Annotated in this window: 179 protein-coding genes, 5 tRNA genes, 3 rRNA genes and 3 pseudogenes (2 of these 190 cut by a window edge); 133 read left to right on the top strand and 57 right to left on the bottom strand. The window is 43.8% G+C overall.

Annotation, left to right across the window (positions count from 1 at the left end; all coding sequences use genetic code 11):
* The 12 genes from ACYQ0C_RS02050 to ACYQ0C_RS02105 all read left to right on the top strand — a co-directional run.
* Positions 1-648: the end of a RagB/SusD family nutrient uptake outer membrane protein gene (locus ACYQ0C_RS02050; RefSeq protein WP_016275386.1), read on the top strand. 1,134 nt of this gene lie to the left of the window's left edge; the window shows 648 of its 1,782 coding nt (coding positions 1,135-1,782); the start codon falls outside the window, past its left edge; it ends in the stop codon at positions 646-648.
* Positions 649-727: 79 nt separating this feature from the next.
* Positions 728-2,536, top strand: a complete 1,809-nt coding sequence (locus ACYQ0C_RS02055) for an aryl-sulfate sulfotransferase (RefSeq protein WP_016275387.1) — start codon at positions 728-730, stop codon at positions 2,534-2,536.
* Between the two features lie 45 nt (positions 2,537-2,581).
* Positions 2,582-3,760, top strand: coding sequence for a glycoside hydrolase family 130 protein (locus ACYQ0C_RS02060; RefSeq protein ID WP_032941437.1), 1,179 nt, complete (start codon positions 2,582-2,584; stop codon positions 3,758-3,760).
* On the top strand, positions 3,757-4,635 hold the full coding sequence (locus ACYQ0C_RS02065) for an endonuclease/exonuclease/phosphatase family protein (RefSeq protein ID WP_016275389.1): 879 nt from the start codon (positions 3,757-3,759) through the stop codon (positions 4,633-4,635). Before ACYQ0C_RS02060 ends, ACYQ0C_RS02065 begins: the two co-directional genes overlap by 4 nt.
* 27 nt (positions 4,636-4,662) lie before the next feature.
* Positions 4,663-5,565: an alkaline phosphatase family protein gene (locus tag ACYQ0C_RS02070; RefSeq protein ID WP_016275390.1), complete on the top strand. Its 903-nt coding sequence runs from the start codon at positions 4,663-4,665 to the stop codon at positions 5,563-5,565.
* Positions 5,566-5,583: 18 nt separating this feature from the next.
* On the top strand, positions 5,584-7,476 hold the full coding sequence (locus ACYQ0C_RS02075; RefSeq protein WP_016275391.1) for a sodium:solute symporter family protein: 1,893 nt from the start codon (positions 5,584-5,586) through the stop codon (positions 7,474-7,476).
* 299 nt (positions 7,477-7,775) lie between these two features.
* The gene (locus ACYQ0C_RS02080; protein ID WP_016275392.1) at positions 7,776-9,158 is read left to right on the top strand and encodes an aldo/keto reductase; all 1,383 of its coding nucleotides are present in this window, start codon (positions 7,776-7,778) and stop codon (positions 9,156-9,158) included.
* A 36-nt stretch (positions 9,159-9,194) separates the two neighbouring features.
* On the top strand, positions 9,195-10,721 hold the full coding sequence (locus ACYQ0C_RS02085) for a 4Fe-4S binding protein (RefSeq protein ID WP_016275393.1): 1,527 nt from the start codon (positions 9,195-9,197) through the stop codon (positions 10,719-10,721).
* Between the two features lie 8 nt (positions 10,722-10,729).
* The gene (locus ACYQ0C_RS02090; RefSeq protein ID WP_016275394.1) at positions 10,730-11,179 is read left to right on the top strand and encodes a DUF1893 domain-containing protein; all 450 of its coding nucleotides are present in this window, start codon (positions 10,730-10,732) and stop codon (positions 11,177-11,179) included.
* A 165-nt stretch (positions 11,180-11,344) separates the two neighbouring features.
* Positions 11,345-11,899 carry a helix-turn-helix domain-containing protein gene (locus tag ACYQ0C_RS02095; RefSeq protein ID WP_016275395.1) on the top strand — a complete coding sequence of 185 codons (555 nt, stop codon included), beginning with the start codon at positions 11,345-11,347 and terminating at the stop codon, positions 11,897-11,899.
* Between the two features lie 80 nt (positions 11,900-11,979).
* Positions 11,980-13,632 (top strand): AMP-binding protein, encoded by a 1,653-nt coding sequence (locus ACYQ0C_RS02100; RefSeq protein ID WP_016275396.1) that lies wholly within the window; start codon positions 11,980-11,982, stop codon positions 13,630-13,632.
* A 44-nt stretch (positions 13,633-13,676) separates the two neighbouring features.
* Positions 13,677-14,141 carry an amidohydrolase family protein gene (locus ACYQ0C_RS02105; protein WP_016275397.1) on the top strand — a complete coding sequence of 155 codons (465 nt, stop codon included), beginning with the start codon at positions 13,677-13,679 and terminating at the stop codon, positions 14,139-14,141.
* A 243-nt stretch (positions 14,142-14,384) separates the two neighbouring features.
* On the opposite strand, the gene ACYQ0C_RS02110 is transcribed toward ACYQ0C_RS02105, so the two are convergent.
* A complete protein-coding gene (locus ACYQ0C_RS02110) occupies positions 14,385-16,328 on the bottom strand; it encodes a SusD/RagB family nutrient-binding outer membrane lipoprotein (protein WP_016275398.1) in 1,944 nt (647 codons plus the stop codon).
* A 19-nt stretch (positions 16,329-16,347) separates the two neighbouring features.
* Positions 16,348-19,515, bottom strand: coding sequence for a SusC/RagA family TonB-linked outer membrane protein (locus ACYQ0C_RS02115; RefSeq protein WP_016275399.1), 3,168 nt, complete (start codon positions 19,513-19,515; stop codon positions 16,348-16,350).
* Positions 19,516-19,840: 325 nt separating this feature from the next.
* Here ACYQ0C_RS02115 and ACYQ0C_RS02120 point away from each other — a divergent pair, with 325 nt between their 5' ends.
* Positions 19,841-20,971 (top strand): AAA family ATPase, encoded by a 1,131-nt coding sequence (locus tag ACYQ0C_RS02120; RefSeq protein ID WP_016275400.1) that lies wholly within the window; start codon positions 19,841-19,843, stop codon positions 20,969-20,971.
* A gap of 21 nt (positions 20,972-20,992) precedes the next feature.
* Positions 20,993-21,634 (top strand): hypothetical protein, encoded by a 642-nt coding sequence (locus tag ACYQ0C_RS02125; protein WP_016275401.1) that lies wholly within the window; start codon positions 20,993-20,995, stop codon positions 21,632-21,634.
* Positions 21,635-21,675: 41 nt separating this feature from the next.
* Here the strand turns inward: ACYQ0C_RS02125 and ACYQ0C_RS02130 are convergent, their stop codons facing one another.
* The 3 genes from ACYQ0C_RS02130 to ACYQ0C_RS02140 form a co-directional block, all read right to left on the bottom strand.
* Entirely contained in the window at positions 21,676-23,610 is a 1,935-nt protein-coding gene (locus tag ACYQ0C_RS02130) for a SusD/RagB family nutrient-binding outer membrane lipoprotein (protein ID WP_016275402.1), read from the bottom strand.
* A 20-nt stretch (positions 23,611-23,630) separates the two neighbouring features.
* Complete coding sequence (locus tag ACYQ0C_RS02135) at positions 23,631-26,801, bottom strand: SusC/RagA family TonB-linked outer membrane protein (RefSeq protein WP_016275403.1); 3,171 nt, start codon at positions 26,799-26,801, stop codon at positions 23,631-23,633.
* Positions 26,802-27,621: 820 nt separating this feature from the next.
* Complete coding sequence (locus tag ACYQ0C_RS02140) at positions 27,622-29,319, bottom strand: PNGase F N-terminal domain-containing protein (RefSeq protein WP_371327423.1); 1,698 nt, start codon at positions 29,317-29,319, stop codon at positions 27,622-27,624.
* 357 nt (positions 29,320-29,676) lie between these two features.
* Here ACYQ0C_RS02140 and ACYQ0C_RS02145 point away from each other — a divergent pair, with 357 nt between their 5' ends.
* Both ACYQ0C_RS02145 and ACYQ0C_RS02150 read left to right on the top strand, forming a co-directional pair.
* A complete protein-coding gene (locus ACYQ0C_RS02145) occupies positions 29,677-33,078 on the top strand; it encodes a SusC/RagA family TonB-linked outer membrane protein (RefSeq protein ID WP_016275405.1) in 3,402 nt (1,133 codons plus the stop codon).
* A 21-nt stretch (positions 33,079-33,099) separates the two neighbouring features.
* A complete protein-coding gene (locus ACYQ0C_RS02150) occupies positions 33,100-35,013 on the top strand; it encodes a SusD/RagB family nutrient-binding outer membrane lipoprotein (RefSeq protein ID WP_016275406.1) in 1,914 nt (637 codons plus the stop codon).
* A gap of 211 nt (positions 35,014-35,224) precedes the next feature.
* Here the strand turns inward: ACYQ0C_RS02150 and ACYQ0C_RS02155 are convergent, their stop codons facing one another.
* Positions 35,225-37,417, bottom strand: coding sequence for a GH92 family glycosyl hydrolase (locus ACYQ0C_RS02155; protein WP_016275407.1), 2,193 nt, complete (start codon positions 37,415-37,417; stop codon positions 35,225-35,227).
* Between the two features lie 121 nt (positions 37,418-37,538).
* Between ACYQ0C_RS02155 and ACYQ0C_RS02160 the strand changes: the two genes are divergently transcribed.
* Entirely contained in the window at positions 37,539-39,158 is a 1,620-nt protein-coding gene (locus ACYQ0C_RS02160) for a TlpA disulfide reductase family protein (RefSeq protein ID WP_016275408.1), read from the top strand.
* A 108-nt stretch (positions 39,159-39,266) separates the two neighbouring features.
* Here the strand turns inward: ACYQ0C_RS02160 and ACYQ0C_RS02165 are convergent, their stop codons facing one another.
* The gene (locus ACYQ0C_RS02165; protein WP_016275409.1) at positions 39,267-40,049 is read right to left on the bottom strand and encodes a Cof-type HAD-IIB family hydrolase; all 783 of its coding nucleotides are present in this window, start codon (positions 40,047-40,049) and stop codon (positions 39,267-39,269) included.
* Between the two features lie 158 nt (positions 40,050-40,207).
* On the opposite strand from ACYQ0C_RS02165, the gene proB reads away from it, so the two are divergent.
* Genes proB through ACYQ0C_RS02180 form a run of 3 tightly spaced genes read left to right on the top strand, consistent with a single transcriptional unit; the run spans position 40,208 to position 43,561 of the window.
* Positions 40,208-41,290: a glutamate 5-kinase gene (gene proB / locus ACYQ0C_RS02170; RefSeq protein ID WP_016275410.1), complete on the top strand. Its 1,083-nt coding sequence runs from the start codon at positions 40,208-40,210 to the stop codon at positions 41,288-41,290.
* Positions 41,291-41,322: 32 nt separating this feature from the next.
* Entirely contained in the window at positions 41,323-42,576 is a 1,254-nt protein-coding gene (locus ACYQ0C_RS02175; protein ID WP_016275411.1) for a glutamate-5-semialdehyde dehydrogenase, read from the top strand.
* Between the two features lie 19 nt (positions 42,577-42,595).
* On the top strand, positions 42,596-43,561 hold the full coding sequence (locus tag ACYQ0C_RS02180; RefSeq protein ID WP_016275412.1) for a Rossmann-fold NAD(P)-binding domain-containing protein: 966 nt from the start codon (positions 42,596-42,598) through the stop codon (positions 43,559-43,561).
* Positions 43,562-44,071: 510 nt separating this feature from the next.
* Here the strand turns inward: ACYQ0C_RS02180 and ACYQ0C_RS02185 are convergent.
* Genes ACYQ0C_RS02185 through ACYQ0C_RS02210 form a run of 6 tightly spaced genes read right to left on the bottom strand, consistent with a single transcriptional unit; the run spans position 44,072 to position 49,099 of the window.
* Positions 44,072-44,470 (bottom strand): rhodanese-like domain-containing protein, encoded by a 399-nt coding sequence (locus tag ACYQ0C_RS02185; RefSeq protein WP_005845993.1) that lies wholly within the window; start codon positions 44,468-44,470, stop codon positions 44,072-44,074.
* A 29-nt stretch (positions 44,471-44,499) separates the two neighbouring features.
* Positions 44,500-45,150 (bottom strand): NigD1/NigD2 family lipoprotein, encoded by a 651-nt coding sequence (locus tag ACYQ0C_RS02190; RefSeq protein WP_025077023.1) that lies wholly within the window; start codon positions 45,148-45,150, stop codon positions 44,500-44,502.
* A 58-nt stretch (positions 45,151-45,208) separates the two neighbouring features.
* Positions 45,209-46,366 (bottom strand): 1-acyl-sn-glycerol-3-phosphate acyltransferase, encoded by a 1,158-nt coding sequence (locus ACYQ0C_RS02195; protein ID WP_016275415.1) that lies wholly within the window; start codon positions 46,364-46,366, stop codon positions 45,209-45,211.
* A 28-nt stretch (positions 46,367-46,394) separates the two neighbouring features.
* Positions 46,395-47,369 (bottom strand): D-alanine--D-alanine ligase, encoded by a 975-nt coding sequence (locus ACYQ0C_RS02200; protein WP_016275416.1) that lies wholly within the window; start codon positions 47,367-47,369, stop codon positions 46,395-46,397.
* The gene (locus ACYQ0C_RS02205) at positions 47,366-48,439 is read right to left on the bottom strand and encodes an RluA family pseudouridine synthase (protein ID WP_016275417.1); all 1,074 of its coding nucleotides are present in this window, start codon (positions 48,437-48,439) and stop codon (positions 47,366-47,368) included. Before ACYQ0C_RS02205 ends, ACYQ0C_RS02200 begins: the two co-directional genes overlap by 4 nt.
* A gap of 18 nt (positions 48,440-48,457) precedes the next feature.
* Entirely contained in the window at positions 48,458-49,099 is a 642-nt protein-coding gene (locus ACYQ0C_RS02210; protein ID WP_016275418.1) for a PASTA domain-containing protein, read from the bottom strand.
* A 148-nt stretch (positions 49,100-49,247) separates the two neighbouring features.
* Here ACYQ0C_RS02210 and ACYQ0C_RS02215 point away from each other — a divergent pair, with 148 nt between their 5' ends.
* Positions 49,248-50,594, top strand: coding sequence for a threonine/serine exporter family protein (locus ACYQ0C_RS02215; protein WP_016275419.1), 1,347 nt, complete (start codon positions 49,248-49,250; stop codon positions 50,592-50,594).
* A gap of 102 nt (positions 50,595-50,696) precedes the next feature.
* Here ACYQ0C_RS02215 and rbp (ACYQ0C_RS02220) read toward each other — a convergent pair whose 3' ends face one another.
* Together rbp (ACYQ0C_RS02220) and ACYQ0C_RS02225 are read right to left on the bottom strand one after the other, a co-directional pair.
* The gene (gene rbp / locus ACYQ0C_RS02220; protein ID WP_016275420.1) at positions 50,697-50,942 is read right to left on the bottom strand and encodes an RNA-binding regulator; all 246 of its coding nucleotides are present in this window, start codon (positions 50,940-50,942) and stop codon (positions 50,697-50,699) included.
* 258 nt (positions 50,943-51,200) lie between these two features.
* On the bottom strand, positions 51,201-52,586 hold the full coding sequence (locus tag ACYQ0C_RS02225) for a GDSL-type esterase/lipase family protein (protein WP_016275421.1): 1,386 nt from the start codon (positions 52,584-52,586) through the stop codon (positions 51,201-51,203).
* A gap of 290 nt (positions 52,587-52,876) precedes the next feature.
* Between ACYQ0C_RS02225 and ACYQ0C_RS02230 the strand changes: the two genes are divergently transcribed.
* Positions 52,877-54,736: an alpha-L-fucosidase gene (locus tag ACYQ0C_RS02230; protein ID WP_016275422.1), complete on the top strand. Its 1,860-nt coding sequence runs from the start codon at positions 52,877-52,879 to the stop codon at positions 54,734-54,736.
* A gap of 118 nt (positions 54,737-54,854) precedes the next feature.
* Positions 54,855-56,090, top strand: coding sequence for an anaerobic sulfatase-maturation protein (locus ACYQ0C_RS02235; RefSeq protein WP_016275423.1), 1,236 nt, complete (start codon positions 54,855-54,857; stop codon positions 56,088-56,090).
* Positions 56,091-56,288: 198 nt separating this feature from the next.
* Here the strand turns inward: ACYQ0C_RS02235 and rpmH are convergent, their stop codons facing one another.
* Entirely contained in the window at positions 56,289-56,444 is a 156-nt protein-coding gene (rpmH, locus tag ACYQ0C_RS02240; protein ID WP_005840676.1) for a 50S ribosomal protein L34, read from the bottom strand.
* Between the two features lie 202 nt (positions 56,445-56,646).
* On the opposite strand from rpmH, the gene efp reads away from it, so the two are divergent.
* The 5 genes from efp to ACYQ0C_RS02265 all read left to right on the top strand — a co-directional run bounded on the left by efp (position 56,647) and on the right by ACYQ0C_RS02265 (position 60,299).
* The gene (gene efp / locus ACYQ0C_RS02245; RefSeq protein WP_005840678.1) at positions 56,647-57,213 is read left to right on the top strand and encodes an elongation factor P; all 567 of its coding nucleotides are present in this window, start codon (positions 56,647-56,649) and stop codon (positions 57,211-57,213) included.
* Between the two features lie 101 nt (positions 57,214-57,314).
* On the top strand, positions 57,315-58,304 hold the full coding sequence (locus ACYQ0C_RS02250; protein WP_016275424.1) for a glycosyltransferase family 2 protein: 990 nt from the start codon (positions 57,315-57,317) through the stop codon (positions 58,302-58,304).
* A gap of 71 nt (positions 58,305-58,375) precedes the next feature.
* Positions 58,376-59,065: a RadC family protein gene (gene radC / locus ACYQ0C_RS02255; protein ID WP_025018317.1), complete on the top strand. Its 690-nt coding sequence runs from the start codon at positions 58,376-58,378 to the stop codon at positions 59,063-59,065.
* 36 nt (positions 59,066-59,101) lie between these two features.
* Positions 59,102-59,422: an iron-sulfur cluster assembly protein gene (locus ACYQ0C_RS02260; RefSeq protein WP_016275426.1), complete on the top strand. Its 321-nt coding sequence runs from the start codon at positions 59,102-59,104 to the stop codon at positions 59,420-59,422.
* Between the two features lie 109 nt (positions 59,423-59,531).
* Positions 59,532-60,299 (top strand): UDP-2,3-diacylglucosamine diphosphatase, encoded by a 768-nt coding sequence (locus ACYQ0C_RS02265; protein ID WP_016275427.1) that lies wholly within the window; start codon positions 59,532-59,534, stop codon positions 60,297-60,299.
* A gap of 500 nt (positions 60,300-60,799) precedes the next feature.
* Here ACYQ0C_RS02265 and ACYQ0C_RS02270 read toward each other — a convergent pair whose 3' ends face one another.
* The gene (locus tag ACYQ0C_RS02270; protein ID WP_016275428.1) at positions 60,800-61,996 is read right to left on the bottom strand and encodes an acetate kinase; all 1,197 of its coding nucleotides are present in this window, start codon (positions 61,994-61,996) and stop codon (positions 60,800-60,802) included.
* A gap of 24 nt (positions 61,997-62,020) precedes the next feature.
* The gene (pta, locus tag ACYQ0C_RS02275; protein ID WP_016275429.1) at positions 62,021-63,034 is read right to left on the bottom strand and encodes a phosphate acetyltransferase; all 1,014 of its coding nucleotides are present in this window, start codon (positions 63,032-63,034) and stop codon (positions 62,021-62,023) included.
* Positions 63,035-63,235: 201 nt separating this feature from the next.
* Here pta and ACYQ0C_RS02280 point away from each other — a divergent pair, with 201 nt between their 5' ends.
* The 6 genes from ACYQ0C_RS02280 to ACYQ0C_RS02305 all read left to right on the top strand — a co-directional run bounded on the left by ACYQ0C_RS02280 (position 63,236) and on the right by ACYQ0C_RS02305 (position 71,822).
* A complete protein-coding gene (locus ACYQ0C_RS02280; RefSeq protein WP_016275430.1) occupies positions 63,236-63,589 on the top strand; it encodes a CidA/LrgA family protein in 354 nt (117 codons plus the stop codon).
* Positions 63,570-64,265, top strand: coding sequence for an LrgB family protein (locus ACYQ0C_RS02285; RefSeq protein ID WP_016275431.1), 696 nt, complete (start codon positions 63,570-63,572; stop codon positions 64,263-64,265). Before ACYQ0C_RS02280 ends, ACYQ0C_RS02285 begins: the two co-directional genes overlap by 20 nt.
* 147 nt (positions 64,266-64,412) lie before the next feature.
* Entirely contained in the window at positions 64,413-65,315 is a 903-nt protein-coding gene (locus tag ACYQ0C_RS02290) for a DUF2156 domain-containing protein (protein ID WP_016275432.1), read from the top strand.
* Entirely contained in the window at positions 65,299-66,309 is a 1,011-nt protein-coding gene (locus ACYQ0C_RS02295; RefSeq protein ID WP_016275433.1) for a GNAT family N-acetyltransferase, read from the top strand. The genes ACYQ0C_RS02290 and ACYQ0C_RS02295 overlap by 17 nt, the downstream gene beginning before the upstream one ends.
* Before the next feature lie 628 nt (positions 66,310-66,937).
* The gene (locus tag ACYQ0C_RS02300; RefSeq protein WP_016275434.1) at positions 66,938-69,520 is read left to right on the top strand and encodes a TonB-dependent receptor; all 2,583 of its coding nucleotides are present in this window, start codon (positions 66,938-66,940) and stop codon (positions 69,518-69,520) included.
* Positions 69,521-69,641: 121 nt separating this feature from the next.
* Positions 69,642-71,822 carry a TonB-dependent receptor gene (locus ACYQ0C_RS02305; RefSeq protein WP_025077024.1) on the top strand — a complete coding sequence of 727 codons (2,181 nt, stop codon included), beginning with the start codon at positions 69,642-69,644 and terminating at the stop codon, positions 71,820-71,822.
* 175 nt (positions 71,823-71,997) lie between these two features.
* Here ACYQ0C_RS02305 and ACYQ0C_RS02310 read toward each other — a convergent pair whose 3' ends face one another.
* Positions 71,998-72,174: a hypothetical protein gene (locus ACYQ0C_RS02310; protein ID WP_016275436.1), complete on the bottom strand. Its 177-nt coding sequence runs from the start codon at positions 72,172-72,174 to the stop codon at positions 71,998-72,000.
* A gap of 187 nt (positions 72,175-72,361) precedes the next feature.
* On the opposite strand from ACYQ0C_RS02310, the gene ACYQ0C_RS02315 reads away from it, so the two are divergent.
* Both ACYQ0C_RS02315 and feoB read left to right on the top strand, forming a co-directional pair.
* Positions 72,362-72,667: a FeoA family protein gene (locus ACYQ0C_RS02315; RefSeq protein ID WP_081642365.1), complete on the top strand. Its 306-nt coding sequence runs from the start codon at positions 72,362-72,364 to the stop codon at positions 72,665-72,667.
* Positions 72,660-74,867, top strand: coding sequence for a ferrous iron transport protein B (gene feoB / locus ACYQ0C_RS02320; RefSeq protein ID WP_016275438.1), 2,208 nt, complete (start codon positions 72,660-72,662; stop codon positions 74,865-74,867). Before ACYQ0C_RS02315 ends, feoB begins: the two co-directional genes overlap by 8 nt.
* A 46-nt stretch (positions 74,868-74,913) precedes the next feature.
* On the opposite strand, the gene cdaA is transcribed toward feoB, so the two are convergent.
* Both cdaA and folP read right to left on the bottom strand, forming a co-directional pair.
* A complete protein-coding gene (gene cdaA, locus ACYQ0C_RS02325) occupies positions 74,914-75,678 on the bottom strand; it encodes a diadenylate cyclase CdaA (RefSeq protein ID WP_016275439.1) in 765 nt (254 codons plus the stop codon).
* 31 nt (positions 75,679-75,709) lie between these two features.
* A complete protein-coding gene (gene folP, locus ACYQ0C_RS02330) occupies positions 75,710-76,567 on the bottom strand; it encodes a dihydropteroate synthase (RefSeq protein ID WP_016275440.1) in 858 nt (285 codons plus the stop codon).
* A 118-nt stretch (positions 76,568-76,685) separates the two neighbouring features.
* Between folP and ACYQ0C_RS02335 the strand changes: the two genes are divergently transcribed.
* The 4 genes from ACYQ0C_RS02335 to ACYQ0C_RS02350 all read left to right on the top strand — a co-directional run bounded on the left by ACYQ0C_RS02335 (position 76,686) and on the right by ACYQ0C_RS02350 (position 83,316).
* On the top strand, positions 76,686-77,984 hold the full coding sequence (locus tag ACYQ0C_RS02335; protein WP_016275441.1) for a UDP-N-acetylmuramoyl-tripeptide--D-alanyl-D-alanine ligase: 1,299 nt from the start codon (positions 76,686-76,688) through the stop codon (positions 77,982-77,984).
* Positions 77,985-78,438: 454 nt separating this feature from the next.
* On the top strand, positions 78,439-79,713 hold the full coding sequence (locus ACYQ0C_RS02340) for an alpha-l-rhamnosidase (RefSeq protein WP_025077026.1): 1,275 nt from the start codon (positions 78,439-78,441) through the stop codon (positions 79,711-79,713).
* Positions 79,714-79,818: 105 nt separating this feature from the next.
* The gene (locus ACYQ0C_RS02345; RefSeq protein ID WP_016275443.1) at positions 79,819-82,134 is read left to right on the top strand and encodes a DUF2264 domain-containing protein; all 2,316 of its coding nucleotides are present in this window, start codon (positions 79,819-79,821) and stop codon (positions 82,132-82,134) included.
* Between the two features lie 141 nt (positions 82,135-82,275).
* On the top strand, positions 82,276-83,316 hold the full coding sequence (locus ACYQ0C_RS02350) for a DUF3810 domain-containing protein (RefSeq protein ID WP_016275444.1): 1,041 nt from the start codon (positions 82,276-82,278) through the stop codon (positions 83,314-83,316).
* 60 nt (positions 83,317-83,376) lie between these two features.
* On the opposite strand, the gene ACYQ0C_RS02355 is transcribed toward ACYQ0C_RS02350, so the two are convergent.
* Positions 83,377-87,399, bottom strand: a complete 4,023-nt coding sequence (locus ACYQ0C_RS02355; protein WP_016275445.1) for a hybrid sensor histidine kinase/response regulator transcription factor — start codon at positions 87,397-87,399, stop codon at positions 83,377-83,379.
* A gap of 318 nt (positions 87,400-87,717) precedes the next feature.
* On the opposite strand from ACYQ0C_RS02355, the gene ACYQ0C_RS02360 reads away from it, so the two are divergent.
* The 3 genes from ACYQ0C_RS02360 to ACYQ0C_RS02370 all read left to right on the top strand — a co-directional run bounded on the left by ACYQ0C_RS02360 (position 87,718) and on the right by ACYQ0C_RS02370 (position 93,907).
* Complete coding sequence (locus tag ACYQ0C_RS02360) at positions 87,718-90,819, top strand: SusC/RagA family TonB-linked outer membrane protein (RefSeq protein ID WP_016275446.1); 3,102 nt, start codon at positions 87,718-87,720, stop codon at positions 90,817-90,819.
* Positions 90,820-90,832: 13 nt separating this feature from the next.
* Complete coding sequence (locus ACYQ0C_RS02365) at positions 90,833-92,524, top strand: RagB/SusD family nutrient uptake outer membrane protein (protein WP_016275447.1); 1,692 nt, start codon at positions 90,833-90,835, stop codon at positions 92,522-92,524.
* A gap of 240 nt (positions 92,525-92,764) precedes the next feature.
* On the top strand, positions 92,765-93,907 hold the full coding sequence (locus tag ACYQ0C_RS02370) for a glycoside hydrolase family 43 protein (RefSeq protein ID WP_025077031.1): 1,143 nt from the start codon (positions 92,765-92,767) through the stop codon (positions 93,905-93,907).
* Positions 93,908-94,327: 420 nt separating this feature from the next.
* Here ACYQ0C_RS02370 and ACYQ0C_RS02375 read toward each other — a convergent pair whose 3' ends face one another.
* The gene (locus ACYQ0C_RS02375) at positions 94,328-96,832 is read right to left on the bottom strand and encodes a helix-turn-helix domain-containing protein (protein WP_016275449.1); all 2,505 of its coding nucleotides are present in this window, start codon (positions 96,830-96,832) and stop codon (positions 94,328-94,330) included.
* Between the two features lie 87 nt (positions 96,833-96,919).
* Here ACYQ0C_RS02375 and ACYQ0C_RS02380 point away from each other — a divergent pair, with 87 nt between their 5' ends.
* From ACYQ0C_RS02380 to ACYQ0C_RS02420, 9 genes are all read left to right on the top strand, one after another.
* A complete protein-coding gene (locus tag ACYQ0C_RS02380; protein ID WP_159106265.1) occupies positions 96,920-97,072 on the top strand; it encodes a hypothetical protein in 153 nt (50 codons plus the stop codon).
* A 126-nt stretch (positions 97,073-97,198) separates the two neighbouring features.
* Entirely contained in the window at positions 97,199-99,142 is a 1,944-nt protein-coding gene (locus ACYQ0C_RS02385; RefSeq protein ID WP_032941443.1) for a glycoside hydrolase family 43 protein, read from the top strand.
* A gap of 24 nt (positions 99,143-99,166) precedes the next feature.
* On the top strand, positions 99,167-101,674 hold the full coding sequence (locus ACYQ0C_RS02390; protein ID WP_016275451.1) for an alpha-L-arabinofuranosidase C-terminal domain-containing protein: 2,508 nt from the start codon (positions 99,167-99,169) through the stop codon (positions 101,672-101,674).
* Positions 101,675-101,680: 6 nt separating this feature from the next.
* Positions 101,681-104,029, top strand: coding sequence for a beta-galactosidase (locus ACYQ0C_RS02395; RefSeq protein ID WP_081642371.1), 2,349 nt, complete (start codon positions 101,681-101,683; stop codon positions 104,027-104,029).
* A 197-nt stretch (positions 104,030-104,226) separates the two neighbouring features.
* Positions 104,227-107,067: a two-component regulator propeller domain-containing protein gene (locus ACYQ0C_RS02400; protein WP_016275453.1), complete on the top strand. Its 2,841-nt coding sequence runs from the start codon at positions 104,227-104,229 to the stop codon at positions 107,065-107,067.
* Between the two features lie 211 nt (positions 107,068-107,278).
* A complete protein-coding gene (locus ACYQ0C_RS02405) occupies positions 107,279-110,227 on the top strand; it encodes a SusC/RagA family TonB-linked outer membrane protein (RefSeq protein WP_016275454.1) in 2,949 nt (982 codons plus the stop codon).
* A gap of 21 nt (positions 110,228-110,248) precedes the next feature.
* Positions 110,249-111,880 (top strand): RagB/SusD family nutrient uptake outer membrane protein, encoded by a 1,632-nt coding sequence (locus ACYQ0C_RS02410; RefSeq protein WP_025077032.1) that lies wholly within the window; start codon positions 110,249-110,251, stop codon positions 111,878-111,880.
* Between the two features lie 69 nt (positions 111,881-111,949).
* Positions 111,950-114,409, top strand: coding sequence for a glycoside hydrolase family 31 protein (locus ACYQ0C_RS02415; protein ID WP_016275456.1), 2,460 nt, complete (start codon positions 111,950-111,952; stop codon positions 114,407-114,409).
* 53 nt (positions 114,410-114,462) lie between these two features.
* A complete protein-coding gene (locus tag ACYQ0C_RS02420) occupies positions 114,463-116,814 on the top strand; it encodes a glycoside hydrolase family 127 protein (protein WP_016275457.1) in 2,352 nt (783 codons plus the stop codon).
* Between the two features lie 52 nt (positions 116,815-116,866).
* On the opposite strand, the gene ACYQ0C_RS02425 is transcribed toward ACYQ0C_RS02420, so the two are convergent.
* Positions 116,867-117,208 carry a type II toxin-antitoxin system RelE/ParE family toxin gene (locus tag ACYQ0C_RS02425; protein WP_016275458.1) on the bottom strand — a complete coding sequence of 114 codons (342 nt, stop codon included), beginning with the start codon at positions 117,206-117,208 and terminating at the stop codon, positions 116,867-116,869.
* A complete protein-coding gene (locus ACYQ0C_RS02430; RefSeq protein ID WP_005850911.1) occupies positions 117,198-117,473 on the bottom strand; it encodes a hypothetical protein in 276 nt (91 codons plus the stop codon). The genes ACYQ0C_RS02425 and ACYQ0C_RS02430 overlap by 11 nt, the downstream gene beginning before the upstream one ends.
* Positions 117,474-117,644: 171 nt before the next feature.
* Between ACYQ0C_RS02430 and ACYQ0C_RS02435 the strand changes: the two genes are divergently transcribed.
* The 9 genes from ACYQ0C_RS02435 to tnpC all read left to right on the top strand — a co-directional run bounded on the left by ACYQ0C_RS02435 (position 117,645) and on the right by tnpC (position 127,803).
* Entirely contained in the window at positions 117,645-118,847 is a 1,203-nt protein-coding gene (locus ACYQ0C_RS02435; RefSeq protein WP_016275459.1) for an exonuclease SbcCD subunit D, read from the top strand.
* The gene (locus ACYQ0C_RS02440) at positions 118,844-121,924 is read left to right on the top strand and encodes an AAA family ATPase (protein ID WP_016275460.1); all 3,081 of its coding nucleotides are present in this window, start codon (positions 118,844-118,846) and stop codon (positions 121,922-121,924) included. Before ACYQ0C_RS02435 ends, ACYQ0C_RS02440 begins: the two co-directional genes overlap by 4 nt.
* A gap of 235 nt (positions 121,925-122,159) precedes the next feature.
* A complete protein-coding gene (locus ACYQ0C_RS02445) occupies positions 122,160-122,486 on the top strand; it encodes an ArsR/SmtB family transcription factor (protein ID WP_016275461.1) in 327 nt (108 codons plus the stop codon).
* A 226-nt stretch (positions 122,487-122,712) separates the two neighbouring features.
* Positions 122,713-122,949 carry a thioredoxin family protein gene (locus ACYQ0C_RS02450; RefSeq protein WP_032941444.1) on the top strand — a complete coding sequence of 79 codons (237 nt, stop codon included), beginning with the start codon at positions 122,713-122,715 and terminating at the stop codon, positions 122,947-122,949.
* Between the two features lie 9 nt (positions 122,950-122,958).
* The gene (locus ACYQ0C_RS02455; protein ID WP_016275463.1) at positions 122,959-124,299 is read left to right on the top strand and encodes a permease; all 1,341 of its coding nucleotides are present in this window, start codon (positions 122,959-122,961) and stop codon (positions 124,297-124,299) included.
* A 26-nt stretch (positions 124,300-124,325) separates the two neighbouring features.
* A complete protein-coding gene (locus ACYQ0C_RS02460; RefSeq protein ID WP_016275464.1) occupies positions 124,326-124,754 on the top strand; it encodes an arsenate reductase ArsC in 429 nt (142 codons plus the stop codon).
* Positions 124,755-125,411: 657 nt separating this feature from the next.
* Entirely contained in the window at positions 125,412-125,813 is a 402-nt protein-coding gene (locus ACYQ0C_RS02465; RefSeq protein WP_016274973.1) for a hypothetical protein, read from the top strand.
* Positions 125,801-126,151: an IS66 family insertion sequence element accessory protein TnpB gene (gene tnpB / locus ACYQ0C_RS02470; protein ID WP_016275465.1), complete on the top strand. Its 351-nt coding sequence runs from the start codon at positions 125,801-125,803 to the stop codon at positions 126,149-126,151. The genes ACYQ0C_RS02465 and tnpB overlap by 13 nt, the downstream gene beginning before the upstream one ends.
* 86 nt (positions 126,152-126,237) lie before the next feature.
* Complete coding sequence (tnpC, locus tag ACYQ0C_RS02475; protein ID WP_459976805.1) at positions 126,238-127,803, top strand: IS66 family transposase; 1,566 nt, start codon at positions 126,238-126,240, stop codon at positions 127,801-127,803.
* 941 nt (positions 127,804-128,744) lie between these two features.
* Here the strand turns inward: tnpC and ACYQ0C_RS02480 are convergent.
* The 8 genes and pseudogenes from ACYQ0C_RS02480 to ACYQ0C_RS02515 form a co-directional block, all read right to left on the bottom strand.
* Positions 128,745-129,026, bottom strand: a complete 282-nt coding sequence (locus ACYQ0C_RS02480) for a helix-turn-helix domain-containing protein (RefSeq protein ID WP_016275467.1) — start codon at positions 129,024-129,026, stop codon at positions 128,745-128,747.
* Between the two features lie 120 nt (positions 129,027-129,146).
* Positions 129,147-130,814 carry an RNA/DNA-binding domain-containing protein gene (locus ACYQ0C_RS02485; RefSeq protein WP_016275468.1) on the bottom strand — a complete coding sequence of 556 codons (1,668 nt, stop codon included), beginning with the start codon at positions 130,812-130,814 and terminating at the stop codon, positions 129,147-129,149.
* A gap of 134 nt (positions 130,815-130,948) precedes the next feature.
* Positions 130,949-131,548 carry a CFI-box-CTERM domain-containing protein gene (locus ACYQ0C_RS02490; RefSeq protein WP_016275469.1) on the bottom strand — a complete coding sequence of 200 codons (600 nt, stop codon included), beginning with the start codon at positions 131,546-131,548 and terminating at the stop codon, positions 130,949-130,951.
* 5 nt (positions 131,549-131,553) lie between these two features.
* Positions 131,554-132,606, bottom strand: coding sequence for a DUF1848 domain-containing protein (locus ACYQ0C_RS02495; RefSeq protein ID WP_032941366.1), 1,053 nt, complete (start codon positions 132,604-132,606; stop codon positions 131,554-131,556).
* Complete coding sequence (locus ACYQ0C_RS02500) at positions 132,593-134,782, bottom strand: hypothetical protein (RefSeq protein WP_016275471.1); 2,190 nt, start codon at positions 134,780-134,782, stop codon at positions 132,593-132,595. The genes ACYQ0C_RS02495 and ACYQ0C_RS02500 overlap by 14 nt, the downstream gene beginning before the upstream one ends.
* A gap of 11 nt (positions 134,783-134,793) precedes the next feature.
* Entirely contained in the window at positions 134,794-135,813 is a 1,020-nt protein-coding gene (locus ACYQ0C_RS02505) for a 3'-5' exonuclease (RefSeq protein ID WP_016275472.1), read from the bottom strand.
* A complete protein-coding gene (locus tag ACYQ0C_RS02510) occupies positions 135,804-136,769 on the bottom strand; it encodes a hypothetical protein (RefSeq protein ID WP_016275473.1) in 966 nt (321 codons plus the stop codon). Before ACYQ0C_RS02510 ends, ACYQ0C_RS02505 begins: the two co-directional genes overlap by 10 nt.
* A 150-nt stretch (positions 136,770-136,919) precedes the next feature.
* Positions 136,920-137,510 (bottom strand): annotated as a pseudogene (locus ACYQ0C_RS02515) (MobV family relaxase); the annotation flags it as partial.
* 321 nt (positions 137,511-137,831) lie between these two features.
* Here ACYQ0C_RS02515 and ACYQ0C_RS02520 point away from each other — a divergent pair.
* The 5 genes and pseudogenes from ACYQ0C_RS02520 to ACYQ0C_RS02540 all read left to right on the top strand — a co-directional run bounded on the left by ACYQ0C_RS02520 (position 137,832) and on the right by ACYQ0C_RS02540 (position 140,191).
* Positions 137,832-138,296, top strand: a complete 465-nt coding sequence (locus tag ACYQ0C_RS02520) for a hypothetical protein (RefSeq protein WP_016275475.1) — start codon at positions 137,832-137,834, stop codon at positions 138,294-138,296.
* A gap of 19 nt (positions 138,297-138,315) precedes the next feature.
* Positions 138,316-138,726 carry a hypothetical protein gene (locus ACYQ0C_RS02525; protein WP_016275476.1) on the top strand — a complete coding sequence of 137 codons (411 nt, stop codon included), beginning with the start codon at positions 138,316-138,318 and terminating at the stop codon, positions 138,724-138,726.
* Positions 138,727-138,964: 238 nt separating this feature from the next.
* Entirely contained in the window at positions 138,965-139,309 is a 345-nt protein-coding gene (locus tag ACYQ0C_RS02530) for a DUF3795 domain-containing protein (RefSeq protein WP_025077126.1), read from the top strand.
* Positions 139,310-139,352: 43 nt separating this feature from the next.
* Positions 139,353-139,520: pseudogene (locus ACYQ0C_RS02535) on the top strand (ClbS/DfsB family four-helix bundle protein); the annotation flags it as partial.
* 59 nt (positions 139,521-139,579) lie between these two features.
* Positions 139,580-140,191, top strand: a complete 612-nt coding sequence (locus tag ACYQ0C_RS02540; RefSeq protein ID WP_016275477.1) for a DJ-1/PfpI family protein — start codon at positions 139,580-139,582, stop codon at positions 140,189-140,191.
* Between the two features lie 36 nt (positions 140,192-140,227).
* Here the strand turns inward: ACYQ0C_RS02540 and ACYQ0C_RS02545 are convergent, their stop codons facing one another.
* The 8 genes and pseudogenes from ACYQ0C_RS02545 to ACYQ0C_RS02580 all read right to left on the bottom strand — a co-directional run bounded on the left by ACYQ0C_RS02545 (position 140,228) and on the right by ACYQ0C_RS02580 (position 146,879).
* Complete coding sequence (locus tag ACYQ0C_RS02545) at positions 140,228-141,541, bottom strand: acyloxyacyl hydrolase (RefSeq protein WP_016275478.1); 1,314 nt, start codon at positions 141,539-141,541, stop codon at positions 140,228-140,230.
* A gap of 25 nt (positions 141,542-141,566) precedes the next feature.
* Positions 141,567-141,725 carry a hypothetical protein gene (locus ACYQ0C_RS02550; RefSeq protein ID WP_159106277.1) on the bottom strand — a complete coding sequence of 53 codons (159 nt, stop codon included), beginning with the start codon at positions 141,723-141,725 and terminating at the stop codon, positions 141,567-141,569.
* A pseudogene (locus ACYQ0C_RS02555) lies at positions 141,712-141,981 on the bottom strand (NAD kinase); the annotation flags it as partial. The gene ACYQ0C_RS02550 and the pseudogene ACYQ0C_RS02555, both read right to left, overlap by 14 nt.
* Positions 141,974-143,653 carry an O-antigen ligase family protein gene (locus ACYQ0C_RS02560; RefSeq protein ID WP_016275479.1) on the bottom strand — a complete coding sequence of 560 codons (1,680 nt, stop codon included), beginning with the start codon at positions 143,651-143,653 and terminating at the stop codon, positions 141,974-141,976. The pseudogene ACYQ0C_RS02555 and the gene ACYQ0C_RS02560, both read right to left, overlap by 8 nt.
* Positions 143,646-144,482, bottom strand: coding sequence for a TlpA family protein disulfide reductase (locus ACYQ0C_RS02565; RefSeq protein ID WP_016275480.1), 837 nt, complete (start codon positions 144,480-144,482; stop codon positions 143,646-143,648). Before ACYQ0C_RS02565 ends, ACYQ0C_RS02560 begins: the two co-directional genes overlap by 8 nt.
* 63 nt (positions 144,483-144,545) lie before the next feature.
* Positions 144,546-145,238, bottom strand: coding sequence for a bacteriocin fulvocin C-related protein (locus ACYQ0C_RS02570; protein ID WP_016275481.1), 693 nt, complete (start codon positions 145,236-145,238; stop codon positions 144,546-144,548).
* Positions 145,235-145,618, bottom strand: coding sequence for a DUF1573 domain-containing protein (locus ACYQ0C_RS02575; RefSeq protein ID WP_016275482.1), 384 nt, complete (start codon positions 145,616-145,618; stop codon positions 145,235-145,237). The genes ACYQ0C_RS02570 and ACYQ0C_RS02575 overlap by 4 nt, the downstream gene beginning before the upstream one ends.
* Before the next feature lie 388 nt (positions 145,619-146,006).
* Entirely contained in the window at positions 146,007-146,879 is an 873-nt protein-coding gene (locus tag ACYQ0C_RS02580; protein ID WP_025019515.1) for an NAD kinase, read from the bottom strand.
* A gap of 118 nt (positions 146,880-146,997) precedes the next feature.
* Here ACYQ0C_RS02580 and ACYQ0C_RS02585 point away from each other — a divergent pair, with 118 nt between their 5' ends.
* From ACYQ0C_RS02585 to folE, 16 genes are all read left to right on the top strand, one after another.
* Positions 146,998-147,714 carry a pyridoxine 5'-phosphate synthase gene (locus ACYQ0C_RS02585; protein ID WP_016275484.1) on the top strand — a complete coding sequence of 239 codons (717 nt, stop codon included), beginning with the start codon at positions 146,998-147,000 and terminating at the stop codon, positions 147,712-147,714.
* Positions 147,711-148,427 carry a MotA/TolQ/ExbB proton channel family protein gene (locus ACYQ0C_RS02590; RefSeq protein ID WP_016275485.1) on the top strand — a complete coding sequence of 239 codons (717 nt, stop codon included), beginning with the start codon at positions 147,711-147,713 and terminating at the stop codon, positions 148,425-148,427. Before ACYQ0C_RS02585 ends, ACYQ0C_RS02590 begins: the two co-directional genes overlap by 4 nt.
* Before the next feature lie 6 nt (positions 148,428-148,433).
* Positions 148,434-148,853: an ExbD/TolR family protein gene (locus ACYQ0C_RS02595; protein ID WP_016275486.1), complete on the top strand. Its 420-nt coding sequence runs from the start codon at positions 148,434-148,436 to the stop codon at positions 148,851-148,853.
* Between the two features lie 9 nt (positions 148,854-148,862).
* Positions 148,863-149,756: a TonB family protein gene (locus tag ACYQ0C_RS02600; RefSeq protein ID WP_016275487.1), complete on the top strand. Its 894-nt coding sequence runs from the start codon at positions 148,863-148,865 to the stop codon at positions 149,754-149,756.
* A gap of 3 nt (positions 149,757-149,759) precedes the next feature.
* Positions 149,760-150,311, top strand: a complete 552-nt coding sequence (locus tag ACYQ0C_RS02605) for a DJ-1 family glyoxalase III (protein WP_016275488.1) — start codon at positions 149,760-149,762, stop codon at positions 150,309-150,311.
* A complete protein-coding gene (locus ACYQ0C_RS02610; protein WP_016275489.1) occupies positions 150,308-150,967 on the top strand; it encodes a 2-C-methyl-D-erythritol 4-phosphate cytidylyltransferase in 660 nt (219 codons plus the stop codon). Before ACYQ0C_RS02605 ends, ACYQ0C_RS02610 begins: the two co-directional genes overlap by 4 nt.
* 1 nt (position 150,968) lies before the next feature.
* Positions 150,969-153,065 carry an ATP-dependent DNA helicase RecG gene (recG, locus tag ACYQ0C_RS02615; protein ID WP_016275490.1) on the top strand — a complete coding sequence of 699 codons (2,097 nt, stop codon included), beginning with the start codon at positions 150,969-150,971 and terminating at the stop codon, positions 153,063-153,065.
* A gap of 84 nt (positions 153,066-153,149) precedes the next feature.
* Positions 153,150-154,262, top strand: coding sequence for a hypothetical protein (locus ACYQ0C_RS02620; protein ID WP_016275491.1), 1,113 nt, complete (start codon positions 153,150-153,152; stop codon positions 154,260-154,262).
* Positions 154,263-154,277: 15 nt separating this feature from the next.
* Positions 154,278-154,748: a hypothetical protein gene (locus tag ACYQ0C_RS02625; RefSeq protein ID WP_016275492.1), complete on the top strand. Its 471-nt coding sequence runs from the start codon at positions 154,278-154,280 to the stop codon at positions 154,746-154,748.
* Positions 154,749-155,041: 293 nt separating this feature from the next.
* Positions 155,042-155,506 (top strand): nucleoside-diphosphate kinase, encoded by a 465-nt coding sequence (ndk, locus tag ACYQ0C_RS02630; RefSeq protein WP_016275493.1) that lies wholly within the window; start codon positions 155,042-155,044, stop codon positions 155,504-155,506.
* A 19-nt stretch (positions 155,507-155,525) separates the two neighbouring features.
* On the top strand, positions 155,526-156,413 hold the full coding sequence (locus tag ACYQ0C_RS02635) for a M23 family metallopeptidase (protein ID WP_025019511.1): 888 nt from the start codon (positions 155,526-155,528) through the stop codon (positions 156,411-156,413).
* Positions 156,414-156,526: 113 nt separating this feature from the next.
* Entirely contained in the window at positions 156,527-157,069 is a 543-nt protein-coding gene (locus tag ACYQ0C_RS02640; protein WP_016275495.1) for a DUF1599 domain-containing protein, read from the top strand.
* The gene (locus tag ACYQ0C_RS02645) at positions 157,059-158,366 is read left to right on the top strand and encodes a BT_3928 family protein (protein WP_016275496.1); all 1,308 of its coding nucleotides are present in this window, start codon (positions 157,059-157,061) and stop codon (positions 158,364-158,366) included. Before ACYQ0C_RS02640 ends, ACYQ0C_RS02645 begins: the two co-directional genes overlap by 11 nt.
* A 30-nt stretch (positions 158,367-158,396) precedes the next feature.
* A complete protein-coding gene (gene tpiA / locus ACYQ0C_RS02650) occupies positions 158,397-159,152 on the top strand; it encodes a triose-phosphate isomerase (RefSeq protein ID WP_016275497.1) in 756 nt (251 codons plus the stop codon).
* A 97-nt stretch (positions 159,153-159,249) separates the two neighbouring features.
* Positions 159,250-159,708: an SPOR domain-containing protein gene (locus ACYQ0C_RS02655; RefSeq protein ID WP_016275498.1), complete on the top strand. Its 459-nt coding sequence runs from the start codon at positions 159,250-159,252 to the stop codon at positions 159,706-159,708.
* 4 nt (positions 159,709-159,712) lie between these two features.
* Positions 159,713-160,306, top strand: a complete 594-nt coding sequence (gene folE / locus ACYQ0C_RS02660; protein WP_005840808.1) for a GTP cyclohydrolase I FolE — start codon at positions 159,713-159,715, stop codon at positions 160,304-160,306.
* A gap of 12 nt (positions 160,307-160,318) precedes the next feature.
* On the opposite strand, the gene dnaG is transcribed toward folE, so the two are convergent.
* The 7 genes from dnaG to ACYQ0C_RS02695 all read right to left on the bottom strand — a co-directional run bounded on the left by dnaG (position 160,319) and on the right by ACYQ0C_RS02695 (position 165,786).
* A complete protein-coding gene (gene dnaG / locus ACYQ0C_RS02665) occupies positions 160,319-162,394 on the bottom strand; it encodes a DNA primase (RefSeq protein ID WP_016275499.1) in 2,076 nt (691 codons plus the stop codon).
* A gap of 77 nt (positions 162,395-162,471) precedes the next feature.
* Positions 162,472-163,473, bottom strand: coding sequence for a malate dehydrogenase (locus ACYQ0C_RS02670; protein WP_016275500.1), 1,002 nt, complete (start codon positions 163,471-163,473; stop codon positions 162,472-162,474).
* A gap of 184 nt (positions 163,474-163,657) precedes the next feature.
* Positions 163,658-163,942: a winged helix-turn-helix domain-containing protein gene (locus tag ACYQ0C_RS02675; RefSeq protein ID WP_016275501.1), complete on the bottom strand. Its 285-nt coding sequence runs from the start codon at positions 163,940-163,942 to the stop codon at positions 163,658-163,660.
* A gap of 10 nt (positions 163,943-163,952) precedes the next feature.
* On the bottom strand, positions 163,953-164,540 hold the full coding sequence (locus tag ACYQ0C_RS02680; protein ID WP_016275502.1) for a hypothetical protein: 588 nt from the start codon (positions 164,538-164,540) through the stop codon (positions 163,953-163,955).
* Positions 164,541-164,603: 63 nt separating this feature from the next.
* Positions 164,604-164,867, bottom strand: coding sequence for a hypothetical protein (locus tag ACYQ0C_RS02685; RefSeq protein WP_016275503.1), 264 nt, complete (start codon positions 164,865-164,867; stop codon positions 164,604-164,606).
* Positions 164,868-165,217: 350 nt separating this feature from the next.
* Positions 165,218-165,394: a hypothetical protein gene (locus tag ACYQ0C_RS02690; RefSeq protein ID WP_159106280.1), complete on the bottom strand. Its 177-nt coding sequence runs from the start codon at positions 165,392-165,394 to the stop codon at positions 165,218-165,220.
* Between the two features lie 101 nt (positions 165,395-165,495).
* On the bottom strand, positions 165,496-165,786 hold the full coding sequence (locus ACYQ0C_RS02695) for a hypothetical protein (RefSeq protein WP_081642367.1): 291 nt from the start codon (positions 165,784-165,786) through the stop codon (positions 165,496-165,498).
* 1,009 nt (positions 165,787-166,795) lie between these two features.
* On the opposite strand from ACYQ0C_RS02695, the gene ACYQ0C_RS02700 reads away from it, so the two are divergent.
* The 10 genes from ACYQ0C_RS02700 (at position 166,796) to der (ending at position 176,462) form a co-directional block, all read left to right on the top strand.
* A 16S ribosomal RNA gene (locus ACYQ0C_RS02700) occupies positions 166,796-168,324 on the top strand.
* Positions 168,325-168,449: 125 nt separating this feature from the next.
* Positions 168,450-168,523: transfer RNA gene (locus ACYQ0C_RS02705), tRNA-Ile, on the top strand.
* A 15-nt stretch (positions 168,524-168,538) separates the two neighbouring features.
* Positions 168,539-168,615: transfer RNA gene (locus tag ACYQ0C_RS02710), tRNA-Ala, on the top strand.
* A gap of 128 nt (positions 168,616-168,743) precedes the next feature.
* A 23S ribosomal RNA gene (locus ACYQ0C_RS02715) occupies positions 168,744-171,629 on the top strand.
* A gap of 80 nt (positions 171,630-171,709) precedes the next feature.
* Positions 171,710-171,820, top strand: a 5S ribosomal RNA gene (rrf, locus tag ACYQ0C_RS02720).
* Together the 16S, 23S and 5S rRNA genes with 2 tRNA genes alongside form the textbook arrangement of a ribosomal RNA operon.
* Positions 171,821-172,311: 491 nt before the next feature.
* Positions 172,312-172,842 carry a YceD family protein gene (locus ACYQ0C_RS02725; RefSeq protein ID WP_050582539.1) on the top strand — a complete coding sequence of 177 codons (531 nt, stop codon included), beginning with the start codon at positions 172,312-172,314 and terminating at the stop codon, positions 172,840-172,842.
* Positions 172,843-172,853: 11 nt separating this feature from the next.
* Positions 172,854-173,039: a 50S ribosomal protein L32 gene (rpmF, locus tag ACYQ0C_RS02730; RefSeq protein ID WP_002562387.1), complete on the top strand. Its 186-nt coding sequence runs from the start codon at positions 172,854-172,856 to the stop codon at positions 173,037-173,039.
* 107 nt (positions 173,040-173,146) lie between these two features.
* Positions 173,147-174,151 (top strand): beta-ketoacyl-ACP synthase III, encoded by a 1,005-nt coding sequence (locus ACYQ0C_RS02735; protein ID WP_008655190.1) that lies wholly within the window; start codon positions 173,147-173,149, stop codon positions 174,149-174,151.
* Between the two features lie 82 nt (positions 174,152-174,233).
* Positions 174,234-175,115 (top strand): GTPase Era, encoded by an 882-nt coding sequence (era, locus tag ACYQ0C_RS02740; protein ID WP_016278257.1) that lies wholly within the window; start codon positions 174,234-174,236, stop codon positions 175,113-175,115.
* 33 nt (positions 175,116-175,148) lie between these two features.
* Positions 175,149-176,462, top strand: a complete 1,314-nt coding sequence (gene der, locus ACYQ0C_RS02745; RefSeq protein WP_016278256.1) for a ribosome biogenesis GTPase Der — start codon at positions 175,149-175,151, stop codon at positions 176,460-176,462.
* 70 nt (positions 176,463-176,532) lie between these two features.
* Here der and ACYQ0C_RS02750 read toward each other — a convergent pair whose 3' ends face one another.
* Positions 176,533-177,297, bottom strand: coding sequence for an ABC transporter ATP-binding protein (locus ACYQ0C_RS02750; RefSeq protein WP_016278255.1), 765 nt, complete (start codon positions 177,295-177,297; stop codon positions 176,533-176,535).
* Positions 177,294-178,037, bottom strand: coding sequence for an MlaE family ABC transporter permease (locus tag ACYQ0C_RS02755; protein ID WP_032941493.1), 744 nt, complete (start codon positions 178,035-178,037; stop codon positions 177,294-177,296). Before ACYQ0C_RS02755 ends, ACYQ0C_RS02750 begins: the two co-directional genes overlap by 4 nt.
* A 128-nt stretch (positions 178,038-178,165) precedes the next feature.
* Between ACYQ0C_RS02755 and lptB the strand changes: the two genes are divergently transcribed.
* Positions 178,166-178,987: an LPS export ABC transporter ATP-binding protein gene (lptB, locus tag ACYQ0C_RS02760; protein WP_025019401.1), complete on the top strand. Its 822-nt coding sequence runs from the start codon at positions 178,166-178,168 to the stop codon at positions 178,985-178,987.
* Between the two features lie 77 nt (positions 178,988-179,064).
* Here lptB and rbp (ACYQ0C_RS02765) read toward each other — a convergent pair whose 3' ends face one another.
* Complete coding sequence (gene rbp, locus ACYQ0C_RS02765) at positions 179,065-179,310, bottom strand: RNA-binding regulator (RefSeq protein ID WP_005840220.1); 246 nt, start codon at positions 179,308-179,310, stop codon at positions 179,065-179,067.
* A 382-nt stretch (positions 179,311-179,692) separates the two neighbouring features.
* Here rbp (ACYQ0C_RS02765) and tig point away from each other — a divergent pair, with 382 nt between their 5' ends.
* From tig to ACYQ0C_RS02850, 17 genes are all read left to right on the top strand, one after another.
* Entirely contained in the window at positions 179,693-181,048 is a 1,356-nt protein-coding gene (gene tig, locus ACYQ0C_RS02770) for a trigger factor (protein WP_016278252.1), read from the top strand.
* 181 nt (positions 181,049-181,229) lie between these two features.
* Positions 181,230-181,901: an ATP-dependent Clp endopeptidase proteolytic subunit ClpP gene (clpP, locus tag ACYQ0C_RS02775; RefSeq protein WP_016278251.1), complete on the top strand. Its 672-nt coding sequence runs from the start codon at positions 181,230-181,232 to the stop codon at positions 181,899-181,901.
* 124 nt (positions 181,902-182,025) lie between these two features.
* On the top strand, positions 182,026-183,276 hold the full coding sequence (clpX, locus tag ACYQ0C_RS02780) for an ATP-dependent Clp protease ATP-binding subunit ClpX (RefSeq protein ID WP_016278249.1): 1,251 nt from the start codon (positions 182,026-182,028) through the stop codon (positions 183,274-183,276).
* A 159-nt stretch (positions 183,277-183,435) separates the two neighbouring features.
* Positions 183,436-185,616, top strand: coding sequence for a DNA helicase RecQ (gene recQ / locus ACYQ0C_RS02785; protein WP_016278248.1), 2,181 nt, complete (start codon positions 183,436-183,438; stop codon positions 185,614-185,616).
* A 135-nt stretch (positions 185,617-185,751) separates the two neighbouring features.
* Entirely contained in the window at positions 185,752-187,515 is a 1,764-nt protein-coding gene (locus ACYQ0C_RS02790) for a tetratricopeptide repeat protein (protein WP_016278247.1), read from the top strand.
* A 240-nt stretch (positions 187,516-187,755) separates the two neighbouring features.
* The gene (locus ACYQ0C_RS02795) at positions 187,756-188,295 is read left to right on the top strand and encodes an ABC transporter permease (RefSeq protein WP_016278246.1); all 540 of its coding nucleotides are present in this window, start codon (positions 187,756-187,758) and stop codon (positions 188,293-188,295) included.
* A 33-nt stretch (positions 188,296-188,328) separates the two neighbouring features.
* On the top strand, positions 188,329-188,982 hold the full coding sequence (locus ACYQ0C_RS02800) for an ABC transporter permease (RefSeq protein ID WP_016278245.1): 654 nt from the start codon (positions 188,329-188,331) through the stop codon (positions 188,980-188,982).
* Position 188,983: 1 nt separating this feature from the next.
* Positions 188,984-190,060 (top strand): efflux RND transporter periplasmic adaptor subunit, encoded by a 1,077-nt coding sequence (locus ACYQ0C_RS02805; protein ID WP_016278244.1) that lies wholly within the window; start codon positions 188,984-188,986, stop codon positions 190,058-190,060.
* Positions 190,057-190,767, top strand: a complete 711-nt coding sequence (locus tag ACYQ0C_RS02810) for a hypothetical protein (protein WP_016278243.1) — start codon at positions 190,057-190,059, stop codon at positions 190,765-190,767. The genes ACYQ0C_RS02805 and ACYQ0C_RS02810 overlap by 4 nt, the downstream gene beginning before the upstream one ends.
* Positions 190,764-192,554 carry an O-antigen ligase family protein gene (locus tag ACYQ0C_RS02815; protein ID WP_016278242.1) on the top strand — a complete coding sequence of 597 codons (1,791 nt, stop codon included), beginning with the start codon at positions 190,764-190,766 and terminating at the stop codon, positions 192,552-192,554. The genes ACYQ0C_RS02810 and ACYQ0C_RS02815 overlap by 4 nt, the downstream gene beginning before the upstream one ends.
* Positions 192,555-192,635: 81 nt before the next feature.
* The gene (locus tag ACYQ0C_RS02820; RefSeq protein ID WP_117694165.1) at positions 192,636-192,923 is read left to right on the top strand and encodes a hypothetical protein; all 288 of its coding nucleotides are present in this window, start codon (positions 192,636-192,638) and stop codon (positions 192,921-192,923) included.
* Positions 192,924-193,372: 449 nt separating this feature from the next.
* Positions 193,373-193,951 carry a stage II sporulation protein M gene (locus tag ACYQ0C_RS02825; protein ID WP_016278239.1) on the top strand — a complete coding sequence of 193 codons (579 nt, stop codon included), beginning with the start codon at positions 193,373-193,375 and terminating at the stop codon, positions 193,949-193,951.
* The gene (locus tag ACYQ0C_RS02830) at positions 193,948-194,517 is read left to right on the top strand and encodes a hypothetical protein (protein WP_016278238.1); all 570 of its coding nucleotides are present in this window, start codon (positions 193,948-193,950) and stop codon (positions 194,515-194,517) included. The genes ACYQ0C_RS02825 and ACYQ0C_RS02830 overlap by 4 nt, the downstream gene beginning before the upstream one ends.
* A gap of 14 nt (positions 194,518-194,531) precedes the next feature.
* On the top strand, positions 194,532-194,963 hold the full coding sequence (locus ACYQ0C_RS02835; protein ID WP_016278237.1) for a hypothetical protein: 432 nt from the start codon (positions 194,532-194,534) through the stop codon (positions 194,961-194,963).
* Positions 194,964-195,147: 184 nt separating this feature from the next.
* Positions 195,148-195,624 carry a hypothetical protein gene (locus ACYQ0C_RS02840; protein WP_016278236.1) on the top strand — a complete coding sequence of 159 codons (477 nt, stop codon included), beginning with the start codon at positions 195,148-195,150 and terminating at the stop codon, positions 195,622-195,624.
* Positions 195,625-195,704: 80 nt separating this feature from the next.
* Positions 195,705-197,144 (top strand): transglutaminase domain-containing protein, encoded by a 1,440-nt coding sequence (locus tag ACYQ0C_RS02845; RefSeq protein WP_244964613.1) that lies wholly within the window; start codon positions 195,705-195,707, stop codon positions 197,142-197,144.
* A 536-nt stretch (positions 197,145-197,680) separates the two neighbouring features.
* Entirely contained in the window at positions 197,681-198,127 is a 447-nt protein-coding gene (locus ACYQ0C_RS02850; protein WP_016278233.1) for a hypothetical protein, read from the top strand.
* A 447-nt stretch (positions 198,128-198,574) separates the two neighbouring features.
* On the opposite strand, the gene ACYQ0C_RS02855 is transcribed toward ACYQ0C_RS02850, so the two are convergent.
* Positions 198,575-199,135: a transposase gene (locus tag ACYQ0C_RS02855; protein ID WP_016278232.1), complete on the bottom strand. Its 561-nt coding sequence runs from the start codon at positions 199,133-199,135 to the stop codon at positions 198,575-198,577.
* 242 nt (positions 199,136-199,377) lie between these two features.
* On the opposite strand from ACYQ0C_RS02855, the gene ACYQ0C_RS02860 reads away from it, so the two are divergent.
* The 16 genes from ACYQ0C_RS02860 to ACYQ0C_RS02935 all read left to right on the top strand — a co-directional run bounded on the left by ACYQ0C_RS02860 (position 199,378) and on the right by ACYQ0C_RS02935 (position 218,398).
* On the top strand, positions 199,378-200,871 hold the full coding sequence (locus tag ACYQ0C_RS02860) for a Fic family protein (RefSeq protein ID WP_016278231.1): 1,494 nt from the start codon (positions 199,378-199,380) through the stop codon (positions 200,869-200,871).
* A gap of 102 nt (positions 200,872-200,973) precedes the next feature.
* A complete protein-coding gene (locus tag ACYQ0C_RS02865) occupies positions 200,974-201,099 on the top strand; it encodes a hypothetical protein (protein WP_257205075.1) in 126 nt (41 codons plus the stop codon).
* A 325-nt stretch (positions 201,100-201,424) separates the two neighbouring features.
* Positions 201,425-202,900: an IMP dehydrogenase gene (gene guaB, locus ACYQ0C_RS02870; RefSeq protein WP_016278228.1), complete on the top strand. Its 1,476-nt coding sequence runs from the start codon at positions 201,425-201,427 to the stop codon at positions 202,898-202,900.
* 13 nt (positions 202,901-202,913) lie between these two features.
* Positions 202,914-204,251 carry a peptidylprolyl isomerase gene (locus tag ACYQ0C_RS02875; protein WP_016278227.1) on the top strand — a complete coding sequence of 446 codons (1,338 nt, stop codon included), beginning with the start codon at positions 202,914-202,916 and terminating at the stop codon, positions 204,249-204,251.
* Between the two features lie 36 nt (positions 204,252-204,287).
* A complete protein-coding gene (locus ACYQ0C_RS02880) occupies positions 204,288-205,160 on the top strand; it encodes a peptidyl-prolyl cis-trans isomerase (RefSeq protein ID WP_016278226.1) in 873 nt (290 codons plus the stop codon).
* A gap of 4 nt (positions 205,161-205,164) precedes the next feature.
* Positions 205,165-206,523, top strand: a complete 1,359-nt coding sequence (locus ACYQ0C_RS02885) for a peptidylprolyl isomerase (protein WP_016278225.1) — start codon at positions 205,165-205,167, stop codon at positions 206,521-206,523.
* Between the two features lie 19 nt (positions 206,524-206,542).
* The gene (locus ACYQ0C_RS02890) at positions 206,543-208,210 is read left to right on the top strand and encodes an OstA-like protein (protein ID WP_016278224.1); all 1,668 of its coding nucleotides are present in this window, start codon (positions 206,543-206,545) and stop codon (positions 208,208-208,210) included.
* A 2-nt stretch (positions 208,211-208,212) separates the two neighbouring features.
* Complete coding sequence (locus ACYQ0C_RS02895) at positions 208,213-208,509, top strand: hypothetical protein (RefSeq protein ID WP_016278223.1); 297 nt, start codon at positions 208,213-208,215, stop codon at positions 208,507-208,509.
* A 23-nt stretch (positions 208,510-208,532) separates the two neighbouring features.
* Positions 208,533-210,401 (top strand): DNA mismatch repair endonuclease MutL, encoded by a 1,869-nt coding sequence (gene mutL, locus ACYQ0C_RS02900; RefSeq protein WP_016278222.1) that lies wholly within the window; start codon positions 208,533-208,535, stop codon positions 210,399-210,401.
* 202 nt (positions 210,402-210,603) lie between these two features.
* Positions 210,604-211,812 (top strand): BamA/TamA family outer membrane protein, encoded by a 1,209-nt coding sequence (locus tag ACYQ0C_RS02905; RefSeq protein ID WP_016278221.1) that lies wholly within the window; start codon positions 210,604-210,606, stop codon positions 211,810-211,812.
* Positions 211,813-211,826: 14 nt separating this feature from the next.
* Positions 211,827-212,654, top strand: coding sequence for a 3'(2'),5'-bisphosphate nucleotidase CysQ (cysQ, locus tag ACYQ0C_RS02910; protein ID WP_016278220.1), 828 nt, complete (start codon positions 211,827-211,829; stop codon positions 212,652-212,654).
* Entirely contained in the window at positions 212,651-214,204 is a 1,554-nt protein-coding gene (locus tag ACYQ0C_RS02915; protein WP_025019388.1) for an SLC13 family permease, read from the top strand. The genes cysQ and ACYQ0C_RS02915 overlap by 4 nt, the downstream gene beginning before the upstream one ends.
* 28 nt (positions 214,205-214,232) lie before the next feature.
* Positions 214,233-214,847, top strand: a complete 615-nt coding sequence (gene cysC, locus ACYQ0C_RS02920; RefSeq protein WP_016278218.1) for an adenylyl-sulfate kinase — start codon at positions 214,233-214,235, stop codon at positions 214,845-214,847.
* Between the two features lie 11 nt (positions 214,848-214,858).
* Positions 214,859-215,770 carry a sulfate adenylyltransferase subunit CysD gene (gene cysD, locus ACYQ0C_RS02925; protein ID WP_016278217.1) on the top strand — a complete coding sequence of 304 codons (912 nt, stop codon included), beginning with the start codon at positions 214,859-214,861 and terminating at the stop codon, positions 215,768-215,770.
* Between the two features lie 36 nt (positions 215,771-215,806).
* Positions 215,807-217,264 (top strand): sulfate adenylyltransferase subunit CysN, encoded by a 1,458-nt coding sequence (cysN, locus tag ACYQ0C_RS02930; RefSeq protein ID WP_016278216.1) that lies wholly within the window; start codon positions 215,807-215,809, stop codon positions 217,262-217,264.
* A gap of 27 nt (positions 217,265-217,291) precedes the next feature.
* Positions 217,292-218,398, top strand: coding sequence for a cholesterol-responsive sulfotransferase (locus ACYQ0C_RS02935; protein ID WP_016278215.1), 1,107 nt, complete (start codon positions 217,292-217,294; stop codon positions 218,396-218,398).
* A gap of 76 nt (positions 218,399-218,474) precedes the next feature.
* Here ACYQ0C_RS02935 and ACYQ0C_RS02940 read toward each other — a convergent pair whose 3' ends face one another.
* Together ACYQ0C_RS02940 and yaaA are read right to left on the bottom strand one after the other, a co-directional pair.
* On the bottom strand, positions 218,475-219,674 hold the full coding sequence (locus tag ACYQ0C_RS02940) for an OmpA family protein (RefSeq protein WP_016278214.1): 1,200 nt from the start codon (positions 219,672-219,674) through the stop codon (positions 218,475-218,477).
* Between the two features lie 106 nt (positions 219,675-219,780).
* On the bottom strand, positions 219,781-220,548 hold the full coding sequence (gene yaaA / locus ACYQ0C_RS02945) for a peroxide stress protein YaaA (protein WP_016278213.1): 768 nt from the start codon (positions 220,546-220,548) through the stop codon (positions 219,781-219,783).
* A gap of 87 nt (positions 220,549-220,635) precedes the next feature.
* Between yaaA and ACYQ0C_RS02950 the strand changes: the two genes are divergently transcribed.
* The gene (locus tag ACYQ0C_RS02950; protein WP_016278212.1) at positions 220,636-221,136 is read left to right on the top strand and encodes a TlpA family protein disulfide reductase; all 501 of its coding nucleotides are present in this window, start codon (positions 220,636-220,638) and stop codon (positions 221,134-221,136) included.
* A 285-nt stretch (positions 221,137-221,421) separates the two neighbouring features.
* Here ACYQ0C_RS02950 and carB read toward each other — a convergent pair whose 3' ends face one another.
* Positions 221,422-224,643, bottom strand: coding sequence for a carbamoyl-phosphate synthase (glutamine-hydrolyzing) large subunit (gene carB / locus ACYQ0C_RS02955; protein WP_016278211.1), 3,222 nt, complete (start codon positions 224,641-224,643; stop codon positions 221,422-221,424).
* 291 nt (positions 224,644-224,934) lie between these two features.
* Here carB and trpS point away from each other — a divergent pair, with 291 nt between their 5' ends.
* The 5 genes from trpS (at position 224,935) to ACYQ0C_RS02980 (ending at position 227,269) form a co-directional block, all read left to right on the top strand.
* Entirely contained in the window at positions 224,935-226,029 is a 1,095-nt protein-coding gene (trpS, locus tag ACYQ0C_RS02960) for a tryptophan--tRNA ligase (protein WP_016278210.1), read from the top strand.
* A gap of 213 nt (positions 226,030-226,242) precedes the next feature.
* Positions 226,243-226,317: transfer RNA gene (locus ACYQ0C_RS02965), tRNA-Val, on the top strand.
* A 38-nt stretch (positions 226,318-226,355) separates the two neighbouring features.
* A tRNA-Val gene (locus tag ACYQ0C_RS02970) sits at positions 226,356-226,430 on the top strand.
* A gap of 40 nt (positions 226,431-226,470) precedes the next feature.
* Positions 226,471-226,545 (top strand) — tRNA-Val (locus ACYQ0C_RS02975).
* A gap of 79 nt (positions 226,546-226,624) precedes the next feature.
* Positions 226,625-227,269, top strand: a complete 645-nt coding sequence (locus tag ACYQ0C_RS02980; protein WP_016278209.1) for a response regulator transcription factor — start codon at positions 226,625-226,627, stop codon at positions 227,267-227,269.
* Here the strand turns inward: ACYQ0C_RS02980 and mnmA are convergent.
* Together mnmA and cysK are read right to left on the bottom strand one after the other, a co-directional pair.
* A complete protein-coding gene (gene mnmA, locus ACYQ0C_RS02985; protein ID WP_016278208.1) occupies positions 227,266-228,330 on the bottom strand; it encodes a tRNA 2-thiouridine(34) synthase MnmA in 1,065 nt (354 codons plus the stop codon). The two genes, ACYQ0C_RS02980 and mnmA, sit on opposite strands and share 4 nt — an antisense overlap.
* Before the next feature lie 6 nt (positions 228,331-228,336).
* Positions 228,337-229,287 (bottom strand): cysteine synthase A, encoded by a 951-nt coding sequence (cysK, locus tag ACYQ0C_RS02990; protein ID WP_016278207.1) that lies wholly within the window; start codon positions 229,285-229,287, stop codon positions 228,337-228,339.
* A 223-nt stretch (positions 229,288-229,510) separates the two neighbouring features.
* Here cysK and ACYQ0C_RS02995 point away from each other — a divergent pair, with 223 nt between their 5' ends.
* On the top strand, positions 229,511-230,686 hold the start of the coding sequence (locus tag ACYQ0C_RS02995) for an outer membrane protein assembly factor BamB family protein (protein ID WP_016278206.1). The gene runs 1,281 nt beyond the window's last position; only the first 1,176 of its 2,457 coding nucleotides appear in the window; the start codon lies at positions 229,511-229,513; its stop codon lies beyond the right edge, outside the window.

A 230,686-nucleotide genomic window follows, 5' to 3' on the forward strand; every position in this document is an offset into this window, starting at 1 on the left:
ATAATTCCTTTCGATTCACTTTGTTATTGGACAACAGATCTTAGCAAGGAAGAAAAATGGAGAATAGATAAAGGTATACCAGACTATCCTGAAATTAATGGAAAACCCGGTCGTTTCTTGATGAAAAAATTATGTGCATGGTGGAATCCAATGGGGAATTCTATGTATGAAAATAATGGTGGACGTATTGCTAACTATCGTATAATGCGTTTTGCGGAAGTTTTATTTCTTCATGCTGAGGCTTGCTTGGAAACTGGCGATAACACCAATGCGATGAAAGATATTAACCGTATTCGTGTGCGTGCCGGATTGCCCGAGAAACAGTTGAATGACAAGAATTCTATAATGGAAGAACTTCGCAATCAGAAATTATTGGAATTTGCTGGTGAAAATGTACGTTGGGATGATTTGGTTCGTTGGTATGATTACGATGAATTGAAGAAAATTATGCATGAACGGAAAACAGATACACGTGAAACCGAGTTTGAGAGAGATGAAAAAGGTAGAATTATCAGATGGAATTATACTGGAAATATTATTGATTCTCAAAATTTCCAACGTTTTGAGAAGAAGCACTTGTATTTTCCAATACCTCAAAGTGAAGTTGATACGAATCTGAGTTTGGAACAGAAATCTGATTGGCAATAAATGAATATTTACTAAACTAATCATCAATTAGTGTGTGTGGGTAATTACCCACACACTATATATATAAAAAGCAGGAAGAATGAAAATCCTTAAAGAATACGGTGTGCTTTTATTATGGCTGTTTTGGGGCATAACAGCTTGTGATAATAATGATAATACTTCCTTATATCCGGAATACTATGATACAATTCAAGAACTTGTGCAAAAAGGTGATTTATTAAAAAGTGTCACTCAAAATGATAATTGCTATATTTTCACATTTGAGTCGAAAATTATAGAGATACCTACTGATATAATTCAAAATGTACATATAGATGATGTGGCTTGGAGAACTACTATTACATTTGTTAATGGCAGCACCTATATAGTTCCTTCAATAGGTGATGCCATTGATGACCTTATAGTAAAGATTGTAGTAAATCCTTCAGGTTATAATCCATTAGCTGCAAATCTATATTGTGAATTGCCGGCACAAGGTCGTATTAAAATTATTGTGCATAGTAAACCTGATGCAAAGACTCCGGATGTGGAATTTCAATCTGATGATGTTCAGAGGTCGCAAGTTATTCAAATATTAGGACTTTATCCAAATTATGAAAATAAGGTAACATTGGTTTACTTGGATAAAACTGGCAAGGAACGGGCTAAGACAACGATTCAGATTAAAACAAAAGCGTTGAATGTAACTTATTTGCCTGCTGCTATACGTATCATTAAACGGAAAATTAATGAGATGGAACCTGGTATGACTTTAATAAGTTCACCGGGCAAAGAAGAAACTGATACGTCTATTCCATATATGATAGATGCCGATGGAGAAATACGATGGATTTTGGACTGGAATAGTCACCCGGAATTGAAGTATATTGGAGCTCAATGCGGCTTAAAGCGTATGAAAAATGGTAATTATATTGCAGGAGATTGTAATCATGGTTTGTTGGTTGAGGTTGATGCGTTAGGGAATATTGTGCACAAATGGGATTTGAAAGGAATGGGGTATAACTTTCATCATGAAGCGGTAGAGACAAAAAACGGTAAAATACAAATTTTGGTTACTAAGGCAAAGGCAATGTTGGCTGATGGGAGCAACTCACGTATTTTTGATCATACTATAGAACTTGATCCTATAACAGGAAGTATAACTAAAGAATGGGATTATGCTCAGATATTGGATTCAGCTCGTATCAATAAAGTGGATATGGGGGAAGAATGGAATAATAATATGTATTTAGGTGCTAACAGGAGCAATTGGCTTCATAACAATGGAATTTTTGTGGATGATGATGAAATGGTGGCGACGGGACGTTGGTTGGGATTCTTTAAATATGATTATTCTGGGAAATTGAAATATATAATGGCTCCGCATAATAATTGGAGAGAACAATATAAAAGGTATTTGCTTACTCCTTTAGATAGAAATGGACAACCTATTACTGATATAGAGGTCTTGAATGGAGAAAAGGTGCATGAGGATTTTGAGTGGTGCTGGGGACCGCACTGTCCTATTGTTTTGCCTAATGGACATGTAATGGTTTTTGATAATGGATATAATCGGTATTATTCAGCTCGTAGTGAAGAATATAGCCGTGCTGTAGAATATGAAATAGATGAAAAAAATATGACGGTCCGGCAGGTATGGCAATATGGAAAAGAACGGGGAAGGGAATGCTATGCTATGGCTGTCTCATCGGTACAATATTTGGAACAAACTGGTAATAGATTGTTTTGTCCAGGCATTGGCAATATATTAAGTGATGGTAGTATGGGAGCACGTATTATTGAGATAAATCCAAAGACACAAGAAATTATCCTTGAAATGGAACTCCCGGGAGTCGCTAATACTATTTTTCATCGTGCTAATCGTATTCCGTTATATCCTGAGGGCTAAATTTGATATGTAATTTATGTAAAACGATAATAAAAGGAATTTATGATAAATACAGATTTCAAAAAGCGATTGACGGCATTGTCCCAGCGCCAAGAAGCGTTGTTGCAACGCCCTAACGAAATAAAGGAAGAAACAAACGGCATTATCCGCCGTTATGTCCATCCGGTATTGACACGTCATCACATTCCCTTGGAGTGGCGTTATGATTTCAACCCCGACACGAACCCTTATTGTGTGGAGCGCATCGGCTTTAATGCCACTTTGAACAGCGGTGCCATGAAGTGGAACGGGAAATATCTGATGGTGGTGCGTGTGGAGGGGGTGGACCGGAAGTCCTTTTTCGCCATAGCTGAAAGCCCTAATGGAATAGACAACTTCCGCTTCTGGAAGCGTCCGCTGGCATTGCCGGACATCGATCCGGACGAGACTAATGTGTATGACATGCGTCTCACCGCCCACGAGGACGGATGGATTTATGGCATCTTTTGCAGCGAACGACACGATGACAAGGCGTCCGCTGGAGACCTTTCCTCGGCGGTGGCGAAGGCTGGAATCGTACGTACCCGGAATCTGGTAGATTGGGAGCGTTTGCCCGACCTGATGACCGGCAACCAGCAGCGGAATGTGGTACTTCACCCTGAGTTCGTGAATGGAAAGTATGCTCTTTATACCCGTCCGCAAGATGATTTCATCAACGCCGGTAATGGCGGAGGTATCGGATGGGCGTTGATAGATGATATCACTCACGCGGAAATAAAAGAGGAAATAATCATTAATCACCGGCATTATCATACCATTAAAGAGGTGAAGAACGGAGAGGGGCCGCACCCCATAAAAACACCGCAAGGCTGGCTTCACCTGGCACACGGAGTGCGTGGCTGTGCCGCCGGGTTGCGTTATGTGCTCTATTTGTATATGACGGCTTTGGACGAACCTTGGCGGCTGATAGCCGAACCTGCCGGTTATTTTCTGGCACCACAAGGTGAAGAAAGAGTGGGTGATGTATCAAATGTGTTGTTCTCGAACGGCTGGATAGCCGATGACGACGGAACGGTGTATATCTATTACGCCTCCAGTGACACGCGGATGCATGTAGCGACATCTACTGTAGACCGTTTGGTGGATTATTGTCTGCATACACCCGCAGACGGACTTCGTTCTGCAACTTCAGTAGCGGCAATCAATGAATTGATAGATCGGAATGAAGTGTTTTTGAAAAAATGAGAAAGATTATAGGATTGTTTTTAGGGATGCTGCTGATGATTGGATCATCGGGCATGTCAGCACAAAGGCGTCAGCCGATAAAAATAATTTCATATAATATTTGGAATGGTTTTGAAGGGGATTCTTTGAGGCGTGCATATTTTGTGGAATGGACCAAAAATCAGTCAGCCGATTTAGTGATTTTAACAGAGCTGGTTAGTTTTAAGGAAAAGGATTTGGTAACATTGGGGAAGGTATGTGGATATCCACATACCGCCCTTCTTAAAGAAGAGGGGTATCCGGTAGGAGTCCTTTCCAGACAACCGGTAAAGACCATATCCAAACAAGTGGACGGGTTCTGGCATGGCATGATGCATGTGCAGACACAGGGCATTGATGTCATTGCCACTCATCTCAGTCCCTTTGAATGGAGTTATCGACTGGATGAGGCCACTAAAATAGTCGATTATATCCATAAACAGAACTTGAAAGACTATTTGGTGGCAGGGGATCTGAATGCGCATTCACCATTGGATGCCGATGAAATAATGACGCATGATTCGCTGTTGGTGAATATGCAGCGTTGGGATGCTTCCCAAAAAAAATACCGGAATTTGAGGAATGGACGTTTTGACTTCTCCGTGATAGCTAAGTTCTTGTCTGTGGGCATGGAAGATGCCCTTGGCCGGTTGATACGTCCGGCAGAAAAACGTATGACTTATCCTGCCGCCTTTCTTTATAATTGGAAAATAGATGATAAACGATTACCTTTACGACGTGAAAGGCTGGATTATATTCTGCTTTCTCCCTCATTGATGGAACGCTGCATACGGGCAGACGTTTATCCGGTGGAAGGAGTATCCGATCATTATCCGGTGAGTGTATGGTTGAAATAATATGTATAACTAAAAAAATAATATTCTATGAAAAAACTTCGTTTATTGGCTGTGTTAACGGCATTCTTTACTGCATCTTGTTTTTGTTTTGCCCAGAATTGGAAAGCTGACCATGTGTTTTTAATCGGCCTTGACGGTTGGGGGGCATATAGTGTGGAAAAGGCTGAAATGCCGAATGTAAAGTCCTTGATGGATGCAGGCTGCTATACTTTGAAAAAACGTAGCGTACTTCCTTCCTCAAGTGCCGTAAACTGGGCTTCCATGTTTATGGGTGCTGGTCCCGAACTGCACGGATATACGGAATGGGGCTCAAAAACGCCCGAGCTTCCTTCACGGGTATTGAACGAGCACAATATATTCCCAACTGTTTTTAGTGAACTTCGTAAAGCCGCTCCTGATGCTGAAATGGGTGTGTTGTATGAATGGGATGGTATCAAATATCTGGTAGATACCCTGGCTTTGAATTATTATGCGCAGGCTCCCGACTATAATCAGTATCCTACCGCTCTCTGCGAGATGGCATGCAAGTATATCACAGAAAAAAAACCTGTATTGACTGCTATCTGCTTTGATAACCCTGACCATGTAGGTCATGCTGACGGACATGATACACCAGCCTATTATGCAAAATTGAAGGAACTGGATGGATATGTGGGACGGATTCTGGATGCGGTCAAGGCGGCAGGCATATACGATAACAGTATCATTATAGTCACAGCCGATCATGGAGGTATTAACAAAGGGCATGGTGGAAAAACCATGCAGGAAATGGAAACACCGTTTATCATTGCCGGCAAGAATGTGAAAAAAGGAGGTGCTTTTGAGGAAAGCATGATGCAGTTTGACTGTGCTTCTACAGTGGCTTCCATCTTTGGCTTGGAGCAGCCGCAGGTGTGGATCGGACGTCCTATGACGCAGGTCTTTAAATGATGATCAAAAGAATGACTTATGAAATTACATATCATTGATATTCTTATTATCTGTGTGTATCTGGCAATCATTGTCACCATCGGGCTGTTCTTGAAGAAGAGGGCGGCAAAGAACATGGATTCGTATTTCTTAGGGGGCAAATCGCTCCCTTTCTATATGCTCGGACTGTCCAATGCGTCGGGCATGTTCGACATTACCGGAACCATGCTGATGGTCTATTGGGCTTTTGCCTACGGGTTCAAGAGCCTGTGGATTCCGTGGTTGTGGCCGGTGTTCAATCAGATATTCCTGATGGTCTATCTGTCGGTGTGGCTTCGACGGAGCAATGTGCTGACGGGGGCCGAATGGATAAAGACTCGCTTCGGGCGTGGAAAAGGGGCTACGCTGTCGCATACGATTGTAATCATTTTTGCGTTACTTAGTGTCTTGGGATTTTTAAGTTACGGATTTATCGGTATCGGTAAGTTCATGGAGATATTCTTTCCATGGGAGGCTGTGTCGCCGTATGTACCTTTTGATATTCCTCTGCAATATGTTCCTCACTTTTATGGTATATTCTTTACGGCCATCGCTACTTTCTATGTGATGCTGGGCGGTATGCTTAGCATTGTGTGGACGGATGTGGTGCAGTTTATGATTATGACGGTGGCGGGCGTGGTGATTGCAATTATTGGCATGAATATGGTGGCACCCGAGATGATTCAGGAATTTGTGCCATCAGGATGGGAGTCGCCTTTCTTCGGCTGGACATTGGACATTGACTGGAGCGGGCGGATGGATCTGCTGACGGAACGTATGGCCAGCGAACCTTACAGCCTGATGGGCGTCTTTGTGATGATGGCTTTGCTGAAAGGTATTTTTATGAGCATGGCGGGACCTGCTCCGAACTATGACATGCAGAAGATTCTGTCGTGTAAGTCGCCCAAGGAAGCGGCTTTGATGAGTGGCTCCGTACCGGTCATTCTGCTGATTCCGCGTTACTTGATGATTATGGAATTTGCATTACTGGCTGTTTATTTCTTTAAAGTGGATGGCGGGTTGGAGCAAATGACGGCAGCCGAATCGGATTTTGAAACTATTCTTCCTCATCTTATCACGAAGTATGTGCCGGTAGGGCTGGCGGGGTTGCTGCTGGCGGGGTTGCTGTCGGCGTTCATGTCAACCTTTGCTTCTACGGTCAATGCGGCTCCGGCATACGTGGTGAATGACATTTATTTGAGATATATTAATCCTAAAGCTCCGGTAAAAACTCAGATTCGTGCCAGCTACCTGATTTCGGTGCTGGTGGTGATTATCAGTACTGTCATGGGATTCTTCTTGAAAGATATTAATGAAATATTCCAGTGGATTGTAGGGGCATTGTTCGGCGGATACATTGCTGCCAATATGCTGAAGTGGCATTGGTGGCGTTTCAATGGTGAGGGCTATTTCTGGGGGATGACGGCAGGAGTGGTGGCTGCCATTGTGATGAAGTTTACGGTGCCTGATGCGCTGGTGCTTTATTTCTTCCCAGTGTTGTTCGGCATTTCATTGATAGGGTGTATTGCCGGAACTTATTCGGCGCCTCCCACCGATGAGGAGACATTGGTTCATTTCTATATACGGGTGCGTCCGTGGGGATGGTGGAAACCTATAGCCGATGAGGCGGAGGCCCGATACCCGCTGGTGGTGCGCAACAAGCACTTTAAACGTGATGCGTTCAATGTAGCCATAGGCATAGTCTGGCAGTGCTGCCTGACTATTGTTCCTATGTATCTGGTGGTGCGGGGTACGTGGGGATTTGTAGCGTCGGCCTTGTTGCTGGTTGTGACGACAATTATTCTGAAATATACTTGGTACGGACCTTTATGTAAGGAAGAAAAAGAATATGATGAATTGATGAAGGCCATCGGCTTTGAAAACAACGCTTGAAAATGCTGATGGGTAAAACCGGAAATTCCGTTTGCCTTGCATCCTTTAATTATTGGGCGTATGAAACAGTATTGCGCAGTCCTGTCTTTGTTGGAGGGGCTGCGTAATTTTTTTGTTGATTCTGATAGACCGTTTTGAAGAGGGTGATTTTGCATTAATGGTTAAAATGGTTTTAATTATTGTTGTCTTGTTGCAAGGAATTTCATGAAATTTTGATAACTTTGCATGAACTGATAATCAGGCTGTAGCGATGGCCGGTGTATGGTTTACGTAAATGCAAGGTTAAGTATAAAAAGGATATGGACAAGAGAAACAAAGAGGAAATGAACCGCAGGGAATTTCTGAAGATTGTGGGTGTCAGCGCTGCTGCATCCACAGCGGTTATGTATGGTTGTGCTTCCGGTGAGAAGCCGGCGTCGGCAGAGGCTGCCGTACAAGGCGAAGTGCCTGTTGACAAGATGACTTATCGTACTTCTCCCAAGGGAGAACGTGTTTCACTTTTAGGATATGGATGTATGCGCTGGCCATTGAAGCCTGCACCGGACAGTGATGGAAACGTGATAGACCAGGATGCGGTGAATGAACTGGTGGATTATGCCATTGCTCATGGAGTGAATTATTTCGACACCTCTCCTGTTTATTGTCAGGGATTCTCTGAAAGAGCAACCGGAGTTGCCTTGAAGCGTTATCCCCGTGAAAAACTTCTGATTGCGACGAAGATGTCCAATTTCCAGAATTATACCCGCGAGAACTCCATCAAGATGTATCATCAGTCGCTGAAAGAATTGCAGACTGATTATCTGGATTATTATTTGCTCCATTCCGTAGGCGGAGGAGAAGGGATAAAAACCTTTCACGATCGTTATATTGACAATGGAGTCCTTGACTTTTTGTTGAAAGAGCGTGAGGAGGGGCGTATCCGTAACTTGGGATGGTCATTTCACGGATCGGTAGAGGTGTTCGATTATTTATTATCGCTGGATGTGAAATGGGACTTTGTACAAATCCAGATGAATTATGTGGATTGGCGTCATGCTTCGAAGCGGAATGTTAATGCGGAGTATTTGTATGGAGAGTTATCCAAGCGTGGAATTCCTGTTGTGATTATGGAACCGCTGTTGGGAGGGCGTTTGTCAAAATTGAATGACCACCTGGTAGCCCGTTTGAAGCAGCGTCGTCCGGAAAATAGTGTGGCTTCGTGGGCTTTTCGTTTTGCCGGTACTTATCCGGATGTGTTATGTGTGTTGAGTGGGATGACTTATATGGAACATTTGCAGGATAACTTGCGGACTTATTCTCCTTTGGAGCCTCTGAATGATGAGGAGAAAGAGTTTTTGGAAGAAACAGCCCAGTTGATGTTGCAGTTTCCCACCATTCCTTGCAATGATTGCAAATATTGTATGCCCTGTCCTTATGGGCTGGATATTCCGGCTATTCTGGTGCATTATAATAAATGTGTCAATGAAGGCAATGTCCCTAAAAGCAGTCAGGATGAAAATTATCGCCGGGCCAGACGCGCTTTCCTTATAGGTTATGACCGTAGTGTACCCAAACTCCGGCAGGCAAGCCGCTGTACGGGGTGTGACCAATGCAGTCCGCACTGTCCCCAGCGGATTGATATCCCGAAAGAACTGCATCGTATAGACGCGTATGTGGAGCAATTGAAACAAGAGACTTTATAACTGGAATGGATAAACATGATAAAATAACGAATGCTTATGTTACGTAAAATAAGACTGACTGCCGCTCTTTTATTTTTTACTATGATAACATTGCTGTTTCTGGATTTTACAGGAACCATGCATAGTTGGTTCGGATGGATGGCGAAAATACAGTTTCTGCCTGCTGTTCTGGCGCTGAATGCAGGGGTGGTGATAGCCCTTGTTTTGTTGACACTTCTTTTGGGACGTGTCTATTGTTCGGTTATCTGTCCGTTAGGGGTGTTCCAAGATATCATTTCCTGGTTTTCGGGAAAAGTGAAGAAGAACCGTTTCCGTTATTCGCCCGCTGTTTCGTGGTTGAGATATGGGATTTTGGCGGTGTTTGTCATTGCTTTGGTTGCGGGAGTGGTTTCATTGGCGGCTTTGTTTGCTCCTTATAGTGCCTACGGCCGTATTGTCTCTAATCTGCTGGCACCTCTTTATCAATGGGGAAATAATCTGCTTGCCTTATGGGCGGAACGGGCGGACAGTTATGCTTTTTATTCGGTGGATATCTGGGTGAAAGGTGTTTCTACTCTTATTGTGGCGGTGGCTACTGTGGTGGTGCTTTTTATCCTGGCATGGCGTGGGGGAAGGACGTATTGCAATACCATTTGTCCGGTGGGTACCGTATTGGGGTTCTTGTCCAGATACTCTTATTTCAAACCGGTGATTGATACGGATAAATGTAATGGTTGCGGACTTTGTGCGCGTAATTGCAAGTCTTCCTGCATCAACCCTAAGGCGCATGAGATAGATTATTCCCGTTGTGTGGCGTGTATGGATTGTCTGGGCAAATGCCGTCAGAATGCGATAAGATATGTACCGGGGGCTATGCTTCCGAAGAAACAGGCTCCGGTAACTGAAGAAACCGGCAAACCGGCTTCTCAGCCGTCTTCGCCCGCTGAAAAAGTGGATGCTTCACGGCGGAACTTTCTTACGGTCTCGGCTTTGGTGGCTGCAAGTGCTGTGGCGAAAGCCCAGGAAAAGAAAGTGGACGGAGGACTGGCTCCTCTTATAGACAGGAAAATTCCCAAGCGTGCCACTTCTATTGTTCCTGCTGGCGCACTGAGTCTCCGTCATTTTGCGCAGCACTGCACGGCTTGCCAGCTTTGTGTGTCAGTGTGCCCTAATCAGGTACTGCGTCCGTCCGGTGATTTGAAACATTTGATGCAGCCCGAGATGTCTTACGAGCGTGGATATTGCCGTCCCGAATGTATGAAGTGTGCCGAGGTGTGTCCTACCGGTGCCATCCGTCTGACAGATTTGGCTGAGAAGTCGGCTGTTCAGATAGGTCATGCTGTGTGGGTGGCTCAGAATTGTATTGTGAATACGGACGGGGTAAGTTGTGGAAACTGTGCCCGTCATTGTCCTTCCGGAGCTATCCAGATGATTCCCAAGGATGTGGATGATGAAAAATCTCCCCGGATACCGGTGGTGAATACGGAGCGTTGCATTGGTTGTGGTGCTTGCGAGAATCTGTGTCCGGCCCGTCCGTTCAGTGCCATTTATGTAGAGGGGCATGAAATGCACCGTATTATTTGAAAAAGAAAATGGATGAATTGATAAAATTGTTGCATGAAGGCGGTTACTCTTGTGTAATCAGGAGGGAAGAAATCCGTACTTTTACACAGCGGGGGGTAGCCGATTTGTATGACTTGCTGAACCGGGAGCCTGAGTTCTTGCATGGAGCGCAGGTTGCTGACAAAGTGATAGGGAAAGCGGCGGCAGCTTTGATGGTGTTGGGGGGAGTCCGGGAGATTTACACGGACATCATCAGCGAACCGGCGTTGGCTGTATTGAAGCAGGCGGATATAAAGGTAGCGTGTGCTCAGGTGGTTTCTCGCATTCGGAATAGAAGCCGGACGGGCTGGTGTCCTTTGGAAACAATTTGTTACGAGGTGGAATCGCCTGAAGATATGTACCCTATGATTCGGGATTTTGTGGAAAAGATGAGGGGCGGTTTATCTGCCAAAGGATCGTCGGAGAATACTTTCACTTGAAACTATTAGTGTCCGTGCCATGAGGCTGAAAGCTTGCTTTTTGCTCATTACAAGCACGCTTGTGCAGTTTTTCTATCTGCTGGATAGTTTTTATCGAAACTTAATGAAACATTGCTGGATATTCTTAAATCTTCATTATCTTTGAGGCATAAAAACATTAAGATTATGAGTGACCAGATAAAACAAATTGCCGAGCGTCTCCAGGGATTAAGAGATGTCTTGGAACTGACTCCCGAAGAGGTGGCTGAAAGCTGTCAACTTTCAGTGGAAGAATATTTGGGTATGGAAAGTGGGGAGAAAGATATCTCTGTCAGTGCTTTGCAGAAGATAGCCCGTAAATATGGAATTGCATTGGATGTGTTGATGTTTGGTGAAGAACCTAAGATGAGCTCTTACTTTCTGACCCGTTGTGGTTCGGGAGTATCGGTGGAACGTACCAAAGCTTACAAGTACCAGTCGTTGGCATCAGGTTTTCGCGGACGCAAGGTAGATCCGTTTGTAGTGACCGTGGAGCCCAAGCCGGAAGGTACTCCGATTTATTTCAATTCACACGAGGGACAAGAATTCAATTTGGTGATCGAAGGTAGAATGTTGCTCAATATGAATGGAAAAGAACTAATTCTGAATGCGGGTGACAGTCTGTATTTTGATTCTTCCATACCGCATGGTATGATGGCGTTGGATGGCAAGACTGTGAAATTCCTGGCAGTAATATTATGATAAATTGAGAATTGGAAATTAAGAAATAGCCGCAAGATGTTTTTTAATTTTTGATTCTCAATTCTTAATTTAAGAAGATTATGGTAGAAAAATTCTTAGAACAGACTACATTTACCTCGCAAGAGGATTTTATAAAGAATTTAAAGATTAAAGTTCCCGAAAACTTCAATTTCGGTTATGACATAGTAGATGCCTGGGCTGCCGAAGAACCTGAAAAGAAGGCATTGTTATGGACCAATGACAAAGGGGAGCATGTGCAATATACTTATGCTGATTTGAAAAAGTATACTGATATGACCGCTTCTTATTTTCAAAGTCTTGGTATTGGTCATGGTGATAAGGTGATGCTTATATTGAAGCGCCGTTATGAGTTCTGGTATTCCATTATTGCTTTGCACAAATTAGGGGCGGTGGTCATTCCGGCCACTCACCTGCTTACAAAGAAAGATATCGTGTATCGTTGTAACGCAGCTGATATCAAGATGATCGTTGCTGCAGGGGAAGATGTGATAACAAAACACATTACAGATGCCATGTCCGATTCTCCCTCGGTGAGAAAGCTGGTCAGTGTGGGGCCGGATATTCCGGAAGGATTTGAAGATTTTCATAAAGGTATTGAGAATGCGGCTCCGTTTGTCAAACCGGAACATCCCAATACGAATGAAGATACTTCATTAATGTATTTCACTTCGGGCACTACAGGTGAGCCTAAGATGGTGGCACATGATTTTACATACCCTTTAGGGCATATTGTAACCGCTAGTTTCTGGCATAATTTGCATCGTGACAGTCTTCATCTTACCATTGCCGATACCGGTTGGGGAAAAGCGGTATGGGGGAAGCTCTATGGACAGATGATAGCAGGAGCCAATATTTTTGTGTATGACCATGAGAAATTTACACCGGCGGATATTCTTGGAAAGATTCAGGATTATCATATCACTTCTTTATGTGCCCCTCCCACTATTTATCGTTTCTTGATTAAGGAGGACATCAGCAAGTATGATCTCTCTTCTTTAGAATATTGTACTACGGCGGGAGAAGCCTTGAACTATTCTGTATATGAGACGTTCAAGAAAATAACAGGTATTCGTTTGATGGAAGGCTTTGGACAGACAGAAACGACTCTGACTCTGGGTACTTTTCCTTGGATGGATCCTAAACCGGGAAGTATGGGGGTGCCTAATCCTCAATATGATATTGATTTGCTGACCCACGACGGGCGTTCTGCCGAAGATGGAGAGCAAGGGCAGATTGTAATTCGTACGGACAGGGGCAAACCGCTGGGGCTGTTCAAAGAATATTATCGTGCTCCGGAATTGACGGAAGAGGCTTGGCATGATGGTATTTATTATACGGGTGATGTGGCTTGGCGCGACGAGGATGGCTATTTTTGGTTTGTAGGCCGTGCCGATGATGTGATCAAGAGTTCAGGTTACCGTATAGGGCCGTTCGAGGTGGAAAGTGCTTTGATGACTCATCCGGCTGTTGTGGAATGTGCTATTACCGGTGTGCCCGATGAAATTCGTGGGCAGGTGGTAAAGGCAACAATTGTTCTTTCTAAAACGTTTAAGGGAAAGGAAGGACCTGAGCTGATAAAGGAACTGCAAGATCATGTGAAGCGTGTGACGGCTCCCTACAAGTATCCGCGTGTCATAGAGTTTGTAGAGGAGCTCCCGAAGACAATCAGTGGAAAGATTCGTCGTGTGGAAATCCGTGAGAAAGATAAATAATCGGTTGTGGGCTGATCGGATTTTTATTCGTAAAGTAACTAAAAATGAAAAAAGTTTTATTTTTTGTGTTTTTAAGTTTGGCCTGTTTGTCAGCAAGTGCACAAGCTTTAGTCCCTGTTACATGGACAGCCTACGGTTTAACTTTTAAGGCTCCCAAAGGCATTTTGGTGGAGGAGGATACAGAGGAGACTTTTCTTCTGAACAACTCTACGTTTTATATCACGGTGCAGTCTTTGGATTCGGACGGCATGACAAAGAATGATTTGAAGAGTGTGTTGAAAGACTATGCCAATGATGACGGGATAAAAGATCAGTCGGCGGTGCAGGAGTTTGAGTTGCCACAGTTTTTTGGTACTTATTTAAGAGGGGTTTGCGAGACGGATCTTTGTTTTTATGCCTGTCTGATGACCAAGGCTGCGGGTAGTGGCTTTTATGTATCCATTATCTACAGTAAGGGAAAGGAGACTGAGGCTGAGGAGATCCTGAAAAGTTTTACGATGGAAGAATAAACAAAAGAGTGTTAGTCGTTGTTTCTTTGATAAGAAAGCGTTCGAAACTCACCAGAAATTTACTAGATTATTAATAGCAAATGAAAGAGGCTGTCTTCGTGAGGAGATAGCCTCTTTTATCAGTTTGTCCAGCTCTAATGCTATGTTACCAAGGAAATAATATTATACTTTCCTTTTTAATTGAAATATATGGATATCAAGACATGCCTTATTTTATTTAAGACATGTCTTGATTTATATTTATTAATGTTTAGCCCACCAAATGGGAGTTAGAGTTGTTTCTGTTCCTCCAAGGAACTGAACTGCTTTTTGATATCCTTCCGGGTCGGCATTTTGCAGGCTGGATGGAAATTTGAGACGTTGTGGATATAATGATACCTTTTGTCCACTCTTATATACATCTACATTCCATTCCGGCATATTAGTCAGAGGCTCTTCAGCTGATGGAATTTCAAAGAATGGAAGTCCCAGACGACGATGATCACTCCACGCTTCCAAAGGCAGATATGGCATTTGAGCAATGTATTTCTGAGTGATAATCTTTGTAAGCTTGTCATTCAAAGCCTTGCCATACAATGTTTTTGAAGCGACCGGATATGTATATGTAAATTTACCCGCTTTGCCGGTATAGCCGTCTATGTAATCCATTTCAACTGTAGCAGGAGGTTCTTCTGTGTGAGAAAACTTAACGGAAGTTCCTACACGGTTATAAGTTTCTGATTGCAGATATTCGTCAACAAACTGACTGCATCCATTGTAAACGAAGCTAGCCTTTATTCCATTGGTGTAGGCTGTCTCTGCATCAAAACCGGCATTCCATCCTCTTACAGCGCCTTCTGCCAGCAAGAACCAAGTTTCCCAATCGCCAAAGAATATACGATCATTATTACTAGTACGGTATTGTTTACCTAATGACGGATAACTGCCCCAAATACTGGTATTCATAATCATATTTTTGGAATACTTCGGACCTCCGTAGCCATTGGCCACACCATTCCAACACATCGCAGGTTTAACAAATGCTATTGTATCCGTTGCAGTATTCGGATTGATCAAGCCTCTGACATTTTTCCCATTTCTTACTTTATAGTTGCTTTCACTCCAGGTAGAATAATTGTCAGCCTCGCTGTCTTCCGGCAAATAATACAATTTGAAAGCGCGAGGATCTACTGAATGGGGTATTCCATCCATCCAGAAACCTTTAGACGGATTATCCGAATTCAAACTAAAATGATCGGGAAAATACAGACCCAGATAATTCGCATTATCCTTGATGTATGCCTGATATCTGTCCGCAGTCAATTGAGACGCAGTAGGCACTCCTCCCAGATTAGTCATTAAATTGAAAATAGTCATTGAAACGCATTGCTGATTCCATGAACGTGACATAACACCGGCCAAGTTGTCCCAAACATCCTTTTCCGCTACTTTAAATATGTCATCTGCTGATATTATTAATTCACCTTTAGCAGCATCTTCGAATTCGGATTTGGCTGTTGTAGGGTCGACTTCTGACAGGCGCATCGCTAAACGCATACGCATAGAATTGGCATATTTCACCCATTTGCTAAAATCGAATGCATAAGCAGCGTCACCGGTCTTTTCAACATCGTCCGGTGTGATGCTTGTATCGATTTTTGAAGCGGCATCCTTTAATTCGCTCAGCATATAAGTATAGACATCCTGACAACTTTTAAAATCAGGGACCTCACCTATGACCATACCCGTAGGACCGACACCAAAATTATCTACATATTCGCTAGTAAGATATGCATACCAGATACGGGATACCTGTTTCACATTATTGACGAATGTCTCATTTCGTCCGGTATAATTACCGGAAGCCAATTGTGCATCTGCCAAGTTAATAGCTAATGTGGCATTCTTCATCCATGCAGTGATACGACTGTTATGATAGTCATTATTATAATCATCACTATAAGAGCCTGTAACCAGAAAATTCATTTGATGAAACCGTGCTGCGGATTTCCAGTTATACACGAAAATACGTTCTGCCTCATGAGGTGATTGTTGGGCATCTACAATAGATTTGTTTAGAGCATAATATGCCTGGACCTGGTCGGCTTGTGCTGCCTTGGGATCGGTGTTTACTTCATCAAAGTCGGAGCAGGCACTCACTGCGCCACCCAGACAAAGTGAAAACAAAATATAATTTATTTTTTTCATTGCATTCTAATTTTAATGGTTAGAAACCAAGTGTAACGTTAAACAGGAAAGTACGTGATGTCGGTGCGCTATATGCTTCGAAACCTGTTGCATTTGTATAAGTAGCAAATACAGACTCAGGATCTACACCTCTCATGTGGCTTGAGATCATCCATACATTGTTGCAAGAGACACCCAATTTAACTTGTTGGAATGGGGTCTTGGCAAGCATGGATTTAGGGAATGTGTAATTCAATGACAGATTACGCAGACGGACATTGGTCGCATCGTAAAGATTGGCTTCTCCAATACCTAAGTTACCGCTACTTGTAGTAACAGCTTCCCAATATTGTTGTTGGGTAATAGGAGTAGTGTTAGGAGTATAGTTGCCGTTATCATCCATATAGACACCTTCTACTATGATATTTTCGCGTTTCCCACCTGGAGCCGTTATTTTAGCTGTACCGGATTTCTGCATTGTATGATTAGTAGCAGAGAAAATTTCTCCACCAATACGTGCGTCCACCAAGAAGCTCAGAGTCCATCCCTTGTAACTGAATGTATTGGTCAAACCTAATAGGCAAGTAGCCTGCTGGTCACCAATTTTCTCAATATCACCACTTTTTGCAGTCGGACGACCTTCCTTTGTGGTAATTAGTTGCCCATAATAGGGGCTTGATTCGTCTTCCACACGAGCGAATTTACTGCCCCAGATTTCGCCATAGTTACCACCAACCACTGCATAAACACGCATGTTATCCAGATTAGGTCCTAATTGGTACTTCTCTACGCCATCAGCCAGCTCCAGAATCTTATTTTTATTGGTTGAAAAGTTGAACTGCAAGTCCCAGTTAAAATCATTTGATTGGACAGGAGTGGCATTCAGCATAATTTCAACACCTGAATTCTGAATATTACCGGCATTAATCTTACGTCCCGTATAACCGGACAATGAGTTCATTGGTAAATCCAACAACTGATTCTTTGCATTGGATTTGTACCAAGTGAAATCCAGCCCTAAACGGTTATTGAAGAAACGGATCTCTGCTCCAGCTTCCCAAGAAGAGATCAACTCATTCTTTACATCTGTATTATATAATGTACCGGAGATAGTAGTGGTCTTGTTGCCATTGGGATCAGAACCAATGCTATAGGTATTGTACAATTGATAAGGATCCATATCATTACCTACTTCGGCGTAAGAAATACGTGCTTTTGCATAAGTAAACCATTCCGGCATACCTTTACCATGTTTGTTGATCATATCACTGATTACCCATGATGCACTGACAGACGGATAAAAGAACGAACGGTTGTTCTTGCTCAATGTGGAAGTCCAGTCATTACGGAAAGTCCCATCTAAAAAGAGCCAACCGTTATAATTGATTTGGGCGGTACCATATAGAGAGTTCATCTTTTTGTGCGAATAACTGTCATTTACAGTAGGTTTGTTCTTACCATTGTTCAGTGAGAACAGGTTCTTTACCACTAACTCACCGGAATCGGAACGAATGCCTGTTGATTTACGCTCCATCAGATTTCCACCAAATGAAGCGGCTCCACCCCAGTTGCCAAAAATGTTATCCTTATTTGCGCTGATAAGGAAACTGAAGTTGTTTTCAAAGAATTTTTTCTCGCTGAACGCATAGCTACCGGTTTTTGATGTAGGGCTACCTCCATACAGTTTATTTGTTTCTTCTGTATAATACATATCACTACCAGCCTTGATTTCAGCATTCAACCAGTCTGTGAATTTGTATTTTAATGAGCCATTCAACAAGAAACGATTACGCACATCATTACTCAATGCATATTTTTGAGACCAATACGGGTTACGCGCGCTGCTTGTTCCAAACCATAGCATATCACCGTTTTCATCTGTAGCAGCCGAGAAGTCGCGAATGTCAAGAGATACTGGAAATTTGTACATGGTCAAGAAGTTTGACCCGTCTCCATTAACAGGACGGTTTTTGGCATCGGATAGAATATATTGAACTTTTGCGTCTAATGTCCAACGATCATCCTTTCCAAATGTAGATGTGCCACGTAACATCATGTTAGTACGGCTAATGTCTGCTCCCGGAATCTTACTATGGTCATCCATTCGGTTGACTGAAGCATAGATGCCAGTTTTCCCATATTGTTGTGAAAAAGCAATGCTTTCAGTTAAATTTGTACCGGTTCTAAAATAATTGTCTATATTATCGTAATAAGCCATTTTAGATCGGGAACCATCCCATTTAGTTATTTCCTGCCCGGCAATTTCTTCTCCCCAGCTACGTGTTTCCTCATTGTTGAAAGCACCGTCATAACCTTGTCCGAAAGATTTTTGCATTTCAGGTTTCATGAAAATGGTTTCAGCGGAAACAGAACCAGAAATAGTTATACCCAATCCCTTGCTCTCTTTTCCGGATTTGGTTGTAATCAAAATAACACCGTTACCTGCACGTGAACCATAAAGTGCTGCTGCTGAGGCTCCTTTTAATACTGACATGGATTCAATATCTTCAGGATTGATATCTGAAAGACCATTACCCATATCTTGTCCCGGATTAAAAATATCCTTGCTGGCTCCTTCCTGTTGTGCCAAGAAGTTATCCATAGGCACACCATCAACAACAATCAACGGTTGGTTCAAGCCTGTTACAGAGTTACTACCACGGAGCTGGATTTTAGAAGAACCACCGGGACCATTACTTGAACGGATAATCTGGACTCCGGACACTTTACCTGTCAAGGCATTCGCAAGGTTTGTCTCACGGGCATTTAGTAATGCGTCACCTTTTACTTCCTGCATGGCATAACCCAATGCTTTTTTCTCACGTTTTACGCCCAACGCTGTTACTACCACTTCTTGCAGCGTCTGCGTATCATCTTGTAATGTTACATTTAGAGGTTGTCCATTCCAAGGAATTTCAACAGTCTGATAACCCACGAATGAAATTTGGATAATATCCCCTTTTTTTACATTGTTCAGTGAAAAGTCACCATCAATACCAGTAATGGTACCATTCGTTGTACCTTTTACTACTACAGATGCGCCAATGACAGTTTCTCCTGTAGCATCTACTACAACTCCCGTACATGTACCGCTTTGTTGTGTGATTTTCACATCGTCAGTTCCCGGATTGGAAACCGCGTATGCTGCTCCGGTAGAGGCACCCATTAGGAACAGCATCATACTGACTGATTTTAGTCGTTTTAACATAGCTGTGATTTTTTTAAGTTTTTATTGAAAATCAAGTAATTCCGTATTCTAAGTTCCGCCGGAACTATTTAGGATGTTATTGTGCTGATAATCAAATTGTATAAATTTCAATGACTTTTAAAGAATTTCTTATTACAGAGCTTGTAAAGAGGAAATAAATCTGCGGTTTCTACCTAATTTCTACTAGTTATCATCTTAAATCTTTACTATAAATAAGAAAATCAGAATTTGATGGAATGAAATAAAAATGCAACTCTTATATTTGCTAAATTCAAACTTTATTGCGTTATTTGCGTTACATGTTTTATGTAACATAAAAACTGCAATGAAGAGTATTCCTACTAATCCATTTTTAATAACCGGTTACCAAGGACCCGATTATTTCTGTGACCGCGAAAAAGAAACAGCTTCTTTAATGTCAGCATTAAAGAATGGCAGAAATATTACATTAATCAGTCCACGCCGTATGGGAAAGACAGGACTAATAAAGAATGTATTTTACTATATTCAAAAAGAAAATAAATCTGCCGCCTGTTTTTATTTGGACATATTTTCAACCCAGAATCTTCAGGAGTTTGTATCTCTACTGGGGCGAAGTGTGTTGGGGAAATTAGATACCTTATCACAGAGTACCTTAAAATCGCTATTCTCATTCTTTAAGAGTTGCCGTCCGGTCATCAGTGCCGATGAAATAACAGGGATGCCATCTGTAACACTCGACTTTATTCCGGAACGTTCAGAAGAAACCTTGAAAGAGATTTTCACCTACCTAAACCAATCGGGAGTAGAATGTTATATAGCCATTGATGAATTCCAGCAGATAATGGAATATCCGGAGAAAGGAGTGGAAGGCTTATTGAGATCGTATATTCAGTTCACCCCGAATGTGCATTTTATCTTTTCGGGTAGCAAAAAGCATTTGATGGAGTCTATCTTCTTTTCCATCAAAAGGCCTTTTTACCAATCTACGCAGAAACTTTTTCTGGCCCCTATTCCTTATACTCCTTACTGGGAGTTTGCCAAGAAACTGTTTGATGAAAGAAAGAAAACTTTGCAGGAAGATATCTTCCATGAAATTTATCAATCGGTAAAAGGACATACGTGGTATATGCAATATCTTTTAAACAGATTGTATTCATTGCCACAGCAAATTCCAACTATGGAGCTGTTGCATACACTCATACAGGAAATCGTACAGGAGGAAGAATATACTTATCAAACCTATTTCCAGTTTTTAACTTCCAATCAGATTCAGTTGCTGAAAGCTATAGCAAAAGAGGAAATTGTAAGCGAGATTAACAGTGCCACATTCATAAAAAAATATGATTTAAAAGGGGCTAGCAGCATAAATGTAGCATTAAAGTCTTTAGTAAATAAAGAGTTTGTCTTAAAAGAACAGCAAGGGTATATAGTATACGATCGTTTTTTGGCAATTTGGCTCAAAGGACTAGTATGAATCATTAAAATCTCTATAACTATGAATACAAAAGGAATTCTTATTGCCATTCTGACATTGGGAAGCATAACGTTTGCCAATGCCCAACAACCTACCGGCTATTTCTTCGAGGAGTTTACTCAAGGAAAAGTTCTATTGAAAAACAAACAGTTTGCCAAAGGAAAATTTAACTATGACTGTATAAACAAAGAAATGCATTTTTTAAATGGAGCAACAGATATGATTATAGAAAATCTGGAAGATGTTGATACGGTAGTCATTGATATACATCGTTTTATTCCGTTTGAAGGACATTTCATGGAAGTGATGTCCGGGCAGAATGCAACTCTTTTTATAGATTGGAAAATAAATCCGAAAGGCATAGGAAAAAAAGGAGCTATGGGAACAGTTACCCAGGGAAGTGTTCAGGCTATTGATGTCAACACACGCTTTCAACGTGTGAATGGCGAGCAGGATTTAGACCTGTCAGTCTATAAAATGGTAACGGAGAATGTTTATTACACTCAAGTAAAAGGTAAGTTGAAAAGTTTTCGGAATATCAATACACTTCTAAAACTATATTCTAAAGACAAACAGCAACTGATCAAAGAATTCATTGAAACGGAGAATATTAAAATGGAAAATCCCAAAGATGTACTAAAAGTTTTGGAACGGTTTCAATAAAAAAAGAAGCACTTAGAAAAGTGCTTCTTTTTTTATTTGGTTTATTTACCTTTACTCCACCACAACGGAGTCATGATATTGTCTTCTCCTCCCAACAGTTGAAGTGCCTGATTATAACCTGCAGGGTCAGCATTTTTCAAACTGGTCGGATATCTCATACGTTGCGGATACAAATTCCAACTTTGCCCTTTAGTATACGAAGCTGTAGACCAATAAGGTTCCATGTCAGAACCTGTGAAAGTAGTTTCATTAGCCGGAATATCGAAGAATGGCAAACCTAAACGACGATGGTCAGACCACATTTCCAATGCCAAATAAGGAGTCTGAGCAATATATTTCTGAGTGATAACCTTGGTTAACTGATCATTCAGCTTTTTACCTTTATACAGAATCTTGCTGGCATCTGGATATTGATAAGTCATAGTTTTAGCCTCCTTGGTATAACCATCCACATAGTTTACAGTCATATTGGTTGGTTCATCTGTGTGGGAGAATTTTACAGAAGTACCCACACGATTGTAAGCGGTAGAATTCAGATAGCTATCTACATACTGGCTAATACCGAAATATTCAAAACTAGCTTTGACACCATTCTCGTAAGCCACTTCTGCTGTCGTTCCTACAGACCAACCATAAAGAGCTGCTTCCGCTAATAAGAAATAAGTTTCCCAAGGTGCAAACCACACACGTTCATTACTACTGTCGCAATAGTTTTTGCCTAACAAAACGCCTGTATCCCAAATATTTCCCGCAACTTTATTTTTAGAAAATTTATCAGACCATGCACCTCTTTGTCCTACCGGATAATAATTCCATGTGAATTGAGCATCCAGTTTCACTAAATCAGCACCTTCTTTATCAGCCATCGCATGCGTATCATGTCCCTTTACAGAACCTTTATCTATAAAATTGGCGGCAGTTTGATCATTGGGCAGACAGAAAATTTTCAGAGCACGCGGATCAAGGTTCTCAGGAATACCATCCATCCAGAACTGTTTAGTCGGATTGTCAGTGAATTCTGCATAGTGTTGATCAAATTTCATACCCATATAATTCATCCCCTTAATGTAAGGAGCTAAGTCAGCACGCTGTTCAGTTACGGCAATGCCGCCCAAACCTACAAGAATATTAGACATGGTTGAGGACAAAGCCTGATCGTCCCATGAGCGTGTATAGATACCATCCCATGCACTCCATCCTCCATATTCTTTCACTTTAAACATATCATCCAACGAAGTAATGGCAGTGCTTTTTGCTGCATCTTCAAATTCACTTTTGGCTTTTGAAGGATTAGATTCAGACAAACGCATGGCATAGCGCATACGCAAACTGTTGGCATACTTCTGCCATTTGGTGGCATTATAGTTAAAAGCCGGATCGCTCTTTCCTTCCTGCTCTGTAGGTTCTACGGAGGTGTCAATAGCAGCAGATGCCTCTTTCAGTTCTTTAAGAATGAAGTCGTAAACTTCTTCAACACCATTGAACTGAGGATTCACTCCGTTGAAAGCTTCTATAGGATAAGGTCCGAATGTATCTGTATATTCTGCTATCAGACAGGCACGCCAAACACGGGCGAATTGTTTTACATTAGCAAAAAATGCCGCTTCATGTTCTGACGGATTTACCGCTTCATCTGCAAATTTGATTGCCAGAGTAGCATTCTTCAACCAACTTGTCACTTGGTTAAAATAAGCTGCATTATATCCATCATTATAACGTCCTATGTTCAAAAATGACATTTCACCACAGATGCGGGCTGCGCTCGCCCAGTTGTAAACAACGGTACGTTCCGCTACATCCGGATTTTGTTGAGCATCAATAATAGATTGATCCAACGCGTAGTGCGGCTTTACATATTCCGCACCTGCAGCCGACGGACTCGTGTTAATATCATCGAAATCAGAACAGGAGGTGGTACTGCCCATCAAGCCGGCACACAATCCAAAACCGATAAATAGTTTATTATAATTTTTCATTTTAGTCAAGTTTTAAAAAATTAGAAACCAAGTGTAACGTTAAACAAGAATGTGCGTGAAGTAGGAGATGCTGCATTTTCAAAACCAGTAGCATTGGTACTTGTTGCATATACAGACTCGGGGTCTATACCATTCAAATGACTCTTAATCATCCATACGTTATTACAAGAAACACCCAATTTTACTTGTTGGAACGGAGTCTTGCTCAACATTGATTTCGGGAATGCATAATTTAATGACACATTACGCAGGCGAATATTGGTTGCGTCATAAATGTTGGCTTCACCGATACCCAAGTTACCGCTGGAAGTAGTTACTGCAGTCCAATAATCTTGCGGAGTGATTTCAATAGAATTCTTTGTATAGCTTCCATCTTCATTTAAAATAACACCCGGAACTACGAATTTCTCACGTTTTCCATTAACTACAGTTTTTGCAGCTACACCGTTAGCCTGTAACATACGATTCGTACCAGAGAAGATATCACCACCGAAACGTCCGTCAATCAAAAAGCTGAATGAAAATCCTTTATAAGTAAAGGTGTTAGTCCATCCCACCAAGCAAGTAGCTTGCTGATCTCCAATCTTTTCGGATTTAGAAGTACCTTGTGGCAAGCCACTGCTATTTAAAAGTAATTCTCCTTTATGCTCACCTTCTGCCACACGTTGGAACTTGGTACCCCAGATTTCACCATAGTTACCACCTGCTACCGCATACACATAAAGATTATCGTAACCGCCTAATGTATAGGTCATGTTCTTGTATGCCTCACCTGGGAGTAATTCAATAATTTTATTCTTGTTGGTAGAGAAGTTAACGGTTGCATCCCAGCTGAAATCTTTAGTTTCGATAGGACGTGCGTTCAGCATAATTTCAAGTCCTGTGTTTTGGATATCACCTGCATTTACTTTCATTGATTCATATCCTGAGAAATTATTCATCGGAATATTTAACAACTGGCGGCGTGCGTTTGATTTATACCAAGCTACGTCAACTCCTAAACGGTTGTTGAAGAACTTCACTTCTGCGCCAGCTTCCCAAGAAGAAATCAGCTCACTGCGAACATCTTCATTATACAAAGTCTTGTTTCCCCATGCGGTAGTACCACCGGTATGACCATCAGAACCTATACCATAGGTATTATACAACTGATACGGGTCCATATCATTACCTACTTGGGCAAAAGATACACGTGCCTTGGCGTAAGTAAACCATTCTGGCATCCCTTTACCAATTTTATTCACCATGTCACTGATAACCCATGACACACTAACAGAAGGATAGAAGAATGAACGGTTTTTCTTGCTCAATGAAGATGACCAGTCATTACGGAATGTTCCATCAATAAACGCCCATCCATCATAATTAATACCTAATGTTCCATATAAAGAATTGATTTTTTTGTGACTATAAGTTTGTGTAACGCTAAGGTCAGCTTTATCTCCATTGGTAATCCAGAACAAATCAGGTACAGTCAGTTTGCCCATACTTGAATCCAATCCGGTAGATTTACGTTCCATCAAGTTTCCACCAAAGGTTAATGTTCCACCGAACTTATCAATCAACTGGTCTTTCTGTGCAGAAAGCAAGAAGCTAAAGTTGTTTTCAAAGAATTTCTTCTCGCCTACACTATAGCGTCCGTTCTTTTGAAGCGGGCTTCCTGCATACAACTTATTTTCGGTTTCAGTGTAGTACATATCGCTACCTGCTTTGATCTCAGCATTCAGCCAATCGGTAAATCTATACTTTAATGATCCGTTCAACAGGAAACGGTTACGGCTATCCTGATTGGTGTTATACTTCTCTGCCCAGTAGGGGTTTAGTCCACTACCTCTTTCCCACCATCTCATTTCACCAAATTCATCTTTGCTATTCTTAAATTGAGTGATATCCAAAGAAATAGGAGTAGCATACATGGTGTAGAATGCATTTTCACTTCTAGCACCTGAGATAGGACGGTTCTTGGCTAATGAATTGATGTATTGAACCTTAGCATCCAAGCTCCAACGGTCATCCTTTCCGAAAGTAGAAGAAGCGCGTAGCATCAAATTGGTACGGCTCAATTTGGCACCAGGGATCTTACTGGCATCATCCATACGGGTTATAGATGTATAAACCGATGTTTTGTTGAATTGCTGTGAGAATGAGATATTCTCATTGAGATTGGTACCTGTATTAAAGAAATTGTCCACATTATCAAAGTATTGCATGGTTTGAGTCTTTCCATCCCAATCCGTATAACTTTGACCTGCAATTTCTTGTCCCCAGTTAGAACTTGACTTAGCATCAAAAGCACCTTTGCTACCTTGTCCGAAAATTTTCTGGCGGTCAGGTTTCATGAAAATAGTTTCTGCGGAAACGGAAGCAGATATTGTAATACCCAGTCCCGGATTTTCACGTCCTTTCTTAGTTGTAATCAAAATAACACCATTACCTGCGCGTGAACCATAAAGAGCGGCGGCAGATGCACCTTTCAGAACAGACATGGATTCAATGTCTTCAGGATTGATATCCGACAAACCGTTACCCATATCGGTTGACGGATTCCAATAATCATTATTGCTGGCACCTGTAAAGTTATCCATAGGTACACCGTCGACAACAATCAACGGTTGGTTCAAGCCTGTTACAGAGTTACTACCACGAAGCTGGATTTTAGAGGAACCGGCAGGACCGTTACTTGAACGGATAATCTGAACTCCAGAGACCTTACCAGTCAAGGCATTCGCAAGGTTAGTTTCACGAGCAGATACTAGAGCGTCACCTTTTACTTCCTGCATGGCATAACCCAATGCTTTCTTTTCGCGTTTAATACCCAAAGCAGTTACTACCACTTCTTGCAAAGTTTGTGTGTCGTCCTGCAAGGTTACGTTCAAAGGTTGTCCTTCCCACTTAATTTCTTGAGTCTGGTAACCTACGAAAGAGATTTGGATAATATCTCCTTTTTTGACTCCAGATAAAGAGAAGTCACCGTCAATGCCAGTGATAGTTCCATTCGTGGTCCCTTTCACTATTACAGATGCACCGATAACGGTTTCACCTGTGGCGTCTATCACGACACCCGTACATGTTCCGCTCTGCTGCGTAATTTTCACATCGGTAACACCCGGATTGGAAACCGCGTACGCTGCTCCGGTAGAGGCACCCATTAGGAACAGCATCATACTGACTGATTTTAGTCGTTTTAACATAGCTGTGATTTTTTTAAGTTTTTATTGAAAATCAAGTAATTCCGTATTCTAAGTTCCGCCGGAACTGTGTTTTTCAATTTAATTTAGATTAACGGTGCAAATATATAATAAATTTAATATATAAAAGAATACATCAAAAAAATATTTTGTTTCACCCCTTGCTTTTTAACAGTTACGAAAGAATAGAGGCTTTTTATTAAAGCGGTACAAGTTGCTTGGATACTACATTCTTTAATAATATTGTAAAAAATTAAGCTATGATTGGCAAGAGTTTTTTTGCAAAGTGGTAGAATAAGAGTAGCATCTTTATGCGGTATTAGACATACTTCTGTCTTTTTATATTATTAAGGTATGGCCGCATTTATAACTTGAATCAAGGTTTCTTTTCCATAATTCTCGTTTTTCTGTTCGTTATTCTTGAAGTAGCTGTTCTCATCCGTAATAATTGATAATTATCCAGCTGGATTTTGTTACAAGTTTCTATGAGTCAAAGTAAAATCTGTAGATGCAAATAAAGTTAGTTTTGCCATCTACAGATAGAAAAAATGCTCAGTTCCATGGGTAGGATTTATATATGCAGAAACATCTCTTGCCCATAAATAAAGAATATAAAGGGATAAAGTTGATTTCCAATGGTCGCAAGATCATTGAGTGTTTTGGATGTTCATGTTCAAAACCGGAAAAAAGAGAGAAACGAAAAAGAAATGGCAGCAATAGACGTTTTCTCACATTCTTTCTACTATCACCACCCATATCTCCATTTCTAAAAAAGTGGGGGGGATAGTAGAAGAATCTGACTCAGAGAATAAAAAGTTGCAAGTTAGAAGATCAGTGTACCCGAAATACACCAATAACTGTTGCTTCCTCCTTCAGGGGCACCTTGTGGAATTTGTACGGAAAGTATATGTTCTCCAGCTTCCATGTCCCCCAAATAGATATATTCCGGATTGGTGACTGTACCTGGACACCAGTTGGAACGACTCAAGTCGGATGAGCTCAACCCATTCGAGAAATTACCGGAACAGGGATTCCAGTTGCGATAAGTACCACAATCATCGCGCCAAGGAATGAATGAAATGATTTTCTGACCGTCCAAATAAATGGTGTTCGTTTTTTGGTTAAACTCATCGCCTCCACCCCAGCCACCATGGCCAGTGGTAAGATAATACAAGCGGGCGTTCTTGACCGGCTCTTTCAGTGTGAACCTCACTGTCAGAGAGTCGTTACGCATGAAAATAGGATAAGGCTGGCCAGCTTGTTCCAGGTAGTTGACAGTATTGAACAGAGGAATCGCATTGTAAACCCGATGTTCCTCATCAGGATAGTATTTCAGTTTCAAAGACAAGCGGTGACCTTTTGCATCCCAGTTCCCAATGTAAGCACCAATCCACGCTTCCCCTTCCAACTTTTCCATCAACGGAGTTATTTCTGTTTTATAAATAACAGAGTCTACCCAATTTTGTCCTTTTACCTTGTTATGGTTGAACTTACGCACACCAAATCCGGTGAAAAAGCGCATCAGTTCCAAAGGCACGTCATAACTTTCTGTGGAAATCAGCCCGTGATAATCGGAACCTTCTGATTGGAAAGCAGGGACACTTTTCAGATTACGCAGTGCATCAAGAAAAGACTGGGCCTTATCCGTAGGGATCATGAAGATTGATCCTGTACGGTCGTACGCATCACCGTCTGAATATTGTGCCACTTCAGCAAACAGAGTGCGGTTCTTCACATAGTCTGGCAGTTTTACTTTCTTAAGAATAATCGTTCCGCCTCCTGCGCTGTATTGTATGCCTTCCTCCAATGTGTCTGGCAGTTTGGCTCCATTGAAGCAAATGGTTTGCTGGTCAAACACAGGAATGGTGATGACTCCGCTTTGGTTTATGGTGTACTGGTAATCAGCGGCATCCATCGCTTCTCCCCAATCGGCGGGCAACAAATCCGCTTCCTTTTTTAACGGAGTGATGAGGATGGCTTCTTGCACCATATCTCCATTGCGGACTATCTTTAATACCAGTCCGTCCGGAATGCCGACATTGGGCTGGGGGGTTCCGCGAAAAGGAATTTCATTGGTGTACCATACTTCGATGGTATTGGAGTTGATGGAAGTGCGTACTATTTTGCAATTCAATCCCAAATGCTTCCCTTCGCCTTTTTCGGTAAAACCGCGGCCTAATTCAAAAGGAGTCATGGCCGAGATGATTTTTCCATTGGGCAGTTCGGCACGGCGATAAGACTGGCAAGTGGTATAGTCTATATAGCTACCGGTAACAGGTGTCTTGTCTTCAGGACGTACTTGGTTGTCATTTGGCTGTTTGCTCTCAGCCCGTTTATTTTCCAAAGAGACCCGATCGGTTGAAACCGTCATCAACAAATACCCCGGACGCACCTTTCCTTTATAGCTGGACTGATAGGTAACTTCGATTCCTTTCGCATTCTTTACTTTTTTTGAATAGTTCTGCGCATGAATGGCAGATACAGCCGTAAGGCAGCACAAAAGCAGCCATAATTCTTTCATTGTAAAATTCTTCATCATTTTTTATATATAAGAGGTTATCGGTTGTTTGCTATTTATTATGTCCTTCTATTATACATGTAGCACAAAGAACGCAATAAGATTTCAACTCAACAAATAATAACCGGATATTTTGAATCAGCTGTATGAAAATCGGCAGACAGGAACTAGTCTATGGTAGATAAAAGGTAGAAAAACATGCTATATATCCGCGTTGGAAGCTATCAAATAAGTGTTTTAAGTTTTGTGTGGTTTTATCATTTTATTGATTATCAATACAATGAGCAGTTCAATAGTTCCGGCGGAACTTAGAATACGGAATTACTTGATTTTCAATAAAAACTTAAAAAAATCACAGCTATGTTAAAACGACTAAAATCAGTCAGTATGATGCTGTTCCTAATGGGTGCCTCTACCGGAGCAGCATACGCGGTTTCCAATCCGGGAACTGACGATGTGAAAATCACACAACAAAGCGGTACATGTACGGGTATCGTCAAGGATGCTACAGGGGAAGGCGTTATTGGCGCATCTGTTGTAGTAAAAGGAACAACGAATGGTACCATCACAGGGCTTGACGGGGATTTCTCTTTAAGTAATGTAAAGGAAGGAGATATCATTGTTATTTCTTTTGTCGGATACCAAACTCAGGAAATTAAATGGGCAGGCAAACCGCTTGATGTTCTTTTGAAAGATGATACCCAATTATTAGGTGAAGTGGTAGTTACCGCTTTAGGTATGAAGCGTGAGGAAAAAGCATTGGGTTATGCTGTAACTGAATTGAAGAGCGAGGAACTGTACACCAATACTGTCAACCCGGTTGCGTCACTACAAGGTAAGGTTGCCGGTGTGGAAATCTCTAATTCCGATGGTGGTATCTTTGGTTCTGCTAAAATTCAAATACGTGGAGCGTCAACATTAGGAAGCAACAACCAGCCTATTTATGTTGTCGATGGTGTTATTCTTGATAACTCTACCCGGGGACGTGATATGGATGGAGAAGAAATTGATGCGATTGACTATGGTAATGAATTGAAAAACTTGAATCCGGATGACTTTGAAACGATATCCGTATTGAAAGGTGCCGCAGCAACAGCGCTTTATGGTTCCCGTGGTTTGAATGGTGCGGTTGTTATCACGACCAAGGGGGGTGGTAAATTCAAAGGCTTCGGCGTGGATGTTACCCAAACTCTAGGTATTGATCATGCTTACAAGCAGCCAAGTATCCAGACAGTATATGGACCGGGAGCACGTCCGGGTAGAATCGGATATGGAGAGAATGGTAATACTTGGATTCCTACTTATTACACCAATGCAAAGGGAGAACCTTCACTGATCAACGCACCTTCTTTAGGATGGGGACTTCCTTACGATAGCTCGGTGATGATTGAAGATTATGACGGACGTAAGATCCCTTATTCTCCAATCAAAAATAATATGTTGGATATGTATCAGTTGGGTTTCAATACGAATACAAACGTATCGGTACGCGGAGGTAATGAAACGACATCATTCTACAGTTCTGTTTCTTATAAGAAGGTGAACTCAACTACGCCTAACAATACATTCGAACGTTATGCTTTCTTGGTAAAAGGCAGCCATAAAATCAGTGACCGGGTGGATGTGGCTGCATCTGTAAGCTTTGCCAACTCCAAACCACGAAATGCAGCTCGTGCGGTAGGCGAATATTTCTATCAAGGATTAAATCCATTGTATGATGCCAAATATTACCGTGATAAATATTTAAGTGAGCAAGGTGGTATCGCACGTTCAGGAGATACTTATGCCAATGTGCCTAGCTCCAGCAAAAACTATTGGTTCAATATCGATAATATGGACTATAATCGTAAAGAAACCGTAGTGCGTCCTATTTTGGAGGTCAATGTGAAAATAGCCGATTGGGTACGTTTCAAAGGTGAAGGCAATATGAACTATGTATATGTTCGTGAAGAAAACAAGGAACTGGGTACAGGAGTTGCTTACGAAGGTGGTAATTATACTTTGGCTCAGCAGACCAAAGAACAGACTACTTTTGCAGGTACGTTCACTTTTGACAAAACAGTGAAAGACTTCAATCTGGGCGGTTTTATCCGTGGTGAATATTTTAACAACTATCAGACTGCTTATTCTGTGGCTACTGACGGTCTGATTGTTCCTGGACAATTCTTTATCGGCAATAGTAAACGTCAAATTAAGGCAAGCGGTAAGATTGAAGGAACTAAACGCATGTTGTCTGCCGTATTCGCATTCAACGCTTCTTGGAAGAATCAATTATATCTGGATGTAACCGGACGTAATGACTGGTCTTCTTCTTTGGTTTATTCTAACAAAACCGGTAACTATTCTTATTTCTATCCTTCTGTTTCAGGATCTTGGCTGATCAGTGAAACATTCAAGGATAAAATGCCTTCATGGATTTCGTTTGCGAAGATTCGTGGTTCATGGGCACAGGTAGGTAATGACACAGATGCTTACACGATTAATTCGGGCTACAATGTGGGTAATTTGCAACTGATAGACGGTAGCTATGTATATACAAATTCGTTCTCAAGCACTGCTATCTCACCCAACTTGAAACCGGAACGGAAGAACGCATGGGAAGTCGGTTTGGATTTACGCTTCTTGGACAATCGTATTAATTTGGATGCTACTTACTACAAAGAAAATACAAAAGACCAAATTATGAACATCTCCACACCTTCTATATCAGGTGTCAGCAACCAGTTGATTAATGCCGGTAACATTCAAAACAGTGGTGTGGAAATCGCTTTGAATACGGTTCCTTTCAGAAATAAAGACTGGGAATGGAATTTGGATTTTACCTTTACAAAGAATAGTAACAAGATTATCGAATTGCATCCTGATGCTGCTGAATACATTGGTCTGCGTGGTTCAACAGGATGGGGTAATATGCGTATACAGTCGGCTGCAAGAGTGGGTGGTCCTTATGGTGTATTGATCTCCGATATCACTCCAAAGAGAGACGACAATGGTAATATCATTCTGAAATGGAGTGATTCCGACCGTTCGGCATACGCTGACAGAAGTTTGAAAAACGAGGTGATCGGTGATATGAATCCTGACTTCCTGGGTTCTGTTTCTACCGGATTGACTTGGAAAAACTTGAGTTTCAGAATGGCTTTGGATATGCGTTTCGGCGGTAAGGTAGCAGTTTATGGTAATCGTTATGGTACAGCATACGGATGGACTGAATCTTCTTTGAAATTCCGTGATGAGGCTCATGGTGGTATGACATGGACCAGCCAGTATTTGAATGCGGATGGCAGCCACTCGGGTAGTTATGGTGTAACCTACCATGACGGTATGATACCTCAAGGAGTGTTTGCATCGGGTACTACTGTAACCGGAGTGGACGGCAAGTCTCATAATGTAGGTGGAATGTCTTATCAACAGGCTTACGAGGCAGGAATCTTGGAGCCGATGCATGCTGCGTCTTATTACAATTATGCCAACCAGTGGTCAACCGGTATTGTCAATGACGGATGGGTACACGATTTGAAATATATTGCTTTGCGCGAGATTACCGTGGGTTACACATTCCTGGAAAATATCGCCGGTAAAATTGGAGCAAAAAGATTGGGTGTAAGTTTCTCCGCACGTAATTTGGGCTATCTGTATAATTCATTGCCCAATGACGTAAATCCTGAAGGTGTACGTGGTAACCTGAGTGGTGAGTTCCGTATCCGTAGCTTCGATCCATATACAGCCAATTACACAATGACTATTAATGTAGGATTCTAAACTTATAAAAAATTGAAGATTATGAAACTAAAATATATAATGGCAAGCCTTTTGATTGGCGGCTGTGCTTTTATAAGTAGCTGTAAAGATGACTTTACTGAAATCAACACTAATCCGACTGTTGTCTCAAAACCGGATCCACGCTATCTGTTTACGGAGGCATTAGCCAAATTTGACGGTCATGACTATTTTGCTTGGTATTATGATTACAATAATATGCTGCGATGGTCTCAAACTGTTGCTTCGACAGGAGGTAATGAGAATCTGATGACCACCATGTCCAATTCTGGTAAGATGGGTTCGCAAGTCTATAGCGTAATGAATCAGGTAAATGAGTTGGTTCATGTTGTAAACACAACGCTGGAAGGTGAGGAGCAGGCAAAATATACTTATTTGAAAGCTCTTTGTAACCCGTTGATGATTTACCTGGCTATGTGGGATACGGATATGTATGGTTCCATGGCATATACGGAAGCATATCAGGCACGTTATGGAGGTACGCTGACTCCTAAATATGACACGCAGGCTGAATTGTTTGATTTGTGGGAACAACAATTAAAAGAAGCCGTTGAGACATTAGCCAATGATGTAGTCCTTGGTGGAAACAAAGTTACACAGCAGTCATTAGGTTCACAGGACATCATCTATCAAGGTGACTATGCCAAATGGTTGAAGTTTGCTAATTCCCTTCGTTTGAAATTGGCTGTCCGCTTAATCAATGAAGACAAGGCCCGTGCGCTGAATATCGTCAAAGATGCAGCGAAATATCCTATAATGGATGGCCTGGAAGATGACTTCTTTTATAATAAGAGTGCTACAGACCGCCACTTGGCAGGTGGAAACTCTATGGACAACCGTGGTGCGGGCTCAATGCAGCTGATAAACTTCATGATAGACCACTTGGATCCGCGTGTCCGTGTCTTTTTTGAAAAGAATGATTATAATCCCATTGTCATACAGGCCTTCTATGACAAAGGACAAAGACTGCCTTCATTTGTAGAAGAAAATGTCATATCAGAAGAGGTGGATGGGAAAAAAGTGTTTAAGGGCTGGAAAGCTCCGGGCGAACCATGGGTACGCTATTATGGCTTGCCGACAGAGGTGGAAGCAGGCTTGGAAGACCAGCATCCCGAATATGCTGATTATTTTGACAAGGCTGGAAAACTTTGGAAGGTTTCGGATAAAGATGGAAACGGAGAAACCACTTATTATCCCTATTCTCCATTGAATCAATATATGTTCGACAAGAAAGTCATTATTGATTATCCGGTAGCCCCCGGAGCTCCGAGAGTTCAGATAACCGATTTGTATGCATGGTATGGATTGTATTTATCTACAGCTGAGGTGAATTTGTATCTGGCGGAACTTAAGTTATTGAGCCAGGGCCAAGATATAGGTTTTTCAGGAAGTGCCGAGTCTTATTTAAAGAAGGGAGTGGAATATTCAATGCGTGCTTATGATAAGCTGGCGGGTCTGAATCATGTTCCATATTATGACAATACATTTGGACAGGATAAATTTGATGTAAGCATCAAATTGCAGGAAAGTGAAGTCGCTGGGTTATTGAGTGATCCTATTCTGACTTTGGATGGTTCTGTGACCGAGAATCTGGAGAAGGTTTATTTACAGCAATATATTCACTTCATTTTCTTCCCGGCCGATCAATACATAATGATGCGCCGTTCGGGATGTCCTATGAAGGAAAGTAAGTTGTATCCTATGTTGGATCTGAATCCTAAAGTGACCAACTATCCATTACCTCGTCGTTTCCAGGTGACACAGCCGACAGTGGATGATAAAATGGGCGATATCAAGCGGGAAGCATATCAAGCTCAAGGATATTCCTATGGACCGGAGCCTGCTACGTTGAACGCAGAGCGTGTATGGTATGACAAGAAAGCCCCTCAGTTTGGTGAAGGACCTAAATTAAATTAATATGTACATTTACTGTAAGGCGATAATATATTGCCTTACAGCATGAACCTCTTGTTATATTAAAGAATAAGCCCTCTATAAATCGTGGAATCGTTTATAGAGGGCTTTGCTATAATATCGTATAAGTTTGATGAATCATCCGGCATTGCATCACGCAGAAGGCTGCAATATGATTTGTCAGCGAAAAGTGATGGATGCCCAAGTGGCTGTCTTATTTCATCTTATAAACTAATGTTCCGCCTTTCAGAATATCCTCGTGCGAGATATAATTCTTGGTATACGGTTCACCGTTCAGCGTGATGCTGTCAACATACTTGTGTTCCTTTGACAATCCTTCGGCAATGATGGTGAAAGTCTTTCCACCGGCCAGGTGCAATACGAATTCCGGCATCTGCGGAGCACCGAATACATAATTGCCGCTTACCGGATCCACCGGATAAAATCCCATAGCCGAGAACATATACCATGCCGACATCTGTCCGCAGTCATCATTGCCGCACAGCCCGTCGGGCTCGGGGCGATATTGCGTGTCAAAGATTTCGCGGATCAGTTCCTGGGTACGTTCGGGACGGCCTGCCAGCGTATATAAATAAGTAATGTGGTGGCTGGGCTCGTTGCCGTGTGCATATTGACCGATCAGTCCGGTCACGTCTGCCTGGGTGGTTTCCAGTTTCAGGGTGAACAAAGAATCCAGTTTATTTAAAAATGCTTGTTCTCCGCCGAATAACTCAATAAGCCCCGGTACATCATGCTGCACATGCCAGGTGTACTGCCATGCATTCCCTTCGGTATAATCTCCACCGGTACTTTCCATGTGGGCAACCTGGCTGGGATTGAAAGGAGTCCTCCAACTTCCGTCCGCATTGCGCGGACGCATGAACTGGGTTTCTGCATCAAACAGGTTCTTATAGAAATCGGCACGTTTGGCAAAATAGGCGGCATCTTCCTCTTTACCCATACGTTGGGCCATATCGGCTGCGGCATAATCATCATAGACCGATTCCAGCGTAGAGGATACTGATTCTGTCTTGATCAAGTCAGTAGGAAAATAACCGTATTTCATGTAAGTTTCCCAATCGGATTTCAGTTTATGAGATACGGTCTGGGTATTCTTGACTGCATTGAAGGCACGTTCGGCATCAAAGCCCCGGAAGCCTTTACGATACGCTTCGGCGATAACCGAAACACCGTGGTTGCCAATCATGGTATATGTTTCTTTTCCCCAAAGTCCCCAGATGGGCAGGAAGCCTTGTACCTCGGCCTGTTCTACCAATGAATGGACGAATCCGTCCACTTTCTCGGGCACCATCAAGGTGTAGAACGGGTGGGCGGCGCGGTAAGTGTCCCATAAGGAGAACGTGGAATAAAATGTTCCGTTACCGGCTTTTACAATGGAGTCGGCCGCGTTGCGGTACCGTCCGTCCACATCCGAGATTTGATTGGGCTGGATCAGGGCGTGATAGAAGCTGGTATAGAAATTGGTCTTCTCGTCATCGGTGCCGGTCACTTCAATGCGGCTCAGGTAGCTGTTCCATTCATCGTGGGCCGCCTGCTTCACACCTTCGAAATTCCAGTCGGCCATTTCCGCTTCCATATTCTTCTTGGCTCCATCCACACCGGTGGTGGACATGGCTACTTTCATCAGTAATTCATCTCCCGGCTTCATGTTAAAAGTAGCGATGATGCGTTTCCCTTTCTCTGTTTCGGCCATGGGCAGATACAGGGTGTCTATGACAGGCCGGTTGAACTTCATGACAAAGAAGTAATCCTGGTTCACCCACACACTGTTGCGTACGTGGCCGGTCAGGGTTTGTGCATCCTCCCAATTGGTTTCACAACTTTGCACTTGCGAATGGTATTGGTTTTCGTTCCATGTAGGTCCGTGCTGAAGGTCAATCAATACAGATGCCGAGTCGGCGTTATGATAGGTATAACGGTGCAGGGCGGCATGGGGCGAGGCGGTCAGCTCGGCCTTCACACCGGGGTCGGCCAGCTCTACGGTGTAGTATCCGGGAGCCGCGGCTTCCTTGTCTTTGGAGAAGTGGCTGCGGAAGGCGTCCCAGGCACGGGTGCGTGTGCCGGTGACGGGCATCACCAGGATATCTCCCAAGTCCATACACCCTGTCCCGTTCAGGTGTGTCTGCGTGAATCCCCAGATCAGGGAATCGGTGTACACATATTCCGAGCAGTATCTCCATCCCACGGCACCCGTTACGGGGCTGGTCTGGATCATGCCGAAAGGACGGCAGGCGCCGGGAAAGGTATGTCCGTTGTCTGCTGCTCCGATGAACGTGTTGACATACTGCGTGTAGTCAGTTTCGTCTGTCTGCTGCGTGGTGGAACAGCCGGTGAACAGGCTGCCTGCCAGTGCCCATGCGCAAAGGATAGAATAGGTTTTCTTCATAGATTCGCAATTAATAAATATTTTGCGTAAAGATAACGGTTTTCTTGAAAATAAATAGCGGAAGGTCCGGACTAAATAAGAATTAAACAGGTATATTTGCGAATCTTAAATGGATAGAGATATGAAAAAACTACTCTTATGGTGCTGCCTTTCTTTGCTGGGGCTGCATGTGAAGGCTCAGACCAAAGTGATTGATTATCCCGTGGAAGGAAAGCGCTCTACCGACTGTGTGGAGTTTTACCGTGCGGAAGTTTCGGACACCGCACTGATATTGCGCGGTAACTTGTATAATCGCCCCGGTCACTGGGTGCAACTGGCTTCGTCGGCGCGGCTTACGGGGGGCGTCACCGGAAAGGTCTATCGCCTGGTAGGTGCGGAAGGCATTGAGCCGGATCAGAAAATATATATGCCCGCTACATGGACCCGTCCTTTCTCGTTGCAATTTGAACCGGTGGAGGACAAGGACCGGTGGGTGGACTTTGACGAGGGGACTGCCACAAATGGTGAGTTTGTCGTCAGAGAGATCTCACTGGAAGAGAAAAAGGAGCGGAAAAGAATTCATTGCCGCATTGAGGGGCAGGTGATGGGCAATCCTGCCTATAGCCGCATCATGCTGTATCCCGAAGGCACGGATGACCGTGTCAATGACTGGCAGTCCATTCCTGTACGGGATGGCCGGTTCTCATTCGATCTGTACACCGACACCGAAGAACCCTATGAATTGTGCGCATGGAGTGACAAAATGACGGGGGCGTGGCGTCCCGTACCTTTTATAGCCGAGGACGGCGTACTGAAAGTGACCTTCTATTCGTTGGAGAAAAGTGCCGAAGTCACCTCCGAATCCCCCTTGAATAAGGAACTGCTTGCATTCAACCGGCAGACGGACAGTTTGTTCATGCGTTCTTTGCGGATGGAAAAAGACAAATTGCGGCGGGAAGGAAAAGTAGAGAGCCTTGAAATGCAGGCTCTCCATAAACAGTTTGAGGGAGCGAAAGACGAGGCCGAACGGAAAAAACTAGGCGACCGGGCACAGGAACTTTATAGAACGGGAAAGGCTTACACTCCTGAATATTATGAACTTGAGAAGAAAAGTACGAAAGCTTATGATGATTTTCAGGCGTATAGTCTGGACTATATCAAGGCGGATTCCTCCTTGGTGGGGCTTTATCTGCTGAAGAATCAGATGGAAAGAAGCAAAAGGCAGGGAAAAGACCTTGCTCCTTATATCGCCGTCTACCGGGAAATATATGCTTCCTTGTTTTCCGGCAACGCCTTGACCCGTTATGTGCGGAACTGGATTTCCGCCCTCGAAGTCAAGGTGGGAAACCGTTTTGTGGATTTTGAGGCGCCCGATCTGGAGGGAACCCGTCATCTGCTTTCGGAGGAAATAGCCGGCAAGGTGGCTCTCATTGACTTATGGGCATCGTGGTGCGGTCCGTGCAGGCGTACCTCCCTCAGTATGATTCCGATCTATGAGTCTTATAAGGATAAGGGCTTTACGGTGGTAGGCGTGGCACGCGAGCGCAGTGCCGGGGATATGAAGGCCGCTTTGGTTAAAGATAAGTATCCTTGGTTGAACTTGCTGGAACTGAATGACCGCGCGAAAATATGGGAGAAATATGGAATCGGTAATGCAGGAGGGGCTACTTTCCTGGTAGATAAGGAAGGGAAGATACTTGCTGTCAGACCTACGGCGGAGGAAGTGAAGGCGATATTGGATAAAATACTGTGGCAAAACTAAAATGACCCTATCAAACTCTATTTTGCACAACAGTCTGTGATAGCTTACCCGCTGTCGCGGACTGTTGTACAAATTGAGTAAAACTAACGGGGCGTTTTATTTATTACTTCAGAGAAGTCCGAAATGTTTCAGCGCATTGGCTATTCCGTCTTCATCTACGGAGGTGGTCACATAGTCGGCCACAGCCTTGACGTGAGGTTCGGCGTTTCCCATAGCTATCCCTGTGGCTACGTGTCTCAGCATGGGGATATCGTTGCCGCCGTCACCGAAAGCCATTGTGTCTTTCAGGTCGATGTCAAAATATGCCAGTACCTTGTCTATTCCCGTACTCTTGCTGTTGCCCCGTGCGATGATATCAGCGAACAATGGATACCAGCGCATCGGTTCGCAATGAGTCAGCACTCTGCCGAATATATCTGTTTCTTTTTCTTCTTCGTCCGTAAAATACCCCATTATTTGCAGGATGTCTTTTCCACGGGCTTCTTCTATGGAGGCGACAGGGGGAACAGGAATTTCAATCAGATCGGAAACAGCCTGTACTCTGTCATTCACCTCTGTGACGAACATTTCATTGCCGTATGCAAAAACGAAAGGCACCGGATGGCTCTGTTGGAAAGTGATAAGCCGTTCAATGTCTTCTTGCGGGATGCAACCTTTATAAATAGGCTGGTGGCCGGCGGTAAAACAATAGCTGCCGTTCACCGTGATGTACCCGTCAAACTCCAAGTCACCCAGATTGTTTATCAAACACTGTGGGCGGCCGGTAGCAATAAAGATTTTGATGCCTTTGTCACGGAGTGCCTTTAATGCTTCGCGGGTTGAAGCGGGAATCTTATGGGTCTCGAAAGAGACTAGAGTGCCGTCTATATCGAAAAAAATAGCTTTGACCATACGTTTGCCTATTGAATATTATCGTTATATATTTTCATTTTGCAAAGATGGGAATAAAAATACATGCGTACAAATGCGATAATGATTAAATTTTAGGCTATTTGACCTTACAGATTGATTTTAATATCTATATTTGTGTTTCTAAAATAACAAGAGAAATGGCAGTTCAGTTTACAAGAATAGCAGTAAAGATCGGTAGTAATGTGCTGGCGCGTAAAGATGGCACGCTGGATGTGACACGTATGTCAGCCTTGGTGGACCAGGTGGCGGAGTTGCGTAGGGCCGGGGTGGAAGTCATTCTGATCTCATCCGGAGCGGTGGCTTCGGGACGCAGCGAGATCAAGCCTTCCAAGAAATTGGATAGTGTGGACCAGCGGCAGCTTTTCTCGGCGGTGGGACAGGCCAAACTGATCAACCGTTACTATGAGCTGTTCCGCGAACACGGCATCCCTGTGGGACAGGTGCTGACCACGAAAGAGAGTTTCGGCACGCGCCGTCATTACCTGAACCAGCGCAACTGCATGATGGTGATGCTGGAGAACGGTGTGATACCGATTGTGAATGAGAATGATACCATCTCGGTCACCGAATTGATGTTTACAGACAATGACGAGCTTTCGGGCATGATCGCCTCCATGATGGATATGCAGGCGTTGATCATACTGAGCAATATTGACGGTATCTACGATGGCTCCCCCTCCGCCCCCGGTACACAGGTGATACGCGAGGTAGAGCAGGGCAAGGATCTCTCGGACTATATACAGACGGAGAAATCGGGATTCGGCCGGGGCGGCATGCTCACCAAGACCACCATTGCCCGCAAGGTGGCTGATGAAGGCATCACCGTCATTATAGCCAACGGCAAGAAAGACCATATCCTGGTGGATTTGCTGCAACATCCGGTAGAGACGGTCTGTACGCGTTTCATTCCGGCGGAAGGCGGAGTATCCAGCGTGAAGAAGTGGATTGCCCACAGCGGAGGCTTTGCCAAAGGCGAGTTGCACTTGAACGAACAGGCCGTGAACGTGTTGAAGGGACAGAAGGCGGTGAGCCTGCTTCCTGTGGGAGTGGTCCGTATAGAAGGAGAATTTGAGAAAGACGATATAGTGAAAATCATCGACCACCGGGGCAGGCAGATAGGAGTGGGGCGCATCGGGCTCGATTCGGCAGAGGCGCGTACTTTGTTGGGCAGGCACGGCCAGAAACCGATGGTGCACTATGACTATCTGTATTTGGACTGATGTGGTAATGATGTAGATAAAATGAAATGACAATGGAACAGATTGAGAATATTTTAAAACAGGCAAAGCAGGCAAAAGGATCTCTTGCTTTCTGCAAGGAGGAGATCATCAATGACACCTTGTCTGCCTTGGCCGACAGAGTGGAGGCGGCTACAGACCGGATTCTGGAAGAGAACGCCAAAGATCTGGCGGCGATGGATCCTTCCAACCCCAAATATGACCGTCTGAAACTGACGGCGGAACGTATTCGCACCATAGCCGCAGGCATACGCCAGGTAGCCGCGCTGCCTTCTCCCTCGGGCAGGGTACTGAGTGAGACCGTGCGCCCCAATGGCATGAAGCTGACCAAGGTGAGTGTGCCTTTCGGAGTGATAGGCATCATTTATGAGGCTCGTCCCAATGTGACTCTGGATGTGTTTGCGCTTTGTTTCAAATCCGGCAATGCCTGTATCTTAAAGGGGGGAAGCGATGCCGATTGCTCCAACCGTATCCTGGTGGAGATTATCCGGAATACGTTGCTGGATGTAGCCCACCTGTCTCCTTATCTGGTGGCATTGTTGCCGGCCGGGCATGATTCGGCCGACGCGCTGCTCCATGCCCGCGGCTATGTGGATCTGATTATTCCCCGGGGCGGCAAGGGGCTGATAGACTATGTGCGGCAGAACGCCACGATTCCCGTCATCGAGACAGGGGCCGGTGTGTGTCACGTTTATTTTGACAAGGACGGTGATGTGGCGAAAGGAGCTGCCATAATCCGCAATGCCAAGACACGCCGTGTCAGTGTATGCAATGCCTTGGACTGTCTGATAGTAGATGTGAACCGGCTCACCGATCTTTCCACTCTTTGCAGCGGCTTGCAGCAGGACAACGTGGAAATCTATGCCGATGATTTGTGTTACAATTATCTGAAAACCTCTTATCCTCCCCACTTGCTGAAACATGCTTCTACGGATACTTTCGGAACGGAGTTTCTGGACTATAAGATGGCGGTGACGTCGACGATGACCATACAGTCGGCTGTGGCCCACATTTCTATCTATGGTTCGGGGCATAGTGAATGTATTGTGACGGAGAATGACTGGGCGGCCGGTTATTTTATGAAGGCGGTAGATGCGGCTTGTGTCTATGTGAATGTGCCCACCTCGTTTACCGATGGCGGCGAGTTCGGACTGGGAGCGGAGATTGGCATCAGCACGCAGAAGCTTCACGCCCGTGGCCCGATGGGGCTGGAGGAACTGAACACATACAAGTGGATTATTCAGGGCGATGGACAAATAAGACAATAATATTATAAATGAAAGGATTATGAGATACTTTACAAACGTACATGATTTGGGCGACTTGAGGAGTGCCCTTGCCGAAGCGTTCGAAATAAAGAAAGACCGCTACAAGTATGAAACCTTGGGAAAGCATAAGACTTGTCTGCTGATTTTCTTCAACAACAGTCTGCGTACCCGTCTCAGCACCCAGAAAGCAGCCCGTAACTTGGGCATGGATGTGATTGTGCTCGATGTGAACCAGGGCGCATGGAAGCTGGAGACCGAGCGCGGGGTCATTATGGATGGCGACAAGAGTGAGCACTTGCTGGAGGCTATTCCGGTCATGGCTTCTTATTGTGATATCATCGGTGTGCGTTCGTTCGCTCATTTTGAGAACCGCGAGGACGATTATACCGAAAAGATTCTGAATCAGTTCATCAAATATTCCGGCAAGCCTGTATTTTCCATGGAGGCTGCCACCGGTCATCCGTTGCAGGCCTTTGCCGATTTGATTACCATTGAGGAGTATAAAAAGAAAGAACGTCCCAAAGTGGTATTGACTTGGGCGCCACACCCGCGTGCATTGCCTCAGGCCGTACCTAACTCGTTTGCCGACTGGATGAACGAGGCCGATGTGGATTTTGTCATCACTCACCCCGAAGGCTATGAGCTGGACCCGAAGTTTGTCCGTGGCGCGAAGGTGGAATACAACCAGCTGAAAGCCTTTGAAGGGGCTGACTTTATCTATGCCAAGAACTGGGCATGTCCCGGTGTCACTTGTCCTGCCGACTATGGAAAGATCTTGAGCAAGGATATGAGCTGGACGGTAGATGCGGCGCACATGGCAGTGACAAACGATGCTTTCTTTATGCATTGTCTGCCGGTGAGAAGAAACATGATTGTGACCGATGAGGTGATTGAAGCTCCTACTTCGTTGGTTATTCCTGAAGCGGCCAACCGGGAGATCTCTGCTACGGTTGTTTTAAAGAGAATGCTGGAAGGGTTGGAATAACCGGCGGTCGGAATGATGTATTCTTCCTTTTCAATTTATCGTTTCACCTATGTGATGAAACCGTATCACCCATGTGATGAAAACTAATCACCTTAGTGATAAAACTTCATCACTAAGGTGAAACGATAAACAGAAAAGGGTAGCGCAATGATTTCTATCGGACAAAAAACTGTGTGTATCCTTGGCTTGACTATATATAAGACAGTGTGTGGCCGGATTGCCATTCAAGAGAAAGAATCACTTCGGAAACTGAAGACCGGGCGGGGGCGGCTGGGACAAACTTACGGAGACGCTTACGGAACTGCTTCCTGACAGATGGAAAAAGGCTAATGGATAAAAAGGGAGCATTAGCCTTTTTATTTTAGCAAACTATATAGAATCGCGGAGACGCTTACGAGACGCTTACCCGGAAATGAAGGATTTATGAAGGATTGGAAGAGGAATCCTTCATAATATCTGCTTGTAAATGAGTGAATTACGCTATTATGAAGGATTTGAAGGAAAAAACGGTTAAAAACTTATTTCCTTCCCTAATTCCTTCCAGTCCAGGATGCCCTTATCCAGATTATACACCTTGAATCCTTTTTTTACCAATATGTTGGCGGCGTTGCGGCTGCGTCTTCCACTTTTGCAGTAAACGGCTACGGGACGGTCTTTTTGAAGAAGCTCCTCGATGTTTGTACCAAACTCATTGTCCAGTACATTGATATTGATGCTGCCCGGTATATGACCCTCGGAATACTCGGCCACTGTGCGTACATCCACCAGCTGGATGGTCTTGTCCTGTATCATTTCCTCGAACTGGTCGGAGGAAAGGTTCTTGAATTTGTCACTGTCTTTGCCGGTACATGCCCATAATCCTAGTGAGAATGCGCAGATGAAGAATACGAAATAGATGGTCTTTATCATAAAATGGAATGTTTTGATGTTCTGGTTTCTTAAAAATAAAAGATGCGGCTGGTCATACCTTCTTTATAAGTATGGATGTTGAATACAATCTTATCGCCTGGATGCAGCTTGCCGGCGTATGCCCATAGGGGAACGGACAGATAGACTTTACGGTTGAAGCCTTCAATGTCATTGTTCCTGTCATGGTAGAGTGTAAGGTGTAAAGTTTGCTCTCCGTCTTTGCTCTCCAGCTTGTTCTCAATAAAATGATAGCTGTGCCGCTGGTCCTTGACTTTGACTTGCAGAATCAGGTTCAGGTAATCACCGCCGCGCCAGATGCTTTGAATGGCCACCGGGTCGGTCTTTATCTCCTTGAATTTTGACTCAGGCAAGGGTACTGGAGAAATAACCAGCTGGGTGTTGTAAAGCATGGCTTCTTTTTCTGTTTCCTCCGGACCGGTCAGTGGGGCGTACATGGTCACCGTGCGATACGTGGTGTCCGGCGCCAGTCCGTCAAGACCGGTGCGTGACTGGATGCGCCACTCTGTTCCTTCGTCCGTTATCAGATATCGTCCGGTTCCTGTATGGTCGGTTTTCAAGTCGATCATGTCTGTCAGGACATTGGGATATACATAGTCATCCTCACCGCACGCGCCGAGCAGCAAAGAAGCCAGAAAAGATAGAATAACGATTTTCCTCATGTTCATAACTTTCTTTTTCAGGGTGGACGGTAGCATCCACCCTTTACGGTAAACGTGCTTATCCTTTGGCCGCTTTCAAGTAATTGATGAGCGGATTGGCATACATGGTCAGCAAAGCATGACGCAGGAAAGTGGTGTCTTTGCCGGGAAGATCGACCTTGGCGATCTGCTGTTCCACGTAGTTCTCAAAATGCGCTTTTTCTTCTTCTGTGTACTCGGCCGTGAAACGGTTGTCTCCCATCAGGAGGTCACGTGCCACATAATTACCGGCAAACAGGCGGTAACTGCTGTGTATATGCCGGTCGATGGTTTCCGAGATGGCGGTAAACAATTCACATTTAGGCAGATTGAGTTTCTTCAGCTCGTCCAGTTCATGATTCAGACAGGCGGAAGTCTGGAAATGGATGCGTCCTTTGTATCCGTAAAGACCGGTCTGCATATTGATCAGGTCGTCTTCGGGAGTTTTCTGGAAGTGTTCGTCATCCCGTTTCTGTTGCAACTCTTTTGCTTTCAAGAAGTCACACGGATCGTATTCGTACGAGATGGCGAGCGGGACGATGTTCAGTTCTTTCAGTCTTTCGATGATATCGCCTTCACCTGCCATGGCCATCATTTTCAATACACTGTCCTGGGTGCGGTCGTTGGAATCTTTGGCGCGCCCCTGGCGTTGGGCTATCCATAGATTCTCATGTTTTTCCTTCATGGCGAAGTGCATGTAGCGCGACATCAGGGCGGATGCTTCCAGTTTTTGCCGCATGTTGAGGCCGCGTTTCACGATGAATGATTTATTGACACGTACCAGCTTATGAATCCATGGGTAGATGAGCAGGTTGTCGCCGATGGCGATTTCTACGGTGGTCATTTCTTTGTCTATCAATAGGATAGACAGGAAAGCCGAGTCCAGAATAATATCACGATGATTGGAGATGAAAGTGTAGTTTCGGGTTAAGTCGGGCAAGGCGGAGCAGTCGAAAGTCAGTCCGTTGGCTGTTTTCTTCACTAAATCCCATAATAGTCCGTAAAAGAACGCTTTTTGGAACTCCAGATTGGTTTTGCATTGACGCATCTTCATGGCAAGGCCTTCGAAAGGCACGCCTGGCATAACAGACTCTACCACTGTCCGGAAAGCGGGGTCAGCGATTAATTCTTCATAGATTTGCGGCAACTCTTCGGGAGTGTACGGACGAATCTCGTTAAATTCAGCTGGTATGTTCATAATTTATAAGGGTTAGTTAGTGATATCACTAAAATTTATTTTCTATAATGTCAGTCATCACATCCTTTATATCCAGGCCTGCGGCACGTACCTGTTGGGGGATGAAGCTGGTAGCTGTCATGCCCGGGGTGGTGTTGATTTCGAGCAGGTTCACTTTTTCGTCTTCGGTAATGATATAGTCGATGCGGATAAGGCCGGAGCATCCCAGAATGTCATAGATGGCCGAGGTGAGCAGGCGTACACGTTCGGCCGTATCTTCGGGCAGACGGGCTGGGGTGATTTCCTGTGACTCGCCGTTGTATTTGGCGCCATAGTCAAAGAATTCGTTGGCGCTCACCACCTCGGTGATGGGGAATACCACTTCCTTGTCCGAGGTCTTGTAGCATCCGCAGGTGATTTCCGTTCCTTTCATAAAGGCTTCAATCATTACTTCGTCACTTTCCTTGAAAGCTTTTTCGATGGCGGGCTGTATATCTTCCTTCGTCTTTACTTTGGTGACACCGAAACTGGAACCGCCGGCGTTGGGCTTGATGAAACAGGGCAGGCCGATTTTGCTGATCACTTCTTCGTCTGTGATTTCAAATCCTTTGCGCAGGATCATCGATTCGGCTACGCGGATGCCGAAGCCTTTCAGGTATTGGTTGCAGGTGAATTTATTGAAAGTCATGGCCGATACCAGTACGTTGCAGCTGGAGTAGGGGATGCCCAGCAGGTCGAAGTAACCTTGCAGGATACCATTTTCCCCCGGAGTGCCGTGGATGGTGATGTAGGCGAAGTCGAATTGTCTCTTTTCGCCGTTCTCCATGAAGCTGAAGTCGTTACGGTCTATCGGTGTTTTGGTGCCGTCCGGAAGGACTACTTCCCAGCGGTGGCCTTCCATCTCTACTATATATAAGTTATAACGCTCTTTGTCAATGAAAGAGTAAAGTCCCTGTGCGCTGCGTAGGGAAACGACAAGTTCGCTGGAGTCTCCTCCGGCTACAATGGCAATAGTACGTTTCATAGTTCTTCTCTGTTACTGATATAGTTTCTCCACTTGTCTATCAGGTTTGTCATATCCTCGGGCAGCGGGGAGGTGAAGAACATCTCCTCGCCTGTACGGGGGTGGACAAAGCCCAGCGTCATGGCGTGTAGTGCCTGGCGGGGGCAGGTCTCGAAACAGTTGTTTACGAATTGTTTGTATTTACTAAAATGAGTTCCTTTTAAGATTTCGTTTCCACCATAACGCTCATCGTTGAACAGTGTGTGCCCGATGTGCTTCATGTGGACACGTATCTGGTGGGTGCGTCCGGTCTCGAGCACGCACTCTACCAGGGTGACATAGCCCAGACGCTCCAGTACCCGGTAGTGGGTGACGGCATGCTTTCCTTGGGCGGGGTCGCTCAGTACGGCCATCTGCATGCGGTCTCTGGGGTTGCGTCCTATATTCCCTTCTATGGTTCCTTCGTTATTCTCCACGACACCCCATACCAGGGCGTTGTATTTACGCCGGGTGGTCTTGTTGTAGAACTGAAGCCCCAGATGGGTTTTGGCATCGGGGGTCTTGGCTACCACGAGCAGGCCCGAGGTGTCTTTGTCTATACGGTGGACCAATCCCACTTGCGGATCGTTAGGGTCGTAGCTGGGGTTGTCTTTCAGATGCCATGCTATGGCGTTGACCAGTGTGCCGTGGTAGTTTCCGCATCCCGGATGCACGACCAGACCCGCCGGTTTGTTGACTACCATCAACTCGTTGTCCTCATAGACGATATCCAGCGGAATGTCCTCGGGGATAATATCATTGTCGTAACGCGGGCGGTCCATCATCACCGTCAGCACGTCGCAAGGTTTTACTTTATAACTGCTTTTCACCGGTTTGCCGTTCGCCATGATGAGGCCGGCGTCGGCAGCCTTCTGGATGCGGTTGCGCGAGGAGTTGACCAGCCGCTCGAACAAATATTTGTCCACACGTACTTGCGACTGCCCTTTATCTACCACTACACGGAAATGCTCATATAGTTCGGAGGGGTTCTCCACTACCGGTTCCACATCATCCAGTGCGTCATCCAGTTCATCCACATATTCTTCTGTCATCATCACGGGGTGTTAAGTTTAAAACCAGGATTCGTCTATCATCGGTTTGTCATCGCTCACGGTACCGGATTCGTCCACCAGCGTCGAGTCTTCGGGCATGGTTTCATTACCGTTGCCCACCATGAGGGTCAGTACGGCCTCGTAGGGGATCTTTTCTCCGGCTTTCAGGTCGCGTCCACGGTATTTAATGCTGTACACCCAGTCTTTTTCGCCGCTGATGTATTCGGGTTCGGTCACTTTGAAACCCAACGCACGTAATTTGGCTTCAGCCTGGCGGAGCGAGCTGTTGTCCATGATATCGGGGATGGCTACCTTGGGGGCGCTGTCCGCATTGACGGTCAGATAGACGGTTCTGCCCGACTTTACCTTGGAGCCGCCGGAAGGGTTCTGTTCCAGAATGGCGCCGGGGGCTATTCCTTTTACATAGCTGGAGTCTATGACGATTGATTTCAGTGACTGCTTGCCGAGTTCGTTTTCCGCGGCGCGCAGGTTCATTCCTTTTACATCGGGCACTACCACAGCCTCACCGTGGCGTGTATAACTGTCCAGCCATTGAAGGGTTCCCCAGGCTGCCGCCACAATGACCACTACCATCGCTATCAGATTGAGCCAGAAGAAGCGGTTATTCTTGAATGAAAAGAATTCTTTGAATGTTACCATATCTAACTTAATTATTTCGGGTCAAAGATACGATAAAATCATTTCTATTCCTATATTTCAAGATGAATATCATATACTTTTAGTACCTTTGCCCCGCTAAAATAACCTATTTCCTTATCAGACTAAACAAAATGGAGCAAAGAAGAATATGAACGAGACAACAAACGAGGAAGAGGTGCTGTTATTGCGCCGTAAACTAGACCTTTTATTACGTACAGGCAAAATGCTCATGGAAAGTGCGGCGGACACCAACCGCATTGAGCGGAACATGAAGCGTGTGGCCGCTTATCTGGGCATTCCCGAAGAGAAACTGCACATTGATATCCGGTGGACTATGCTGATGGTGAATGTGAGTGACGAGAGACATTCTTTTTCCAAGTTCCAGAAGTGTGAGAACCATGGCATAAATATGGAGACCATTTCAAAAATCAGCAAACTTTCGTGGCGTGCCATAGAGCAGGATTATTCATTGGACAAATACGAGGAGGAGCTTGAGAGAATTGCTCGTCAGAAGCGTAATTATACACCTTATATTGTAGCTGTCTGCACCGGGTTTGCCTGTGGCGGGTTCTGCAAACTGTTTGGGGGTGACTGGATTGCTTTTCTGATAACAGCTATTTGTACTTTCGTGGGTTTCCGCACCCGCGCCCGCTGCATCGAGTTCGGCATCAATGTATATATGAGTATTGCCATCTCCGCGTTTTTATGCACTTGCCTGGCTTATGCGTTTTCTTTCTCGGGATGGTCTTCCACTCCCTATCATCCGCTGCTGGCGTGTGCTTTGTATATTGTTCCCGGTGTGCCGCTGATAAATTTTGTGGATGATATGATTGACAATCATTTGCTGGTAGGCATTACGCGTGCTGCCAATACCATGATGATGGTGGGAGGAATGGCGTTCGGCATCGCTTTTGCCATGAGGCTGCTGGTGATGAATGATGTCACTATCGACCAGAAATTCAGCGAGTTGAGTATGGTGCCGCACGATACTTACTGGGTGTATGCTGTCGCGGCTGCTATTGCGGCTATGGGATTCGCCACTATATTTAATGTGCAGAAACGGTTGTTGTGGGTGGTGGCTGCCGGTGGGGTTATTGCGGTATGTACCCGTAACTTTGTGAATTTTGAATTAGGTTACGGTCCGGTCATCGGTTCGTTTATGGGGAGCTTTGTCGTGAGCTTGATAGCGGTAAAGGCTGTTCACTGGTTTCATGTCCCCAATCATGTGCTGACCATCCCGTCGGTTATCCCTATGGTGCCCGGTGTCTTGATGTACCGTTCGCTGCTGGCGCTTATCAATATGCGTGGAGTGGTGGGGGAGGTGACACTTGCTTTCTCCAATGGCATCAACTCGGCACTTATCATTTTCTGTATTGCCTTGGGGGTGGCTGTCCCTAATATCTTTGCCCGGCGTTACATAGCCAAGGACCGTCAGCGTTTCCTTACGCAGATGTTGGCGGAACGCAGGGCCCGCGGTAAATTTATTGAGTGGTAGTATTTATTTGCGAAGGGGTATTCATTAAAACTTGATAGACAAAGAAAAAGGATTTTCCGATGATCGGAGAATCCTTTTTCTTTGTCTATCAAGTTTACTCTATTAATTTCTAGGTAAGGCTTCTTTCACTACCATTGGACGACCGGCATATTCTGTACCGTTCAATTGTTTGATAGCGTTTGCGGCTTCGGAAGTTTCCGGCATTTCTACAAAGGCGAAACCTTTTGATCTTCTTGTATCACGGTCAATGATTAATTTGACTGAGCCTACTGTTCCATACTCTTCCATAACTTCTCTCAAATCTGCTTCCTTAACGTTGTAGCTAAGGTTTCCAACATACATATTCATAACTGTCAATATAAAAAATTAATAATTCAACAACGAAATCTCAAGAAGCTCTAAATCAGGAATGAATATACTCAATGTGGATAACTGAGGAGATACATGATGAGAATAAAACTAGAATAAATCTCTAATTGTTTGTCGGACAAAGTAAACTCTTTCATTTGGATAATGCGCTATATCTCTGCCTTTATTCCATATTATATATCATTTATTATTATAAATGGCCGGAAATTAACATAACTTCCATGCCTGTCAATGCTTTCAGTCTGTTATAGCGTCATAAACAGCTCTTGCCATCACCTTCGCTCCCTCTTCATTGGGGTGGATGTGGTCGGGGAACAATTCCGGCATTCCGTCCATCGCACTATGGAGGTCAATAACAGGCAGACCGTTTTTCCTGGCTGTTTTCTTTATCATCGGAATAATTTCTTTCGAGATAATGTCGTCATTAATACTTTCTCCGGTCTGATAGGCCTTTGAAGGATAGCACAGATAAATTTTAGGTTGTGAAGGGAGAGCTTTAAAGGCATCAATCATGGCTTGGGTATCTTTCATGAAATCTGCTTTATGTACCCAGTTGAATGACTTGCTGTCATTGGTTCCCAGTTTGATGATAACGATATTGGGGTTGAATGCCAACGCTTGTTGGTAAGCTTGCTCTTTCATGTAAGGGCGGTCACCTTTATTCAGCATGGTCCGTGCGCTGACTCCGAAGTTCTTCACCCAGTATCTGTCACCCAGCAAGCGTCCTAGAACGGAAGGATAGCTGTCGTGGCTCCGGTTTTTGATTCTTGCTCCGTAAGTAATGCTGTTGCCTACACAAGCTACACGGATAGCGTCTTTACGGGGAGCTTTGAAACTGCGCAGCCAGGCGGACAGATCGTTCAACATTTCATTCTTGTAAATGAAGTTTTCACGGATGCCCCAGCCATGTCCGCCGCTTGCATAAATATGGAGTACGGCAGGCACGTGATTTTTGTGCAGGCTCAGGTAGTAATTCACTCCGTTGGCGGGAGGAACTGTCTTGTCGTCATCACTGTAGGCGATAAAGGCGCGGGGAGTTTCTTTAGTCACTTGTTTTTCGTTGGAGAATGCTGTTTCCAGTTCGCCGGAAGCGTCTTTACCCAGAAGATTGTCGTGAGATCCCATGTGAGTATAGGATTTATCCATGGTGATGACAGGATAGAACAGGATTTGAAAATCGGGACGAAGCTCGGGGCGGGTATGTGTGGCGATGGTGGAAGCCAGATGGCCTCCGGCGGAGGATCCCATTATCCCTATGTCGTATGGATTCAGGTTCCATACACCGGCGCTGTCGCGTACCATTTTCATGGCAGCCTCGGCGTCCGAGATGGGGAGTGTGCGGTCTCCGTGAGGCATCCGGTATTTCAGTACAATCAGCGCTATGCCTTGTTTGTTGAAGTAAGGTGCCCAGTCATAACCTTCGTGGTTGACAGCCAGTCCGCCATATCCGCCCCCCGGACAGGCTACTATGGCGCGTCCTGTCGCCAGTTCGGGAGCCGGAAGAAAGACGCGGAGCGAAGGGTTGTCGATATCAAACGGTTGGGGAGCCTTTTGGGCGGCCAAAGGAAAACATGCTGATAAGAAGAACAGCAGGATGGTTAAAGTGGAAAGTTTTAGTTTCATAATATATTGATTAATGGATGAAAAATCATTTGTAGATACAAAGATATATCATTTTTATGAATATCCGGCAGAGCGCATGGTGAAATGGCTTTTCCTGTGATTCCCGACCTTTACGTCCTGTTACGGGAATGCCGGCAGAGAAAAAAAGGAGGAACCGGAGTTTGGAGGACGGAAGGCTTGGATAATATGATTCAAAAAGCTACATTTGCCAAGACTTCTGATAAAGAGGTGGTAAAGTATACCTTTTAGTTTATGATTCGTCCATTGAAATAACCTTCTAATAAAGAAAAATGAGAAAAAAGATTCTAACCGCAGCCTTTCTTTGTGCTTTTGTGGGAACACGGGCACAGGAGTTTTATGAAAAACATGTAGCCTTTCCGGCAGGAGCGGCTACAGAGCAGAAAATAGACATGGCTTCCCGTTTGGTACCTACACCGCAACAGCTGGCGTGGCAACAAATGGAGTTCACCTGTTTCCTTCATTTCGGTATCAATACCTTTACAGGCCGTGAATGGGGGGACGGTAAGGAGGACCCTGCTGTCTTCAACCCTACGGAACTGGACTGTGAACAATGGGTACGCGCTTTAAAAGAGGGCGGATTTAAAATGGCTATCATCACCGCCAAGCATCACGACGGTTTCTGCCTGTGGCCTACTAGGACAACCAAACATTCCGTTGCTTCTTCTCCATGGAAGAACGGCAAAGGGGATGTGGTGCGGGAACTTCGCCAAGCCTGTGACAAGTATGGACTGAAATTCGGAGTTTATCTTTCTCCATGGGACCGTAATGCTGAATGTTATGGGCAGGGAGAAGCCTACAATAAATTCTTTATAGAACAGCTTACCGAACTGCTCACCAACTATGGAGAGGTGCACGAGGTATGGTTTGACGGAGCCAACGGTGAAGGTCCTAACGGAAAAAAGCAGATATACGACTGGAATGCCATCTTGAAAACAATTCACCGTTTGCAACCTGACGCGGTTACCGCCATCATGGGGGATGATGTGCGTTGGGTAGGCAACGAAGGCGGACTGGGACGTACCACGGAATGGAGCGCCACGGCTTTGATGCCTAATTCTTATCCGGGTTCCGATGAAGTCTATAAGAAGTTGGGCATAAATGCCATGTCCAAGGATCTGGGAAGCCGTGAGCTGGTGTCTAAAGCATCGGATTTGTTCTGGTATCCTTCTGAAGTTGATGTCTCTATCCGTCCGGGATGGTTCTATCATGCCGAACAGGACAATCAGGTCCGTTCACTTGCCAATCTGGTGAATATTTACTATCGTTCTGTAGGCTGTAATTCGGTTTTGCTGCTGAATATCCCGCCCGACAAGCGCGGTTTGATGCATGAGAATGATGTGAGACGTATCAAGGAACTGGCGGAATATATAAAGAAGACCTTTGCCGATAATAAGATTGAGAAGGGAAACAGGACATGGACAGCCAGGGTAGGAGATACGAAAGAATATAAGGTAAAGAAGAATGCACTGGTTAATACCTTCTTGATTCAGGAGGATATCACCAAAGGCCAGCGTGTGGAAGGCTTTACGGTAGAAGTTTTCACCAATGGCGCATGGCATCATGTAGGCCGGGGGACTACAGTGGGATACAAACGTTTGTTGCCTTTTTCGGACATTCACGCGGAAAAGGTCAGAGTAACCATCACTGGTGCCCGCGGAATTGTCAATATCAGTAACGTCGGCTTGTATTATGCCGAACCCTTGGTTGACAAAACAATGAAAGTGTCCTTGAGCGATGTGCCGGTGGATGGCTGGAAGACTGTGGGGATGGATGCTGCCGCAGCCATTGACGGAAAGCAGGAGACGGTGTGGAGAACCGATGCCTTGACTTCCTTGGTGGTTGATATGGGCAAGGACGTTGAAATAGCCGGTTTCAGTTATGCTCCTGCACAGGGAGAAGACCTGACCGGAACTATTTATAAGTATAATTTCTATGTCAGCCGGGATGGCAAGGATTGGACGAAGTGTGATACCACAGGCGAATTCAGCAATATCATGCACAATCCTGTTCCTTATTTCGTTCGTTTCGGAAAGGTTTATCCGGCCCGTTACTTCAAACTGGAGCCCGTGGCCGAAATAAATAATAAGGCGGTAACTGCTGTTGGTGAAGTAGGGGTGCTGCTGAAATAATTTTCGGGTGATAAAGGGAAAGAGTCGTGTTTGAGAATAGAAGATGCGACTCTTCTTTCTTATTAAGAAAAATAGGTTTATCTTTGATTCTGCTAATATTAAAACAGTGAAGAATATAATGAAAGAAGCAACTATAACTCCTTTTGCAAAGCCGCTATATATAATGACCAAACCTGTTGGCGCCGTCTGTAATCTGGCGTGCGACTATTGTTATTATCTGGAAAAATCCAAGTTGTATGAAGGACAGCCGCGTCATGTGATGAGCGATGAGCTGCTGGAGAAATTCATAAAAGAATATATTCAGTCGCAAACCATGCCGCAAGTCCTGTTTACCTGGCATGGGGGGGAAACATTGATGCGCCCCTTGGCTTTCTACAAAAAGGCTTTGGAACTTCAGAAAAAATATGCGGGTGGCAGAACCATTGACAACTGCATCCAGACCAATGGTACACTGCTGACGGATGAGTGGTGTGAGTTTTTCCGTGAGAATAATTTCTTGGTGGGCGTTTCCATAGACGGACCTCAGGAGTTTCATGATGAATACCGGAAAAACAAGATGGGGCAACCTTCTTTCTATAAAGTAATGAAAGGCATTGGCCTGCTGAAAAAGCATGGGGTGGAATGGAATGCCATGGCGGTGGTCAATGACTACAATGCGGATTATCCGTTGGATTTTTATCGTTTCTTCCGTGATGAGCTTGATTGCCATTATATACAGTTTACTCCCATTGTGGAGCGGCTGTCTAATCGTGCGGACGGTCTGCAACTTTCTTCATTAAAGCAGAAAGACGGTGAACTGGCTCCTTTCTCCGTTACTCCTGAGCAGTGGGGGAATTTTCTTTGCACCATCTTCGATGAATGGGTGTTGAATGATGTGGGTAATTATTACATCCAGTTGTTCGATTCCACTTTGGCTAATTGGGTGGGACAGCAGCCGGGTGTTTGTTCATTGGCTAAATATTGCGGACATGCAGCCGTGATGGAATTCAACGGTGATGTGTATTCTTGCGACCATTTTGTTTTTCCGGAATATAAATTGGGAAACATTTATCAGAAGACTTTAGTGGAGATGATGTATGGTAAGGAGCAGGAGGCTTTTGGGGCGATGAAGCACAACAGCCTGCCGCAGCAATGCCTGAATTGTCCCTACGAGTTTGCCTGTCATGGGGAATGCCCGAAGAACCGTTTTGTGTTAAGCGAGGACGGTGAACCGGGGTTGAATTACTTGTGCAAGGGATATTATCAGTTCTTTGATCATGTGGCACCTTATATGGATTTTATGAAGAAGGAATATCTGGCGGAACGTGCTCCGGCTAATGTGATGGAGTGGGCGAGAGAAAGGAGAGATAAATAGAATGTTTCAGTAAGCCGGCTGCGTGGGGCGATGAAGTTAACTTACTTGGCCATTTAAGTTAGGTTACTTGGTCATTTAAGTTAAGTTACTTGGCTATTTAAGTTAGGTTACTTTTTTAGGGTTGTCCGGCTGTTTGGAAAAATAAAAGGAGTAAAGTCTTTGTGACTCCACTCCTTTTATTTTTTCCGGTCAGATGAATTATTTTCCGTTGTATTCATCAGATACAGTTAATTTCTTACGACCTTTTGCACGACGGCTGGCCAATACGCGACGGCCGTTAGCTGTTGCCATTCTTTCACGGAATCCGTGTTTGTTTTTTCTCTTTCTGTTAGAGGGTTGGAACGTTCTTTTCATTGTATATACTTATTTTATGTTATTATTCACCATTAGTAACGGGCTGCAAAATTAGTGACTTTTTTGAAATAAACAAAGAGATAACTCATTTTTAGTGATTTCTTTTTGCGTTTTTTCTTGATTTACATTACTTTTGCATCCGAAATCACCACCGTGAGTGAATATAATCTGAAATAATAATCAAATATAAGCAAAGAAAAGTATGATTAATGCTCAAGACATTAAAATCGGAACAGCTATCCGTATGGACGGCAAATTGTATTTCTGTATCGACTTCCTGCATGTAAAACCGGGAAAAGGTAACACATTCATGCGTACTAAGTTGAAAGATGTGGTTAATGGTTACGTTTTGGAACGTCGTTTCAACATCGGTGAAAAACTGGAAGATGTACGTGTGGAACGTCGTCCGCATCAATATTTGTACATGGAAGGTGCAGACTATATTTTCATGAATCAGGAAACGTTCGACCAGATTCCTATCGCTCATGACTTGATCAACGGAGTGGATTTCCTGTTGGAAGGAATGGTGGTGGATGTGGTTTCTGACGCCTCTACGGAAACTGTGTTGTTTGCTGACGTTCCGGTAAAAGTGCAAATGAAGATTACTTATACCGAACCGGGTCTGAAGGGTGATACGGCTACTAACACGCTGAAGCCTGCTACAGTGGAATCGGGTGCTACAGTGCGTGTTCCTTTGTTTATCAATGAAGGGGAAACGATTGAAATCGATACTCGCGACGGTTCATACGTAGGTCGTGTGAAAGCATAATCTATTTATATATTCATATAAAAAGGCGGAACTTGTTGCAAGCTCCGCCTTTTTTATGTTCCTTTGTGCTTCTCTGTGATGGATAAATTCAAAATATAGCGATGAAATATTCATTTATTATACCGGTTTATAATCGTCCCGATGAGGTGGATGAACTGTTGGACAGCCTTACTAGGCAGACAAATAAGGACTTTGAAGTCATGGTGGTGGAGGATGGTTCGTCCGTTCCCTGTAAGGAAGTTGTGGACGGATATGCCGGTCGCCTGGATGTACATTATCATTCCAAACCAAACTCCGGCCCTGGCCAGACTCGTAATTATGGAGCGGAACAGAGCCATGGAGAATATCTTGTTATATTAGATTCCGACTGTATTTTACCTGAAGGATATTTGGCTGCCGTCGAGTCGGAGCTTCAACGGCAGAAGACGGACGCTTTCGGTGGTCCCGATCGTGCTCATGCTTCGTTTACCGATATACAGAAAGCGATAAATTATGCCATGACTTCATTCTTTACTACCGGAGGTATTCGTGGGGGGAAGAAGAAGATGGATAAATTCTATCCCCGTAGCTTTAACATGGGTGTGCGGGCTGAGGTGTATAAAGCGTTGGGAGGTTTTTCGAAGATGCGCTTTGGAGAAGATATTGATTTCAGTATCCGTATCTTTCAAGGTGGCTATGCTTGCCGGCTGTTTCCCGAAGCATGGGTGTGGCACAAACGCCGTACCGACTTGAAGAAGTTTTTCAAACAGGTGCACAATTCGGGCATAGCCCGCATCAATCTGTATAAAAAGTATCCCGAATCATTGAAAATAGTACATTTATTACCGGCTGTCTTTACTTTAGGAATCGTGTTCCTGTTGTTGTGCTCATTGGTTTGCGGCTGGAGTTTGTCGTTGCTGCTGCTTTTCGCCCTCGTCATCTGCATAGATTCCACATGGAGGAATAAAAGCTTGAAAATAGGATTGTTATCCATTGTCGCTTCTTTCATTCAGTTGACAGGTTATGGAACGGGTTTCCTGCGTGCCTGGTGGAAACGCTGTGTGCTGGGGAAAGACGAGTTTGCCGCATTTGAGAAGAATTTTTATAAATAGAATTTCATCATGGAAAGGTGTCGGAAGCAATGGACTTTTAATATACTTTTATGGTGGGGAAAATAAAGAAAATGGCAGAAAAACTTACCATAAATCAGTGGGCGGAAGAAGATCGCCCTCGTGAAAAGATGATATTGCATGGGGTGGGCACCCTTTCGGATGCCGAGTTGCTTGCTATTTTGATAGGCTCGGGAAATACGGAAGACTCTGCTGTGGAGCTGATGCGTAAAGTGCTGAGTGACTATCATAATAGTTTGAATGAATTGGGTAAAACCACTGTAGATGAGTTATGTCATTACAAGGGGATAGGTCCTGCTAAAGCAATCTCCATTTTAGCGGCTTCCGAACTGGGAAAACGTCGTAAGGAAGAGGAGGTGAAGGAGCGGAAAACAATTCTCAGTTCTCGTGATGTCTATCAATATTTCTATCCGCTGATGTGTGATTTGCCTACAGAGGAATTTTGGGTGCTGTTGCTGAACCAGGCTTCCAAAGTAATTGACCGTATAAAGATAAGTTCCGGAGGGCTGGCCTCTACAGCGGTGGATGTCCGTTGTGTCTTGAGGGAGGCATTGCTGAAACGGGCCGTTGCCATGGCGCTTTGTCACAACCACCCTTCCGGCGGTATGCGTCCCAGTATAGAGGATGACCGGTTGACGGAGCATCTTGGCAAAGCGGCAAAAGTGATGAACATAAGACTGATAGATCATGTTATTTTAACGGATGGCAAATTTTATAGCTATGCCGATGAAGGAAGAATGTAGAAAATCATTAAATTTGCAATTAAAACAACGAGAGATATGGATGTAGATACCCGCTTAAAAATAGAAGAGAGAATTATAGCTATGTTGAAAACCGTATATGATCCCGAGATTCCGGTGAATATATATGATTTAGGCTTGATATATAAGATTGATTTGCAAGACAATGGGGAAGTGGTGTTGGATATGACACTGACTGCTCCCAACTGTCCGGCTGCTGATTTTATTATGGAGGATGTCCGTCAGAAGGTTGATTCGGTGGAAGGAGTTACTTCATCAGTCGTGAACTTGGTGTTTGAACCCGAATGGGATAAAGATATGATGAGTGAGGAGGCCAAACTGGAACTGGGATTCCTTTAATAAATTGGGAATTGAAGAATGAAAGATAAAGCATGGACCGGATCAAGAGTTTATGTACTAAGATCTTCTTTTTTACTTCTCAGCTTTTATGTTTTAATTTGATAAGATTATGAAGAACGTATATTTCCTTTCCGATGCACATTTGGGTTCTCGTGCCATAGCACACGGGCGAACTCAGGAACGTCGTTTGGTGAACTTCCTGGAGAGTATAAAACATAATGCTGCAGCAGTGTATCTGTTGGGGGATATATTTGATTTCTGGTATGAGTTCAAATTGGTGGTTCCCAAAGGTTATACCCGTTTTTTGGGAAAGATTTCCGAGTTGACCGATTTGGGAGTGGAGGTGCATTTCTTTATCGGCAACCATGATATATGGTGTGGTGATTACTTGGAAAAAGAGTGTGGAGTAACCATTCATCGCCAGCCGTTGACCTGTGAGATCTATGGAAAGGAGTTCTTTCTGGCGCATGGTGACGGCTTGGGGGATAAAGATGCCAAGTTCAAGTTGCTGCGCGCCATGTTTCATAGTACCACTTTGCAAACGTTGTTTTCTACCATACATCCCCGTTGGAGCATGGAGCTCGGCTTGGAATGGGCCAAGCATAGCCGTCTGAAGCGTGAAGGTGGCAAGGAGCCCGAGTATATGGGAGAGGATAAGGAACCGCTGGTGCTGTTTACGAAGAATTATCTTAAAGACCATCCGGATATCAATTATTTTATTTACGGCCACCGCCACATTATGCTCGACTTGATGCTGAGCCGCACTTCGCGTATGTTGATTCTTGGCGACTGGATACAAGATTTTTCCTATGCCGTATTCGATGGTGAAAATATGTTCCTTGAGCAATATGTCGAGGGGGAAAGTCAATATTCCTGATTGACAGATTCTTATTCTCCAGTTTCTATAACAAATGATTGGATGATTCAGTTGGACTTTTGTTCTCGAAAGTCTGAAGTGAGTTGTCTATGCCTTTTCGCCCTGACTTCTTTTTTATGTATAAGCCTTTTGTTACTTGTTATTTTTATGAATTAGAAAATAATTAGAAAAATATTTCTATAAATATGGAATAATTAAATGAAATTTTCTATTTTTGTGGTGAAGATAGTTCTAAAAGATAGGTTTAGGAAATTAGTTATATCTATTTTTAGAGGAGGTAAATAAGAGCATTTATTGGAAGTAGCGATGTGTTTCCCTATTGTTTGAACTTAATCTTTAAATATATTATGAAAAAAATCTAGTTCAGTTCTAAGGTGGAGAACTGTCTTATAATTTGGACCGGATGGGGAATAATAAAGTTAGAGAGAAGATGTAAAAGAAGGCTGCTATGCATCACGCATAGCAGCCTTCTATAGTTTATATTTAACCAAACAATAAAATTATTTATTCAGAATAGCCAAAGTGTCGCTGGCAATCATCAACTCTTCGTCAGTCGGGATGACAGCTACTGTCACTTTGGAGTCGTCAGCAGAGATAACAGCCTCTTCTCCACGAACTTTGTTCTTTTCAAGGTCAATCTTCACACCCATGAATTCCAGACCTTCACAAACTTCGGAACGGCAGTTTATTTGGTTTTCGCCTACTCCACCAGTGAACAGAATAATATCTACTCCACCTAAAGCGGCAGCGTATGCACCGATATATTTCTTGATGCGATAGAAATACATCTTTTCAGCTAGGATGGCTTTCGGATTTCCGGCAGCAACAGCGGCTTCCAGTTCGCGCATATCGCTGGATACGCCCGAAACACCCAAGACACCACTCTTTTTGTTCAGCAAGTTGGAAACTCCGGTCGGAGTCAACCCTTCTTTTTCCATGATGAAAGTAACGGCACCTGCATCGATGTCACCGCTACGGGTACCCATTACAAGACCTTCCAGCGGAGTGAGTCCCATGCTGGTGTCCATGCATTTGCCGTCTTTGATAGCCGAGATGGAACCACCGTTGCCAATGTGGCAAGTGATAATTTTCTTTCCTTTCGGATCAACACCCAGGAACTCGCATACACGCTGTGAAACATAGCGGTGAGAAGTTCCGTGGAAGCCATAACGGCGCACACCATATTTTTCATACAGTTCGTATGGAATGGCATACATATATGCATAATCGGGCATAGTCTGGTGGAATGCCGTATCAAACACTCCTACTTGGGGAACATTGGGCAGAATAGCGGAAACAGCATTCACACCTTTCAAGTTGGCCGGATTGTGAAGCGGAGCCAAATCATTACAAGCGATGAAAGCGTCCAGCACTTCTTTGTTCAGCAGTACGGATTCGCTGAAACGTTCTCCGCCATGTACCATGCGGTGACCTACAGCATTGATTTCATCCAATGACTTGATGGCACCATATTCCGGGCTTACCAATGTGTTCAGAATGAATTCGATACCCGCAGTATGTTCGGGAATGTCTTTTTCCAGTATTTTCTTCTCGCCGTTGGGCAAAGTCAGTTTCAGGAAAGAGCCTACCAGGCCAATTTTCTCGATACCGCCCTGTGCCAGGACTTCTTTGGTAGTCATGTCAAATAATTTGTATTTGATAGAAGAACTACCGCAATTGAGCACTAATATTTTCATGATGTTGTTGTTTTTGGAGGATGATTATTTGTTTTCTTTAGCGGCAATTGCCTGATTGGCAGTAATGGCAATCATCTTGTAAACATCATCGATAGAGCAACCGCGTGACAGGTCATTCACCGGGCGGGCGATACCTTGCAGGATGGGGCCGATAGCGGTAGCGTGTCCCAGACGTTCTACCAATTTATAAGAGATATTACCTACTTCCAGACAAGGAACAACCAGTACGTTTGCCTTGCCTGCAATTTCTGAGCCCGGAGCTTTGCTTGCACCGATGTGCGGCACCAAAGCAGCGTCGGCCTGTAACTCACCATCAATCTTCAAATCGGGAGCCAGCTCCTTGGCGATTGCTAAAGCTTCCACTACCTTGTCTACCACTTCATGTTTGGCAGAACCTTTGGTTGAGAAACTCAGCATAGCTACACGAGGATCAATTCCGGCAACAGCCTTGGCGGTTTGAGCGGTACAAACAGCAATCTGAGCCAATTGGTTGGCATCCGGCATCGGAGTTACCGCAACGTCACCCATCACGATTACACCATTGTTTCCGTATTCGGGAGCATGAGTAAGCAGCAGCATGGCGCCAGACACACAAGTGATACCCGGAGTAGTCTTGATAATCTGCAAAGCAGGACGAAGTACATTGCCTGTGGTGTTGCGTGCGCCGGCCAATTGTCCGTCAGCATCACCTGCCTTGATGATAAGGCATCCCAAGTACAGCGGATCGATAACCAGTTTGCGAGCCTCTTCGATAGTCATACCTTTTTTCTTACGGAGTTCGCACAGTAATTGTGCATACTCTTCCTTCTTCGGGTGGTCTGTGGGATCGATAATAGTGGCTTTGCCGATGTTTCCCAATCCCCATTGTTTGGCCAGACTCATGATTTCATCGGGGTTTCCCAATAAAATAAGGTCGGCAACACCGTCTGTCAATATTTGGTTGGCAGCTTTTAATGTACGTTCTTCTGTTCCTTCCGGAAGAACAATGCGCTGTTTGTTTGCTTTCGCGCGCTCAACGATTTCAGAAATTAAATCCATGATAATATATTAATTATGTACGTTCTAAAGACGAGTGTTGTTTTTCACGATGCAAAATTAGCTAATTTTGCAATATCTACATTGCAAAATCAATATTATTTTTGGTTTAAAGTATGCTAAAAATGTATGTTATTGAACACTAAACGGGATGTTTCCTTAACTTTGCGCAGTTTTCAATAAGTTTTAATAAATTAATAAGGTATGATTCGTCAATGTGCCATATTATTTGGCTGTTTGGCTTTGGGTGAACTGATTGTTTTTTTGACGGGTATCAAGCTGCCGTCCAGCATTATAGGAATGCTGTCGCTCACCCTTTTTCTTAAGTTGGGTTGGATAAAACTGCAATGGGTGCAGGGACTGTCCGATTTCCTGGTTGCTAATCTGGGCTTTTTCTTTGTGCCGCCCGGTGTGGCGCTGATGCTTTATTTTGATATCATCAAGGCACAGTTCTGGCCGATAGTAATTGCGACGGTGGTCAGTACGGTTCTGGTACTGGTCGTTACAGGATGGGTTCATCAATTAGTTAGAAAATCAAATGGAATATTTAGAAAATAAGTTCTTTTTGCTGGCACTCACCTTCGGGGTGTTTTTTTTGTCACGTGTCTTGCAGAAAAAGACAGGATGGGTGGTGTTAAACCCCATTCTGCTTACCATTGCCGTGTTGATTCTGTTTTTAAAGTTCACCGGCATCAGTTATGAAACATATAATGAAGGAGGCCACCTGATTGAATTCTGGCTGAAACCGGCGGTGGTGGCATTGGGCGTACCGCTTTACTTGCAGCTGGAGATGATAAAGAAACAGTTGCTTCCTATTGTCATTTCGCAGTTGGCGGGGTGTCTGGTGGGATTGGTCGCTGTGGTGGTCATTGCCCGGTTGTTGGGAGCCACTCCGGATATTATTTGTTCATTGGCCCCTAAATCTGTGACGACCCCTATTGCTATGGAGGTGTCGAAAGCCACCGGAGGTATTCCCTCTTTGACGGCCGCTGTTGTGGTAGTGGTGGGGCTGTTCGGGGCGGTGTTCGGTTTCAAGGTACTCCGGGTAGGTCATGTGGGGAGTCCTATTGCGCAAGGGCTTTCTATGGGGACGGCTACTCATGCGGTCGGTACTTCTACAGCAATGGAGATCAGTGGTAAATATGGAGCGTATGCCAGTCTGGGCTTGACTTTGAACGGAATCATGACGGCTGTCTTCACACCGACAATTCTTAGATTATTAGGTGTGATTTAACAAAAAAGCTGTTATCTTTGTTATATATAGAAATTCATCACAGATTGTGGAGGATCGGTTATGCCTTCAACGGGTATGGTCATTGGTCGCTCTGAATGAAATGAAGATGCTGTGATTTGTGGTGAGGAAACAAGCAACCCATATTTTATGATAGAATTTAAAGATATAACTTTAGCGGATAAAGACTTGATACAGTCCTTTACCCTGAACAGCCAGCGTCGTAATTGCGACTTGTCCTTTGCCAACTTGTGTAGCTGGCTCTTCCTGTATCAGACTAAATATGCCGTGATGGACAATTACCTGCTGCTGCGTTTCTATGCGGGAGAAGAATTGGCCTACATGATGCCCGTCGGGACAGGAGATGTGAAACCTGTTCTCGAAGCGTTGATAGAGGATGCGGAAGAAATGGGAGCGAAACTGCGTATGCTGGGAGTGTGCGTGGGCACGAAAGCGGATATAGAGGCAGCGATGCCCGGACGCTTTACTTTTACGGAAGACCGGGATTACTTTGATTACATCTACCTGCGTACTGACCTGGCAACCTTGAAAGGGAAGCGGTTTCAGGCCAAACGTAATCACATCAACAAGTTCAAGAAACAGTATCCTGATTATGAATACAAGCCCTTGACTCCCGGATTGGTTCCCGAATGTCTGAAGCTGGAAGAAGAATGGTGCCGCGCCAATAACTGCGAGGAACAATTGGCATTGGGGGCGGAACGCAAATCCATGACATACGCTTTGAACAACCTGGAGGCGTTGGGACTGACGGGAGGCGTGCTTCATGTCAACGGAAAGATTGCCGCTTTCACATACGGTGCTCCCATCAATCATGAAACGTGGGATACTTGTGTGGAAAAGGCGGATACGGAGATAGAAGGGTCGTATGCCATGATTAACTATGAATATGCGAATCATATCGCCGAACAATATATATATGTAAACCGTGAGGAGGATCTCGGTCTGGAAGGCTTGCGCAAGGCGAAGCTTTCTTACCAGCCCGTTATTTTACTTGAAAAATGTATAGCGGAATTCAATGACCACAAAGAATGAAGTGAAAGCATTATGGAAACTCTGCTTTACTGATAGCGATGAGTTTACCGACTTGTATTTCAAGATGAGATATAAGGATGAAATTAACAGAGTGGTTCGTGAAGACGGAAAGATTGTTTCCGCATTACAGACGATACCTTATCCCATGACTTTCTGTGGCGGGGTGATTCCCACTTCGTATATCTCGGGCGCTTGCACGCATCCTGATTACAGGGAGCATGGAGCCATGAGGCGTTTGCTGAAAGAAACGCACCGGCGCATGTATGAGGAAGGGATTTTATTGGCCTCGCTGATTCCTGCCGAGGAATGGTTGTTCGGATACTATGCCAAGTCGGGATACACTCCTGCTTTCGGGTATGCGGTGGAACAGGTTCGGAGGGACGGATTACACCCTTCGGCCGGTTGTCGGGTGGAGGTATGCGAGTCTCCCGGTGCGGAGCATTATCATTATTTTGATTCCCGTATGCGCGGACGCAGGAGTTGCATCCTGCATTCCCACGAGGATTTTTTAGTCGTTATGGCCGATTTGAATCTGGGCAATGGCAAGTTGCTGATTGCCCGGGAAGCGGATGAAATGGTGGGAATGGCATTTACGGTAATGGATGGTGGTACATTGTATATAAAGGAATTGCTGGCGGATACGGATGCGGTGCGTGATGCTTTATTGTACGACGCTGCCTATATATATAAGGTACAGGCGATGGAATGTTTAGTCCCTTCTTCTGGTCATCCCTTATTCTTGGGAATGGCAAGGGTCATTTGCGCGGAGAAGATGTTGAGGCTCTTTGCCCGTCGATATCCGGCCTTGGAACTCTATCTGTTTGTTGAGGGGGATGAGGTGATTCCTGAGAACAACGGGTATTATACGGTGAAGGATGGAATCTGCCTTCGCGAAAGAATGTACGGAAAGGAATACCAGTCCTGTACATTAGACCGTGTTGCCCGGCTGCTGCTGGAAGCGGAGCAACCGTATATGAGCCTGATGCTGAATTGATTGGTAGCATATCAGTCGTTTCCTTGTCTTTATGATGAAAAACTTGGGCCGCTTTTTCAGTATCGTGAAGAGCGGATGTGCCCATAAGTAGGTATGATGAATTTACGCGTATGTATGCGCAGAGGCGCATGTATGGTTTGGGGGTTACTCTCCTGATGGAATTTCTTCCTCCCTCAGCCTTAAAAATCACCATTAGTGGGGATTGTGCAGGTTATAAATACTTCGCAACTTTGCACACACAAAAGAGAAGATGTAAGAACTGTATTTTAACAGCGTCAGCTGGAATTGACGGGTACTGTTTATTCCAGACGCTCCGGTACTTATCCGTTTTTAACGTTTCATACACTTCGGATAGTGTCCGTCGGGCCTATCTCATTTTTTCTGTAAAATAATTATGGGTTTGAACAGGCTTCTTCTGTGGAGTTGGAGCAATCTTTATTCATATCCGTTACTAGTTGCTGTATGTCTGATATTCCCATGTTAAAATTGCCATGTGATCAGTTTGGGTTTTAGGGGATAGGAATTACAGCATTGGAAGACGAGAAACAAGATCATTGAAAGCTCTGCCGGAGAACCTGTTTTTTTTAGGGTAAATGGAGAATTAATCATTAAATAAGAATTTCTGAATATGAAAAAACTAACTGTTTTAATAATTTGTTTATGCTATGCATTCGCTTCGGCAATGGCTGGCGATGAGAAAACATTGAACAAGTCTGATGCAAACATGATAGGCCATGTGTTGGACAAGGATACGAAAGAACACTTGGCCTATATCACAGTTGCCTTGAAAGGTACCACTGTAGGCACTGTGACCGATGCTACCGGTCATTATTACCTGAAGAACCTTCCCGAAGGAGACTTTACCCTCGAAGTAAGTTCGGTAGGTTATAAAACAGTCAGCCGTAAGGTGCATCTGAAACGTGGGAAAACATTGGAGGAGGATTTTGAACTGGAACAAGATGCCATAGCACTGGATGCGGTGGTTGTTTCTGCCAACCGTAATGAAACCAAACGCAAACTGGCCCCTACACTGGTCAATGTGCTGGATGCGAAATTGTTTGAGCGTACGGAATCGACAGACTTGGCGCAAGGATTGAAATTCCAGCCGGGTGTGCGTGTGGAGACCAATTGCCAGAATTGCGGATTCAGCCAGGTACGTATTAACGGACTCGACGGGCCTTATTCACAAATACTGATTGACTCCCGCCCCGTATTCAGCGCTTTGGCCGGAATTTACGGACTGGAACAGATACCGGCTAACATGATTGAGCGGGTGGAAGTGATGCGTGGAGGAGGTTCGGCTTTGTTCGGTTCTTCCGCTATTGCCGGAACCATCAACATCATCACCAAAGAACCGATGAGTAATTCGGCCAGCCTTTCACACCAGATACGCGGACTGGGAGGCTTGGGGACCTTTGAAAATACCACCAACTTCAACGGCTCTATCCTGATGGATAATAATAAGGTAGGAGTGACCTTGTTCGGACAGACGCGTCACCGTTCGGGATATGACCGTGATAAAGACGGCTATACTGAAATGCCGATGCTGGACGGACGTACATTGGGATTCAGAGCCTTTATAAAACCAAGCAACTATTCGAAGGTTACAGCCGAATACCATAACACGCACGAGTTCAGAAGAGGAGGTGACTTGTTGCATAATGAGCCTCATAACGCTCACATAACCGAACAGTTGGAGCATACCAACAACCTGGGTAGCTTGAATTATACGCTTTTCAGCCCCAATGGGAAACATCACCTGAACGCCTATGCCTCTTTTATGAAGGTAAGCCGCAAGAGCTATTACGGAGGAGATGAGAAACTGGCTTCGGACATACTTACCAAAGGACAAGAAAATCTGGATGCCAAGAAGGACGCGTTTGCGGAACAGTTCAAGAAAGACCATCCGGAATTATCTGAAGAAGAACTTGGAGCAAAGGTGGATAATGAATTTGGACAATTACCTTTTGGCGGACTGGACAACAGCGAAATGGAGACATTGGTGAAGCGCATGGCTTCTTACGGACGTACCGAGGGCATGACCTATATGATGGGCGCCCAGTATTCTTATGACATCGACAAACTGTTGTTTATGCCTTCACAGCTGACCTTAGGGGTGGAATATACCCACGACAAGCTGGATGATATCAGCGGCTACCGTCCCGCACCGATTTCTCAAAAGGTACATGTGCAGAGCGCTTTCCTGCAAAATGAATGGAAAAATGAATGGTGGAGCATCCTTGTCGGTGCGCGTGTGGACAAGCATGCTTTGGTGAAACATGCCATTATAAGCCCTCGTGCCAACTTGCGTTTCAATCCGGTTAAGGAACTCAGCCTGCGCGTAAGCTACAGCAAAGGATTCCGTGCCCCGCAATTGTATGATGAGGACTTACATGTGGACAATGCCGGCGGTGAACTGATTCTTTCCGAGAACTCTTCGTCATTGAAAGAGGAAACTTCCCACAGCCTGAGCGCATCGGCAGACTGGTATCACCGCTTCGGTGCATGGCAACTTAATTTGATGGTGGAAGGATTCTATACACAACTGAAAGATGCTTTCAGTTCCACCCAGCAAGATGCCCCCGGAGGAGGCAAAGTGAAAATCCGTATAAACTCGGATGGCGCAAAGGTATATGGTGGAAATTTGGAAGCTAGAATCGCTTATCTGAACTATGTACAGTTGCAAACCGGACTCACCGTCCAGAAAAGTTTATGGGATAAGGAACAGCAATGGGATGACGGCGATGCGTTTGCCACACGCCGCATGTATCGTACTCCGGACGTATATGCTTATTTTGTAGGTACAGCCAACTTTACCAAGAAGTTTGCACTTACCGTTTCCGGGAACTATACCGGCAAGATGCTGGTGGGGCACCTGATTCCGACCGATGAGGATGGAAAAGTGGAAATGTTCTATAACCAGCCTGCGGCCATTATTCATACTGAACGTCTCCAGAACGGACCGGGACAGACCGTCTCTACTTACGGAGCACGCACCTTCAAGACACCAGGGTTCTTTGAACTGGGATGCAAGCTGTCCTATGATTTCTCTCTGTACAAAATGGCTACGCTTCAAGTGTCTGCCGGTGTACAGAACATCTTCAATGCTTATCAAAAAGACTTTGACAGAGGTCCTTTGAGAGACTCTGCATACATCTATGGGCCGGGAGCGCCGCGCTGCTATTTTGCCGGCATGAAAATAAGCTATTAGTAATTAACCAAGCTTGTAGAGACAGATAATAATCAGATTAAATCCAAGAACGGGAATCCTCTTATTTTTTCACTATTGCCAGATAGGGATTAAGTAAGAGGATTTTTTCAATCATAAAAAGATGAAGGCAAATACCATTAAATTAATCATAACACTGTTGGGGGTGGCTTCTTTCGCGTATGGGCAAAATACACTTACCGTCATGGTCAGGGATAAGGAGGATAAAGAACTGCTGGCGGGAGCCGTTGCCGTTTTGGAACATACGTCCCGGACGGCTGTTTCGGACAAAGACGGGATATTGATCCTTACAGGCATACCCGATGGTGAGCATGAAATTTCTTTCAGCTATGTGGGTTATAAGAGTGACACCCGGACTTATCGCTTTCCCGAAACCGCTTCCGATACGCTCAGGGTATATCTCGTTCCGGATGCGGAAGAGTTGGAAGAAGTGATTGTTCAGGCTACCAGAGGCACGCGCACCATACAAAACATACCGACCCGCATTGAGTTTATGTCTGCCGAGGAACTGGATGAAAAAGCCAGTATGAGTCCCGGTGATATACGTATGTTGCTGAGTGAAAGTACGGGAATCTCCACCGGACAGACCTCTGCAGCTTCGGGAAATGCCACGATCCGCATCCAAGGACTGGAAGGGCGGTACACCCAGATTTTGAAAGACGGTTTTCCTGCTTTTTCGGATGCTGCAAGTGGGTTGGGACTGCTGCAGACGCCTCCGTTGGATTTGAAGCAGGTAGAGGTGATAAAAGGCTCGGCTTCCACCCTCTATGGGGGTGGAGCGATAGCAGGTTTGATCAACTTGGTTTCCAAAGTTCCGGAGGAAAAGCGGGAACTCAGCCTGCTGCTCAACGGAACGACGGGCAACGGGCTGGACACCGGTGTGTTCTGGGGACAGCGTGGCGGGAAAGTGGGTGGAACTTTCCTGGCGGCTTATAACAGAAACTGGGGGTACGCTCCCGGTGGAACCGCTTTTACTGCTATTCCCGCTTTTGACCGATATACGCTGAATCCCAAACTTTTTCTCTATTTATCGCCACATACCGAATTGAATTTGGCTTTGGAAACGATGTTCGAAAATCGTTTGGGAGGCGATATCCTTTATGTGAAGGGAAGGGGAGATAGCGTCCATTCTTACTATGAGCGGAATAAGACTCGGCGACATGCCGTACGGTTGGCTGTGGACCATCGGTGGAATGAACAAAACAGGTTGGCGTTCAAGAGCAGCGTCACTTATGATGACCGGAAAATGAGCGAGCCTGCTTTTCGCTTCGAAGGCAGCCAGCTTTCTTCTTTCCATGAGCTTTCTTTGGTGCAGACTCGCAGCCGTTCTGAGTGGGTAGGCGGAATCAACCTTTGGACGGAGCGTTTCAAAGAACGGAGGTTGTCCGCTTTCCCGTTGAGGAATTACAACCAAGCCACATTGGGGGCATTTGTCCAGAACGACTGGAAAGTGGCGGAGTGGTTTGATTGGGAAGCGGGATTACGCGCCGATTATGTTTCCGGCTACGGGTATGCCCTGCTGCCGCGAGTATCGGCCCATTTTAAAGTAACCGACCGTCTTTCTTCCCGGCTGGGGGGAGGATTCGGCTACAAAGTCCCTACCATTTTTACGGAAGATACCGAAAGACTCCAATATAAAGGTGTGTTGCCGGTAGATAAGAAGCATAGCAAGCTGGAGAGGAGTTACGGCCTGAACTGGGATGTGAATTATGTCACTTCCCTTTGCGATGACCGTGTTTCCTTTAGTGTCAATCAGTTGTTTTTTTATACCTATTTGCAGTCACCGTTATTCTTGCGGGAACTGGAAGGAGGGTTGTATCAGTTGGAACAGTCCGGGCACATGGCTACCCGGGGTGGGGAAACCAATGTGAAGATCGGTTATGAAGACCTGCATTTGTATGTGGGTTATACATTTACGGATGCAGGGACGCATGAAGCGGGAGGCGGCTGTCATGAAAACACGCTGGTTCCCAAGCATCGCATCAATGCCGTATTGATGTATGAGGTGGAAGATAAGTGGAGGATAGGTCTGGAATCTTATTATTTCAGCTCTCAGAAGCTGAATGACAGCAGCCGGGGAAAAGCCTATATGATATGTGGCTTCATGATTGAAAAAATATGGGAGAACTTTTCGCTCTTCGCCAATTTTGAGAACTTTACGGACAGAAGGCAGACCCATTTTGACACCATCAACACAGGCAGTATCACTCATCCGGTCTTTCGTGATATTTATGCTCCGCTGGACGGCTTTGTGATGAACGGAGGTGTTAAATTGAGGTTTTAATCTGTCAAAATACGGGCGTCTGTTTATGAGGAAGAAGGTGTATTAATACTCAACTTTAGAGAAAATGAACCTTTTATTTACTCCTGCAGTCGTTTTGGATATTCATAGCGTTAAATTACATAAATGAAAAAGTTCCTTGTTTCCATTTTGCGGTATGATTGCGGATAATCAGTCTTTATTTAACCAGCAGATATTTTATTTCCGGTTTACTCCGTACACTGCCGTCCGTTGCACTCATGTTCGGGAAGCGGAGTTTATAATAATTGCCGTTTGTGGCTTTTATTTGTCCGCTTGGCAGATACTGTTGTTTAGGCTTCCATTGTTTGGCTCTTCCGGTATAGCTTCCTTCCATCCACTGGACTCGTTATGAGTGAAACTTCCGGAAAAATAGAGCCTGTTTCTGAAACTGTAGCTTGCGGATACATTTTGCATGTGCTTTCTCTGATGGGTGAAAACGTTGTATTCGCTTCTGGTTTAGGAAGATAGAATACTCTTTTTTAGGTATTGCGGCTTCCGCTTGGAATGCGGACTTTTGTAGAATGGAAAAAGTAGATGAAGTCATGAAAGAAACGAATGTGAAGAGAAGGCTTTCAGGTGGAGCTTCCCCGGTTCCGCTCTCTTCGTTGAGTGTGGGGGAGGAGGCGGAGATTGTCGGCATATCCCGCCAATGTACAGGTCCGCAGCGAAGGCGTTTACTGGATTTCGGCATTGTACCGGGGAAGAAAATAAAAGCGGTTCTTCAAAGTGCTTTTGGAGACACTATCGGTTATTTTATCTTAGGGACTGTCGTAGGGCTTAGAAAGGAACAGGCTGGACTCGTTTTTATAAAAAGAGATCATGAATAGAGATAATCAGACTTTGTGCAAGAATTGTCCTGCCTACAACCCCGCAGGACAAAAAATGGAATATCTGGGCACGGCATACGAAGATTCAAATTACAGAATCGCTTTGGCGGGAAACCCCAATACCGGTAAAAGTTCTGTCTTTAATAACCTGACAGGGTTGCACCAGCATACCGGTAACTGGCCCGGTAAGACGGTGACCCGGGCAAAGGGGGCCTTCAGATACAATCATTGTAAATATGAGATAACCGATCTGCCCGGCACTTATTCCCTGCTCTCTACCAGTGAGGATGAAGAGGTGGCCAGAGATTATATCTTGTTCGATAAACCCGATGTGACGGTTATAGTGGTCGATGCTACCCGCCTGGAAAGGAACTTGAATCTGGTTCTGCAGATATTGGAAATAACGGATAAGGCGGTGCTTTGCCTGAACCTGATGGACGAAGCGGTGCGTAACGGAATCCGGATAGACATACGTGCTTTGTCCAGACGGCTGGGAATACCCGTAGTGCCTGCTTCCGCCAGACGGAGAGAAGGAATGGGGGCTTTGCTGGAGGCCATAGAGGAGGTCGTGACCGGTACGTTTCAGTGCAGGCGTCATTCCATCGGAGCCCGTCCGCCCGAACTGCAAGAAGCGATTGTGGCGCTGAGGCGGAAATTAAAGGAATTTTATCCGGACATACAGAGCCCGGATTGGATTGCGTTAAGGTTGCTTGAAGGAGACAGGCGCATCACTGATGCCTTGAAAAACAATGCCTGGTATGTACAGAACACCTCTGTAGATGGTATGCGGAATGCAGAGGAGGTGTTGGAACTGGCGGCCTCATTACGCCGGAACACCGGTCGGGATATACACGACGGGATAGTGGAGGCTATTTATAAAAAAGCAGCGGTGATAGCCGGGGAATCCGTATATCAGGGAAGCGGAGATAAGGTCTATGCCAAAGACCTGCAGATAGACCGGATTGTGACCAGCAAGCGTTGGGGATTTCCCATTATGTTCTTGCTCTTGGCTTTGGTGTTCTGGATAACCATCATCGGAGCCAACTATCCTTCCGGCTGGCTCTCGGATATTTTGCTGGAAAGGTTTTATCCGTTGCTGAAAGAATGGACGGTCATGGCTGGCTTTCCCTCCTGGCTTACGGGAGTCTTGATTGATGGAGCCTATCTGGCGGGTGCATGGGTCATTGCCGTAATGCTTCCGCCCATGGCCATATTCTTTCCTATGTTTACGTTATTGGAAGATTTGGGCTATCTTCCCCGCATCGCGTTTAATCTGGATGGCATTTACCGCAAGGTGGGCGCCCATGGCAAACAGGCTTTGTCTATGAGCATGGGCTTTGGCTGTAATGCGGCAGGAGTGGTGGCTGCGCGTATCATTGACAGTCCTCGCGAAAGGTTGATAGCCATTATTACAAATAATTTTTCATTATGCAACGGACGGTGGCCTACGCAGATTCTCATAGCCGGTATTTTCATTGGCGCGTGCGTGCCTCCCGCGCTGGATGGCGTGATCACGGCGGCTGCTGTTATATTTGTGGCCTTGCTGGGCATTGCCCTCAGTTTCGGGGTGTCGTGGATGCTCAGCCGCACGGTGTTGCAAGGCGAAGTTTCCACGTTTAGTCTGGAACTGCCCCCTTATCGTCCTCCGCGTTTCTGGCAGACACTCTATACTTCGCTGATAGACCGTACTGTTTTTGTGCTTTGGAGAGCTGTCATTTTTGCGTTGCCCGCCGGTGTGGTGATATGGCTGGTGGCGAATATCCGGATAGGAGGGGTCAGCCTGGCGGTGCATTTCATTGACTGGTCCGATCCTTTTGCCACCCTGTTTGGTTTGAACGGTGTGATTTTACTGGCCTATATCATTGCCATTCCTGCCAATGAAATAGTGATTCCTACGATATTGATGCTGACCGTCATTCATACTGGCATTACCGGAGTGGGTAGCGGTACCGGAGTGATGTTTGAACTGGATTCTGTACCGGGAACGGCCGCTATCCTGTATGCCGGAGGATGGACATTGCTAACCGGCATCAATGTGATGTTTTTCAGCCTGTTGCATAATCCTTGCTCTACCACTATCTTTACCATTTATAAAGAGACAGGCAGTGTGAAATGGACTTTGGTCGCCTCCCTGCTGCCTGTCGTAATGGGGCTTGTCCTTACATTTATTGTAGCCCAGGTATGGTATCTGTGTGGCTAGCGGGGGCAGATAGGGGGGAGTTTTGCCGGAGGCCGCATGGGGGCTTTCAGTCCTCTTTCGTCAAGATACGTTCCAGTTCTTCCGCTGTCAGCCTTAGATGGAACTGCCCTTTATAAGCCACGGAGATACCTCCTGTCTCTTCTGAGACGATAATGGCCAGTGCGTCTGTTTCCTGTGATACGCCCATGGCTGCCCGATGCCTTAATCCCAGTTCCTTAGGGATATTCAAGTCGTGGGATACTGGGAGAATACAGCCGGCCGCCTCTATCCGTTTGTGGCGGATAATCATGGCTCCGTCGTGTAAAGGACTGTTCTTGAAGAAAATATTCTCTATCAGCCGCTGGTTCACATTGGCGTTGATGATTTCTCCTGTACGGATGATATCATTCAGCGGCACAGCTTTTTCAATGACAATCAGTGCACCCACTTTCCCTTTGCTCATGCTCATGCAGGCAAGTACAATCGGCATGATGTCCGCTTTCTCTGTCTTTTCCTGTTTGTTTCCTGTCAGGAACCGGAAGAAACGTCCCAACTGTTTGTGCGAACCCAGTGTGACGAGGAACCGGCGTATGTCATCCTGGAAAAGAATGATCAAGGCCAGGACACCTACACTGACCAGTTTATCGAAGATAGACCCCAGCAGTTTCATTTCCAGCACCTGAGACACAATCAGCCAGATACCTATAAATACCAGGATGCCGATGAAGATATTGATAGAGCCCGAATCTTTCATCAGACGGTAAGTCTGATAAAGCAGATAGGCTACCAGCAGGATATCGATAAGGTCTTTTATACTAAAATCAATAAACATCTTTCTTGAATTAAAAATTGAATATTAAGAATTAAAAGGCGGCGGAGTCTTTCATCTTCTGTACTATCTTCACGGTTTCCACAGCCGCCTTTACATCGTGCACTCTGAGGATGTCCGCTCCTTTTAGCAGGGAAATGGTATCCAGTACCGTTGTTCCGTTCAAGGCGTCATCGGGGGTGCCGCCCAGCAGCTTGTAAATCATTGACTTGCGCGACACACCGACCAGTAACGGAAGTTCGAACAGGCTGAACTCTTCCAGGTGGTTCATCAACTGATAATTATGTTCTACTGTTTTTCCGAAACCGAAACCGGGGTCCAGAATAATATCTTTTACTCCTAAATTGCGTAATTTCTGTACTTTTTCCGAAAAATAGAAGAAGACTTCTTTCAACAGATTGTCATAATGCGGATTCATTTGCATGTTTTGCGGTGTGCCTTGCATGTGCATGATAATATAAGGTACTCCCAGCCGGGCAATCGTGCCGAACATCTGCGGGTCCATTTCGCCGGCGGCAATGTCATTGATGATTGCCACTCCATACTCCTCCACACACATCCGGGCTACATCCGCACGGAAAGTGTCAACGGACACCACACAGCCGGGATGATGGCGGTTGATGATTTCCAGTCCGGTACGCAGGCGGCTCATCTCTTCCCCGGGGCTGATGTGTTCGGCATTGGGGCGTGAGGAGTAGGCACCTATGTCAATGATGGAAGCTCCCTCTTCCAGTATTTGGGAGGCGCGGCTGATTATATCTTTTTCCGTTTGCTGCCGGCTGCCGGCATAGAAAGAATCGGGCGTCACATTCAGGATTCCCATTACTTGCGGACGGGAGAGGTCCATCAGTTGCCCGTTGACATTGATGTATTTGGCGGTTTTAGTTTCCATTGTTTACGGCTCGTCATTTAGGTTGTACAAAAGTACGCACAATTCTTGAGTTTTTGTTATATCATGAATTATTTTTCAGTTATCTTTGTATCAACTTAATTTAAAAGCAAAGCGAAAGATGGATATTTCAGCTTTATATAAGTGTTTTACGGAATGCGGCAAGGTGACTACCGACAGTCGCAATTGCCCCAAGGGCTCTATGTTCATAGCCCTGAAAGGGGAGACATTCAATGGAAATGAATTCGCGCTTCAAGCATTGGAAAAAGGTTGCCAGTATGCTGTGGTGGACGAGAAAGAATATGCGGCCGATGGTAATCCGCGCATCCTGTTGGTGGACGATTGCCTGAAAGCGTTGCAGGAATTGGCTAACTATCACCGGCATAAGCTGGGAACCCGTATCATCGGTATCACGGGTACAAACGGAAAGACCACTACCAAGGAACTGATAGCTTCTGTGCTGCAAAAAAGGTTTGAGGTGCTTTATACACAGGGGAATTTGAACAACCATATCGGTGTTCCTCTGACTTTGCTGAGGCTGACTCCCGAGCATGAGCTGGCTGTTATCGAGATGGGAGCGAACCATCCGGGTGAAATCAAGGCGCTGACCCGCATCGTGGAACCGGATTACGGTATGATCACGAATGTGGGTAAGGCACATCTGGAAGGTTTCGGATCTTTCGAAGGAGTCATCAAGACCAAAGGCGAGTTGTATGACCATCTGCGTTACAATGGCAAACATATTATTTTTATCGACAAGGACAATGAGTATCTCACAGCTATCTCTCAAGGGCTTACCCGTATTTGTTATGGACTGGAAGGGGGTGAAGGCCTTTACATCTGCGGCAAGCTTGGCTCCTGTGCTCCGTTCCTTTCGTTTGAATGGGAGCACGAGGGACAGAAATTCGAAGTGCATACCCACCTTATCGGCAGCTATAATATGAAAAATGCATTGGCTGCCATTACGGTAGGTCGGTTCTTCAGTGTTCCGTCCCGACAGATTTGTGAAGCATTGGAGGCGTATGTTCCCCATAACAATCGTTCGCAGTTGACGGAAACCATGGACAATAAATTGATAGTCGATGCATACAATGCGAACCCCACCAGTATGATGGCGGCTTTGGAGAATTTCCGGTTGATGGATGTCGCTCATAAGATGGTTATTCTGGGTGATATGAAAGAGCTGGGAGAAACCAGTCATGAGGAACATCAGAAGATTGCGGATTATCTGGGTGAATGTGATTTTGAGCGAGTGCTTCTGGTTGGGGAGGAGTTTGGTAAAGTGCTTCCGCCCTTTGAACATTTTAAAGATGTGGTTGCATTGAAACAGGTGTTGGAAAGATATAAGCCGAAAGGATATTATATTTTGATTAAAGGTTCCAACAGTATGAAGTTGGGCCAGCTTCAGGAAATATTATAGTTAACCGGTTGGCAGTTTCATTCACAGTAGGAGGATACCCTATAACCGTCAGGCTAAGTCGGCAGATGGCGCTGTTATCCACTGTAGGGGCGCATTGAATGCGCCCGATAACACTCTGAGAAGTGTATTTGTGGATGCATTACTCCCAAGGTCGTGACCGATGGTTCGGGCGGAAGCATTCCGCCCCTACAGTGGGTGGAAACGACAATTGCCGGTTTGGCTTGACGGCTATGGGGCACTCCCCACCTCTACGGTAAATGTAATTTTTGATGTAATGACTTGCAGTAAATCCTGCCTTTTCATGCAAGCTTTCTTCTTTTTTAGTTCTCTGAATTTTTCTTTAAAATAGATATAATAATCGGTTTTGACCGTTTTTTGCCTCTTTACTGCCGAATTATTGATCCCTACTATGACAGAAATCAGTTACTTTTGCAGCGTTATCAATAGAATGGCTATGAAGAACTTATTTTTACTAATCGCATTATGCTGTATCGCTTTTTCTGCTCATTCCCAACGGCTGGTAGAGGTAGGGAAAGGGTTCAGCAGCACTTCGGTAAACGCCACCGTATTCCGTAACAACTCCATCGTGACACATGGAGACACCCAATACATTTCTTATTATGACGCTGACGGTTGGCTGATGCTGGGCAAACGCCGGCTGGGTACCGAGGAGTGGACTTTGTACCGTTCGCAATATAAAGGAAACGTACAAGATGCACATAACATTATCAGCATGATGGTAGATGGCGACGGCTATCTTCATCTTTCTTTCGACCACCACGGGCATAAGCTGAATTATTGCCGCAGTATTGCTCCCGATACCCTTGTTCTGGGAGATAAAGAACCGATGATAGGCCATGAGGAAGAAGATGTGACCTATCCTGAGTTCCATTTGCTGGCTGATGGAGATTTGCTTTTTGTTTATCGCTCGGGCGCTTCCGGAAGGGGAAATATGGTGATGAACCGGTATGATGTGAAATCCCGCAAGTGGGAGCGTGTGCAGGATGTCCTTGTGGACGGAGAAAACGAGCGCAATGCCTATTGGCAGCTGTATGTGGACCAAGTGGGAACCATCCATCTTTCCTGGGTGTGGCGTGAGACCTGGCATGTGGAAACCAATCACGATTTATGCTATGCCCGTTCTTTGGACGGGGGGAAAAACTGGTATAAGACCAACGGACAGAAGTATGAGCTTCCTATCCGTTTGGGCAATGCCGAATATGCCTGTCGTATTCCTCAGAATGCCGAACTGATAAACCAGACCAGTATGAGCACGGATGTCGCAGGTCATCCATACATCGCTACCTACTGGCGCAGTCCCGATAGTGATGTCCCCCAATACCGCATCGTCTGGCACGATGGTGTGAAGTGGCACAGCCGTCAGGTTTCCAATCGCAAGACTCCTTTCTCCTTGAAAGGAGGAGGGACCAAGATGATTCCCATTTCCCGTCCCCGGATGGTGGTGGACAACGGAGAAGTGTACTATCTGTTCCGTGACCAGGAACGTGGCAGCAAAGTTTCCATGTACTATACCAAAGACGTACAGTATGGTGAGTGGCGCGTGAAGGACCTGACGGATTTTCCCGTAAATGCATGGGAACCCAGCCATGACACGGAGCTGTGGAAAACGAAGAAACAACTTCATATTTATGTGCAGGACACCCGTCAGGGAGATGGCGAGAAAATGGTGGAAACCGAACCGCAAATGGTGTATGTGTTGGAACTGTAAATCAATGTGCCAATTGGCCAATGATCATGCGGCACATAGCGCAGGCACATTAGCAAGTTGCCACATAGTGCAAGCAAATTGGCAAATAGATAAATTATTAATATGATGAACAAATTATTGAAGCAAACCCTTGTTTGTGCGGGCGCCTTGTTGCTTTCCATGCAGGTTGCCGCCAAGCCCTCTTCCGAAGCCAAGGAAGTACGGGGGATTATAGACAAGGTAAACACTTATTGGCAAACGCATAACAAACCCGAAGTCCGTTCGTTTTGGGACAATGCCGCTTACCACACCGGAAACATGGAGGCATACTTTCTGACCGGTAATGAAAACTACCGTGCATATTCTGAAGCCTGGGCCATGCACAATGAATGGAAGGGAGCCAAGGAAAAGGATAAATCTAAATGGAAATACTCTTACGGCGAGAGTGATGAATATGTATTGTTCGGAGATTATCAGGTTTGTTTCCAGACGTATATCGACCTTTATAATATCCTTCCGGACAACTATAAGATAGCCCGTGCCCGTGAAGTGATGGAGTATGAGATGAGTACACCCAATCAGGATTACTGGTGGTGGAGTGACGGTCTGTATATGGTAATGCCTGTCATGACCAAACTGTATAAGGTGACGGGCAATCCTCTCTATCTGGACAAACTGTATGAATACATCACTTATTCAGACGGCATCATGCTCGACCGGGAAACCGGCCTGTATTATCGGGATGCCAAATATGTTTATCCCAAGCACAAGACTCCCAGCGGAAAGAAGGATTTCTGGGCACGTGGTGACGGATGGGTGCTTGCCGGACTGGCGAAGGTGCTGAAAGATCTTCCCGCAGATTACAAACACCGTTCTTTCTTTGTTGATAAGTATGTGAAACTGGCCGAAGCAGTCGCAGCCATCCAGCAACCGGAAGGTTATTGGACCCGTAGCATGATGGATCCCACCCATGCTCCCGGACCGGAAACCAGCGGAACGGCTTTCTTTACTTATGGCTTCCTTTGGGGAATCAACAATGGCTATCTGGATGAGGCAGTGTATAAACCGGTGGTAGATAAAGCATGGAGCTATTTGACAAAGACTGCTTTGCAGAAGAATGGCAAGATTGGTTACGTACAGCCGATTGGCGAGAAGGCCATTCCGGGACAAGTGGTCGATGCGGATTCTGAAGCTAATTTCGGGGTAGGCGCTTTTCTGTTGGCTGCTTGTGAATATGTCCGTTATCTGGAAGCTCCTAAAAATCAAGACCGTGCCTACTGGTGCAATCTGCTTTATAAGATGGCATCTCCCGTACTGAGCAATATGGCGGAAGGTAATCTGAAAAAGAATATGCTGGTAGAGGTGAGCCCTAACTGGGATGGACGTAACAAAGGGGTGACTTATATGGAAACCTTCGGACGCCTGATGGCAGGTGTCGCTCCCTGGCTGACACTTCCCGATGATGATACAGAAGAGGGACAGATGCGCAAGCAACTCCGTGAATGGGCATTGAAAAGCTATGCCAATGCGGTGGATCCTGCCAATCCCGACTATCTGTTGTGGAGAGGACACGGACAGGCTTTGGTGGATGCGGCCTACGTGGCCGAAAGTTTTCTACGTGCCTACGACCAGCTTTGGATGCCTTTGGATGATACAACCAAGAAACGTTATTTTGAAGAATTTACCCAGTTGCGCCGGGTGGACCCGCCTTACACCAACTGGCTGCTGTTTTCTTCTACCATCGAGAGTTTCCTGGCAAAGGCAGGAGCGGAATGTGACGAATACCGTATCAATTCGGCTATCCGCAAGGTGGAGGAATGGTACACGGGAGACGGCTGGTATGCGGACGGCCCTTCTTTCGCTTTCGACTATTATAGCAGTTATGTCTTCCATCCCATGTATCTGGAAACGTTGCAGGGCATGAAGGATGCAGGGAAATACACTCGTATTCATTATAAAAAATATTATGACCGCGCTTTGAAACGTGCCAGGAAATTCAGCCTTGTACTGGAACGCTTGATTTCTCCTGAGGGTACTTTCCCGGTATTCGGCCGTTCCATTCCTTATCGTCTGGCTACCATGCAGCCCTTGGCGCTGATGGCTTGGTATCAGCAGCTTCCCGAAGGGGTGAGCAACGGACAGGCGCGTGCCGCACTGACTTCTGTGATGCACCGGATGTATGACAACACCGAGAACTTCAATGAAGCGGGATTCCTGACCATCGGTTTTGCAGGCCGTCAGCCCAATGTGGCGGATTGGTACACCAATAACGGCAGTCTGTATATGACATCACTGGCATTCCTTCCGCTGGGGCTTCCTGCCGCACATCCGTTCTGGACAGATGCCGCACAACCTTGCACACAAGCCAAGGCATGGGGCGGACAACCTTTCCCGAAGGACCATCACTGGGGGGATGATATACGTACTTGGGATTTATTCTGATTGTTTTCAGACGCGGATGACGCAGGTGATACGGATAAGTATAAAAACAACTTCGTATCATCTGCGTTGTTCGTGTTTAAAAAATAAAAGCTTTGTGTCATCTGTATCTGAAAATGGCAAAAAGATAGTAGCTTTGCATCCATGAAAACAAAATTTCTCCCTATTCTGAGATGTATAGTGCCTGCATGGCTTCTTCTGTGCATTGTACTTTGCCGTTTTTTTCCTGTCATGGCCGAAGGGTATGCCCGTCATATCTATCCGTGGCTGTCGGCGGTGTTGTCCGCTACAGCTTCTGTTTTCCCTTTCTCCTTGGAGGAGATGCTGGTGGTCGGAATCATTTTATGGATGATTATGTATCCTTTTCTCAAACGCCGGAAGAAGAAAAGCTGGAGATTCATTGTAGGTAGGGAAGTGGAGTTGCTGGCATGGGTCTATATCTGGTTTTATCTGGGGTGGGGCTTGAATTATTTCCGTTACGATATTTACCGGCGGATGGAGGTAGAGCCTGCCGGTTACGACGAACAGGCATTCCATCGTTTCCTTGTTTCCTATACAGATAGTCTGAATCAGTCCTATACGGCTGAGGTGAAAACGGATCCTGAAAGGGTGCGGCAGGAGATAAAGGAGATTTACCGGCAGGTTCCGTCTATGTATGGTTTGGCTCTTCCCCGGGATTATCAGCATCCGAAGCAGGTGTGGTTCAATCCGCTTTATTCGGGTGTGGGAGTATTGGGATATATGGGTCCTTTTTTTGCGGAGTCGCAATTGAATGAAGAATTACTTCCTGTGCAATGGCCTTTTACGTATGCCCATGAACTGTCTCACCTGTTGGGGGTAAGTAATGAGGCGGAAGCGAATTATTGGGCTTACAGGGTTTGTCGCTCTTCAATGCGGCCGGCGGTGCGTTATAGTGCCTATTTCGGTCTGTTACCCTATGTGCTGGTCAATGCCTCTTCTGTGTTGACGGAAGAGGAGTTCCGTGAATGGGTTAAGACGATCCGTCCCGAAGTGGTGAAGGATTATGAATATAAACGTATGTATTGGAATGAGCGTTACAGTACCCTGCTGGGTGAAGTGCAGAATCAAATTTATAACCTGTTCTTAAAAGGTAACAACATTCCTTCCGGCAGAAAGAATTATGCGGAAGTGATCGGGATGCTGCTTTCTTTGGAAGAAAAGTAAAACTCTAAAGAAGAACCTTTCAGGATGATTCCAAACAATGATCAGCATCCGCGCGGAAGTCTATTGTTTCTGTTTCACATAATCCGAAGGCGACATTCCGTATTCGTCCTTGAAACATTGGCGGAAATAGGCCACACTGCTGAATCCTATCATATAGGCTATTTCTGAAATCGTATATTGTCCGTACATCAGCAGTTCCGCTCCCTTGCGCATTTTTACCTTACGGATAAATTCGTTGGCAGACATGTCCGTCAGTCCCTTTATCTTGCGGTAAAGGGTGGAGTGACTCATGCACATCTTGTCGGCAATGAAAGCGATATCCATCTTTTCCATTTCCAGATTCTCTTCGATGATCTGCGTGATTTTCTGCAAGAATTCATTATCCAGTTTGTTTAACGAACTCACGGCGCTTTCCTGCTTGGGCTGTGTGTCCGCCAGTGCCAGCAGAGAGGCTATTTTCTTACGGTTTTCCAACAGGTTGTTGATGCGGCTGTGCAGCAGTTTGGCACTGAACGGTTTGGTCAGGTAGGAATCTGCTCCGGATGCATATCCTTCTTCCTTGTCCTGTAACGAATCCTTGGCCGTCAGTAAGATGACGGGGATATGGCTGGTGCGCATATCCTCTTTCACCCGCTTGCAAAGTTCGATACCGTCCATGACCGGCATCATGATATCGCTGACAATGATGTTGGGTATTCGCCCCTGTGCCAGTTCCCAGCCTTCCTTGCCGTCCTTGGCGGTGATTACTTCATAGAATTCAGTAAAAGAACTCCGGATATATTCCCGTATGTCGGTATTGTCCTCTACCACCAGCACAATGGGATGATTTTCGGTGGGGGTATCGGCAACGGTGGTTTCCTCGGCATCCGTCGGTTTCTTTTCCATATCATGTTGTGCGTGGATAGCGTTGGGGTATGTATTCTCGGTGAGCAGCCGCAGGGTGAATGTGGTTCCCGTATCCAAGGCACTTTCTACTTTCAGGATTCCTTCGTGTAACTCGCTCAAGCCTTTGACCAGGGCAAGCCCGATGCCCGAACCTGATGCCTGGTATTTGCTTTTTGCCTGATAATAGCGGTCGAAAATGTGCGGCAGCGCTTCGGCGGCAATGCCGTGTCCGGTATCACTGACACTGATTTCCGTGTATTTTATCTGGTTCTCTTCTACCGAACGGAGCGATAAGGTGATATCTCCCTCGGAAGTATATTTGGCGGCATTGCTCATCAGGTTGTCCAGTATGATGGTGATCATGTCCGCGTCATAGAAGATTTCCGTATCTTCCGTTTCGATATGAATATGATAATTTACTTTGTTATTGGAATTCAACTCTTTGTAACGCAATCCCACTTCCTGTACCAATTGTCCCAAATCTCCCTTGTCCACAGATAATTTACGGTTCTGGGTTTCGGTCTTGCGGAATTCCAGTATGCGGTTTATCAGATTCAGCAGACGGGTGGCGCTATCATGAATGATGCTGATTTTGTTGGCGTGTTTGGGAGATAAGGTGGCATCACTCAGCAAGTCTTCCAACGGGCCGAGGATCAGCGTGAGCGGAGTACGTAGTTCGTGGGTGATGTTGGTGTAGAAGCGCAGGCGTTCTTCGTTCAGTTCCTGCTTGTTCAGGCTTTGCTTGCGCTCCACTTCCAATGAGCTCTCTAAGTCCAGTTTGCGCTTATAGAAACGTGAAACTCCGTAAATGATCAGTATTATCAGCAAGACGTAAATTAGTTTGGCATACCAGCTCAACCAAAATGGAGGGGTGATGCGGATATGCAGTGTGGCTTCGTCCTTTTCCCACTCTTGGTTTCTTAAACGTGTTTTTACTTTAAAAGTATAATGCCCGGGTGGGATATTTCTGAAAATAATTTGCTTTTCACCTTGTGTATTGTACCAAATGTTTTCCAATCCTTCCAAGATGTATGAAAATTCCACTTGCGAGCTGACAGCATAGTCTAGTACATTGAATGAAATCTTGAATGTATTTTGATTATAAGGGAGCTGTATGTTGGTATCGGTCAGTGGAAGGGGATGTTCCGCATCTTTGCTTTCTGTTTGTTTGTCGTAAATAGAAAATTGTGTGATGGTGACCGGTGCCGGTTTGCGAATAGAGTTGACTTTACTGGGAGTAAAGTAACAGGCTCCACCTTGTGAGCCGAAATAGAGGATTCCGTCAGCGGAAATGCAGGTAGATCCGTCCATGAAGTCTCCCATGGGTACTCCGTCATAGTGGTTGTAATTGTAGAAAGTCTTTGTCTTCTCGTCCAATCGTGAGATTCCGGCATTGGTACTGAGCCAAATGGTTCCGTCATGGTCTTCCTGTATGGCGCGTACATTGGCGTTTTGCAGTCCTTCTTTCGTCCCATAATGGGAATAATCTTCCAGATGGCTGGCGTCTCGGAAAACCAGAATTCCGTCATTAGTCCCTACCCAGATTCGTTTACGCGAATCTTCCATCAAATAATTGACAGAGCGTATGGGGAAACTTTGCTCTGTCGTCAGTTTTCGGAACAGTTGTCCTTTTTCATCGAACAGAAACAATCCTTTGGCTCCTATCCATAGTTTGCCGTTCTTGTCTTTCAGAATGCTTCTTATTCCTTTATTGGTCAATAGGCTGTTAATTTTATCTTCTTGTGTCAGCTCCCGGTTATAGGCGGAATAAAGTCCGCTTTGGGTACCTATCCACATTTTCCCGTTCGTATCTTCGTAGAAGCATAGGATGTCCAGGCTTCCATCTTTATCATCTCCGATACAGGTTATGCGTTTGGTGTCCGGATGATAGATAGCCACACCATGTTTATGGGTACCCAGCCACAAATCACCGTGCTTGTCCTGATGGAAGACGCTGACGTGTGTTTGTTTGTTCAGGTGGCACTGATTCAGGGGGATGAGTTCTATTTTTTTCCCTTCTTTGTAAATGCCAAGTTCGCCTTCTCCACCCAGCCATATTTGCCGGTTGTTGTCCGCCCATAGTCCCCAGACTTGTTTGTTGCAGTTATGTTCATACTTTTCTGTTTGGTAGGTGATAGTATTGAACAGGGGTTGGCTATGACTGATAAAGTCTATTCCTCCCCGATAGTTGCCTATCCATATATTTCCGAAAGAGTCCTGGATGATGCTCTGTGCATTGGGACTGGACAAACCGTGTCCGTCATTGCTGGCCGTGATACGGGTAAAGCTGGCTTGTGCCGGAGGGGTGAATGTATTCTCGGGCAGGTTGAAGATGCTGACTCCGCCCAGATAGGTGGAGATCCATAAAGTGCCGTCATTCATTTGTTTGATATCGGCTACTTGGTTACCTAACAGGGAGTGTTCATTATCCTCCATTTGTCTGAAAGTAGTGAAACTTTCTTTTTGTGGGTTGAATAGTACCAGTCCGTTATTGGTGCCTAACCAAATATTGTGGCTTTTATCTTTATAAATGACATTTATGCTGTTATCGGGCAGACTGTTCTGGTTTCCGGGATCATGTCGGTAGTTCTTGCAAAGGTTGTTTTTGATCGAGACAATGCTCAGCCCTTTGTCGCTGTGGCCGATGTATAAGTTCCCGTTTCCGTCATCGACGGCTGTGTGGAAAGGTCCTTCTAATCCCGGTACTGTCTGTGGAGTATAGCAGGTGGTGTCTTGTGCGGACCAATGTATGACCCCTGCGGTATAATGGGTAATCCACATACCGGAGTCGGTGGCGGTGGCCAGTCCCGTGACGTTTTTGTCCAGGTGGCTTAGTGGAGTGGCATGGGGCAGCATGCTTCCGGTGGGATAGTCAAAATAGAACAATCCTTGATCAGTTCCAACCCATACGTTATCGTTCGTGGGATCGGCCAGCAGGCTGTTGATCCAGTTTTGCTCTGTCCTATGACTGTCTTGTCCGTAGAGAATGAATTTTTGTCCATCGAACCGGTTCAGTCCTGATGAGGTCGCTACCCAGATATATCCTTTTTGGTCTTGGATAATTTTTTGTGTATAGTTGCTGGACAGTCCGTCTTCCACCCCCAGACGTTTAATGGTATAAGGCTGTGCTGATATTTTCTCAAAGCTTGAAAGTGAGACGATAAAAAATAGAGTAATAATGAACGGTATGTTTTTCATGAGAATATTGATTTGTGTATGGCAAAATTAGCATAAATCTTTGATATGACATACTGACGGAGGGGGAAGAATTCGGCAATAGGCTATTAAAAACTCGTTATGAACGATTTTTCTATGCTTCGTGAACGGTTTTTATTCCTTTGCATTTGATAACACCTTTTATATTTGCGAAAGAAAGATGAAATAATAACACTTGATGCTTATGAAGACGTAAAGTTAACCAATCTTATTGAAGAAGATGTCTTTTAGGAAAAGAATCTTCTATGTGATAAAGTGAATTATTAATCACCTTGTAATAATCTAATAATAAGAAAAACGATGAAATCAAACTCGTTCTTAAGAAATCGAAAGGCTTTGACCGCCTTATTGCTTTGTACAGGTTTTGTTGCAACTCAGCCGTTCAGTGTGATGGCCGGAGAGATGGTGGCTTCCGTACAAACAGTTCAGCAGCAGAAACAATCTGTTTCAGGTACAATCAAAGACCCGGCGGGAGAACCGGTTATCGGTGCCAGTATTTTAGAGAAAGGCACTACCAATGGTACGATTACTGATTTTGACGGTAATTTTACATTGAATGTGGCTCCGGGAGCTACACTGGTTATTTCTTATATAGGATATAAGAATCAGGAAATGAAAGTTACTCCGGGAAAATCACTTAACATTATTTTGCAGGAAGATACCGAAACGTTGGATGAAGTAGTGGTGGTAGGTTATGGTGTGCAGAAGAAATCGGATGTGACCGGTTCTGTAACCTCAGTCGGGAAGGAACGTTTAGGAAAACTTCCTGTGACGAATGTTTTACAGGCGGTTCAAGGTGCGGCTGCAGGTGTTACTATTACACAGACATCTTCCATTCCGGGGGATGCACCGGATGCTTTGGTGCGCGGTCAGAATTCGATCAATGCCAATACCGGTCCGTATATTGTAGTGGACGGTGTGCCTATCAGCAAGTCGGGAGGTACATTGAATGATATCAATCCGAATGATATTGAATCCATGGAAATTTTGAAAGATGCTTCGGCCACAGCTATTTATGGAACAAACGGTGCGAATGGTGTTATTTTGATTACGACCAAACGTGGTGCTTCCGGCAAGCCTAGCATTCGTTATAACGGATATTTCGGTGTGGAGGATTTTTCTCATAAATTGGATTTCTGTGATGGTGCTCAAATCACTCAGCGCTATAGGGATTATGTGTCACAGAATCCCGGTGAAACCATGTACAATGAGTATGTGAAGAATGCATACGAAGCGGAAAATCAAGCTAATGGTATAGAGAATGATTGGATTGAAGCTGTATCGCAAACAGGTATCATCCAAGACCATAACGTAAGTATCGGTGGTGGGGCGGACAATGTGAAGTATTACGTTTCTGCCGACTATATGAGTCAGAAAGGTGTGCTGAAAGGATTCAACTATAAACGATATTCTATCCGTACCAACATCGATATGAATGTGACTGATTATATGAAAGTGGGAACTAACTCATATATTGTATCTCATAACCGTGACGGTGGGCGTGTAAACTTTCTGATGGCTGAGGCTATGTCTCCTTATGCGAAAATGTATGAAGAAGACGGCAGCTATTGCATCAATCCGATGTATAGTGAAACTTTGTTTACCAATCCGTTGATGTGGACTACTACCAATCCCGAACGTCGTCAGTGGAATATCAATATAAACGGTTATGCCGAAATAGATTTCGGAAAGCTGGTTTCTCCTCTTCAAGGACTGACTTATAAATTCAATGGCGGTTATGCATATATGCCCAAACGTTATAATAACTATGAAGGCAAGTCGGTGAATAATAAGACCGGTTATGCTGAAATAAAGAATGAGGAAACACAAAGTTATACCATAGAGAATATCCTTGCCTATAACCGTGATTTTGGGAAACATCATCTGGATCTGACTGCTTTGTATGCCGCTTCGCGCAAGAAATACCAACGCTCACAGGCTATGGCCAGTAAGTTTATTAATGACGACCAGCAGTGGCATAATATGGGTAGTGCGGAAACACCTAGTGTGGCTTCATATACCGACCTTTATACGACAGTTTCACAAATGGGACGAATCAATTATTCTTATGACAGCCGTTATTTGTTCACATTCACGGTTCGTCGGGACGGTTCTTCTGTTTTCGGTGACAATAACAAATACGGTGTGTTTCCTTCCATTGCTTTAGGTTGGAATATTGCCCGTGAATCGTTCATGGAGCCTTCCAGTAACTGGTTGAACACATTAAAGCTGCGTGCTTCTTACGGTAAAGCGGGTAACGAGGCTATCGGAGTATATCAGTCACGTGTGAAGATGAATTCGGGCATGTTGGCTTTAGGCGGGGCTTCGAATGCCGGCTTGTGGCCCAATGACTTGATGGGTAACGCTGACTTGACTTGGGAGACCACCAAGAGTTTCAACATCGGTCTGGACTTCGGGCTTTGGAACAATCGCCTGACGGGTAATATCGATGTTTATTTCTCAAGAACCAACGATTTGCTTCTGAAGCGTAATTTGCCGAAAATAAGCGGTTATAATACCGTATTTTCCAACATGGGTGAAACGGCAAACAAGGGTGTGGAATTGACATTGAATTCTCGTAATATCGTTTCAGGTGACTTTACGTGGAGTTCCAATCTGGTCTTCTCATGGAATAAGAATGAGATAAAAGACCTTTATGGAGATGGACAGAACGACTTGGGCAACCGTTGGTTCCTTGGACATCCGATAGGCGTGATTTATGATTATACGATGGTTGGAATCTGGCAGGAAGATGAGATAGCACGGGGCGATCATTTGAATTGGGATCCGATTGCGGAAGCCGGTGATGTGAAGTTGGCGGATATCAGTGGTCCCAACGGAGTACCTGATGGCAAGATTGATGATAATGACCGTACCATCAAAGGACAGACAACACCGAAATGGATTGGTGGTCTGACGAATACGTTTACCTATAAGGATTTCACATTGAGTATCTTTATCCAAACTACACAAGGGTTGAAAAAGAACAATTCATTGATAGGTATGGCGGGTGATGAAATGGGACGTCGTAATACGACTACTGAAATAGGTTACTGGACTCCGGAGAATAAGAGTAACGAATGGCGTTCTTTACGTAAAAACTCAAACAAGCATGGATATGGTTTCCCTTGTGATGCCAGTTATACGCGTATCAAAGATATCACATTGAGCTATACTTTCCCACAACGGATGATTCAGAAGATGGGTATAGGCGGTTTGCAACTTTATGTGAGCGGACGTAACCTGTTCACCTTCACAGATTGGGTAGGTTGGGATCCTGAAGCCCGCCAGGTAGCCCGTGGCAACAGTTCTTGGGATGCGACAAGGGGCGAGACTGTATATGATAGCAGTAACTATCCGATGACTAAGAGTTGTGTATTTGGTGTTAACTTAACATTCTAAAAAACGAAAAACTATGAAACTTAGAAATATATTATTAACTACCTTTGCTGCATCGGCATTCGTTGTTGGAGGCACATCATGCAGCGATAGTTTTCTGGATGAGAAGATGTATTCTAATTACGGTCCGGAAGTCTCAGATGTAAATGCGAAATTAGTAGGTCTGCACCGTCAATATGCCGCTATATGGGGAATGTCCGGTCAGCAGGGATTTGTAGGATGCTGGCAGGTAGGTACGGATGTCGGTGCTCCCGGTGACACTCAGGGAGTAGAGGTTCCTTTTTACAGATATCAGGAATTGAATGCAGAGAATGCTGGGGTAAGTTTCCTTTGGGAAAAATTATATGAACTCATTAATAGTGCGAATCAGATTATCGCTTCACAGGCTGAAGGTGGTGATGCGGCGGCAACAGCCGAAGCTATGTTCTTCCGTGCTTATGCGTACAATATGTTGGTGACATTATGGGGGGATGTGCCTTTGGTGACAGAGTCGACCAGTATTCCGCGTACTGACTATACTCGTAATGCGGTGGCCGAGGTGGATGGGGTTATTGATTCCGATTTGGTTTATGCCATGTCTAATCTTCCGATAGTGGGAGCCGCCAAAAATGAAAGCCGTATAAATCAAGATATGGCAAGACAGCTCGCGGGAGAAGCCTATCTTCGGATGGGTATGCGTGACGCTTCTTATTTCAAGAAGGCGGAAGATGCGGTGACACCTGTTATAACAAGCGGTAAATATGAGTTGATTTCGGCAAGATATGGCAAATATGCGGCCGAGCCGGGGGATTATTATCATGATATGTTCCGTTGGGGGAATCAGCGTCGTTCACAGGGAAATGCGGAGGCTATCTGGACTTTCGAAATGGAATATAACCGTGATGTGAACGGTGGTACAATTGACAATCCACAACAGCGCCGTAATTGGGTGCCTGCTTTTCATAAACTGGATGGTATGGTGAATGCGGATTCCATAGGTGGACGTGGTAATGGCCGTTTGCGTCTCAGTAATTTTGTGAAATACGGATTATATGAGAAAGGTGATATCCGTAATTCTAATTATAATATCCGTCGTGTGATGTGGTATAACAAGCCCGGTTTCTCAAAAGAATTCGGTATTGATGCTAAAGGTTTCCTGGTGGACAAGGACAAAGGCGTAAGAAATGTGACATTGAAGACAGGTGACCGGGTGATTCCTCACGCAGGAGATTCGTTGAATGTATTTTATCCTCATACCACTAAATGGGGAGCTTATGATGAAACCGATGATTTTGGCTATGCTGTGGTGAAGGACTGGCCTGTGATGCGTTTGGGAGAAACTTACTTGCTCCGGGCGGAGGCTCGTTTCCGTCAGGGAAATACACAGGGGGCGGCAGATGACATCAATGTGTTGCGTGACCGTGCCTTTAAAGACTACCGTGGGGTAGCTCCGGGTGCCGGTAAGGTAACGGCTGATCAGATTGACATCGATTTCATTCTGGATGAGCGTGCACGTGAATTGATTGGTGAGGAGAACCGTCGTATGACTCTGGTCCGGACGAATACATTGGCTGAGCGCATCAAACTGAATGGAGATGTGGAACCTGCCGCACCTGGCAATAAGGTTATTACAGGTTTTGATGTTAATATCCATACATTGCTTCCGATACCTCTGACTGAGATTCAGTTGAACAAGGATGGGGACTTGAAGCAGAATCCGGGTTATTGATTTTGTTGGGTCTAAAAATAGGTATATAGAATATTGAAAGAGAATAAGGGCATATCTTCAAAAGAGAGTGCCCTTATTTTATTTCCCTTTCGGAGAATCTGATGTGATTTATTCCGGCAGAAAGAATAAAAAAGACTTTTGGTTGATTTCTGTACTCTTTTGCACGAATTATATTCCTTTTTTTATTAACAGAATATGTATTTTTGGAGAATTAGAAACATTCAATAAAAAAAATAATTTATGATGAGTAAACTGAGAAACAGCTTGTGTGTATTGTGCACTGCTTTGATTTTTCTTTGCGGATGCAGCAATGAGCCGCTGAAACCCATTCGTTCAGGCGAGATATGGCCTGACAACAACGGCGAGCATATCAATGCCCATGGAGGCGGAGTGATGTACCATGACGGAACATACTACTGGTTCGGCGAGAATAAATGCGATACCACCAGCAGCGCCATGGTGGGAGTGATGTGCTATTCTTTCCGGAATCTTACCGACTGGAAGAACGAAAGCGTGGCGCTTGCCGTAGTTGATGACGACAGCAGCGACATAGCACGTGGCTGCGTTCTGGAACGTCCTAAAGTGATCTATAATGCGAAAACAGGAAAGTTCGTGATGTGGTTTCATCTGGAACTGAAAGGAAAAGGCTATTCGGCCGCTCGTGCCGGAGTGGCTGTCAGTGATACTCCCACCGGTCCTTACCGTTTCATTCGTTCGGGGCGCGTCAATGCCGGCAAACTACCTGCCGATATGGACGAGCAGGCTGTTGCGGTACTGGATACACTGAATGCCAAGAATTATGAGAAATGGTGGACTCCTGAATGGACGGATGCCGTAAACAAAGGCTTGATAGTGAAACGTGACTTGGACGGTGGACAGATGTCCCGTGATATGACCCTTTATGTAGATGAGGACGGCAAAGCCTACCATATCTACTCTTCCGAAGAAAACCTCACGCTTCAGATAGCAGAACTGAGTGATGACTACCTCTCACACACAGGAAACTATGTGCGTGTGGCTCCTGCCGGACACAATGAGGCTCCTGCCATCTTCAAGAAAGACGGAACTTATTGGATGATCACTTCCGGCTGTACCGGTTGGGCTCCCAATGAGGCCCGTATGTTCTCGTCTTCTTCTATTCATGGTCCGTGGACTCAGCATCCTAATCCTTGTGTGGGACCGGATTCGGAACTTACTTTTGGTGGACAGAGCACGTATATTCTGAAAGTGGAGGGAAAGAAAGATGCCTTTATATTTATGGCAGATATCTGGCGCCCGAAGCACCCTAGTGATGCCCGTTATATTTGGTTGCCCATCCAATTCAAGGAAGGAACTCCATACGTGGAATGGATGAATAGTTGGAAACTGGATTTCTTTCGATAATCTTATCACAAATGATGCAAAAGATATAAAAAATGTGCAATGATTGAATGCTGAATGATTTGGTATTATTTTTGAATCATTTGTGATAGTGCTTCTCTATCGATAGCTCTATCTTTGTTTTTCGGTAAGAAGATACAATAGAGTCTGAGGTATTAGTGATAGTTTTCAAGGGTAAGATGAACATACTGTGAGGTTAATAATAGATTTAGGTTAAGTTAGAATTGAAGGCATATTTCGTGATGAAATGTGCCTTCCTGTTTTCATAACCGTTCTATGTGCCTATATTTATAGAGAATGAAAGTCACCACAGGTGATGCAGATGAATGCAGGTTGAAGACTTCAAGAGGTTGGTCGTCAAGATTATGAATCTGAAAGACCTGTGGCGAAAAAGACTTTTGTGACATTCCACTTAGGGCTGTTCTATAGCTTTTTATATACTTCAAAGACGAAACGTATTTCATCGTAAGAAGCATCTCCGCCTAACTTTTCTTTTATTTCCGTCAGTCCTTGTGGAAGTGAGGGGAGTTTCCGGAGATAAGCTGTAATACGATCTATTTTTTCCTGATTGACCAATTCTTGTAGTTTGATATCACCGCTTTGAATATAAGGTAAAAGGTGCTTATTGATCGTACTGGTAGCCAATCCACGGGATTCAGCGATTTCCTTTACCTTCATTCCTTCTTTGAATAACCTGAAACTGATCTTTTTGGTGTCTTCTTTATCTCTTTTACGTTCTCGGGGGACGAAAACGGTTCTTATTTCAGGGCGTTGCAGATGCTGTTCTTTCATATAACCCCGGATAATTCCCAGAAGCTCCAGGCCATAATTCTCTACTCCCTTACGTCCGAAATAAGGGACAGCTTCCAATGATTCTGCATCATCGGGCAGTAGATTGACCATTCCCAACAATGCTTTCTGCTGGATGATGACATAGGCCGGCAGGCCGGTTTCCTTTGCTTTAGCTCCACGCCATTCGGTGAGTTTCCGGTAAAGTTCCGGATGGAGTATGTCACTGGGTACTTCGATCTTCTTCCGTTCTCTGGAGGAGCGTTCTTGGGGAGTGCGCTCTTTTCTGTCTCGTGTTGTTGTGCTGGCGGAGTTTTCATGATCGGTTTCGCTTAAAAGGATATACGCTTTTTTACGTAGATAGTCGCTGACATGAAAGCCACTTTCTTCTACATACTGTAGCAGGGAAAGTTTCTGTGTCAAGGCATTCAGAAACTCCTCCAAGGTGTTGTTTGCTTTCTTTCTTAGTTCTTTATTATCTGTGGGAAGATGGGTTGCCTCAGCCAGTTTATGGAAAGGGCGTAATTCTTGTTCAAAATAGGCGGCTCCTTTTATGATGCGTGCTTGCAGACTGTTATTTGTGTCATAATCAGGATATTGTGCTACCAAACGTTCGTATTGTTTGTGGAAACGATAGGATACATCCACGATTTTGGTAGTGAATATCTGAATCTGCTTCTTATATTCTGCCAGTAGCTGGGGGAAGAGTTTGTAGAAATGTTCGTCAATCAGTCGGACTTGCTCATTGAATGAACGGGCAATCCGGGAGAAGTCGAACAACTCGCTGACGAGATTGAGGAAATAAGTTTGCTGCATGGCGCGGAGCAATTCTTCATTGGGGGTATGTGTCTCTATATACTGGTTATAGTTGTCGATCGTTGTGTCGCTGATAATGGCATGGAGGGAAAGCGGGGAACTGAGCACCATTCCTTCCAGGGTCTTGCACCGGCTCAAAGCTACGTATGCTTGTCCGTGGGCGAAGGCGGAGTGGGCGTCAATAATAGCATGTTCAAAAGTCAGTCCCTGGCTTTTATGGATCGTGATGGCCCATGCCGGTTTCACAGGGTACTGCTTGAAAACCCCTTCCTGTTCTTCGGTTATTTCTTTCGTTTCCTCGTTCAGCACATATTTGCTGTTTGCCCATTCTTCGGGCTGGACAATGATTTTTTCATCCCTCTCTTTGGTGCGGACGGTGAAGCCAGCTTCATCTATAACGCTGATTTCGCCAATCATACCATTGTAATAGCGTTTTTCCGGTGAAGGGTCATTTTTGACGAACATGATTTGCGCTCCTTTTTTCAGTATCAATGTTTCATCTGTAGGATAAGAATATTCGGGAAAATTTCCGGTGATTTCTGCCTTATAACTGAAAGCCGGCTCTTTGATGAGTGAGAGTTCGTGGTCATTAATCTGTTGCGCCTGGTAATTGTGAGTGGTGAGCTGGATGTATCCCTCTTCTTTGGCGGGATGGAAATGGGGAATGTATCTTTGGTTCAATAGGGTGAGTGTCTGTTCGTCGGCTTTATTCTCCCGGACTTTGTTCAGCAAGGAAAGAAAATAAGGGTCGTTTTGGCGGTAGACTTGTTTCAGCTCGATGGTAGCGTAGGTAGTTTCTTTCAAAGTGCGGCTTCCGAAGAAATAAGACGTGTCATAATAGCGGCTCAGCATATTCCATTCTGTTTCTTTCACTACGGGAGCAAGTTGTTGCAGGTCGCCTATCATCAGCAGTTGTACGCCTCCGAAGGGTTTGTACCGGTCCCGATACCGACGGAGTACGGAGTCGATGGCATCCAGCAGATCTGCCCTCACCATACTTATTTCATCAATAATCAGCAGATCCATGCTTCGGATGATGTTAATCTTTTCTTTGCTGAACCGGAAATGTTTTTGTTCGGTATTGAACGTGGTATCGGGGATGAAAGGTGCGAATGGCAGCTGAAAGAAGGAGTGGATGGTAACACCTCCCGCATTGATAGCGGCTATTCCGGTGGGGGCGACTATGACTGTGCGTTTGGGGGACTCTTTTTTCAATTTGCGTAGGAAGGTTGTTTTTCCGGTTCCTGCTTTTCCGGTGAGGAAGAGATGGGTGCCGGTATTCTCTATTATTTGCCAGGCACGCTGTAGTTCTGGGTTGTTCATTATTTCCTAATGTTAGTATATTGTTCGGTAAAGTTACTGCTTTTATTTAAGGTGGGGAAACTTTGGGCATTTTTCTTTTGAAAAAATGTGGTCTGCTATCCTTGGGTTATAGGTAGCCTTGTTCCCAAATGGTTCGTTTGGGTGTACTACTCTCAAGATCGTGACCGCTGGTCCGGGCAGACAGCTCGTGCCTTTACGGAGGATGAAACCAGGGATGGAAAGATGGACAGAGAGGTATAAAAAGAGCGCTCACTTCTTATTTTCCCCCATTTGACCGAAAAAAGTCCCTTATTTGAAAGATTTATATACCCATTATCAAGAGGGGATTCTCTATCTTTGCATCAAATAAATTTTGAACTAATCATGATGACACACAAAATCCTTATTTCCTTCTTGGCCTGCCTTGTGCCTTGGATGGCAAGAGCGCAACAACCTGCTAATAATCAAAACAATGTAGCTGAAAAAGATTATGTAGCCTATCTTTTTACCTATTTCACAGGGAATCATATCAGTGAAGAAGCTGTGTGCTATGCCGTGAGTATGGACGGATACAGTTATTGGGCACTGAATGACAACAAGCCCGTGATAGATTCAAAAGTCATCAGTTCTACCGGTGGTGTGCGCGACCCGCATATCCTGCGTTGCGAAGACGGAAAGACATTCTATATGGTGGTCACTGACATGGTTTCGGACAATGGATGGGATTCCAACCGTGCCATGGTCTTGCTGAAATCCACGGATTTGGTGAATTGGAGTCATGCTGTCATCAATATGCAGAAACGCTATGGTGGACAGGAAAAGCTGAAACGGGTGTGGGCGCCTCAGACTATTTTCGATTCGGAGGCTGGGAAATACCTGGTTTATTGGTCCATGAAATATGGCGATGGGGCGGACGTGATTTACTATGCTTATGCCAATGCCGCATTTACCGATTTGGAAGGTGAGCCGAAACCGCTTTTTATTCCCGAAAACAAGAAATCTTGCATAGACGGTGATATCGTATATAAAGATGGAATTTACCATCTGTTCTATAAAACCGAAGGACACGGAAACGGCATTCGGGTGGCAACCACCCGTTCGCTGACTTCAGGACAATGGAAGGAAGAGCCTGACTACAAGCAACAGACCACCGATGCGGTGGAAGGTGCGGGAACTTTCAAACTGATAGGACAGGATAAATACATTCTGATGTATGATGTTTATATGAAAGGTAAATACCAGTTTACCGAAACGACTGATTTGAAGAACTTCAAAGTGATAGATAGCGAAGTGAAGATGAACTTCCATCCGCGTCATGGAACGATTATCCCCATTACCCGTGCTGAACTGAAGCGAATTACCGACAAATGGCCTTCAAAAGAAATGGGCCATATCGCTATCCCCAACAACCCGGTGCTGCAAGGTTTCCACGCTGATCCCGAGATCTTGTATTCCCATCAGACTAAAAAATATTATATCTATTCCACCACCGATGGACAGCCCGGATGGGGTGGATGGTATTTTACTGTCTTCTCTTCGGATAATCTGAAAGATTGGAAAGACGAAGGGGTGATGCTTGATTTGAAGTCCGATCAGGTTTCTTGGGCGAACGGCAATGCTTGGGCTCCTTGCATCGAGGAAAGACAGATGGATGGAAAATACAAGTATTTTTTTTATTTCAGCGGAAATCCTGTTGCCGGTGGAGGCAGGCAGATTGGGGTGGCAGTAGCGGATTCTCCCACCGGACCTTTCAAGGATTTGGGACATCCCATTGTTACAGATTCACCCGTGGGGCACGGGCAGCAGATTGATGTGGACGTGTTCACGGACCCTGTATCCGGAAAACCTTATCTGTATTGGGGGAATGGATATATGGCGGGAGCTGAATTGAATGAGGATATGGTTTCCATCAAAGAAAATACGGTTACGGTAATGACTCCCAAAGGAGGAACTTTAAAAGATTATGCCTATCGTGAAGCACCTTATGTGTTCTATCGTAACGGTCTTTACTACTTTATGTGGTCGGTGGACGATACCGGTTCGCCCAACTATCATGTGGCATACGGCACATCGAAATCTCCGCTGGGTCCCATAAAAGTTGCCAAGAAGCCGGTGGTGCTGATTCAGGATCCTGTAAAGGAAATCTATGGCCCGGCACACAATTCAGTCCTGCAAATTCCGGGTACGGATGAGTGGTACATGGTATATCATCGTATTAATAAGAACTTTATAGACCGTGAGAAAGGCCCCGGTGTACATCGCGAAGTATGTATAGACCGTATGGAATTTAATCCGGACGGAACCATCAGAAAGGTCGTTCCCACATTATAATTATATTACCATAAAGCATATACCATGAAAAAGACCTTGTTATCTTTGGCAATCGCCTCACTGGCGGCAGGCCAACCCGTCTGCGCCACAGTGGAAAAAATATATAACGAACCCGATTCGGTCTATCTTTTCTCTTACGCCCATCCGAAGGACGAGGGACGCAGCGGACTGAAATTCGCATGGAGTCCCGATGGTGACAAATGGCTGAGTGTATCCGATGGTTTCGCCTATCTGAAATGTGACTTCGGACGTTGGGGCTCGGAAAAGAGAATGATTAAACCTCTTTTGGAAAAAGCGGAGGATGGACGTTGGTATTGTCGGTGGCAACTCACACCCAGCGGAAAAGTATGGGGTACTTCCTGCTCTTCCGACTTGCTGAAGTGGTCTCCCCAACAATACGTCAATGCGGCGGAACCTGTTGTACCCCGGCTGGCCACCGCCCGGCAGATTGTCCTCAATAAAGATACCCTGAACGGCTATATACAGAAAGTTCCTTATACGGATATAGAGCAGTTGATCCGTTTTGCCGAGCATAAGAAATACCGCGACATACAGAACAATGAGCGCGCCGAACAGGATGCCGTTCGCTTTGCCGGACTGATGCCGGTCACTGCTACCATCAAGGTGGATGCCGGACAGGTGAAGCCCATCAGCGAGCATCTAGTCGGAATTTTCTTTGAGGATATCAATTATGCTGCCGATGGTGGACTCTATGCGGAACTCATTCAGAACCGTGATTTTGAGTATTCTGTCAAAGATGGTTCTAGGGAAGGGTGGGATAATGGTTATGCGTGGAGTGTCAGACAATTGGAAGGGGCTTCGACCGTCACCATTGCTTCAGAGAATCCTTTGCATGAGAACAATCCTCATTATGCTGTGCTTCAAGTGAAGCCGGGAGTTACTTTACAGAACGACGGCTTTGATGGTATTTCCCTAAAAAAGGGAGAGAGGTATGATTTTTCGCTTTTTGCACGTCTTCCCGAAAACAGTAAAGGAGGTAAGATACTGGTTCGCCTGTTGGACCAGGCGGGTAAGGAAGTGGCGCAGTCGGCTGTACATGTATCTTCTAAGGAATGGAAACAGCAACGTACTGTTCTGATTGCCAATGCGGATGTACATGCTGCCGTATTGTCGCTGGAGCCTAAACTGACAGGCACAGTGCATCTGGATATGATCTCTCTGTTTCCGCAGAACACGTTCAAAGGCAGGAAGAACGGACTGCGCGCCGATTTGGCACAGACCTTGGCAGACCTTCATCCTCGTTTTGTCCGTTTCCCCGGCGGATGTGTGGCTCATGGAGATGGCGTGGACAATATTTATGATTGGAAAGGCTCTATAGGGGCGTTGGAAGAACGTAAGCCTCTACGCAATTTGTGGGGCTATCATCAGACCCGCGGTTTGGGATATCATGAATATTTCTTGTTCTGTGAGGACATGGGGGCAGAACCGGTTCCTGTAGTGGCAGCCGGAGTGCCTTGCCAGAATTCGGGAACTTGCAGCCATCATTCGGTAGGCGAACTGGGTTGCGGCGGCCAGCAGGGCGGTATCCCGATGGAGGAAATGCCGCAGTATGTGCAGGATGTACTGGATTTGATAGAATATGCGAATGGAGATGCGAAGAAGACCGTGTGGGGAAAGAAGCGTGCGCAAGCCGGACATCCCAGACCCTTTAATCTGAAATACATCGGTATTGGTAACGAGGATTTGATTACCGATATCTTTGAAGAACGTTTCACCATGATTTTCAATGCGGTGAAGGAAAAATATCCCGAAGTGACCGTTATTGGAACGGTAGGTCCGTTCTATGAGGGCAGTGATTATGAGGAAGGCTGGAAGTTCGCCTCCAAGATAGGTATTCCGATGGTGGACGAACATTATTATAACACCCCGGGATGGTTTATCAACAACCAAGATTTCTATGACCGTTATGACCGTAACAAGGCGAAAGTGTATCTGGGAGAGTATGCGGCTCACTTGCCAGGACGTCCCAACAACATAGAAACAGCATTGGCCGAGGCCTTGTACCTGACTTCCGTGGAGCGTAATGCCGATGTGGTGACCATGACTTCCTACGCTCCGTTACTGGCCAAGGAAGGGCATACCCAGTGGAATCCGGATCTGATTTATTTCAACAATACGGAGGTGAAACCCACCGTAGGTTACTATGCGCAGCAAATGTACGGACAAAATGTGGGCAGTGAATACATCGCTTCTTCCGTGACCTTGGATAACACACAGGATGCGGTGGAGAAACGAATAGGCGTGTCGGTGGTCCGTGATGGAAAGACAGGAGATATGATTGTGAAACTGGTGAATCTGTTGCCCGTAGCGGTGAATGCGCAAGTAGAGCTTCCGTCCTTGGAAGGAATGGATACTACTGCTGTAAAGACAGTTCTGGCAGGAAAACCCACTGACAAACAGACTCGTCCTGTATCCGGTACCATGGAGGTAAGCGAGAAATTCGGGTATGAATTGCCGGCCTATTCATTTACGGTAATCCGGATAAATAAGAATAAAAATAATAATAGATAAATGAAGATGAAGAAATTACTGACTTTATTGCTGGCGGTCCTGCTGCTGGCGGGATGTGCCGGCAATCAGCCCGGAACATTCGAAGCAGGTAAGAATACCTTTCTGCTGAATGGGAAACCGTTCGTGGTCAAAGCGGCAGAGGTGCATTATCCGCGCATTCCCCGTGAATACTGGGAACATCGTATTGAAATGTGTAAGGCATTGGGCATGAATACACTTTGTCTGTATGTCTTTTGGAATTTGCACGAGGAAACTCCCGGTAAGTATGATTTTACAGGCAATAAAGATATTGCAGCTTTCTGTAAATTGGCTCAGAAGCATGGCATGTACGTCATTGTGCGTCCTGGCCCGTATGTATGTGCGGAATGGGAAATGGGTGGTCTGCCTTGGTGGCTGTTGAAGAATGACAGCGTACAGTTACGTACACTTGATCCCTTTTATATGCAGCACGTGGGAGCTTTTATGCACGAAGTGGGCAAGCAGTTGCAGAACTTGCAGATTACCCGTGGCGGTAACATCATTATGGTGCAAGTGGAAAACGAATATGGTTCGTATGGTACGGACAAGCCGTATGTGTCGGCCATCCGTGATACGGTACGCGCCGCAGGCTTCACCGAAGTGCCTTTGTTCCAATGTGACTGGAGCTCTAATTTCCTGAATAATGGCTTGGATGATTTGCTCTGGACTGTAAACTTCGGTACGGGAGCCGATATCGACAAACAGTTTGCCAAACTGAAAGAAGTACGTCCCGACGCTCCGCTGATGTGCAGCGAGTTCTGGAGCGGATGGTTTGACCACTGGGGACGCAAGCACGAAACCCGTGACGGACAAATCATGGTGGATGGTCTGAAAGAGATGATGGACAAAGGTATTTCTTTCAGTCTGTACATGACTCACGGAGGAACTACCTTTGGTTGGTGGGGCGGTGCCAACAATCCGGCTTACTCGGCTATGTGCAGCAGCTATGACTATGACGCTCCTATCAGCGAAGCAGGCTGGACCACCGACAAGTATTTTGCTTTACGTGATATGTTGAAGGACTACTTGGACGAAGGACAAACATTGCCTGAAGTTCCCGAAGCTTTACCGGTGATGGAAATCCCTGCCATTAAATTCACTCAAATAGCTCCGTTGGTTGACAATCTGCCCGAACCGAAGCAGACAGAGGAAATCCGGCCGATGGAGAAATTTGACCAGGGTTGGGGAAGTATCCTGTACCGTACCCATTTGCCGGAAGATGTGAAAGCGGGAACCGTTTTGAAAATCACCGAACAGCATGACTGGACACAGGTTTTTGCCGATGGGAAACTGTTGGGGCGTCTGGACCGCCGTAGTGGAGAACAGGAACTTACACTGCCTGCTTTGAAAGCCGGTACACAGCTTGATTTATTGGTGGAAGCCATGGGGCGTGTGAACTTTGACAAGTCCATTCACGACCGCAAGGGAATTACCGGGAAAGTGGAACTGGTGAACGGTCAGAATGCCGAAACGCTGAAAGGCTGGACTGTTTATAATCTTCCCGTAGATTATGAATTTGTATCTTCCAGGAATTTTCAGGATATGAACTCGTCTGCCGCTTGTGGCATAGAGAAAAATGATGAAAGTATTCCCGCCTACTATCGCGCCACTTTTACCTTGGATAAGGTGGCTGATACGTTCCTGAACATGGAGTCTTGGGGAAAAGGTATGGTATGGGTGAACGGTCATGCCATGGGACGTTTTTGGGAAATCGGCCCTCAACAAACCCTGTTCATGCCGGGCTGCTGGCTGAAAAAAGGAGTGAACGAAATCATTGTTCTTGATTTGAAAGGTCCGAAAGAGGCGACCATTATCGGATTGAACAAACCTATCCTGGATATGCTTCGCGTGGCTGTTCCCGAAACGCATCGTAAGCAAGGACAGACCATCAAGCTGGAGAAGGAAACACCGGTAGCTGCCGGTACTTTCAAACCGGGTAACGGTTGGCAGGAAGTGAAAGTACCTGCTACGAAAGGACGTTACTTCTGTCTGGAAGGTCTGTCTTCTTTTGATAATACCAACATTGCCGCCATCGCGGAGTTTGACGTGCTGGATGAGAAAGGACAGAAAATCTCTCGTGAAAACTGGAAGATTGTTTATGCAGACAGCGAGGAGACTCGTAGCGGTAACCGCACAGCCGATAAGATTTATGATTTGCAGGAAAGTACTTTCTGGCAGACGGTGGATAATACGGCTTATCCTCATCAGGTGGTGATAGATCTCGGCAAAGAATATAACGTGACCGGTTTCCGTATTCTGCCGCGTGCGGAACAAGGAGCTCCCGGCATGATGAAAGATTATAAGGTGTATGTAAAAGCAACCGGTTTCGGTTATTAAAATACTTTTCCCGTAGGGGTGGAGACACAGACTGCCCCTACGGGAAATGAAGAAGCTACAGAAAAGAATTAAAACACAGATGTAAGGAGGAGGTTTCAAAAGAAGGAACCTGCGGGTAGAACAATTATCGGATACTTTAGCAAATTTTAAAAACTGCTAGAGTATCCGGTTTCTTTTTTATAACTTTGGGGCAGTCTATGATTCTAACCGAAAGCACAATGAAATATATATTGACCTTTATACTATCTTTTCTCTCCTTCTTGGTGTGTTCTCAGAACATAACTATTACAGATATTCCTACCATTGACCAGCTGCCGGTAAATGCCATTCATCGCGTCTTCAGAGACAGCGAAGGATATATGTGGTATGGCACGGTGAACGGATTATGTCGTGATGACGGTTATCATGTGAAAGTGTTTCGTTCGGACATTGAAACTCCGGGATTATTAGAGGACAATTTGGTGGAGTGTATCGCTGAGGATAAGAAGGGGAATATATGGTTCGGTACAGACAAAGGGGTATACATTCTTGATAAATCGGACTACAGTGTACATCCTATGGACCGAGAGCGTTTGAAGAATATTCCGGTGATGTATCTTTATGCTACCAGTGACGGCTATATGTGGCTGAGTTATCGTTCTATATTGGCCAAATATGACATCAACGGACAGTTGGTCAAAGAGTATCCACTCCAGAATGAATATGGAAGAACTACTATTTCCGGATTTTGTGAGAGCCGCAACCATGAGATTATTATCTCTGTGTGGAATGGCCGGGTATATCATTTGGACAAAGAAAAAGACGAGTTCGTTCCTTATCCTGATAAGATGAGAAGACAAAATCCTACGGTAATGGTTCAGGATAATGAACAGGACTACTTCTGGTTGGCTACCTGGGGGGATGGTGTGGTGCGTTTTGACCCTTCGGCTCCGGAAGATTCCATGTTTGTATATTCTGAATTACCGGTCAATGCGGCCGGTGAGGAGGATGGGGTCATCCTTAGTCTGGTACAGGATGATAAACTGGGGTATATCTGGTTGACCACCGGGCACGATTTCATGTCCTTACAAATACAACCGGATAAGACGTTAAAACAATTGAAATTCCAGACAGGACTTCTACCTGTTAATCACATGTTGGTAGAAGTTCTGAAAGGGAGGGGATGTCTGTGGGTATCGGCCTTTGACTGCCCCAGCTTCATTGTACATCTGATGGATAATATAACCAAGGATTATGCCTTGCCTGCTTTAGCGGACAGGGCGAACCGTAGTCCGGCTGTAATGGCCTTGTGTGATGACGGAGACGGTATGATGTGGATAATGCAGGAAAGAACCGGTTTGGTGTTGTATGATCTGAAGCGGGATAAGGTAAAAATCTATTCGGATTTTCCCGCACTTGCTTCTTTGGCTTTAGATAACGGGCGCGAGATGACGAGAGCACGTATCAATGACGGTATTTGGGTGGCAAAGGATTTGAATAGATGGGTTTATGGTATGGCCCGCCAGGGAATGGAGATGCATCTGAAGAATGTTATTGATTTGAACGGGCAGGTGGAACCGAACGCTACGGTGACCAAATTGTATGAAGACTCGCACGGAATCTTATGGATAGGATTGAGTAAAGGACTTTGCAGTTATGATGTCCGTCAGAAAAGAATTAAACAGGTTTATCCCGATGTGGGGCATGTGATGGGAATTGTGGAGAATAAGGAAGGGCTGATATGGATTTGTACTCAAGACAATGGTTTGTTTCAGACAACGGCGGATGAAAAACTTCGTTCTTTCAAATTGGACAAGAATTTCTCTTGTCTGTCTATTGCTCCCGATTGGATTTTGTGGTTGGGAACTTGTGACGGAGGAGTCTATTCTTATGATCCTTCAGAGAATAAGTTGGTCAGTTATAATGAGGCTTGCGGTATGAACGGTAATCAGGTGAACCAAATAGTGGCTGATGCATACAATCATATTTGGATTGATACAAACCAGAAACTGATAGAATTTAATCCTCGTAACGGTTCGTTCCGCACCTATCTCACCACGGACGGTTCCATCTTGTTGCATCGCTTTCTTCCAACTGCTGTTTGTCAGGCAAAAGACGGCAATATTTATTGGGGCGGCATTCCGGGTATTTGCATGGTTACTCCATCAAACGGGTTGGAAAGAAAGGCTAGTGCAGTGAAGACCAAGATAACTGATATAAAGTTGCAAGGAGCATCATTGATATTCGGAGACAGAAAGGGTAGCAATTCCATTAACCGGATAGAATTACATCCCGATGACCAGAATTTGGAAATTAGTTTTTCTTCTCTTAACCACCGTTATGCTTCAAAGATACGCTATGCTTATCGGTTGATAGGAGTGGACAAGGCGTGGGTATATGTGGAAGGTGGAAAAAACTCGGCTTTTTATAATCATCTGAGTAAGGGTACTTACACTTTTCAAGTGAAGGCGACGGATGAAAACGGCCTTTGGAGCAAGGAAGTAACAGAACTGACCATCCGACGTCTTCCAGCTTTTTATGAAACTTGGTGGGCGTATTTGTTTTATGTATTGATAGTGATGGGCATATCCGGTTATAGCCTATATCTTTACCTGAAACGGATAGACCGTAAGAATAATGAAATGTGGGCGGACAGCAAGGAGATGATTAAAATGCGTACTTATCTGGATAGCAAGGTGAATTTACCTGAACCTGAGTTTGTACAACTGGACAAACTTTTATTGGAGAAAGCGGTAAAAGCCGTGGAAGATAACCTTACTGAGCCTGATTTTGATGTGACAGCTTTGGCTGATGCCATGAATATGTCCCGTTCTACCTTGACCCGTAAATTGAAAGCCATAACAGGCCGCACTCCATTGGATTTTATCCGGAACATTAAGATGAAGCATGCCAGACACATGCTGGAAGATAAAGATAAAAGTGTAACAGAGGTTGCCGCTACGTTGGGGTATTTTAACCGGAAGTATTTCACCACTTGCTTTAAGGAGGAATTTGGAGTGACTCCCAGTGAGTTTCAGAAATCACAGCACGAAAAATAAATCTCTTCCTGTCCTTTAATTGTTGCAAATAGGGGGTACAAATGCGTCAAGTTATAGCTAGAGCCATTTGTATCCCCTGTTAGCATGGTTCTTCACCTGTATTTCTATTTCCTATTTCATTCTTTTGCCACAACCTTTTACGGGGAGAAAAACACATCTTCTTCATTCATTCCCGCAGTAAAGGTATGTATAACTTTAAATTTGATATAGAATGAAACATTTGTTTTTGTTGCTTACTCTGTTAAGCTTTTCATTAACAGCCTTAGCCCAGCAAAAAGTGACGGGTAAGGTGAAAGATTCTTCCGGCGAGCCTGTCATAGGAGCCAGTGTTGTTGTAAAAGGCAATAATACCATGGGAACCATTACCGATTTTGATGGAAACTTTATGTTGGATGTTCCGGCAAAGAGTGTGTTGGTTATTTCTTATATTGGCTATGTCACTCAGGAAGTTCCGACAGCAGGAAAGAATTCATTAGAGATTGTTTTAAAGGAGGATACCAAGACCTTGGATGAAGTGGTGGTGATTGGTTACGGTACACAGCGTAAAGGTGATGTGACCAGTTCTGTAGCTAGTGTGAAAGCCGACAACTTTGTAAAAGGAGCTGTGAAGGATGTGGGACAGCTGATTCAAGGAAAAGTAGCCGGTCTGGCCATTACCAATCCTAACGGTGACCCGACGGGAAGTACCCAGATACGTCTTCGTGGTACAAATACCATTGGTGGAGCTAATACTGCTCCGTTGGTATTGATTGACGGAATTCCTGGAGAACTTGGTACTGTGGCTCCCGAAGATGTGGAGAGCGTGGACGTGTTGAAGGACGGTTCTGCTGCCGCTATCTATGGAACACGGGGTACGAATGGTGTGATTTTAATTACTACTAAACAGGCTAAAGGAGTGGATATTAACCAAGTGGAGTATAATGGCTATGTCAGTACTTCTCTTATAGCCAAGAAACTGGATATGCTGAATGCAGATGAGTTTCGTACCCTTTATCCCGACCAGGACCATGGGGCTGATACGGATTGGATTGATGAGATTAGCCGTACACCGGTTAGCCATGTTCACAACTTGTCATTGATGGGCGGCAATTCAAAGACTAATTATATTGCCAACTTGAACTATGCCTCTCGTCAAGGGATTATGAAAAAATCGGATTTCGAAAGCTTCCAAGGACGTATTGAGGTGACCCACCGTATGTTTGATGATAAGTTAAAATTGAAATTCGGTCTGTTTGGTAAGAAAAACCAGATGGAATCTACCACCAATGGGGGGAGCTTCAGAGGTTGGGTATATGGTCAGGCAACTCGTAGAAACCCAACCGATCCGGTAAGAAATGAGGATGGTACATGGAATGAGAATGTGAGCAAATTCGAATACGAGAATCCCTTGGCTTTGTTGTATGAGGCTGAAGGAAATGTAAAAAAGACCCAGTTGCGCTACAATGGGAATATTGTTTATAATCCTATCAAGGATTTGACTCTTTCTGCCGTATTCTCTTATATTCGTGATAATATGAACCGTGGTTATGGTGAAACTTTGAACCATATTTCTGCTTTGCGTGATGGACTGGCAGGTTGGTCTTCTGTAGGTGCTTATACCAAGATGGAGAAATTGATGGAACTTACTGCACAATATAGCAAAGAAATCGGTGCACATAAATTCACTGTATTGGGCGGTTACAGCTACAATGAAACAGACTTTGAAGAACTTTGGATTGATAACTATGGTTTTCAGGATGATTATTTTGGTGGATGGCATAATATTGGCATCGGTTCTGCTTTGAAAGACGGAAAGGCGAATATCGGTTCAAAGAAAACTCCTACAAATCTGATCGGTTTTTTTGGTCGTGCTACTTATTCGTTCAAGAATCGTTATTTGTTGATGGGAGCTCTTCGTTATGAAGGAGCCAGCCAGTTATGGGGAACTGATAATGCATGGGGGCTTTTCCCTTCTGTATCAGTCGGATGGAGAATTACCGAAGAAGCATTTATGAAGAATCAGAAGATATTTGATGATTTGAAACTTCGTGTGGGATATGGTGTGACGGGTTCACAACCTAAAAATCCTTTCCTGGGGGTAGCTATGTTGAAATACGGCTCGTATGCTTTTGTAAATGGAAATTGGATACAGACCATTGTTCCGGCATCCAACCCGAACCCTGATTTGAAATGGGAGGAAAAGAAAGAAACCAATATTGGGTTGGACTTTGTTTCATGGGGTGGCCGTTTGTCCGGCTCTATTGATTATTATAACCGTGATGTCGATGGTTTGATATACGAATATGGAGTACCGACCCCTCCGAACTTGTATAATAAGACGATGGCTAATGGTGGTACAATGAGAAACCGTGGTGTGGAAGTATTGGTAACTGTGGTTCCTGTTCAGAATAAAGATTTTGAATGGAGCACTACCGGAACGTTCTCTTTGAATTCTAATAAACTGATCAGTTTGTCTGGTAGTATCTTTAAGTCGGATTACGACTATTTTAATACGGGTACGGTGGAATACTCCGGTCAGGTAGCCGATTCTCACAGAGTACAGGTAGGTGAAAGCATCGGTAATTTTTATGGCTTTAAAGTAGTGGATGTGGACAGTGAAGGTCATTGGATTTACGAAGACAGGAATGGTGAGTTGGTGAACTATAAAGATTTTACTCATGCTCCCGAAGATAAGCATGTTATTGGTAACGGTCTTCCTAAATGGTATGCGGGATGGAACAATACTCTTCGTTATAAAAACTTCGACTTGAATGTGACGATGCGTGGCGCGTTTGGCTTCCAGATAATCAATGGTGGACGTATGAATTACGAAAATGTAAAAAACAGCCGTTTTGAAAATCGTTTGAAATCTGTGAATGACCTGGTGTTTGGCAAGCATACGTTGAGCCCGGAAGTGGAACCGGAATTCAACAGCTATTATGTAGAAGATGGTGACTACTGGAAGATTGACAATATCACTTTGGGATATAGTTTCGGTCAGGTAGGTAAATATATAAAGTCACTCCGTATTTATGGTTCGGTATTGAATGCTTTGACTATAACCAGATATAAAGGTATTGATCCGGAAGTATCAACAGATGGTTTGACTCCGGGATATGATACACGTGACAGATATCCGAGTGTGCGCTCATTTACTTTCGGCGTTAATGTGAAATTTTAATGAACTAAAAAGGAATTGAAGATGAAAACAAATATAAAATTATGGACGATGGGACTGATGACAGCCGCATTGTTGGGAAATACAGCTTGTACTGATTTACTGCATGAGAGCTATGGACAGGTAGTGTCTGAGGATTACGTACCGAAAACGGAGGAAGATGTCAGTTATCTGGTAAATGCCGCTTATATACCTTGGCGTGAAACGTTGCTGCAATGGAACGGAGTGGTTCGTGCACAGGAATTGTGTGCGGATCATGTTCTTCCTGCCCGTGATGGTATTGGATGGGTAGACGGTTATATCTATAAAAGATGGCATCAGCATACTTGGACTACCGAGGATGACGGTGTGCTTCAAGGATGGGAGCGCACGTACAATGGTGTGAATACCTGTAACCGTATTTTATCTCAGATAGAAGAAGGTGTGATCAGTGTGGATGGAGAAACGAAAGAAAAGTTGATTGCCGAATTGAAAGTACTGAGGGCTTCATATTATTATATTTTGATTGATTTGTATGGTAATGTGCCCATTGTGACAGATTTTAAAGATACTTCTTTGCCGCAACAGTCTACTCGTAAAGAGGTCTTTGACTTTATTGTGAAAGAAATAACGGAGAATATGGATTTGTTGTCCGAAACGCCGAGAGGTTATTATTATGGACGTTTCAATAAGTGGGCGGCTCATACATTGCTGGCCAAAATGTATTTGAATGCTGAAGTCTGGTCGGGTACTGCTCAATGGCAGAAATGTATTGACGAGTGTGATATCGTGATTAATTATGCCGGGAAGTCCGGAGAATATGCATTGGAAAATAATCAGAAGGATGTTTTTGTAACGCATAATGAGAATTCTAAAGAAATTATCTTTGCATTGCCGTTTGATGAAATTTATGTGACAGGATGGAATGATTTTGATTTTCATATGTACACTTTAGCACCTGAGAATCAAGATACTTACCAATTGACTGCACGTCCTTGGGGGGGCGTGTGCGCAGTGCCTCAGTTTATTAATTCTTTTGATGAGGATGATGCACGTTTAGAGGATAACTATATTCAAGGTCAGCAATATACCTATTCCGGTGAAATCTTGAAGCGTAGTATTGATGGAAAACCATTGATTTATACGGTAGATGTCCCCTCTATTGATCAGTCGGATGTGGATGATGGGTTCCGTTGGGGTAAATTTGAATATGCCACCGGTATAACCAACCGTTTGAGCAATGACTGGCCGTTGTTACGATATGCGGATGTATTGATGATGAAAGCGGAGTCATTGATGCGTTTGGGCAAATCGGGAGCAGGTGCTTTGGTGACTCAGGTACGTGAACGCGCCTTCAAGAATGAACCTGAAAAAGCGCAAGTTACAGACGCGGAACTGATGGGAGGAAGTGTATATGATTATGGTCGGAGAGATAGTTACAAGACAGAACATGATGGAGGAACGGATATTAAATATGGTCGTTTCCTTGATGAGCTTGGTTGGGAGTTTTGTCAGGAAGGACGCCGCCGTCAGGACATGATTCGTTTTGGCATCTTCACTACAAAAGCTTGGTTCTCTCATGATAAGAGTGATGAAACCAAAAATCTGTATCCTATTCCAAATAAAGTATTGTTGACCAATAGTAATCTGAAACAGAATCCGGGATATTCTAAATAGTATTTATTGGATGTTTTTTTAAGGATGAAAAGGTTGTTTTCTCTTTTCTATATTAAATTAGAAAGAATTATGAGTAAAAAGATTTTGATAAGTTTATTGCTCTTCTGCCTGGGATTATTTTCCCAGGCACAGAGCTATCAGAAGATGCCGCAAGGGATTAAGGCTACTGTACAAGGTATGGATGTTGAAGTGGCATTTTATACGCCATCCATCGTCCGGGTTTATAAGACACCGGAGGGAAGCTCGTATGACAAGAAGAGCCTTGTAGTAATGAAAGAGCCTGAGGAGACTTCTGTGGAGTTTGCAATGAATAAAGAGTATATTCGTTTAAAGTCGGATGCATTACAGGTGGAGGTCAATTCATCTACAGGTGGAATCAATTTCTATGACGCTACCGGAAAGGTGTTGTTAAAAGACAAGGATTATGGGACACAGTTCACTCCGTTTGATGATGCGGGTACTTTTTCTTACAATGTCCGGCAGGCTTTTTTATTAGATAAGGATGAAGTGATTTATGGATTGGGGCAACAACAGACTGGAAAAGTGAATCAGCGCAATCAAAAACTTTTTCTTCGTAACAAGAATATGAGTATCTGCATTCCTTTTATTCATTCAGTGAAAGGTTACGGGCTTTATTGGGATAATTATTCTCCGACTACCTTTACGGACAATCCGCAAGAAATGTCATTCGATTCTGAAGTGGGCGATTGTGCCGACTATTATTTCATTTATGGTAGCAATGCGGATGGCGTGATAGCCGGAGTCCGTGATTTGACCGGGCAGGCTCCTCTTTATCCGCTTTGGACACTTGGATTCTGGCAGTGCCGCGAGCGTTATAAGAGTCCGGATGAACTGTGTGAAGTGGTTGATGAATACCGTGATCGGAAAGTTCCTTTGGATGGAATCATTCAGGATTGGCAGTATTGGGGATGTGACTCTAACTGGAATTCCATGAAGTTCCAGAATCCTCGCTATATTAATAAGATGGGCGACAAGGAATACATGAAATATCTTCCGAATGGTGAGAATCCGGATGCACGTTATGGTACTCCAAGGATAAAAAGCCCTCAAGAAATGATTGACTATATACACAAGCGGAATGCGCATATCATGATTTCTGTATGGGCCTCTTTTGGTCCGTGGACAGAGATGTATCACAAAATGGATAGTCTGAATGCTTTGCTTCATTTTGAGACTTGGCCACCTAAAGCCGGAGTGAAACCTTACGATCCGTTCAATCCTGTAGCAAGAAATATTTATTGGAATGAAATGAAAAAGAATATTTTCGATCTAGGTATGGACGGCTGGTGGCTGGATTCTACCGAACCCGATCATCTGGAGGTTCAAGATAAAGATTTTGATACAAAAACTTATTTAGGTTCTTTCCGAAGGGTTCACAATGCTTTCCCTTTGATATCTAATAAAGGAGTTTATGAACACCAGCGTGCTACCACTTCCGACAAACGGGTATTCTTACTTACCCGTTCTTCATTCTTGGGACAGCAGCGTTATGCTTCACATTCATGGAGTGGAGATGTCGTTTCTACTTGGGAAGTGATGCGCAAGCAACTGGCGGCTGGCCTGAATTATTCTTTGTGTGGTATTCCTTACTGGAACACTGACTTGGGAGGATTTTTTGCTTGGAAATATAATAATGATGTTAATAATATTGCTTATCATGAGTTACACGTCCGTTGGTATCAGTGGGGAGCCTTCCAACCTATCATGCGTTCTCATAATTCCAGTCCTGTTGCTGTAGAGATCTATCAGTTCGGTGATAAAGGTGATTGGGCTTATGATGCATTGGAGAAATATACCCATTTGCGTTATCGCTTATTACCTTATTTATATAGTACTACTTGGGAAGTAACAAATAAGGCAGGCAGCATTATTCGTCCTTTGGTGATGGATTTTCCGAAAGACAAGAAAGTACTTGATATGGATACGGAGTATATGTTCGGACGTAGTTTTTTAGTACGTCCGGTAACTGATTCTCTCTATACATGGCAGGATAAAAAACAGAATGGTTATCAGAAAAATATGCGGAAAATAGAGAAAACGGATGTATATTTGCCAAAGGGAAGTAACTGGTTTGATTTCTGGACTGGGGCAAAGTTGGCTGGTGGCCAAACCATACAGCGTGAAGTACCTATTGATATCATGCCAGTTTATGTCCGTGCCGGTTCTATAATTCCTTGGGGTCCTGCGGTGCAGTATGCCACAGAAAAAAGTTGGGATGACCTGGAGATTCGTGTTTATCCGGGTGCTAATGCAACTTTTATTCTTTATGAGGATGAGAACGATAATTACAATTATGAAAAGGGAGTTTATTCTACTATCACTTTCCGTTGGGATGATAGTAACCGTACTTTGCACATCAGCGACCGTGAAGGAGGATATCCCGGAATGTTGGAAAAGAGGAAGTTCAAAGTTGTTCTCGTAAATCAGAGATCGGGAGAAGGGGATAAACCGTTGAAAGGAGGAAAGATGGTGAATTATACCGGTACAGCAATTGAGGTGAAACTTTAGAATGCTCATATTGAATATCCAGCAGAATAAATAAAGAAACGATAAAATACATTATGAATTTACTTAAAACCCTTTTATCCACTTCCGCTTTTGCTATAGCTTCAGTAGCTTTGCATGCTCAGTTGCCCACAAAAGTAGAAAGTTTTCCGGTCAGGGATGTGCGGCTCACCGCCAGCCCTTTCAAACACGCAGAGGATATGGATATCCGTTATCTGCTGGGAATAGACCCCGACCGTTTGTTAGCTCCTTATTTGAAGGAGGCTGGTCTTTCCCCTAAAGCCGAAAATTATACCAATTGGGAAAATACAGGGCTGGACGGACATATTGGCGGACATTATTTATCGGCCCTTTCCTATATGTATGCCGCTACGGGAAATAAGGAGATCAAGGCGCGTCTGGATTATATGATAAGTGAACTGAAGCGCTGCCAGGATGCCGCCGGTGACGGTTATCTGTGCGGAGTCCCAAACGGGCGTAAAATGTGGAAAGAAATAGAGGAAGGAAACATTCGTGCGTCCGGTTTCGGACTGAACGACCGCTGGGTTCCTCTTTATAATATTCATAAAATATATGCCGGCCTTCGTGATGCAACTCTTCAGACTGGTAATAAGGAAGCAAAGGAAATGTTGGTGAAACTCACGGACTGGATGATTCGTCTGGTATCCAAGTTGAGCGATGAACAGATACAGGATATGCTGCGTAGCGAACATGGAGGGCTGAACGAAACATTTGCCGATGTGGCCGCTATCACCGGCGACAAACGCTACTTGAAACTGGCTCATCAATTTTCTCACCAGACCGTGTTGCAGCCTTTGTTGAAACAAGAGGATAAATTGACGGGGATGCACGCCAATACGCAAATACCGAAAGTGATAGGTTTCAAACGTATTGCCGATTTGGAAGGCAACCGGGACTGGAGTGAAGCGGCCTGCTATTTCTGGGAGACAGTGGTAAACCATCGCAGCATCACCATCGGAGGTAACAGTGTGCGTGAGCATTTTCATCCGGCTGATGATTTCAGCAGTATGCTCACCAGCGAGCAGGGGCCAGAAACTTGTAACACCTACAATATGCTCCGCCTTACAAAAATGCTGTATGAAACGAGTGCGGACGTTCATTTTATGGATTATTACGAACGGGCACTTTATAACCATATCCTTTCCACGCAAAACCCTGTGCAAGGCGGATTTGTTTATTTCACTCCGATGCGTGCCGGTCATTACAGGGTCTATTCGCAGCCTCAGACCAGTTTCTGGTGTTGTGTGGGATCGGGAATGGAAAATCATGCCCGTTATGGTGAAATGATTTATGGACACAAGGATAATAATCTGTATGTCAATCTTTTCATCCCGTCTACCTTACGTTGGGGAGATACCCAAATTGAGCAACAGACGGCTTTCCCCGATGAAGAGGAGACCACTCTTGTTATTTCTCCGGAAAAGGGAAAGAAGGAATTCACCCTCCTTTTCCGTATTCCCGAATGGACGAAGCCGGAAGCATTATGCTTGTCTGTTAATGGTAAACGGCAGAACGTGACGGTCAAAGAGGGATATGTTAGCCTGAACCGTACTTGGTCAAAAGGTGACAAAGTAAGGCTGGAACTGCCGATGCATTTGCGTGCCATTGCACTGCCGGATGGTTCTGCCAACTATTCCATCTTATACGGACCGATTGTGCTGGCCACCCGGTTGGGCAAGCAAAATCAGGATGGTATGTTTGCCGATGACAGTCGTGGCGGACACATTGCTGCCGGACCGCGCCTGCCTTTACAAACGATGCCTGTCATTGTGGGGGATAAGAACAATCTTCTTTCTCATCTGAAGAAAGTGGAAGGTAAACCGTTGACATTTACATTGTCCGGAGTTTATCCCGAACGCTATGAGGGTATGACTGTTGAACCGTTTTTCCGTTTATACGAGTGCCGGTATATGGTCTATTGGCCTGTGTTGTCCGTACAGGAGTTGCAGGCAAGGCAGGAACAGTTGGCGAAAGAGGAAAAGGAGCGTGCCGCATTGGATGGTATGACCGCCGATAAAGTGATTTGTGGGGAACAGCAACCGGAAAGCGACCATTTCATCCGGATGGAGAATTCCCGTACGGGGGACGATGAAGGGATTCACTGGCGTGAGGCGGTCGGTTGGTTCAGTTATTGTATGAAGACGAACGGAAAGCAGGTCAATAAAGTGCGTATCCGGTTTCGTCCCGAGATTCGTAAGGATGCAAAAGTATGGATAAACGGGCAGGAAGTAGGACGATTGGCTGGTAAACCGGCTTCGGATGTATCGGTTGGGATATTTGATGTGCCTGTATCTATGCAATCCAATGAGCAGCTGGAGATAAAGATCGGTAAAGGAAATGAGAAAGTGACTCCGCATATTTATGAGGTGCGGCTGGTGGCTGAATGATGATAGATATACAAACCGGCCATGCCTCAGTTGGCATGACCGGTTCGTTTTTTCAGATAATTCCGTTGTCTTTCAAGACCGCTTGTAACTCTTTATCAGTGATATTCTCACGCTCTGATTTATCATAAATGAAATGTAAGCCAATCTCTTTTTCTTCTTTGGATAGAGTGGCGATGAGAGTGATCACTCTTGCTCCGCCTCTTTTTCCTTTTCCTTTTGATGCTATACTCATGCGTACTTTGTGTAGGCCATTGCCTAAATCAGTACCCATGTCAGGGTTCTGCATGAGTTCTGCGGCTAAAATTGTCAAGTCTTGCTTCAATGATTTATATCGCTTGGAAAGTTTCTTTACTTCTTTTTCGAAGCGGCGATATACTTTGATTTTATAGTTCATTGAGCAATTCTTCTATGGGACGGCCTTTCAGCTTTCCTTCACGCATCAGTTTGATGTCTTTGCAAGCCTCGGACAGCCCGTCCATTATTTCACTTTTGGTCATGTAGGGTTCTTCATCCTCTGCCACCATGGTAGAAACAGATTCCATTTCCTTTTTAGCATGAACAAGAGTCTTCCTTACAGACTCCAACACCTTTACATTCTTGATGTCCAGGATTTCCCGAATCAGTTCGTTTTGTATTGATTCCAATGTGATTGTACTCATGACGTTCTCCTTTCTTCTTATTATTTATCTCGTATGGCAAAGATAGCGAAAAGGCGGCATGTCTGCTTGTTTTCTGCATGAAAAATAGTTTTCATTTAGAGGTTGTACCTAAAAGAAATACCTTTTTTCATTTTGTTTTCCTATTTTTGCAGGAAACAAACCGAACAGCTAATGAAAATTCTCCATACAGCAGACTGGCATCTGGGCCAGACTTTTTATGAATACGACCGGCGGGAAGAGCATCTCCATTTTCTAGAATGGCTGAAACAGCAGATAAGACAGCATGAAATAGATGTATTGTTGATAGCAGGTGATGTATTCGACAGCCCGAACCCTTCGGCGGAATCACAACGAATGTATTATCGTTTTCTAAGAGAAGTTACGTCCGAAAACCCTTCTTTGCAAATTATCATCATTGCCGGAAATCATGACTCGGCAGCCCGTCTGGAGGCTCCCAATCCCCTGTTGGAGGATATGAATGTCACTGTTCGCGGTGTCGTGCGCCGCAATGCGGAAGGTGATATAGACTTGCAACACCTCATTGTCCCCCTTTACACAGAAGGGGAAGTGACCGCCTATTGCCTTGCCGTCCCCTATCTGCGTCAGGGCGATTATCCTTCGGCTGAAAATTACTCAAAGGGAGTCCAACTGCTTTATGAACAGCTTTTCAACGAAGTGAAGGAGAAAGGAGTTCCCGTTATCGCCATGGGACATCTGCAAGCCACCGGCTCGGAAATTTCGGAGGACGACCGTTCGGAACGTACCGTTATCGGAGGCTTGGAATGTGTATCTCCCGATGCTTTTGATGAGGCTATCGCCTATACTGCATTGGGGCATCTGCATCGCTCCCAGCGTGTATCCCATCGGGAGAATGTGCGTTATTCCGGAACTCCCATGCCGATGTCTTTTGCTGAGAAGAACAATGCTTCGGGAGTGGTCATGATAACGATAGGGGCTGAGGGTACCGGCATGGAGAGATTGGCATTTGAACCGTTAGCCGGATTGATGAGTATTCCCCGTCAGGCCCGTCCGCTGGAAGAAGTGCTGCAAGCCATCGGCGATTTGCCTGATGGGGATGTCACGTTGCGGTCGCCCTATCTGGAAATAAAGATTTTGATGACCGAGCCCGAACCTTCTTATAAATATAAAATAGAAGAAGCGTTGAAAGGAAAAGCAGTCCGCTTGGCACGCATCGCTGCTATGCTTCCACAAAAAAAGGCAAGCGGCATTGTCGCCACTTCCTATGAGGAGTTGCAAACCATCCGTCCGCTGGATATGGCACTGGATGTCTTTAAACGAAAATATGGAGGGACAGAGATGCCCGATACCATGAAACAATTGTTGGAAAGTGTAATCAAGGAGGCGGGAGTATGAAAATAGTAGCGATAAGAGGGAAGAATCTGGCTTCATTGGAAGGTGAATTTATGATAGATTTTACCGTCGAACCTTTATGCTCGGCAGGTATATTCGCCATTACAGGCAGTACTGGAGCCGGAAAGTCAACCTTGCTGGATGCTTTGTGTCTGGCTTTGTTTGACTGTATGCCACGTATGAACAAGGCGAAAGAGAATAACGTCTCTGTCATGGATGTTGCCGACAGGGGAATTGCACAGAACGACAGTCGTTCCATCCTTCGCCGGGGTACGGCCGAAGGGTATTCGGAAGTGGATTTTGTAGCTTTGACAGGAGAGGTGTTCCGTTCGCGTTGGACAGTGCGGCGTTCGCGTGGAAAGATAAACGGCTCCTTGCAAAAAGTGGAAATGACGTTGACCAACCTTACCTCCGGAGTGGAACAGCAAGGGACAAAGACCGAATTATTATCCCGTATCAGTGAATTAATCGGACTCTCTTTCGAACAGTTCAACCGCTCTGTGTTGCTGGCTCAAGGAGATTTCGCTACCTTCCTGAAAGCCCGTCAGCCAGAGAAAGCCGAAATCTTGGAAAAACTCACCGGAACGGAAATTTACTCGCGTATCTCTGCTTCCATCTATGAACGCACCAAGCGGGCGGAAGGCGAATATAAATTGTTGCAGGAACGTATCAAAGGCATTGAGTTGCTGACAGAAGAGCAATTACAGCAACTTTCGGCTGAAAAGGAAGAATTACAAGTCCGCTTGTCCGTTTCGAAGAAGAAAGAGGAGGCGTTGTCCGGCAAGTTGAAATGGCTGGAAGAAGAAGAACGCTTGCATACAGGATGCATACAGGCGGAAGAATCACTTTCCAGCATCAGAAAAGAAATAGAAGCCGCCCGTCCGCGTTATGAACTGTTGGCCCGTATAGAGCAGGCGCAGGATATCCGCGATGTGTATATGGAACAGCGTAATGCCCGGCAACAGATAGCTGCCGGTCGTTCCCGGTTGAGCGAAATACAGGTTGCCATCCGGCAGAATGCGGCTTTGCAGACTTCCGCAAACGTGCAGTGGGAAGCCGCTCAGAAGGAGCTGGCGGAATTTAAGGCCTATCTGTTACAGCAGGAACCGCAATTGGATAAGGCCAGAGTATTGGATGTGCAATTGGTGGAAAATAGAAAGCAATGGACGGAAAGCCGGAAAGAGGCGGCTTTGGCATTGAAAGCGAAAGATAATCTGCATCAATCCGTTTGTAGGACTGAAAAGGATATAAGTTTGTTGATGGAAAAGCAAACCGCCTTGCAAACCTGGTTTGAACGATATACCGCTTATTCCCAACTGATTCCTGCCGTTGAACTGATTACCAGTTTGCTTACCAATCTGGAAATGGCAAGGGCGCAAAGCGTATCGAACCGTCAACTGCTGGATAAAGTAAAGAAAGCGAGTGAAGCGGAGGAACAGCGGTTGAAATCGGTACAACAGGAAGCCGAGCGTCTGAACCGACTGCTGCCGGCAGAGGTGCTGTTGCTTCGTGAGCAGTTGGAGGAAGGAAAGCCATGTCCGGTCTGCGGGAGTCTCCATCATCCGATGAGGGAACAGACCAATGTTCAATCCTTGCAGGAAGAGGAACTGAACCGTGCGAAAGAACAGGTTGCTAAAGAAATGGAACAACTGAAAAACACGCTGAATGCCCGCCAACTGGAGATGGCCCGTCTTTCCGCATTGATTGAGAATTATGTGGCGCAAGTGGATGATACGCTGAAAAAAGTAGAAACATACGTATCCATTATTCCCAATTGGGAAGATTTGTTGGAGCAGGGCACATTGAAACATTATGTCCAGCAATTCGGCAGGCAATGGAATGCCCGTTTGCAAGAGCAGACCGAAATAAAAGAGGCTCTCACTTCAAAATCTGCCCAAAAGGACAGCCTGAAAAATGAAGAGTCCAATGCCATTCGTTTGTACGAAGAAAAGAAACAAAAAGAAGAAAAGCAACAGACTGAACTGAACGAACGTGCTCGTCTGCGGTCTTCCCTGTTGAATGGTGAACCTACCGAAACGGTGGTTGCAAGCCATGCAAGGCGGCAAAAGGAACTGGAACAACAACTGGAAAAAGCCATGAACTTGCATCATTCTTTAACTGTGCAGGCGGAATCTTACAAAGGGCAGACCGCACAGTTGGAAAAGGAATTAGTCCGTTTGACTGCTGTCTTGCAACAAGACGAATTGAAAATAAACGAGTGGCTCACTCTTCAAAAGGAAACGTATGCCGAGTTGGAACAATTGCTTTCCAAAGACAAAAGCTGGATACTGGCTGAGAAACAAGCGTTGGGCACACTGAAAGAGAAAGAAACCACTCTTCAGGCGATCCTTGCGGAGCGAAGGCAGAAAAGGGAGGAACATCAACAAGTTCCTCTGAAACCGGATACCACGGAGGACAAGGAGTCGCTGATTGAAATATTGACTGCCTGCACTGCCGCCAAAGAAGCGGAAACCGGACGCTTGGCCCAAATAGAGGTGACGATACAGAACCATATAAAAGGTAAGGAACGCATAGCCGGCATCGAGAAAGAGTTGGAGGAGAAAAACTCTATCTACGAGAATTGGGCGAAACTGAACGAACTGTTCGGTTCCCAGACTGGCACCAAGTTTAAAGAAATAGCCCAAGGTTATACGCTTGATGTCCTTTTGCTTTATGCCAACAGGCATTTGCAAGACCTTGCCCCCCGTTATGAACTGCAACGTATCCCTGACACGCTGGCCTTGCAGATTGTGGATCTTGATATGATGGGTGAGGTGCGTAGTGTCCATTCCCTTTCGGGCGGTGAATCTTTCTTGGTGTCTCTCGCCTTGGCATTGGGCCTGTCTTCCTTGTCCTCCAACCGGATGAATGTGGAGTCGTTGTTTATTGACGAGGGTTTCGGATCGCTGGATATGGACACTCTGCGCATTGCGATGGATGTTTTGGAGCGGTTGCAGATGCAGGGGCGTAAGATAGGGGTGATTTCCCATGTGGCGGAGATGACGGAACGTATCCCCGCACAGGTGCAGGTGGTGAAGACCGGAAGCGGAAGGAGCAAGGTACAGGTGATGGGACAATAGGAAGGTGAAGTTTTTGGAATCGAATCCAAAAACTTCAGTTATAATACCAGTATATAAGATGTGCTAATGGTCGGTTGCTTGTGTGGTATGATAGAAAAATTCGTTGCGTTTTCATGCTGATACAAGCGCTGTCTATTCTACGCCTGTTCGTAACTTGATTAAAAAATCTCTTTATATTTTTGGATAAAACAATTAATGTTCGTTATTTTGCGAACGATAAACTGGAAGAATGAAGATGGAAAACAAAGAATATACAGTGAAACAGGAGCAACTCGCTCGTTTTGCCAAAGCTATGGGGCATCCGGCAAGAGTGGCGATCATTGAATTTCTGATAAAGCAGAACAGTTGCTTTTTCGGAGACATTCATGAGGTGTTGCCTATTTCGAAAGCGACAGTTTCCCAGCATCTGAAAGAGTTGAAAGACGCAGGGCTGATACAAGGGGAGATAGAAACTCCGAAAGTGAAATACTGTATCAATAGGGAAAACTGGAAGATTGCTTCCATGCTTTTTGCCGGGTTCTTCGGCCAATGCGTGTGTGAAAAGGAAAGTTGTTGCGAATAGCGACAATTTTTTCAGACTTGAATGTTCGTTGTTTTACGAAATACAAACATAGATTTAACCAATAAGAAATAAAATGGGAACAAAGAAAGAAAACAAAAAAGGATTTTGGGCATCGTTATTCTCTTCGAAACCATGCTCATGTGGTGACAACTTGATGATAGAATATGCCGGAAAACCGGCAGCCTCTTGTTGTGACGAGGACAAGGCGGCTACCACAAAAACGGACATGAAAGAAGTCAGCATATTGGGGCCGGGCTGTGCCAAATGCAAGGCAACCTATCAGGCTGTTGAGAAAGTGATCAACGAGAACAATCTTGCTGTGAAGCTCACGAAAATCGAGGATATTATAGAAATCATGAGCTATAATGTCATGGGAACACCCGTAGTGGTAGTGGATGGAATTGTGAAAATAAAAGGACACGTTCCCTCAGAGAGTGAGATAAAGCAGATATTGGGTATTTAGGATAGACTTATGGATACGAAAAAGGAATTGAAAATCCTATTCCGGATTGTCACAGCCTTTGTGGCGTTTTTTTTTCTGCCGCTCGGAAGCGAACGGTTCATGACAGCCGTAGAGGCTACCCTTGACCTTGCGAAATGGTATGCCCAAGAACATGTCGTGTTGTGCCTGTTACCTGCTTTTTTCATTGCAGGTGTAATCGCCGTATTCGTCAGTCAGGGTTCTGTACTGAAATACTTCGGGGCGAATGCCAGGAAATGGCTCTCTTATACGGTAGCGGCTGTCTCAGGTGGAATTCTTGCCGTATGTTCATGTACGATTTTGCCACTCTTTACCAGCATCTATAAACGTGGGGCAGGATTAGGTCCGGCTATCGCATTTCTCTATTCAGGTCCGGCCATCAGTATCCTGTCAATTATCCTGACAGCACGGATTCTTGGCTTTGAAATGGGGGTGGCCCGGATTGTCGGAGCGGTGCTGTTTTCCGTTGTGATCGGATTGGCTATGTCTTTCATTTTCAGTAAGGAAGAGAAAGACAAGAAGGAGGAACAGATGAATATAGTCCCTCCTCCCGAAAAACGTCCGATGTGGCAGACTTCGTTCCATTTCTTTACGTTGGTTCTCATTCTGATGTTTGCGAATTGGGGTGCGCCTGCCTCCTCGGATACAGGGTTGTGGTATGGTATCTTCACCTATAAATGGTACATAACCGGGACCTTATCGCTTCTGCTGTGCTGGTCGCTTGTCAAGATATTGAGACTATCTATTCTGTGGGTGGTACTCGGCGCAGTAGCGACAGCCGTTTCTGCACTCCTTGCCAATCTGTTTATCGACAATGCGAAACTGATTCCGCTAGTGCCGATGGTTGTAGCGATTACCGCTCTTTCTGTTATTCTCTTGTTTGACAAACAGGATGAGGAGAATCGGGAATGGGCATTCGCTTCCTGGGGATTTGCCAAACAGATCCTGCCGTTGCTGGCTATCGGTGTGGTAACAGCAGGTTTCCTGCTTGGTTCAACGCATGACAATACGGCTATTGCAGGCATTATCCCGAATAGCTGGATAGAATGGGCGGTCGGCGGTAATTCGTTATTATCCAATTTCTTTGCCAGCTTTACCGGAGCATTCATGTATTTCGCCACGTTGACAGAAGTACCGATTATTCAAGGACTGTTGGCTTCGGGCATGGGTAAAGGTCCGGCTTTAGCCTTGTTGCTGGCAGGCCCGTCATTGTCTTTGCCGAACATGCTGGTTATTCGTGGTGTATTAGGCACCAAGAAGACAATTGTCTATGTGGCTCTCGTTATTGTGATGGCGACTATTTCAGGATTTGTGTTTGGCCATTTCTTTTAATTTATAATGAATACTGTTTGAATGTTATGAAAATATTGATTCTTTGTACAGGGAATAGCTGTCGTAGCCAAATGGCACATGGCTTTTTGCAGTCGTTTGACAAGAAACTGGATGTCTTCTCAGCAGGGACAAAACCTGCTGAAAGAGTTAATCCGATGGCGGTAAAGGTCATGGATGAAATGGGAATAGATTTATCTCACCATATTCCCCAAAGTGTAAACCGGTATACAGGACAGAAATGGGACTATGTTATTACTGTTTGTAGTGGTGCAAACGAAAGTTGCCCTATGTTTACAGGTGAAGTAAGAAACAGGCTGCATATAGGGTTTGATGACCCTTCGGAAGCAGTCGGAACACCGGAATTTATAAACAGTGAATTTCATCGGGTACGGGATGAAATAAAAACCCGTTTCTATGACTTTTATCTGGACGAATTAAAACCGCAATTAAACTAAAAGGATACTGGTTATGCACTTGTACTAGTGGCTGTGAATGATTATGGGTTCACTTGTAAAATCATGGGGAAGGACTTTTGCTCTTGAAAGATTCTTTGGTTTTCCGGACGATTCCCGACTGCGGTAAAAAGCTCAAGACGTTTTTAAAAAAGATCAAGGTCTTTCAAGAAAAACTCCTGTTCTTTTTTGAAAAGCTCTTGATCTTTTGAAAAAACATCCTTGTCTTTGATGTGAAATTTCATTCTGGTATGATCGTGTAGTCATTACTAACCTTCCGGCTTACACGTTAGGACGTGTTGCCCTACACGTTAGTACGTATAATGCCATACGTTAGTATGTGTTGCGTCTCACTATAGTACGTGTTTCAGCCGCACGGCAGAGGCTTCAAAAAAACGTCTGTTCCTTGTTGAAAAAACAGGATGTTTTGATGCTTTTCCACTCGTATTGTATATACATGGCAAAACACCTTATTTTTCTTTCAGAAGTTTCAGCCTCTCCGCAAACGCCCTGTTCATCGGCTTTTCGGCTGAAGGATATGCACGATAAATCCTTCAGCCGGAAAAGATCTTTCAGCGTGGCAGGTAAGCGTCTCCGCGATTCTATATTGCTGTCCGTTTTTAGCTCTCATATCTTTGCGAGGTATAAAAATGCAGCATTATGGATTTAGAAAATAGATTTAGAAGAACTTGGAAACGTTTCCAAGAAGTCTTAAAAGTAGACTACACTTGTTCTTTAGCGGATGTTTGCCGCGAGCAGCATACCACTTTTGGAGGTATGAGTTCCTGGATGTCCCGACGGGGCTATAGCGTTAAACAAGCTAAGGCAGATGTGGTTCGTGATTATTATGGCGGCGTTGAGCCGTCCCCACTGACCACTACCTCTCCTGCGTTCACTCAAATAGCCCCCGCCATGTCGTCGGAAGAAGAGTTCAGTCTTTCCGGGATCACAATCACGTTTAACAGTGGAACGACCATTTCAGTCAAACGGGCCACTCCCGGGGGTATTATTAAAATGTTACGCGATTACGAAAGAAAGGAGGGGGATCCATGTATTCTCTAACATCAGCCAACCGATACTATCTGTACCAGGGCTTTGTTCGTATGAACCTTGGCATTGACGGTCTATTCAAAATCATACACTCTCAAATGAAGGAGTTGTCCCCCATTTCCGGAGATATATTTTTATTCTTTGGCAAAAACCGGCAAAGTGTAAAAATACTGCGTTGGGATGGTGACGGCTTTCTCCTGTACTACAAGCGTCTGGAAGGTGGAAGTTTTGAGTTGCCGACATTTAACCCCCATACAGGCAATTATGAGATCTCTTATCAGGTTTTGTCTTTTATCTTAAATGGAGTGTCATTGAAGTCTGTACGGTTGCGAAAACGTTTCAGAATCTAATGTAATATACTGTATATTAGTTATTTGATTTTAAATTACTACCCGAATATTTTGGTCAGTTCATTGATTTTTCGTATCTTTATGCCATGAAAAAGGATGAGATCATAGAGTTATTGAAGGAGCAAATCAAGGAATTACGGGATGACAACAACAGACTCCTGGACCAGATAGATAATTTGATAAAGGAGGTCTCTTCCCTTAAAGAGGCACTCCTTCAAAAAGGCGAATCTCTTAGCAAACAACAGCGCCTTGCCAAGGGGCTCGCCAAACTTGTATCCAACACATCCGAACAGCAGCAACCCCCTCAACCTGCATTGCCGGTGGAAGAGCGGCAGAAGAGAGAAGCTGAAAAAGCGGATAAGCGTAAAGCCAGAAAGAACAATGGTGCCAGACGTGACATGCATTATGAGATGGAGGAAGAAGAACATGTCGTTTATCCTGATGATCCCGATTTTGACATCAATAAAGCCCGGTTGTTTACTACCACTCCCAGAATATGCGTCCGCTATGAATGTGTACCCATGCGCTTCATCAAGCACGTCTACAAGATACACACCTATGCGCAAGACGGTCGTCTCTTTGAGGGAAAGACCCCGGTCTCGGCTTTCTTGAATTCCAGCTATGACGGCTCATTCATTGCCGGGCTGATGGAATTACGTTATATACAATCGCTGCCAGTTGAAAGAATCATCAACTACTTCGAAAGTCATGGCTTTATGCTGAAGAAACCTACGGCTCATAAGTTGATAGAAAAAGCCTCAGGCCTCTTTGAAAATCTTTATAAGTGTATCCGGCAGACGGCTTTGAGTGATCCTTATAAGGCAGCCGACGAAACCTATTACAAAATACTCGTCCCGGAAAAGAACAGTAAGGGAAAAGGAGTCCGCAAGGGATACCTTTGGGTGGTTGTGGGCATAAACACCAGGATGATATACCTGCTCTATGATGACGGCTCCCGATCTGAAAGAGTTATTCTTAACGAATTGGGCGGTTGCAAAGGTATCATACAAAGCGACGGCTACTCACCTTACCGGAAGCTCGAAAGCGATGCTTATCCCCATATCACACGCATCCCGTGCCTGCAACATATAAAACGGAAATTTATAGATTGCGGTGAGAATGATCCGGATGCAAAAAGAATCGTGGAGCTGATAAACACACTTTATCAAAACGAGCATAAGCATAAAGTTGGGGTTGACGGATGGACGGTAGAACAGAATCTTATGCATCGAAAAAAGTATGCGCCGGACATACTCGGAGAAATAAAAGATGTGTTTGATGAAATAGAAGAGCGGGGGGATTTATTACCAAAGAGCGAACTACAAGAAGCTATCACCTATCTTCGCAAGGAGTGGAATGCCGTGGTGGACATCTTTAATTATGGTGACACTTACCTGGACAACAATATAGTTGAACGGATGAACCGGTACATATCCTTATCAAGAAAAAACTCATTGTTCTTCGGCAGCCATAAGGGAGCCGAACGGGGCGCCATACTCTACACGATAGCACTCACCTGTAGGATGCATAAAGTGAATCTGTTTGAATATCTCACGGATGTGATAAACAGAACAGCTGAATGGCAACCGAACACACCACTTGAAAAATACATGGAACTGCTTCCTGACAGATGGAAAAAGGCTAATGGATAAAAAGGGAGCATTAGCCTTTTTATTTTAGCAAACTATATAGAATCGCGGAGACGCTTACGTGGCAGGGTAAGCGATGCTGTATTGTTTGGTTCTCTATCGGTGTTCGGATTCACCTTTATACATTTATTGACCACGGCTGAAAGAAAGAACTGCGCGGTTGAAGGATCTCAGCGCATCAATCTGTCAGCCGAAAAGCCGATGAACAGGGCGTTTGTGGGGAGGCTGAAACTTCTGAAGGATTTTTGGGGCATTCTCCAAGAGAGGGATATTTCTCTTCAAAAGATGGATACGTATATCAAAAGGAAGCTAGAAAGATCTTGAAAACTTGCCGCAAGATGTGGCAACTCTTGTAGCAAGTTTTTCGGAATCTTGTAGCAGGATTTGCAGATTCTTGGTATAGGAATGTTTTGTTTGGATTATGGGTATATTAATACATCCCATGAGGAAAACGTATAGGTAGTCAAATATGCTATAGCCGTAATTTTCTATATTCTTTATGTATATACTTACAGCCGAATGATTGTATAATGATAAATCCGAGGTGAGGTCCTGGCACTGAGGTTATTTCTCAAAATATTCTTTTACTTTTTTGTTTATTCATTTATTTTTAATAGTTTTGTAGGTGAGATAGTGAAGAGTCTGCTAACTCAATTTTTTATGAAGATATTGTAAGAAGCGTCGTGCTTATTCTTGTTCTAGAAAACCTGAGAAATTTTCAAGAAAACCCAAGAATGACACAGTATGTTTCCTACGCTGGTTTCCAGCGTGGGAATGCTGTCATTATTTGGTGTTTTCAGGTTTTCTCAGGGCTTTCTAGAACGAGTAGTGACACGCAGTTCCACGCTTGAACACAATATTACAAACTAATCAACTGAATATCAAATATTAATATCGGGAATTATATGGCTATGATACCATATAATTCCCAACACATGTAAGTTTTAGCCTATTTTTTTCTGTGCGACTTCAATTGCATCATGTTTTAATTCGTCTTCATCTTCTACCGCATCTAATACTTTGTCTGCTAGCCACAGGGTGAGAAGTTCATTCTTATCAATCTTGAAATACTCTGCCAATTGTATTACTTGTGTTCGTTTAGCTCGTCTGTCTCCGCGCTCTATTTTGCTGAACATCGGAGTATCTATTTCAAGCAAGGCTGCCAACTGTCTTTGCAGTACTCCGTGCTCTGCTCTTAATTCTCTTATTCTTTCTCCTAATAACATACTTTTCAATTTACAAGTTTGACATGAATTAACCGGATTATTATTGTCCGCTATAATATGACAGAATCCGTTATAATTTCCGCTATAATTGGAGGAAACCGTCACAATCTTCCGTTATGACTATTCTTTTAAGAACCATATCCGTCCTTTCGCATAAATAAGTTTATCGGCACTTAACGCACTAAGTATATCACCTAATAGCCTCAATTGCTGTTCGTGTGTCTTGACTTGTGGCATTACATCTTTGACATATTCATAAATGCTATCACGTTTCGCTCCATCTGTGCCGGCATTCTTAAGATACTGCAAAATCATCTGTTTGATTTTCTCCTTATCAAGTCCCTTTTGTCTGGTATAACCTTGCAGTTGACGAGTAGCTTTTGCAACCCCTAAAGAGATTGTATAATCGGGAGCTTCACCCTCAATGAGCCCTCTGTTCAATAAATCCTGTGCAAAATCCTCATGAATAGTCCTTCCTTTCTGAACCGCATCTAATGATATACAGTCCCACAAGGTCAGTGAATCGTTTGTTTTGAGCAAGTTAGTATATTGCTTATTTATCTCATTACCGTAAATGCGTACTGACACTTTTCTGTTTTTAGCATCAATTTCATAATCAGGCATTGGAAAATGGCGACGCCATTGTTCATTGAACATTTTCTTGATACCTCTACTTACTGTATCTATCATGTTGAAATCAACCATTGCCCTGCAAAGACATTCATTGCGGAAATATGCTTGAGGTTCTTCATTTGTTAAAGCATTTTCCAAAGTGCCAGGAATAAAACTCCCTGCATTGGAGTAATAAAGGTAAGTTGGATTTTCTGCAAAATTGATTCGCTGCTGCATCGTATAGTCTTGATGCGCAATACAGTTATGAAGTGCCTCGCGGATGGTATAGTCATCATATTGCTTCATCGTGTCAGGGAAGAGTGTGCCTCCCGGCATTTTACGCATTGTCAGATTTTCAATCTTTGATAAAATCTCATCTACGGTTAATATAAATGGCACGGTGAAGTGTTCGTAATCCACAACATCCTGTTTTTCATTTCGCCTTGTCCAAGTCACTTGTGCAACAGCTGGACGCAACTTGAAAGCTGCTTCATATTTACCAAGAAGAATGATTGCTGCACGAGTGATTCCTCCGTTTTTCATTATGCCGCATTTTCTTAAGAATGTTTCCGCAGACCATGCATTTACCTCGGCTTCAGGTATTCTGCTGTGTACTTTCTTGAACATCATACGAGCTTTGGCTATGGCAACTTCATTAAGGTCGTCAATCGTTGCATCAAATACAATTTGTGCCGACCAATCCGTTTCGCTAAAAATCGGTTTATCAAGAATTGCACTCATACGTTCTGCTGTCATTTCTACGAGAGAATCCTCAATTCGCTGCCATGCTTTATTATGAGCAAACACGGGGCGTTTAGGTAGATGTTTAGGAATATGGATAACCCATACTTTACGGTTGGTGTCATCCGTGATGAACTCATCTATATCCAAGCCTTCTGTTGAAAGATTTACGCATCTTTCCGTCAGTCGCAATATTGCCTTTTGCCTATCATAATTGTATGTGTCCGTTCCGACAATCTCCAATGTTCTGTCGTGCACACCAATCACCAGGTGTCCACCTTCCATATTGGCAATGGCCGATACATAGGATATCACATCATCTTTTTCATTTCCACAGAAAGAATTCTTGAGATTCTTAAATTCTTTCCATTCGCAACGTGTATTCTCTTGCGGGTACTCGCAGAGAAGGTATTGTTGTAATTCGAGTTCAGTCATATTAAATTAATATGTTATTCCTATTCAAATAGTATTCTTGATAGATTAGCTAATTTAATGATTTTCCAAAGTAAAATAGTTATGATTACAATATCGACTACTTACTTCATGGACATATTTTTAAGATGTTGATACTATTTTTTCTTGTTGATTCTATATTTCTTAATCCTCTGTATTTGTTTGTCTAGAATATATCTTATCGTCCTGTTAATTTTGTCATGTCCTTTCAGAACTGCTACAAGTTTTGGAGAGAAAAAATAATATGTACGAATAAACAATTGGCCCAATAAATTCTTTTGCAGTACATTGTCCCTATACCATCTTAAAATCATGACTTGAGGATGTTCATTACTGCCATAAACCATAGTGGCAATATAGCATCCTTCATTAGACGAACTTCTCGAAATTTTGCTCTCACTTGACGATTTATTTGATGAATAACTGTATTTTGAAGAGGATATATTGAAATTAGACAAAGAATGAATTGATACCCACTCCCCTAAGGGAAGCACTCTAACTGCTGTAATTCTGCTTATTCGAAACGTTCTTTCCTCATTTCTAAGATGACAATAACCTTTAATATGGTCATTGTTGTATCCATAATCCTTATAATCATTGTTATATGAAATATTGCTCACCTTTCGTTTGGAAGTTTCGCCATTGTACTTTTCATATTTGATTTCAATGTCATACTTATATGTAATGGCCTGTTTGATTTCTGACTCTATTGACATATTAACTATTCTATTATACTTTCACTTTCGTCACTATGTTTGAGTGCATTTTTTAAAACACATTCTTTGCTGGTATTTGCGTAGCAATAAACGCAGAAATGACGACAAGTATTATACATTCCAATATCCTTACTTACCATACACCCACAGGCTTTACGCTGTCCGGAATCTTTCACATTTTTCGTCTTTGATGGAATTGGTGGAAGTTCCCCAAACATATCTCTTTCCGGCCATTTTAATGTATGAAGATAATAAACCAATTCTTTGTCATTAGAGAATATGCGTTTCATTAGTTCACCGTCAATACAACGATTATGTTCTATGCCATAAGACTCTAGATTTATATCTTCTGCACAAGTTGCCATTTCAACATTCCATCCTTGTTCTTTCCAAACGGATCGGATTTTCTGAAGGCCTTCAACAATTTCTATTCGCTGAGCATGGCTAGCTTCGGCATTTTCAACATCCTCTTTCGTAAAGAACATTGTTTCTTTTACGAGATTATTTTGAACTTTTCGATATGCTTTTACATCTATAAAACTGAAAACCAATTTATCAGTATATCCTTTCAGTTTATTGCCGACATTCCATATTTTTTTAAGCAATTCTCTTGGACTTATAGATGAAGTGATTATAAGTGGATCAAATCTCCATATCACTCTCTCTTTACCTATCATTTGAGATAATTGCTTAAATGTTTCGACTCTTTCTTCAACAGATGCTACGTTAGGTTCAAATCCTTCATTAACATAATCATTCAATGTAACTTGGAAATAATAGTGTATTCCCATTTCATCAAGGATATGCAAATATGGTAGAATAGGTTTTGGATTTTTTGTCCAAAATACTATCACTTTGCAATTCTTAAAAGAGATATACATTTTTTGCTGGTTAAAAGGATTGTACCAAGCGCAATAACCTTTTGCCAAGCGGTTAAAGAACCACTTGGAATAAAAAGCTGGTATATCTGTAGAACGACTTGCTGAAATGATAACAGGAGCTGTTGCCTCTACAATCATGCCAAAGTCATTCTTTATTGTAATTTTATCGAATATCATAGTATGCTAATAATTCTTTTTCAACTTTATATGCCATTTCCTGTGTGAATATATATGTTAAGGAAGTTGGTCCTTTTACATTTCCTGAAAGGCCTTCTTTCTTGCAAAGATTTACAAAGAAACGTATGTGCTCTTCTTTGCTGTTAGGATATTTTGATGCTGTAAATGACCAATTTTGCTCGAGACGTCTTAACACTTTTTTATCTAATCCGACAAAGGACGGAATATTAGGCAAACAATTTGATGTGTTTTGATTAGTTATAGAAGTTGGTGTATTCATTTCGGGGAATAACGAAGGAGTTTCCTGTTTCTTTATTTTGTCTTTCTTCTCTTCGTTATGACCAAAATGTCTCAAAATATTTTTTTGTGCAGTCTTAGTCAAGTTGGCCTTTTCTAATATTGAACATATTGCATCATAATTATCTACAGATTGATAGATTCTTAGGGACAAGCAAGCTAACTCTTTTTGTTTTTTGGCTTTCTTCGATAACGTTTCATTAATAGCATCTTCAAAACACTCGTTTATAGGTTTTGATGAAACGGATAAAACCGATTCTAATTTATTTACAAATTGATAGACTTCCTTGAAGTTTACTGATTCTAGAATAAAAGATAATTCTTCCTTTGAAAACTTACAAGATTGTTTTTCAATTTCTTCTGAGCTGCAATTAGAATTGGCAATATCATGAGACAAAATTCCCATGTTTTTCCCATATAATTTTTTATATATGAGTGAATATGTTGACATGTTAAGAATATCGGATAACGCATCCTTATTCATTTCCAAATAACCACATAAACTACCCCACAATGAAAGAATATAACGATAATTCTCAAATTCTGCCATTTTGCACAAAGCCATACAATCATTGAAACTCTGACCTTTTAATATAAATGCAGCTATAGATTTGAGTTCAATGTTATCAATGCTATTTATTCCAAAATGGATGGCTGGATCGTTAATAAATGCATGTAAATTATTTATGTATGCTCGTTCTTTAGACTTCTCCCAATTGATTTCACCTATTTGTCCCTTTAATATAGGTACAATGGTCTCCATCACTCCCATATAAAAGCCAAGGCGATTAGCATATAACCTTTCTACTGTTTGTTTATTTTTTATTACATAATCGATAACGGCATTAACCAATGGAGCATTAGAAATTGAAATAATATTTCCATTCATTGAAATATCATTCAAAGTAGATGGGGGTAGACTTTTTTGGAAGACATTAACTGCGTATGCTGTTCTCTTTTCAATGTCAGATCGAAGCCTTAAATAATCATTTTTAGTATGTAGCTCTGAAACTTGGGGAAGGAAATAGCATCCCCATTTTTTGCATAAAGAGGTAAATATATAATCCCAACAATTTATATTCTTGAGAAATCCAATTAAACATTCTTTAAGGAAATAAAATCTGTTTCCCAACTCATTCTTCAAGTTAACTTCAAATTGTTCTGTACTATTCCTCTCTGTTAAATCAATTTTCTTATATTCATCTAACAAAAATAATAATTTCTCACCAAAAACAGTTATAGATGAAGGAGTAGAAATAAGACTGGTTAATATGTTGTATATATCTTGAGTAAGCCTTAATTGTACCGCTAAATCATGATTAACAGATTTCTGCTCTCCTAAGAGATATGCATATAATACACCTTTTTGTTTATCAATAATTTCATCCTCAAATACTCCTACTTCATAATGTGGAATAGACGTAAGTTTCGGAAGTTGTCTTGCTTCAAGCTTATTGGCATTTGGGACTATAGAATAATTATTATAGTATTTGATGGATTTATTACTTCGGGTATTTACTAAAGTAATTTTATATGCTTGCTCAGAGAAAAAATAGAAACAGCAATTTGTAGGGGTCAGATTCAGAGTATGAGAACAAATACAAACACCATCTTGTATTTCGTTTTCATAAAAATCTTGAGTTTGTACATCATCTTCAAACTCAATAAGCACTGGATAATTATAGCGTCCAACGTCGTTAATCGTAAATTGAACTGGATATTTAAATAATACGATAGCGTTGAAAGGACGAAGTTCCTCTATTTGTTCATATAATTTATACCCACTTAGCCGTTGAACATAATGTGATATAGGCAAAATACATTCAGATTGAAGTAAATTGTCCATATTTAAACTTGATGTTGGTATATAGAATTTCATAAAGTATATATTTAGAATGGTCCATTGGCGCCAGTTTCGTTCCCTGCATAGATATGGGAATCTGGTGCTGGTAATTTGGACGTCAGGTTATCTGTATATAAAAGATAAAGGTTTTCCAATGGACGTGTTGTCGCTACATATAATGCAGACTCATTTTCAACCATTGGATCTATGTCCCAGTTGACATAATTTTTGAATTCATTAAGCCCACAACATGGAATAAATACATCATTAAATTGTAATCCTTTAGCACAGTGCCAAGTAATTATTTTAGGACTTGTTGATTTGAAATCTATGTCCATATTATCGCGTGTCTTCCATTGAACAGGTATTCCTCTTGACACAAGATAGTCTCGAATCATAGTAACTTGATGATTATAATACACAAGAATGCCCACATCGGTTAAACCACCATTATTTATATATTCTATTATTTTATCAAGTTGAGATGTGGTTCGTATTAAACGTGGCTTTGGACCATTTTTGATACATGCAAATGACAAACGAGATGCGGGACGTATATATTCACCAACCTTAGCATTTTCAATAGTGAGACGATAGTTAATACACAAATCTTGTGGATGAATTCTTAATTGTTTAGCCGTTTCCTCTACACTTTGGACAGGATGGTTTGGGAATTCCATTATTGATTGATTAGAATCCCCAAAAAACCAGCAGTATTTTCCATGATCTTTAAAATCTGCAATTTCATCAGCATTAAAGTCCTGGCACTCATCTATGAACATATATGTAAAGTGAGGTTTTGAAGAACGTTTCCATTCTTCAAAATAATATACATGACCTTCATTTTGTCCAATTTCAGCCAATTCGTCAACAAAAAATTGTTTTAGTGATTTTGTATATACTATAATTGCATATGAACTAGTTAGCGTTGAAACTTGCTTGGCTTTCTTTAAAAGAGTCAACGATTTTCCAGAACCTGCAATTCCCTTAACTATTGCGGTTCGTTCTGCAGACATATTGATGATTATCTGCTGGTCTTTGTCTGGTGTAAGATTATCTAGTGCCATAAGTTATAAGGTGTATTTTTATCTGCCATCGGATTTATTGCACGACATGTTTTTGATGGATATCCTGCCATTACTTCCTGAGCAAATGATTTATTACAAATGATTCTGTATGCGATTTTACTTATATCATTATTCTTTTCTCTATGGGATACATAAAAAATATCTTGCATATAACAACCGGAACACTGGTTCTCATAATGATAACAAGCATTGGGCACAATGCTTTTGTATTGCTGTGAGTTCTTTAGAAATCTATTTATTCCGCTATTCATCATTTGTGGATAATACAAGGTCCCATTATCTACTTTTGTTGTAACATCAGAAATAATAAAGATTCCATTAGTTTTAAGCAATGGGGAAAAATACGAAGCTATCAACTCATATGGATTGTTTCCATTAAAAGTTCCATGTTGTACAAATTCATTTATAGCTTTAAAAGACATCATAAAATGATATTGCATATTTGACACATTTATGACCTCCTGTATTTCCTGTTCAGATTCGACATAAATACATTGAGGGTTGATATGTATTTCAAGTCTAAATTCTGGTGCCCTTTCTACCGACTCTGTAAGATGATATAAAAAACGTATTGCATCAGGATTTGCATCGTATGCATTTATATTTACACGTTTTAGATTAGGAAGATTTTCGCTCAATACAACAAGTAAACCTATAATTTCACCACCTGTCCCACAACAAAAATCTAGCACATTGATTTCTTGTAAATTATACAATGATTGTTTATAGTTGTCATTTGTCATTAGAGAGGCTAAAATGCTATAAACTTCAGCAAAACTTCTAGGGAAATATGTTCCCAAATACAATTTTATAAATTCATATGGCTGATCTGGATTATAAACCACCTCCATAGGGCGTGGTTCATAGACAGCCTCAAAATCGTCAAAGATGATTTTATCAAGCCATATTGGAAGTATAACAGATTTATTATCCATAAGACTTCTCTTTTATCTATTGTAGTATTTGTGAATTGTCAATATTTGGACACAAATATATAAAAAGGATTGCAGACTCACTAGAAAATCTCAGAAAAGCTGCAATTCTTTTGTGAGAAAGATTATCTGCCTACAAAACAACGCCATTTGTTATCGTTTTCGTTTGAATGAAGTCATATTATTATCATGCTTCTTCTCACCCCACATCAAATCAGAAGATGAACTACCAGAACCTGTGCTGACATGAACCTCTGCCTGTCCACCGGCAGCAAGGGTAAAAGTTACTTCCAACAGTTCAGCCTGCCTTACGCTTACCTGTTCCTGCGGCTCGAAGACGGCGTTGACAAACTCCTCGTCCGTGATTTGCCCGTTGAAATGTCTTTGGGCCACATCATAGTCTATATGGAACTTGGTGTCCTCAAAAAGTTTCTCTCCGACCCGTGTCCAGATGTGGAGCGACGGATTCCGGTAGTTGGACACGCTGATTCGGACAAGCTCGGCACCGGATGAGAGGCTATAACGCTGAGGGTTTGCCTTGCGGTCAAGCAAGTCTATCTGTTTCCGCTGCCTGCCTATAACGGCATCTTTCTCTTCTGACTGCCGCTCGGCGGCTTCCGCCCTGCGGATGGCTGCGTCTATCTCTTTCTGGTAGCTGTTCCGCAGCTTTTCGATTCCTGATTTATGTTGTTCCTGCAACCGTGCCTTTTCTGCCTGAAGAGCCTTAATCTGTCTATTAAGTCGAAGTCTCGGTGGAGCATTTTTTCAGATAGACGGAAACTTTCATCGGCATCGCTTTTTGATTCACATCGCAAAGGTAAATAAATTCCCGTATATGTTCCCATATATCCCGAAGAAACCTGCAACGGATTAAGACAAATTAAAAAGTCGTTCCCGAATCTGATACCGCATAAAATGCAGTATATCAACGGTTATATTTGCAGATGTTTGGCTTTTCTTTTCATTTTGACCTTTATTTGTCTTCCCTAATATCATATATTGCAGTTCCACGCTTTTTTTTATGTATAAATACTTCTTTGGGAACTAGGGGTAAATAGTAACAAAATGAAAGACTATGGTAAATGCCCTAATTGTGAGGGGGAACTAAAAGTTCAAAAAGTAAATGACGACTATTCTGCAATATTGAAATGTAAATATTGTAATAAGATTTTTAGAGTGACATTTGATGAAAGAAGATTTCCTTCTAATATAAATTCGTTTAATTGGGGGGCTTTTGGATTATGGCCTATATGGGGAATATGGAATAAAAGACCTCATCTTATTATTTGTTATTTAGTCCTTAGATTATTCTCTTCATCAGCAATGCCTACACCTATGATATTACTGAGTGGTGTGGTTGCTGTCAGCTTTTCTTTTTACTATGGTTTTCGGGGTAATAAAATATCTTGGTTTGAAAAGGAATGGCCATCTGTGGAAGTATTTGAAAAAAAACAATTGTTTTGGGAAATTGCAGGTGTTGTATGTTTTATCATAAGCATATTTGTTTTTCTTTTCTCTTTAAAATCGTAATAAGTTATTTTGCATAATAATGAAGATTGAAGAAATTAAAGAAGGAATGGATGTAAATAAAAATCCATTGAGACGAGATGGAAAAGGGCAATTAGTCAAGAAAGCTTCTAGCAAGTATTTTGAATCTCCTATAAGAAATCCTATACCTCAATTTATAGAGAATAAAAAAATATTTCCGTTTGCAGAAGGTGTTAATAGGTTATTATTCGTCTTATGGTTAATTGTTTCTTTATTTATAGAAGTTGGAAACTGGCGGTTCTACTATTTTGATAAATTGAATTCACAATGGTTTTTTTCTACTGATTTAATAGATATCGTAGAATGTGATTCTATTGGAAATTATGGCATTGGAGTTGGTGCATGTTTGCTAATCGCAATGATGTATTTGGTCTTTTTATGGGTTTATCGGGGATTCTGTAAAGAACCATGAGCTAATAAAAATAGATATTTTATTGTAGCTTTTAATAAATAGCACACGAATTTTATTTTGATAAAATGAAACTGTAATATAATAATTGTAATGTAGAAAAATGAGAAAATCACTTATTTGTAAGAGATTGTCAATGGAAATAAGTAAATTTGCACTCGGTATGAGGCAACTCATGCCCGAGGCATATTAATAAAAAAAGCGATATGCTCTCTGTTTTATCGGATAGAGTGTTATGTATATGAAGAATATTGAAGCAAACAAACAGCTTATAGCAGCGTGCGGTCTTTACTGTGGCGCATGCCGTAAGTATCTTGCGGAGAAATGTCCAGGTTGTCGGCTCAACGAGAAAGCTTCATGGTGTAAAATAAGAACTTGTGTCCATCGGCATGGCTTCCATTCCTGTGCTGAATGCTGTAAGGATGTGACAGAGTGTAAGACATATTCCAATCTTATCGGAAAGATATTCGCTTTTCTGTTCAAATCAGATCGTCCTGCTTGTATCCGCTACATCAGGGAGCATGACGAACAGGCTTTTGCAGAAGAAATGACAAAACGTAAATGTCAGACAATGCAGAAGAAATAACGCCAAGAAGTATGAGGAATAATGTGGGAGGAATGCCAAGAATAGCACCGACGATGCGATGGACCAGTTCAAAGACAGACATAGACAGGTATTAGATCTGGCAGGGCGTTTAACCGATAGTGGATTGTTCGGCAAAGCCCATTACAATTGGACTGGAACAACCTCACTCGCCTCCTGTTTTATCAGTACTGCAAGTGCTCACTATGATTAGGCCTTGAAAAAACTGAAAATACATCGAAAAAAGAATACGAAACAATAAAAACAAAATAGATGAACAACGAAATTTTATATATCCTTCTGCCGGATTATGCAGCGCATGAGATTGTCTATCTTTCACAAGCTGTCGCTTCCGATGAATTTGCGCTGAAAGAGAATCCGAAGTATGTCAATAAGGTTGTTGCTCCGACAATGGAACCTGTAAAATCTATCGGTGGCTTCCGGACTTTACCTGATTATTCGTTTGAAACGATGCCCGATGACTATGCCGCATTGGTGCTGATTGGCGGTTTCGGATGGAATACAACTGTTGCGAAACAGGTTGTGCCGATTGTCAAACAGGCCATTGAGAAGGGCAAGGTTGTCGGAGCTATATGCAACGGGGCTTCGTTTATGGCAAAGTGCGGATTTCTCAATGAGGTAAAGCATACAGGAAACGGTCTGGAACAATTGAAGCTTTGGGGAGGAGACTGTTATACAAATCCAGCTGGATATATCCACGCCCAAGCGGTCAGTGACAGGAATATTGTGACGGCAAACGGGTCTGCAACCCTTGAATTTGCTAAAGAACTCTTACTGTTGCTTGAGAATGATACGCCGGAGCGTATCGAAATGTATTATCAGTTCAACAAACAAGGCTTCTGCTTGCTTTGTGCCGGTCAATAATTGTATGGAAATAATATATAGGTGATTGTCGTCATTCTACCGTCTGTGAAAAGTAGGATATTTGTTATTGAAACGGAACCCGAATCCCAGCATCAGATAGTTAGGGTCATGGAAATCCTGCAAATTATATCCGATATGAAGGAATGAGCTGCGCGTAACTTCTATCTTTAGCGCCAAGATCTGGTAGAAAGATTTTAAATCTCCGCCTGCATGAATCACATTGGTACCCAATCCTATGCCTACGGTGAAATAAGGCATCACGTACTCGGCACGTCCCGAAACCCCCAGTGCCAGTTGCTTGCCTGCAGACGGCTTGAGGAACTCGTTGCCGTATCCGTCCGGACTATACACATTCGCACTGCCGTCATAAACCCCGTCCAATGAAATGCCTGCACGGAACTTATATCCGAAATTATACATCGGCGCGAAATTGAATCCCAGCACCGGATAAGCCTCCGGAGAGGCAACCATCTGTCCTTCGCCAATCGTTACTCCCTTTCTGCGCCATGAACCGAACAATACTAAGTCATAACTGATATGACGGGGAAATTTAGGTACGGGTGATTGATATAAGGGTTTTGTAAAATATTCTTCTTTTCTATTGATATTGTAAACCAACCCTACCTTTAGTCCGATAGAATTGAGTCCTGCATTCGGGAATTTAGTATTACCGTTGGAAAAATGCGTCACTGCCACCCCGGTTGTGAAATCGAATTGGGGAGAGAGCATCCAGTTGAAATAGAAATTTGTGTTCAGATAGGCGTTTACTTTCGAACCTATCACCTTATTATAAGGGTTCAAATCACTGTGATAAGGTTTCCAGCCGAATGAGGCTCCGAAATTCCATTCGTAGTTTAACGACAGCCGTTGGTTGAAACGGGTGATGCGTGCTCCTTGAAACAAATAGACGGTAAGCGGGTTGCCCAACTGCTGCTTCTCATACATATTATAATAGGCCACGCCGATACCTTGATAGGCGCCTCTGTAAATGCGGTCGGTATAGGTGTTCGGATGAAACTGGAACGAGTATTTCAAGTGAAGCGACAGGGAGTTCTCTATGGGCCTGTTGTCCAGATTCTCTCCTCTGAAAAAAGAACTGGTGGGGAATATGTATCCGGGGCGCGCTTCCAGGCCGATGCGATGGATAAAGTGGCGTCTCAATGACAAGGAATCTACAAAGAGGTGATTGGGAATATTCGTCTGGACAGAGGAAGAGGTAACCAATGCTGTATCTACAGGATTTCCCTCTGTATTGTTTTTAGTTTCGTCCTCGGCAAAAGCCATGTTACTTACGAACAGCAATACGCTCAGAAGTATCATGATTTTCCATTTTTGTATTGTGCCTTTCATACTCCGTGTGATGTTTTTGTGTTTTTTATTGATCTATAGTATGGTCTGATTTTTTGTTTGTGGCACAAATATAAGCATAGTATTTGAAAAAAGAAATTTGTTGGATATAAAAAGGTTTTGTATAACCTTGATAACCACTATTTAAACTATTTTGAGGATGAATTGCAATATCATCCTCTGCCATCGGCTCCCCACATCATCTTATTTCGGAGCGTGTTGAAAAAGATGTGGCAGTTCCGTTTGACTACCTTTATTTTATAATCAGCCTTGCGGATTGTGAGTTGGCTGCCTTCACGGCAAGTCTCACTTCGTCCGTCGATAGCAATCAGAAAATTGTGGCTGCGGCTCTCTATATCCAGTGTGATTTCCCAGTCGTCGTTGATCACGATGGGGCGTACGTTCAAGCTGTGTGGCGCAACCGGGGTGATGGCGCTATGGTTTTGTAATGTTCACTCCACGATCTTGGATATTATCAGATTGCACTTTCTGTTTTATGTTCTCTATCGTTGAAGAATAAACTTTTATAGGCTTTTCCAATATTTCTTTTCCCAATAATCGGGCTTCGTCTGTTCTCTTTTGTTCTTTGTACAGCTCGTAAAGTTTGAAAAGAGGAATAAAACGAACCGGACACATGTATGATGCTTTTAAATAATGTCTTTCGGCTTCTGGATAATTTTTTAACTTCCAGTTATTATCTGCCAACAACATTTCAATATCATAGTCATTTAGATATTTAGTGCATTTTCTTACTATCTCTAGACTTTCATCATATAGCATGTTATCATAAAGAACGGAACTATAATTGAACAAAAAATAGGGATTATAAGACATTTTATTATACAAGTCTTTGTAATTCAAATATGCTTTTTCAAAATAGCCAAAAGACACATTTCGTATTTGTTTCTTCCATGTGTATTGGCTGAAAGCATCACTGAAAATATTATAAATGCCATAACAGCATATTATTATTATGAAATATTTTATACAATAAATAGACGTTTCCATTTTATAAACTCTCTTCATTCTGAAAGAGGATAAGCTATAGGCTAGCAAGAATGATACTAATGGATATCTGAAGGGGTAGGAAAAAGAGGAACATATCATGATGACTAATAAACATAGCTCGGCTTCTTCTTTTTTTTCTTTACTGGTAAATAGAAGAATAATGGGAATCGCTAATATGATAAATCCCAACAAGCCATATTCTATCAAAACTAATAGATATTCATTGAAAGGATGAAATACATTGCTTGCCAACATAGCATATTTACTATCTTTATCTTTCTGAAATACTTTTGCTTGGAAGTTCATATAATCGCGCTTGAAACTTCCACTTCCTGTTCCACATAATATTGTCTTTTCATTTATCATAGAAATGGAGGTCTTATAAATGAATATCCGTCCATTAGTTGAATCGGACTTGTAAAAAATGGCAACAACTAACAAAAGACAAATTAATAATGATTGTGTGATGGTTTTATGCCGGAAAATAAAAAAAGAAAGTACGGCTGTACATGCTATTATACCAGTTCTTGATTGAGAAGCAAGAACGGATGAGAAAATAATAAAAGCTCCTATATAATATAAGATCTTCATTCTTTTGGATGCGGTTTTCTGTATGAGTTCGCATGCAAAAGGAAATATGCATGACAATGAGATTGAAAACCCTGCGGGGTTATCAAAACTTCCTGTAACAAAAGTGTTGTTTTTAATAAAATGTGAGATGCCCCATACAGATAAGATAACTCCTGTAAGTAAAAGAATTTTATTTATCTTTAAGTTTGACAGAGAATTGTTGTTGATTATGAAGAAAGAATAAATCAGCCAAAAGCTAATGAAATTGTAAATGAAAGAAATATGATGTGGTGAGGCTATGAAAGCTCTGATTGTTATATAAAATATAGCTAATGTAATACAAATATATATTGCATCTACATTACATAAAATCTTCTTTTTGATATTTCTTCCTATAAATAGGATTGCCCCAATTAATATAATTAATTGAAATGCAATCCATTTAATGGTTATTGTCGGTTCGACAAGTCCTTCATAAACTGGTAGGCTTGTCCCTGCAATTATCAGAAGATAGAAAAAAGATTCTGATTTAATCATGTAACAGTTCTTCTAATTTTGTTCTCGCGAAATTTAGCGAACCTCTGAAAATCACATTGTGATATTCGTCCAAGATGAGGATGGTAGGTACAACATGAAATTCTATGCAATCCAATAAAGGATTTTCGTAATCTGTTGCAAATACGGTGAAATCATGTCCCCTATCCGTAATAAGTTTCTGTCCGGTTTTTATGTCTTCATCCTTTCTGTCATTTTTGAGAAAAACTGATGCAATGATGATGGTGGAGTCGTTCTTATACTTTTCATGCATTTTTTGTAGATTAGGAAAACTTTTGAAACAGCTGGAACAATGGCTTCCCCAAAAATACAATACTATATATTTGCCTTTTAGTTCCTTCAGCTTAAATTTTTTATTGCTGTCCTCAATGGAATAATCAGCAACATTCAATGTCTGTTCTTTATTAAGCTTTCCATAGTTATAAATTTCAGCCCACCTGTCTGCAACTTTTGTTATTCCCAATAGCCATATCAAGCACCCTATAATGATTAAAATCTTGTTTTTGTATTCGTACGCTAGTATTGTCGTGATGAATGCCCATAGAATGCAAAGACAGTATATAAAAGAAATTTCTGTACCCGCAAAATCTACAATTCTTAGCGGTAACTCGATGAATGCCATTCCTGTAAAAATAGCACCATAAATCATCCGTCTTTTTTGATTGGAGTATTTCTTTAGCATCCATAGTGTTAGTAGTACATAAAGAATACTCCCTGCCACTGTCGCCCACCGAAAAGAAACTGAACGAATAGGGGAAAAAATAATATATGTTGCAAATGAATAAAGAAATATTTTGAAAAAAGTTTTCATAGCGTATCTTTTATTTTATGTAGCGGACAGAGTGTTTTAGCCCTGTCTGCTCTGTTTCTATTTTTAAACCCCTCCACATGTTCCATCGCATGGGTAATCCCAGAAAAAGCCACAGCCATCTTCACTTGCTTTACATCCAGTTCTTGATGTTTCACAGTCCATTGTAAGACACCATCTCATATACTGATCTATTTCACAGTCGCATTCTTCTCCACTTGATTTGACTAAAGCTCTGGATTGTGTAGATATACGAATTTTTCCGGATTTATCTACTAATGTGTTTCCGGTAGCAACGATACCTGTAATTAGTGGCATATCCCAATTGAGCTGTGCTTTTGCATCTTCCACCCATTTATAAAAAAAGATATCTATTTCTTCTTGTTCCTCATCTGTTCTTTCTTTTGTCCGGTCAAATATTTGCGGATTCTCATCAATATAGTTAAGAATGATAGCAATGTGAGCCTTTTCTTCATCATTCCATTCCATTTGCAGAACTTCATTTAGTTTGTCTTTCCAGAAGTTTATTTTTTGTTGTTGAGTAAAAGCACGGAATGTTGCACGTTTTACACTTTCATCCAAATCGTTCCATGTACTACGGCTCATGGCTCTAATTTCGTTGAGATTGTCATGTACCCATTCATCAATTTCTTGGTTACAGCTATAGGTTTCTTCATTTTGGCATCCGGAAAGGATGACTGTCATAAACAATAAAGCACAAAAAAATAATTTTTTCTTCATAATTTTCATATTAATCATTTAACAACTCCTTTTATTCTTAGCACACACACTTCTTTATCTACATTTGATTCTAGAAAAATACGTTTATCAAAACGCCCTGTTTGATTTTTAGAATCATAATAGACTTTTATTTTTCCTCTTTCTCCCATTTTTATGGGATGCTTGGGATATTCTACTCTTACGCATCCACAAGAGACTGATGCTTTGTGGATAACAAAAGGAGTATTACTTTTTACGTTAAAGGAAAATTCTTCAAATACGACCTTTGAGTTTTTGGTATCAATCTGTCCAAAATCATGTGTCTTTTTTCCCCATTCAACATAGGCCTTTTCTTGTGAAAAAGCATTGTTTAAATTATTTGCAATTAATATGCATGCAAATACGATTCTAAATAACATAATTACAATAATTTTATATTAAAAACAGTATTCTAAATTGAGAACTTGCTCTTGTTTGATAGGTGTTGGACATTTAGTTGACAACTTCTATTGTTGTTACAGGATTAGTTCACTCAACAATATTCAAAAACTGAATAGGTTTACAGATTTTTTTAACCTAGTGTAGTTGTCATATTGGTTTTGCAAATGTAATGCTAATTATTCTATTATTTCAATGTTGTAGAACTTATGTGTCTATTTTATTATTTTTTATAATTTTTATTGGAATACACATATTCAAAACCTGATGTGGGCGGAATTATTATGCATATATAGTCTGTTTAATGCGTTCCCTCACTTGATTAAATGTTTTCTACTCTAAAGGAGTTTTCATATCAGATTGATTTAATCATCCTCTGCCATCGGCTCCCCACATCATCTTATTTCGGAGCGTGTTGAAAAAGATGTGGCAGTTCCGTTTGACTACCTTTATTTTATAATCAGCCTTGCGGATTGTGAGTTGGCTGCCTTCACGGCAAGTCTCACTTCGTCCGTCGATAGCAATCAGGAAATTGTGGCTGCGGCTTTCTATATCCAGTGTGATTTCCCAGTCGTCGTTGATCACGATGGGGCGTACGTTCAGACTGTGTGGCGCAACCGGGGTGATGGCGATGGTGTTGCTGTGTGGCACGATCACAGGTCCGCCGATGCTCAGCGAGTAGGCGGTAGAGCCGGTAGGAGTGGCAATGACCAGTCCGTCCGCCTGGTAAGTGGTGAGATAGGCCCCGTTGATGGCCGTGTGGATGGAAATCATGGAAGAACTGTCACGCTTCAGTACCGCTATCTCGTTCAGCCCGAAAGGGTAACCTTTCAGTTCCTGTTCCTTGCAGGATACCTGCAATACGCTACGGTCTTCTATCCGGTAGTTTCCGCTGTAGATGTCATTGAAGGTGTCCTCCATCTCTTCAGGGGAGACATCGGCCAGAAAACCTAACCGCCCGGTGTTGATGCCCAGTATGGGAATGTTGCGCGAACCCACACGGCTGGCGGCTTTCAGGAAAGTACCGTCACCTCCGATGCTCAGCACCATGTCGGCTTCAAAATTGTTCCCGTCGAAAACACCGGCATGACGGATGTTGATCTTGAGGTCGTTTGTCAGAAACTGGTAGAACTCACGGCAGATGTGAACTTCGGCGTTATGCTGTGATAGAATGGATAACAGGCGTTCCACATGAGCCGATTTCTTGGCCTGATAAGTGTTTCCGAAAAGGGCGAATTTCATTGGGCGTATATTCATTAGTTAATTTTATAAATCTTTTGTTTGTCAAAAAGGACCAGGTTTTAATAAAACCTGCTAACTTTGCACATCAGAACTGCAAAGATAATAATATATTGCCAAGATGACAAAGTTAAGTGTAAATATAAACAAGGTAGCCACCTTGCGTAATGCCCGGGGAGGTAACAATCCGGACGTGGTGAAAGTAGCCTTGGACTGTGAGACGTTTGGTGCCGAAGGCATCACTGTACATCCCCGTCCCGACGAACGTCATATCCGCCGTAGCGACGTGTACGAACTTCGTCCGTTGCTTACTACAGAGTTTAATATCGAAGGATATCCCGCACCGGAGTTCGTTGACCTGGTGCTGAAAGTAAAACCTCATCAGGTAACGCTGGTACCCGATGCGCCCGATCAGATTACGTCTAACGCCGGATGGGATACCAAGGCGAACCTTTCTTTTCTGACCGAACTGATGGATACGTTCGGCCAGGCAGGCATCCGTACCTCTATCTTTGTCGGTACGGACAAGGAGATGATAGAATATGCCGCCAAGGCGGGGGCCGACCGGGTGGAACTTTATACGGAACCCTACGCTACGCTGTTTCCCCAGAACCCCGAGGCAGCCATCGCTCCCTTTATAGAAGCGGCGAAGGTGACCCGTAGCTTGGGGATGGGGCTGAATGCAGGCCACGACCTTAGTCTGGCAAACCTGAAATATATGCATACGCATATTCCTTGGCTGGACGAGGTGTCTATCGGTCATGCATTGATAAGCGACGCGCTTTATATGGGATTAAAACAAACTATTGAAGAATATAAAAATTGTCTTCGTTCATGATGAATATCACTTTACTGGCTGCACAGGCAGCCTTGGCGGATACCCTTACCGGGGGTAATCCCGTATTGACACCCGTTTCGGGAGAGGCTCAGATGAACCTTTGGGATATGGCGGTAAAAGGCGGATGGATCATGCTTGTGCTGGCTCTGCTGTCCGTAGCGTGTTTTTATATCTTTTTTGAACGCCTTGCCTATATTCGCAAGGCCGGTAAGGAAGACCCTTTGTTTATGGAGCGTATCCGGGATTATATCCGTACCGGAGAGGTGAAGTCGGCCATCAATTATTGCCGCATTACCAATACCCCTTCTGCCCGGATGATTGAAAAGGGAATTTCGCGTATGGGGCGTCCCGTTGCCGATGTGCAGGCTGCCATAGAGAATGCCGGAAACATTGAAGTGGCAAAATTGGAAAATGGTTTCCCCGTTATCGCTACGGTTTCGGGCGGTGCTCCCATGCTTGGCTTTTTAGGAACGGTGACCGGTATGGTGCGCGCTTTTTGGGAAATGGCCAATGCCGGAAACAATATTGATATTACGCTGCTGTCGGGAGGTATCTACGAGGCGATGATTACTACCGTGGGTGGTCTTATAGTGGGTATTGCAGCCATGTTTGCTTATAACTATCTGGTGGTGCGTGTGGATAAGGTAGTCGGCCAGATGGAAGCCCGTACCATGGATTTTATGGATTTGCTGAATGAACCGGTTCAAAAATAAAAGTATATGGCGTTAAAAAGAAGACAAAAAATATCACCCAACTTCAGTATGGCGTCTATGACAGACCTCATATTCCTGTTGCTGATATTTTTCATGATTACCTCCACCATGGTGTCGCCCAATGCCATCAAGGTACTGCTCCCGCAAGGCAGGCAGCAGACTTCGGCGAAACCGCTCACACGGGTAATCATAGACAAGCAGCTGAACTTCTATACCGCTTTCGGCAATGAGGATGAAATGCCGATAGACTTGGAAGAACTGCCCGCATTCCTGCAAAGGTGTGCCGAGAAGGAACCCGATATGTATGTGGCCCTTTATGCGGATGAGGCCGTGCCTTACCGCGAAATAGTAAGGGTGCTGAATATTGCTAATGAAAATCACTTCAAGATGGTGCTGGCTACGCGTCCGCCTGAGAAGAAACGTTAAGCTGTAAGCATGAAGAAAAATAAGATAACAGGACTGATTGGTACGGCTGTACTGCATATACTTCTCCTTATCCTGCTGCTGGTGATTGTTATCCGTCGTCCGCAGGTTCAAGAAGAAGGGGGTGTCCCTGTTATGTTGGGAAATACGGAGCTTTCTCAAGGGAATGCCGACCCTTATACGCTGACGGATGTGGATATAATGAATGAGCCTGAGGCTCCGGCTCCTGATGTGTCCGAACCGGAAACGGTTCCTCCTGTCGAGACAAAAGAGGAAATCATCACCCAGACAGAAGAGGAGACAGTGGCGGTTCCCGACAAGAAGCCTGAAAAAGAAACTCCTAAAAAAGAGAAACCTAAGAAGGAAACTCCCAAGAAGGATGTGCCGAAGAAAGAGACGGTAAAGCCGAAAGAGAAAACCGAAACCGAGAAGCGTGCCGAGGCTGAAAAGGCGGCAGCAGAGAAGAAAGCGGCGGCCGAAAGGGCGGCGGCGGAAGCGGCGGCGAAGAAGATAGCCGGTGCTTTCGGCAAGGGAACCCAGATGGGAAATAAAGGAACCGGTACCACAGGTTCCGGCTTGGAGGGAAGCCCGACGGGAAATTCTTCGGAAGGTAAGTCCAGCGGAGTGGGCGGCTACGGAACATTCGACCTTAACGGACGTTCGTTGGGTAGTGGCGGTTTGCCCATGCCTGTCTATAATGTGCAGGATGAGGGACGGGTGGTGGTGACTATCACCGTGAATCCCGCAGGGCAGGTGATAAGCACCAGTATCAACAAACGTACCAATACAGTGAACGCTTCGTTACGGAAGGCAGCGGAAGAGGCTGCCCGTAAGGCACGCTTTAACCAAGTGGACGGAGTGAATAACCAGACAGGTACTATTACATATTACTTTAAACTGAAGTAGCTTATGAAAACAATTTGTGTATTTTTGGCAGAAGGCTTCGAGGAAGTGGAAGCGCTGACCCCGGTAGATGTGTTGAGACGTGCAGGCTTGCCTGTAAAGACCGTTTCTGTGACAGGTGTGCTGACCGTAAACGGTGCGCATGGTGTTCCGGTAATAGCCGACAGGGTGTTTGAAGAAGTGAAAGAAGAGGAGGTGGAGATGATTGTATTGCCCGGCGGTCTGCCCGGAGCGACCAATCTGGATGCTCACGAAGGTCTGGGTAAGTTGATCAGGACATTTGCCGAGGCCGGACGTCCGTTGTCTGCCATCTGTGCCGCTCCGTTGGTATATGGAAAGCGTGGTTTGTTGAAAGGCAGGAAAGCAACTTGCTATCCGGGCTTTGAAAAATACCTGGAGGGTGCTGACTATACGGCCGCTTTAGTGCAGAAGGACGGCAATTTCATTACCGGCAAAGGGCCCGGTGCTGCTATGGCATTCTCATTTGCTATTGCGGAAAAATATGTCGGTGCAGAAAAGGTGAAGGAACTGAAGCAGGGGATGATGATTGAAGAATGAACAGGCATGTCATTATAGTAGCGGGAGGTAAAGGGCTGCGCATGGGGGGCGATATTCCCAAACAGTTTTTGCCTGTGGGAGGCAGGCCCGTGCTGATGCGTACCATAGAGGCCTTTTACGCTTTTGATTCTTCTATACATTGTATATTAGTTCTTCCGGTGAGCCAGCAGGCTTACTGGAAAGAACTTTGTGTGACGTATCATTTCACTTTGCCTCATGATATTGCCGATGGGGGAGAGACTCGTTTCCATTCCGTCAAGAATGGATTGGCATACGTAACGGGGGAGGGCTTGGTAGGTGTTCATGATGGTGTCCGTCCTTTCGTCTCCCGGGAAGTGATAGCCGGATGCTATGAGGCGGCGCAGACTAAGAAAGCGGTCGTTCCTGTAATTGATGTGGTGGAGACCGTGCGTCACCTTACGAAGCCGGGAAGTGAGACTGTTCCGCGCAGCGACTATAAACTGGTCCAGACTCCGCAGGTCTTTGATATACAGTTGCTGAAAGAGGCATACAATCAGGAATATACGGATACCTTTACCGATGATGCTTCTGTAGTGGAAGCCATGGGCGGAGAAATCTGCCTGGTGCCGGGAAATAGAGAAAATATAAAATTAACCACCCCTTTTGATTTGAAAATAGCGGAAGTCTTAATTTGAAATGTTCGACATCACTACGCGTGACATAAAATATTTGCAAGGAGTAGGTCCGCAGCGTGCAACCGTCTTGAACAAGGAATTGAATCTGTTTTCCTTGCATGACTTGTTGTACTATTTCCCTTATAAATACGTAGACCGCAGCCGCCTTTATTATATTCATGAAATAGACGGCAACATGCCCTATATCCAGTTGAAAGGTGAAATCCTCAGCTTTGAGACTTTCGGTGAGGGAAGACAGCGCAGGCTTGTCGGTCATTTTTCGGATGGAACGGGCGTTATTGATTTAGTCTGGTTTCAAGGAATCAAGTATCTGTTAGAGCATTATAAGACCCGGACAGAGTATATCGTTTTTGGCAAACCGACCGTATTCAATGGCCGTATCAACGTGGCCCATCCCGACATGGATCCTTCCGGCGAACTTACCTTATCGACGATGGGGCTGCAACCCTATTACAACACGACGGAAAGGATGAAGCGCGGTTTCTTGAACTCTCACGGGGTGGAGAAACTGATGAAGAATGCGCTTGCCTTATTACAAGAGCCTCTTGCCGAAACATTACCTCCGCAGTTGGTGGAGGAGCATCATCTGATGTCTTTGGATGAGGCTATCCGCTATATTCATTTCCCTCAGAACCCCGAACAGCTTCGGAAGGCTCAATATCGTTTGAAATTTGAAGAACTGTTTTATGTGCAGCTCAATATCCTGCGTTACAGCAAGGACAGGCAGCGCAAATACCGGGGGCTTCGTTTCGAGCGGGTGGGCGAGATTTTTAATACGTTTTATTCACAAAATCTTCCTTTTGAGCTGACCGGAGCACAGAAACGGGTGATAAAGGAGATACGGAAGGATATGGGAAGCGGCCGGCAGATGAACCGCTTGTTGCAGGGAGACGTAGGAAGCGGAAAAACGCTGGTGGCACTGATGTCCATGCTCATTGCACTGGACAACGGCTATCAGGCATGTATGATGGCTCCCACCGAAATTCTTGCCGCTCAGCATTATGAGACCATTCAGAAATTCCTGTTTGGCATGGATGTGCGTGTGGAACTTCTGATGGGTTCCGTCAAAGGAAAGAGGCGTGAGAGGATATTGAAGGATTTGTTGACGGGAGATGTCCAGATTCTGATAGGTACCCATGCCGTACTGGAAGATACCGTGGGCTTTTCTTCTTTGGGAATGGTGATTATAGACGAGCAACATCGTTTCGGGGTGGCTCAGCGTGCCAAGTTATGGAGTAAGAACGTCTGTCCGCCTCATGTGTTGGTCATGACGGCTACTCCTATTCCCCGTACCCTGGCTATGACGTTATATGGCGATTTGGATGTATCCGTCATTGATGAGTTGCCTCCGGGCCGTAAACCCATTCAGACGATCCATCAGTTTGACAACCGCCGCGCCAGTCTTTATGCTTCCATTCGTAAACAGATAGAGGAAGGTCGGCAGATCTACATTGTTTATCCTTTGATAAAGGAGAGTGAGAAGATGGATATCAAGAATCTGGAAGAGGGGTATGAACTGATTTGTGCCGAATTCCCCGATTGCCGGGTGAGCAAGGTGCATGGTAAGATGAAGCCGGTGGAGAAAGATGCTGAGATGCAGCGTTTTGTCAGTGGTGAAACTCAGATTATGGTGGCCACTACAGTGATTGAGGTAGGGGTGAATGTCCCTAACGCCTCGGTGATGGTCATTGAAAACGCCGAACGTTTCGGGCTTTCACAATTGCATCAGTTGCGTGGGCGTGTAGGCCGCGGAGCCGATCAGTCTTATTGTATTTTGGTCACCACGTACAAACTGACCGAAGAAACCCGCAAGCGGTTGGAGATAATGGTGCAGACCAATGATGGTTTCGAGATAGCGGAAGCCGATTTGAAGTTGCGCGGTCCCGGTGACCTGGAGGGAACCCAGCAGAGTGGGGTTGCTTTTGACCTGAAGATTGCCGATATAGCCCGTGACGGACAATTATTGCAATATGTCCGTGAGGTGGCAAGTCGGATTGTAGATGAGGATCCCGCAGGGACTCGTCCGGAAAATGCTATTCTTTGGCAACAGTTGCAGGCGTTGCGTAAAACAAATATAAATTGGGCGGCTATCTCTTAAAATATCACCATTACGGAGTTTTGAAGAAGGTGGTTTATATTGTATGATAAAACGTTCAAATTGTTACTTAAATGCTAATTTGTGATGAAAACATTTATCTATATATTTAGATGTATAATAATAGTCGTATTGGTAGTCGTGATGAATTCTTGTTCAAAACGGGTGGTTGACGATTCTATTTCTGTTCTTCTTGAGGAACAGGCTCTTTCTAATGCAGTTCCACTAGAGGCGCATGATGTATGGTATCCGTTTGATAGTATCTATTCAAATCGATTTTATGTTTATGCGGATACTATTCTAGTTGTTGAAAATAAAAAAGCAGCTGGGAATTTCTTGGATTTTTATAACATTCGAAATCGGAACCTTATTGCAAGAAAATTACCTTTTGGAGAAGGACCTGGAGAATTGTTATTTGCGCAAATGATCTATGAAGGTAATGTAATGCGTGTTACTGATTATATTAATAGACGGCTATATAATGTGGAAATTGATAAAGTTTTGAGCAACTCCAATTATAATCCAGAATTGGCTTCGTTTTCAAAAAGTATCATAGTCACAAGTGCTCCGGTATCTTACGGAGATTCCATTTTGTGTATCAATCCATTCCATTATGTTCACCAACAGGCAGGAATAGATCAACAACCACCTAGAATTATTGCGATGACCGATAAGAATCCTAATCCTTCTATACCTATGGATTTCGATTATATGACAGTTAATGTAGGGCAAGGGCTTTTAGGTGCAAATGCCTGTTTAGGAAAAATATTTTTTGCATCCTTTGATATTTCTTCGATAGAATTTTATAATTCTGATTTAAAACTCGTCAAAAATGTGCTTGGGCCTGTCATGCTTCCTGAAACAAAATTAAGCATAAGTATTGATAATAACGGTAAACATGATGTGTGTTATAAAGGAATGGATCAGCCTGAAGCCTACACTGGATTTACTATCTTTAATGACAAACTATATTTTATTTATACTGGAAGAAGTATAATATGGGATAATGTCAAGGATTATTATTCTTATATTTTATGTTTTGACTGGAATGGTAACTTTCTGAAAAGTTATAGTGCTCCCGTAAGGATTAATACATTAAGTGTGTCAGTTTCTGAACCTAATGTTTTTTATGCTACAATAAAAGATGAAGAAAATAATCCGAAATTGATTAAATTGACTCCTACAAATACGGGAGAATAATTACATTTTACATTTATGAAAATGATAAAACTCATATTTGTTTTTATATTCTTGCTTTCTGGATGTATGAGTAATCATACTTCTAAGTCATGTCTAAATGAAAGTGATGGTCTGTATTTGCTTTCCCAAGATAAAGGTTTGCTTAATTTAACTCCGGTGACAGAATATTTTCCTGATGGATTTAGTGGATATATTTATGTGATGAATTCTGAATGTTCAGATTGTATTGGAACTTTTATAAGCTTTGTTAAAAAATTAAGTGCGTCTAGGTACTGTGGAAATTTATTAGTTGTGATTTCTGTTGCTACTCAGCCTGTAGTAAACCATTATATTAAGGAATATGATTTTTCTAAAAATATTAATGTCATATTGTCAGAAGATAAACAAGGGAAGTGGGGGATAGGTTCTATTGAAAAGGAAAACGGTAAGGTCTATGTTGTAACTGATAATAAGATTGAAAATGTATTTCAATATGCTCTTTATTAAATCTTTTATACTTATAGATTGCTATTTTTTAAATTGTACCTGTAGAATGTGATGGAGCTTGTAACAGTATATTGTATCCTGTACTTTTGTTAAAAATAAGGATGTATGTTGCATAACATGTTTGCAGCGCTTCCCCCTTATTTATAGTGGTTTCCGGACTTTCTGTCCACCTTTTGCATATAACTTACATAAAAAAAGAGTTAAAGAAGTACCTTGTTTCTCAAGGAAAATCTCTATCTTTGGGAGAATTTTTGAGAAGAAGCACAGAATAAACCTTAAAAGAACCGAATATTATGATGGAAAAAACGCTGGTTATTTTGAAGCCTTGCACGTTGCAGAGAGGCTTGGTAGGTGAGATTACTAACAGGTTTGAAAGGAAAGGCCTGCGTTTAGCCGGAATGAAAATGGTTCAGTTGACGGATGAAGTGCTTAGCGAACATTACGCTCATTTAAGCTCGAAGCCGTTCTTTCAGCGTGTGAAAGACGCAATGATGGTTTGCCCCGTTATTGTATGTTGCTTTGAAGGTGTGGACGCTGTTCAAGTAGTGAGAACATTAACCGGTCCTACTAACGGACGTCTGGCGGCTCCCGGAACTATCCGTGGAGATTACAGCATGAGCTTTCAGGAAAATATAGTCCATGCATCCGATTCGCCGGAGACCGCCGAAGTGGAATTGAAACGATTTTTTAAACCAGAAGAGATATTCGAGTATAAACAAGCCGTGTTCGGCTTCCTTTATGCGAATGACGAATATTAAAAGAAAAACAAAAAAACGGATGATTTTGAAATGTGTTAAAGTAGTCGCAGCGGCAGCCTTCGCCCTAGTCAGCCTGAATGTGTCAGGACAGGACTTGCTGGCACGCCAGGCACCCATCGACCGAAAATTGAAAGCAGTGGATTCTGTTGCATTGATTCGTCAGATAAAGGCGGAGAAGTCAGCTTACCCTGCATATAGTCTCTATCCGAACTGGAGTAACGAGCGTGTACACGCTTATGGTAATACTGTTACGATCCCTGATACTTTCCGTATTGATATGACCGGCTTCCGTATGCCGACAGAACACACGAAAATAACTTCTAAATTTGGTCCCCGCCGTCGTCGTATGCACAATGGACTGGATATAAAAGTATATATCGGAGATACCATTCGTGCCGCTTTCAGTGGAAAGGTGCGCATGGTGAAGTATGAACGCCGCGGATATGGAAAATATGTGGTGATCCGCCACGAAAACGGTCTGGAGACTGTATATGGTCACTTGTCGAAGCAGATTGTGGACGAAGACCAATACGTGGAAGCAGGAGAACCCATCGGATTGGGAGGAAACACAGGACGCTCTACCGGATCACATCTTCATTTTGAAACCCGTTTTCTGGGACAAGCCATTAATCCGGCGCTTTTATTTGATTTTGAAAAACAGGATATCGTAGCCGATTCTTATTTGTTTAGAAAAGGTAATAACAGATACCAGCGTAATACGAACAGTAAGAACGTGAATTTGTTGGCTTCATCAGATGGTACCATCCGTTATCATAAAGTAAGAAGTGGAGATACCTTGAGTCGCATTGCGCAGAAAACAGGTACATCTATTGATGCTTTGTGCAAGTTGAACCACATTACCCGCAGAACGATTCTTCGTCCGGGGCAAGTGTTAAGATGTTCTTAAGCTTTAGTTAATTAAGAAATACAAAATAGGGCGGAAAAGAGTATTCTTTTCCGCCTTTTTGTTTACGCTTAAGCAGAAAAATGCGTAACTTTGTCGCCTAATCATAGAGTATGATGAAAGATACGAAACAACAATTTGAACATGTAATAGCTATCTGCCGTGATTTGTTTGCAAAAAAACTGCACGATTACGGTGCGGCATGGCGCATCATGCGCCCCTCGTCTGTCACCGACCAGATATTTATCAAGGCAAACCGCATCCGCAGTATCGAAACCAAAGGAGTGACGATGGTGGATGAAGGCATCCGTTCGGAATTTATCGCTATCGTGAATTATGGAATCATCGGACTGGTCCAGCTGGAACTGGGATATGCCGAAACGGATGATATGACTGAAGAACGTGCTTTGGAACTGTATGACCGGTATGCCAAACAGGCATTGGAGCTGATGTTGGCCAAGAACCACGATTATGACGAGGCATGGCGCAGCATGCGTATCAGCTCATATACTGATTTGATTCTGATGAAGATCTATCGCACCAAGCAGATTGAAGGTCATGATGGAGCCACATGGGTATCAGAGGGTGTTGATGCCAACTACATGGACATGATTAATTATTCAGTATTCGGATTGATCAAGTTGGAATTTGGAGAGTAAACAGTCACATAGTATCGTTGGAATCTGGACAAACGCCTGCCGTTTTCTGCTGGCGCTGGTATTTATATTTTCCGGTTTTGTCAAAGCGGTGGATCCGCTGGGTACCCAATATAAAATTCAGGACTATCTGGAGGCCTTCGGCTGGGTTGCTTTGGTGCCTGCCTTCCTCCCGTTTCTGGCGTCTGTATTGCAGGCGATGGTTGAGTTTTGTTTGGGAATATACCTGTTGTTTGGCATCCGCCGGAGAATGACTACCTTGTTTGTTGTGGTGATCATGGGCGTGATGACTCCGCTCACTTTATGGTTGGCGCTTTCCAATCCGATATCGGACTGCGGATGCTTTGGCGATGCTGTGACCTTGACCAATTGGGAAACTTTTGGGAAGAATGTACTTTTGTTGATAGCGGCGGTTTCCGTCTTTAAATGGGGAAACCGCATAACTCCCTTGGTGACAAAGCGTTTTGACTGGCTGGTGGCTATGTACGCGTTTCTTTATATTTTGGGGATGACCCTGTATTGTTACCGTGAATTGCCTGTCTTTGATTTTCGCCCTTATCGTATCGGAACCGATATACGTAAGGGGATGGAAATTCCGGAAGGAGCGAAACCGACTGTGTATGACACTCGCTTTATTCTTCAGAAAAACGGAGTGGAGAAAGAATTTACATTAGATGATTATCCCGACAGCACATGGACTTTTGTGGATTCAAGAACGGTGGTGAAGGAGCAGGGATACGAACCGCCTATCCGTGACTTCTCTATTATCCGGCAAGAAGACGGGGAGGATGTGACGGATGAGATCTTGACGGATGATAAGTATACTTTCCTGTTGGTGGCGCACCAGCTGAGCCAGGCGGACGACAGTTCCATAGACCTGATCAATGAACTGTATGATTATAGTGTGGAGCATGGATATCAATTCTACTGTCTCACTTCATCACCCGATAGTGACATTGAAGACTGGCAGGAGCGTACTGGGGCCGAGTATCCTTTCTGCCTGATGGATGACATTACGCTGAAAACCATGATACGTTCTAACCCCGGACTGATGCTGCTGAAGAACGGTGTGGTTATAAACAAGTGGAGCGTGAACAACCTGCCCGATGAATACGTGCTGACCGACCGGTTGGAAAACCTGCCTTTGGCACAAGTCAATGAAAAGACTTTCAGCCATAAAGTGGTGCTGGTATTGGCATGGTTTGTCTTCCCGTTGTTGTTCTTTAGTATGGTAGATGTCATTTGGGAGCATTTCCACAGGAAAAAGAAACTGAAATTGAAAGAGAATCGAACGAAATAATTTCATTAACCCTTTAACAAAACAAACAAAATGAGAAAAAACATTGTTGCAGGAAACTGGAAAATGAACAAGAACCTTCAGGAAGGTATTGCTCTGGCAAAAGAATTGAACGAGGCTTTGGCTGCTGACAAACCCAATTGTGATGTAGTGATCTGTACTCCGTTTATCCACTTGGCTTCTGTTACTCCTATCGTTGACAAAGCTGTGATTGGTGTGGGTGCGGAAAACTGTGCAGATAAAGTATCAGGTGCATATACCGGTGAAGTTTCTGCTGAAATGGTAGCTTCTACAGGTGCTGAATATGTCATTCTAGGTCACTCTGAACGTCGTGCTTACTATCACGAAACAGTGGAAATCCTGGAAGAAAAAGTGAAATTGGCTTTGGCCAACAACTTGAAACCGATTTTCTGTATCGGCGAAGTATTGGAGGAACGCGAAGCTAACAAACAGAATGAAGTGGTTGCTGCTCAGCTGGCATCCGTATTCTCTTTGTCTGCCGAGGATTTCGGTAAGATCATCCTGGCTTACGAACCGGTTTGGGCTATTGGTACAGGTAAGACTGCTACTGCAGAACAGGCTCAGGAAATCCACGCATTCATCCGTTCTTTGATTGCTGACAAGTATGGCAAGGAAGTTGCTGATAACACTTCTATCCTTTATGGTGGTAGCTGCAAGCCTTCTAATGCTAAGGAATTGTTCGCTAATCCTGATGTGGACGGTGGTTTGATTGGTGGTGCTGCTTTGAAAGTTGTTGACTTCAAAGGCATTATCGATGCATTCAAATAATTAATATCACCACAGATTACTCAAACTTGCAATTTCATCAAACAATCTGTGAGGATCTGTGTAATCTGTGGTGATTTACCTAAATTCATAAAACGACATGAGATACATTTTTATCCTACTCTTTTTGAGTCTCGGACTTTCCGCACTGGCACAGCAGAACATAGTAGAAAGCTTGCAGCGCAACCGTGCCGGAGAAGGTACTGTAACCATCCATCAAGACCCTGAAATAACGGGGCTGATTGGTAATATCCATACGGGGAATACTACGGGAGGTGAACAGAAAATGTTGAAAGCCAGAGGATATCGTGTTCAGGTTTATGCTGGAAACAACTCGCGCGTAGCTCGTAATGAAGCCAATAACGTGGCCACCAAGGTGAAAGAGGAATTTCCCGACATGCCTGTCTATGCCTATTTCCAGCCCCCTCGCTGGTTGTGTCGTGTTGGCGATTTCCGTAGTATTGAGGAAGCGGATGCCGCCATGCGCCGTCTGAAGGCTACCGGTGTTTTTAAAGAAGTATCTATTGTTCGTGAACAAATTAATATCCCCCTGGACTAATAACATGGAAGAACTATTGCATCCCGAATGGTCTGCAGAGAAAATCGAGCAGTTGAAAGGCCATTATCAGAGTATTTTATCGCTATTGGGCGAAGATGTGGAAAGAGAAGGATTGCTGAAAACTCCTGAGCGTGTAGCCAAGGCTATGCTGACATTGACACGCGGTTATGAACAAGATCCGCATGCTATTTTACTGGGAGCTAAATTTAAAGAAGAATATAGCCAGATGGTTATAGTGAAAGATATCGATTTCTTCTCCTTGTGCGAGCACCACATGCTTCCGTTCTATGGAAAGGCGCATGTCGCTTATATTCCCAATGGCTATATCACCGGTTTGAGCAAGATTGCCCGGGTGGTTGATGTGTTTTCTCATCGTTTGCAGGTGCAGGAACGCATGACGCTGCAAATAAAGGAATGCATTCAGGAAACCTTGAATCCGCTGGGGGTGATGGTGGTGGTCGAAGCCAAGCACATGTGCATGCAGATGCGCGGGGTGGAGAAACAAAATGCCATTACCACTACTTCGGATTTCACAGGGGCGTTCAACCAGGCCAAGACACGTGAGGAGTTTATGAATCTGATACGGCATAACCGGTAAGGAGTTATGCCTTTATTTTAGTACTACCCGGTCGCCGGCACGCTTGGCCATGATTTTTTGCAGTTCACTTAATTCTTTAAAGTGGGCCATGACTTCAAGGCACTTATCGGCATTGGCGGCCACTTCGGGATTGTTCAAAGCTTGCAGGGTATATTTCATATCCTCTTCCAGTATGGCAAGCTTGAAGTCGATAAGCTGATGCGGCACTAATTCGTGCAGGCGCTCTTCGTCTTTGATCATTGCTTGCGAGTTGCTTTTGCTCAACTGGTAACGGTCATTTATCATATCTGCCGCCAGCTTGCTGATGGTGGGGTCGGGATGTGCCAGAAAATAACGTTCCGCCGTGAAGTTGGAGTCATGCAGATGAGCTTCTGCCTCTGCCAGTATTTTCCGGTGCAACGGATTATGGAACTGTAATTCATCCTGTTTCAAATCCATTGATATATATTCTATCACAGTGAGCGGAGTCTCCGTGTTTTCTTCCGTTTCTACATAGCACATTACTTTCTCTCCGTGGCGTATCAACGTTTGAAGCAGTAATTGTTCTTTTACATAAAAAACGTACTTTTCCCGTCCTTCCTGGGGAATAAACGATTGATACCCCGCTTCTGTTTCTGCAGGAGGGAGCGGAGGAGGAACATCATCATCCACTCCTATGGGGGGCATGTCGGCAGGAGGCATGCTGTCGGTAGGAAAAGGAACTGTATCCACAGGTGGCAGAACCCCGGTGGTGACCGCTTCTTTCTCTTTCTTGATTTGTTCCAGGTAGTTGTCGTCCCGCTGAAGCAGATGCTTCTTGATCTCGTCCAGGATAATTTGCTCGTTTACGTTCAAGAGGGTGGCACACTCTGTCAAGCAGGTATATCGAATGACTTTATCCGGAATCAGTCCGATGCTCCGTGCCATGTCCGATATCAATCCGGCCCGTTTGATAGGGTCTCTCTGTGCGTCTTTCAGCAAAAGATTGGTCTTGAAGCGGATAAAGTTCTCTTCGTGGTCGTCAATGTATTTTCTGAATTCCGTGGCATTGTGTTTTCTGGAGAAACTATCGGGATCATCTCCATCGGGCAGAAGGAGTACCTTGATGTTCATGCCTTCCGACAGCAACATGTCGATACCCCGGATGCTGGCTTTTATGCCGGCTTCGTCACCATCATATAATAAGGTGATATTGGAGGTGAAGCGGTGCAGCAACCGGATTTGTTGTTCGCTCAACGCTGTACCCGAGTTGGCCACCACATTCTCCAGTCCGCACTGGTGCATGGCGATAACGTCGGTGTATCCTTCCACCATGTAAACGCAGTCGGCTTTTACAATGGCGGCTTTGGCCTGATAAATGCCATACAGTTCTTTTCGTTTACTGAAAATCTCGGATTCGGGTGAGTTGACGTATTTTTGGTTTACCCCCTTGGTGCGGCTGTCCAGCACACGTCCGCCGAAGCCAAGCACCTTTCCGCTGATATTGAACCATGGAAATATCACACGCCCCCAGAAGCGGTCGCGCAGCCTGCCGTCTTCCTTTTCATAACAAAGTCCGGTCTTGATCAGGAACTCTTTTTTATACCCTTTCCGCAGGGCTTCCTGTGCCAATGCGTCAGGAGAGGTGGTGCTGTATCCCAACTGGAATTTCTTGACAATATCGTCACGAATGCCCCGTTGGCGGAAATAAGACATGGCAATGGCTTTTCCGTCAGCGTGGTTGTAGAGGGTGTTTTGAAAATAATCGCGGGCAAACTCATTGACTACAAAGAGACTTTCCCGTATGTTTTGTACTTGTTTCTCTTCATCGGTCAGTTCGCGCTCCTTTATTTCTATATGGTATTTTTTTGCCAGCCATCGTAGTGCTTCGGGGTAGGTCATCTGTTCGTGTTCCATCACGAAATGGACGGCATTCCCACCTTTTCCACAGGCAAAGCATTTACATAATCCTTTGGCCGGCGATACATAGAATGAAGGGGTCTTGTCATCATGGAACGGACAAAGCCCGACAAAGTTCACACCGCGTTTCCGCAGCGTGACAAACTCGGATACCACATCTACTATCTGTGCGGCATCCAGTATCCGGTCTATGGTGGGCTGGTCTATCATTGCGGGTGCGAAGATACAAAAAAAACGCCGCCGGAGGTGAGTCCGACAACGTTTTTAACGGAATATTGTAAACGGAATTATTTTATGTTGGGATTCAGCTTGTTCCATTCGGCAATCGGAGGAAGGACACCCATGGCAATCACTTCATCGCGCAGAGCGCAAAGATGTTCATAACTTTTTTCCAGTGCGGCTTCTTCTTCAGGCGTACCTTTCACTTCTTTCAAGTGGCAACCGTCTTTAGTGATGGAAGTTTCCCAAGCCATCATGATGTGGTCGAACTTGTCATTGGATACGTAAGTTCCTGCAGGCCAGCGGAATGGTTTTCCTCCCATGGCGGCAGCAATCATTTCGATAGAGACGTATGACGGGCTTTGGAAAGAAGAACGGCCGCGCAGGTTGATGATGTTGGCACCTCCTTTAGTCACTTTCTGTTGTATTTCGGCCCATTGTTCTTTTGTCAAAGCATCAGTACCGATGATATCAAGTAATGCTTTTCCGTTTACTTTAGCGGTAGAAGCATAAACAGCCATTTGCTCACCATGACCGCCGTACGTGCGGCAGTTCTCAACCTTATCCATGGCGATGCCGAAATGTTTGGACAATTCGCTGCGCAGACGGGTGGAGTCAAGGGCGGCAAGGGTTGTAACCTGTGATGGTTTCAGTCCTGAATATAATAAGGTGATCAGACCGGTGATATCAGCCGGGTTGAAAATAACCACAATATGTTTCACGTCCGGACAATAGGCTTTTACATTTTTCCCGAATTCTTCGGCGATGGCTGCGTTTCCTTTCAGCAAATCCTCACGGGTCATGCCGGCTTTACGTGCCGCACCGCCTGAGTTTACAATATATTTGGCATCGGTCAAGGCTTCCTTGATATCGGAAGTAAAGGTGATGTTCATGCCTTCGAAACCGCAATGGTATAGTTCTTCCGCCACACCTTCCAGACCGGGAGCGTATGGGTCATACAAACAAATATTAGGAGTAAGGCCCATCATAATAGCGGTTTGAGCCATGTTCGAGCCAATCATTCCGGCAGCACCTACGATTGTCAGCTTTTCATTCGTTACAAATTCCATAATTCTTTTATTATTTAAAGTTTGTATAATATAAACGCTTTTGTGGGAGAGGATGTTCTCTCTTCCGGCTACAAATTTACAAAACCTTTTATAAAGGTGCTTATTCTAAAAAATTATATGGGATAATAGAAAGTTATCCCGTATAATCATCTTAGGATGGTGACTTTCAGAATGATTGTCGTACTTATTTGTTTATATAACTTTTTAACGCATCTACATATTCTTCAAAGGCTTCAAGCCCTTTTCGTGTAATCTTACAAATGGTACAAGGCATCTTTCCCTTGAAAGTTTTGATGACTTCTACATATTCAGCCTTGTTCAGCTTGTCTATTTGCACACTCAGATTACCAGCCGTCGCTCCTGTCTGTTGTTTCAGATAGCTGAACTCGGCTTCTTCCACTGAAACCAGTATGGACATCACGGCAAGTCTCAGTTCGGAATGTAGTAATGGATTCAATTCTTTGAACATAGGCGCAAAGTTACGATTTTTTTTGTTTACGGGCAGCATGATTCAGCACATGTCCCGGAATAACCATCATGAAAATAAAGGCGGGTGCGAATATCAATATCTGATTGAAACCTTGATAGAAAAGGCATCCGACGGAACTTAATGCTCCTAATGTGCCACAAATGATCACGGTTTTATAACCGATCACTAGTCCTGTAAGTGCGGTGCCCATGCCCATCAGCAGGAGGACAATGAACAGGATAGGAAGTTGCCAGAAAAACATGGCGAGCAGAGATATCAGAAAGCCGGTTATACCGAATACTGTCCAAATATGATTGATAACTTTGTCCAGATGAGTCTTGACAGCAGGCTGCTGATTGCGTACTGACAGGTAAGTACCTGTTCCTGCAATGACGGGGAGTAAGAACCATAGGTATTGCCAATGATAATCCCGGGTGGTTACTACCAGAGACCAGACCAGCAGGCTGATAAGGGTGGTGGTATATCCCCATAAGAGGAACGGCATGCCACAATTGGTTTCCAGTCTGTTTTTGGTATTCTGAATCATTTGAGTGATGAGTTCTAAACTCTCTTTCTCATTCAATTTTCTTTCTTCCATAATGTTTCCTTCTTTTTTTGTTTGTGATTGATTCATATTTAATGCTTCTCTTTATGGCTGTCATCAGCAGGCTCTCTTGGCCACTTCTTTGATTTGTACAGTGGTTGTTTTGTTTGTAATCCTTGCCATATCTCCTTTCATGGATTTGGGATTCTGCAACTCTCCTACGCCTATCATAAGATTTCCCTTGTTTCCCTTAATACTTTTTATGGTGATAGTAAGGTCAGCGGTTTGTGCCATATTTGCAATGGTAAATGCTAGGATAGCTAGTGTGGCGCATGCCAAGATGGTGGCACGTTTCTTGTAAAATGCTGTGTTTGTTTTCATGGCTCTGATGTTTATTGATTGAATGACAAAAGTTTATTTTGTCTAATTACTTTGCAAATATAATGTAGTTTATAATATAAACCAATTATTATAGAACTTTTTTTAAGCCAAACTTTGCTTTTCTTTGCGCCTGTTACCGATTTATTATAAGTAATAAAGATCAAATGTGTATATGCGGTAGAAGACTACGGGGAAGATATGTAATCTTCTTTACGGGTTTTATATACAAACTTTTATTGGCATGTACTTGAACAAGGAAATTCTTCTCTGTTTTTTCCCTTCCAAGAGTTTTGCAAAAGTGCTACCACTGCCACCACCCTTTCTACTGAAACCACGATGGACAGGGTGTTTCAAGGGGTGGTGGCAGTACCTTTTTTTACGCGGTAAAAAGGGATACTGCCACCACTTTTCTTCGTTTTTTTCGGATGCCCGATGCTTTCCGGCTGTTTTTTTTTCGGGGCTGGTGTCCGGAGCTGGTGATGCGTACGGTCCGCCTTGTTCATCTTGAAAGAGTCAACTGATATCATAACTAAGTATTAACTCCGTCAACCATCCTTACAAGTAAGATGAAGGAGTAGTCAGCCTGAAGCGTTAAACTACAAATGAATGAGCATACGGACAAGGAGTTTCAAGCGGTTCCGTCCGGCTGAAACTTTAGTTCCATCCGGTTGAAACTACAGTTCCGTCCGGCTGTAACTTTAGTTCCGTCAAGATGTAACCAGAGTTCCATTGAATTGTTACTGTGGTTTTGACTGATTGCAACCGTGTTTTTGTCTGTATGCAACCGTAGTTCTGTCTGTCCGTACCCGTCTCCTTTTCCCTGTGTTTGGTCCTCCTCCTCCTCCTGTTTTTTCCCCCTCCACCGGTCGTTCCGGGGTAAAAAACAGGTGAAAGTGGTGGCAGCAGCCCTTTTTGCCACCTAAAAAAAGGTGCTGCCACCACCCCTTGAAACGCCCTGTCCATCGTGGTTTCAGAGGGTTGGGTGGTGGCAGTGGCAGCACTTTTGCAAAACTCTGTTGCAGGTGTTTTGTGTGAATCGTCCGGGTGTGCACGGAATTCTCCGGATATGTATGTGAAATGCCCTTTCCTTTCCGGCCCGGACGTTCTTGTCCTTTCGGAAAAGGATGAGGCCGTTCTCCAAAAAGATGACGGTCTTTAATAAAAAGATGATGGCCTTTTTTTAAAAGATGCCGGTCTTTTTAAAAAAGGTCCTGATGTTTTTTGCCGTTGCCGTAATCCGCTTCCTTTCCCATTCCCGCCCATTCCTTTCTCATTCCTTTCCCATTCTTTCCCTTTTTCTCTTCCCATATACGCACCTGCACGCCCGTGTGCGAATATTATAATGTGTATCTGTTTTCCCTCCTCCGGACGTCACCATAAAAATATGTTCTGTAATACAACTGTAAACCAGCCTGTTACAAACTTGTTTCAAAAAAGTTCAGGAAAAACCGTAAGATATGTTTGGCTGTTAAGTTAAAACCGTCTACCTTTGCAACCGCAATCGGGAGAGATGCGGCACTGACAAAACAGTGTGACCGACTTGGTGATACAAACGTAGGAGCGTTGCTTTCCTTTATAAGGATCTGCACCCAGTATCTTACCTTAGCGTGGCTAAGGGAGCGAGAACGGACAAGACCTTTCGGAACGTACAACCGGCCGCCTTGAAAAAAAAGTTTTAAAAAACTTTCGAAAACATTTGGTGGTTAAAATTAAATCCCTTACCTTTGCATCCGCTTTCGAAACCGATAGCACAACAAGAAGAAGAGTTCTTTGAAAGACTTATAGATAAACAAACAAGTAGTACAAGCCTATACATTATATAGTATATATGATGTTATAGAAAAAACAAGAACCGTCAATAAATGATATTGATAGATCTGGATCCTTGAGCAGATTACAACACTAGCAATAGTGAAAATAATATTTTTACAATGAAGAGTTTGATCCTGGCTCAGGATGAACGCTAGCTACAGGCTTAACACATGCAAGTCGAGGGGCAGCATGGTCTTAGCTTGCTAAGACCGATGGCGACCGGCGCACGGGTGAGTAACACGTATCCAACCTGCCTTATACTCCCGGACAGCCTTCTGAAAGGAAGATTAATACGGGATGGTATCACGGGCCAGCATTTTCTCGTGATTAAAGAATTTCGGTATAAGATGGGGATGCGTTCCATTAGATAGTAGGCGGGGTAACGGCCCACCTAGTCTACGATGGATAGGGGTTCTGAGAGGAAGGTCCCCCACATTGGAACTGAGACACGGTCCAAACTCCTACGGGAGGCAGCAGTGAGGAATATTGGTCAATGGGCGCGAGCCTGAACCAGCCAAGTAGCGTGAAGGATGACTGCCCTACGGGTTGTAAACTTCTTTTATAAAGGAATAAAGTGAGGCACGTGTGCCTTTTTGTATGTACTTTATGAATAAGGATCGGCTAACTCCGTGCCAGCAGCCGCGGTAATACGGAGGATCCGAGCGTTATCCGGATTTATTGGGTTTAAAGGGAGCGTAGATGGGTTGTTAAGTCAGTTGTGAAAGTTTGCGGCTCAACCGTAAAATTGCAATTGATACTGGCGGCCTTGAGTACAGTTGAGGTAGGCGGAATTCGTGGTGTAGCGGTGAAATGCTTAGATATCACGAAGAACTCCGATTGCGAAGGCAGCCTACTAAACTGCCACTGACATTGATGCTCGAAAGTGTGGGTATCAAACAGGATTAGATACCCTGGTAGTCCACACGGTAAACGATGAATACTCGCTGTTTGCGATATACAGCAAGCGGCCAAGCGAAAGCGTTAAGTATTCCACCTGGGGAGTACGCCGGCAACGGTGAAACTCAAAGGAATTGACGGGGGCCCGCACAAGCGGAGGAACATGTGGTTTAATTCGATGATACGCGAGGAACCTTACCCGGGCTTGAATTGCACTCGGATATAGCGGAAACGTTATAGCTAGCAATAGCGAGTGTGAAGGTGCTGCATGGTTGTCGTCAGCTCGTGCCGTGAGGTGTCGGCTTAAGTGCCATAACGAGCGCAACCCTTGTCTATAGTTACTAACAGGTCATGCTGAGGACTCTATGGAGACTGCCATCGTAAGATGTGAGGAAGGTGGGGATGACGTCAAATCAGCACGGCCCTTACGTCCGGGGCCACACACGTGTTACAATGGGGGGTACAGAGGGCCGCTACCACGCAAGTGGATGCCAATCCCGAAAGCCTCTCTCAGTTCGGACTGGAGTCTGCAACCCGACTCCACGAAGCTGGATTCGCTAGTAATCGCGCATCAGCCATGGCGCGGTGAATACGTTCCCGGGCCTTGTACACACCGCCCGTCAAGCCATGGGAGCCGGGGGTACCTGAAGTGCGTAACCGCAAGGAGCGCCCTAGGGTAAAACTGGTGACTGGGGCTAAGTCGTAACAAGGTAGCCGTACCGGAAGGTGCGGCTGGAACACCTCCTTTCTGGAGAGGAATACAGATCGAAAGGTTCTTGTCCTTGTGCTGCTGGTTGTTTATTTAACATATAACTGTAGAAATACAGAGAAGAGAAAGAAGAAGCCGGGTCTAATACAGACTAGGTTGAACTTAGTCCTATAGCTCAGTTGGTTAGAGCGCTACACTGATAATGTAGAGGTCGGCAGTTCAACTCTGCCTGGGACTACGAATCTCAAGATTCGGGGGATTAGCTCAGCTGGCTAGAGCATCTGCCTTGCACGCAGAGGGTCAACGGTTCGAATCCGTTATTCTCCACCATTATCGGCCACATAAGAAACAGAGATAAAACGGTCTATGACATATTGTACAAGCAAAAAGTAATTTTAGTAGTAAAGAGCTAGAAGTATATATCATCCCGCCGACATGCAAGTGTCAGCGAATGAATAAAGAAAGTAAGCAAGGGCGCATGGCGGATGCCTTGGCTCTCGGAGGCGATGAAGGACGTGATAAGCTGCGACAAGCTTCGGGGAGGTGCAAATAACCTTTGATCCGAAGATTTCCGAATGGGACAACCCAATATCCTGAAGGGATATTATCCTACCATGTAGGAGGCTAACGCAGGGAACTGAAACATCTTAGTACCTGCAGGAAAAGAAAATAAACAATGATTCCCCAAGTAGTGGCGAGCGAACGGGGAATAGCCCAAACCATTTATGTTACGGCATACATGGGGTTGTAGGACCACGATATTGCATGAAAACAACAGAGAGGAATGATCTGGAAAGTTCAACCATAGAGCATGAAAGTTGCGTATTCGAATGTTGTCGAAGCATAGTGGTATCCTGAGTAGCGCGGAGCACGAGGAATTCTGCGTGAATCTGCCGGGACCATCCGGTAAGGCTAAATACTCCCGAGAGACCGATAGCGAACCAGTACCGTGAGGGAAAGGTGAAAAGCACTTCGAACAGAAGAGTGAAACAGTCCCTGAAACCGTGCGCCTACAAGCGGTCGGAGCAGCTTGAGCTGTGACGGCGTGCCTTTTGCATAATGAACCTACGAGTTGCCGTTGCCGGCAAGGTTAAGGGTGATGACACCCGAAGCCGAAGCGAAAGCGAGTCTGAATAGGGCGCCTGAGTCGGCAGTGGCAGACGCGAAACCAAGTGATCTACCCTTGACCAGGTTGAAGGCTGGGTAACACCAGCTGGAGGACCGAACCAATAAGCGTTGAAAAGCTTCTGGATGAGTTGAGGGTAGGGGTGAAAGGCTAATCAAACTTGGAGATAGCTCGTACTCCCCGAAATGCATTTAGGTGCAGCCTTGCGGGTTACTGATGTGAGGTAGAGCGACTGATAAGATGCGAGGGCTTCACCGCCTATCAAGTCTTGACAAACTCCGAATGCGCATCAGTCCTACCGCAGGAGTGAGGGCATGGGTGCTAAGGTCCGTGCCCGAGAGGAGAAGAATCCGGACCACCTGCTAAGGTCCCGAAATGACAGCTAAGTTAAACTAACGAAGTCGGACTGCCATGACAGCTAGGATGTTGGCTTGGAAGCAGCCATTCATTTAAAGAGTGCGTAACAGCTCACTAGTCGAGGAGTCCGGCGTGGATAATAATCGGGTATGAAGTTGTCTACCGAAGCAGTGGGATCATGTAAATGATCGGTAGGGGAGCATTCCACCCGGCGTCGAAGGCGTACCGCGAGGTATTCTGGAGCGTGTGGAAAAGCAAATGTAGGTATAAGTAACGATAAAGCAGGTGAGAAACCTGCTCGCCGCAAGACCAAGGTTTCCTGATCAACGCTAATCGGATCAGGGTCAGTCGGGTCCTAAGGCTCAGCCGAACGGCGAGGCCGATGGCAGAAACGGTTAATATTCCGTTACTACCTTTACGGGCGATGTGGAGACGCAGAAGTGACAGTGCCGCCATCTGACGGAATAGATGGTTGAAGGGTGTAGAAGCTGATCGTGGCAGGCAAATCCACCACGTGATTCGAACCTGACAGTATGCCGCGTCCTCCGGGACAAGGCAATAGTGCACGTAATCATACTGCCGAGAAAATCCGCTAAGCTATACCGTAAAGGTACCCGTACCGTAAACGGACACACGTGGTCGGGATGAATATTCTAAGGCGCTTGAGTGATTCACGGTTAAGGAACTAGGCAAACTGACCCTGTAACTTCGGGATAAAGGGTCCCTCCTCGCAAGAGAGGGCGCAGAGAATAGGTCCAGGCAACTGTTTAACAAAAACACAGGGCTGTGCAAAATCGAAAGATCCGGTATACAGCCTGACACCTGCCCGGTGCTGGAAGGTTAAGAGGAGACGTCATCGCAAGAGAAGCGTTGAATTGAAGCCCCAGTAAACGGCGGCCGTAACTATAACGGTCCTAAGGTAGCGAAATTCCTTGTCGGGTAAGTTCCGACCTGCACGAATGGTGTAATGATCTGGACGCTGTCTCAACCGTGAGCTCAGTGAAATTGTAGTATCGGTGAAGATGCCGATTACCCGCGATGGGACGAAAAGACCCCGTGAACCTTTACTATAGCTTATCATTGAATTTGGGCACGTGATGTGTAGGATAGGTCGGAGGCTTTGAAGCAGGTACGCCAGTATTTGTGGAGCCGCTGTTGAAATACGACCCTTCATTTGTTTGAGTTCTAACTCGTGATGCGAGGACACTGATTGGTGGGTAGTTTGACTGGGGTGGTCGCCTCCAAAAGTGTAACGGAGGCTTCTAAAGGTGCCCTCACGGCGATTGGTAACCGCCGGCAGAGTGTAATGGCATAAGGGCGCTTGACTGGGAGACTCACAAGTCGAGCAGGTAGGAAACTAGAGCATAGTGATCCGGTGTTTCCGTATGGAAGGGACATCGCTCAAAGGATAAAAGGTACTCCGGGGATAACAGGCTGATCCCTCCCAAGAGCTCATATCGACGGAGTGGTTTGGCACCTCGATGTCGGCTCGTCACATCCTGGGGCTGGAGAAGGTCCCAAGGGTTGGGCTGTTCGCCCATTAAAGTGGCACGCGAGCTGGGTTCAGAACGTCGTGAGACAGTTCGGTCTCTATCTATCGTGGGCGTATGAAATTTGCGTGGCTCTGACACTAGTACGAGAGGACCGTGTTGGACTGACCTCTGGTTTACCGGTTGTGCCGCCAGGTGCATCGCCGGGTATCCAAGTCGGGATCGGATAAGTGCTGAAAGCATCTAAGTACGAAGCCGGCCACAAGATTAGATTTCTCAGGGTCGTTGCAGACGACGACGTTGATAGGATGCAGGTGTAAAGATGGAGACATCAAAGCCGAGCATTACTAATTGCCCGTCCACTTTCTTTATGAAACGGATGGTGTATACCTTTAGCATTGTTGCTACGAATTGAAATTACGATAACAGCTTATCAATATGTCAACCTTATTCAGGTGGCTATAGCGTGAGGGTTCCACCTCTTCCCATTCCGAACAGAGAAGTTAAGCCTCACCACGCCGATGGTACTGCGTCACAGTGGGAGAGTAGGTAGCCGCCGTTTTACAGAACTCCTCCGGAACAACCAAGTTCCGGAGGAGTTTTTTTGTTATATACGCCCGGTAAAATCCCACAGGACGGATGCGTTGCATCTTGCTCCGGGTCCTGCTCCGGAGGCTGTCCGGACGGATGAACAGCTGCCAAACGCACTTAAAAGCCTGAGAGGGATCTTTGGGGACGGATGGCTCTTTCCTATGATGAGCGGAGATATTCCGGTAAGATAGCCGGGAATTTTCATGTGGAATCTTTTTTATAGGAATGGTGCTGTATAAAGGGAAAAAGTGTATGCTGTAAACCGCTGATATGAGATATAAGGAGTAAATATACTTCAAAAAAAACGCTAAATTATACGTTAAAAATAGTATATGTCTAATTTATCTCTGAAAAATACGCACTTATATTATACATATTGGAATATTATTCGTATCTTTGTCGCCCGATTTATATAGTATTGCTTTGGGAAAGTTTGATAAATATAAGGTTGAATTGAAGAATATGAAAGCGGACTCTGCTAAGTATGAGTTTGCGCTGGATAATCAATTCTTTGTAGATCTGGATGGACCAGAAGTACAGAAAGGAAAACTGACAGTAGAACTGAATGTGAAAAAGACATCCGGTGTGTTTCTGTTGGATTTTCAAACTGAAGGCTTTGTCATTGTACCGTGTGACCGTTGCTTGGATGAAATGGAACTGCCTGTTTCAACTTCAGATAAACTGAAAGTAAAATTAGGCTCTTCATTTGCGGAAGAGGGCGATATTGTTGTCGTACCTGAAGAAGACGGGTATATTAACATTGCATGGTTCTTGTACGAGTTTATAGCCTTGAATATTCCCATGAAGCATGTACATGCACCTGGGAAATGCAACAAAGGTATGGTTGGCAAGCTGAGCAAGCATTTGCGCACTTCGGCGGACGATGAAGATGATGATATAGCGGTGGAGTTGCCCGAAGGGGATGTCAGCGAAGAACCTCAGGAAATAGATCCGAGATGGAATGAATTAAAGAAAATATTAGATAATAATTAAAGTTTAGAAAAATGGCACATCCTAAAAGAAGACAATCAAAAACGAGAACTGCAAAGAGAAGAACTCATGATAAAGCAGTTGCTCCTACTTTAGCTATCTGTCCTAACTGCGGCGAATGGCATGTTTACCACACTGTATGTGGAGCTTGCGGTTATTATAGAGGTAAGTTAGCAATCGAAAAAGAAGCTGCTGTATAATCAGTAGCTTTAAACACGTTTGTACGTTTTATAAAATAAAGCCGGCGAGCTTCGGCTCTGTCGGCTGCTTTTTTTTGTAAAAGGTATGAACTAATTAAATTGGAATGATGGAAAAAATAAATGCAGTAATAACAGGAGTCGGTGGATATGTACCAGACTATGTCTTGACGAACGAAGAGATTTCAAGAATGGTAGATACCAATGATGAATGGATTATGACTCGAATCGGAGTTAAAGAGAGACGTATTCTGAATGAAGAAGGATTGGGCACATCGTATATGGCGCGTAAGGCTGCCAAACAACTGATGCAGAAAACTGCTTCTAATCCGGATGACATTGATGCGGTAATCGTGGCAACTACTACTCCTGACTATCATTTCCCTTCCACTGCCTCTATCTTGTGTGATAAGCTGGGACTGAAAAATGCCTTTGCATTTGACTTGCAGGCTGCTTGTTGCGGTTTCTTGTATTTGATGGAGACTGCCGCCTCACTTATTGCATCGGGCAGACATAAAAAGATTATTATTGTCGGTGCGGATAAGATGTCATCCATGGTGAATTACCAGGATCGTGCAACCTGTCCCATCTTTGGTGATGGAGCAGCCGCATGTATGGTGGAAGCCACCACAGAGGACTATGGCATTATGGATTCAATTCTTCGTACAGATGGTAAGGGACTTCCTTTTCTTCACATGAAAGCCGGTGGTTCTGTATGTCCTCCTTCTTATTTTACAGTTGATCATAAGATGCATTACCTTTATCAAGAAGGAAGAACAGTCTTTAAATATGCTGTTTCCAATATGTCGGATATTACAGCGACTATTGCCGAAAAGAATGGTTTGAATAAAGATAATATTGACTGGGTGATTCCTCATCAGGCTAATCTGCGTATTATTGACGCGGTAGCTTCTCGTCTGGAAGTGCCCTTGGAGAAGGTGATGATCAATATTCAGCGTTATGGTAATACCAGCGGTGCTACACTTCCGTTGTGTCTTTGGGATTACGAGAAGCAGCTGAAGAAAGGGGATAACCTGATATTTACAGCTTTCGGCGCAGGATTTACCTATGGAGCCGTTTATGTAAAATGGGGTTACGATGGTAGTAAGAGATAATAATCATTAAACTACAAATACAAATGAACGCATCCATATTCCGATGCGTTTTTTTGTCTGTAGCCAATAAAATGAAAGAATTATGCATAAGGCAGGATTTGTAAACATAGTAGGAAACCCCAACGTAGGCAAGTCAACATTGATGAATTTGCTGGTGGGGGAACGTATTTCTATTGCAACGTTCAAGTCGCAGACAACTCGTCATCGTATCATGGGAATCTTGAATACGGACGATATGCAGATTGTATTCTCGGACACTCCGGGAGTGGTGAAACCAAACTACAAGTTACAGGAATCGATGTTGAACTTCTCGGAGTCGGCATTGGTGGACGCGGATATATTGCTGTATGTGACAGATGTGGTGGAGAAAACGGATAAAAACGCGGACTTTATAGAGAAAGTCCGTGGTGTGAAGGTTCCTGTCTTATTATTAATTAATAAAATAGATTTGACCAATCAGGAAGATCTGGTCAAGTTGGTGGAAGCGTGGCATGAGCAGCTTCCCCAAGCTGAAATTATTCCGATTTCCGCTACTTCAAAATTCAATGTGGATATGGTGATGAAGCGTATCAGGGAGTTGCTGCCCGATTCACCTCCCTATTTCGGGAAGGATCAGTGGACAGACAAGCCTGCGCGTTTCTTTGTCACCGAGATTATCCGTGAGAAGATTCTGCTTTATTATGATAAGGAGATCCCTTATTCGGTAGAAGTGGTAGTGGAGCAATTTAAAGAAGATGCTAAGAGTATCCATATCAATGCGGTGATTTATGTGGAACGTGAATCGCAAAAAGGTATCATTATAGGTAAGCAGGGCAGGGCGCTGAAGAAGGTGGCTACCGAGGCCCGCAGGACGTTGGAGCATTTTTTCCAAAAGTCCGTTTATCTGGAAACCTTTGTGAAAGTTGATAAGGATTGGAGAAGCTCGGACAAAGAATTGAAGAACTTTGGGTATCAGATGGATTAAAATCGACTGTGATAGCCGTAAACAAGAAAGAAAATGGGAAATTTAGTAGCAATCGTAGGACGTCCCAATGTGGGAAAGTCCACACTTTTTAATCGTCTGACCAAAACGCGTCAGGCAATTGTAAACGAGCAGGCAGGAACCACCCGCGACCGCCAGTATGGCAAGTCGGAATGGCTGGGGTGTGAGTTCTCTGTCGTTGATACCGGTGGATGGGTAGTAAACTCGGATGATGTTTTTGAGGAAGAGATCCGTAAACAGGTAAGTCTTGCCATAGATGAAGCGGATGTAATCTTGTTTGTGGTGGATGTGGTGAACGGGGTTACCGATCTGGATATGGCTGTAGCCTCTATTTTGCGGCGTACAAAGAAACCTGTTATCATGGTAGCTAACAAGACTGATAATAATGAATTGCAATATAATGCCGCCGAATTCTACAAGTTAGGTCTGGGTGATCCTTATTGTATCTCTGCATTGAGCGGAAGCGGTACGGGTGATCTGCTGGATCTGGTGGTAGGCAAATTCAGTAAGGAAGGTGAGGAACTGTTGGATGAGGATATCCCTCGTTTTGCGGTAGTAGGACGTCCGAATGCCGGAAAATCTTCTATTATCAATGCCTTTATCGGGGAGGACCGTAATATTGTGACGGAGATTGCTGGTACTACCCGCGATTCTATCTATACCCGTTATGAAAAGTTTGGTTTTGACTTTTATCTGGTAGATACCGCCGGTATCCGTAAGAAAAATAAGGTAAATGAGGATTTGGAATATTATTCTGTCATTCGTTCTATCCGTTCCATTGAGAATTCGGATGTGTGTATTCTTATGCTCGATGCCACCCGTGGCATTGAAGGGCAGGATTTAAATATCTTCTCTCTCATTCAACGTAACCAGAAAGGTTTGGTGGTAGTGGTGAACAAATGGGACTTGGTAGAGAACAAGGATGCCAAGGTGATGAAAACTTATGAGGAAGCCATTCGTGCCCGTCTGGCACCGTTTGTTGATTTTCCCATCATCTTTGCTTCCGCTTTGACCAAACAACGTATTTTCAAGGTGCTGGAGACAGCGAAGGAGGTATACCAGGCACGTACTACCCGTATTCCGACAGCCCGTCTGAACGAAGAAATGCTTCCGTTGATCGAGGCTTATCCGCCTCCTTCCAATAAAGGCAAGTATATCAAGATTAAATATTGTACGCAGTTGCCCAACACGCAGGTTCCTTCTTTCGTGTTCTTTGCCAATTTGCCTCAGTATGTAAAAGAACCTTACAGACGTTTTCTTGAAAACAAGATACGTGACAAATGGAATTTGTCAGGAACACCGATAAATATCTTTATCAGACAGAAATAGGAGTCGTGATTAGTGGTTAGTGAGCTTCGCTGTTGACATCGGCAGGTTACTAACCACTGATCACTAACCACTATCTCCCATGCTCTTCCACCTCTTTTACTTTGCGGAGCAGGTCGGAGGCGAAGATAAAATTATTCAGTCGATCATTGGTAGCGGTGAACACATCATTTTTTGTTCCTTCCCACTCTTTATGTCCCTGGTAAATGTAGAGAATACTGTCACCGATTCCCATTACGGAGTTCATGTCGTGGGTGTTGATAATGGTCGTCATGCTGTATTCGGTGGTGATATCGTGAATCAGTTCGTCAATCACCAACGAGGTCTTTGGGTCCAGACCGGAATTAGGTTCATCGCAAAATAAATATTGAGGATTCAGTGCTATGGCGCGTGCTATAGCTACACGTTTCTGCATACCCCCGCTAATTTCTCCCGGATACTTGTTTTGTGCTTCAATTAAGTTTACACGGTCCAGGCAGAACCGGGCTCGCTTTACACGGTCGCGGTAGGTGGCGTTGGAAAACATATCCAATGGGAACATCACATTTTCCAATACGGTAAGAGAGTCGAACAAGGCTGCACTTTGGAAAATCATTCCCATTTCACGGCGCAAGGTCTTTTTTTCTCTTTTATTCATGTTGAGGAAGTTACGTCCGTCATACAGGATCTCGCCCTTTTCGGGAGTAAGCAGACCGACGATGCACTTCATCAAGACTGTTTTTCCGGAACCGCTCTGGCCGATAATCAGATTGGTCTTGCCATTGTCAAAAGTAGCATTGATATCCATCAATACGTCCTTTCCCTCGAATGATTTATATAATGATTTAACTTGTATCATCCCATTAAAAGTTGTGTTAATACTAAATCAGAGAATAGAATCAGCACGCTGCTCATCACCACAGAATCCGTACTGGCCTTACCTACCGCAATGGAGCCTCCCTCCACCGTGTAACCGAAATAAGCGGACACACTGGAAATGATGAAAGCGAAAAAGACAGATTTGATAAAGCTGCACCATACAAACCATTCCTGAAAACTATATTGCAAGCCATAGGCTAAATCTTCGGCGTTCATGACTCCTCCGAACCAGCAGGTACAAAAAGCACCGATAATCCCCGAGAATATGCTGAAGATCACTAAAAAAGGAATCATGGTCATCAAAGCCACAATTTTAGGCAGAATAAGGTATCCGGCGGAATTGACCCCCATGATTTCCAGTGCGTCAATCTGTTGGGTTACACGCATGGTGCCTATTTCGGAGGCGATATTAGAACCTACCTTTCCTGCCAGAATCAAACACATGATGGAGGAGGAGAATTCCAGCAACATGATTTCGCGCGTGGTGTAACCTACCACAAAACGGGGCATCCACGGACTTTCAATGTTGAGTTTGATTTGAATGGTAATTACGGCACCAATGAAAAAAGAAATCAGCAGTACGATACCGATGGAATTTACTCCCAGCTGTACCATCTCATTGAGATATTGCTTGAAAAACATACGCATACGTTCCGGGCGGGCAAAAGTACGTCCCATCAGCATGATATATTTCCCTACGGTTGTTATGGGTCTTATCATCATAGTTTTCACAATTTCCTGCAAAAGTAGCCTTTTTTGTCTATATAAATGCAAAAGAAGTTCTGATTTTCTGTTCTGTTATGCGTTTCCTAAACTTTTTTAGTACTTTTGTCGCAAAATACATGGATATGTCGGAACAGGAAATAGAACAACAAAATACGGTGGCCGAAGATAACCGCATGGTGCTTCGTACAGAAAATCTGGTGAAGAAATACGGAAAGCGTACGGTGGTAAGTCATGTTTCTTTTGATGTGAAACAAGGAGAGATTGTAGGGTTGCTGGGACCGAATGGTGCCGGTAAGACCACTTCGTTTTATATGACAACGGGACTGATTGTACCGAATGAGGGACATATATTTCTGAATGACTTGGATATAACCGGTTATCCTGTCTATAAGCGCGCCCAGAACGGCATCGGGTATTTGGCGCAGGAAGCTTCTGTATTCCGTAAGATGAGTGTGGAGGATAATATCGCTTCTGTGCTGGAATTGACCAATACCACTCCGGAATATCAAAAAGACAAACTGGAAAGCCTGATTGCCGAATTCCGCTTGCAGAAGGTACGCAAGAATTTGGGTGACCAGCTTTCGGGAGGTGAGCGTCGTCGTACGGAGATTGCACGTTGCCTGGCCATTGACCCTAAATTCATTATGCTGGACGAACCCTTTGCGGGGGTGGACCCCATTGCGGTAGAGGATATCCAGCACATTGTATGGAAATTGAAGGACAAGAACATCGGCATTCTGATCACCGACCACAATGCGTTGGAGACGTTGCGTCTGACCGACCGTGCTTATCTGTTGTTTGAAGGGAAGATCCTGTTTCAGGGGACTCCTGAGGAACTGGCGGAAAATCCTGTTGTCCGTGAGAAATATCTGGGAACCAACTTTGTGCTTCGCCGCAAGGACTTCCAACTGGCGGAAAAGGACAGACAGGGGAGGAATGTGTGACAGAAGGACGGAATATAAGGATATAAAAAAAGCTCTGAATCTGTTCAGAGCTTTTTTTGACTGTATCAGGTAAGTAATTAGTCTCTTGGTCTTGCTTCCTTGATAACCAACTGGCGTCCCATGAATTCCGAACCGTTCAGTTCGTTCATAGCCTGAGCTGCTTCTGCGTCATTTTCCATTTCAACAAATGCAAATCCTTTAGATTTACCTGTTTCGCGGTCTTTGATAACTTTTACAGAAGTAACAACTCCATAAGCCGCCATTGCTTGTTCCAAATCTCCTTCCTTAACACGGTAGTTAAGGTTTCCAACATACATGTTCATAGTGAAAAAATAAAAATAATTAAAATAAAAAATACTCTCTGAATGGTGATTATTAATGAAGTAGGGGATTCGAACGACAGAGAGTTTACGTAAGTGCTATTCGTACAAAAGTAAAACCTTGTAATAAAAATCACTAGCTATAATTAGTATCACCAGACGGGGCACAAAGGAACGCATAAATTTTGAATTTACAAGAAGAAACACAACTTTTTTTTCTTTTTTTTGAACCTGCCTCTTGGCCGGTCATTTTAAATGAATACTTTCTGCTGTCAATTCGTATTTTTTAGTCTGTGTATTTGGTTATTGAAAGATTAAACACTAATTTTGCAACCTCTTTGGTGAAAAACAGAAAGAAGTAATAATTAAATAAATAAAGTTCAGAATGAATATTTCATTGCAAAACGTTGACAAAGTGAGCGCATTGCTTACTTTGAAGCTGGAAAAAGCTGATTATCAGTCAAGAGTAGAAAAAACACTGAAGACTTATTGTCAGAAAGCTAATATCCCGGGTTTCCGTCCGGGTATGGTACCTATGAGTTTGATTAAAAAACAATTTGGTAAGTCTGTCCTTGTAGAAGAGGTTGATAAAATGATGCAGGAAAAGGTGAACGAATATATCCGCGACAATAAAGTGAATATGCTGGGTATGCCGTTGCCTAATGAAGAAAAGATGCAACCCATCGATTTTGACACTCAAGAAGACTTTGAGTTTGTGTTCGACATCGCTTTGGCTCCTGAATTTACCGCTGAAATCTCTTCTGCGGATACCGTTGACTACTACACGATCGAGGTTTCGGACGAACTGATAGACCAGCAGGTTAAGATGTATACTCAGCGTGCTGCAAAATATGATAAAGTGGAGCAGTATGAAGACAAGGACATGATTAAAGGTCTGTTGGCTGAATTGGATGAGAATGGAAACACTAAAGAAGGCGGTATTCAGGTAGAAGGCGCGGTGATGATGCCGGCTTACATGAAGAACGACGAACAAAAGGCTGTTTTCAACGGTGCTAAAGTAAACGATGTACTGGTATTCAATCCTGCAGTGGCATTCGATAATAATGAAGCGGAACTGTCTTCCTTGCTGAAGATAAAGAAAGAGGAAGTGGCCGGCGTGAAAGGTAACTTCAGCTTCCAGATCGAAGAGATTACCCGTATGGTTCCTGCTGAGTTGAATCAGGAATTGTTCGACAGCGTATTTGGCGAAGGTGCCGTAAGCAGCGAAGAAGAATTCCGTGCTAAGATTAAAGAAGGAATTGCAAAGCAGTTCGAATCAGATAGTGATTACAAATTCTTGGTTGATGTTCGTGAATATTTGGTCAACAAGATTGGCAAGCTGGAATTCCCTGACGCATTGCTGAAGCGCATCATGTTGCTGAATAATGAGGAAAAGGGTGAAGCTTTTGTCGCTGAGAACTATGACAAGAGCATTGAAGAACTGACTTGGCATCTGATTAAAGAGCAATTGCTTGAGAATAACGCCATTAAAGTGGAACAAGCCGATGTGATGAACATGGCTAAGGAAGCTACCCGCATTCAGTTCGCTCAATACGGAATGTTGAATATCCCTGAAGATGTTCTTGAAAACTATGCTAAAGAAATGTTGAAGAAGAAGGAATCCGTAGAAGGTTTGGTGAACCGTGCTGCTGAAAGCAAACTTTCCGCCGCATTGAAAGCCAAGGCTACTTTGAACCACAAAACGGTTTCTATGGAAGAATTCAACAAAATGTTTGAATAATAACTTAGTAAGTCGAAGTAAGTGATTGCTAAAACTTTCTAAAAAAAGGGGTTTTTGACCATAAATTTTCATTATAGATAAGAGTATCAGGTACGTTAACCGTATTTTTTTGTACTTTTGTTTGTTTGAAAAACGGGGGTTGAAAACCCTTTTTTGTTACTAATAACTAAACCATTAGATTATGGATGATTTTAGAAAATTTGCTACCAAGCATTTGGGAATGAATAGTATGGTGCTGGATGATGTCATCAAGTCACAGGGATATCTGAATCCTTATATTCTGGAGGAGCGTCAGTTGAATGTGACTCAGTTGGATGTGTTTTCCCGACTGATGATGGACAGAATCATCTTTCTGGGCACACAGATTGATGATTATACAGCCAATACCCTCCAGGCTCAGCTTTTATATTTGGACTCGGTAGAGTCTGGTAAAGATATATCTATTTATATCAATTCACCGGGCGGATCTGTTTATGCCGGACTGGGTATCTATGACACCATGCAGTTCATCAACAGTGATGTTGCCACGATTTGTACAGGTATGGCCGCCTCGATGGCCGCTGTGCTGCTGGTTGCGGGAGCGGAAGGCAAGCGTTCCGCGCTGACCCACTCACGCGTGATGATTCATCAGCCGATGGGCGGTGCGCAAGGACAGGCCTCGGACATTGAGATCACAGCCCGCGAAATCCAAAAATTGAAGAAAGAACTTTATACCATTATAGCAGACCACTCTCATACGGATTTTGACAAAGTATGGGCGGACTCTGACCGCGACTACTGGATGACAGCCCTGGAAGCTAAAGAATATGGTATGATTGATGAGGTTCTGTCACGCAAGCCGGCTGCTCTATAATGTATTTATTTTCATTCGAAAAGAATGACAGTACTAAAAACGACTCAAGTTTCTGTTGTAATCTGATACAGATTTCTTTCTTGAAGATGTATGGGGGAGACTTGAATATTTAAAGGAATGAACATTGGAAGATAATAAAACACCTAGAAACAGTAGAAGGAAATGTAGTTTCTGCGGACGTTCGGAAAATGAGGTCGGATTTCTGATAACCGGAATGAACGGCTGTATTTGCGACAGCTGCTCGGAGCAGGCATACGAAATTATACAGGAGGCCATGCATCAGAAAAAAGATGCGCCGGGTGAGCTGAACTTGAAGGAACTTCCGAAACCCAAGGAAATCAAGGATTTTCTGGATCAATATATTATTGGTCAGGATGACGCCAAACGTTACCTTTCCGTAGCCGTGTACAATCATTACAAGCGTCTGCTTCAAAAAGTGGACAAGGATGATATCGAGATTGAAAAGTCCAATATCATTATGGTAGGTAGTACAGGTACGGGAAAAACGTTGCTGGCACGTACTATAGCCAAGTTATTGCATGTGCCGTTCACTATAGTGGATGCCACCGTGCTGACAGAGGCAGGTTATGTGGGCGAGGACATCGAGAGTCTTCTGACCCGCTTGCTTCAAGTGGCCGATTATAATGTGGCGGAAGCTGAAAGAGGCATTGTGTTTATTGATGAGATTGACAAGATTGCCCGTAAAGGAGACAACCCCTCCATAACTCGTGATGTGAGTGGTGAAGGTGTGCAGCAGGGGCTGTTGAAATTGCTGGAAGGTTCCGTTGTGAACGTGCCGCCTCAGGGAGGGCGTAAGCATCCCGATCAGAAAATGATTCCGGTCAATACTAAAAACATTCTGTTCATTTGTGGCGGGGCGTTTGATGGCATTGAACGCAAGATCGCGCAACGCTTGAACACACATGTGGTAGGTTACAGTGCGGCAAAAGATGTGGTGAAGATAGACCGTGGCAACTTGATGCAATATATCGCCCCTCAGGACTTGAAGTCATTCGGGCTGATTCCTGAGATCATAGGCCGTCTGCCTATCCTGACCTATCTGAATCCGCTGGACAGAACTGCCTTGCGCAATATCTTGACGGAGCCGAAGAACTCCATCATCAAGCAGTACGTCAAACTGTTCGAAATGGATGGAGTCAAGCTGGAATTCCAGCCCGAAGTATTCGAGTATATTGTAGACAAAGCTATTGAATATAAGTTAGGCGCGCGCGGATTACGTTCCATTGTAGAGACGATTATGATGGACGTTATGTTTGAAATCCCCTCTCAGAAAGCGAAAAAGTACGAAGTGACACTCGATTTTGCGAAAAAACAGATGGGAAAGGCAAATATTTCGCGGCTGCAAACCGCTTAGTATCAAGAAATAAAGGGAGAGAGAAAGAAAAAAATGCAATTCTTCTGAAAAATATTACTCGAAATATTCGTGTAATTTGAGAACTTGTTTATAACTTTGTTAGGCAACAAAAGATGTAAAACAAGAAATCGGGAAAAACCGTGAAAAACTATTGATACAATGACGGAGAATATAAATTTAACGGACGCATTAAAAAAGTATTTTGGATTTGATACTTTCAAAGGTAATCAGGAAGCGATCATCCGTAATCTGCTTGCCGGAAATGATACATTTGTTTTGATGCCTACGGGCGGTGGTAAATCGTTATGCTATCAGTTGCCATCCCTTATCATGGATGGAACAGCAATCGTTATATCTCCTTTAATTGCATTGATGAAGAACCAGGTGGATGCCATGCGTAATTTCAGCGAGGAGGACGGAGTGGCACACTTCATCAACTCGTCATTGAACAAGTCGGCTATAGACCAGGTCAAATCGGATATTCTGAGCGGCAAGACCAAATTGCTCTACGTGGCTCCCGAGTCTTTGACGAAGGAGGAGAATGTGGATTTTTTGAGAGGAGTGAAGATCTCATTTTATGCAGTGGACGAAGCGCACTGTATTTCGGAATGGGGGCATGACTTCCGTCCGGAGTACCGCCGCATCCGTCCTATTATTAATGAAATAGGAAAGGCGCCGGTGATAGCCCTTACTGCCACCGCGACTCCGAAGGTGCGTATGGATATTCAGAAAAACTTGGGTATGCAGGACGCGCAGGAGTTCAAGTCTTCTTTCAATCGTCCGAACCTGTATTACGAAGTACGCTCGAAGACGAATAACATAGACAGGGATATTATCAAGTTTATCAAGGCTAATGCGGGTAAATCGGGTATTATCTATTGCCTGAGCCGTAAGAAGGTGGAAGAATTGGCCGAGGTGCTTCAGGCTAACGGGATCAACGCGCGCGCTTATCACGCCGGTATGGATTCTGCTACACGCACTGCCAATCAGGATGGTTTTTTGAAAGAGGATATAGATGTGATTGTCGCTACCATCGCTTTTGGAATGGGGATTGACAAGCCTGATGTGCGTTTTGTGATACATTATGATATTCCGAAAAGTCTGGAAGGCTACTACCAGGAAACGGGCAGGGCCGGACGGGACGGAGGGGAAGGACAGTGTATTACGTTCTATTCCAACAAGGACTTGCAGAAACTGGAGAAGTTTATGCAGGGAAAGCCCGTGGCAGAGCAGGAAATCGGTAAACAGTTGTTGTTGGAGACAGCTGCCTACGCAGAGTCGTCTATATGCCGCCGCAAATCATTGTTACATTATTTCGGGGAAGAATTTACAGAGGAGAATTGTGGAAATTGTGATAACTGTTTAAATCCTAAAAAGCAAGTGGAGGCTCAGGATTCATTATGCGCTGTGATTGAAGCAATCATAGCAGTGAAAGAAAATTTTAAAGCGGATTATATAATTGATATTCTTTTGGGTAAGGAAACGTCAGAAGTACTTGCTCATAAACATGAGGAACTGGAAGTGTTCGGTTCGGGCATGGGAGAAGAAGAAAGGATGTGGAATGCTGTCATCCGTCAGGCTTTGATAGCGGGTTATTTAAGCAAAGATGTAGAGAATTACGGTCTGTTGAAGGTTACTCCCGAAGGGCATAAATTCTTGAAAAAGCCGAAGTCTTTCAAGATTGTCGAGGACAATGATTTCGAGGAGGAAGAAGAGGAGACTCCGGTTCGGGGAGGTGCCTCTTGTGCGGTCGATCCGGTGCTTTACTCTATGTTGAAAGACTTGCGTAAGAAGCTGTCCAAGAAACTGGATGTTCCGCCGTATGTTATTTTCCAGGATCCTTCTTTGGAGGCGATGGCTACGATCTATCCGGTGACTTTGGAAGAATTGCAGAATATTCCGGGCGTAGGTGCCGGAAAGGCGAAACGCTATGGCCAGGAGTTCTGCGTATTGATAAAGAAGCATTGTGAGGAAAATGAAATAGAGCGTCCGGAAGATTTGCGTGTCCGCACGGTCGCTAATAAATCCAAGCTGAAAGTCTCTATCATCCAGGCTATTGACCGTAAGGTGGCTCTTGATGACATTGCCGTGTCAAAGGGACTGGAGTTCGGTGAACTGCTGGACGAGGTGGAGGCTATCGTTTATTCGGGTACCAAGCTGAATATTGATTACTTCTTGGAGGAAATCATGGATGAGGATCATTTGGATGATATCTATGATTACTTCAAAGAATCTACTACAGACAAGATAGATGATGCGATGGATGAACTGGGGGATGACTATACCGAGGATGAAATCCGGTTGGTCCGCATCAAGTTTATTTCTGAAATGGCGAATTGATGCTTTTTTGATTGTTTTGATAATAAGAAAGCCGGACTTGCACTCATTGCAGGTCCGGCTTTCTTTTTAACCGGCTCTTTTTTGCGTGGGGATAGAATATTTGCCTATATTTGCATAAACCTTAAACTTTGAACAATGAGATTTTTCATTTGGATTGTTTTTACTTTCTCATTGACCTCTTGTAATCATCAGCATCCTATGCGGCAGCAGTATTTGGAAAGAGCGGAAGCATATATGGAACAGCAACCGGACAGTGCTTTATCTCTTTTACAGCAATTGTCCGCTGATGATTGCCGGGGAGACGCGCAGAAAGCATACTACAATCTTTTGCTGACACAGGCTTTGGACAAGACCTGCCATTCTATCACCGATGCCCCTGTCGCTTCGGCGTTGGATTATTATCAACATAGTGAGGACTCATTAAGGAAAGCGAAAGCTTTCTTCTATCAGGGCAGGCAATACAGTGAGGCGAAAGAATATGAAGCGGCTGTCCCTCACTATCTGCGTGCGCTGACGGCTATGAAACCGTTGGATGAGCCTAAATACAAGGCGTTGTGCTATTCGCATCTGGGAAATGCCAATTTCAGACAAGGTTTGTATGCCAAGGGTTTGAGGTATTATAAAGATGCAGTTCGCACTTTCAAGGGAATAAAGGACAGTACCAATTATACCATATCTTTATTGGATGCCGGATATGGTTTTTTATTGCTGGCAAAACTTGATAGTGCGGAACACTATACCCTGCAAGGATTACGAATGGCAGAGTTGATTGATTCAAAGGTGGAGGTACAGACTGCTGTCCGTAATTTGGGCATTATCTATTCGGAGCGGAAAGAATATCAAAGAGCCTTGAATATTCTTCTATCTGCTAGAAATAAAGTGCTAGATGGTGATTATTCCTATTTTTATTCTTTGTCTAACGTATATATACACCAAGAACAATATGATTCCGCTGTATATTATGCGGAGTATATAATTAAGAATGATAGTGATTGGTATGGACAGGCCAGCGGTTATCTTTCTCTGTATAAGATAGCAAAGAAACGGAAGGATTGGGAAAAGGCTTTGGCTTATAAAGAGAAATATGACCTATATGCTGACAGTATCCATGAGCATACGCAAACGGTGAAACTGGAAGAGATCCAACTGAAGTATGACAATCAGGATTTGGCCCATGAAAAGGAATTGCTTGCCATAAACAAGCAGCACAATGAATGGCGGATGGGTGGTGTCATTGTGTTTATTATTCTGCTTTTGCTCTACATCCTGTCTGTCTATAAGCGCGAGAAAGTGAAGAAAGAGCGGTGCATTCTGTTGTTACAGAAGCAGATATGGGAGAATGAAAACACTTTGTTCGCCTTGCAGCGCGATTATGTCAAGCGGAATAAGGAAATAGAGGAATTGTCTTTCCGTTATGCACAGAACAATGAAAGCCTGTCTGCCGAAAATGAAGAGGTGAGGCGGAATCTGGAGGAATTGCAACAGAAGAATAAGGAGGAGAATCTCAAGTTGGTGGATCAAAATAAGATTTTGCTGGACGAGCTGAAGAAATATAAGGATATAAAGATGGAGGGTGGGAAGTACTATGAAACCGTCCTCTTTATCATTCAGCTTCTGGATAATCCCGGCACGGCTTATGCCCTGACTCCGGAAGAATTGGATGCTATAGAGTATTTTGTCATCCGTTTGTTCGGTCCCATGTTTCAAAGCCGTGTCGAGGCTGTGGGGCTGAGTGCCACCGAACGGAAGTTGTGGTGCTTGTTACAGTTGGGCTTTCCTCATGCTTCTATTGCCACTTTTCTGTGCATTACTCCTCAATCTGTTTCAAGAGCCAAACTCCGGATGAAGAAAAAGATACAGGAATTTATGGCAGATGATACGGATAAACTCTATCTGTGATGCGTGTCCGTTGATGTTCTTGTCTATCGACGGTGCTTCGGATGTATTGGTTTTGATTTATAAACCACTGGTATATAGATATTTATTAAATATTTCTCAACCTGCTATTTGTCTATCCTGCTTTTTAGGTTGTTCATTGCATTATTCCTAATTTTACCGACGTTAAACTAATGAAATGTAGTCATGAAAAATAAATTGGTAGTATCCGATGCTTTTTCTTTATAATAAATGCTATCTTGTATGTTCATTGATTTTTGGTGTGAAATATATGAGTCTGTAAAAAGAAAGCCTTCACGTACTATTCTGACCGGTATAGGCATATCATGGGGGATTTTTATCCTGATAGTCTTGGTTGGAATAGGTTCCGGCTTCGAACGGGGAATATTCAAACTCTTTAATGGATTCTCTAAAAGCACGACTTATGTATATGCGTCAGAAACATCAATGGGATATAAAGGAGCGGCTAGCGGAAGAAAAATACAATTTCAAAAAGAAGATTTGGATATGTTGAAATCAAGAATACCCGAGATAACCCATCTGTCGCCCGAAACGGGACGTTGGAACGCTGTTTATGCCGGCACGAAGAATGGCTGGTTTGAGACGCGAGGGGTATATCCTGATTACTTCTTGATAAAATTGTTGGAGGTAGAGCATGGTAGAATATTGAATGCCTTGGATATGAATGAAGCTCGAAAAGTGGTATTGATAGGTGAAAATGTGGCGGATATGCTTTTCAGAAAAGAAAATCCCATTGGCAAGTATATCCGTATGGGGCAGTAGATGTTCCGGGTGATTGGAACAATAAAGAATACGATGCTTAATTCGTATGAGGCAAGAGTCATTTATATGCCTTATTCGGTCTATGAGCAGGTTGATGCCACTGCCGGGCGGTTTGGCACAGTTGTATTCTCTACAGTGAAAGGAGCCAAAATAAAGGAGGTGAATACCCATGTGCGGAATGTGATGGCCAGAAAATATCAATTTGCCCCAAGTGATGATAAAGTCTTTTACTTTAATAGCATGGAGGAACAGGTAAAGGCATTTACTGACTTATTTGTCATGATTCGCAAGTTCCTGTGGTTTATGGGAATCAGCACATTGGTCAGTGGTGTAATAGGAGTAGGCAATATCATGTATTCATCGGCAAAGGAGCGTACTCGTGAAATAGGTATCCGCAAGTCTGTAGGTGCCAAGGCACAGCAGATAAAGGCTATGTTTTTATGGGAATCCATAGCTCTTACTTCTTTAGCCGGATATGTAGGGTTGGTTTTGGGATGGGGGATACTGAAGGTTGTAGCACTTTTCATCTCAGAAGACACTCCGATGATGGAAAAACCGGGACTGGATTTTCCGACAGCTGTTGCCGCCATATTTATCTTAGTGATAGCAGGAACATTGGCCGGGCTGAGGCCGGCAATATATGCGGCGGAACTGAACCCTATAGAAGCTCTAAAAGAAGAAAATTAATATGAAAGTAGTAAGAACTGTTATATTATCCTTGATCTTGGTATTCTTGGCATTTGTCATTTACCGGGCGGTAAAGGGAGGTAGAAAGATACCCGCTTCTACTATCCGTGCCGAGTATCGGAATATTGAGAGCAAACTTACTATTCCGGGGGTGATACAGCCTTCTAAAGAAATAGATATAAAATCGACTATCTCCGGTGTGTTGGAAAAGTTGTTGGTGCAGGTTGGAGATGAAGTGGTGGGAGGACAGCCATTGGCACAAATACGATATGTAAAAGATCCGTTGGAATACAGGCGGTTATTAAAGGAATTGGAAATAGCGGAAACCAGGTATTTGACTGCTGAAGCTAGTTTTGAGAGGACGGAAAATTTATATGTAAAAAAGTTGATAGCGCAAGAGGTGTATGAGGGCGAGAAAAGTAATTTGGCTGTTCTTCTGTCCGAATATGAATCCGTAGAATCGGAGTTGGATATGTTGAAAGGGCAATATAATCAAAAGGGAATATCCAATATTATAACGGCTACTGACGCAGGTACTATATTGGAGCTTCCGATAAAAGAGGGTGGGTCTGTGATGGCAAGAGGTACATTGAATGAAGGAACAACCGTGGCTAGAGTGGCAGATCTGCAATCGTTAGTATTTAAAGGAAACGTATTGGAATCTGATATATTGAAACTTGCTGTAGGGATGGAGCTGTCATTATCGGTTCCTATGGATAAGAATATAACTATTGACGGAGTATTAAGACTTGTCGCTCCCAAGGGAATTGTACAGGATGGAGTCGCGCGTTTTGAGATAACTGCCGGTTTGTTTATACCTGAAGAATATAAGCAAATGATAAAAGCCGGTGGTACGGCCAATGCAGAAATAGTGGTGGAGCGGAAAAACCACGTGCTGGCTTTGGAAGAGAAATATTTTCAGTTTAGCTATGATTCTGTTTTTGTAGAAATAGTAGCTAATGGCAGTAAATATGAGAAACGGTTTCTGAAAACAGGTATCTCGGATGGAATATATACTGAGATCATTTCAGGAGTAGATAGTCTGGATCATATAAAAAAGCAGAAAGAGGAAATATGAGAACAAGGAATACTATACAAAGAATTTGGATTATCATTATGATGTCATTTGTAGGCATATATACGTATGGGCAATACACAATCCAAATATTGCAAAAATCGTGTAAGTACACATTTGTAATACCGGAGGGATGGGATACCATTCCTAGGTCGGTTCTTATGCAGAAACTTCCGGGATATTCGATTGATGCAGGATTATATCCCTTACAGCAGCAGGAGTATTTCAAAGGGAATTACATATTGATAAATTTCCTGCCTACGATAAAAACACTTAATGGATTCCCGTTTAAACAAATTGAAGAAGATTTGGTGAAGATGAATAAAAAAAAACTACTACCGAATACAGATACATTAAGGGTGACATATAAAGGAACAGAATCTAAAAAGCTTGACGGTTATTGCCATGTTTATACTTTATCTTCAATAGTTAAAGACAGTGTGGCGTTAGAATGTGTACAGGATTTGCTCCTGACCAAGTTCGGATATGTTTCATTATCCGGTTATCAAAAAGAGGGTGGTAAATATGCTTTGTCAGAACTATTGGATGTAATGACTCGAAATATTCAGATTCAGCAACCCTATAAATATGTAGAATCTGCCCCCAAGCAACATATCACATGTGTTCAAGTGATGGTATCAGTGTGTATAGGTTTGTTGGTATATATTATAATTATACTCTTTTCAAAAAGGAAGAAAAATAAAAAATGAAACAGGCGATATATATCATATTATTTGGCTTGCTTATATCATTACATATAGGTATAAATGGCTTGTTTGTGGAATCTCAGGCACTGTTTTGCGTGTTTGCGGTTGCACTACTTTGCTGTACCTTGTTTGTAACAGGTAACAATCTATATGTAAGTAAAGGTCTTTGTGCTGTCGCTATTTTTGTAGCTTATCTTTTCATAATGTATGCTTTTAAAGGGAATGTATATGATAATTATAAGATTTATGTTGTATTGACATGCTGGTTTCTGTTTTTTACCTTTATACCAATCTTTTGCAAAAATAGAAATTACTTAAAACTGGTTTGTTGGCTAACAGTGATTGGGGCCTATCTTGAAATTGTTTTTGGATTTGGTCAACAGTTTGGATGGATTGGAAATAGTGATGACTATTTTATATTAGGTGGATCATTGGGAAACCCCGGTGCTTATGCAGGATACTTCAGCGTAGTATTGCCCTTAGTTCTTTCTTTGATGTTAGGATATAAGCGGAATAAGAAGGCAGAGAATTTGTATTTTGCCTTGTTTGTATGCGTTTTGTTTATGTTGTACTTTATTATAATATCTCAATCAAGAGGAGCATGGATAGCCTGTTTGTTTGGGTCTCTATTTGTATTGAATAAGCATTGTCGGATCTATAATAAAATATGTTATTACCTGCATACAGTTGTGCGAAAACTCATTGTTGCTTCAGTTGCGGTTGTTTTGTTGTTTGGAGTATTCCACGTGCTATACCAATTTAAGGCGGATTCAGCTTTTGGACGTTTATTTATATGGAAAGTTGTTATGGCTGCTCCACAAAAAAATATTTTAACGGGTAGAGGAATTGGTGCATTTGAAGCTGAATATGGCAAATGGCAAATGGAATATTTTGCTAAAAATGGAGGAACGGAGAAAGAGCGGTATGTTGCAGACTATGTGGCGTGTGCATATAATGAATTTTTGCAGGTATATGTGGAACAAGGTATTATAGGGTTATTCCTGTTATCTGTTATCTTATTTTTTGCTTTTAAGAGAGAAGATACACATTGTTCTCTGTATATTTCCGGTGCTAAAGCGTCACTTATAGCTATATTGGTGCTGTGTTGTGTTTCTTATCCTTTTCAAATACCGTTAATATATCTTCAGTTCATTTTGTCGTTGGCTGTTTTGTTTTATAAACCAAGTCCGGATGATTGTTTGTTGAGGATAAAGTTCTTTAAGGCTAATTTGATAACTTCTGTATTGGGACTGTTGATTGTCGGTATGGGACTTCATAATTTATATGGATATTATTTGTTACGGACAGGGCAAAAATATGTTTTTGCCAATGATATAGATAATGCACTTATACATTATAAGAAGGCATATCCGTTTTTTAATAATAATGGGACTTATTTATTCTATTATGGTTCCGCATTGGCTTTACGAGGGAGATATAGAGAAAGTGTTGAAGTATTAGAAAAGGCTGCTCGGAAATCTTCTATGCCTAATATCTTTCTGATATTAGGTAATAATTATAAAAAGATAGGTGAAACAGATGCTGCTAAAATGTCATATTTAACTGCTGTATATAGTGTTCCCTCACGTCTATATCCTAAATATTTATTAGTGCAATTGCTGATGGAGTCATCGAATAAAGCAGAAGCGTATAGATGGGCAAAAGATATCCTTGCTACTAAGGAAAAAGTTCCTACAACAGCAGCAAAAGATATGAAAGATGAAATGAGTCATCTTATAGAAAATGAATTGTCTAACTTTAAAAATGAATTGCCTATGGAAACGGATTAGTTGAATTTGTTATCTGGTGCAAATGCCATGATATCGAATAGAGATAGAATTATGAAATAAAAAAATAAAATGATGTTCATTATGAAAACGAATAAAAAGGCTATATTAGGAATGTTAGTAGCTATTGTTATGTCATTGGGTGTTATGAATGGGGTGAATAGTAGAATATCCGATTCAGGTTTTCAACAAGTTTCTATTGGTTGTGGCTACATGGCTGGTGAAACAGAAGGTGGTGCATCGGGGGCATGGACTGCGGCTTCTGCACTTTCAGGTGCAGCGGCAGGGCAAATAGCTACAGGTGGAAGTTTTTTAGGCTGGACTCCTGTTGGTTGGGGAATGTGGGCTGGTGCCGGTGTTTGTGCATTATAAAATGAAAAGACCAAATGCGGAAAAAGTGGATTAAATTGTTTCCTTTTTTGATTGGTGCAGTAATAGCTTATTGCCTATTGTGGTATGTGATACCGCAAAATAAGGGGGGAGGAGTTGCTGCCTTATTGGTTGCTGCTATTTTACTGTTTTTTTTTATTTTACTGAGATTCGTTATCGGAAAGAATAAAAAAAAATGTAATTAGATACTAGCTTTTATAGGCTGATTAATAGGGATTTATGTTGTTTTAGACTTCTTTAATCAGCCTATTGTAATGTATGATAAATAAAAGCTCAATAAAATATTGCCGTTAGAGATTGAATATATTATGCGTATTAAAAATATTTAATGTGTGTATTTTGAATACATTTGTCTAATGTAGAAAGTCTATTTTATTATAACACTGATATTGAGAAAAAATTTATGTTATTACTTTAATATGATTTGTAATATGAAAAATGGATATTGTATAAAATCTTATGATAAATATTTCTTTTTTGTTTCATTTATCTTTTGGTTGATGCCTTTCTTGTTACGTATGTTTTTGATAGAATTACCAACGCTTCCAAAGACGAGTGAGTCTCAAACAGGAATTATTGTTTCACAAATAACAGAGGCTTTGGATAAAGAAGAATATTTTAAAGCATTTTTGGAGATATCCAGCAATAATCTACATGGTTGTATGATAAATATTCTAGGAGGATTTCTATTGGGTTTGGTAACACTTTTAAATTTATCAATAAATGGATTGGCTGCTTCTGATGTATTTATCACAGTTTATAATTCAGGTTTTGGATTAAATAATATTTTGAAGAGTACTCTGCCGCATAGTTTCGAATTGATTGGTTTTTGGTTATCTGGTGCAATGGGATTAGCTATAGCATGGGAAATGATTAGATTTATGCGTGGAAAAAAATCTTTCTCTGCAAAATTTTATAATCCAATGGCTCTATACTTGTGTGTCGTTTTTGTAATTACTTTAGGTGCAGCTTTTGTTGAAGTTTATATTTCTATAAAAGGATTGAAATGAGACAAATAATAAATGTTTTGTTAAGGTTGCCGAAATGGTATGGCTTGACTATTATATTGATATATAGTGTTATGATTGCAGAATTTGTAAAAGTCTTGAATACTCTGTTTATGGTGGGTGGTATTGAAAAAGTTGCTTTAATGGAGAAAATAGTGCAATTAAATTATGGACTTACAATTGTGTCTAGTATTATCGTTTGGATATTAATATGTTTATTATTTCATCTTATGGCTTTGTTATTTGATGGAAAGACAACGTTTGGAAGTTTTCTTATTGTAGCTGCATATCCTTATTTTATACCAGCTGTGATTCTCCTTTTTGCTGTTTTATTGTTGGATGGTATATCTATTGAAGACAGTGTTGATATAACGCAATTGATCTTACAGAATGATTCTTATAAAATAGTAATAAAAGCTTTGAATTATTCATTTGTCTTCTATTATTTATTAGTTGCTTGCATAATACATTATTTATATAATCTTAAATGGCTGTATGCCTTATTGTCTGTTGCTATACCTGTTGTGTCTATATATGCTGTAACAGAATTGTTTAAGTTAGTGATGTAGAAAAACTATATGATATGGAAGAGAAAAAAATAATATTTCGGTATGATACCTTATGTATTACAGAAGGTAGGTATGAATTTAAAAGAATCTATAAACGTCCTTGGAGAGTAATGCTTTGTGGCATCTTTAATATGAAACTTGTGGTGACTCTTATATTGGCTATACTCTTTTTTGTTTTTTGTATTCCTGTTTTAGGTGGACATCTCAATGCATTTGCATTTTTGCCTGTTGTATTTCCCGTTATATTTTTGTCTGTGATGGATTATTATGAGAAGCATAGAAACCTGATTATTCAGAAGGAAGATATACAAAGTATGAGCGTCAAGAACGATACGCTACTTATTTTTTATAGGAAAGAAAATAATAAAGCGACAAGTGCTGTAAAACTAGTGGAATTGAAGTCGGATATGTTACCTGATGAGGTGTTAGAATCTGTTTTTCAATAGATTCTCTATGGGATATAAAGCCTGTCTTGTTAGGATGGGGCTATCAAAAAAAGTAATTAAAAGAATGATTATGAAAGTAAAATGTTTATTGGCTGTTCTGTTGCTATCGGCTACAGTAACGGCATTCGCCTAGGAGGCGAAGTATGGAATCAAGTCTGCCATCCTCAAGAAAGAGGCGGTCACTATGGGGCAGAAAGTGCAAGGCGTGCAGTATTTTGACGATTACGGCAGAAAGGAGGCGTCTGAACTTACGATGAAAGTGGGAGGCGTGGCAAATGTGGAGAAACATATCCGGACAATAGCCGATGGGGATAAGATTATCTCTATTGATCTCGACATGAAGGTGGCCAATAAAGCAACTTTGCCCGTCAAGCCGGTCAACTATTTGAATCTGACGGATGAAATACGTGAACTGCACAAGATAAAGGAAGTGGGGACAGAAGAAATACTGGGCCGAAAGTGTACCAAGTACACTTTGGAGGTAGTGTATGGAGGACAAACCACCCATTCCACGGTCTGGATATGGAAAGGTATTCCGCTGAAGAACGAGACTTCATCCAATGGAATGGTTATCGTTACCGAGCAGGCTACGGAAATTCAGGAGAATGTAGAAGTCCCGGCCGAGAAGTTTTTGGTACCCGAAGGAGTAACGGTTCCTTAATCGGATATGAAATGTTGAGGCTTTTATCTTTTATATTTCTAATCAACGCGTTTTTTTCTTGCTTACCGGAAAAGACCGCCTTGGAACGTGCTTTGCGTGTGGCAGGCGATAACCGGACGGAGCTGGAAAAAGTACTGGCATACTATCAGGATGATACGTTGAAATATCAGGCAGCTTGTTTCCTTATTGAGAATATGCCGGATCAATATGCTGTGTTACCTTTGGATTCCACGGACACATACGCACGGGCTTTGTTGTCTTTGGATAAGGACGATCCCGTCAGTTGGGAAATATCCCGTTCGCTTGTGGCTGCTGTATTCGATTCTATTTCAAAAATCCAACCCGAATCCCGGATTAAAATAGTCAGGGATATAGAAGTTATGACAAGTGACTATTTGATAGAGAATATAGAATCGGCGTTTAAGGTATGGAATCGGAGGGGGGTGGCAAAGCATTATTCATTTGATGATTTCTGTTGTTATGTATTGCCTTATCGGGTGGCTCATGAACCTCTGTCTCATTGGCGGAGAACTGCCTTGCAGCGTTATGGCCACTGGCTGGATTCGTTGAATGCACCCCAGGATATAGCCCGCAGCATTGCCATGCGTTATCCGGTGCGCTATAATGCAGGCATGACCAAATATCCGTATATCATGAGTTATGAAGAAATGGACAGTTTGCAATGGGGAACTTGTGATGACATGACCGCTTTCCTCACTTTGTCTTTGCGTGCTATCGGCATACCTGCGGCAACGGATGTCGTCAAGGCGTGGGCCAACAGGAGTTCTGCACATTGTTGGAATGTAGTGAAAGACACTGCCGGACATTTTGTTGATATCGGTTACGGACCGGACGGGAAGAACTTTGTGGTCTATAAAGTTTCTAAAGTGTATAGAATGCAGTACCGGTCTCCCGGTGAGGAAGATGTGACACAAGGATATGATATGCCTTTGTCCGATGTCAGTTTTCCATTGGACGGTAAGAATGAACAGGCGTACTTGTGCACATTTAATAATAGTCGGTGGATACCGGTGGCCTTGGCAAGTTCGGAGAATGGGAACGTGACTTTCCGGAACATGGGAAGGGGACTTCTTTGGGGAGATAACAAGATAGATGGTTACAGGGAAGAAGGGAAAGGCATTGCATATCTTCCGGTCGTTCACGAACGGGGAATATTGAAACCTTTCGCCGCTCCGGTCATTTTATATGAAGGAGGTGAAATCCGCTCTCATCGCCCTGTTTTGTCCGATCGGGAATCTGTCACTTTACATCGCAAATATCCTAAGTCTAATAAAATAGCTGCTGATGTTCACGATAGTAATGAAGTGGTACCGGGTGATGACTATGAACTTTTCTATTGGAATGATGAATGGTGCAGCCTCGGTAGAAAAACAGCCGGACACGACACATTGGTATATGTGGAAGTACCCAAGAATGCATTGCTTTGGCTGCATAATCATACGAAGGGAAAAGAAGAGCGGATTTTCACGTATGAAAACGGAAAGCAGATTTGGTGGTAATATGGGGTGGATAGTCCGGATGAAGAAAAAAATACAGGAATTTATGGCAGATGATACGGGCAAGCTCTATTTGTGATGCGTGTCCGTTGATGTTCTTGTCTATAGATGATGCTCCGTTTGTATGAACTGCTATTTGTAATTTATTGGTATATAATTGTTTATAAAATGTTTCTTAGCCTGCAATTTGTCTATATTACTTTTTAGGTGGTTCATTGTATTATTCCTAATTTTACCGATGTCAAACTAATGAATAATGTAGTCATGAAAATCAAATTGGTATTGTATGAATGAAATGGATCATAGAATATCCGATTATGTGTTATAAAATGAAAAAAGGAAATGCAGAAAAAAGGATTAAATTGTTGCCTCTTGTGATTGGTGTAGTAATAACTTATTGTCTATTGTGGTATGTAATACCGCAAAACAAGGGCGGAGGAGTTGCGGCTCTATGGGTTGCGGCTATTTTACTTTTTTTTTACTCTACTGAGATTCATCATCGGAAAAAATGAAAGACGTAAATAGAAAGGAGTATATGGATGGAAAATGAAAAACAGGAATTATACTTCCGGTATGATACATTATACATAACTGGTGACAGATATGAGTTCAAAAAGGTCAAGAAACGGTCTTTGGGAATAAAGCTTCGCAATTTCTTGAGTGTTAAGATGGTGGCGGCCAGTCTTTTTTGGGGGCTGTTAGTTCTCTCTCCTAGTTTTATAGAACATCGTTTTAGCATCTATCCGCTTTTTGTATTTGTATGTCCAGCTGTTATAATTTTTAGTACGAGTTGTCATGAGATATACAAGGATATGGTACTCTGGAAGGAAGATATAATAAGCATGAGGGTAAAGGGTAGCAGATTGATTATCTTGTACAGAAATGAAAGCGGTGACCCTTCCAGATACACCAAGAAACTAGAATTGCAGCCGGGGAGATATTCGTTGGAAGAATTGGGTGAGGCTTTGGGGTATGCTTTACGGTAGAGGGTGTCTGGTCTATCTTTGCGGATGGATGAAAATTTGTGTCTTTGATGATTTGAAAGTTCAATATCCATTAACTACGGACGTGGTTAAGTCTAGTCACCTAGCCTGAATAATTCATAACCTTTGCTATTTTAGTCACTCACGTTTTCTCCTGTACAATTTGCAACCGAGATAGATCTTGATACTAGAGGTATCATGAACGATCATATCCCACTGAAAAAAGTAAGATATCTTCGTGGCCAAAGTAAGATATGTTCCCGGGCAAAGTAACACCACTTACTTGGCTCACGAAGATATCTTACTTTTCTTTACAACCAAACAGGCCTCACAGACATCTCATGCCAGTGACGATAAACGAAGAACCGTGGAACTCAGGGTTGTTCTTTGAATAGATGTTTTGTCTTATCCCAAATTTTTTGTTTATTTGGGAATCACACTTTGTGCAATTTAAGAGCCTGTTAAAATTTTATTCAATAGCATCCTAATAGATGCTAGTTTGACCATTTCCTCTGCCGAATCGAATGTCCATTCATCGTTTCGGCAGAGTCTTCTATAGTTGTCAAACCATGAAAATGTCCTTTCCACAATCCATCTTTTTCCTATTGGCTTGAATCCATTTACCTTATCTCCACTTACCACAACTTCAAGGATATATCCAAAAGCAGTTTTTATCTTGTCCGCTATTTCCCCACGATAACCGGCATCGGTTAATATGATTTTACCTAGACTACATTCTGCTTTTTGTCCCATATTGACACGCACTTTTTCACGTAAGTTGTTCAATAACAAATCAAATTCACCTAGAGAACACCATTTGCGATAATAATAGTAAACCAGCTCCCAAGGAGCAAAATTAGAAGGAAGCATACGCCACTGACATCCTGTTTTGACCAGGTAGAAGATAGTATTCCATATTTCACGCAAATCATATTTTCGTTTCCTTTCTTGCAGGTTCAAGATTTTCTTGATAACTTGCCACTGTGTTTCTTCTAAATCCGTACAATACATAATTATTTTAAGCTTGGTAACTAAAAATAATCATTTTGACGGAAAGAAGAAACACTCTTTTTACTTCAAACTACAAAATTAAAACAGGCTCTAAATCTTTCTTTGCATTTTGTTATGCTTCTATTTATTTGTTTTCCAAGTATATTTGACTATATTTGCAAAATATTCGTGTAATACAAAGGAGGTATATTCGTGTTTTACAACAGCAGAATATTCGTGTAATACATAAGAAAATCAAGATTATGGCAACGATAGCAGAACTGTTAGCATCTTCTTTGGATGCACTGAAACAAGTGCAACAGGGTAATGATTTTACGATAATCAGAAGTAGTGACTTATCCCGGACACACATAAAAAGATTGGTTGATAATCATTTTCTCAAACCCATCATAAAGGGTTGGTATGTGGTTACCGACCCAAGGGCAATGCCGGGCGACAGTACGGCGTGGTATGCTTCGTTTTGGAACTTTATTACCCGATATGCAAATGAACGCTACGGCAATGAGTGGTGTTTATCTGCCGAACAATCATTGTCGATATATACAGGTGCTACCACCATACCAAACCAAGTTCTTATAAGAGCACCTAAAGGCAACGACTATATGGTTCCGTTAATTCCTCCGACCTCTGTTTTCAATTTGGGGGCAGAATTGCCCTTAAAGATTGATACGAACAATCCGTATAATCTCAACCTCTATACACTGGCGGAAGCTATTATCGTAGCTACGCCTACCATGTATCGCAACGATGCGCTAACGATGCGGACTGCCCTTGCAATGGTTCATGATAGCTCGGATATTTTGAAGATATTGGTTGATACAGGGCAAACAGTCCGGGCAGGCAGGGTGATTGGAGCATTTCGTAATATCGGGCGAACGGACATGGCCGATGAAATTGCCGGAACGATGAAGCGTATGGGTTATACTATTTATGAAGAAGACCCGTTTGAAAAGGTGATGGAAATTCATTTGTCACAATCTCCCTATGCTGTCCGTTTGCGCTTGATGTGGCAGAATATGAGAGAAGATGTAATAGCTAATTTCACCCGGCTTAAAAGTAATCTTTCCGCCAAAGAATTTTTAGAGCGAATGGAAACCCGATACAAATTGGATGCTTATCACTCCTTGTCTATCGAGGGATATCGGGTTACTGATGAATTAATAAACAAGGTAAAAAGCGGTGCATGGAAGCCGGATGGAGAGGATATGGATTCAAAGAATGCGCTTGCGGCACGTGGTTATTGGCAAGCCTTTCAGGAAGTCAAAAAGAGTGTATCCGATATTTTAAACGGTAGTAACAGTGCGGATGTGGCGGAACGGAACTTATCGGTATGGCACAGTGAAATGTTCATGCCTTGCGTTACGGCAGGCATTATCAAACCATCCGATATTGTCGGTTATCGTTCTCATCAGGTTTATATTCGTAATTCGATGCACACACCACTCAATCCGGGTGCACTTCGTGATGCCATGACCACTTTGTTTGAATTGCTTAAAGAAGAACAGGAAGCCTGTGTAAGAGCCGTCTTAGGTCATTTCCTGTTTACTTATATTCATCCCTTTATGGATGGAAACGGTCGTGTCGGGCGGTTCTTAATGAATACCATGTTGGCTTCGGGTGGTTACGATTGGTTGATTATTCCGGTGGAAAGGCGGGATGAATATATGGCAGCCCTCGAAAAAGCAAGCGTTGAGGGGAATATAGTCTCTTTTGTGAAATTTTTATCGAGTATTTAGAGCCTGTTTAAAAATTGTTGAAATAAAATTTTAAGAAGGTTTCCGTACCTGCCCACTAATATCTTTATTTGAAGTGACCAAGCTTATAATAAAAGATGAATTGTGGAAAGAACATTTTCATGGATGGAAAATGACAGGAGGCTCTGCCGAAACGATGAATGGACATTCGATTCGGCAGAGGAAATGGTCAAAATATCAGCGATAAAATTATTATTGAAGAAAATTTAAACAGGCTTTAAATGTTATGAGAAAGTTAGTTTTGCTTTTAATTTTGTGTTTTGCCTTTTTGGATGTAATGGGCCAGAAAGACACTGTTTATTCTATTGATTTGACTCCCTATGTGGGTACTTGGGTTTATGGCTACTATTGATTATGTAATAGTGTGGGGAAATGTAAATGAAGACCATACCTGGAATCCATTATATGAGGATGGTATAAAAGTGGACATCTGCTAAATTTTCTTTCACCTTAACAAAAAAATATTCTATCATTTTTCCATATTGAATAAAATCCGTATATTTGCACGCAATAAAATCTAAACGCATAAAGCCCTATGTCATTTATTGCAGATAAAATTGTAATGGACGGATTGACCTACGACGATGTATTGTTGATCCCCGCCTATTCTGAAGTTTTACCGAAAACAGTCGAACTCACGACTAAGTTCTCACGCAACATCGAGTTGAAAGTACCTTTTGTGACTGCTGCCATGGATACCGTGACAGAAGCGAAAATGGCTATCGCCATTGCCCGCGAAGGAGGAATCGGTGTGATTCACAAAAACATGTCTATCGAAGAGCAGGCACGCCAGGTGGCTATTGTGAAACGTGCGGAAAACGGTATGATTTATGATCCCGTGACGATCAAGAGAGGGTCTACCGTGAGAGACGCCCTTGCCTTGATGGCTGAATATAGAATCGGTGGTATTCCTGTGGTGGACGATGAAAGATACTTGGTAGGTATCGTGACCAACCGCGACCTTCGTTTCGAGAAGGATATGGACAAGCATATCGATGAGGTGATGACGAAAGAGAATATCGTTACCACCAACCAGTCTACTGACATGGAGGCTGCTTCACGGATTCTGCAAGAGCATAAAATCGAAAAATTGCCGGTAGTTGATAAAGACGGTAAACTGGTAGGCCTTATTACCTATAAAGATATTACAAAAGCTAAAGACAAACCGATGGCTTGCAAGGATGCCAAGGGACGTCTGCGTGTAGCTGCCGGTGTGGGCGTTACTGCTGATACGCTGGACCGTATGCAGGCTTTGGTTGAGGCCGGTGCGGACGCTATCGTCATTGATACGGCTCATGGTCATTCCATGTATGTGATTGAAAAATTGAAAGAAGCCAAGAAACGCTTCCCGAATATTGATATTGTGGTAGGTAATATCGCTACAGGCGAAGCCGCCAAAATGCTGGTGGAAGCCGGTGCGGACGGTGTGAAAGTAGGAATAGGCCCGGGATCCATCTGTACGACCCGTGTGGTGGCAGGTGTAGGCGTTCCCCAGCTTTCTGCCGTGTATGATGTTGCCAAGGCACTGAAAGGCACAGGTGTACCTTTGATCGCCGATGGTGGTCTGCGTTACTCGGGGGATGTGGTGAAGGCTTTGGCTGCCGGTGGTTACAGTGTGATGATCGGTTCGCTGGTTGCCGGAACGGAAGAATCGCCGGGTGATACGATTATCTTCAACGGACGTAAGTTCAAGTCGTATCGCGGCATGGGGTCATTGGAGGCGATGGAAAACGGATCGAAGGACCGTTATTTCCAGAGCGGAACCGCCGATGTGAAGAAACTGGTGCCGGAAGGTATTGCAGCCCGTGTTCCTTATAAAGGTACATTGTATGAAGTGATCTACCAACTGGTAGGTGGTCTTCGTGCGGGGATGGGATATTGTGGTGCTGCCAACATAGAGCAATTGCACGACGCCAAATTCACCCGTATCACCAATGCCGGTGTGTTGGAAAGTCATCCGCATGATGTGGCCATCACCAGCGAGGCTCCTAACTATAGCCGTCCTCAATAAAAACGTATGAATGATGCCGCGTAGAATAGCCGGTATTTTGTCACTTCTCCTTGTGTTCGTGTTGGAAATGCGGGCGCAAGGAGAAGTTGTGTTATCGATTGACGGTGAACCGGTAAGACGCTCCGAGTTTGAATCTTATTTCCGTAAATCCCCTCATCGCACGCCGGATTCCTTTCTGCCTTCTTTCATCAACTATAAATTGAAAGTGCGTTATGCGCACGATACGGGTATTGATACGTTGGCCGCTTTCCGCAGACAGATGGAGTGGTGCCGGGGCAAGCTTTTAAAAACTTATCTGGTGGATGCCGGAAGAGAGGAGCAGGACGCCCGCCGGCTATACCTGCAGGGCGAGCGGCGTTTGCAGGCGAGTGAGTGGATAAAAATTGCCCATATCAGCAGGTACTTGCCTCAGAATGCAAGCCGCCGGGAGGAACAAGAGGCGCGGCGGCAGATGGATTCTGTTTATGCCGCATTGCGGGAAGGGGCGGATTTTGCGGCATTGGCGTGCCGGTACTCGGATGATGAGTCTTGCAAGGATGCGGGAGGGGTGTTGCCGTGGATGCCTGTGAACAAGAATATGCAGGAATGGATAGACAAGCTGGCGTCTTTGGAAAAGAACCAGATTTCAACTCCTTTTTATTCGCCTATGGGTATTCATATAGTGAAATGGATAGACCGTAAGCCGGGGATCAGTTTTGAGGAAAAACGGGAAAAACTGTTGGATTATCTGGAGAAGAACGGCAACCATACCTGTGGGGAGCTTTCGGAGGAACAGAAAGAGAGGCTGGCGGCTCAGTTGCGGGAATTGCACGATGGTCTGCTTGCTGCCTATTTGTCACAGAAACATCCATCGGATGATGAGAGCTGGAGCGAGAACGATCTGGAACGCTTTTTCAAGCAGCATAAATCGGACTATGTATGGGAATTGCCGCATTACCGGGGGGCGGTGATTCATTGCAAGGATAAAAAGAGAGCTTCGGCCATTAAGAAATTGTTGAAGAAAAAGCCGGTATCCCAATGGGAGGAGATCATACATGAGTTGGACGGAGGCACTGCTTCTTCCCAAGTCCGTATAGAAGCGGGCGTTTTTCAGATAGGGACTAACCGGTATATTGATAAGCTGGTCTTTAAATGCGGTGGCTTTCAGCCTGATCCGGATTTGCCCTATACTTTTGTGATGGGAAAGAAGCTGAAGAAAGGGCCTGAAAGCTATGAGGATGTAAGAGAGGCGGTTGTCAAGGACTATCTGGCTGTTTGTGAGGATGCCTGGTTAAAAGATTTGAAGCGGAAATATAAGGTTGAAATTAACCAAGAGGTTTTAAAAACAGTTAATAATAACGGAAGTAATTAATTATTGCAGTATCTTCGTTCACTATTTTAATGTTATATGAATATCGTGAAAAACTGGGGAGTGTTACTTATTATAGCGGGTGCTTTGTCGGGATGTGGCCAGGAGCACGACCATAAGGGGAAAACTCCTTTAGTGGAAGTAGCCGGTGAGTATCTCTATAAAGAGGACTTGCAGACGGCGGTTCCTTTCCATATTTCAAAAGATGATAGTGTCTTGTTTGCGGAGCACTATATAAAGAATTGGGTGGAGGATGTGCTGCTTTTTGATAAGGCGGAAGGAAATATTCCTGATAACGCGAAGATAGCCAAGCTGGTGGAGAACTATCGCAGGGCATTGATCATGCATACGTATCAGGAGGAACTGATTAACCAGAAACTGGCCAATGAGATAAGTGATGAGGAAATCAATGCTTATTATGAGAAAAACAAGGAGTTGTTTCATACGGAACATCCTTTTGTGAAAGGGCTGTTTATAAAGGTGCCTCTTCATTCTCAGGATTTGGCGAGTGTGCGTAAATGGTATAAGCAGAACAACCGGAATGCGGTTGAGAGTCTGGAAAAATACAGCTTGCGCAATGCGGTGAGTTATGATTATTTTTATGACCGTTGGGTGCCGTTGTCCGATGTCGCTGTCAAAATTCCTTTGAAAGTGCTGGATACGGATGAGAACTATTTGGACAAGAACCGGAATATAGAAGTAAAAGACACGGCGTTTTGTTATTTCCTGCATGTGGAGGAATTCCTAGGTAAGAACCAACAGCGGCCGCTGGATTTTGCAAGGAAGGAGATTAAGGAGATTTTAATAAACCTGAAGCGGGTTGAATTTATAAATAAAGTCAAAGAAGAGTTATACCAACGCGCTTCGGATAGGAACAAGATTAATTACTATTATTTGAATTCAAATGAATAAATTGATGTGTACCAAAGTTTATGCACTGGTGCTGATGCTGTTTGCCGTTGTTTCTGTATATGGGCAAGACAATGTGATAGACGAGGTTGTATGGGTAGTAGGCGACGAGGCCATTCTGAAATCGGATGTGGAGAATGAGCGCCTGAATGCCCAGTATGAAGGACGTAAGTTTGATGGTGATCCGTATTGTATTATCCCGGAACAGCTTGCCATCCAGAAATTATTCCTCCATCAGGCCGCTATTGATAGTATTGAGGTTTCCGAACAGGAAATTATCAGTGATGTGGAAAGACGCACAAGCTGGCTGATAGACCAGATCGGCTCTAAGGAGAAAGTGGAGGAATATTATAATAAGACTTCTACGCAGATACGCGAGATGCTCCGCGAGAATATACGTGACGGAAAAACGGTGCAGAAGATGCAGCAGCAGATTGTGGGGGATATCAAGATCACTCCGGCCGAGGTTCGTCGTTATTTCAAGGATCTTCCTCAAGACAGTATTCCTTTCATCCCGACCCAGGTGGAAGTGCAGATCATTACCATGGAGCCTAAGATCCCACAAGAGGAGATTGAGCGGGTGAAGAAGACTTTGCGCGACTATACGGAACGTGTCACTTCCGGCGAGATCGCTTTCTCCACTTTGGCGCGTCTGTATTCGGAAGATGAAGGATCGCGCCGTCGTGGCGGTGAGCTTGGCTTTATGGGCAGAGCCGAACTGGTGCCCGAATATGCGAATGTGGCGTTCAATCTGCAAGACCCTAACAAGGTGTCCAAGATTGTGGAGTCTGAATTCGGTTTCCATATTATCCAGCTGATTGAAAAACGTGGCGACCGTATCAATACCCGCCATATCTTGTTAAAACCGAAAGTGGACGAGAAAGATCTGGAAGCGGCTTTGTTGCGTCTGGATTCCATTGCTGATGATATCCGTAATGAGAAATTCACGTTTGATGATGCCGCCACTTATATCTCTCACGATAAAGAAACTCGTAACAATCATGGCTTGATGGCGAACCCGCAGACCGGTACGGCACGTTTTGAAATGCAGCAACTGGCGCAGGTGTCGCAGGAGGCCGCAAAGATGATAGAGACGATGAACGTGGGCGAGATCTCCAAACCGTTTACCATGATTAATACAAAAGGAAAGGAGATTTGTGCTATCGTGAAATTGAAAACCCGCTTGAACGGACATAAAGCGACCATTACGGAAGACTACCAGCGCCTGAAAGGTATCGTGATGGAAAAACGAAGCGAGGAAAAGCTTGATAAATGGATCAAGGATAAACAAAAACATACCTACGTGCGTATTAATGAGAAGTGGCAGAAATGCGATTTCAAATATCCGGGTTGGGTAAAGAAATAAAATGTAGTGTATAAAGTATATGCTTGGAAAAGGAAAGAATAAATACTCTTCGGGCAGGCATAGGATACTTGTGGCAAGTGTCCTGTGCCTGTTCGGCTTTTGCTTGCTGGCTCAGGTGAAGCCGGTTAAAAAAGGGGGGCAGAAGCCTGCCAGAAGCAAGGTGTATCTGTTGCATTCGGATGTGTTGAAGAAGAGTCCGCTGAATCCGGACCCGGATGCGCAGATTTTGATTGGAAATGTCGCGTTCCGTCATGACAGTATCTATATGTATTGTGACAGCGCTTGCTTCTATGAGAAAACGAACTCGCTGGAGGCGTTTGACAATGTGAAGATGGTGCAGGGCGATACCTTGTTTCTGTATGGGGACTATCTGTTTTATGACGGAAATACCCAGATTGCCCAAGTACGCTATAATGTGCGTATGGAGAACAAGAACACGACTTTGTTGACTGATAGTCTGAACTACGACCGTATTTATAATCTGGGATACTACTTTGAGGGCGGGACGTTGATGGACGAGGAAAATGTGTTGACCTCGGAATGGGGGGAATACAGTCCGGCTACCAAGATATCCGTGTTCAACTATGATGTGAAGCTGGTTAATCCTAAATTTACATTGACTTCTGATACGTTGCGGTACAGCACGGCAACCAAAATAGCCAATATCCTCGGTCCGTCCGACATTGTCAGTGACGCCAACCATATTTATTCGGAACTGGGATTTTATAATACCCAGATAGGACAGGCGGAACTGTTGAACCGTTCCATACTGACGAACGAGGGGAAGCGACTGACAGGTGACAGCCTGTTCTATGATCGTGTAAAAGGATACGGGGAGGCGTTTGACAATGTGATCATGACGGATACGATAAACAGGAATATGCTGACCGGGGATTATTGTTATTACAATGAGCTGACCAAGTATGCTTTCGCTACTAAAAAAGCGGTGGCGGTGGATTATTCGCAAGGTGACAGCTTGTTTATGCATGCCGATACCTTGCAGATGTACACGTATTATCTGAATACCGATTCTATGTTCCGGGAAATGAGGGCATATCATAAAGTGCGTATGTATCGCACGGATGTGCAGGGGGTATGCGACTCGTTGGTCTTTTCCTCCAAGGATAGTTGCCTGACCATGTATGATGATCCTGTTCTGTGGAATAACAACCAGCAGCTGCTGGGAGAGAAAATCATGATTTATATGAATGACAGTACGATAGACTGGGCGCATATACTGAATCAGGCTTTGTCTGTAGAGCGACTGGATTCTACCAGTTATAATCAGGTGACGGGAAAAGAGATAAAGGCTTGGTTCAAGGGGGGGGAGATGCGTAAGGTGGATGTGATCGGTTCGGTCCGTCTGGTATATTATCCGATGGAAAGCGACAGCACGCTGATCGGAATGAATGTTTCTGAAACCAGTCTGTTGAATATATTTCTGGAGAACCGGAAGATGAAAAAGATGACGATGAGTCCGAAATCGAACGGCACGCTTTATCCTATGCTTCAGCGTCCGCCGGAGAAGATGAAGCTGGATAACTTTGCGTGGCTTGACTATATCCGTCCGCTGAACAAGGAGGATATCTTTCTTTGGCGTGGAAAGAAAGCCGGTCAGGAATTGAAAAAGAGCAACCGGAGCGCTGTTCCTTTGCCGAATCATAACTTATTTAATAAAAAGAAATAGCTATGGGAATGTTTAAAATGGAAAAGCCCCGCCGTTTCAACCATCAGTATATTTATGTGGATGAACGGAAGGAGAAGCTACAGAAACTGGAGGAGAATGCCAAACGTGATTTAGGCATGCTTCCCCCGAAAGAATTTTCTCCGGAAGACATCCGTGGAAAGTTTGTTGAAGGTACCAAGCATTTAAAACGAAGAAAAGAAAGCGGACGTAAGCCGATGACATACGGGGCTTTGTTTGTGGGCATTCTGGTATTGCTGTATATTTTGCATTACTTGGTGACCGGTGAGTTAACTTTTTAAATAAGCAAGTTGATAGAATAAATATGAGCGATATTATTCGTTTGCTGCCGGATTCCGTTGCTAACCAGATAGCAGCGGGAGAGGTGATTCAGCGTCCTGCGTCAGTGATTAAGGAATTGGTGGAGAATGCCATCGATGCAGGCGCACAGCACATTGATGTGCTGGTGGTGGATGCAGGGAAGACTTCCATTCAGGTGATTGATGATGGAAAAGGTATGTCGGAGACAGATGCGCGTTTGTCTTTTGAACGCCATGCTACTTCTAAAATTCGTGAAGCGGCCGATTTGTTTGCTCTACATACCATGGGGTTTCGTGGAGAGGCGCTGGCCTCGATTGCCGCTGTGGCCCAGGTGGAGCTTCGTACCCGTACGGAGGGGGAGGAGTTGGGAACAATGTTGACGATAGCCGGTTCCAAGGTAGAGGGGCAGGAGGCGGTTTCGTGTCCCAAAGGGAGCAGCTTCAGTGTGAAGAATTTATTCTTTAATGTGCCGGCGCGCCGGAAGTTCCTGAAGTCGAACCAAACGGAGCTGAGTAATATATTGACGGAGTTTGAACGGATTGTATTGGTTAATCCGGAGGTGTCTTTCACCTTGCACCATAATGGAGCGGAATTGTTCAATCTTCCCGCACTTCAGCTGCGTCAGCGTATCATGGGAGTTTTCGGGAAGAAAATAAATCAGGAGTTGTTATCGCTGGATGTGGATACCACGATGGTGCGTGTTTCCGGCTTTGTGGGAAAACCTGAGACAGCCCGCAAGAAGGGAGCCCGCCAGTATTTCTTTGTAAACGGACGATATATGCGCCATCCTTATTTCCATAAAGCTATCATGGATGCATACGAGCAGCTGGTTCCTGTGGGCGAGCAGGTGTCTTATTTCATTTACTTTGAAGTGGATCCTGCCAACATTGATGTGAATATACATCCTACCAAGACCGAGATAAAGTTTGAGAACGAGCAAGCCATCTGGCAAATATTGGCGGCTGCCGTGAAAGAAACTTTAGGCAAGTTTAATGCGGTGCCTTCTATTGATTTTGATACGGAGGGAATGCCGGATATCCCGGCCTTTGATGCATCTCCATACGCAGGTGTGCAGCCACCAAAGACTACTTATAATCCTGATTACAACCCTTTTAATACTTCGGCCGCTCCTCCTTCTTCTTATTCGAAGTCCGGTAAGGACTGGGAGCAGTTGTATGCGGGGCTGGAGCGTCATGTGTCTTCTCAAAACCTTTCTCCTGACGAGAGTGACTATAGGGTGGACGGAAGTCCTTTTGTCGGAGAAGCTCCCGGATTGTATGATCATGTGGAAGATTCTCCGGCTGGCGGAAATTCCGGTCAGCATTATCAGTTTAAGGGACGTTTTATTCTGACTTCAGTAAAGTCCGGACTGATGATCATTGACCAGCAACGCGCTCATATCCGTATTTTGTATGATAAGTATATAGATCAGATCAGCCGTCGTCAAGGTACTTCTCAAGGTATGTTATTTCCGGATATTGTGCAGTTCCCACTTTCAGAAGTGGTTGTTTTGCAGGATATTATGGAGGATTTGTCTTTCCTTGGGTTTGAACTGACGGATTTGGGAGGAGGAAGTTATGCCATCAACGGCGTTCCTGCGGGCATAGACGGTCTGAACCCGACAGACTTGATCCGGAATATGGTGCACACTGCCATGGAAAAAGGTGGCAAGGTAAGAGAGGAAGTGCAGAGTATTTTGGCATTGACATTGGCGAAAGCGGCGGCAATTGTTCCCGGACAAGTGTTGACGAATGAGGAAATGACCGGCCTGGTGGATGGCTTGTTTGCTGTGGCTACTCCTAATTACACTCCGGATGGTAAAACGGTTCTTTCCGTGATTCATGAAGATGACTTGGAAAAGCTGTTTAAATAATGTGCTGATTGCCGCGCGGGCATAGCGCGGCAATCAGCACATTAGCATGTTATTCATTATAAAGAACGTGAAGATTCTTGAACTAAATAAAAACAAATCCAATACACTGTTATTCTTTGGCAGGACTTTTGTACTTTTGAAAACTCATTTGCCTTAGAAAGTTTTTTTGAGTAAGAACTTAGGGCAGACAATAAACTATTATATGAAAATAACATTACTTAGTTTGGTCTTGTGCCTGCTCTGTTCTTTGAATATGGTGGCACAAGGAAGGGACGTGGGCAGTAATCTTGAGGATACCACCGTTCATCAACTTTCAAAAAAAGAATTAAGACGCCAGAAGGTAGCCAAGCGCAATATACATTATAATATATTGGGAGGTCCGAGTTATACTCCGGACTTTGGTGCGTTGATAGGAGGTAGTGCTCTTGTTACCTTTCGTATGAATCCGTCGGATACCTTGCAGAAACGTTCTGTATTGCCGATGGCTGTTGCGGTGATGTTCGAGGGAGGGCTGAACCTGATGGTGAAACCTCAATTGTTTTTTAAGAATGATAAGTTCCGTATTTTCGGAAAGTTCACTTACAAGAATACACTGGAGAACTTTTATGGCATCGGCTATACGACCAATAAACATTATGAGCGTAGTGATTCTACCAGTGAATATCGTTACAGCGGTTTCCAGATTAATCCGTGGTTTTTGTTCCGTTTGGGTAAAAGTAATTTCTTTGCCGGCCCCCAGATTGACTTGAGTTATGATAAAATGTCCGAGCCTGCCAGATATTTGGTGGATCAGCCTGATTATAAAAGATTGGGAGGAACTGCCGGCGGCTACTCAAACTTCAGTTCCGGAGTGGGATTTCTGTTGACATACGACAGCCGGGATATTCCTGCCAATGCTTATAAAGGCATTTATCTGGATTTTCGTGGGCTGATGTATCAGAAATTTTTGGGAGGAGATAATAACTTCTACCGCCTGGAGGTGGACTACCGCCAATACAAAAGGGTGGGAAATAGAAAAATTCTAGCTTGGACCGCCCAGACCAAAAATGTGTTTGGCGATGTTCCCATGAACCAATATGCTTTGAGTGGCACCCCGTTTGATCTCCGCGGATATTATATGGGGCAGTATCGTGATAAATCCTCGCATGTGGTGCTTGCCGAATATCGTCAGATGTTCAATACGGATAAAAGTACATGGGTAAAGCGTATGTTGCATCATCTGGGCTTTGTAGCCTGGGGAGGTTGCGGTTTTATGGGGCCTGCTATGGGCAAGATTGAAGGAGTGCTGCCCAATGCCGGGCTGGGACTTCGCATAGAGGTGCAGCCGCGCATGAATGTGCGTCTGGACTTCGGACGTAATTTTGCCAATGACCAAAGTTTGTTTTATTTCAATATGACAGAAGCATTTTAATGGAAGTACACACTATGCAGACCGAATATATATTAAAAGCGATAGATGCGGCTTTGGCTGCCGGCAAAGAAATTCTGAAAGTTTATAATGATCCCTCTTCTGATTTTCAGATTGAAAGGAAAGCCGATCATTCTCCACTGACTCTTGCAGACCGCAAGGCGCATGAAATCATTATGACTTATTTGCAAGAGACGGACTATCCGGTTTTAAGCGAGGAAGGAAAGCATTTGCCATACGAGGAACGGGCACGATGGCATACGTTGTGGATAGTCGATCCATTGGATGGAACAAAGGAATTTATAAAACAAAACGGGGAGTTTACTGTCAATATTGCTTTAGTGGAGGAAGGCGTTCCTGTTTTTGGAGTGATCTATGTTCCTGTCAAAGAAACGCTTTATTGGGGGGAGCCGGTTGACGGTGCCTATAAAATGGAAGAAGTGACTGAGCGTGCAGGCCGTTCGTGGGAAGAGATGAAAGCGTCGGCGCTTCGTTTGCCTTGTGCCAGAGTGGGTGACGCTTTTGTTATAGTCGCTTCCCGTTCGCATCTGTCGGCCGAAACGGAAGATTATATTGAGGAAAAGCGAAAGATATATCCTCGTGTGGAACTGGTATCGGTAGGCAGCTCTATCAAGATCTGCCGGGTTTGTGAGGGGGCTGCCGATGAATATCCTCGTTTTGCTCCTACTATGGAGTGGGACACGGCTGCCGGTCATGCCATAGCCAAGGCGTCCGGAGCGGAAATATATCAGGTGGGGAAGGAGGAGCCGCTTGTGTATAATAAGCCGGACTTGCTGAATCCTTGGTTTATCGTTAAACGAAACAATACCAGGAACCGATGCTGACATTCGAGATGATTATTGTATTCTTGGGATTAATAGGGATGGTCACTGCGCTCGTCCTTGATAAAATGCGTCCCGGAATGATTCTGTTTTCTGTTACTGTGCTTTTCCTTTGTTTCGGCATATTGACTCCGAAAGAGATGCTGGAGGGGTTCAGTAATAAGGGAATGATTACTGTGGCGCTGCTTTTTCTGATTAGTGAAGGAGTCCGGCAGTCGGGAGCGTTGGGACAGTTGATAAAGAAACTTCTGCCTCAGGGAACGACTTCTGTTTTTAAAGCTCAGGCGCGTATGCTGCCTGTTATTTCCTTTGTCTCTGCTTTTCTGAATAATACGCCGGTGGTCGTGATTTTTGCGCCTATCATTAAACGTTGGGCGGAATCGATCCACTTGCCGGCAACTAAATTTCTGATACCTGTTTCTTATGCGACTATATTGGGAGGGGTGTGTACCCTTATCGGGACTTCTACCAATCTGGTGGTGGATGGTATGATTCTGGATGCCGGATATAAGGGATTCGGCATGTTCGAACTGGGACGTGTCGGTATTTTCATTGCTTTGACGGGCATTGTTTATTTGCTGCTCTTTTCTTCCAGATTATTGCCGGATGTGCGGAAAGACACGGTAGGCGACGAGCATGGAGAGGCGGATGCGTCTTCTTTTCATCGTGTCGAGGCGGTGATCGGTGCCCGTTTTCCGGGTATCAACAAGCGGGTGGGGGATTTTAATTTTGTCCGTCATTATGGTGCTGAGATAAGGGAAATAAAGCGGAGCGGCATCAGTATGGTCGATAACTTGTCGCGTGTAAAGTTCCGCGAGGGAGATACACTGGTCTTGTGGGCGGATGATTCATTTATCTCTACATGGGGGGATTCTTCCGTATTCGTGTTGCTGGCCAATGGTAAAGATACCGAGCCGAAAGCCGGCCGGAAGAAACGTTGGTTTGCATTGGCTTTGCTGGTGTTGATGATTGTGGGGGCGACAGTGGGCGAACTCCCTTTTATGGAAGAGCTGCTTCCTGGTATTGATCTTGATATGTTCTTTTTTGCAGCTGTGACGACTGTGATAATGGCATGGACCAAACTTTTTCCGGCACGTAAATATACCAAGTATATATCATGGGATATCTTGATAACCATTGCCTGTGCGTTCGCTATCAGTCGTGCCATGGTCAATTCCGGAGTGGCGGATATTATTGCACATGGAATCATTGACATGAGTGATGATTATGGCCCGCATGTGTTGCTGGCTGTTTTATTTATCATCACGAATTTGTTTACCGAACTGATAACCAACAATGCCGCCGCCGCATTGGCTTTTCCACTTGCCCTTTCCTTGTCCAATCAGTTGGGGGTAAGTCCGATGCCTTTCTTTGTGGTCATCTGCATTGCTGCATCCGCCAGTTTTTCCACTCCCATCGGTTATCAGACAAATTTGATTGTGCAGGGTATCGGAAACTATAAGTTTACGGATTTCGTGCGTATCGGTCTGCCGTTGAATGTGTTGACGTTTATCATTTCGGTAATTCTGATACCACTGATATGGCCTTTTTGATGAAGTTAAAGACAAAATGAAATAAAGAATGAAAGAAGAGAACATCTATCCTATATTTGACCGTATGCTTTCCCGGGAAGATAAAGAAGCATTGCTGGGGCAACGGGGCGTAATGCTTTGGCTGACGGGACTCAGTGGCTCCGGTAAGAGCACTATCGCCATAGCTTTGGAACGTGAATTACATCAACGAGGCCTGCTCTGCCGTATATTGGACGGGGATAATATTCGCAGTGGCATCAATAATAATTTGGGCTTCTCGGCAGAAGACCGTGTGGAAAACATCCGTCGCATAGCCGAAATAGGCAAGCTGTTTGTCGATACGGGTATTATTACCATTGCTGCTTTCATCAGTCCCAGTAATGAGCTCCGGCAGATGGCAACCCGTATCATTGGGGAAGGGGATTTCCTGGAAATTTATGTCAGCACTCCTTTAGAAGAGTGTGAGAAACGTGATGTAAAAGGACTGTATGCGAAAGCACGTCGTGGCGAGATCAGGAACTTTACCGGTATTTCCGCACCTTTTGAAGCCCCGGAGCATCCTGTATTGTCTTTGGATACTTCCAGACTGAGTTTGGAAGAATCGGTTAACGCCCTGTTGGAGCTGGTGCTTCCTGCTGTGGGTAAAAGAGGAGAAAAAATATAATTCATTATAAAATGGAAGAAAACTATAAATTGAGCCACCTGAAGGAACTGGAAGCTGAGTCTATCCATATCATTCGTGAAGTGGCGGCCGAATTTGAGAATCCTGTTATGCTTTATAGTATTGGTAAAGACTCGTCTGTCATGGTGCGTTTGGCGGAGAAGGCTTTTTATCCGGGAAAGGTACCTTTCCCTTTGATGCATATCGATTCCAAATGGAAATTCAGGGAAATGATAGAGTTCCGTGATCAGTATGCCAAAGAACACGGATGGAATTTGATAGTGGAGAGCAACATGGAGGCTTTCAATGCCGGAGTAGGACCTTTTACGCATGGCAGCAAGGTGCATACCGATTTAATGAAGACACAGGCGTTGCTTCAGGGGCTGGATAAATACCGGTTTGATGCCGCTTTTGGCGGAGCGCGCCGTGATGAGGAAAAGTCGCGTGCCAAAGAACGTATATTCTCTTTCAGGGATCGTTTCCATCAGTGGGATCCCAAGAACCAGCGTCCTGAACTGTGGGATATTTATAATGCCAAGATTCATAAGGGGGAAAGTATCCGTGTATTTCCGTTAAGCAATTGGACAGAGCTGGATATCTGGCAGTACATCCGTCTGGAAAATATTCCTATCGTGCCGCTCTATTTTGCCAAAGAACGTCCGGTGGTGAATATAGACGGGAATCTGATTATGGCTGATGATGACCGCCTGCCCGAAGAATACCGGGACCGTATTGAAATGAAGAAAGTGCGTTTCCGTACTTTGGGGTGTTGGCCTCTGACCGGAGCTGTGGAGAGTGATGCCGATACGATTGAGAAAATAGTAGAGGAAATGATGACCACTACCAAAAGCGAGCGTACCACCCGTGTCATCGACTTCGACCAGGATGCCAGTATGGAGCAGAAGAAACGTGAGGGATATTTTTAAATGGATAAGTAGGAATTTAAAATGAAGAAATGGGTGATGGAGAATAAACTGAATATAAAGGAGTATTTGGATAAGGATGAGCAGAAAGACTTGCTGCGCCTGCTGACAGCCGGTTCGGTGGATGATGGAAAGTCCACACTGATAGGACGTCTGCTGTTCGACAGCAAGAAATTGTATGAAGATCAGCTTGCCGCTTTGGAGCGTGACAGCAAGCGTATGGGGAATGCAGGAGACCATATAGATTACGCTTTGTTGTGCGACGGGCTGAAAGCGGAACGCGAGCAAGGCATTACGATTGATGTGGCTTACCGTTATTTCTCAACGAATAACCGTAAGTTTATCATTGCCGATACTCCGGGACATGAACAATATACCCGCAATATGATTACCGGAGGTTCTACTGCCAATCTTGCCATTATCTTGGTAGATGCCCGTCTGGGGGTGATCACGCAGACCTGCCGTCATACTTTCCTGGTATCTTTATTGGGGATAAAGCATGTGGTGCTGGCAGTAAACAAGATGGATCTTGTGGAGTTCTCTGAAGAACGCTTCAATGAGATTGTTGCTGAATATAAGAAGTTCGTAGGGCCGTTGGGCATTCCGGACGTGACTTGTATTCCTCTCTCGGCCCTCGATGGTGATAATGTGGTGCGGAAATCTGAACGTACACCATGGTACAAAGGCATCTCGTTGTTGGAGTTGCTTGAAACTGTTTCCATCGAGAATGACCATAACCTGGCTGATTTCCGTTTCCCGGTTCAGTATGTATTAAGACCGAATTTGGATTTCCGCGGTTTCTGTGGAAAGATTGCTTCCGGTGTTGTCCGTAAAGGAGATGAGGTGATGGCTTTGCCTTCCGGCAAGAAATCTCATATCAAGAGCATTGTCACTTATGAGGGTGAGTTGGATTATGCATTTCCTCCGCAAGCGGTGACGCTGACTTTGGAAGATGAAATTGATGTGTCCCGCGGGGAAATGCTGGTACATGCCGATAACGTACCTGTGATAGGCCGTAATTTTGAAGCCATGCTGGTATGGATGGATGAGGAGGCGATGGATCTTGACAAATCCTTCTTTATCAAGCACACTACCAATACAGGACGCACCCGTATAGATAGCATAAAGTATAAAGTGGATGTGAATACGATGGAGCATCTGTCGGTAGAGAATGGTAAATTGAAAAAGGAGGAGTTGCCTTTGCAGCTGAATCAGATAGCCCGTGTGACATTTACTACCGCCAAGCCTCTTTTCTTTGATCCTTATCAAAAGAATAAAGCTTGCGGCTCTTTTATTCTGATTGATCCTATAACCAATAACACCAGTGCGGTGGGAATGATTATAGACAAGGTGGAAGCTAGGGATATGCTGAATGCCATAGAGATTCCTACTTTGAACCTGACGGCTTTGGGGATTGGTGAGGCACATGATGAAGCCATAGAAAAGGTGGTGAAAGAATTGGACCGTCAAGGCATTGCGGTCAAGATAGAAAGATAACAGCATACATTAAAAAAAAGAAAAGTAATGGGATTACTTGAATTCAACAAGCTGCCGATCAATACATTGGTAGGCGCCGATTGGAAAACTTTCAAGGCGATTACTGCGGGAAGGGAGATTGATCCGGCGTATAGAGGAAAATATCGTTTGACAAAAGCTGTATGCCGTTTGCTTTCCACATTGGCACCCCTACAGGAAAACCGATACAGGAAACTGTTGGCTGACAAGCCTTTGGAACATGATCCGGTCTTTATACTCGGACATTGGCGTAGCGGGACTACTTTTATGCACAATGTGTTCTCTTGTGACAAGCATTTCGGGTATAATACTACCTATCAGACTGTGTTCCCTCATCTGATGATGTGGGGACAGCCTTTTTTCAAGAAAAATATGAGTTGGCTGATGCCCGACAAGCGCCCGACGGATAATATGGAGCTGGCTGTAGATTTGCCTCAGGAAGAAGAATTTGCATTGGCCAATATGATGCCTTATACTTATTATAACTTCTGGTTCCTGCCTAAGTATCAACAGGAATATGCTGATAAATACTTGTTGTTCAATGATATCAGCGACGAGGAACTGAAAGTGTTTGAGGATATATTCACCAAACTTATTAAAATTTCTCTTTGGAATACAGGCGGAACGCAATTTTTGAGTAAGAACCCGCCCCATACGGGCCGTGTAAAAGAGTTGGTCAAGATGTTCCCGAATGCCAAATTCATTTATTTGATGCGTAATCCATATACGGTATTCGAATCTACAAGGAACTTTTTCACCAATACGATCCAACCGTTGAAACTGGAGGATATTTCTCCTGAGGTGTTGGAACAGAATGTGCTGTCCGTTTATGCCAAGCTGTATCATAAATATGAGGCGGATAAGAAGTTCATTCCTGAAGGTAATTTGATGGAAGTGAAGTTCGAGGATTTTGAGGCGGATGCTATGGCTATGACCGAGCATATCTATAAGTCTCTTTCTATTCCCGGATTCGGAGCGGCTGCTCCGGCTATCAGTCAATATATAGGCGGAAAGAAAGGATATAAGAAGAATAAGTACACGTATGATGACCGTACGGTCCGGTTGGTGGAAGAGAACTGGAAGTTCGCGCTAGACCAGTGGGGTTATTCTATCTAAGAAATAAATGCCCGCAATTCTATTTTTGAGATGGAATTGCGGGCATGATTACCTTCTGCTGACAGAAAGCAGTGTATTATTGGGCTTCGATAATTACACGACGGTTGAATGCCGGAGGAGTCAAGGTGTTGACACCACCCATGCCACTGATGATCAGATTGTTTTTGTTTACACCCAATTTAACCAATTCATTAGCCACATTGTTGGCACGGTCTTCACTCAATTGTTTGTTCCATGCGGCGCTACCTGTATCACTGTCGGCATAACCGGTCACTTTCAGCTTTAATTCCGGGTTGTCCTTTACCAATTCTGCGATTTGTTGCAAATTAACAGTAGAGTTGGCAGGGAGAACCGCTGAACCGATCTGGAAGAATACAGATTGAGGAGCCGGAGCTATTTGGTTCACTGTAACTTGTTCTGTAACCACTTCGGTAGGTTGGTTGGCAAGCTGTGCTTTTAATTGGCGGTTTTGTTCTATCTGTTGGGCCAAAGCGGTATTGATAGCATCCATTTGCGAAGAGGTAAGTGCCATAATGGCATCTACATCCGGAGCGGGCTTGAATCCTCTTTGTGGGAACTTATAAGTGATACCCACTGTAGCACCTGCCATAAAGTCGGGGCCTTTGCTGATGGTTTTACCGTCAAATTTGTTTTCTGTACCCATTCCGTAAAGTTCCAGGTTCAAGTCCCATGCACTGGCCAGATGGAATGTGTTGATGATACCGAAATTGAACGCCAGTGAGTTACGGCGTGGAGCATCGTAGGAGTGGGCAAAACCAAAACCTACGAATGGCACGAAGTCGTATATGCGGTTTTCATTGTATCCGGCCAGCATGTTACTGACATTGAACAAGATGTCACCGTGCAGGTTCATGTAATTGAACTTATCCTGATAGTATCCCTCGCTTAGCATGTGAGGCTTGGAATATACGGAAGGTTCGCTGGAAAAACTCTTCGACTGCAAACCGCTATATTGCAAGCGTAGTCCTAAACCGGGAGTAAACCATTTACCGATTGATATTTGGAGAGCCGGAGCAATACGTTTCTTGAATTTACCAAGATCGGACTGATCACCGAACAGTACTTGTGCCCCTCCGCCGACCGAGAAGAACCAATTATCGAAGAAGTGGTTGGTCTCTACTTTGTACTTATCCACAGGCACCTCCATCACATCTACACTCTCGCCTATGAGGACGTTTTGTGAATTGCTTTTCTGCTGCGCAAACGCCACAGAACTTAAACTGGCCGCAGCCAGTAAAAACATTAATTTTTTCATACTCATTTCTATTAGTTAATTATTGTCTAGGTTTATCTTCCCAAATTCAACTAAATAACATGAGCACTGATAAAAAGTTTGAGTTGGCCTACTATTTAATATTTTTTTATGAAAGAAGGCTAAAAAGATAGCGCTTGTCTGTGCTGTGACCGGCATCAAAGCTGAATCCTTCCCAATTGAACCCTTTTAAATCCTCGGGATTCTCTATGCGGTTTTTAATGATGAAGCGTGTCAATTCTCCGCGGCACATTTTTGCATAAACCACCACGGTGGTTAATTTCCCTTTCTTCCATACTTGAAATTCCGGTGTGATCACTTGTACTTCCTGCTCCACGCGCTTCCAGTCGAATAAATCTTTCATTTCCCCACTTGCCAGATTGACCAGTATTCCTCCTTGCGCTTTAATTTCTTTGATAAAAGTATCGGTCAGCAACGGCTTCCAACAGTCAAACATGGATATCCCTCCACGTTCGGGCAACTTGATATCTCCTTCCATCCTGTAATTTTTTATCCGGTCTAACGGGCGGAGTAATCCGTAAAGGAAGGAAGTGATTCGCAGATGGTCTTGTGCATATTGAAAATCTTCTGGGGTGAAGTCCTGTGGTTGGATACGTTTATATACTATACCGGTATAAGCCAATAAGGCTGCTGAAGCGGTGGGAGAGTCTGAACAGAAATTCTGGAACCTCAGGTAGTTCTCTGCTGCTATTTTACTGTTCACACGCAAAAGTCGTTCCAGTTCTTCTGCCGGGAATTGGGACATATCCAGCGCGTTCCGTATCGCTTCGGCTTGGAATTGCGGTGTGCTGGTAGCAGGAGTTTGTATCTTGCTCTGTCCGGCCATTGTCTTGGCACATGAAATAAAAGTCATCATAGGCTAAAAAATAATATTTTCAGATGGCAAATATAAGAAAAACAGATATATTTGTCTTTGTTATTTCATCATTAAACATTCAGAACTATGAAAATGAAAAAGTTAGGGTTATTGTTCATGATGCTTTGCATGGTGTTTGCCGTCAATGCTCAGGAATTGAAAAAAGGAGATAAGTTACCTGAATTTCAGCTGAAGTCTGCGGTGTATGGCGATGTTTCTTCGGCCGGATTGAAAGGTAAGGTGGTACTGGTGAGTTTGTTTGCCACCTGGTGCGGGCCATGTCAGTTGGAACTGGCTGAGGTGGAAAAGACTTTTTGGCCTAAGTATAAAGATAATAAGGACTTTGTACTGTTGGTGATTGGCCGTGAACATACGGATGAGCAGTTGAAAACTTATAATGAACGGAAGAAATTCACTTTTCCGTTATATCCCGATCCCAAACGTGAGGTATTCTCTTTATTTGCAGAGAAGTCAATTCCTCGTGCCTATCTGTTCAATAAAGAAGGTGAAGCCGTTTATACTTCCATCGGATATGAGAAAGAAGAATTTGAAAAGTTGATGGATGCTGTTGCGGAAGCTTTGAAATAAATAGTACCGTCCTTATCTTTTGGATGTGCAGAATTCACAACCTAAGTCAGGTTATGACTCCCTTCTGTACGTGCAGGATTTCGCATACGTCCGCATAAGCCTGTACGTACGTATGTATAGGCCTACGTAAACGTATGTGTAGCTTCATGCGGGCGTATGTGTAGGAAAAAGGGGATTGCGGAGGTTGCATCATAAATGCTTGATGAAACTTCGAGAATAACTTGTAAAAAAGCAAAGGAGACTGTCCACATGGAAGCCCCCTTTGTTTTTTAAGTTTGGAAAGGATTATTTGTAATCCTGCCAGCTCTTGATCTGAATGTCCTTTTCACTCATTTCGCAGAATGCTTCAATGAAAGCACTTGCCAGACGGGCGTTGGTAATCAAAGGAATATTGTGGTCAATTGCTCCGCGACGAATCTTGTAACCATTGGTCAATTCACGTTTGGTATGATTCTTCGGAATGTTGACTATCAAGTCGAATTTATGTTCGGCAATCATCTTCATCACATTGTTTTCCGCATCGGGCTTTTCATCCGGCCAGTAAACCGGGGTGGTGTTTACCCCGTGTGCGTTCAGGAAGGTTGCGGTTCCGGCAGTTGCATAGATTTCATATCCTTTTTCTGACAGCATACGGCTTGCTTCCAGCAAATCTACCTTGGATTTGGTAGCACCTGAGGAGAACATGACAGATTTGGTAGGAATCTTGAAGCCGACAGCAATCATGGAGTTCAGCAGTGCTTCGTGGAAATCATCACCGATACAACCTACCTCACCCGTTGAAGACATATCTACGCCCAATACAGGGTCAGCCTTGTGCAGACGGGAGAAGGAGAACTGGGAAGCTTTGACACCGATCCAGTCAATATCGAAAGCCGACTTGTCCGGTTGGCTGTATGGAGCACCCAGCATGATGCGGGTTGCGGTCTCAATGAAGTTGCGTTTCAATACCTTGGAAACAAACGGGAATGAACGTGAGGCACGCAGGTTGCACTCAATCACTTTCACTTCGTTGTTCTTAGCCAGGAACTGCATATTGAACGGACCGGAGATATTCAATTCTTTTGCGATACGGCGGCCGATTTTCTTGATGCGGCGGGCTGTCTCGAAATAAATCTTCTGAGCCGGGAATACCAAGGTCGCGTCACCTGAGTGTACACCTGCATATTCAATGTGTTCGGAGATGGCATATTCCACCACTTCGCCGTTCTGGGCTACAGCGTCGAATTCTATTTCTTTGGTATCCTGCATGAACTGTGATACCACTACCGGATATTCTTTAGAAACTTCCTTGGCCATCTGCAAGAATTCCTTCAGTTCTTCTTCGTTGTAGCACACGTTCATGGCAGCACCCGAGAGTACGTAGGAAGGACGCACCAATACCGGATAACCTACCTTGTTTACAAACTCTTCCATGTCTTCCAGGCTGGTCAATTCCTTCCATGCAGGTTGGTCAATGCCCAGTTGGTCGAGCATGGCCGAGAACTTATGACGGTTTTCCGCGCGGTCGATAGAAAGCGGAGAAGTTCCCAATACGGGTACGGACTGACGGTGCAGCTTCATGGCCAGGTTGTTAGGTATCTGTCCGCCTACTGATACAATGACACCACCCGGTTGCTCCAGGTCAATCACATCGAGCACACGTTCGAATGAAAGCTCGTCAAAGTACAGACGGTCGCACATATCATAGTCGGTAGAAACTGTCTCGGGGTTATAGTTAATCATGATGGATTTGTAACCCAGCTTGCGTGCGGTCTGGACAGCGTTTACAGAACACCAGTCAAATTCCACGGACGAACCGATGCGGTAAGCACCTGAACCTAATACGACTACCGATTTCTCGTTCTTATAATAATTGACATCATATCCCGTAGTAGCGTAGGTCATATACAGGTAATTGGTCAGTTCGGGATGTTCGGAGGCAACGGTATTGATACGTTTGACAGCCGGAAGAATATTCAACGCTTTACGACGGGTGCGTACAGCCAAGTTTTCCTTTTCCATATTGCCGCTGGCTTTCAATACGAAACGTGCAATCTGGAAATCAGAGAAGCCTAACACTTTAGCTTGGCGAAGTACCTCTTCGGGCAGATCCTCAATCTTATTATAAGTAGAAAGTTTAGCCTTATAGTCAACGATGTTTTTCAGCTTGCCCAGGAACCACGGGTCGATCTTGGTCAGTTCGTGAATGCGTTCAATGCTGTATCCTTCTTCCAATGCAGAAGCGATGGAGAAGATGCGTAGGTCTGTCGGGTTAGCCAGTTCCTCATCCAGATTCTCGAATTTAGTATGGTCGTTACCCACGAAACCGTGCATGCCCTGACCTATCATACGAAGGCCTTTCTGAATGATTTCTTCGAAAGAGCGGCCGATAGACATGATTTCACCTACTGATTTCATGCTGGAGCCAATCTGGCGTGATACGCCTGCGAATTTAGTCAAGTCCCAACGGGGAATTTTACAAATCAGGTAATCCAGCTGGGGAGCTTCGTATGCCGAATTGGGGGTGCCCATCTCGCCAATCTGATCCAGAGTGTAACCCAAAGCGATTTTGGCGGCAACGAATGCCAAGGGGAACCCGGTAGCTTTAGAAGCCAGTGCGGAAGAACGGCTCAGACGTGCGTTTACTTCGATCACACGGTAGTCGTTGGTATCTGCATTGAAAGCATATTGGATGTTACATTCACCCACAATGCCCAAGTGGCGGATACACTTTATAGACAATTCTTGCAGCATGGCGACTTGTTCTTCTGTCAGCGAACAAGTGGGAGCCACCACGATAGACTCACCGGTGTGGATACCCAGCGGGTCGAAGTTTTCCATGCTTGCCACTGTGAAGCAATGGTCGTTGGCATCGCGGATCACTTCGAATTCTATTTCTTTCCAACCTTTCAATGATTCTTCAACCAGGATCTGTTTGGAGAATGCGAATGAACTTTCAGCCAGTTTGATGAAAGCAGCTTCGTCCGGACAGATACCGCTACCCAAACCACCTAGTGCGTAAGCAGAGCGTACCATCACCGGATAACCGATTTCGCGGGCAGCCTTCAGAGCCTCTTCCATACTTTCCACAGCGTGGCTCTTCGGGGTCTTCATCGGAATTTCATCCAGTTTCTTTACGAACAGATCACGGTCTTCAGTGTACATGATGGCTTCTACAGAGGTACCTAGTACTTCTACACCATATTTCTTCAGTGTACCGTTCAGGTAAAGCTCGGTACCACAGTTCAATGCGGTCTGTCCACCGAAAGCCAGCAAGATACCGTCCGGCTGTTCTTTTTTGATGATTTCTTCAACAAAGAAGGGAGTAACAGGGAGGAAATACACCTTGTCGGCAATACCTTCCGAAGTCTGGATAGTCGCGATGTTAGGATTTACCAACACCGAGTGAATACCTTCTTCGCGCAATGCTTTCAGCGCTTGTGAACCTGAGTAGTCAAACTCTCCTGCCTGGCCTATCTTGAGGGCACCCGAACCCAATACCAGGACTTTCTTTAAATCCTTTTTCATTGAAAGTTTCTTTTTATAATAGTTGTTTTAAAGTCGCTAAATATTAAAAAAAATGCGTCCATCCTCGTAAGAGGACTAACGCATTTGTTCGTATGTCTATATTATCTTTGTTCCTTTGGGATACATAGCACTATTAAATTTTGTGCAAAGTAACGACTAATTTCCAAGATAACAAAATAAATCGGGTTCTTTGTCGGAAGAATTATGCAAAATGAGGAGGGAAGTTCGGCCTTTATACTGGAAAATGACTATCTTTGCGTAAATTTTAATATAAGATAATATTTAAGAGATATGGGAAAAGAAAAAATCATATTGACCGGTGACCGTCCTACGGGAAGATTGCATATCGGTCATTACGTAGGTTCGTTGAAACGCAGAGTCGAACTCCAGAACTCCGGACTGTATGACAAGACTTTTATTTTCATTGCCGATGCACAGGCATTGACCGATAATATAGAAAACCCTGAGAAGGTGCGCCAGAATGTAATCGAGGTGGCGCTGGACTATATGGCGGTCGGTCTGGACCCGACGAAGTCCACCATCTTTATCCAGTCTCAGATTCCCGAATTGTGCGAGCTGACTTTCTACTATATGGACCTGGTTACCGTATCCCGCCTGCAACGTAATCCGACAGTGAAAACTGAGATTCAGATGCGTAACTTTGAAACCAGCATTCCGGTAGGGTTCTTTACGTATCCTATCAGCCAGGCTGCCGATATTACTGCTTTCAAGGCGACTACCGTTCCGGTGGGTGAGGATCAGGAGCCGATGATTGAGCAGACTCGTGAGATTGTACGCCGTTTCAACCATATTTATGGTGACACGCTGGTAGAACCCGAAATCCTGTTGCCGGACAATGCGGCTTGTCTGCGTCTGCCGGGTACGGACGGAAAGGCTAAGATGAGCAAATCATTGGGTAACTGCATTTATTTGTCGGACACAGCCGACGAGGTGGAGAAGAAGGTGAAAAGCATGTACACCGATCCGACTCACTTGAAAGTATCCGATCCGGGCAAACTGGAAGGGAATACCGTTTTCACCTATTTGGATGCTTTCTGCAAACCAGAGCATTTCGGGCGTTATTTGCCCGATTATCCTGATTTGAATGAATTGAAGGCTCACTATACTCGTGGCGGATTAGGGGACATGAAGGTGAAGAAGTTCCTTGCCGCTATTATGCAAGAGGAATTGACTCCTATCCGCGAACGCCGTAAGGAGTTTGAAAAGGATATCCCGGCTATTTACGAAATGCTGCGTAAAGGATGCGAAACTGCCCGTGCTACTGCGACTGCCACGTTGGATGAAGTGCGCAAGGCGATGAAGATTAATTATTTTGATGATGCGGAACTGATTGCCGAACAGGTAAAGCGTTTTGGTCAGGACTAAAATAACTTTGTCATGAAGGGGGAACTATATATAATAAGGTATAGTCCCCCCTTTTGTGTTTGTTGAATTATAGAATTAATTTAATATTGTATGGTCTGTATATCAATGTTTTAAATGTGGTGTTGAAAAATAAATGAAAAAATAGTGTGCGTAAAATTTGCAGTTATCGGAAATAGCCGTATCTTTGCAACGCTTTTGAAACAAGAGGTTATCGGGCGTTTAGCTCAGCTGGTTCAGAGCATCTGCCTTACAAGCAGAGGGTCGGCGGTTCGAATCCGTCAACGCCCACTCCATCTTCACCTCTTGTTTTATAAAAAGCAACCTTCGGGCGTTTAGCTCAGCTGGTTCAGAGCATCTGCCTTACAAGCAGAGGGTCGGCGGTTCGAATCCGTCAACGCCCACCGAAGAAAGAAATTGAATATTGCACGAGAAAGCACTATCGGGCGTTTAGCTCAGCTGGTTCAGAGCATCTGCCTTACAAGCAGAGGGTCGGCGGTTCGAATCCGTCAACGCCCACCGAAGGAATGAAGCCTTGCACACAATGATGCAAGGCTTTTTTTGTTTTAGTAAGTTCCCCTAGTTAATATGTATGGGCATGAAAACATTGCTACTTGTCGATAATCAGGATATTACCCGTGAGGGTATGAAAACGGTGGCCGTCCGGATAGGAGGGTTTGCCGCAATAAAGGAAGCTGGCAGTCAGAGTGAGCTTACCAGACTTCTTGTCGATAATCCCAATGCTGTTGCAGTGCTGGACTATACATTATTTGATACTTCGGCTGAGTATTTGCTTATTTTGCAGGAACGGTTTAAAGAAGCACATTTTGTGCTGTTCAGCGATAATCTGAGTGAGGACTTCATCCGGCGTATGGTTTTTAGTGGAACTTCATTCAGCGTGGTGATGAAAGATGCACCGATGACAGAGATAGAGGAAGGGTTACGGAAGGCAAAACAGCATTTGCAATATATGTGTACACGTGTAGCTTGGCTGTTGCAGCATAAAGAAAACAAGAAAGACAGGTTGGTTTCACCGCTTACGGTTACGGAACGTGAAATTCTGAAACTGATGGCATTGGGCAAGACCACGAAAGAGATTGCGGCTGAGCGTTTCCTTAGTGTATATACGGTAATGACTCACCGCAAAAATATCTTTCGCAAGCTGGAAGTGAACAATGTGCACGAAGCGACAAAATATGCCCTTCGTGCAGGGATTGTGGATGCGGTGGAATATTATATTTAAGGTAAAGTGATTTCACCGCTTCCCACACAGATTTCTGCATTCTTGTCATATAGCACGCCGAACTGCCCGGGGGCTATTCCCTGTAAAGGGGCGTGGCTGTGGATTCGGAACAAATTATCCTTTCGTGCCAATGTCCCTTTCATGAAAGTGTCTGTATGCCGGATCTTGAAAGAAACATCTACGGAAGATGCTCCCTTCCACAAGTCCTCTGTGATGAAATGAAAATCACGTAGGGCAAAGTCGGTTCCGTATTGTTTGTCGGTGTCATAACCGCGTGAGACATAAATAATATTCTCGTTTATATCTTTGCGGATAACAAACCACGGTCCTCCACCCAGTCTCAGTCCTTTGCGCTGTCCGATGGTGTGAAACCAATATCCTTTGTGAGTGCCAATCCGTTTTCCTGTTTCCACTTCAATGATATCTCCTTCTTTCTCGCCTAGGAAACGGCGGAGGAACTCATTATAATTGATTTTACCCAGAAAGCAGATTCCCTGACTGTCCTTGCGTTGTGCGCTGGGCAGTTTGGCTATGCGGGCGATATCCCTGACCTCATTCTTCATCAGGCCTCCCAAAGGGAACATCAGTTTTGAAATTTGCAGATAATCTATTTGTGCCAGGAAATCTGTTTGGTCCTTGACGGGATCTTGCGCGGTTCCCAGCCATATTTTCTCGTCTTTTTCAAGGATACTGGCGTAGTGTCCGGTGGCTGTCTTGTCATATAAATGCCCGGCCTCCTGCTCAAAACATCCGAACTTGATGAGTTTGTTGCACATTACATCCGGGTTGGGGGTAAGGCCGCGTTTCACTTTATCAATGGCGTATGCCACCACATTGTCCCAGTACTGCCGGTGCAGGTCAATGATATGCAGGCTCAGGCCGTATTTGCGGGCGGTGGCGGTACATAGTTCGATATCCTCTTCTGCCGTGCAGGTGAGATCTTCGTCACCGTCCATTCCGATTTTAATATAGAAAAGATCCGGTTTGTATCCTTGTTCGCAAAGAAGGTGTACGGCAACCGCGCTGTCCACACCTCCTGAAATTAATGCAGCTATGTTCATCTTGTTTTATGATAACGGGTATTCCTCAAAAGCATAAAGTACGGTCGATAAGTATCGTTCTCCCGTATCAGGCAGGAGCACTACAATTTGTTTCCCTTCATTTTCGGGCAGTTGGGCCAGTTCCAATGCGGCGTAGGCGGCTGCTCCCGAAGATATCCCGACCAATAACCCTTCTGTCAGAGACAATTCGCGTCCCGTGCGGATGGCGTCATCGTCTTTCACCCGGATTATTTTATCTACTAACTTTTCATTGTAGGTCTGGGGGATAAATCCGGCTCCGATGCCTTGTATCTTGTGCAGCCCCGGATTTCCACCCGAAAGGACGGGGGAACTATCCGGCTCTACAGCTACAATCTGTATATGGGGATTCTGTTTTTTCAGTCCTTCCGCCACTCCGCTCAAGGTGCCTCCTGTGCCGACTCCGGCTACAAAGATATCTACCTTTCCATCCGTGTCGTTCCAGATTTCCTGTGCGGTGGTACGCACATGGGCGGCGGGATTCGCCGGGTTTTCGAATTGTCCCAGGATAACAGCTCCCGGAGTCTGGTCACGTAGCTCTTCCGCTTTCTTTATGGCTCCTTTCATGCCTTTTGCACCTTCGGTCAGCACTAATTGCGCTCCCATGGCTTTCAACAGGTTCTGGCGTTCCCGGCTCATGGTTTCGGGCATGGTCAGTATGGCTTTGTAGCCTTTCACGCTGGCAACCCATGCCAATCCTACGCCGGTGTTGCCGCTGGTTGGCTCAATGATAACTGCTCCGGGCTTCAGGATACCTTTGGCTTCCGCATCCTCTATCATTGCCAGGGCTATACGGTCTTTTACGCTTCCGCCGGGATTGAAGAATTCCAGTTTGGCGACAACTTGCGCTTTTGCATCGTGCTTTTTGCTGAGACGTGACAGTTCCAGCAGGGGAGTTCTTCCGATGAGCTCGGTCAGCTCTTTTTTTATTCTTGCCATAATCTTTTCATTTAGTGGGTTATAGTTTTATAATGCAAAGATAGGGGAAGATGTTCATGGCGGAAATACCCTGTTTATGGTATATTTTATAGTACCGGCTTTGGGATAATTCACTATCTTTGTACGGAGTCAATGAATCCGGTCTGTCATGAGTACATGAAATGTCCGGTGCCGGGATTTGATTTTCTTTATGTTCAGACTTAATCTAATGAAATAAATATCAATGAAAAAGACCTTTTTATTATCGTGTCTGATGCTGGCCGCAATGCCGGTTATGGCTGCTTACACAGGCCATGTATATGTAGATAAAAACAAGAACGGTGTGTTTGACCGAGGTGAAAAAACGCTGGCGGGCATCAAAGTATCCGATGGCTTGAATGTGGTTGAAACGGCTGCCGACGGTAGTTTTACTTTACCCGGTCATGAGCGTGAGCGTTTTATTTTTATCACGACTCCCTCGGGCTACAAAACCTTCAACCGTTATTATCATAAAATAGAAAAGAAACAGGCTGGTTATGATTTTGGTTTGATGCCTTATAGCGGACGGATTGGCAAAGACGGTTCTCATAAGTATATCCACATATCCGATACTGAAATATTCAACACAGAGAATCATGAAGATTGGGTGGGCAGTCTCCGTGGCTATGCAGCGAATGAACAAGCGGCTTTCATCATTCATACCGGAGATATCTGTTATGAAAAGGGCTTGAAAGCTCATATCAAACTGATGAATACCGAAAATATGGATTGTCCTGTCTTCTATTGCATTGGAAACCATGATTTGGTAAAAGGGAAATATGGCGAAGAGGTGTTTGAAAACAATTACGGTCCTGTATATTACTCCTTCGATGCGGGTAATGTGCACTATATTGTCACCCCGATGCCCGGTGGAGACCATGCTCCCGGCTATACTTCCGATGACGTCTGCCGCTGGCTGAAAAATGATCTGGCACATATCCGTCCCGGAACTCCGATTATGGTTTTCAATCATGATTTGCTGACATACGAAGATACTTTTATCTTTAAAAGCAAGAATGCCGGAAGCATTAACCTGAATGAATATAACCTGAAAGCATGGATATATGGGCACTGGCATATTAATTATATAAAGAAGCAGGGGGATGTTTACAGCATTTGTACCTCTTCCTTGGATAAAGGAGGCATAGACCATTCCACCAGTGCTTTCCGTGTGATGCACGTAGACCGTAAGGGAGATTTCACTTCCGAACTTCGTTATAGCTACCTGGACAAGAATATCTGTATCGCATCGCCTTCCGGAGTGATGGCTTCGGGTGTCCTTCCGGTGGCTGTCAATGTGTATTCTTCCGTATCACCGGTGAAAGAAGTGCTCTATACTTGTCTGGCCGATGGGAAACCTGTGATGAAGAACAAGAAACTG

This window comes from Phocaeicola sartorii JCM 17136 = DSM 21941 (assembly GCF_054653615.1).

What these genes read in the sequence shown, in the direction of transcription:
- ACYQ0C_RS02940 (WP_016278214.1), bottom strand. Translation starts at nt 219,674, where the DNA reads ATGAAAAAATTAATGTTTTTACTGGCTGCGGCCAGTTTAAGTTCTGTG.
- ACYQ0C_RS02410 (WP_025077032.1), top strand. Translation starts at nt 110,249, where the DNA reads ATGAAAACAAATATAAAATTATGGACGATGGGACTGATGACAGCCGCA.
- ACYQ0C_RS02885 (WP_016278225.1), top strand. Translation starts at nt 205,165, where the DNA reads ATGTGTACCAAAGTTTATGCACTGGTGCTGATGCTGTTTGCCGTTGTT.
- ACYQ0C_RS02280 (WP_016275430.1), top strand. Translation starts at nt 63,236, where the DNA reads ATGATTCGTCAATGTGCCATATTATTTGGCTGTTTGGCTTTGGGTGAA.
- ACYQ0C_RS02130 (WP_016275402.1), bottom strand. Translation starts at nt 23,610, where the DNA reads ATGAAAAATTATAATAAACTATTTATCGGTTTTGGATTGTGTGCCGGC.
- ACYQ0C_RS02500 (WP_016275471.1), bottom strand. Translation starts at nt 134,782, where the DNA reads ATGAAATTCTATATACCAACATCAAGTTTAAATATGGACAATTTACTT.
- ACYQ0C_RS02425 (WP_016275458.1), bottom strand. Translation starts at nt 117,208, where the DNA reads ATGAACTATAAAATCAAAGTATATCGCCGCTTCGAAAAAGAAGTAAAG.
- ACYQ0C_RS02950 (WP_016278212.1), top strand. Translation starts at nt 220,636, where the DNA reads ATGAAAATGAAAAAGTTAGGGTTATTGTTCATGATGCTTTGCATGGTG.
- ACYQ0C_RS02295 (WP_016275433.1), top strand. Translation starts at nt 65,299, where the DNA reads ATGACCACAAAGAATGAAGTGAAAGCATTATGGAAACTCTGCTTTACT.
- rpmF (WP_002562387.1), top strand. Translation starts at nt 172,854, where the DNA reads ATGGCACATCCTAAAAGAAGACAATCAAAAACGAGAACTGCAAAGAGA.
- ACYQ0C_RS02225 (WP_016275421.1), bottom strand. Translation starts at nt 52,586, where the DNA reads ATGAAACTAAAACTTTCCACTTTAACCATCCTGCTGTTCTTCTTATCA.
- ACYQ0C_RS02565 (WP_016275480.1), bottom strand. Translation starts at nt 144,482, where the DNA reads ATGAAAACTTTTTTCAAAATATTTCTTTATTCATTTGCAACATATATT.
- ACYQ0C_RS02090 (WP_016275394.1), top strand. Translation starts at nt 10,730, where the DNA reads ATGGATGAATTGATAAAATTGTTGCATGAAGGCGGTTACTCTTGTGTA.
- ACYQ0C_RS02725 (WP_050582539.1), top strand. Translation starts at nt 172,312, where the DNA reads ATGAAAGCGGACTCTGCTAAGTATGAGTTTGCGCTGGATAATCAATTC.
- ACYQ0C_RS02345 (WP_016275443.1), top strand. Translation starts at nt 79,819, where the DNA reads ATGAACAAATTATTGAAGCAAACCCTTGTTTGTGCGGGCGCCTTGTTG.
- ACYQ0C_RS02675 (WP_016275501.1), bottom strand. Translation starts at nt 163,942, where the DNA reads ATGTTCAAAGAATTGAATCCATTACTACATTCCGAACTGAGACTTGCC.
- ACYQ0C_RS02540 (WP_016275477.1), top strand. Translation starts at nt 139,580, where the DNA reads ATGAACAACGAAATTTTATATATCCTTCTGCCGGATTATGCAGCGCAT.
- ACYQ0C_RS02165 (WP_016275409.1), bottom strand. Translation starts at nt 40,049, where the DNA reads ATGGTCAAAGCTATTTTTTTCGATATAGACGGCACTCTAGTCTCTTTC.
- ACYQ0C_RS02290 (WP_016275432.1), top strand. Translation starts at nt 64,413, where the DNA reads ATGATAGAATTTAAAGATATAACTTTAGCGGATAAAGACTTGATACAG.
- ACYQ0C_RS02495 (WP_032941366.1), bottom strand. Translation starts at nt 132,606, where the DNA reads ATGATATTCGATAAAATTACAATAAAGAATGACTTTGGCATGATTGTA.
- ACYQ0C_RS02510 (WP_016275473.1), bottom strand. Translation starts at nt 136,769, where the DNA reads ATGGATAATAAATCTGTTATACTTCCAATATGGCTTGATAAAATCATC.
- ACYQ0C_RS02610 (WP_016275489.1), top strand. Translation starts at nt 150,308, where the DNA reads ATGAACAGGCATGTCATTATAGTAGCGGGAGGTAAAGGGCTGCGCATG.
- ACYQ0C_RS02595 (WP_016275486.1), top strand. Translation starts at nt 148,434, where the DNA reads ATGGCGTTAAAAAGAAGACAAAAAATATCACCCAACTTCAGTATGGCG.
- ACYQ0C_RS02100 (WP_016275396.1), top strand. Translation starts at nt 11,980, where the DNA reads ATGGTAGAAAAATTCTTAGAACAGACTACATTTACCTCGCAAGAGGAT.
- ACYQ0C_RS02155 (WP_016275407.1), bottom strand. Translation starts at nt 37,417, where the DNA reads ATGAAGAAAACCTATTCTATCCTTTGCGCATGGGCACTGGCAGGCAGC.
- ACYQ0C_RS02350 (WP_016275444.1), top strand. Translation starts at nt 82,276, where the DNA reads ATGAAAACAAAATTTCTCCCTATTCTGAGATGTATAGTGCCTGCATGG.
- ACYQ0C_RS02065 (WP_016275389.1), top strand. Translation starts at nt 3,757, where the DNA reads ATGAGAAAGATTATAGGATTGTTTTTAGGGATGCTGCTGATGATTGGA.
- ACYQ0C_RS02095 (WP_016275395.1), top strand. Translation starts at nt 11,345, where the DNA reads ATGAGTGACCAGATAAAACAAATTGCCGAGCGTCTCCAGGGATTAAGA.
- ACYQ0C_RS02215 (WP_016275419.1), top strand. Translation starts at nt 49,248, where the DNA reads ATGAACGAGACAACAAACGAGGAAGAGGTGCTGTTATTGCGCCGTAAA.
- ACYQ0C_RS02505 (WP_016275472.1), bottom strand. Translation starts at nt 135,813, where the DNA reads ATGGCACTAGATAATCTTACACCAGACAAAGACCAGCAGATAATCATC.
- ACYQ0C_RS02805 (WP_016278244.1), top strand. Translation starts at nt 188,984, where the DNA reads ATGAAAGTAGTAAGAACTGTTATATTATCCTTGATCTTGGTATTCTTG.
- tig (WP_016278252.1), top strand. Translation starts at nt 179,693, where the DNA reads ATGAATATTTCATTGCAAAACGTTGACAAAGTGAGCGCATTGCTTACT.
- pta (WP_016275429.1), bottom strand. Translation starts at nt 63,034, where the DNA reads ATGGATTTAATTTCTGAAATCGTTGAGCGCGCGAAAGCAAACAAACAG.
- cysQ (WP_016278220.1), top strand. Translation starts at nt 211,827, where the DNA reads ATGCAGACCGAATATATATTAAAAGCGATAGATGCGGCTTTGGCTGCC.
- ACYQ0C_RS02235 (WP_016275423.1), top strand. Translation starts at nt 54,855, where the DNA reads ATGAAAGAAGCAACTATAACTCCTTTTGCAAAGCCGCTATATATAATG.
- ACYQ0C_RS02980 (WP_016278209.1), top strand. Translation starts at nt 226,625, where the DNA reads ATGAAAACATTGCTACTTGTCGATAATCAGGATATTACCCGTGAGGGT.
- radC (WP_025018317.1), top strand. Translation starts at nt 58,376, where the DNA reads ATGGCAGAAAAACTTACCATAAATCAGTGGGCGGAAGAAGATCGCCCT.
- ACYQ0C_RS02110 (WP_016275398.1), bottom strand. Translation starts at nt 16,328, where the DNA reads ATGAAAAAAATAAATTATATTTTGTTTTCACTTTGTCTGGGTGGCGCA.
- ACYQ0C_RS02120 (WP_016275400.1), top strand. Translation starts at nt 19,841, where the DNA reads ATGAAGAGTATTCCTACTAATCCATTTTTAATAACCGGTTACCAAGGA.
- ACYQ0C_RS02875 (WP_016278227.1), top strand. Translation starts at nt 202,914, where the DNA reads ATGCCGCGTAGAATAGCCGGTATTTTGTCACTTCTCCTTGTGTTCGTG.
- cdaA (WP_016275439.1), bottom strand. Translation starts at nt 75,678, where the DNA reads ATGTTTATTGATTTTAGTATAAAAGACCTTATCGATATCCTGCTGGTA.
- ACYQ0C_RS02265 (WP_016275427.1), top strand. Translation starts at nt 59,532, where the DNA reads ATGAAGAACGTATATTTCCTTTCCGATGCACATTTGGGTTCTCGTGCC.
- mutL (WP_016278222.1), top strand. Translation starts at nt 208,533, where the DNA reads ATGAGCGATATTATTCGTTTGCTGCCGGATTCCGTTGCTAACCAGATA.
- ACYQ0C_RS02530 (WP_025077126.1), top strand. Translation starts at nt 138,965, where the DNA reads ATGAAGAATATTGAAGCAAACAAACAGCTTATAGCAGCGTGCGGTCTT.
- ACYQ0C_RS02490 (WP_016275469.1), bottom strand. Translation starts at nt 131,548, where the DNA reads ATGTCAATAGAGTCAGAAATCAAACAGGCCATTACATATAAGTATGAC.
- dnaG (WP_016275499.1), bottom strand. Translation starts at nt 162,394, where the DNA reads ATGATAGACCAGCCCACCATAGACCGGATACTGGATGCCGCACAGATA.
- recG (WP_016275490.1), top strand. Translation starts at nt 150,969, where the DNA reads ATGTTCGACATCACTACGCGTGACATAAAATATTTGCAAGGAGTAGGT.
- ACYQ0C_RS02480 (WP_016275467.1), bottom strand. Translation starts at nt 129,026, where the DNA reads ATGTTATTAGGAGAAAGAATAAGAGAATTAAGAGCAGAGCACGGAGTA.
- ACYQ0C_RS02620 (WP_016275491.1), top strand. Translation starts at nt 153,150, where the DNA reads ATGAAAACATTTATCTATATATTTAGATGTATAATAATAGTCGTATTG.
- ACYQ0C_RS02525 (WP_016275476.1), top strand. Translation starts at nt 138,316, where the DNA reads ATGAAGATTGAAGAAATTAAAGAAGGAATGGATGTAAATAAAAATCCA.
- ACYQ0C_RS02375 (WP_016275449.1), bottom strand. Translation starts at nt 96,832, where the DNA reads ATGAACAACCCAGAACTACAGCGTGCCTGGCAAATAATAGAGAATACC.
- ACYQ0C_RS02400 (WP_016275453.1), top strand. Translation starts at nt 104,227, where the DNA reads ATGATTCTAACCGAAAGCACAATGAAATATATATTGACCTTTATACTA.
- ACYQ0C_RS02415 (WP_016275456.1), top strand. Translation starts at nt 111,950, where the DNA reads ATGAGTAAAAAGATTTTGATAAGTTTATTGCTCTTCTGCCTGGGATTA.
- ACYQ0C_RS02195 (WP_016275415.1), bottom strand. Translation starts at nt 46,366, where the DNA reads ATGAACATACCAGCTGAATTTAACGAGATTCGTCCGTACACTCCCGAA.
- ACYQ0C_RS02305 (WP_025077024.1), top strand. Translation starts at nt 69,642, where the DNA reads ATGAAGGCAAATACCATTAAATTAATCATAACACTGTTGGGGGTGGCT.
- mnmA (WP_016278208.1), bottom strand. Translation starts at nt 228,330, where the DNA reads ATGAACATAGCTGCATTAATTTCAGGAGGTGTGGACAGCGCGGTTGCC.
- ACYQ0C_RS02640 (WP_016275495.1), top strand. Translation starts at nt 156,527, where the DNA reads ATGAAAGATACGAAACAACAATTTGAACATGTAATAGCTATCTGCCGT.
- trpS (WP_016278210.1), top strand. Translation starts at nt 224,935, where the DNA reads ATGGGAAAAGAAAAAATCATATTGACCGGTGACCGTCCTACGGGAAGA.
- ACYQ0C_RS02890 (WP_016278224.1), top strand. Translation starts at nt 206,543, where the DNA reads ATGCTTGGAAAAGGAAAGAATAAATACTCTTCGGGCAGGCATAGGATA.
- ACYQ0C_RS02385 (WP_032941443.1), top strand. Translation starts at nt 97,199, where the DNA reads ATGACACACAAAATCCTTATTTCCTTCTTGGCCTGCCTTGTGCCTTGG.
- ACYQ0C_RS02850 (WP_016278233.1), top strand. Translation starts at nt 197,681, where the DNA reads ATGGAAAATGAAAAACAGGAATTATACTTCCGGTATGATACATTATAC.
- ACYQ0C_RS02895 (WP_016278223.1), top strand. Translation starts at nt 208,213, where the DNA reads ATGGGAATGTTTAAAATGGAAAAGCCCCGCCGTTTCAACCATCAGTAT.
- ACYQ0C_RS02395 (WP_081642371.1), top strand. Translation starts at nt 101,681, where the DNA reads ATGAAGAAATTACTGACTTTATTGCTGGCGGTCCTGCTGCTGGCGGGA.
- tpiA (WP_016275497.1), top strand. Translation starts at nt 158,397, where the DNA reads ATGAGAAAAAACATTGTTGCAGGAAACTGGAAAATGAACAAGAACCTT.
- tnpC (WP_459976805.1), top strand. Translation starts at nt 126,238, where the DNA reads ATGAAAAAGGATGAGATCATAGAGTTATTGAAGGAGCAAATCAAGGAA.
- ACYQ0C_RS02670 (WP_016275500.1), bottom strand. Translation starts at nt 163,473, where the DNA reads ATGGAATTTGTAACGAATGAAAAGCTGACAATCGTAGGTGCTGCCGGA.
- proB (WP_016275410.1), top strand. Translation starts at nt 40,208, where the DNA reads ATGGCAGTTCAGTTTACAAGAATAGCAGTAAAGATCGGTAGTAATGTG.
- era (WP_016278257.1), top strand. Translation starts at nt 174,234, where the DNA reads ATGCATAAGGCAGGATTTGTAAACATAGTAGGAAACCCCAACGTAGGC.
- ACYQ0C_RS02445 (WP_016275461.1), top strand. Translation starts at nt 122,160, where the DNA reads ATGGAAAACAAAGAATATACAGTGAAACAGGAGCAACTCGCTCGTTTT.
- ACYQ0C_RS02455 (WP_016275463.1), top strand. Translation starts at nt 122,959, where the DNA reads ATGGATACGAAAAAGGAATTGAAAATCCTATTCCGGATTGTCACAGCC.
- ACYQ0C_RS02250 (WP_016275424.1), top strand. Translation starts at nt 57,315, where the DNA reads ATGAAATATTCATTTATTATACCGGTTTATAATCGTCCCGATGAGGTG.
- ACYQ0C_RS02830 (WP_016278238.1), top strand. Translation starts at nt 193,948, where the DNA reads ATGAGACAAATAATAAATGTTTTGTTAAGGTTGCCGAAATGGTATGGC.
- ACYQ0C_RS02230 (WP_016275422.1), top strand. Translation starts at nt 52,877, where the DNA reads ATGAGAAAAAAGATTCTAACCGCAGCCTTTCTTTGTGCTTTTGTGGGA.
- cysC (WP_016278218.1), top strand. Translation starts at nt 214,233, where the DNA reads ATGAAAGAAGAGAACATCTATCCTATATTTGACCGTATGCTTTCCCGG.
- ACYQ0C_RS02685 (WP_016275503.1), bottom strand. Translation starts at nt 164,867, where the DNA reads ATGAAAACAAACACAGCATTTTACAAGAAACGTGCCACCATCTTGGCA.
- ACYQ0C_RS02285 (WP_016275431.1), top strand. Translation starts at nt 63,570, where the DNA reads ATGGAATATTTAGAAAATAAGTTCTTTTTGCTGGCACTCACCTTCGGG.
- ACYQ0C_RS02570 (WP_016275481.1), bottom strand. Translation starts at nt 145,238, where the DNA reads ATGATTAATATGAAAATTATGAAGAAAAAATTATTTTTTTGTGCTTTA.
- ACYQ0C_RS02585 (WP_016275484.1), top strand. Translation starts at nt 146,998, where the DNA reads ATGACAAAGTTAAGTGTAAATATAAACAAGGTAGCCACCTTGCGTAAT.
- folP (WP_016275440.1), bottom strand. Translation starts at nt 76,567, where the DNA reads ATGGAAACTAAAACCGCCAAATACATCAATGTCAACGGGCAACTGATG.
- ACYQ0C_RS02905 (WP_016278221.1), top strand. Translation starts at nt 210,604, where the DNA reads ATGAAAATAACATTACTTAGTTTGGTCTTGTGCCTGCTCTGTTCTTTG.
- ndk (WP_016275493.1), top strand. Translation starts at nt 155,042, where the DNA reads ATGATGGAAAAAACGCTGGTTATTTTGAAGCCTTGCACGTTGCAGAGA.
- yaaA (WP_016278213.1), bottom strand. Translation starts at nt 220,548, where the DNA reads ATGATGACTTTTATTTCATGTGCCAAGACAATGGCCGGACAGAGCAAG.
- ACYQ0C_RS02205 (WP_016275417.1), bottom strand. Translation starts at nt 48,439, where the DNA reads ATGACAGAAGAATATGTGGATGAACTGGATGACGCACTGGATGATGTG.
- ACYQ0C_RS02335 (WP_016275441.1), top strand. Translation starts at nt 76,686, where the DNA reads ATGGATATTTCAGCTTTATATAAGTGTTTTACGGAATGCGGCAAGGTG.
- cysD (WP_016278217.1), top strand. Translation starts at nt 214,859, where the DNA reads ATGGAAGAAAACTATAAATTGAGCCACCTGAAGGAACTGGAAGCTGAG.
- ACYQ0C_RS02520 (WP_016275475.1), top strand. Translation starts at nt 137,832, where the DNA reads ATGAAAGACTATGGTAAATGCCCTAATTGTGAGGGGGAACTAAAAGTT.
- ACYQ0C_RS02180 (WP_016275412.1), top strand. Translation starts at nt 42,596, where the DNA reads ATGAGATACTTTACAAACGTACATGATTTGGGCGACTTGAGGAGTGCC.
- ACYQ0C_RS02390 (WP_016275451.1), top strand. Translation starts at nt 99,167, where the DNA reads ATGAAAAAGACCTTGTTATCTTTGGCAATCGCCTCACTGGCGGCAGGC.
- ACYQ0C_RS02820 (WP_117694165.1), top strand. Translation starts at nt 192,636, where the DNA reads ATGAAAACGAATAAAAAGGCTATATTAGGAATGTTAGTAGCTATTGTT.
- ACYQ0C_RS02160 (WP_016275408.1), top strand. Translation starts at nt 37,539, where the DNA reads ATGAAAAAACTACTCTTATGGTGCTGCCTTTCTTTGCTGGGGCTGCAT.
- tnpB (WP_016275465.1), top strand. Translation starts at nt 125,801, where the DNA reads ATGTATTCTCTAACATCAGCCAACCGATACTATCTGTACCAGGGCTTT.
- ACYQ0C_RS02140 (WP_371327423.1), bottom strand. Translation starts at nt 29,319, where the DNA reads ATGAAAGAATTATGGCTGCTTTTGTGCTGCCTTACGGCTGTATCTGCC.
- ACYQ0C_RS02800 (WP_016278245.1), top strand. Translation starts at nt 188,329, where the DNA reads ATGCTTAATTCGTATGAGGCAAGAGTCATTTATATGCCTTATTCGGTC.
- ACYQ0C_RS02075 (WP_016275391.1), top strand. Translation starts at nt 5,584, where the DNA reads ATGAAATTACATATCATTGATATTCTTATTATCTGTGTGTATCTGGCA.
- ACYQ0C_RS02185 (WP_005845993.1), bottom strand. Translation starts at nt 44,470, where the DNA reads ATGATAAAGACCATCTATTTCGTATTCTTCATCTGCGCATTCTCACTA.
- ACYQ0C_RS02440 (WP_016275460.1), top strand. Translation starts at nt 118,844, where the DNA reads ATGAAAATAGTAGCGATAAGAGGGAAGAATCTGGCTTCATTGGAAGGT.
- ACYQ0C_RS02690 (WP_159106280.1), bottom strand. Translation starts at nt 165,394, where the DNA reads ATGATATCAGTTGACTCTTTCAAGATGAACAAGGCGGACCGTACGCAT.
- ACYQ0C_RS02260 (WP_016275426.1), top strand. Translation starts at nt 59,102, where the DNA reads ATGGATGTAGATACCCGCTTAAAAATAGAAGAGAGAATTATAGCTATG.
- ACYQ0C_RS02360 (WP_016275446.1), top strand. Translation starts at nt 87,718, where the DNA reads ATGAAATCAAACTCGTTCTTAAGAAATCGAAAGGCTTTGACCGCCTTA.
- ACYQ0C_RS02810 (WP_016278243.1), top strand. Translation starts at nt 190,057, where the DNA reads ATGAGAACAAGGAATACTATACAAAGAATTTGGATTATCATTATGATG.
- ACYQ0C_RS02125 (WP_016275401.1), top strand. Translation starts at nt 20,993, where the DNA reads ATGAATACAAAAGGAATTCTTATTGCCATTCTGACATTGGGAAGCATA.
- ACYQ0C_RS02655 (WP_016275498.1), top strand. Translation starts at nt 159,250, where the DNA reads ATGAGATACATTTTTATCCTACTCTTTTTGAGTCTCGGACTTTCCGCA.
- ACYQ0C_RS02575 (WP_016275482.1), bottom strand. Translation starts at nt 145,618, where the DNA reads ATGTTATTTAGAATCGTATTTGCATGCATATTAATTGCAAATAATTTA.
- ACYQ0C_RS02460 (WP_016275464.1), top strand. Translation starts at nt 124,326, where the DNA reads ATGAAAATATTGATTCTTTGTACAGGGAATAGCTGTCGTAGCCAAATG.
- ACYQ0C_RS02580 (WP_025019515.1), bottom strand. Translation starts at nt 146,879, where the DNA reads ATGAAATTCGCCCTTTTCGGAAACACTTATCAGGCCAAGAAATCGGCT.
- ACYQ0C_RS02550 (WP_159106277.1), bottom strand. Translation starts at nt 141,725, where the DNA reads ATGGCAGAGGATGATATTGCAATTCATCCTCAAAATAGTTTAAATAGT.
- ACYQ0C_RS02835 (WP_016278237.1), top strand. Translation starts at nt 194,532, where the DNA reads ATGGAAGAGAAAAAAATAATATTTCGGTATGATACCTTATGTATTACA.
- ACYQ0C_RS02055 (WP_016275387.1), top strand. Translation starts at nt 728, where the DNA reads ATGAAAATCCTTAAAGAATACGGTGTGCTTTTATTATGGCTGTTTTGG.
- ACYQ0C_RS02795 (WP_016278246.1), top strand. Translation starts at nt 187,756, where the DNA reads ATGTTCATTGATTTTTGGTGTGAAATATATGAGTCTGTAAAAAGAAAG.
- ACYQ0C_RS02370 (WP_025077031.1), top strand. Translation starts at nt 92,765, where the DNA reads ATGATGAGTAAACTGAGAAACAGCTTGTGTGTATTGTGCACTGCTTTG.
- ACYQ0C_RS02355 (WP_016275445.1), bottom strand. Translation starts at nt 87,399, where the DNA reads ATGAAAAACATACCGTTCATTATTACTCTATTTTTTATCGTCTCACTT.
- ACYQ0C_RS02840 (WP_016278236.1), top strand. Translation starts at nt 195,148, where the DNA reads ATGGGGCAGAAAGTGCAAGGCGTGCAGTATTTTGACGATTACGGCAGA.
- rbp (WP_005840220.1), bottom strand. Translation starts at nt 179,310, where the DNA reads ATGAACATGTATGTTGGAAACCTTAACTACCGTGTTAAGGAAGGAGAT.
- ACYQ0C_RS02755 (WP_032941493.1), bottom strand. Translation starts at nt 178,037, where the DNA reads ATGATAAGACCCATAACAACCGTAGGGAAATATATCATGCTGATGGGA.
- ACYQ0C_RS02600 (WP_016275487.1), top strand. Translation starts at nt 148,863, where the DNA reads ATGAAGAAAAATAAGATAACAGGACTGATTGGTACGGCTGTACTGCAT.
- clpP (WP_016278251.1), top strand. Translation starts at nt 181,230, where the DNA reads ATGGATGATTTTAGAAAATTTGCTACCAAGCATTTGGGAATGAATAGT.
- lptB (WP_025019401.1), top strand. Translation starts at nt 178,166, where the DNA reads ATGTCGGAACAGGAAATAGAACAACAAAATACGGTGGCCGAAGATAAC.
- guaB (WP_016278228.1), top strand. Translation starts at nt 201,425, where the DNA reads ATGTCATTTATTGCAGATAAAATTGTAATGGACGGATTGACCTACGAC.
- recQ (WP_016278248.1), top strand. Translation starts at nt 183,436, where the DNA reads ATGACGGAGAATATAAATTTAACGGACGCATTAAAAAAGTATTTTGGA.
- ACYQ0C_RS02790 (WP_016278247.1), top strand. Translation starts at nt 185,752, where the DNA reads ATGAGATTTTTCATTTGGATTGTTTTTACTTTCTCATTGACCTCTTGT.
- ACYQ0C_RS02435 (WP_016275459.1), top strand. Translation starts at nt 117,645, where the DNA reads ATGAAAATTCTCCATACAGCAGACTGGCATCTGGGCCAGACTTTTTAT.
- ACYQ0C_RS02270 (WP_016275428.1), bottom strand. Translation starts at nt 61,996, where the DNA reads ATGAAAATATTAGTGCTCAATTGCGGTAGTTCTTCTATCAAATACAAA.
- ACYQ0C_RS02590 (WP_016275485.1), top strand. Translation starts at nt 147,711, where the DNA reads ATGATGAATATCACTTTACTGGCTGCACAGGCAGCCTTGGCGGATACC.
- ACYQ0C_RS02070 (WP_016275390.1), top strand. Translation starts at nt 4,663, where the DNA reads ATGAAAAAACTTCGTTTATTGGCTGTGTTAACGGCATTCTTTACTGCA.
- ACYQ0C_RS02430 (WP_005850911.1), bottom strand. Translation starts at nt 117,473, where the DNA reads ATGAGTACAATCACATTGGAATCAATACAAAACGAACTGATTCGGGAA.
- ACYQ0C_RS02560 (WP_016275479.1), bottom strand. Translation starts at nt 143,653, where the DNA reads ATGATTAAATCAGAATCTTTTTTCTATCTTCTGATAATTGCAGGGACA.
- ACYQ0C_RS02145 (WP_016275405.1), top strand. Translation starts at nt 29,677, where the DNA reads ATGTTAAAACGACTAAAATCAGTCAGTATGATGCTGTTCCTAATGGGT.
- ACYQ0C_RS02750 (WP_016278255.1), bottom strand. Translation starts at nt 177,297, where the DNA reads ATGATACAAGTTAAATCATTATATAAATCATTCGAGGGAAAGGACGTA.
- ACYQ0C_RS02450 (WP_032941444.1), top strand. Translation starts at nt 122,713, where the DNA reads ATGAAAGAAGTCAGCATATTGGGGCCGGGCTGTGCCAAATGCAAGGCA.
- der (WP_016278256.1), top strand. Translation starts at nt 175,149, where the DNA reads ATGGGAAATTTAGTAGCAATCGTAGGACGTCCCAATGTGGGAAAGTCC.
- ACYQ0C_RS02420 (WP_016275457.1), top strand. Translation starts at nt 114,463, where the DNA reads ATGAATTTACTTAAAACCCTTTTATCCACTTCCGCTTTTGCTATAGCT.
- cysN (WP_016278216.1), top strand. Translation starts at nt 215,807, where the DNA reads ATGGAGAATAAACTGAATATAAAGGAGTATTTGGATAAGGATGAGCAG.
- ACYQ0C_RS02465 (WP_016274973.1), top strand. Translation starts at nt 125,412, where the DNA reads ATGGATTTAGAAAATAGATTTAGAAGAACTTGGAAACGTTTCCAAGAA.
- ACYQ0C_RS02365 (WP_016275447.1), top strand. Translation starts at nt 90,833, where the DNA reads ATGAAACTTAGAAATATATTATTAACTACCTTTGCTGCATCGGCATTC.
- ACYQ0C_RS02735 (WP_008655190.1), top strand. Translation starts at nt 173,147, where the DNA reads ATGGAAAAAATAAATGCAGTAATAACAGGAGTCGGTGGATATGTACCA.
- ACYQ0C_RS02150 (WP_016275406.1), top strand. Translation starts at nt 33,100, where the DNA reads ATGAAACTAAAATATATAATGGCAAGCCTTTTGATTGGCGGCTGTGCT.
- ACYQ0C_RS02405 (WP_016275454.1), top strand. Translation starts at nt 107,279, where the DNA reads ATGAAACATTTGTTTTTGTTGCTTACTCTGTTAAGCTTTTCATTAACA.
- ACYQ0C_RS02545 (WP_016275478.1), bottom strand. Translation starts at nt 141,541, where the DNA reads ATGAAAGGCACAATACAAAAATGGAAAATCATGATACTTCTGAGCGTA.
- ACYQ0C_RS02315 (WP_081642365.1), top strand. Translation starts at nt 72,362, where the DNA reads ATGGAAAAAGTAGATGAAGTCATGAAAGAAACGAATGTGAAGAGAAGG.
- ACYQ0C_RS02680 (WP_016275502.1), bottom strand. Translation starts at nt 164,540, where the DNA reads ATGGAAGAAAGAAAATTGAATGAGAAAGAGAGTTTAGAACTCATCACT.
- efp (WP_005840678.1), top strand. Translation starts at nt 56,647, where the DNA reads ATGATTAATGCTCAAGACATTAAAATCGGAACAGCTATCCGTATGGAC.
- ACYQ0C_RS02080 (WP_016275392.1), top strand. Translation starts at nt 7,776, where the DNA reads ATGGACAAGAGAAACAAAGAGGAAATGAACCGCAGGGAATTTCTGAAG.
- ACYQ0C_RS02300 (WP_016275434.1), top strand. Translation starts at nt 66,938, where the DNA reads ATGAAAAAACTAACTGTTTTAATAATTTGTTTATGCTATGCATTCGCT.
- ACYQ0C_RS02115 (WP_016275399.1), bottom strand. Translation starts at nt 19,515, where the DNA reads ATGTTAAAACGACTAAAATCAGTCAGTATGATGCTGTTCCTAATGGGT.
- ACYQ0C_RS02485 (WP_016275468.1), bottom strand. Translation starts at nt 130,814, where the DNA reads ATGACTGAACTCGAATTACAACAATACCTTCTCTGCGAGTACCCGCAA.
- ACYQ0C_RS02935 (WP_016278215.1), top strand. Translation starts at nt 217,292, where the DNA reads ATGGGATTACTTGAATTCAACAAGCTGCCGATCAATACATTGGTAGGC.
- ACYQ0C_RS02210 (WP_016275418.1), bottom strand. Translation starts at nt 49,099, where the DNA reads ATGGTAACATTCAAAGAATTCTTTTCATTCAAGAATAACCGCTTCTTC.
- ACYQ0C_RS02625 (WP_016275492.1), top strand. Translation starts at nt 154,278, where the DNA reads ATGAAAATGATAAAACTCATATTTGTTTTTATATTCTTGCTTTCTGGA.
- ACYQ0C_RS02855 (WP_016278232.1), bottom strand. Translation starts at nt 199,135, where the DNA reads ATGTATTGTACGGATTTAGAAGAAACACAGTGGCAAGTTATCAAGAAA.
- rpmH (WP_005840676.1), bottom strand. Translation starts at nt 56,444, where the DNA reads ATGAAAAGAACGTTCCAACCCTCTAACAGAAAGAGAAAAAACAAACAC.
- ACYQ0C_RS02175 (WP_016275411.1), top strand. Translation starts at nt 41,323, where the DNA reads ATGGAACAGATTGAGAATATTTTAAAACAGGCAAAGCAGGCAAAAGGA.
- ACYQ0C_RS02825 (WP_016278239.1), top strand. Translation starts at nt 193,373, where the DNA reads ATGAAAAATGGATATTGTATAAAATCTTATGATAAATATTTCTTTTTT.
- ACYQ0C_RS02340 (WP_025077026.1), top strand. Translation starts at nt 78,439, where the DNA reads ATGAAGAACTTATTTTTACTAATCGCATTATGCTGTATCGCTTTTTCT.
- rbp (WP_016275420.1), bottom strand. Translation starts at nt 50,942, where the DNA reads ATGAATATGTATGTTGGAAACCTTAGCTACAACGTTAAGGAAGCAGAT.
- ACYQ0C_RS02135 (WP_016275403.1), bottom strand. Translation starts at nt 26,801, where the DNA reads ATGTTAAAACGACTAAAATCAGTCAGTATGATGCTGTTCCTAATGGGT.
- feoB (WP_016275438.1), top strand. Translation starts at nt 72,660, where the DNA reads ATGAATAGAGATAATCAGACTTTGTGCAAGAATTGTCCTGCCTACAAC.
- ACYQ0C_RS02860 (WP_016278231.1), top strand. Translation starts at nt 199,378, where the DNA reads ATGGCAACGATAGCAGAACTGTTAGCATCTTCTTTGGATGCACTGAAA.
- ACYQ0C_RS02605 (WP_016275488.1), top strand. Translation starts at nt 149,760, where the DNA reads ATGAAAACAATTTGTGTATTTTTGGCAGAAGGCTTCGAGGAAGTGGAA.
- ACYQ0C_RS02635 (WP_025019511.1), top strand. Translation starts at nt 155,526, where the DNA reads ATGATTTTGAAATGTGTTAAAGTAGTCGCAGCGGCAGCCTTCGCCCTA.
- ACYQ0C_RS02190 (WP_025077023.1), bottom strand. Translation starts at nt 45,150, where the DNA reads ATGAGGAAAATCGTTATTCTATCTTTTCTGGCTTCTTTGCTGCTCGGC.
- carB (WP_016278211.1), bottom strand. Translation starts at nt 224,643, where the DNA reads ATGAAAAAGGATTTAAAGAAAGTCCTGGTATTGGGTTCGGGTGCCCTC.
- folE (WP_005840808.1), top strand. Translation starts at nt 159,713, where the DNA reads ATGGAAGAACTATTGCATCCCGAATGGTCTGCAGAGAAAATCGAGCAG.
- ACYQ0C_RS02880 (WP_016278226.1), top strand. Translation starts at nt 204,288, where the DNA reads ATGAATATCGTGAAAAACTGGGGAGTGTTACTTATTATAGCGGGTGCT.
- ACYQ0C_RS02200 (WP_016275416.1), bottom strand. Translation starts at nt 47,369, where the DNA reads ATGAAACGTACTATTGCCATTGTAGCCGGAGGAGACTCCAGCGAACTT.
- ACYQ0C_RS02310 (WP_016275436.1), bottom strand. Translation starts at nt 72,174, where the DNA reads ATGGAAGGAAGCTATACCGGAAGAGCCAAACAATGGAAGCCTAAACAA.
- cysK (WP_016278207.1), bottom strand. Translation starts at nt 229,287, where the DNA reads ATGGCAAGAATAAAAAAAGAGCTGACCGAGCTCATCGGAAGAACTCCC.
- ACYQ0C_RS02815 (WP_016278242.1), top strand. Translation starts at nt 190,764, where the DNA reads ATGAAACAGGCGATATATATCATATTATTTGGCTTGCTTATATCATTA.
- ACYQ0C_RS02105 (WP_016275397.1), top strand. Translation starts at nt 13,677, where the DNA reads ATGAAAAAAGTTTTATTTTTTGTGTTTTTAAGTTTGGCCTGTTTGTCA.
- ACYQ0C_RS02085 (WP_016275393.1), top strand. Translation starts at nt 9,195, where the DNA reads ATGTTACGTAAAATAAGACTGACTGCCGCTCTTTTATTTTTTACTATG.